The sequence below is a fragment of the Legionella resiliens genome (assembly GCF_021344005.1).
GTDB classification, from domain to species: Bacteria; Pseudomonadota; Gammaproteobacteria; order Legionellales; family Legionellaceae; genus Legionella; species Legionella resiliens.
In genome coordinates, this window is the sequence record NZ_JAJTND010000005.1 from 57672 (window position 1) to 288357 (window position 230686).

Consider the following 230686-nt stretch of genomic DNA (forward strand, 5'->3'; position numbering starts at 1 on the left):
CTCATTTACACAATACCTCTGAAATCACTCGCCCTGCCTGGCAAACTGCACAAAAACTGTTACACCAATTAATCAGTGACGAGAAAATAATAAAATCCTGGTTTGGATGCTTTGCGACACAGCTGGATCAACAAGCAGAAATGCGGTTACCGTTACCTTTAGAAGAAAATGAGCTCATTGATTTATCACATTTTATTAAGGAAATAAAAGCAGGCTCAGATCTGACAAGAGATGCAACATGTCGTTTTGCCTATCAAAACTCAGAGGGACAATTCGAATATCAGTTGTACGTTAATGGCTGTGAATGGGATGCAACAGGAGTTTCTCATGATTTGCTAAGCTACGTTGCTAATAACCGTCACTTATCTCATCAATCCCTTGTCGCTTATTTAAATACTGCACAAAATCAAATATTTATTTATAATTTATGGAAATTGCAATGGCTATACATTGCAGAAGACTAAAGTTTAGTGACTCGACGTAGCCCGTATTAGCGCAGCGTAATACGGAAAATAGGTGCAAATTATCCCGCATTACGCTGCGCTAATGCAGGCTACATTCTATGGGAGGTTATTCATCAATGGCCGTGACGGTTACAAAAAACTTGCGTATAAATTGGTTAAATTCAAAAACATAGAGTATAGTTAATATACATACCATAATAAGGACAGGTAATGAAAAAAATAATACTGGCTGTAATGTTGGTGTGCTCAACTGCCTTGCTGGGCAACTGTGGTGGTAATCCCTGTTGCGGGACTTGTGCTACTGATTGTGGTGGCTGCGGCGGTTGTAATGGAAGTTGGTATTGAGTAACTGTTTTCACAGAATTCGAATTAGGGAAAATATTCTGGACCCAAACGTAGGCTGGGCTGAAAAGCCCAGCAATAAGCTTCCGATATTCTTTTCTGGGCTTTTCAGCCAAGCCTACGTGCTTGGAAATACAATCTGAGCGGAAGCGCCAGGCTGCAGTTTGACACATTATGAGAGCAGTTACCCTGCATCTTCGCTACGCACGAGCTGAAACTTCAATTCGCCCAGAGTGATTTTATGGCTAAATAAAGTAATAAGCGCGCCTGTTAATACCAATACAATACCTACCGTGCCCCAAAAGTTCAATTCTTCACCTAAAAGTAATACACCAAAAATTACCACAAATACCGGCTCTAAAACGGATAAAATAGAAGCCTTTTCTGAACTGATGTATTTTAAGCTGTACAGCATCAAAACTATGGGAACAACGGTTGCAATAACAGAAATTCCAAATAAATGGTACCAAACGTCCGATGTGGATGGGATGGCAAAAGAGTGATTAAAAAGAGAAACCAATAAACTGGTTAGCATACATCCCAAACACACCATAAAAGTAGACATATTTGGAGAGAGCTCATTCCTTTTACTGCCTATTACATAGCACGCATAAAAAAAAGCAGAAGCAATGCCCAGTAAAATACCCCAAAGGTTAAAAGACAATGCATCAAAGTCCACCATAAGCGCCATTCCTATTAAAATCACTAAGATGGCTAAATAATAAACCGGGGGTATCAATTGCTTGTAAAAGAAATAATTGAGCAACATAATGAGTACCGGATAGGTAAAAAAGATAACCATCGCCAGTCCAGAACCTATGTAATAAGATGCTAAAAAGTAAAGCCAGGTTGATATGCCATAAAAAAAAGCCCCTGTTAAAAAGGCAAGGAACATATTTTTATAAGAATCGTTTGTTTTTTTTATTTTTGGCAACATCACCATTAAAATAATCATGCTGGAAATTAAAAAGCGCCAAAACAACATCGTGCTCGCAGATAAATTGCCGTTCATTGCACTTAAACCAAAATAGCCAATAAACCCGTAAAGAAATCCAGATAAAATAGCATAGATAGAACCGCGATATTCTTGATTTATCATCATGATAATACTGCCTGAAAAACTGACTTAAACAAAAAGCAGGTTAGGTTCTTAATCCTACCTGAAAGCTTGAGGTAAAGTTAACCTACATAAAAAATAAGGAATAGTGTATCATTTTTTACGCATACTATCATATTGCAAATAAAAGATACATACTGTATTATTTGTCAACTTATAATTGAGACTGTAACCATGCTTCGTATTTTTCTCCTTATCTCGTGCTTCTTTGCAGTAGCCACTAATATTTATGCTAACTCTGCCTGTACTGAACATCAATGTATCGCTGTTGTTGATGCAGGGAGTACGGGATCACGACTTCATGTTTTTGCTTATGATCTTGATGAAACAAATACACCTTCTCGTATCACAGAAATATGGTCTAAAAAGATCAAACCTGGATTTGCAATGATTGAAGCAAATCAAAACACTGTAGATGCATACTTGACAACGCTTTTCTCAGGAGCCCCTACTCAACATATACCTGTTTATTTTTATGCAACTGCAGGAATGCGTCTTGTGCCGCAAGCGAAACAAAAAATTTATTATCAGGAAGTACAAACGTGGTTTCATCAGAAATCTGAATGGCAACTAGTAGAAGCAAAAACCATTACGGGGCATGATGAAGCTTTATATGACTGGCTTGCGGTAAACTATCATATTGGGGCACTCAAATCATCTGCCAATGAACCAGTAGGCGTCATGGATATTGGTGGTGCGTCAGTACAAATTGTTTTCCCAATACAAAGCAAAACGGATAATAAAGGGACGCAAGTTGAACTGGATCTTTACGGGCACCACATCAATTTATCTGTTCACAGTTTCCTGGGTCTTGGACAAAATGAAATGGCTCACCAACTTCTGGATACAGCTTCCTGCTTTTCAGATGGTTACCCTCTTTCTGATGGCAGTTCTGGACAGGGCGATGCATTAACCTGTGAACAAGAAGTAATCCCTTTAATTAAAATGCACAAAGTCAGTAATGAAGTACAACCTGATCTTTCTGCCAGTCATATTAATTCGTGGTACGCCATTGGTGGTTTTCCAAATCTTGTAGAGAGCAAACCGTTCCAGTTTCAAAACAATCAATTGACCATTCAAGACTTGCTGCAACAAGCAAATACTCTGATTTGTCATCAGCAATGGGAAATTCTCAGCGATCAATTTCCAGACAATGAATACATTGAATCCTATTGCCTCTTTCCCGCTTTTTATTATGCTTTGATGGTAGAAGGCTATGGTTTAACAGTAAATCAACCGGTGAGCTATATTCCTGCAGAACAAAATATAGACTGGACTTTAGGAGTGGTACTACATCATTGATCCTAAAGGGATTTCATGCAGTTGCGACTGGTACATCAAAGTAATTTCTGGATACCGTGCATAAAGCGCGGTACGTAGGAAAGAGTGCCATGCGAACTTCCAATCACAGTAATGCAGCCAAGGTTGAACGCAGAGGAACCTGTGTTTAATTATTCGTGTATGTTCCGATTCCCCCAAAGTTTCCTACGTACCACGCCTTATGCGCGGTACTCAGAGATCGTACTAATAAACAACTCAGAAGTTCATAAAACCTATAATTCTTCAAAAGAAAAATCCTCGATCCTTAAAAGAGTTGGTTTGCCATAAAAAGAACATAAAGCCTCACGAAATTTTTGGGCACGTTGTGATAATCCATGGTTACAATAATGTACTACCTGCTTATATACCGCCTGTTTAAAAGCAAGGGTGTCTGATTCCATACCATTTAAGTTGTCGATACTAATATAAAATTTATGTCCAGCAGCCTTTGAAAGGATCCATTCTATTGCTTGTGGTTTTACTTCAACTTGTTGAAACAAAGACTGTTGTTCTACGGTGCGTCCATCAGGCATATACCAATACCCAAAATCGACTTGCTTTCTACGCTCTTCCCCAGCAATGAGCCAATGGGAACATTCATGTAGCGCGCTGCTAAAAAAGCCGTGGGCAAAATATAAAGCGTTGTAAGGATGCTGTTCACCAGCAGGTATGTAGATAGGCTCATTATCGCCCTTAACCAGTCTGGTATTAAATTCTTCACCGAAGCAATTATAAAAAAGCGTTATTAAATCCTGATATTGATGCACAAATAGCTTTTCACTCATTAATTTACACATACTGATTAATTTATACTAATATATTTAAAGAGTCATTATTTTTATGAGTTCCTGGAATTTGGAGTTCCGACGATAAAAATGCAAAAAAAAGCACTGTCGTATCGATTAGGAAGATTTATAAATAAGCTTCGTTGGCCAATTATAGGCTTATGGTTGCTTGCTATATTACTCTGCATCCCTTTTCTACCCCACATTATTGATCCCTTTAAAACAACTGGATTTATTGATGAAAGTTCATCAAGTGCCCAGGCTGAAAATTATATGAATAAAAAATTGGGATATAACGATAAAAATAAATTTCTTATTATGTATCATAGCAATAAGCTTTTAGCGACCCAGGATCAATTTAAGAAAAAAATTAAAAAATCATTATCCGATTTAAAAGATTTTCCAATTAAACACGACATTATTTACCCTGACGACAAACATCAAATTTCCAAAGATAAACATACCGCTTATGTAGTGGTGATCATCAAAACCAATAAACAGCTTAGTGATGACTTATTAAAACAACTTAAAGAATCAATAAAAAAACCTTCGCGCATGACAATGAAAATTGGCGGAGAGCCACTTTTTGTACAAAATGTGAACAAACAGACACAAACCGACCTTTTTAAAGCGGATATGATTGCAGCCCCAGTAGCGATTATCACTTTAATTCTTGTATTTGGATCGGTAATTGCAGCCACACTCCCCATTATTTTAGGGGGAGGATGCGCCATAATTATCCTAACTACCCTCTATTTTTTAGGCCATCTGTTTACTCTTTCTATTTTCACCATCAACATTGCCTTATTACTCGGCCTGTGCCTTTGCCTGGATTATTCATTATTTTTTATTAGTCGATTTAGGGATGAATTAAAGAATGGATTAAATATTGAAGAAGCGATTGCAACAACTCAAGAAACCGCAGGTAAAGCAATTTTCTTTAGTGGTTTAGCAGTTTTTGTGAGCCTCAGCGCATTATTTTTATTTCCGGTTAATATTCTTTTCTCAGTAGCAGTGGGTGGTTTAGCTGCTGTTTTTTTCGCGGTACTAGTATCAACTATATTTTTACCAGCAATTCTTGCCGTCCTGAAATCAAAAATTAATTTGCTCTCAGTACGCCTGTTTAGGAACAAAAATCACTCCAGTTGGTGGCGCTGGCTAGCAGAGCGAGTAGTTCGTCACCCCGCTCTCTTTTTCTTTCCCATTCTTATTTTTTTAATAGTGCTGGGATACCCTTTGTTAGTATCAAAGTTTGGTATCTCAGATTATCGTATTTTTCCAGAAAAATCAGAGAATCGAGCATTCTATGATACATATGCAAAGAAATTTCAGATTGAACAATTAAATCCTATAATACTGGTTATCGAATCCCAGTCTTCATCAATTTTGTCGCGTAAAAATCTTTCTAAAATATATAATTTGGTCCAAAAACTAAAGCGCAATCCGGTAGTCAAAGAAGTCAATGGCATCATCAGCAGTGAGTCGGATCTAAAAAAGAGACAATATTACACTCTTTATCATTTAGATAAAAAACTTCTCGACCCAAGTGTGAAACAATTGCTTAAAACAACGACCACCAAGCGTATGGCTGTCATTAATGTGATTAGCAAATATCCAGTAGATTCCGAAGAGACCAAGAAACTTGTTAATGAGTTACAGAAAATAAAATTAGACTCGGGATTAAAAGTACAAGTTACTGGAGTAGCTGCGAGTAATATTGATGTGCTTCATAGCATTTATCATTATTTACCCTATGCCATCCTATGGATAATGGTATTTTCTTATCTGATACTCCTCCTCCTATTGAGATCTCTATTTTTGCCATTAAAAGCAATTGTAATGACTTTATTAAGCCTATGCGCCGCATATGGAGCTCTAGTTTTTATATTTCAAGAAGGATATTTCTCTGAAGTTCTTAATTTCCAGCCACAAGGAATGCTCGATATTAGTTTATTAGTCATCATATTTTGTGCTCTTTTTGGTTTTTCAATGGACTATGAGGTATTTTTATTGACTCGAATTAAAGAGGCACATCAGTTAACCAAAGATAATAACAAGAGTATTATTTTTGGTATTGAAAAAAGCAGTCGTATTATTACGAGTGCCGCATTGATTGTCATTGTGATTTGCTGTGCTTTTTTGATCGCTGATGTATTAATGGTCAAAGCATTTGGCCTTGGCATTGCAGTTGCTATTTTCGTAGATGCCTTTTTAATACGAAGCTTTTTAGTACCCGCCACAATGGCTCTCTTTAAATCTTGGGTCTGGTATCTCCCCAAATGGTTGGATCGACTCCTACCTAAGCTTTAATCCTTAAGTTTGAATATCCCTAGAGTATCCACCCTATTGAATTTAAAGGATTTTAAGTTATTTTAAGGCAGATAAAGAAATTTTAAATAACTTCGGACTAACTAAAAACCTTTACTTTCAGGATAAGAATTGTGGAGAACTCTTTTCCTATAGTCTCCGTAACTCAAAACAGCCAATTGATAATTAAGGATTGTTTACTCATAATTAAAATCACATATTCATGCCAATGCCTTTTGCAGCAAGATTAATTTTCTGATAGAGTAACCTGGATAAAATTTCGGGTCTAAATAGAATAGAGGATGTTAAAAATGATACGAGGATTTTTTACAGGTTTAATGTGTTTACTTAGTTTCTCTGTTTTTTCATATGGTAACCCTTGTGGGAATGCTGTTCCTACTAATGATTTAAATTTTTGTGCCTCATTTAAGGTAGTTGCAACGTGCTATTGTACTTCTTCTGGTTTACCTGCTGGTATGTGCCAAGATATGAATATGCTTTATGCACGTATGGTAAGTGTATATGGTTCATTGGATAAAGCATGCGCGGCTCAACCTTACACTACAAAACAAGATTGTCTTGATAATTGGAATTGTTACCGTCTTGGAGGGATGGATTCTCGCGGCAGAATATGTAGTTCCACTCAGAAATCCTGTCAATAAGTTTATTAAAGTATTAAAATCAAAAAAATTTGATTAAGTTGGGCTTCGGCCCAACAGAAATTCTAATGATTAAAGCAATCTTGGTAGAGTATTATTGTGCATAATAAAAAATCAAAATTATTTTTACTCTCATTCTTATTTCTTTCTACATCGTGTTGTTTGGCAGATAGTAATCTACCACAGCACCCTTTTTATATAGGTGCAATTGGTGGTTTCGGCTCAACTACCTGGAAGGGTTTAGTTCCCACTAAAGAAAATCAGAATGTTGCTCTGATGCTTTCAACACCAATAAAGGTTCAAGAAGGTGGAAGTGTATGGGGTGTTTTGGCAGGATATGAATTTACTCATTTCTTTGCAATTGAAATGAATTACACACACTTCCCTGAAGCAAATGTGAATTTCGATTCTATAAGTTTATTCAGTTTCGATCATGATGGCTTAGAGACTTTAACATCTCAAACTGAAGTCCTAACTTTGATGGGAAAACTCATGGTTCCTATTCCTCATTCCCAAATGAAAATTTTTTCCGGCGCGGGAGTGGCAGGTGTGCATCGTAAAGATATCGTTGTGGATAATTGGCGTCCAGGACCTACTTTTAATGTAGGAGTAAATTATAATTTTACAGAGCAAATAATGGGCGAAATTGCTGGAGCTTTTACTGCCGGGTATGGAGAATCGCAGCTTAATCCAGCAGACGCATATTATCCTTTTCTCTACTCAGTCGCTGCCCATCTGATTTTTCGTTTTTAATGGTTTTTAAAAACCAGCCTAACTCTAATCCGCGGCCACCCACCCCAACGACTTGTTCACGGGGTAAGTCCGCGGGATTCAGAAAATCTACCGTAAAAAACCCTGGACCTCGCGGACGTTCCACGGTACGCAGAGATATGATCAAGAGAGAGTTGCAAGCACCCCCAAAACTTATCTATTTTGATATACCCTGAAGATAAAAAACTACCTGTGCTTGCCCATAGAATATTCAGCATAGCATTTTTCCAAATTCAGTTTTAGACTCGTATTTTCAATTCCTAATTGCTCTACTAAGGTCAAAGTGTGCCGTATATGGGCTGCTTTCGCTTGGGTAACTTTGAAAGGCATTACAAAATTAGCCTTCTGGGAATCGGAGCTTTCTTCGAGCAGTATTTTTTTTGTAAGCGTCGCATCAACATGCTTGCATTTCTTTTCTGGATCCGGCAGAAAGTGTTTTTCTTTTACAAGACATCGCATTACATGATAATAGGTATGTATTTGTTGATACGTTAAATCAATAGGTACCGCATTATCATCATTATAAATATCCATAGTTGGATTTCGAGAAAGTAAAGGATTATGCATTTGTGCAAGGTCTTCTGTTTCTGCACGTTCATCCTGGACAGAAGAAGTTTGTGACCTTTTTTTATCGGAAAACCAGTAAGAGAATACAAGAGCACTGGCAAATAAACCCCCACCAATGCTCAGAAAAGCAATTGCCGGTAAGATACCAACAAATGCAATACATGCACCAACAAAAATTTCCAATATGGGTACAGAAATCATCCAATTTTTTATAAGAAAATACATGCAAGGCCGGACTGCGTAGGTATACGGCAGTAAAAAAAGGTTATAAATTAAGCTCCTACCCAAGGTATAGAGCCAAAAATTACGTGCTTTTCGTTTGGCATTATCCAGTTCAGCCTCAATGTAAGTAAAGATCGTTTCTGCAAAACCAGCATAATTTAAAAAATGATCACAAAAACTATTAGGTCCTTGTTTTTCTTTAGGTGGGGTTACTTGAATAATATACCAATCATCCTTCCAAATCCCAAAAGCCGACACGGGGTCATTCCCTTGTTTTTGCACCACAACTTCTGGTTTCTCAGTCAATTCATCCCAATGATCATGTTTTCTTTTAAACCAAGCATCATGAAGTCCAGCAGGATTTAATGCATCCACACGTGAAAGTTTATACCTCCCTTTATCCATAGCGAGTAATAAGCTTAACGATCCGCCCAGGCTTACTCCGCATACATGTATTTTATTCTTCTGTGTGCTTAACCATTCATGAATTCTTTTTCGTCCCATTAAATAAAGAGACTCGCCTACTGTTGCAAACCCCTTAGAATCAGTATTAATTTGCGGTAAAAAACCTTGTCCAGCAGGATAGGTTGTCCCCATAAAAATTAAATGTGACTCTGCTTTCTTATTAAAAATTGGCTCAAGTCCATAAGCAAAAACACGATCTTTATCATGGATAAAATAGCGCTTCCATCCTGATCTTTCTGTTAATTCAATAGGCTTCACCTGATATTCGACCTGTTCCCAATGTCCATCGATGCATTGAGGGATTTTGATGGATTCATAAGGAGTTAAATCACTGTAAGGAAGTAACGTCAAACAGTTACTCAAGTAAAGATTAACTTGTTCTTGTTGCGGATCGGTTAATTTTTTCTCTTTCAATTGTTCAAAAAGATCTAAAAAACCTTGTTGAAAAGCGAAACGTAATTCTCTTAATAATTCATGATCACGTTGTACAAAGATTGCATTGGCTACTTTAGCAGTTAAAAACTCAGTCCATTGTTCAGTCCATCCCATCATTAAAAGCCGTACTGCATTGCGAGCAATAATGGGGGCCTGCTTCTCCGGATCTACGCCCTCAATTGATTCAAATTCACGTTGTGGAGAAAAATTAAGATCTATTCCACCTTGAAAAGTTGCTTTTATAGGCATAATTTGCCTCCCAAATAATTACAGTTGTAATTACCTCATCCCGGAGCAAAAAATTCTGGGAACGCTCGAATTTAAAATGCATGTGTATGTATTAAATACGAACGTTTTTAATAAAGGAAATAAGTGCTTATTATAATTTTTCTTGCTGCAACGATGTCACAATAGCCGGACGCTCTGCAGCAAGATTCATAAATTGTTCTAAATGTTTATAGGCTGAAAGATCCATTTTAAAATAATAGGTCCATCTTAATATGACAAACAAATACGCATCGGGCAGACTAAAGTCCTTACCCATCAAATAGGGTCTATTCGCAAGATGCTCATTAACATAATTCAATCGAGCACTAATTACCGATATAAAAATGCTTTTTGTTTCCTCATTAAGATTAGGATTGAAAAACATGCTTACTGTTTTATGTAATTCAGTGGCAACGTAATTGAGCCATTCCAGAGTATGGTACCTTCTTAACTCACCTACTGGCGGCAAAAGCTTTTGACCTGGCGTGATATCTGCTAAATATTGCAAAATAACCTGATTTTCGGTCAGGACATCCCCATTATCAAGCTGAAGCGCTGGGACTGCCCCTTTAGGATTAATCGATAAATAATTTTCGTCTGAACGGGTTTTTTTTGCTTTCAAATCGACTTCTTCATCTTGAAAATCAAGCCCTAACTCATTAAGAACAATACGTACAGCTAATGAACACGCTGATTTGGTGTAATAAAGCTTCATATTCACTCCCTAGATTCATAGTTAAGGTATATTTAGAAAAACTCAGAAAACTACTTATAATATGCTTTTTGTACACACTTGAACACTACTAAAATTAGCTTATCTAGCTTAGTTTTCTATTCGTGATTTCCGTCGCAAGATCATCTTCCACTTCTGCAAGTAAACTCATAGTAGCCGATTGTCTTTTAATGAAAGAGAGCGAGTCCCAGAAATATTCTTTTCTTAAAACGTTTAATACTTTCTTATTATCCTTATCCTCTTTCCAGGTGTGGATGCTTCTTAGTAATTCATCGAGAGTTAAATCCTTCTCTGGCCCAACAATATTCAAATACAATTCTTTCAATTTCAAAAATTTATTCTGAGTATCCTGAGAATTAGGCTGAAGAAGTAGCATATTTTCCATTCGCGAATATAACTTGATAATTATCTTTTCTTTCAACTTATCCGATTCATGAAAAGCTGCTGGTGGAGGTGGAAGCACATAAAACGGAATGCTCTCACTCGGGCTGCCATATTCCAATACCGTTTCATACGGTAGATTCACCAAAAAAGAAGAAGAAACCGAAGAAGGGACAGGAGCATGCTGAATTGCTTCAACAAGTTCTATTGCTGAATGTCTGCACGTATTACTAATATTCAATTCACTTAGATGTGCTTTTATCTTATCCGCATTAACTGATGGTAATTTTTTTCTATTGCTAAGTATGAATCTGACCTCATCAATGTTCGTTAAATCAGGATCTTTTTTGATACAAGGCTTATAACATGTAAATGTATTATCCGATTCTTGCAATGATTCTAATATCCCCACAAATTCCAAATATTGCTCATAAGTAATATCATAGGCTTGATAAGTGATAGAACGTTCATCTTTATTATCACGACTAATCCTCTCATCTTCTAGATAGGCACCATTAACAAAAAACAGAGAATTACAAACGAACTTCAAGTTGAAAAGAAAGTTGGGATTTTCAACACCCTCGCCAAACTTGCCTACACGGCACAACAAATTTCGAACTTTATTTTGGTCGTAAATTCCAAGCATTAGAAAAGAATGTGGCCCTTGCTTATTAATTGAAATAAAAAAATGATCCGTTTTTTTATTAATTATCAGATATTTTGGAGGGGGAGTACTTGGCATATATAAACTTTTAAAAATACCGGATGACGAATCATAGCATTTAAGTATTCATGCCACAATCTGATTGAATTTAGCACATTCAGGGCATTTTAAAGTTTCACTTGGTTCCCCCATACGAAATGGGAGAAGAGCAAAGGGTAAAACTCACGAGATACACTGTAACTCAGGATAATTTTTCAAAATGACTTTGTATAAATTTCGGTTTGCTTCCATGATCTCATCGCCTAATTTAGAATTCGGATTTCCTTCCCCTCCTTTGCTATTTAAAGCAACCACTGTAGTAACATTATTGCAAGGTTGCCAAAAATACATCACACGGAAGCCTAAGGTGCTTCCTTTGTATACCCAAAAACTTTGTTTAAGATCGTTATCATAAAGATACCCTACACCCAATCCAAATCCATAAGGATCATCTTCAGTCACTTTAGGAATCGGCTGCCCTGTTTTCATAGATACAACAGATTCTAATTCAGCTAAAATTTGCTCCCTAAAAATGGGTTTAATTAAAGTTCCGCGATAGAGCAATTGCACCCAATGTACTACATCTTCGGGTGTAGCTACAATTGCACCAGCAGCAGCGCCCCAGGATAAGTCATTGGTGAGTGTATCAATTAATTTATTTTTTTTCTCATCATATAAATATCCATGTACCCTGCGATTTTCGATCGCTTTTCCTACTGATTGACCATCGGGTCCGGCAAGATAAAATGAATTATTCAATCCATTTTTTGAATTAATTATTCGCAATTTTAATTGATTTGCAAAAGTATCATTGGTCACTTTTTCTATTACCAAAGCAGCAAGAATATAATTGGAATTAGAGTATTCAAAAAGATTCCCTTTTTTCTTTTTGAGTGGCTTTTCAGGGTGAGCGTATTTAAGCAGCTCCTCATCAGTCCAAACTTTATCTAAATTTGACTCCATTTCTTTGGAAAACTCATCATCTTCAGAATAATTCGGTATACCACTTGTCATATTTAATAATTGTCTTAAAGTAATATTTTTCCAATTGGGATATTGTGGCAACCATTTACCCAAACGATCATCTAGTGTCAATTTATCTTCGGTCTGTAATTGCAAAAGAATTAATGCAGTAAAAGATTTGGTAATACTGCCAATGTCAAACAAATTATTAGAGGTAATAAGTTGGGATAAAGGAGGATAACCCATAGTGCCGTGCACAACCGTTTTGATTTCTTTTTTATAATTTCCTTGATTCTGAGGAATCAAGACAGAAGCAGCAATCGCAGTAAATTTTTCTTTTTTACTGTACTTTTTATAATAGGAATCAATCTCTTTTTGCAATTGATTCGTGAGTTCGGAAGAAGTATCAAAACCGGCATAAAGTATGGGTGACGCCAAAAAAGCACTTAAGGCAAATCCCAAGAATCGTGATTTTAATTTCATAATGTATCATCCTTCATTTCATAAAAATTTTTGTCGGTCCAACAGTACATGATACATTTCGGACTTATAGAGTCTGCAGGCGACACATGCATCACCTACAGTCTTGAGGGTATTCATCAATTACTTGCTTGGGCTCTGATTTTTAATTGTTCCAAGGCATTTTGAAGGCGAGTTAACACCCTTTCCCTTCCCAATAAAGTCAATGTCATATCGATAGACGGCGACATCCCAAAACCTGTTACTGCAACTCGTAACGGTTGTGCTATTTTTCCCATATTAATATCAAATTGCGCACTGATATCATTAATGCATTCTTGTAAATGATCTTTTTCCCAGGATTTTACCGTTTGCAAACGTTCATAAAGCGCGGTCAATGGCTCTAAAATAACGGGACGCAAATGTTTTTTTACCGCAGCTTCATCGTACTCAATCGAATCAGTAAAAAAGTACAGACTCATTTGACACATTTCAGTCAAAGTTTTACATCGCTCCGCTTGAATGGCAACTAAATCAGTTAACTTAGGTCCTTTGGAGAGATCAATGCCAGCTTCTTCAAAGTGCCAACGCAAGGCTTCAGCCACCGCCTCGACTGGATCATTTTTTTGATAATGTTGATTTAACCAATACAATTTCTCATAGTTAAAACTCGAAACTCCCCGACTTACATTCCTTAAATCAAAGTATTCAATCATCTCATTGATGCTAAAGATCTCTTGATCGCCATAAGACCAGCCTAAGCGTACCAAATAGTTCAACAAAGCGTGCGGTAGAACGCCCAACTCTTTAAATTGCAACACACTCACTGCACCGTGTCTTTTTGACAAACGCTTACCATCTTCTCCTAAGATCATAGGTAGATGAGCAAATACGGGAATGGAAGCCTTAAGTGCCTGAAACAGATTAATTTGTCTTGGTGTATTATTAATGTGATCATCACCGCGAATTACATGCGTGATTTTCATATCTATATCATCGATAACCACAGCAAAATTATAGGTTGGATGACCATCGGAGCGTACTAGAATCAAATCATCCAGCTCGCTATTTGCCACATGAATTTCTCCATATACTTCATCGTGAAATGTTACAGTTCCTTGTTCAGGATTCTTAAAACGAATTACAAAAGGTTTATCGGATAAAGGCAGATTTTTATCTCGGCAGTAACCGTCATACCGAGGTTTTTCTTTAGCAGCTAATTGTTCTGCGCGCAAAGACTCCAGACGTTCTTTACTGCATTCACACCGATAAGCCTTACCCTCATCTAAAAATTGCTGTGCCACTTGCTTGTATCGCTCGTAACGCTCGGTTTGATAAAATGGACCTTCGTCATAATCCATGCCTAGCCACGCCATGCCATCCAGAATAGCTCGTACCGATTCTTTGGTGGAACGTTCCTGATCAGTGTCCTCTATGCGTAATATAAATTCGCCATGATGGCGTTTTGCATAAAGCCATGAAAATAAAGCAGTTCTCACTCCACCCACATGTAAAAAACCAGTTGGGCTTGGTGCAAATCGGGTTCTAACTGTCATAATCTCTTCCACATTGTAAGGAATAAAATAATCGGGCTATAATAACTGACTTTGCAGCCAGGGTGAAGCAAGACATTTGAATATTTAGACTTCTTCAGATACTCGCTACAGAAAGCGAAGTGCGAGGAGGTCCGGAGCGTAGAACCAGAGAGAATGCCCAGGGATATGAGGATTCAAGTACTGGAGCGACGAAGCAATTCTCGACTGGAATAGAGTTTCCGGAGATGTGTATTGTACAAATCATACCAGGTTACACAGCGCTGCACACAGGCTAAAATAAAAGTATTACCCGAACTACTTGGTGAGTTATTTTGAAAAGCATTGGTATTAAGTATCAACTGAGAATTACTACCCTAATCCCAGCCTTTTTAGTCGCCCTGCTTCTCGCTATTTTTTATAATGGACTATTTGGTAATGACTTAAAACAACATATGTCGCGTTTGGGAGAAGCTTATATCCGTCAATTGCTTCCTGCCGCTCAATACGCCATGCTCCGACGCGATGATCGTACTTTGCAAGGTTTAATTAATGCTTCTACAATTAACCCGGAAGTAATAGCTCTAGCCTTTTACAGTAGTGATGGGCAATTGCTAGCCTATCGTGGTGGGAAACACTCGCTGAATAAGCCATTTAATCCACCTAAATTTACAGGGGATTACATTGAAAGTAAGCAAATTAATCCTTTCACTATTAATTTCATCGCACCAGTTACTATTCCTAAATTTAATCTTTACTCCAATTCATCCTTCCAGAACCTACTGAGTCCTATGGCTACTCGTGCAGATGATATTTTAGGTTGGTTATCCATTGATATTGATACGCGCTCGATGATTATAAAGCGCTATCAAATGCTCATAGTAACGATTTTTATTACCCTATTTGGCTTGCTTATGGGATTAACCATTCACTATTTTCTGTCCAAGAAGATTTATTTACCTATTTCTCGTTTACGTAGAAGTATGAAACAAATTTTGCGAAATGAATTCGAAACGGAAATAAAAACAACCAGTCCCGGTGAACTAGGTACTATTGAGCAAGGTTGTGCCCATTTACAAAAAAAATACCTCGAGACAGTTCGTGATTTAAATCAACATATTGAAGTAGCCACCGAAGATTTGCAGCAAAGTCTTGAGCTGTTAGAAGAAAAAAATATCGAACTATCACTCGAGAAGAAAAAAATAGAAGAAAAAAGTCGGCAAAAATCAGAATTTATTGCCAATATGAGTCATGAAATCCGCACACCAATGAACGGAGTAATTGGTTTCACTAATGTTTTACTGGAAAGCAAACTTGATCCATTGCAATTGGATTATGTAAAAACGATAAAAACTTCTGCACAAGATTTATTAGGAATAATTAACGACATTCTCGATTTTTCCAAAATCGATGCTGGAAAACTTCATCTGGATTGCATCCCATTAAATATTCGTCATTGCATTGATGAAGTCCTTACACTCGCGGCACCGAATGCACATAAAAAAGGAATTGATTTAATCCCCATAACCGACATTAATGTACCCAAAATTATTTTGGGAGATCCCTTCAGAATAAAACAATTTATCACCAACTTGGTAACCAACGCCGTTAAATTTACAGATCATGGTTATGTGTTGGTTCGCACCAAAGTAGAACAGGAAACAGATAGAGATTATACTTTATGCATCACAATTACAGATACCGGTCTGGGTATTTCTCCCGAAGATCAAAGTAAATTGTTTACGGCATTTAACCAAGCGGATACAAGCATTACGCGACGTTATGGCGGTTCAGGCCTTGGTTTAGTTATTTGCAAAAAACTCTGTGAAGAAATGCATGGTCGGATTACATTTACAAGTGAACTCAATAAAGGCTCTAGCTTTACTGCCCATGTCAAAGTCGAAAAGCTGGTTGCTTATGAAATAGAAAAAAACCAAATACACCCCTTTGCCCATTACAAAATGCTGTGCTTTGACGATAATTCCCTGCACTTGGAAGCTCTGTGTAATGGCTTAGGCTATTGGGGAATACAATGCGTCCCTGTAAATTCGTTGAACCACCTTGAAAAAGCCCTGGAGAATAATAAAGACTGTAAAATTGCTTTTCTCAATATTAATAAAGGCTACGAGCAAAAAATCGCTAAAATTATCTCAGAGCATAATTACTTTCCTTATGTATTGATTTCCAAATGGCTTATTAATGATTACACCGCGCTTGGTGGTCAAGGCTTTTTATATAAACCAATTAGTATTCAGAAACTCCAAGACGTTATTGAATCACTTACTAGCCTAGAAAATATTGAAAAGCCAGTCAATCATGAATTGGATAGCTTAAGGGAACAATTACGTTTTATGCATCCAGATTTGCTTATTGCCGAAGACAACCCCGTTAATAAAATGCTTTTGAACTCTTTATTAGGCACCCACGCAAACATGACTTCAGTTGATGATGGTGAGATGGCTGTATCTGCATGCAATGACAAAAAATATGACTTGATTTTACTTGACTTACAAATGCCGAAAATAAATGGTTTAGAAGCAGCTCGACTCATTCGTCAAAAATCGCAACTTAACCGTCATACCCCTATAGTTTTGATTAGCGCGAATGGCAGTGATGTAAATAGTATTGATCTGAAAAAAGCAGGTGTTGACTATTGCTTACAAAAGCCTATAGATGAAAAACAATTACTTACACAAATTCTTCGTATTGCAGATAAATCAAAACATGCGGCAATCGACTGGCAATTATGTGTACAAAAAGTATCAGGAAATCAAGTGCTTGCGGAAGAATTCCTTGCACGATTTGTTGAAGAGCTCCATAAAAATCGTGAAGAATTCATCCAGTTAATGCATGATAAAAACATTAAAAAATTAGGAGAAGCAGCACATAAACTTCACGGGGCATGCTGTTTTTCCGGAGTACCCACGTTACAGAAAAAAGTAGTTCATGTAGAAAAACTGGCGGTACATGCTGCTTCAATTGAAGAATTAGCCACCCCTTTTGCAGAGTTAATTCAAAGTATTGATGCAGTAATTAATGAGTACGAAAATCAGAAAATCAGAGTTAACTAGGACTGTTTGCATTTCGTTAGCTTGAGCCAAAATGGCCTGATTTTCCAGTACCAAAGCGCAGCATCCTTGCAGTATGTGAGCATCGGAATGCAAGAAATCAGGACAGTTTATCCAAGGTAGAAATAGACAGTCCCTATTCCTATTCTTGCAACTTCCACAAAAATGATAAAGATGAGCAGTAACCTAACTAGGAGAAAGAATGACTATAAAAAATGCAATATATGCTCAATCAGGCGGCGTAACGGCTGTAATTAATGCTTCAGCGTGTGCTGTGATTCAAACCGCTAAGTTATATCCGCAATATATTGGCAAAGTATATGCAGCCAAAAATGGAATTATCGGCGCTTTAAATGAAGAACTTATTGATACATCGCTTGAAAGTGATGCAGATATTGCCAAATTACTACAAACCCCTTCTGGTGCCTTTGGTTCATGCCGCTACAAACTCAAAAATGATGGTGATGAATATGAGCGTCTGATTGAGGTGTTTAAAGCACATAATATAGGTTATTTTTTCTATAATGGCGGTGGGGATTCTCAGGATACAGCACATAAAATATCGCAATTAGGGGCTAAAATGGGTTACCCAATTACGTGTATTGGAATACCCAAGACAGTCGATAATGATCTGCCTTTTACAGATGCCTGCCCAGGATTCGGTTCCGTGGCTAAATATATAGCTATTTCCACCAAAGAAGCAGGTTTTGATGTTGCTTCTATGGCTGCATCATCGACAAAAGTCTTTATCCTTGAGGTAATGGGACGTCATGCAGGGTGGATTGCAGCAGCAAGCGGCTTAGCCAGTCAACAAGCGGATGAGCCACCACATATTATTTTATTACCCGAAGTTCCTTTTCAACAAACAAAGTTTCTGAGTAAAGTTGATGAATGTGTTAAAACTTATGGTTATTGTGTTGTCGTAGTTTCAGAGGGTATTCGCACTACAGAAGGTAAATTTTTAAGTGAAGCAGGGATTCGTGATGCATTTGGCCATGCCCAATTAGGTGGTGTTGCGCCAATTATTGCACAGTTAATCAAAACGGAACTGAATTATAAATACCATTGGGCAGTCGCAGATTATTTACAACGCGCCGCTCGTCATATCGCCTCAAGAGTAGATTTGGATCAAGCTTATGCTTTGGGTAAGGCTGCCGTAGAATATGCGATGAAAGGTCATAATGCCATCATGCCTATTATCATTCGCGAACAAGATGAACCTTATCAATGGTCTATTGGACATGTCCCATTAGCCGATGTTGCCAATCAGGAAAAAGCCATGCCTAAGGAATACATTGCTGCGGATGGAATGGGCATTACTGCTGCCTGTAAGCAGTATTTATTACCCTTGATTCAAGGCGAAGCTTACCCTGACTATGTGAATGGATTGCCTGATTATGTTCGTTTAAAAAATCAACTTGTTCCTAAAGTACTATCACAACTGTAACTTAGGTGCAGCGCAGCAGAACCCAGGATTAAGAGGTTTTTATCATATCCAGAATCCCCGGTTCCGCTGCGCTACACCCAGTTACAGCATCGGGAATTTCTTCAAACAGTTCCATTGTGATAAAAGAAATCAGACCTTTTGAAAAGAATAAAAAATTGTCTGATTAAATATTCAAGTTAGTCCGCCTTACACGTTAGGCAACCCGTCTATTCATCTGCTACAATAATATAAGGGAAAGAAAATGGACTTCAGGACCTTTTCTTACCATGGCAGGTTGTATCGTTGTTCTAGCCTAATTTGAGTTGTAACTTTTTGATAAATGACATTCTATTTGTCTATTTATTGTTGTACCAATTATTAGGAGCAGATAATGAAAGAAAAAGGTTTTACTTTAATTGAATTAATGATAGTGGTAGCAATAGTTGGTATTCTTGCCGCAATTGCTATCCCGGCATATCAGGATTACGTCGTCAGAGCTCGCGTTACAGAAGGGTTAAGTGTTGCTTCTTCAGCAAAAACAACTGTCTCTGAAAATGCAACAACAGGTAACGCTGACTTAAGTCAGGGCTGGAGTTTTGCAAACCCTACACCTAATGTGCAAAGTGTTGTTGTTACTGCTGCTACGGGTGTAATCACAATTACTTATACAGCGCTTGCACAAAACGTAGTTCTTACTTTAACGCCACAAGCTAACGGAGCCGCCCTTGTTGCTGGAACTCCACCAACTGACCCAATTACCTGGGTTTGTGCCGTAAATAATGCTGCGAACAACCGATACGTCCCTGCAAACTGCAGAATATAATTATATCTTTCTTAAAAGCCGCTTCAAGGGCGGCTTTTTTATTATGAATTTTAAATGAATAAGAGTTTAATATGTCACGTAAAAATCGTATTGAAGAAGTGATAAATCAGGAATTAGTTCCTACATTTTTAAATGTCGAAGATGAATCATCTAATCATCATGTCCCTGAAGGTGCGCAAACACATTTCAAAATCACTGTGGTCTCGTCACGATTTATTGATTTATCGCGAGTTGCGCGACATCGATTGTTAAATCAATTGCTCAAAGAAGAATTTGAACTTGGATTACATGCCTTAAGCATGCATTTATTTACTCCAGACGAGTGGGAAGATAAGAGCAAAACTGTTTTGCAATCTCCTGTTTGTAAAGGGGGTTTTAATAAAGAAAAAAAAGAGACATAACTTTGTATCAGCTAGGTAAATCTGATTATCAATTAAGAATAGAAATTTTTCTCAAATTCGATATTGTATTAAAGTTCGTAAAAAAGATTTTCTACCTCAATCATAGGAGAAAAAAAGAAAATTTTTCTTTACGAATCCGAAACAAATAAAACAATCTGATTTACATGACAAATAGCTCTGGAATTAATCCAAAGCCCCCCAAAATCGTTCACTAATAATGCGGGAAAAAATAGGTTACCGTGTGTAAGCTGAATATATATTCGTGTTTCCTAGTAATTTTTTTACATAAACGTAACAAAGTTGACACTATGTGATAAAATAAACAGTAACGTCCATCGCCAACTTCCTATATAATGCCTGGCATTTTTAATAAGTCTATTTAATTAATGAACAATTGGTCTTCTGAAAAAATATCCGTACTCGCCTTAGTTTTATTAATTACAGGTGCAATTGACAGCATTAGGAATTTACCGGGAACCGCTCTATTCGGCTCTTCATTAATTTTTTTCTTTATCTTTTCCGCAATTGTTTTTTTAATTCCTGTAGCTTTAGTATCAGCAGAATTATCGTCGACCTGGTCTGACGAGGAAGGTGGAATTTATAGTTGGGTCAAACATGCATATGGTGAAAATTTAGCCTTTTTTACTATTTGGCTGCAATGGATCAATACCTTGGTCTGGTATCCAACTATTTTATCCTTTATTGCTGGAGTGTTAGCTTATTTAATCAACCCCGAACTCGCTCAAAATAAGTACTATTTAATTACAGTAATTCTGGTTATATTCTGGTCCTTAACCCTAGTCGCTTTATCGGGTTTACGTGCCTCGGCACATTTTGCAGGTCTTTGCGCCATATTGGGAATGATACTTCCTATGGGATTTATCATTATTCTTGCACTGATTTGGGTCATTAAAGGAAACCCTATAGCAATTAATTTAAGCCTGTCACATTTACTGCCACACTGGAAAGACAGCCAATCCTGGGTATCACTCACCGCAATAATGACTTCGTTCCTAGGGATGGAGCTCGCAGCAGTACATGTTCGGAATGTACATAACCCCCAAGTCAATTTTCCTCGTGCGATGTTTTTTTCTGTGCTGCTTATTTTAACCACAATGATTTTTGGTTCTTTGGCTATTGCTTTTGTTCTGCCAAAAGAGAAAATCAGTCTAATTGACGGCGTACTTCAAGCTTTTAATAACTTTTTCCAAGCATATAACCTGGAATGGCTCTTGCCTTTTCTTATTGCATTACTCCTGTTAGGAAGTTTAGGCAGCATGATTAATTGGATTATCTCACCTGCAAAAGGCTTGCTCATGGCTGCTAACCATAACTTCCTACCAAAATCCATGTGCCAGTTGAACAAACATGGAGTGGCTTCGCGAATTTTAATCACCCAAGCAATTTTGGTTACTTTTTTGTGTAGTGGTTTTCTCTTGTTTCCCAGTGTTAATGCCATATACTGGTTATTTACTGCTTTAAGTACAGAACTCTACATCATGATGTATGTTTTGATGTTTATTGCAGCCTGGAAATTAAAAGGAAAATATGCGCATCTTAAGAGACCTTTTGCTATACCAGGGAAAAAAACCGGCTACTATATGACCTGTATTTTGGGCTTATTCGGATGTACTATGACTTTAATTGTAGGCTTCATCCCACCTGTTGAGTTTATGAATTTTGGCAGCGCCGCGCACTTCCGTCTGGTTTTCTCTATAGGAATTGCAATCATGATGATCCCTGCATTTTTACTGTATTGGCGTAAAAAATACATTACAAGATCATAATCTGTTACTTGGGTAAAGGTATAGCGATGCGGTAATTCCTGAGTTTCGCTGCTTTTACCCAGGCTGCAATACGATTGTTACAGCTTATCCTTTTCCTCTAATGAAATCACTCGAGCCTCATGTTCCAACATCACAGGAATATCATCCTGAATAGGAAATGCCAATCGGTCAAATTTACAAATAAGTTCTTGTTTTTTTATCAATAACTTCCCTTTACATAAAGGGCATACTAATATTTCCAATAGTTTTTTATCCACAAAATTCTCCTATAATCCTAAGTCACTTTATTTCGTACATATACAGGTTGTGCTTGGGCAGCTACGATAGGCTTTTGCGCAGAAAACCGAGCAAACTGAATCATAGCTGCTGCAGAAGGATATACTGTTAATTTATCACTTATTTGTGATTTAACTTCTGGAGTAACATCATCCCAATATGAGTCTATCCCTACTCCTGCAAGAATTACTGATTGCTTTTCAGGAAGGCTGAGTTTATGTACTGGAGTGACGTATTCCTCTGCTGTCCATTGATGCTCAGCAAAATAGGCCCAATACATCTCATGCATTCGCGCATCCAATACAGCTAATACAGGCAGGTTATTCTTCTGCATCTGCTGGCGGACTGACCAAGCAACAGCAACAAGGCCGCTCACCGGAATTAAAGACAAGTCATTGGCATAGGCAAGACCTTTTGCAATACTGCACGCAATTCGCAAACCGGTAAAACTACCTGGTCCGCGACCAAATACTATGGCATCCAGTTGACTCATTTGTAAACCAGCATTTACCATCAGCTTATCGATCATAGGTAAAATAAATTGAGCATGTGTTTTTTGATTACTTTGTTCCTCACAAAGTAACTCTTCTCCAGTAAGCAAAGCCAAACTGGCTATTTCTGTAGATGTATCAATCGCTAACAGTTTCATAATCCAGCTCTAATTCTCTGATAAATTGAAGCACTCTGTGTTCATCACGAGTTTTCGGTAACTGAGGCAAGCTTGCCAGGATACGTCCACCATAATCTCGACTGGTTAGACGGGGATCGGCAATCATTAAAACCCCTTTATCCGTATTATCCCGAATTAAACGCCCTACTCCTTGCTTCAAAGAGATCACTGCCCCAGGTAAAGATAACTCATCAAAACCCGATAAACCTTTTTCTTTTAAATAAGCCATTCTACCGCGAATTACAGGGTCAACTGGGCTGGAAAAAGGCAATTTATCAATAATAACACAAGAAAGAGCCTCCCCTTTAACATCCACCCCCTCCCAAAATGTTGCGGTCCCCAATAAAACAGCATTGCCTAGTTGCCTAAAACGCTCAAGCAAAATGGGTTTGGCCTCAGTTCCCTGAATCAATAATGGATAGTTTAAAATACTGCCCATCATTTGAGCAACTTGTTTTAACGCTTTATGGCTAGTAAATAGGAAAAAGCAACGCCCCCCTAAAGCTTCAATTAAAGGAATAGCTCGAGATACTAATAATTCATAATAAGTAGAATCTTTGGGATCGGGTAAACCTCTAGGCAGATACAGCAAGGCTTGTTGTCGATAATCAAAAGGACTGGGCAATAATAAAGTTTTTGCCTCATGCAATCCTAATGGCTTACAGAAACAGTCAAAAGAATCTGCAATGGTTAAGGTTGCAGAAGTAAAAATATAAGTACACTGCTGGCGCTTGAGTAAACTACTGAACGTTTCAGCAACATCATACGGAGTAACATGAAAAACTAAAGTATGTTTAAAGCGCTCTAGCCAACGTATTTTTTGATTATTTTCTTGAGTAAAAAACAATAAAACTCTGGCAAACTCCATTAATCGTTCTTTGCAGCGCGCAAGTCCAGGAAATTCAGCGAGCGATAATTCGCTGAAGCACCCCATGACTTCGTCTTTTAATGTCAACCAATCAACCCAAACACGCATAAAGGATTTGTTATGCTTTATTTCCTCCCAACTAAATCGGTCATCAACTTCCGCTAAACTACTTACTAGCTCATCCATCAACGTGTCTGCCTTATGGCTTAAAGCTTTTAAAGGTTGATTAGCAAGGTCTACAGCGGGCCATTCTTTAATAAGATCATCCAATAAATCACGAAACTGACGTGTTCCAATTCGTTCACCATTAAAATGGGTTGCTGTTTCAGCAAGTTGATGAGCCTCATCAAAAATAACCACCTCAACACCAGGTAATAACTCACCAAACCCTTCTTCTTTCAAGCGTGAATCAGCAAAAAATAGATGATGGTTAATGACGACTACATCAGCATCTAAAGCACGTTTGCGTGCCTTGAGTAGAAAGCATGTTTCATGATCAGGACATTCAATACCTAAGCAATTATCTACTGTTGAGGTTACATAATGCCAAACTGGAGAGTCTTCACTCAGTTCAGGCAACTCCGATCGATCACCGTTTTTCATTTGTGACAATTTACTGCGTACGTGAGCTACTTCATGAGCACATTGCGGGCTTTGGAATTGCCCTTCTTCAGAATGTAATGCAACACGATATTGACAAATATAATTGGATCTTCCTTTAAGATTTTGTATACGAGCAGATAATCCCAAAGCCCTGACTAAAGTAGGTAAGTCTTTTTGATAAAGCTGATCTTGTAATGTTTTGGTTGCTGTAGAAATCAGCGCTTTTTTTCCACTTAACAAACAAGGAAGTAAATAAGCAAAAGTCTTCCCTGTCCCTGTACCTGCTTCGGCAATTAAAATTGATTTTTCTTCGATTGCTGCAGCAATAGCCTCGGCCAAATCGGACTGTGGCTTACGTGCCATAAATCCGGGGATAGCAGTAGAAAGCCGCCCTTTCTCAGCAAAAATTCGCTGACAGGTTTCAGCGAGCGAAGTAATTTCTACCACTCTTCTTGCAAATATTGAAGTTTATCCTTAACCTCTTCCCAATCTTTGGCATCAGGCGGAGCATCTTTTTTTGCAGTTATATTAGGCCATTTTTTAGCAAGCTCAGCATTTAATTCTTTAAATTGTTGCTGCTCAGAAGTTAAATCATCTTCAGAAACAATTGCATTAACAGGACATTCCGGCTCGCACAATGCACAATCGATGCATTCCTCTGGGTGAATCACCAGAAAATTCGGGCCTTCATAAAAACAATCAACAGGGCATACTTCAACACAATCAGTGTACTTACACTTAATACAACTTTCTGTTACTACAAAAGTCATGATAAACCTTTCTTACGCTGGAAATAGTAAATATTAAATCATAAAATAGACCACTTAAGATAGTAGTTTTCTTAGTAATTACTTCATCCAAAACTGTCTTCCCAAATGAAAACGAGTTCATGATCTTTGCTAAAAAAAATAAAACGATTTGAACGCTGCAATTATTCACTTTTTATTCAAATGCACTTCTTGAAAGACAAATGGGTCTATGTTGTAATTTTACTCAATCTTTAAAATTACTGATGGGAGTGGTGTTTAAAATCTCACTAATGTTATGCTTCCCCTGCTTATCAAAGGAAATGAAATCTCAGGGGTGGGAATAATTGACAACTTTTTAATTATATCGATGCCTATTGTTTGACGTTGGAGTAGTACCCATGGTATTAACAGTAACACCTATTAACGCAAAGCACCGGAGGCTAATACGCCAAATACATGAATTTAATAAAATACCTGAGGAAGATGTAGTCCAGCGTTTATTCTACTTACAGAAAATCAATTATTTTATTAATTCAATACCCATATCTGAGGGAGAATTTAAATGGCTTGCGGCAAGCGGCCCAAAAAGTTGGAGAGCTCATCTAGAGTCTCATGGAATTAATCCTCATGGGTCATTCTTTTTTAAAGGGATTCAGTTTGCAAAAGCTGTTGCAGCACAAGCTCCAGCATTATTAATACCCTCTGGATTAGAAGATGAGATAAAAGGAAAAAATATCTATCAATTAATGCAAGAGCGGGATGTATTATTAAGAAGTGCCAATTTTAATGAAATAAAAGAACGATTTTTAGCCATCAGCGCCCGGCTTAGTGTGTTGGCAGAAAAAGATAGTATTCTAAAAAAGAATCTGGATGATCATGCCCAAATTCTACGTTTGGCCAAGTCAATTTGCCAATCAGGGAAGTTTATTAGATATTGCAAAAGGACTAAAAGGTCAGCCCCAACAAAAAATGCAGACGTAACAGAATATTACTTCAATTAGATTAATGATTTTTGCCTCAACCTCAAAGAAGCAAATGCCTATCATCCTGATATTAAATTAAGTAATTTCTTGGTGCATAACCATAAATTGCTGGTAAGTGACCGAAAAACATTCGTACGCTCCCCAAAATCACTTGCCAGTACACTACGAAGTAGTCCACGCTATGCCCCACCACAATATCTTGCTTGTCTTAATGAAGAGTGTGAGGATTACATACCTATAGCATATACTACTCAAATCGACGTAGAGCAACTGATGTCCTATCAGATGGGCAAAGCGCTCAAAGAATTCCTCATCGTAACTCAACTGGGTGAAATGCCCCAAGAATCCAATGAGAAAAATAGAACTGTTCTCGCTCATTTTGAAAAACCAAATCGTGCCATTACCAACTTGTCCATACTTATTGACGAGCTAACGCGTTACAAGGAAGGAAAAAGGCTTACCATAGAACAATTCAAGAGATTACTCCCTTCTTTGAATCATAATATTGATGATTTCTATAAACAACTTGAAAAAGAATTACCGGCAAAACATTTAGGCATTGAACGCGAATTAAATGAAATTGATCAACTCTTACATAACAATGAACGCAAAGGAATAAACTTTCTGGAACAAGCGAACATAATTTGTTGCCATTTCAGAACGAGATCCTAAAGAACCTCGCCTCAATCGCATGGCTGAAAAGTTAGCAATAAAAAGTTATCAAGAATATTCAGAAAGTTATTTTTCCCAAATTTCCCAGGATATTGAAGCCTCGCTTTTAGCAAAAGATTGGGATTCTGCAAGTTGGTGGAGACAAATAATCCATGCCCTATCTTTTGGTTTCTTCAGAGTAAAAAGAGTAACTACCGTGGATAATATAGACATTTCATTAAATTTTAATGATCAAGAATTCCGAACTCATTTTATTCAACTGGAGTTTTTGCCTGCAACAATTCTGGATAGCCTAGGTGCCACAGAAGCAAATAATTTTAATGATTATTTTCAAACACATTTGGATGAGATAAGAGCTCTAAACGATCCGGCCTCAAACAGCGAAGAGGAAGAGATTGATGTATCAGAAAAAAAGAAGGACCCTACAGAAGAGGAAACCAGCGCCCCTCTTCCCCAAAAAGGTGCTGACAAAAAGGATGAAGAGTCCCTTTCAACTGAGACAATGGTAATTAAAAATAACAGTACTAAAAAATCAGGAGACGCAAAATCCCCCCCTAAAACACCTGCTGAAGCAGAACCACCTACTGATGAGGAATCACCCGGTAAGCAGCAAAAACTGCTTCTCCAACCGATAAAAAACCTCAGCATAAGAAAAAAACGTCTGTTGACCTTGCAGAAAACTATAGATTTTTCGCAAAACTTGCCAAGGGCACCAAAGATGACGATCCTCAGGTTAAGAAAAGATCGATACGTCGAGTCGGCACTGCGCTCTTTAGAGGGGAGAAGAGAGGGCATTACCCTAATGCTCAGGATATTTTTAGGCAAACACCAGAAGAAGATGTAAATCATCAGGAAAATTTAACCACTGGATAAAAATAATGGACTCAAGGAAGAGTTCTCACTACTTAAAAATAAGAAAACGCGATCAGGAACTTTAAGGGATTATTTTATATCCTCTGGATTTCTAAAACCGCTACATTTATGTAGTGCGCGTCGAAGAGTATTTATTTTTATATTAATGAATAAAATTTGTAAATTTTCCGCAAAAAATTGCAATACAGCCAATTAATTAACACTTCAGTATTTTCTATGGTCTACAAATATTAATAGTAACGTAAAAAAGAGATTAAAATGAGTAGATTAAAAGTTTTCACTAATTTAGCTAATCGAATGTACAAAAAAGTAGTAGGCGAAAAGGAAAAAACAACTCAAGCCACCCCTGAAGGAACCAAAGATGCAGATGGTTCATACGGTAAAATGGAATCAGTTTTTCATACTGGGAGTGAAAAAGGAACAGTCAAGTCTCAAAAATCTGTTCTATTAGATGACATAGAAAGAATTAGGACCGATTTTCAACTTTATAATGGTGCTAAAAATCGCATAAGGTTACATGACGGCGGTATAAAAGACTCTGGGTCTGGGTATAAAGGTAATGAAAAAGAAATCATGAAAACTCTTGCAGAGAAAATAACCGCTCAACTAGAACAAAAAGGGTGGACGACATATTTTGAAGCAACAACATATCATCAGATTGAGAGTTTGACTCAGAAAGACAAAAGTATGCCAAAAGACGTACGTAACAAATTAATAGAACTTTGCAAAGAGTACGGCTCTGATTTCCAATACTTCAAAAAAGAACTTCAAAAAGAAGAATTTAAGCTAGAAGAAGAGCCTTCTACTATTCCCTCTTTTCAATAAATTAAAGGGTTATCTGAACCTTAAGAACAAATTTTTATGCTCTTTTTAATGAAAGGATTGTCATTTTATATAGTTTTCATCTGTATGCGCATTGATTATTATACGGAAATCCCTAATGTACTTTTTGACCAAAAGCATAAAAATTGTCTATATTTATAAACAGGTCAAATTGGTTTTATAAGGACATAACCAATGGAGTTGGAGCAAAAAAACAGGATTATTAAACGTTTTTTAAAAGAACAAAGTGAAAATCCTGTTGTAGTGGAACTAAAGGATGAAAATCTGGCGATTTATTCTGATCTTGATAAGTTATTAGATCACCTTGATCTCCATAAAAAGGGTTTATTCGACCTGAAGACTCTGGAAACGGATCCAGACCAGTGGCGAGAATTTTGTGGGATCATTAAATACGCTTCTACTTTTGAAAAAGGAGGCTCTCCTCCTCTGCTAAAGAGTGTTGATCTTAAAAAAGTAGAAGAAGGTATACGATATACTTTGAATGCACATGAAATTATTCGATTACCCAAAGATGATTATTATGAACGCTCGACTCATATACCCCAAGATATAGATGCTCAGTTAGATGATTTAATCGTTAACAGCAGGACAAAATTGTATGCTCTGACACAAACCTTTCCAGAAGCCATACCTTTTGATGCCTCCAATTCACTTCAAGTCACCTCGCAGATTCAACGCCTACAAGAAGAAATGGCACGATCATTTAATAGTGATACAGAAAGGGAAAGCATAGAAAAGAGATTAAATATCTTATTGGATCTCAATAAAATCAATGAATTAAAACGAATTAATATTCCACAAGACAATGGTTCAACCCTCGTCTATTGCATCTTACAAGAAAGCGTAGGTGGGGTGACAGAAAAAATCTCATTAATTAGCCTGGAGAGTGTAAAAAAACAATTGAATTGTTTATGTGGGCGTGCAGAAGGTCTAAGTATTGAGAATTACCATACTGAAAGAGAATGCTATAAACTCAGCACGCAAGCCATTATTAAATTGCCCAAACATGGCAATATTAAAGAAGTTCAACATGAAGCCATGGCACTCAATCTTTCCCGATTAATGGGATTAGATACGGCTGCTTCAACTACAATTTCTCATAATGGGCATCCAGGATTATTCATACCTTTTGAAGAAATACGTTTACTGAGTGAATTCTCTTTGGGGAAAACATTTTATGCGTGGCTTACAGGAAAAACCTATACCCATTATTCAACGATTAAAACTCTTGGGGAAGGGATACAAGCGGATTACTTTATCGAAGATTTTGGCAAGATACTTGGTTTACTTTATCTCTGTAGTGATACCGATGCAATTGGCGGCAATTGCCAAAACAAGGCATTAAGAAATGCAAAATCACTTTTTATCTTTGACCAATCACTCATGGATACTGATCGATTTATTCTTGATTCAAGATTGTGTCTTATACCTGGTGATTTTCTTAGAAAGCACTCTCGTCATGGCTTAGGACGCAATCGCACGCTTATTGAAGATTCATCCATGAATTCTAAATTTGAAAGCATCATGCAATTGCGCTCTATTGGCGATAAAATTATTCAATATATCAATCATATTGCATGGCAACATCACCAACAAACATCCCGAATTAAACGACAATTTAAAAAACCACTAAGTATAGAAAAACAAAGTCAATTAACTTCTGAGTTAAGTGATCTTCTGGTTCTTGAAAAAGATGCAGAAACCCTGCAGGCACGAGTATTAGAGCGTCTTGAAGCAATTGATAATATACTTCCCCAAACGGCAGGTGATATAGACTCTTTCGGAATCAAACAAGCCTTAATTTTTGAAAAACTCCTGCATAATCCAATATTATTTAGTGATGATGGCCGCGCCTTTAAATATCCTTGGACTCACAGACAGCAAAATAAAGTTAGAAAAGTAGAAGAACTTGGAAATGGCTTGATACAGCTGACGTTTAGTGACAAAGTTTCTTCAGCCATACTGGATTTTATTAAACGACGCAGTGGAGCTGATTCAATCACCAATACCTCACCCAAAATTATAACCTTAAGTAGAGTACACTTTGCAGCATTAAGGGAAGACACACTTCATCCTGAATATCAATTAGTTCTGGACCCCACTACGAACTACCTGGATCCCGCTGATTTGGGAGTAATCAAGGATGCTTACACTATGGGAAATAGAACCTATATTATGAATACGATTACAAGTTATTGTAAAAAAATGAAGTGCGATAAGGCCTCTACTGATGAAAAATTGAAATGCATCGTTGAAACTGAGGAACGACTTAGAGCACTTATTATCACAGCCCATGATAGAGGCTTTGGCATGCACGTTATTAAAAAATTCTTTTTTGACGCACAACAACAATTACAACAAATGATTTCTCCTTTGAAATTCCCAATGAGGTTAAATGATGCGTTTACCGCTGCTTTAAAGCTAGATAGAGTATCTGAATTTAACGCTGTAGTATCGGAAGCAATAAAACACGATAAAATCACCGATAAGCAATTCATCAGCTTTTTGGAGGAGTGTATACTCAAAGCCAGTGCTGCAACAAATTACCTGCAAGCACGAGAAAAAAGCCAGGAATTATCCAGTATTGCAAAAACGGTAATACATCAATTAGGAACGCTTTCCACGTCTTGGAGTCAATTTTTAGCTGCAAATGTGCGGCAAAAAGGATTGAATAAGACCGAACCAATAGTTATCACTAAAACAATACAAGAGAAAGAAGAAGATGAGTGGGTAATAAAATCATCCCCAAATTCATCGATATTGGACATGATACATGAGGAGCAAATTGGAATATCATGTAAATAATAAGTCTAAGGACTTGTTCACTAAATGCAGTTAATGGAGCTATTATGCCTATACATGAGAGACGTCAACATTTTCGGGTGGAAGATCATATCTATTTTAACTACCGAATTATGGAACCTGGGGAGCTGTGTCCTGATCGCGCAGTTGTGGATCAACTTTTAGGCAAAAATGGACAACGATATCTTGAGGCAGCACATTATTTTCAAGAAATTGATTATGAATTGGCAGAACTCACCCAAGTTATTGCTCTTAAAGAACCCACAATAGCCCATTACCTTAACCTTTTAAATGCAAAAATAGATTATTTATCACGACAAATGCTGATGACGAACACAATTCAGTTACGTAAGGTTAATCTTAGTCTGGGTGGAATGGCATTTAAAACGCCCGACCTTATTAGAGAAAAAACCCTGATAAAGTTGGTAATCTATACTAAACCCAAAATGATCCCCATAATTGTAGAAGGGACCGTAGTCTACAGCCAATATCAAAATGAGCATAATTACCGCACGGCAGTACAGTTTAACGGATTAACAAATGAACAGGAGCAAATTCTTTCCCAACATATTTTGTTAGCTCAGGCAAAACATCGTTCAGATTAAAAATAAAAGTCATTTTAACTACACAATTGCCGAATAACACGTAAACTATACTGTGTTTATGATGTTGGAAACAAGAGGCAAAAACATGACCAGAATAGTACATTGCTGTAAATTAGAACAGGATGCCGAAGGCTTATTAAAACCACCCTTCCCCGGCGCATTAGGAGAACGGATTTATAATGAAGTATCAAAACAAGCCTGGACCATGTGGCTAAGTCATCAAACCATGCTCATCAATGAATACCGCCTGAACTTAATGGAAGCGAAAGCTCGCGAGTTTTTAAAAGAAGAGATGCAAAAATATTTTTTTGGTGAAGGCTCAGAAAAGCCAACAGGCTATACTCCGAAGTAAATCAACATACTTTGCAAAGATTAAAAATAGCATGCAATAACCAGCTTATAAAACTCTGCAGGAAGGTCATAAAATTTAAGGGTTCTATTGTTAAAATATTGAATTTTTTGGCCTACTCCCTAGCGAGTTTGATGCAGGTATTTTCATAATCCACTTCGTACATCGCTTTATGCCCGAATGACTCAAGCACTTACAAACCAGGCTTCCTGCCACACCTACAAACTGCACTTCCTAGCCCGCCTACATACCGCCCTATATGCGCGGTATCCAGAACCTGATAAGCATACTTCTAAGCTCTGTACATCAAAGACCCAGGGAGAACGTATAAAAAATTTCCTATTCTTTCTCTCTCTTCTCAATTCCTGAAAAAAAACAATACAGTAGAAAAATAATATTCCATTTTGAATTAAATGGAGTCAAAAAGAGATTATTACATACTAAATTATGATAAAAATTAATAACTTATTCAGAAAAAGCACTATGATTTTAAAAAACACATACAATAAGTATTCAGGAAATAATTCACATTGAAATGAAAAACAATTTTTTTTAAAAAAAAATGCATTCAACACTTGACTCAAAACGCATCTCGGAGTCTAATAGCAACCCTCGGGGCCAGATAGCTCAGTCGGTAGAGCAGAGGACTGAAAATCCTCGTGTCGGCAGTTCGATTCTGCCTCTGGCCACCATGAGAACTCTTATATAATCAATAAGTTATAATTGATTTGTTAAACCCTTAAAAAGTGAGTATCACCCCACTTTTCTGGGCTCTTTCCCAATTATGGGGGCACTCACATTTAACAGCACAGCACCCTAGTAATTTGGCTCTTTCCCAATTACGGGAGCAGCTTTAATCATCCGCAGAGCACCCTAACACGTACTCTATAATTTTCAAAATTTCTAAAACCATAAGCTTCGCTGAATGAGTTTCATTTTGCGATGGAGCCCTTCTGTTATTCCATTAGATTTACTAAACCGCCACATTCTGGCGACCTCATCTTTCCGACTCTTATTGTTAGCGTAGTAACTGGTAAGCTTGATTGCGGCTCCATGCACTGGAAAGTCTTTTTTAGTTGATATAGTGAGGTGCAGAAACCAAGCCCCTTTAAACTAAATAAACTAGTCCAAACGCATCCCCACTTTAATAGGAGCCATTATTTTTTCCATAGATTCATTTTTAGATAAAGAGTCTCGAATCACCCTGAAATTTATATGGCTCGGTTGACTAAATACATCAATAATTTCCAGAGTATTATTACTATGATTCCTTTCATCTGATTTGTTTATCCTATCCTTGATTTGAATAATAGCCGAGGCAATTTTTTTATCATCTAAATAATCAATATCCTCCATTATATTGCGTATTTCTTGAATAATAGTAGGAATATTGCCATCTTGTCCTTTCATTAAATCATCATTATTTAATACCGCGTTAACAGCGAAAATGTTTTCCTCTCTCTCATTAGTAGGGATTCTAATAATATTACTCCTAGCTTTTAATTTATCCGGAAGAGTAGCAGTTGGAGATAAAGTGGAAGTCTCTGTAGTTTCCATACTTAATGCAGTCGGGGTTGTAACATTATAAATAGGTTTTTCAGTCTCTTGAGATATAGACAAGTCGTTTTTGGCTTCACTCGCTATAATTTTTTCTAAGTTTTTAATTTCTAACTCAATTTCTTCTAAATCTTTGGGAAGGTTTTGTAAAGCAATTAATGCTTCTTCGCTCAATTCCTCCGTCAAATTATCTGGTCCGGACTGATACTTCTCTGATCTGTCGAATTTAGGTTGCTCCATTTCTTTACAAACTTTGGCAATATCTAAAAACTTAGAATATACTTTTTGTGTATCGATTCTCAAAAGTTTATCCTCTGGCTTTCTAATTTCATCATTAAATTCTCTAAATTCTTTAATAATTTGATCTATGACTAAAGGATTTTGATTAATATATTGCCTAAATTCAGGGATAGCTATTAGTGTTGTTGTTAATAGGAACGTTCTTTCAATTTTATCTGCAACAAGTTGTTTTCTTAATTCCTCCGAACTAACAGTTGCTTTTGCTATTTCCATGTAATTAAGGTCATCAATAAGAATGCGTTTCAGAAAACTATAGTATTTTTGTGAAATAAAATGTTCATTATGAACTAGTTCATCAACATCTAATAATTTTTTTGGATATTCATGGACAAAGATTGCAGGGCCTGCGTCTTTTAATCTTGGGAAGTTAACTATATCATTAGCAGTAATAATAAATGGACTTTTAGCAGGAACGTCCCTTTGCTGGGATACAACCGGATATGTACTTTCACCGTGATCTATTTTAACCGAAATTACTTCACCTTCCTTATTGCGTCCAAACCCAAAATTTTCTGCGTTTAAATCATTTTCTTCCTCGCAGTAAGCTGCAACTAAAATTTGCGGAAACTTGAGTTTAATAAAATCTTCTGTGCTTACTCCCCTCTTGTTATTCTGTTTATAATAGCTGTAAAAAGATAAATAGTCAGGAATAAGTTTTGAAACAATAGCAATGGTAGCATTTGAATCATCATGAACTCCCCTCACTTTTGCAGCATGTTCTCCAAGTAGCATGCGATAACATAAGCCATTAAAAGCTTCTATTTCACCAAAGTTAGAATTGAGGGCTTCTTTGTATACATAAGAACTCTGAGAATGTTTTTTTCCCTCTTTTCTCTTAACAATAGATATTTCAGAAGTAGACTTTGCTATCTCATTAGATTCCTGTTGTTTTGTGAATAAGCCTCCACTCTTACTTTTATAAGGCTTCTTTCTATGTTTCATTTTATGCGCATTAAGTAGCGTATCCTTATATAATTATATTAGGTAATGTCCAAATTTCCATGTTATGTCCCAAGAAGACAAAAGACCCTCCTCTACCTTAGTAGACTTAATTCAAGTTGCAATGAAATACATCCTAATTGCAGAGAAATCGATGTAATGCAAAATACAGAGCCCAACAAAATCATCAAAAATTGACTGTGGGAAATTTGCGTATTTGAGTACGACACTGTGATACATCGTAGGATATTTGCAATGGTTTCCTTTGATATAAATTATAATAAAATCAATGGATTATTTTTAAACCAGAGGACTGAAAATCCTCGTGTCCGCAGTTCGATTCTGCCTCTGGCCACCCATGAGAGCCAACGACTTACCCGAGATTTCAAAATTTCCATGTAGACGCAATCTAGACACTTTAAACAGCACATTCACTTTTACTCATTATTATAAAAATAAGAGTTAGAACGTTTTAAGACTCAATTAACTGTTCATGGCTAAGTACCAGACTCCGCTCACCCCAAAGCCATATTTAATGCATCGTGATTCAAAAAATGTTCACCTCTGATGTATGACTGCACTTTTTTTGGATCACGATCAATTAACATGCATCCAAATATTACTCTTTACTTAAATAATCAAAAATATGGTCAATACTCACAATATTTGAATATATATCGAAAATAAAGTATATTTCTTCGCCAAATTAACCGATGCCGAGAAAAATTCATATGTTTAGTAAAGAAACGTTGAGCAAAGATGCGAAGGGTATATTAAAACAATTAAGCGCCAAGAGTGATTTTACTATAGGTTTTGTTACTTCGGAGTTTGGATTATTACCCTCGGTAGTTCCTGCATCAGCTTTGCCTGCAAAATTTTCGATATTGGACAATGCTGCAAAAAATTTAAAAACCTGGGTTAAAGAAAAAAATATTGAAGCATTCAAACAGTTAAATGACGAATTAAATACTTCATTATTGATTGCAGAGATTGGCAACTTGACTGATAGTGAATTAGCAAGAGCAAAATTAATAGTAGGGAAGCTTGGGCATGCCTATGGTTATATTTTAAATGCCCTTGGAAAAACTTCGCCACATTTTAATATTGAATGTTCTAATTTGTTTATACTTTGGCAAAAATTGGCTGAAAGAATGAATCATTCACCAAAGTTTCCAATTCTTACAAGTAGCGATACCACCTATTGCAATTGGCGCTATAAAAATCCTGAAGAACAACATAGTCTGGAAAATTTAAAAGATTTAGAAAAACTCGAACAGTTAGTGCCGCTTTTTGACAATAGAGAAGAAATAGTAACTAATCTTGGGGTGGTAGTATTTGAAGCGCATATTGCCCCTGCGATTTCTGCGATAGACAATGCAGTCAAAGCTATGGAAATGAATGACATGTCTTTGTTATCCAAACAATTAGACATTATTTTAAATTCCGTCCAAGGTTTTGCTAAGACATTTTTAGAGTTTTACAATTTTCATCACGGTTCTGGCAAAAGTTATATCGATCTTAAGACATGGGGCGACACGGTTATGAAAGCTGTTAGACCATGTTATCCGGAAGAAGTTGCTCAATTAGGCTCAGATGTTAGTCTTTTTAATGTACTGGATGCATTTATAGGTAGGAATATACATGAGTCTCGTTTAGGTAAAGCAATGCAGGCATCAGAAACCTTATTGCCAGAAAATCATAGACGTTTTATACACTTTATAAGAGATGCGAACTTTAAAGAGTTTATTCAACAATGTTCGGATACATCCTTAAAAATAAAGTTCCAACAAATAACAGAAGCATATGCTGGACAACATGGTTTTTTGGGAATACATAAAGAAGTTGCTATGAGTGGCATCGTTGTAACTTCTGAATCTAATGTTAACCAAAGCGGTAGGAAATTAGATGCGAAGCTCGGCGAGGAAATAGAAGAGGCAAGGAATGAAAGAAAAAATGCAGAATTTGAAAACGTTATTCGTTTTCAAATTGCCCGTCAAGAAAAAATATCCTCCGAAGGAAGCAAAGAAAGCGGAAGTTTTAGTGTTGAGCTTAAACTTTGTGATGGTAAACAGGGCGATGCCAGAGGTATTATTGCGCGTGTTCAGCCTGGAGCTTGCATTTACATTCCTATTAAAAATTCTATAAAACATTTAACTGAATTCGGAATCTTATTAAACACCTTGAATCTAAGCATAGATCTTAATGCAGCAGTTGATATTCACAGTAATCAAATATGGAGAGACGCGCTTAGCAAATGGCCAGAAACCGCAGGAAAAAGTAACTTTACATTAAAAGAATTACTTTTGTACGTAGACTTACATCATCTTGTTCGTTCACTCAAAAAAGGCGCTCAAATAAGTTTAGAGAGAAATTTTTTACCAGCACCAGACAGAGTCTATTCTGTTAACTCTGTGGATGCAGAACAAGGCACTGTTAACTTATTGGTGAAAAGACAAGTTTATGAAAGTGGAGAAATCGGATCAGGGTCTTATTTTTTAACTAATGAAGAAAATTTGGGTCAAGAGGTGAGTTGTCACATTTTGCCTCCATTAAGTTTTACCTTGCCCAAGGACAAAAATAAACCAATTTTGTTATTTGCTGGTGGTAATGGAATTGCGCCTTTTACTCACTTCTTGTCTGAGTTGGATAAAAGTGGATTTACTAATCAAGTATGCCTGGTTTATTTAACGCGCTCAGAAAAAGAAGATTGGCTGGAAACACAATTAAAGCAAAACACTCAACACCTACCCAATTTCCAGTGTTGTGTTATTTATACTGGAAAAAACAAACGGACTGAGTGGTTGACAAAAAATAAAATTGATAGTGGCGACTCTCCTCAAGACAAACTTAAAGCCATTGGTACTGTTATTGATAGTTTTAAACAACAAGAATTTCGCGCTTATGTCTGCGGAAGCATACCCTTTACTCAAGGACTCTTGGGAACTTTTAAGAAGGCATTAGGCGAAGAGAGATTTTCAAAAATGATTGGGAACGCTCAATTAGTATATGAAGCGTTTAGCTTCTCTGAAACTGACAATGGCAGAAGTGCTGAAGCTTCTGTTTCGAAGAGAGAATTCACTCTGGAAGAAATTAATAAACACAATACAAAAGAAAGTTGCTGGGTAACCGTTGATGGGAATGTTTATGACATCACTGGATTTCTGGATATCCATAAAGCAGGAGGCGGCATCTTTCTTTCCAAAGCACTTGTCGATAGAGATATGTCGGAGATGTATCGAATTGTGCATAAGGGACATTCTCCTACTGCAGATGGATGGCTCCAAAGTTATCGCATTGGATCTGTTAAGGTCAAATTGGATGATTCAGATCTGGTTGTTGTCGCTCCTAAGGTAAATAAGCTTGTTAATGAATCAATTACTCCACCTGTCCGAGCTTCTGATGCGCCCAAGCATTCCAAATTAGATTACTCAGTCACTTGTCCTTATCTTAGCAAAAAAAGCACAGCGGATTCTTTACAAAAAGAAAAGCCTGTTGAAAGTAATCCTGTTGTTCCAACGAGCAACAGTTGGTGCGGGTTCTTCGGGAAACGAGTGGTGCCAGTAATAGCAACAGTTGGTGTAATTGCAACTGCGTATTACGCGAGTTTATAATCCCCCTAGAAAGCTCGTGGCGAAGACCCATAGGCATCTATAGAAATGCTTCTCCCAATATTTGAGAAGCATTTTTATTTCGCTAGCAGAAACTTCTAATGATCCAGAAGTGCTGTAAAAATCTATTGATGTAGGTTTTCTGTGGCCCTTTGATATTTACTAATCTCAGGGAGGCGTTGATTAAAATAACGCACCCAATTATACAATATACTTTTAAAAACTAAATATGCCTCTCTTTTGAAATCACTTTCTTATTACAATAAATACCGCGTGACACTTCTCTCAATACAGGTGCATAACCTCTTATTTTTTTAGAAAAACTAGATATCTTTCCCAGGATGCTTCTATTTAAATTTTTATTATTAAATTCAACATATTAGAATATATCGCTTGATTTAAAACATTCAACTAAATGACCATAAAATACAAAAAATATGCAAGTTTTTCTTGCTTTTGAGGGCGTCGTTGCGTATCATTCCGGAGCTCAATAATAACCCAAACAGTTTCATTTATAAGATATTTGTTATTAAGTTAGATAATAAGTAAATTTAAAACGCGAATCGGAGTGGTAAATGCAACAGAAACATATTAAATCTTGGTCTGAAATTGATGTTAAATCCTCAAAATACTACAATAAAATCATTGACTTATGCAAAAGAAATCTAAAAATTGATGGTAATGTTACTTTCTTAGTAGTGGATCATTGTCTGCAAACTTTTGAATCGCATGTGGATTCTATAGCTAAACTTGGCAAAATAGCGGGTGTAATTTTGAAAAGTTCTACTCATGTTAAAGAAGCTGAGGAATTTGCCAAAAAACACTGCAAAATATTAGATGTTACAAAAGAGGACCTTAAAAAACCTGGTGTAGCGATTGATCTCGTTTTAAAAAACACAGAAGCTAATGAAAAATTGGTTATATTGGACCATGGTGGTTATTTTTCTTATGCTATTAAAGAGATGATGTCTGATCCGGAAGTGAGCAAAAGATTAATTGGTATTGCAGAGGTCACTGAAAATGGTCACTACAAACTGAATAATGCTTTAAAGGAAACGGCGATGCCTAATCTTTCTGTTGCTCGTAGTAACATTAAAGAGTTGGAAGATGCTCAAACGGGTGTTGCTATTTGCGATGCGAGCAATACAATCCTTTATGGTGTGCATTCGGCTTTAAATTCTTTACAACATGCTTGTGTTATCGGTTATGGAAAAATCGGCCGGAGTATTGCAAATAGTTGTAGAAAAAGAGGAATTCCAGAAGTCACAGTGATTGAAATTGACCCACTGCGCGCGCAATTAGCCATGATTGACGGACATCAGGTTGTAATGGGGACCGATAAAAAAGCTAAAGCACTTGCTTTACAAAAAGCACAGATTTTATTTAGTGCAACTGGATCAAAAGTATTGTGCAGCAAAGATATTGCTGACCTTCGAAAAATTGACCGTTCTTCTGAGGTGGACACGCAACCTGTGTTGTTTATTGCATCATGTACTTCGCCAGATGATGAGTTCAGCGATGACTTTTTTCAAGAACTAGCAGCTCAAAGCACAAATTCAAAAGAAGATCGTTGCAATTGTGAAGAAAACTTACACTTGTCACCTTATAAGTTGTTTGATGGTCGTACAATCTATGTTTTAAATGGTGGAAAGTCAGTCAATTTTGCAATTGGAGGCACTCCAGGATTTGAAATTTGCCAGGTATGGGCAGGAGTTTTATACACTGCAGCGAAGTTAGCGGCACACGATGTAAAACCGTCTAATACGGTACAAGAATTGACTCGCGAAGAAGAAAGATCAATTGGTCTTGTGACACAAACGGTATTCTTTGGTAAAGACTGTTGTGATACTCCCAGCAAGCCGAAAGAAACTGAAGCGGCCAATCCTCCTAAAGCATCTAAGCTTCACCGCTCCCATAGTTTTTCAGAAGTGTCTGGATTGTTTGCTTCCTCAAAACCAACAAAGAAAGAGGCACAACACGCTCCCTATGATACAAAATCTCAGTCACTTGGGTAATGATATAGACTTGACTAGATGTATGTGTCTAGTCAAGTCTATCCAAATAGCATAACGTGTAACTCTTCACTAATGAATAGGTAGTCAAATGGTCTATCTTGGATTCTTGACTTCGAAGGAGTTTAGTGAAAAAATTTATCATCTTATTTAAACTGTGCACAATAAAAGAGGAATTCACCGTAACCCGAATACTCCGTTTGTTTTATTTTGTTCACAAAAATCCAAACTGTATAACAATCAATGATAGGTAATAACATGTCGTCAGAGAGAGTGGGACAAACTCTTGGTAGTTTCTTGTCTACAACTACAGCCCAAGAGACCGATCAGAAAAAAACGGAACAGAAACAGCAAAAAAGGAAAGTGATTCTGAATCAAATAATTTATCCTATCAGTGCATTAGTTGCATTACCTACTAGCATATTATCTGGATTTGCAGCACTTGAAAGTGAGCATGGAAACCTTAAATCACTTGATTCTTTAAATGCAATTGGTCACTTACTAATGAATCAATCCATTGGTCAACTCCTCTATGGACTCATCTGTTTGCTGGCCACTGCTATTGTCTTGACGGGTCTTAATAAGAAATATCTTTTGGGTTCTACACAAACAGTTTTAGAACTCATTAAAAGTAACCTTATTTATTTAAAAAACAAATTTTCAAAAAAATTGGATGGAAACAGAGTTTCATTACTTGAAAATGGACTTTTCATATGGTGCTTCATAACCAGTCTGATTTTTGCAGAGCTTGGCAAAGAGACGATGGCTTTTTTAGGAGTACCTGGTGAGCTCATTGGTTTTTATCTCAATTTAATCGTGTACTTTGCTACTCGATATGCAGGAGCACGTCGTTTTTTTCGAACTATTCTCGAACAGAAGAATACTCAATCCTCGTTTGATGCTAAATCTTCGTCAAAAGATCATATGGTTAGAAGAATATCACTCGTTGCGGGATATATGTTGGCTTTTGTTAGTGCAATTTCGATTATCATTAATTTTATTCCCGAATGTGTTAAAGGATTACAAATGCTGTTACATAGCAATTTGAATGCTGATCCCAAATATCAAAACATGACGGCTCTCATTGTAGGTTTTATCGCGACCTTACCTACAGTATTTTTCTATAGTGTGAGCATTAAAGATTTGCCCAAACATTTAGCTAAATCTGGTTCATTATTTCATAAGACAATAAAGTTTCATCATTATAAACACGCATTATTATTATTGTTACTAACAGTGCTTGCATTTGCAGCAAGTTATTTCGCGGGCATTGGTTTTCGTTTAGTGGGCACCAGCAATATCGAACAAGGCTATTTATCTTATTTGAATCCAGTAATCGCAAATTGGATGCCAAATATGCTTTTTATAGCATGTGTCCTGATGTTTTGGTCGCATTTACAGCATTTAATCAATGATCGCGTAACATATCAATAAAGGCGAACAACAGTAGTGCTCTAAAATCCACCTTAGATTTATTGCCTAATGAAAAATATTTGTATATAGTCATCAATTAATGATCATGATACTTTATAAGTATTCAAGATATATCTTTTCATTGATGAAGAAGGAGGACATTTGTGCCTAAAAGTTATAAGGAAATACACGCTCGAATAACAAAGAAATATAAATCCCATTATTTAAACAACCCTACCTCCAAATCTTTAGCGAAAAATATTAAAAATCTCACCCTTGATGACATTATTAATTTATTAAAAGAAATTAGAGACACGCCTAAGCTAACCCAAATGTCTATTTCCCTATCTCGAAGAAGCAATCTATTTGATAAGTTAGTTCTTATGATAGGCGATGAGCCCCATGAATGGGCTTTAAGATTACATACTTATAACATGGTGAAACAATCCGATGAACCCGGATATGTAGTAAGTAATTTAAAGAGAAAAATTAGGGACGATGAAAACCATATACATGAACATAGTTGGCAATTGGCCTCTAGAATTTTAATTGGGGGATTTAAAAATCATCAATATGCTAAAACTGATGTAGCACCCCTTTTTAATCGTTATACTTTAGTTCCCACCATTAAAGACGGTGTTTCTGAAGACACATCATATAGAAGAGCTATTTTAGAAGGACAAACAGGTATAATAGAAATTACTGAAGATTTATATCAACAAGGTGATTTAGTCCATTACCCTATAGAAATTCCTCATAAAATCGACACGCTTGCCTCTTCTTACTTAGGCATGACAATAACCTTGGCACATACCTCTGAGCGTCACAACGAGAACTCTATTTTTTATGAGAAAATGCAAAGTGATCCAATTAATGAGGGAAATAAAGAATTGGCAATTGAAGCCCATAAATACACTGAAAAAACCTTTTTTAAAGCTATAAATATCGCGATTACTCATTTAGAACTTATAAAATTATGTGATCTACTGGCGAAAAAGGGATTTAAACGGTTTAATCGCTTTGTCGATCCAATTACCCAACAATTTTCTCCAAATAATGTATTGGAAACAGAATTATTACCTACAATAGCAATGCTCATGTTACAGAGCAATGAAACGTTTATAGAATACCCAATGACCGCAGAATTACAGGAAAAATCACCCAATGAAATTCTAAACCTAAAGGAAAAATATGCGAATAGGAGTAGTGAATTAAAAAATCTTATTGAAGAAGCGATCGAAGGAATGCATAGGCCTTCTTTGCTGCAGCTTATTAGAACTTCCCAAGAAAATTTAATTGCTAAACTCTACACAGCGTCTCAAAACAGTTTAGCTGCGGATGTTCTGCCCATATTTAAAAAAAGAGAGATGAATACACCAGAACATGTCCTAAGGAGCGTAAGCTTTTTTTCTAAAGAGCAGACAGTAACGAGAGAAGTGCGTAAGTTAACAAAAGAGAACTGTAATTCGCTACCTCAAATGGTTTCATCGAAATAATAATAATCCGGGGGGAGCTAGGAACTCAGCACATGAAATTTATATTTTTTTAAAAAGCATATCGATAATATCATCTATCCCCAAGGAGACTTGAAGGCCTGACTCGTCAAATTCCTGTGGGTGCCAATTTAACCTATTTCGATGCCCATAATCGGCTAGCGGCTCACATGCATCCTTTAATTGTCGTGAAATAAGTTTATTCCCATCCGAGGTATAGCAAATCCTTCACTTGTGTTAATTGATTTAGGAGTCGGTGCGGTAAACAATGAATAGCGCATTATTTGTCTCATATAATACTGATACCCTGCCGATTCCTCTATATTTTTTTGGAACTTTTTTAAATTAATTAGTTTTAATTGGCAGCCCTCTTCCAGCATATGCTTAAATTGAACATCATCCATACTGCAATAAAGATCTCCCAATTCTTCCCATAATTTTAAAGTAACTTCTTTTTTTATTGCCTGCCAGATGAGTAACACGTCTTTTTCAAGATGCAAAAATAACTCCATTAATTCTTTATATTCTTTAACTGTCTGGGGATTAGTTAAAGGCTCAAGATAGTTCATCGCTACCTGTTCAATAATTTTATCCCGACGCATAGAAACGGCAAAAGCTAATGCTTTTTCTAATGGATAGAATTCTTGATGGTGAGGCTCATAAACAAATACTTCACCCGTTTCAAACTCATAGAACCAGCCATGGATCGCAAGTTCTTTCCGAGCTAATTTTTCGGCAATTAATGGATATGATTTTAAATGTTCTATCTGTTCCAAAATATTTAACTTAGTGGCTTGAAGTAACTTTAAATTAAAATCATGAGTATCCAGTTCCTTGGAATCATTCATCTGTTTTAAGACAGAATGAGAATGGGTTAGCCATGAAGCAACTTCAGGCAGACGTTCCTTGAGGTTAGGCGTTAATAAACCCTTCATTGCCCCGCAATGTGAATGGCCACAGATAATAATGTCTTTTATGCTAGGAAGTTCGTTTAGAGCAAACATAAGCCCTGCTGCTTCACTTGAGGGAACGTTATAGGGTGGAATAATATTTCCTACATTACGAATGATGAATAGATCCCCTGGTTTTGTTTGTGTTAAAAGACTTGGTAATAAACGCGAATCAGAACAAGTTATAAATAGAATGTCTGGGGTCTGCGCCGTACTCAATTTTTTGAAAATGCTCTCCATTTGTTTAAATGATTCATCCTGAAACTTACGTATCCCAAGTATCAATTTAATTAACATGTTTTCTCCTTAAGTGAAAATGTTGTTATGACCATCTAAGAACAGACACCAATACTCAAGGTAATTAATTATTTCATAATCGTCAATTTATATAACAAAATTGTAAATATCTTTCAGTACATTCGATTATTTTTTCATTAGCACGTGTATCACATAACAGCCAGGATAGATCAGCCAAATCTTATTAGTTGATAGTTGTGAGCAAATAGCTCCTTATTTAAATGGCAGAACCTGTTTGATGCCGTGCAATTTAATGAGTATTTGAATGAGCTGGCTGAGCCAAGTGCACAAGGTCGCACAGATTACCCCATGGATGTAGGTAAAATTTGGTATTGGATAGGCTACAGTCCTTCTGTATTAGCAAAAGCGAAGTTATAGAATTTAAGTTGCAAATAAGAATAAATATATTATTATATTAGAATATACTAATATTGGAATTTACCATGCCCGCTAGAAAATTAATTTCCGAGAAAATGGCAGAATTTTTAAGTGCGATAGCCCACCAGCACCGTATTCGAATCATAGAGGAACTGCATACAGGTGAACAAAACGTTAACGGTCTTCAAGCAATTTTAGGAACGAGTCACTCAGTGGTATCACAGCATCTGTCTATCTTAAGAGCCAACAAGGTAGTCAAACAACGCAAAGAAGGGAATCAGGTTTATTATCAACTGGCTCAACCAGAATTAGCGAATTGGCTACTTCAAGGGTTAGCTTATCTTGAAGGCGGTTTGCAATCTGATGAAGTCATCCGCTCGGCAGTTAATGAAGTAAAGACTATATGGAGCCATACTCCAGATAATCCCTTTAAGAATGGTGGATCAAATGCATAACCCCCATTCTCCAGACTTAATAGACTTCAGTGTCTTAACAATTAGTAAGCAATATGTGCTCTATAGAGGGGAAATATAACATGTTCAAAGAATTCAAAAGCGACCTTATAGCAAGTATTGTAGTATTCTTTGTAGCACTGCCATTATGCCTTGGTATTGCTTTAGCTTCCGGTGCCCCCTTGTTCGCAGGCATTATAGCAGGGATAGTAGGCGGCATAGTAGTCGGTACAGCCAGCGGCTCACACCTGGGCGTTAGCGGACCTGCTGCGGGGCTAGCTGTTATTGTATTTTCTGCCATCAACATATTAGGCTCTTGGAATGCATTCTTATTAGCGGTTATTATAGCTGGTGTTATACAAATTATTATGGGCTATGCAAAAGCCGGATTTATTGCTTATTTTTTCCCCTCTTCAGTCATCAAAGGGATGCTTGCAGGTATAGGGATATTGATTATTTTAAAACAGATTCCCCACGCCTTAGGTTATGATAATGATTCAGTAGGCGACCTTTCTTATTTTCAAACGAGTGGTGAAACCACGTTTACATCCATTAGTAGTGCATTCAATGCATTTACACCGGGTGCAATTTTAATTTCCACCTTATCATTAGTAGTGCTGATTTTTTGGGAAACCGTTTTAACAAAAAAGCATAAGATTTTTCAATTAATACAAGGCCCCATTGTCGTTGTATTAATGGGAATTGCAATGAACCTGCTGTATCAATCGAATATCTTAAATTTTAGTTTGGCTCCAGACCATTTAGTGAAGATTCCTGTTGCGAATAATTGGATCGAATTTTTCAAACAATTCACTTTTCCAGACTTTTCTGCAATAAGCCATTTCCAAGTCTGGAAAACTGCTATTGTTTTAGCCATTGTCGCAAGTCTAGAAACACTGCTTTGTGTGGAAGCCACCGACAAGTTAGATCCCTTTAAAAGGGTGACGCCAACCAATAGAGAACTAAAAGCACAGGGACTTGGTAATATAGTGTCCGGACTGTGTGGTGGATTACCTATTACCCAGGTCATTGTTCGTAGCTCTGCAAACATTGCATTTGGTGGGAAAACCAAGCTTTCTACAATACTGCATGGTATTTTCTTACTAATTAGTGCTGCTACTATAGCTAAATTTCTAAATTTGATTCCCCTTGCGAGCCTTGCGGCTATATTAATTATGGTAGGCTATAAGCTAGCCAAACCAGCGTTGTTTCAACATTTATATCGATTAGGATCCGAGCAATTTGTTCCTTTTGTTGCTACCATTGTGGGCATTTTGGCAACTGATTTGCTTAAAGGAATTTGTATTGGTCTTGCGTTTGGTATTTTTTATACCTTACGCCACAGTTATCGGAATGCCTATTATATGAAAGATACAATAACCAAGGAAAATGAACATGCGGTTCATCATCTCGTATTGGCAGAAGAGGTCTCTTTCTTTAATAAAGCCAGCATAATTCAAGCTCTCGATACCCTTCCACCTTACTCAAAAGTTATTATTGATTGTTCAAACTCAAAGTCTATTGCCTACGATGTAGTTGAATACATCCGTGATTATAGAATAAACGCAAAACAGAAAAATATTACTGTTGAAACCATCGATTTTATTGAGCCTGTTTAATACCCAGGCCTATGTAGGAGTATAAAAAATGAAAACATTAACTAAAGAAATGCAAGAAGCTATTACACCTGCAATTGCATTGCACTTATTGCAAGAAGGAAATAAACGCTTTGTAAATAATTTAAAAGTTAATCGAAACTTGTTGCAGCAAGCGAATGAAACCTCTGATGGACAACATCCATTTGCAATCATCTTAAGCTGTATCGACTCCCGTACCTCGGTCGAGTTGATATTTGACCAGGGTTTAGGCGATGTATTTAGTGTGCGCATTGCGGGAACCATTATTAATGAAGATATATTAGGAAGTATGGAGTTTGCTTGCAAAGTAGCAGGGGCGAAGATCATAGTGGTTTTGGGGCATACAAAATGTGGCGCAATAAGAGGCGCATGTGATCATGTAGAAATGGGTAATTTGACTGCCTTGCTAAGTAAAATACAACCTGCTGTCAGGGCTGAGAAAACTATAGTCGAAAACCGTACATCAAGTAACGAGGAATTTGTGGAAAAGGTTACTACTATTAATATACATAGAACCGTACGTGCAGTTATGGATCGCAGCCCCATTTTGAAAGAACTTATTGAAACGGGCGAGTGCGGAATTATTGGGGGAAATCATGATATCGCAACAGGTGAAGTGAGTTTTTACGAGGATACGAAATATGGCTTTTTTACGACTGAACCCCTTTTAAAGCTTTTATAACTCATTATACCCCATAAGAGACAATCTTGAGGATCGGAATATAACTCGTGAGAAGCAGAATATCTTTCTCATTTTAGTGATGGTAAGCTAACAAGATGGATGCTTTGTCTCATAATCTAGAAGCTTGTTGTGCTAATGGTTATCCAATGGCAGAAGATATCGGATTGAAGGAATAAGTTTAATAAAAGATAATTTACCGCAAGAAGTACAAGATGGCCCAAATCTTCTCTCCCCCGAATGTTAGCCTCTACTATGGGTGCAATAACTTTCCAGCATGGTTTGGGCACTATGCATTCATTAGGGCATCCCCTAGGAGTAAATTAATTTTCTATATCACTAAAGAGCCAGAATGAGAGCTAGATTATTTAAATTACTGAAATCACTAACTAAACTTCTCTGCTTATGTCTTGTAGTTTTGCTCGGGTTAAGGATATTTGATTCGCAACGTGGCCCAGCCTTGGAGCTATGGCATACTTATGTCCCAAAAGAAAAACATGCCAAAGAACTTGATAAACTTAATTGGGCACAATACATAGGAGTAGAAAATGCCCTTTTTGACGCTGTACTAACCGAAGTAACTGAAAAATTAAATAGTAAAGAGCGTATTCCGATTAATCGATATTTCTCTGGAAGCCCAGTTTATCCCGAAAAGTTTTCCACTGATTGGAATCGCTCGTATATACTTGAACCCCAAGGTCCTGCTGTTGGAGCTGTTGTATTCTTACATGGACTGACTGATTCTCCTTATAGCCTGCGCCATATTGCCAGACGATATGTCGCCCATGGTTATGTTGCCATAGCGATTAGATTACCTGCTCATGGCACAGTCCCTGCCGCGTTAACGGATGTCAAATGGGAAGATTGGCTAGCGGCAGCTAAGCTGGCTGTACGTGAAGCACGAAGACGCGTAGGACCGTCACAACCCCTTCATCTCGTAGGTTTTTCTAATGGCGGAGCACTGGCATTAAAATATGCACTTGATTCTCTTGAAAATAAACAATTAACACGACCCGATAAGATTATCTTAATTTCACCAATGATAGGAATCACCCGCTTCGCTCGCTTTGCCGGATTTGCTGCCCTGCCGGCTATCTTACCACCATTTGCAAAAGCAGCTTGGCTTAGCATACTTCCTGAATTCAATCCATTTAAATACAATTCTTTTCCTATTAATGGAGCAAGGCAATCTCATCGTTTAACTGCAGCATTACAACAACAAATAGTACGCCTTGCCAATGAAGATCGGCTAATTGAACTTCCAACTGTATTGACGTTCCAGTCTGTAATGGATTTTACAGTGAGTACGCGTGCAATAATTACTGCTTTTTATGCCCATCTTCCTGCAAATGGTAGTGAATTAGTATTATTTGATTTGAATAGAGCCGCTAAATTAGGTCTTTTATTACGCCCTTCCGCAGATACGGCGGTGACCCAGCTTTTAAATGAACCTCCGCGAAAATTTCGCACCGTAATCATCACCAATGCGAATGTTGACAGTATTGATGTTGTCGAACGTATTACTGAAGCTGGAACTTTAAATGAAATTGTTTCCCCTCTGGGTTTAACTTATCCACGTGATGTTTACTCTCTGTCCCATGTTGCCATTCCCTTTCCTGTAAACGATAGCCTATATGGCCTTTTTCCAGATTCGAAAAAATATGGCATTCAGTTAGGAACCACCGCTTCGCGTGGTGAACGACAGGTCCTCATCATGAGTTTGGATTCAATCCTTCGCCTGTCATCCAATCCGTTTTTTCCCTACATGATGAAACGAATAGAAGAGCATCTTCCCCCAACTAGCCAATAGGTTCCTAGATAAAAGCTACGATAAACCATTTAACTATTGGATATTTTTCACGATATCATCTATGGCCCTGCGTTTGAACAATTGATGGAGCAAATCGAGTTCAACATGATGCCTAGAAAAACTATCGCTAGCGAGGGTGGATTGAGGGTCTTTAGACACCCAACATAAAATCAAAATTTACAGTTAAATTGTTCGGTCAAAATGATTTGAGGGATCGTCAGTTTTCATTTTAAATTTCTCTACGTACTGCATAAATTTCTCTACGTACCGCGCTTTATGCGCGGTATCCAGAACGATATTTTAAGATGCCGCTGAGCATTTCTATAGCAAGATCCTGGATACCGCACATAAAGCGCGGTACGTAGGCGAAAAAATTAGTGGAGGTTTCTCATCAAAAAACTGACGATCCCTCAGGTCAAAATGACCCAACCTTACAAACACACCATCAAATTAAATCATGCAAAAAACGCCCAAATGACTGCAATAGCAGCCATTTGGGCGGTTGAGCTATTTAGAGAACAAATTAGTTTGACAGTTTGCTGGAGTAGGATTGTTAAAGGGGTCATAGCTTCCATAATTAGGACCATGAAATCCTATGTACCCTGGAACAGTTTTGGAAACCCAATCTGGTTTTATGTTAATCAGCAAATTATCTTTATCGAGCACTTGGATATTGCTAAAAACACCCGGTGCTATGATGATTTTAGTGAGATCGATTCCTGTAGCACTAAAATTCAACACGAAGGGAGCTTTATCGGTATAAACATCATAGCCAAGCCAATAAGTGCTTGAACCCTCCATGCGGATTGCCGTACACGTTTGCCCAGGGTTATTACCCGATATTACATGGATATACCCGTTCGTAATGCTGCTTGTTACAGGTACGTAGATTCGATTTTCCAAAGGAGATCGAACAGGTTCTACTGTTTTGTTATCGGCAGCAAGTACTCCAATCTTAGCTGAGAAATTATTACCTGCATTTGTAGCTTGCGCTAATGTGTAAGCCCAATTTTCAGGTTTCGCAGTATTTTCATCCAATATAATTGGAGCAGTAGGTATGAAATAATCTTTTCCTGCATTATCAATTAATCGTAACTGAACCCCATCTCCAGGCTTTAATGTTGTAGCAACAGTGGCCTTTCCAACTAATTGCCAGCTTGAACTGATAGCGGGTAAGTGAGTGAACTCGATACTTGAGTGGTCAACCGCATCGCCTTGTTTAATTGTTAAATTCACAGTGACAGGTTGTTGCGCATTAATATTAGCAATAGTTAAATGTGCTTTGGCATTTTGGCTATCGGTTAATTGATAAGCTGCTAAATTATCTGCATCAATAGACCAGCTGTAACTTAAATTGGTACCCACTGAATTACTACCGTCCAACTCCAGTTCTGCAGAACCTGATATTTGCGTAGGTAATGGATTGATCACTGCCTTAATACTGGGTGTATTATCCGTTGAAAACACAACATCCATACATGAATGAAAGCGTTCATAAGTTGATTTATTTCTCCCCCACTCGCCATAAATCACCGCTCGATTTTGCCGCACCGGTACATTACATAAAGTGGTAAATCGATTGTTCACTTTATCTGGTATCACATTGGGATTAGCATTTGGAGATTGATCATTATAGTTAAGTTTACAAAATGGAGTGGATTCAAAATCGTCCCAAGTTAATTCCTTGTTGGGATCAAATTGAAAATCGGACTTGGTTATCCAGTAAACAAACTCCTCTGTATCACCAAAGTGATTACCCCAAGAAATGTTCCATATAAATTTTTGTTCCCCACTACCAATCAGAGTAGTAGGCCAATCAATTGCATTATCCCAAGGCGTTTTTCCACCGCCCCACATTTCAGAATTAAAACCACAAACATGAGTAGGCAATTGGTCCATAGGCTTATTGGAACGGCCAATGGTATGTGTAAGTACAGCCATAAAGTTGTATACACTATTATCTAAAGATCCATCTTCTTTCGTCATAATGGGACGGCATTTCTCATGCGTCATTTTATCTTTATAAATTTCATCAGGTTTACTTTCTACCCCACAAAATTGCTCGCGAGATGGAGGGCTTTCTATCACACCATGAGCAAAACCTGAAAGATTAAATACAAATAACAAAATACATCCAATGATAAAGGGATTCCTTTTATTCATACTTTAATTTCCTTCAAAAAATAAGATATTAATATATAAATAATTTTTCCTTTAAAATCAAATATGTATTAGTTTAAGCTAGGGTGTTAATCAGGGGTCCATTCAAAATATTATAAAGGTTGTTTGAACCAAAAGAGTCTACTTTGTTCAAGGTTAACTGAACCCATTATTATAAATTTAAAAGGCGGAGAGGTATTTCTTGGAATGCGCCATTGTTGAGTCAGAAAGAATCCACTTTAAAATATGACAATTATACTGAATGCCCGCTTTGCAACAGAAAAAAACAGGGGCATTAACACAGTGCGAGTATTTATGAAATACATTTTTTTATATTGATTTAATTTATGGGCGCGTTATGTTGTACAAGGCTCCTTGTGTTCTTTTCCCGCCAACAAAGTAAAGTTAGGTTCAGCAATGCAGCTTGTTGCTTCATAATGTACTGTTTTGCTGCTTAGGTTTGCCTGGCGTAATTGATTTATAAGCGTTTCATTGTGACGAAAACTGTCCAACCATTTTTTGATCCTTTTTAGACGCCATATATGTTTATAAATTTTTTTATTCTTTATCTCTTTTATAACAATGAGCTTAGGCAACTTAAAAGGAAGCAATTCTTCATTGAGAAGAAGTATTGCCATTAGCCAGCGTAGTGAAAGGAATGAAGGGTGAAAGTCGCCACTGCGGTGGCTGATATTTTTTAAAACAGCCCCTGCTTTATCTTTAAATTTTATATTTCCTGCCGTCAAGCAGCATGCAGTCTCTAAAGGATCACCAGTCATTTGGAAATGTTTCGGTGCTTTATTATGAGGGCGAGTTTCAAAAGCGAACCACAACTTACCTGCTGTATCTACTAAAAAGCGAAAAATGGTTTCTTCTTCTCGCGCCAGTAGTTGGTTAAAAGTAGATAAAGAGTTCACAGAAAAAGAATCCGCTTCACAATTAACGGCTGTTTTTCCTGCATAAAAAATATGTGCTGGATCTGGCGGAGACGAGAAAAATTCTTTATCTAATTGGGTTGAAAATCTAATCATATTTTTTTTATTAGAAAAATTGGCGCACTAATAACAAGAATCATAACATAAATAGGCGCCGTCAAGTTAATAAAATCCAGGGTAAAAAATATCAATATCTTGAATTTTGAGTCCGCAAAGAAGCCGAGAAGCGAAACCAACTTATAAACCAATAACTTCGAACTGACGTTTTAGAGATAAAAGGATTGCAAATTTTATTTAACTCGATAACATAATCTACAAAAAAATAACAAAGGAATGTCATGAAACTTGCATTACTTACTACTGCGTTATTAGCCGCAGGAAGCGCTGCCTCATCCACAGTTAATGGCTGGTATGCCACCGGCTTTGGCGGCTACACTTATTCACCTTCTAATGTAGAAAGGCTTTATTATGATTTCTTCTTCCTCTCCGATGTGCATTATCGTTGGGGCTATAATGCTGGTGGCGGCCTTGGATACCAAAGTAATCCTATTCGTTATGAATTTCAATATACTTACTTATATGTGGATACAAATCAGTATAGTGTAAATCACAGACCAGCACTGGATATCGATGGAGGTACTAAAGCAAATATCCTTATGGCCAATCTTTATTATGATTTTCCTGAAAAGTTGGCTAAAATTTCTCCCTTTCTTGGAGTAGGTATCGGCTATGCCTTTATGCACGCTACTTTAAACAGTACAAGCCGCTTCAAACGCCCTCATTTTAATGTAGACCAAAATTCCTTTACTTATCAAGGAACTGCAGGGTTGACTTATAATTTTCGAGAAAATTTTGCAATTAATGCTGCATATCGCTATTTAGCAACGACCGATAATAGTAATTGGGGCAAAAACCTCCAGGCACACATGGCTAATATTGGAGTAGTATATCGTTTTGATTTAGGCACGATAGGTAGTTATAAATAGGAGTTCTTCATATTTGAAACCCCAAATTTAGTACTCCCTTTAGGAGCAAATGGTCGGGACTTGGCCCGACCTTGCTTACGGGAATTCAAAAGTTCTGGCACTTCCTACCTTGCTCATCTTACTTTTTGGGAAACGTAATAATTAAGTCAAAGTTCTTCAAATGGTAACCCGAAGCGCCTGCAGGCAAATCACCTATGCTTTTTGCTTGAACCGGGGACAAAGCAATGGGAGTTTTTGCTCCCTTGCTGGCGTGTACAAGTGCTGATGGAATATCAAGCCAATCCATATCACCATAGATAGAAACCATCTCATTAGGATACATTTTATGGAGCAGATAGCCCGCTGAAAACTCGTCTGGTTTACCAAGGATTTTAAGATGAGTGGAACCTACCCAAAAAACTATTTTCGCATTAGCATTTTGTTTCAATATATTCGCTATCTTATCTACCATTTGTTGATTTCGAGATACTGGTGAATCAGGATCTCCATTATCCACGGTGATTATTTGTAACCCCGAGTTTCTGACTAATTGAAGAAGACCAATGTAATTGTTATCTTGAAGTAATTCAGGGAGTGCCTTTGGATTGAGTACTCCCGTTTTATTAAATGAGTCTACTCCCCTGTCATCCGGTGCTTCAATGGCTAAATGCGTAGCCCCTGCTTTTGCAAGCTGTGGCATGACTTCAATACCAAAGTCTCTAAAAGGGCTCCCCGAATCCCCTGCGTGTACTTCACCCATACCCACCACTTTATTATTTTTTATCGCTCAGTTAAGTTTCATGATTTTTTACACTCGATTAAAAAAAGCGTATAATGAGCATATTATTAACAACAGAAACTAATTGCTATGAGAACTAAGGTTTACGCTTTAAAAAATGCACACCCCTTTGAGTTGGAAATAAAAGAGGAAGGAAATTTTTATGGTGGTCAATATAAATTAAGACTTCACAGTCATCGACTTGAAACACTTGAAGGTTTTGCTGAAGCTCATCAACTTCAATATAGTCTGCCTAATAAAAATGGATTGTTACACAGTGGCGATTTGTATGATCGTTATGGCCTGGATTTTAATTCAGACAAAGAAGCTTTAGACGCAGTCTTAGCCCTATTAGAGTCAGATGAATATACTTTTGATGCTAAAGGTTTTCTTGCACTTGCACGCTTTGCTCAAACACGATTAGGTGACTCTCAGGATACTCTGCGCTTAAATAAGATTGTTAAAAAGCGTTTTGATTCTTCCTTACAAAATAATCAATTATTGATAAATACGCACCAAAGTCTTAAAGAGATTGTTATTAAAAATAGACCATCTGTTGAAATAGCGGAATTTAAACCTTTTAAAGCAGATGAAACTACAATCGAAACACTTGCTGAACTGATGCAGCAAAACCAACAACTTTATACAAATATTCGAAAATTGTACAATCAAGGGGTAACAATTTCTAATTATGCTGCTACTGATATTCAAATTACCGAATCATGGATAACCCAGCTTATCAATAAATTTAAAAAACTTCTTGAATCATCTAAAGAGCCCGATAACGAAGTCTTAGAAGGACAAGAAAAAATCTCGGCACGCCAAAGTAATACAGGTGTTATCTTAGATAAAATGGGCACATCAGAGCTTGACTGTCATCTCCTGGAAGATAGCGAAATGATAAATGAAATCGGAAGAAAGGCTTCCGTTCTTGTCGATGCATGTCATAAAAATATTAACTCCAAACACGATTCGATGGATTGGTTCAGTTGGTTTATAAGCAAATTCAATGAATTATTTGTCTCAGTGCAAAAAGAAGCAACTGACCAGGCTAACAGTGATATTACTAGCATGATACAAACGGGCGCTTTAGCAAGAGAAGAGCAATATATAGCCTTTGAAGTGAAGCAAGGAACCTATTTAGATGGAAAATATGACCTTAGTAGCAGAGAACAACGAGCTAAAAACCCCCTTATTACGGTTCTTGATGCCCAAAACATGTCGAACACATTAAAGCTTAACGTGCTCCGTTGTTTAATCGAAGAACATGGTTGTGATGTCAATGAGGTCCAATCTTATTTTGATCAAACGGTTTTGGAATACCTCTTATCCTCCCCTAACTCGAGTTTATATTTAGAAAAACAAGGGGGCGAGGAAGTTTATGATATTGCCAAACTTCTCATTGAAAAAGGAGCAAGTCTTAAACCTAAGAATAAAGAGGGTGCTCTCTCTCCGCTTCATTACGCTGCCCAATCTACACTAGCAAAAGCCCCTGAAATTATGGCGCTTATGATAGAAAAAGGTGCCGACGTCAACTATCAAGCCAAAAAAGGAAAAGCTACTGTTCATTATAATGGAGGTTATGATAATGAATTAACCTTATCTGAGCCAACTCCATTGGCGGTTGCGGCAATTACAACCAATCGTAGAAAAGCCGAAATGATTGAAGTATTGATAAAAAATGGAGCAGATAAGACCGTGACAACAGAAGTAAAAATTGCACAAAAACGTACAGAAACGCAAGATTTAACTACGTTATATCAAACTGCTTTAAGAAGACAAAAAGATGACCATTATTCTTTTCATTCTTCATATTATCCTTCATCTAGCGAGAGCTCTAAAATCACCGCAATGCTTTCATCAGGAAATACAATTGAAAATACTCTCTAATGACAAGGTATCTCTTAAGTGAAATGGCTGTTTTCATCAGCCATTTCTCTAAATCGAGCAAAATAGTAATTGTATTGTTCATTGCATCTTGTAAATTTCAACCCTATTCTTAAGCCACGCTTACTGTAATGAATTGGATTGAAAGAATAGGAACTTCTAATTAAAGTTTACTTTAAAATAGAAGATGTAAAAAAATAAATCCCTCAGAAATTGCCCATGAATTTTTAGTAGAACACCAGACTTATTCAAGGTAAATTAAGGTTAGCCAGATACCTGTTTAAATTTTTGTTGGCTCGTGTCTGATTTCGTTGAGGGAATATCGTAACCATTTCTTTAACTGATATGCAGCAACAGATATACTTTGATATAGCTCAAACTGTATTTTTTCTTACCTATTTACCTCCTTTGGCTAGCGTTTTTTGAGGTTCATAAAATTGAAATGCTTAACAAAATTGGTTAAGTTTCTACATATATAATTTGCTAGCGCCCTCTTCCCTTACAGGAAACCTATGCATCAAACTGAATTAATCTACTCAACCAGCCTTATTCGTAAAGCAATTTTTAGTTTTTGGTATAAAACCGTTGGACCTTTAATGATCCTGACTTGGTTAGCATTAATGGGATATTTTATATTCCTAATGGCTAATGAAGATTATTCTTGGATTACTGGTGCACTTGGGGCGATACTCTTTTTTTCTGTTGCTATAGCGATTACGCTGTATCTCGTTCATTATCGAAATTCTATAAACAAATTCAAGAAAATGGGACATCCTGATGCTCTATTCTTGGCTTCCGAAGATAATTTCACCTTTTCATCAGGTAGAGGCTCAGTTACTCTTCCTTGGTCATCAATTGAATCAGTTTGGCGATTTTCTGACTATTATTTATTGTTTTACTCAAAATCTCAATTTTCGATCTTTCCTCTTGCAGGTGTTAATGAAGAAATTCAACACTATATGATAAGGCATATACAAGATGCGGGTGGAAAAATAATAAATTGAGCTTTAGAGTGATGCAAGCGTGGCTGGCTATTAAGCATTTAACAGGTTAACACTTCCAATTTTATTGGTGCATTATTGAAGGTGAACTATCCCGTTCATTAGATAATTCTGTATTAAAATAGTGTGGCAATTCCAGTGAGTTTTTCTTGCAATAAGAGATAATATCCCCCTTACTCCCCATTTTGTAATGGCCTTTACCATCAGAAAAAGCATAATTATCGCTATTTTCTTGTTTAAATAAAAATACATGACCGTCATTTGCCTGCTGACGAAAAAAAGCGTCTGCTTTTGAATTATCGGGGAACTGGAGGCAATCATCATGAATATTTTCCTTGCCAAATTGCAATTCAAAATTTGCAAATATCTGAGCAATCGCTTCCTTATTTGCGTATTGGACTTCAAATGATTGGCTAGGTTTCATATACATTTTTTGCAATAGATCTACTGAAGGAAGTTCATTCATTCCTTCTTCATCGGTTAGTCTTATTCGCAGCTTTTCAAACGCCTGTTGCTCCATAAAGCTTAATTGTTGCCGTTGCGCTCTAATGAGTAATGCTGCCTCTTGTTCATTGATGAGTTTTTTTAATTCTTCAAGAGTTTTAGCCATAAAATCATATCCACTCAACTTAGTTCATTAAATAATATATTAAATAAAAAAATAAAAGCGAGCTTATTGGGTAATTTGCACAATTTTTACAAATTGACTTAATTTTTATTTCATGGGTGAACATCTATTTTTACCCTATAAGTTCATTTCACCTCGCATTGCATGATTCTGGAAAATACGATACATTTTTAAGAATTAGGAGTTCACAATACAAGGAAATGTCTGTGATAATGCAAACCCTAACTTCCTCATTCCTTGAGCATAATCACAATAATCCTTTTGCGTAAGTCGAGTTGTTTTGCAAACAGGGGTGCTAACTATCATCAAGCCTGGTTGAAACAGCCAGGCTTGTTGCTGGACACTTCTTTGCTGAATACGTTTAAATAATGTTCCAAATTTTCCTCTCAAGCTTGAATCTTCCTTTAGCATTGATACTATTTGTAAGTATCTCGTTTAAAGTATTAGGCTGTAACAAGCAGGTAACGTATTCTTCAAGTTCAAATTGAAATTAGGGAAAATTGGCTGTGATATTGAAATTAATTATTCATACATTGATTACGTTATTCATTATGGCGTTATTTCTTTTTCTACCTGTAGGCACTATTAATTGGCCAAGCGCATGGATCTTTCTTCTTCTTCAGGGAGGCTTTGAACTATTCATTGGTTTTTGGCTGGCGAAACATGATCCGGAGTTATTAAATGAAAGGCGATCCTTCGTTATTCAACGAGGCCAAAAAAAATGGGACAAAGTAATTATGGTACTATTCTCAATCCTGCAAATAACTTGGCTACCCTTAATTGCCTTTGATGTGGCTTATTCCCAGGGAAATTTTGTTCCTGTTTTTGTCAAAGTTGTGGGAGCAATTCTAATGATAATAGGATTCTATATTTTTTATTTGGTATTTAAAGAGAACTCTTATGCCTCCCCTGTAGTAAAAATTCAAAAAGAGAGGGAACATAAAATCGTGACTACAGGTCCATATCACTATGTGCGTCATCCCATGTATTCTGGCTCTATACTCTATTTTATCGGCATACCTTTATTACTTGGTTCCTGGTATGGTTTGTTGTTTACGTTGTGTTTAACCATCCTGCTGATCATACGCTCCATGCTAGAAGAGAAAGCACTCACAAAAGAGTTTTCAAACCATTACATTAAATATACCAAACGTGTTCACTATCGTTTTATTCCTTTCATTTATTGACCGGTATTGATGGAGATAATAATGTTAATTAAAAATTTTTTGGCATGTATTCTAATTTTATAGGGATTTATAATGAAGATTCTATTAACTGGCTCAACAGGTAGGCTTGGCAGAGAAATATCCAAATTATTAAATACTTCCGATAACAAAATAGCGCTCCATGGTAGAAATCAAAATCGTTTGGATGAGTTAGCCAAGTCATTGGATAAAAGTGACGTTATCACTGTTGCTCATGACCTCTCTTTTCCTGAGGCAGCTGAGTCGATCATTCAAGGAGTAATTAATCATTTTAAAGGCTTAGACGTCCTTATTAATAACGCAGCGTGTTTTAATTTTGAAGATTTTATTAATACACCCCTTCCGGTTATAAAAGATACGATTCAAACAAATCTAGTCTCGTTAATCATGATTACTCGATTAGCCTTACCTTACTTAATCGCGAGTAAACACGGTATAATTATTAATATTGCATCCATTGCAGGGCGGGAATATATCCCTGGAGCTTCCACTTATTGTGCCACAAAACATGGAATTTTCGGCTTTTCCGGAGCATTATTTGAAGAAGTTAGAGAGCAAGGAGTTAAAGTGTGTACCATTGCTCCAGGGCAGCTCACAATTTCTGAGGCAAATGAAAAAAATACCATTCCACCCAAGGAGCTCGCACACCTTGTAAATTATGTCCTTAACTACCCGGGCACAAAAAGTTTCCCCCGAGAAATAATAGTTGGAGCTACTTAGTCAATTCATTTATATGGGTATTTTTCTATGAACAGGTAACTCACCTATTCAGAAGGCAGTATTATTTAGTCCTTAATAAATTCCGCAAGAGACGCTTTCACGTATTCACTATGGTCCTCAAGCGCCAAAGCCAAAACAGATTTATCCGGATAATTTGCCAAGATTGCTTTCCACGCGATTGCCCTCATTTGTTCATTGGAATGTGTCATCGCAATTTTGCGAATGAGAACCAAACTATTTTTATCCCCTAACTTAATTGCTGTATCAATTAAAGTGCGCATTTGAGTCAAGCGATCAAGGTTACCCAAAATTATTTTGGCTTTCCCATTTTTTTCTAGTAATTCGAATTCGTATTGGCGGCGTTTGGCTGGATACGTTTTGGGCAGAATGAGATTTAGTGAAACCGTTATGGATTCCGGAGGATACTGGATATGAGCATCAGAACTACCATAATAATACATAACCTTATCCTGGGTTAAATAACATTCCTCTATAAACGGTAAGTTGATCTCTTCTCCCGGTATTCCTTTTACTAGATCATAGTCATACTGATAAATTCGTGTCTTATATCCAGGCCCAAAGTAGTTTACCGTAAAAAAATCAAAGTTATGATCATGTGGTTCGAAATATGAAAAAACTTTAGCTTGATTACGATCAGATAGAGGCATCCAAATTACTGCTCTTATCACGTAATTAGTACTTCTATGAATTATAATCGTTGATGGTTTGAATTGATTACCGGTTTGAAACGTTTCAAAATTTTTTAATTCGCTACCTAGTTTTTTTACTAAAAAAGTTTTATTAAGCGCGAGTTGTGCCAATTTCTGAGCAATTGTTTCTAAATATCCCGGTTTGTACTCCGAGGACTTCAGTGCTTCTATTATGGGATTATTTTCAATAAACTTAATAAATGTCTCTAATGAAATGGGTTTTTTTACATTAGGGTAAAATGTTTCCGCCATGCTCATTCCCCCATTAATGCTAATGTTTTTTGGGACGCTCTCTTTATTTCAGGATCTTTATCCTGGCTTGCAATCTGTCGCAATAAAGGTAATGCACCCCTACCATTAATTTTATAGTAGTATTTCATCGCTTCCCAGCGAACGTTCGCATCATAATCGGACAAAATCAGTTTTTTTAAAAGAGGTTTGATTCCCTTAACAACCTGCATGGCCTGAAATAATTCTAAAATTAATCGAATTCTTGAGGCACGTACATCAGTACTAATCCGTCGAATGGGATCTAAAGTCTCCTGATTAAAAACCCAAGTGGTTCTTGCTTTTTTATCTGAATGCACAATAAGTAAAGGTGCATTATGTGACGCATTGTAAAAATCAGCAATTGAGGAGAATGCCGGTAAACAAACTGGTTTGTATGAAGGGAGAATCAAGTCTTCTTCTCGCTTAAGAGAATTGGGTTTCTCATATAAGCGCTCCCGCTGTAAATTACAATGATACAACGGTATATTTAATTCCACTTCTGATAAATTCATCACAATAGCATCAACCTCACTTGCAGATAAGGTATTGGAGGATGATTTGTGGTGAGTAAAACGCATTAATAAATGCAAGCCAGGCTGCTGATAAAAGTATATTTTATTTTCATCAGTAATTTTATCATTAGCAGTTATTTCTATTAAAAAACTATTAATCAGAGAAATGATATCTGTTCTGGTTAAATTGCTGAAAATCGGAGCTAAATCAAAAAAATTCGTACCTGGTCTATTTATTGTTTCATATAAAATTGTACCCAGTTGAAAAAATGTGAGGGAACTCAAATGGAAATCCTCCTTTAACTTTATTTGAATATAGCTAAAAAAAGTAGAGATATCCATTCATATGATAATAATAGAGTTTCCAATTATATTAAATTTTATATGAGCTATTGCTGCAGCAATTTTCGTAAATTATACTAAAATAAAAAGGGAAAAGCTTATCTAAGCTTTATGGGTAAAATGCAATTAAGGAGTTAATATGAAAGACGAAATACGCGATGAACTTCAAAACACCACAGAAATTGAATTTGTTGAATTAGATGAGGTTTCAATTGCTGGTGCAGATTCAACTCAAATAACTGCACAAGAAGAAGGTCGAGTTCTTGGTTTTGGGTGTCTCGATAGTTAATCCATAATTTTTACAGGTTAGAGAGTAAATAAAAATTTTTTTCTATTATGAAAAAACTTTAAAATTTGACTCTCTTACTGTAAATATTAGTTCTAAACATAAGTTCTCCTGTACAAAACCTATTTTAAATTCGATTTGTTTAAGAGGATAAGATGTTTAGTTCAATATCTCTTATTAATTCCTGAATGGAGTTATCTTCTTTTTCTAATTGAGTAAGAAGGGATTTATCTTCCCCTCCAGATAAAGTTTTTTTGACTGCAACCATGAATTTTTCCCTGATTAATAATGAATTAGAGACCTTAGTCGATTCGTCTTCATCCCACCAAAAATTCAAATTAATATTGATGTCGCCAAGATGTTTAAAGCTGTGCAACCAATAGGCAGGAATAAATAAAATCTCTCCTTCATCTAATCTACCCTCTAAATAAACAGCATTACGGTATAGAGGAAACCGAATGTAATCCGGATTTAAAATATTTACTTGGCTGAAGTTTGCTATTCCATTTCTACTGTATAAATTCAGATAATAGTTTTGTACCTTAAAAGGAGGAAATAAAAAAATGTCTTTGGCACCTTTAATTTGAGCATTCAAATTATGACAACCATTTTGATCATAATGCAACCACGATACAATGTTTTTAGGAGAAATCCATAGTCCACCACTATGAAGTTTATTTCTATCAATTAATAATGGAATTTCAAAATCTTGCTCTAAAATATTAAGTTTTTGATTGTATTTTTTTTTATCGAAAAGCGATAATTCGTCTCCTGCAAGAAATACATTCTTTGCTTTTTTTAGCAGAGCAATAAAATGCACCAGCGTTCCTTCGCTAAAAAATGCTTTTTGATCCAGCCTATCTTCCTCGATAAAGCTGAGATCAGGATACAAGTTAGATTGAGAAATATAATAACGAACTTTAATTTCACCAATTGTTTTTGCAAAATAATCGAGAGACCATAATTTGTATGCTCGCCAGAAAGCAACAGCATCTTGGATAATCACTGGATTATTCTGTAAAACATACTGGGAGTGAAATTTTTTGGGAGTGAGAGAGCCCACACGTTCAATAACACCAATTTTTTTCATACCAATGCCTAAGTTGAAAAGATTAATTGACGAGTAAAACTCTCTCTTAACGATTTAACGTACCAACATCATTTCTTCTTTATTTTTCTATTTTCTCTTTAAAAGAAAACAAACAGGTTCTATCTTCAGGTTTTCCTTGGGCGTCAACCCAGTTGACTACCATCATAAGACCGCTTGCTGCTTCATCTTTATTGGTTTTGTTTTTTGTAAATCCAACAATGACATCTGCTGTTTCTTGACCATTAAACTGGACTTTATGCCGAATTAAGGCTTGATCATGGTCTGCATAATTTTTCATAATGCGTTCTTTGTGACTAACAGAATGACCTCCTGGGAGGAGGGTCTGTTCTCCTTTTTTCCAAGTAAAGCTTTTTTCTTTTAGAACTTGGCCAAAGAATTTCTCGCAATCGGGAGAAGAGCCTTCGCTGATGAGTTCAAAATCGGTGATATGTGTGTGAACATCTGCTTTAGATGCTTGATGGCCAGAACTATTATTAGCTGCATCATTACTACTGATAGTTGCCTCATTACTACCATATGCAAGATTCATCAGTAAAATTGAGGCTAGCATAGGAATCATCTTCTTCTTCATTTTTTTTCTCCTTGATTAGTATACACTTCTAAGTCCGATAATTGCGTGTCATATACGACTAAAAGCTAAAACAGCCGCCCAAAAGAATCCGGGTGGTCATGCATTTTACTCGTTCAGAAAAATGTAGGCACTTATCGTTTTCTCTTAGGTCATCAATGTAATTTATTGATGAGGTTACCAATTAAAATTTAGCACCTACTTGGCTTCAACGCAATTTAACTTAGTTATTAATCTCATGGTTTTATTAATAATTAAGATAATTGAGTTTTTGAAATGAACTATAAGTGCGATTAAAAGAGATTTAGCATCCATGATAAGGACACTCAGCAGTGTTCTATAATTAAAAAAATGGATTTGATTTTGACGTCGATCATATGCTCACTTTAAAAAATACTCTGTTAATGTCTGTGCTGACAATGGTTTTATTGGTCAATAACAATTTATTTGCCTGCCAGTGTTTTAATTCATTTTTTTTGAATTCAATTTTTTCTAATAGCCAGGTAATGAGGTGCGCCCTGTCCACAGATTATGGCAGAGTCGTGAGAGTTAGTCTTTCTGACGGAAGAAATAGTGCCGTTTCATCGATTTATGGCTGTTCGTTAAATTCTCTCAGTAGTAACATTCACAGAGATTTTTTTGATTTTTATGATAATGAGTTGTGTGTTGACGAAATCTTAAATGCGTGTCGAATGCTTAACATTGAAATTCACTCTGATAATGTAGTGCATATTATTACCACTGAAGAATAAATAGAATATAAAATACCCCGTCTACTTCAGGAAATCTCCAGATGATATGAAGATGTTCGAGTACAACGCTTGCTCCCTAAACTTCAAATCCTATTGATCAATGTATGTCAGTTGACATACAATCTGATCATTTTTAATCCTCGAGATATTAATTGAACTTTTCCATTCTTAAATCCAAAACCCTAACACTATTAAATTATATTTTTATTGTTAGTATTCTAACTGTCTGTTTATTGCCCAGTAACTCTATAGCCTCAAATATTGAGCAATATGACTTTGGGAATATTTCTCAGAAAGTCACCAAAATATGGGATCCTGAAGTTGCTCTTTATGTCGCGAAACATTTTGCCGCCGCAAATGGTTTTAATGAACAGAATGTGTCGGTCACACAATTAAAAGCAGGTGCTGCAAATAACTTTATCTATCTCGTTTATATAGATAATCAAATGAAATTTGTTATAAAAGGGCTTTCTTCGAAAAAAGAAGCAGAGTCTTTGTTTGCATTACAAAACTATTCAAAACTGGAAGCGATTCAAAATAATCCTGAAGCGGCTACCATTTGTTTAAGTAAGTTAATCCAATATTACAAGGTAAAAAATGATAATAATATTTATTATTTTGCTATTCTTGAGGCGGCTCAAGGAAAAGAACTGTTCAAAATAATGAGTTATGAACTGCTTCAAAATAAAGATATAAACAAACTTAAAGATACTTTTTATACTATTGGTCGTCAAACCAGTGAATTACATAAAAGTATTATTGGAGCGGAGCAATTTATATCCCCAAGAAATTTGCGATCGGTAATTCATGATGATTTTCATCCAGAAAATACTTTTTATAATATTGAAACAAATATTTTCTCTTTAATTGATAATGACAGTATGGGTGAGAGTATTTCTAATCCGTTGCCTATTGTTAGGGAAATTTATGGAATATATGAAGTTCCAATAATTAGATGGCCATCAGAAAAAATTAAGATTGATCTTTTAAAAGACGCAGATCCTCATGACATAGCAAGTATCTATTTTGAATTAATCATGGGAATGGCTTCGGTGTATCAAAACCATCAAGATGCGAAAAACGTGTTTATTCATAGCATTATTGGCTTAAATAATATGGCAATTGCATTTCTAAAAGATAAATATTCCGAATCATGGATGTTATATCCTACTGATAAAAATGAGGATCATATTGTGTGGGGCAAATTTTCTAAAGTTGTAAATGATCCCGCGCTTGCTGAAATCTATATATCTAGATTAACAATAATCAATAACGATTTAAGATCAATGGGAGGCTCGCAACCTTAGACTGGTTACGAGCAACCTGTCTCTTGCTTTACATCTCTGCATACGCCCCATATCTTGACTGCGGGGTACAGTGTTTTAGTGCAGATCTTCTGGATCCCGCGGACAAGCCCTGAGATATGGTCACAAAAAGTGACCATATCTCAGGCATAAAGCGCAGTACGTAGAGAAACTTAAGTGGTACATGATAAATTCAAAAAACTGACGATCGTTCAGGGTCTGTTTACCTGCGGTATCGTCAGTTTTGAGAAACCTCCACTAAATTTTTCGCCTACGTACCGCGCTTAATTTCTTAGTCTACGTACCGCGCTTTATGCGCGGTATCCAGGGGATCTTGCTATAGAAATGCTCAGCGGCATCTTAAAATATCGTTCTGGATACCGCGCATAAAGCGCGGTACGTAGGAAAGCAGTACGTAGAGAAACTTAAGTGGTACATGATAAATTTAAAAAACTGACGATCGTTCAGGGACAAGCCGCGGGAGTGGGAATAAAGCTGGTCTGGTTTTTCAGAGATGTGTAGAAGATACAGTTGCATCTTTAATCTGCAAGTGAAAAAGGCTTTAAGATTACATTATAAATGCAGTCTTGTGAGGAAAAATGAAATTTTTATTCGCAAAATGTCCAACCTCGATGTTTTCAATTGAGGTATAACGGCTTTTATTTTTTATATAATAGATAGGGGGATGTGAATTAACCTCCGTTTGCTCCCAGTGTTCCTGCAACATTCTGTTGCGGTGGGGTTAATGGCTGCAATTTTTCTGTTTCCAGATACTGTGCCACAGCGGGTTGCCCCTCAGCCCATGTAAGGTATTCTTGAAGCGGAATAAAACTGCTAGGTATCCGAGTTCCTTCTGAGTAAGGCAAAGGACGTAAGAAATCAGCAACTGAGGTACAATTATTGACTACTCCTTTCTCATGAAGAAAACGAATTAATTGATAAAAATGTAATGTATCCGGTTTATAATGCCCACTGCTGTTACTAATCATCGCCACCATCCCATCTTTAACCAGCCACATTCCAGCACAACGCACTTTACGCCCCTGAAACAGTGAAGAGTGGTGAAAAACTCCTGCTTTATGAGGATGAACATGGAATAGGTTATCATTAAATTTATCCCATACAAAAGCTGATCCGCCATAGGGCATGCCCATTTTAAAAAAGAGGTTTTTCAAACGTGCTGTATTTAGGAGAGGGGTTTCTGCTAAAGAATCTTTGGAAATAATTTTCAACTTTTTATCGTCGATTTTAACTTGAACTTTATCTCGTAATTCATAATCGACTGAAGTGACCTTCGTTTTATAAGCGTCTGTCCAATTGTCACTCACACCTTCTAAGGCGGTTGTCAGTGGATGCTCTTCTAACCATAAAAAAAAGGGAGGCGGGTCAATTTCTCTAACCCACTCATAGAATGCAGTATTCATGGGGTAACAGGCACGGTTGAAACCTTTTTCAATATCACTGTATTTAAATTCAATTGTGCGATGAGCAGGATCTAAACGTTCGATTAAAGTTGCGCCAGAAAGACGTAATAAAGGGTTATTACAATGGGTTTCTTCTCGCTCTTTAAGTGTTCGCAGCAATTCATTCTTTAACACGTGTCGGGGCTTAGCTTTTTTATAATAATCCTTTAATTTTTCTAGATAAATTGCCTTGTTTTCAGCGAGTTTTTGGATAATCACTAATGGTTCCACCACTTTGGGTTCTGTTCCCATTAAATGAGTGCACATATTATTTATCTGAGAAAGTAATTTCATTCTTTTATCGAGTAATTCTAATTGTGTTTTTGGAATTGAATGATACTTTTGCAAGGCTTGGGTAACCGGTGCTAGAAGAGTATTAACCTCACTTGCAGTTAATCCACACTTTTCACATAATTTTTCCCAATCTTTGAGATTTGGAACATCACGCCACATAAGACCGAGCTTCAAATAGTATAATTAATATAATATTAGGACGATATTTGCGCACATGACAAATTTATTGCGAATAAATAAACAAAACTGACGTCTAAAAATGTATGCAAGGAATAAATTAAGGAAACAATTACAAATCACGGCCACAAGCTACCAGGATTTCTTATAGTAAGATCCAGATAGTAGAAAGAAGCTAATCGTACTCATTTTATTTCTAGTATGACCAATTATTAATAATGATGTTTAAAAAATGCTTTTCTCTTTATATGCCATACTATATCTATATTAATTGATGGAGTCTAATCAGAATATGGAAATTCATACTCCTCAGAAGCCATTACGCATTTATCTCGTTCATCAAGATCCCAATATAATTAAGTTAATTACAAACGAACTGAAAGCATCAGGACATATCACGTTCTCTACAGATAATACGGAGGATATACTCGTTGAAGTGAATAAAATCAAACCCGACTATGTATTAGCTGATCAAAATACCCCCACTGAAAAGATCAAAAAACTTTGTAAATCAAATATATATAAGGTCGTCATTCTCTCTTTAGATCCTAGCAATAAAAACATTAACCCATATAAATTAGGTGCACATGGTTGTATTTATCAAATTAACCGCATTGAATTATTTACTGATCAACTTAATCGTATTATTGAAGACAAGATTGATATTGAATTCTGGGGGATAACGGGTGCATTTCCTGCACCAGGAAAAGATTTTATCAAATATGGTGGGCACACTTCATGCCTCACATTAAATTTTGTAAATGAACGCGCGATCATATTAGACGCAGGTTCTGGAATAATCCCATTAGGTAATGAGCTAATCATCAGAAACCAAAACCCTATAGAGGCGGATATTTTTATCTCACACGAGCATTGGGATCACATACATGGATTAACATTTTTTAAACCATTATATCATCCTGGAAATCGATTCAATTTTTATGGCCCACCACAAGGAGTAAAAAGCGTTCATGAGTTACTAGCAGGACTCATGGATGGCTTATATTTTCCAGTTAAAATTGATAATTTACCCTCTACCATTTCATATCATGATTTAATGGCGGATCAAAATTTTAAAATTGATACTATCAAAATAGCAACTATCGCGCTTCAGCATCCATGTGCAACATATGGTTATAAAATTCAATATAATAATAAAATCATAAGCTATATAACTGATAATGAACTCTATGATAAATCATACCACTTATATAATGCTGATTTTGTACGTAATCTTATTAAGTTTACAATGGATTCAGATATTTTAATTGTAGATTGCTCATTTACAGACGAAGAATACGATGCGGGACGGGTGTCATGGGGGCATTCCTGCCCCAGGCAAATAAGTGAATTTGCACACTTGGCCAATGCAAAGCAACTTATATTACATCATAATGACCATCATGAAACAGATAAGATTGTTGACGCCAAATTGATTGCGACACAAAAGATGTTAAAGAAATTCGGTTCAGAGGTGAAATGTATTGCCCCTGTATACAGACAGATATTGCGTGTCTAGTAATATATAGGTAAGCTTTGGCCATTTTTGCTCTCACCAACCAATCCTGGTTTTTCTAATCCTTTGGGGCAGAATACCCTGAGGTATCGTCTTTTTTTGATGAGAAACCTCCACTAATTTTTTCGTCTACGTACCGCGATTAATTTCTTCGCTTACCTACCGCGCTTTATGCGCGGTATCCAGGGGTTCTTGCTATAGAAATGCTCAGCGGCATCTTAAAAAAACATTCTGGTTACCGCGCATAAAGCGCGGTACGTAGAGAAATTTATGCGGTACGTAGAGAAATTTAAGCAATACGTAGAGAAATTTAAAATGAAAACTATCCCTCAGGGCAGAACCTACTTTCTAAACAACTCCCTGGCGTTATCAGCTAAAATTTTTTGGACTAGATCCTCTGTAAGATTCGCTTGTTTAATATAATCAACAGCCCTGACGTATTTATCTTGATTTGCATAAGGGTAATCTGTACCTAACAGCAAATGATCCGAGGGATAAACATCAACAGCATTACGCAAGGCTGGAATATGGCCATGAGCAACTGTGTCCACCCAAAATTTCTTTATAAAATCACTGGGCTTGCCGTTTATCTCACCCTCTCCCCAATCTGTATATAAATTATCAATACGTTGCATAATCATCGGCAAATATCCGCCGAGGTGGGTGCTAATAAACCGGATATCCGGGAAACGTGAAGTGACACCAGATAAAATCAAATGCAGCACGCCATAAGTGTCCTCAAATGGAGCACCAATCATCCACGTTAGACCAAAAACCTTGGTCTGCTCTCCGGTGCAACAACCGGCAGGATGCAAAAAGACAATCGCTTTTCTGCGATTTAGCTCAGCAAAAATGGCCTCAAAACGGTTTGCTTCGACAATAGATTGCTGCAAGACAGTGGTCGTCAGGGTAACTCCCCACATCCCCAACTCATCAAAGCAACGTTTAATTTCATCTAATGACTCCTGGATATGCGGCAGAGGAAAAATCCCAAATGCCTGGAAACGTTTTGGATATTTAGTAATAAGCTGCGCGTAAAGATTATTGGCCATTTTTGCACTGTTCACGGCATCCTCTTTATTTGCAAAATAAGGAACTTGAGGCACCATTGAAAGCACTTGTAAATCCACGCCAGCGGTTTCCATTACGGCAAAGCGCGCCGCTAATTCTTGCTCATCGGTTCCAGCTTTCATATAGCGAGCCACATTAACCAAATCCGCTCCTTTTTTTTCAATATCATCAAGATATTCTTTGGGAAAGCAATGTGCATGAACGTCAATAATCATAGTAAATTACCTCTAACGAAATATGAATTAACTTTAAGTATAGCTAGGTTAACTGAGAAGCAATAAACATCTCAGTACGTGTCTTGTTGTGACTTAACGACCTATCATTAGTTGACAGCAAAAAACCTGTACTCTTATGAAGTTTCTTCTGTGGTATGAAATTTGAACTCTTCTCAGCTATAATTTTATTTAAATCGATCAATTTGTTTAATTATGAGACTCCCAAAGGCTATTGTCCCTTATTCAAATAAGGATGCCGCTCATCTTGCTAATAAATACGCCAGAGAATTCATAATAGAAGGCGCAACTCAACTTATTAATAATACTTATCATATTGATAAGAGAAAAAGTCTAAGTGAAGCAGTAAAAGCTATAAGGGAAAAATCTCAGGAGTCTGCAAGCTCATGGTTGGAGTTTGACTATTATATTTATGAGTTTTACCAATCCATTGAATGCAGTAAAAAATATTCAATTGGGAATTGTAATGAGCTTTCTGAACTGGCTTTAGATTATATTGCTCATTATGTTCCTCACGTGAATGCAGAAGTTTTTCAATTAGCAGGTGGCAATCACGTCGTACTTGTAGTGGGGAGACAAAAAGGTAGTGATCCCAAGAAACCAGAGACTTGGGGTAAGGATGCTTATATTTGTGATCCTTGGTCTGATGATGTATATCCTGCTTCAGAATACCGTTCTCGAACTAAAAATTACTATCAGGAATATGACGAAGCTTCAGATGTTTATACGAATCATGTAGAAGATTTTAATCCTTCCAAACATACTTTTAACCCAATTAGAAATTATAATACCGATTACCTCAGAAAATATAATACTCAAGAACATATTGTTGCTGTTTATGAACTTTTTCAAAAAAAACAGGGAGTAATTATTGCAGCAGCAGTAAATTTGGAGAACGCTCTTATAGAAATTAGCAATAGGTTAGAAAAAAAATATGGTGTAAATAATGAAAAATACCAAATTATCCAACGAAAAATAAATGAGGTACGGAGTGCTACCGAACAACTCACTAGAGACTTTGCTAAGCCTATTGATGAATCAAATAATTATTATGAAGTTATATCTCAATTAGATAAGACGCTGCGACAATCAATTAAGACCTATATTAAAGCAGCAGAAATAACAGACGAAGAAGCAACCGCTTTAGCCAAACCTGTTGAAAGGACGAGCCGACATTCCCCCAAATTTTTTCATTCGAATTATGATGTAGTATCAAAAATTAATGATGCTTTAGAAGCGTCTAGCGATATGTTAAAAAATGTTATCGTAAAAAAATAACCCAATTATCCTTAATCACACACTGAAATAGAACTCATCGATTTAGCGAGCGTTTGGCAAATACCCTCTTATCCATTACCTTTCTCCATAATGGGGGGCAAAGAGCCAGAATTATCATTCCCAAATAACCTGAAGGAAGCTGGGGACTTGAGTCAATATGCCTTAATAATTGATAAGGGCGTGCTCCATGAACATGATGATCGGAATGCCTTTGCAGTTGGAAAAGGAGCATATTACTAAGCCAATGACTCGCATTCCATGAATGTTGCTCTGAAACTTTCTCATAGGATCCATTAGCTAGTTTCTTGCGTTCCAAACCATAATGTTCAATATAGTTAATGACTTCCAACAAAATAATGGCGGTCAAAGATTGAAGAATGAAGAAAAAAAGAGCACTCCATCCACCATAATAAAAAAGAGCCATTGCTAAAATAATAGGCATGCTAATTATCCACCAGAACTGATTTTTCAAATGGAACCATGAATATCCCAGACGATTTAAACGCTTGTACTCTATGTTCACAGCAGAACGAAAAGAACCAATGATTGTTCTAGGTAAAAACTGGTATAAACCTTCCCCTAACCGAGATGTTGCAGGATCTTTGGGTGTAGCCACATGAACATGATGTCCACGGACATGTTCAATAAAAAAATGGCCATAGCATACACTGACCAATAACAGTTTACTTAGGGTTTGATCAGTGATGGAGTTTTTATGCATGAGTTCATGAGCAAGAGTAATTCCAATCCCCCCTGTCAGAAGTCCAATTGATAAACTAAACCCAATAAACTCTGTTGCTGTTAAAGGGAAATGTATGAGCAGATAAGTCGCAAGTATCAAAAAACAATATTGCAAAGGGACATACATCCAGGTAAGAAGTTTGAAATATCTGTCCTTTAATAGTATATGTTCTTGAGTACTCTCTGGATTGTCTGGATCAACGAACCAAGTATCAATCAGCGGAATCAATGTGAATAATATAAAAAAAGGGAGAAAAGTATAAAAATCACCGAAATAAAAACCAATAAAAGGCAGTATCACCAACAAATAAGCCAGCATAAAACACAGTTTTTTACTTCGTTTCATTATGAATATCCTTTCATTTCCTCTTTATAAATATAGACGGATCATTAATATTATAAAAGCCGCACAACCTCTTGAAAAGATGCAAAACTCCAACCCACAAGGAAATTTAATATAACCTATCTTTTTCAGATTTCTCCACGTAAAAAATCAAGATCAGCTAATTTGCTCTTGCAACGCTTAAATTAGCATTTAATTGTTGAAAATTGTAATATCTTTTATCAGAACTTAATATTATTTTAAAAGAATAACTTAATAAAATATGAAATACCATCAAGCTGGATCAGGCTCTTATAGAAGAGAGTCAGCCCCTAACTTTAAGGTTGGGTCAAAATGACCTGAGGGATCGTCAGTTTTTCATTTAAAATTTCTCTATGAACTTGTAAATTTCTCTATGAACTTGTAAATTTCTCTATGAACTTGTAAATTTCTCTACGAACTTGTAAATTTCTCTACGAACTTGTAAATTTCTCTACGAACTTGTAAATTTCTCTACGTACCGCGCTTTATGCGCGGTATCCAGGGGATCTTGCTTTAGAGAAACCCAGCAGTATCTTAAAAGATCATCTGGATACCGCGCATAAAGCGCGGTACGTAGGCGAAAAAATTATTGGCGGCTCTTATAAAAAAGTGACGATACTTCATGGTCAAAATGACCCAACCTATTAATATGTTTATGCTTTTGCTTTATAATCACTCAATTGTTCTATAATTGCTTGGTTAAACTCGGGGATATCATCAGGCTTTCTGCTGGTAATTAAATTTCCATCCTTAACCACAGCCTGATCGACCCATACTCCTCCTGCATTAATTAAATCAGTTTTCACCGAAGGCCAAGAAGTCAGCCGTTTATCTTTAACGGCCATAGCATTAATAAGAAGCCAGGGGCCATGACAAATAGCGGCTATGGTTTTTTGTTGTTCATTAACTTTTTTTGTGAACGCTACAGCTTCAGGTAAAGTCCTTAATGTATCTGGATTCATTACTCCTCCAGGTAGGAGTAATGCATCAAACTCGTTTGGATTTGCATTTTCCAAGAGTACATCCACATCAAAAGAATCTGCTTTATCTGCATGATTCCATCCCTGAACTGTTGATTTATTTGAAATAAGAAAAGTTTGCGCTCCTTGATCTTGCAAGGCGCTTCTAGGCTTTACCATTTCTACTTGCTCAAAACCATCTGTCAATAAAATAGCTATTTTAAGTCCCTTAAGTGAATTCATAGTTATCATCCTGAGATAGAGTGGATTGATAAAGAATAGCCTGTTGTACGATTTTTACAATTTAAGGAAAACATTACACTTTTGAGAATGAATGTCTATTTTTTCAATAAGCTTACTTGTTTATTTTTATATTCAATAGTGTCTATAATGAATCATTGTGTCACACTATGGGGCATCTACTATGGACGGTAAAATTGAAAAACAGCCATTCACACTCACAATGCTAGGAACACTCACTGACTTTACCCCCGAATTAAAACAAACTGCTAAACCTTCTCCTTATACTAAGGGAGCAAAAGTAAAAGATTATCCTAAAGGAGAAACATTGAGTGTAGTTTCTTCTTTAATTAAAACAAATCTCCTTCCTAAAGCGGCAAAAGTAGATGCAAAAAATCCATATCCTTTTCAAACTGATGAAATTACTGTAATTAATGGACCTACAACAGATGGTTCTAATGTAGGAGAGAAAATTGCCCTGGGCTTGGTGGCAATATTAAAGGCCGTAGCCCGTGGACAAACTCGAATCAACATTCTTGCTCATAGTAGAGGCGCAGTTGAATCGATTTTAATAGCCCATGAATTGCAAGCAATACAAACAATTATTTCTGGATGTACTACCTTTGAAGAAGTATTGAAGCAGTTGGCTGAACAGCAAACCAAACGATACAAGGGTACACCAAAAAATAATACGCCAGATATTATAGAGCCTATAAAATCCCAAATAAATTTAATACCCAAAGAAGAGCAAGAGCAATGGTTTAATAACCTAAAAACACATCTGCCACCTAGCTCAATAAACTTTTTTGGTATAGATCCTGTCCCCGGAGATTGTTTTCCGATTACTTGGTATGACGACCGATTTTTTATATTGCCGGAAATTATAAAAAATACTGAATTAATCTACTATGCAAACGAACGTTCTGATTGGGGATTCACTCCGATTTATCCTGAAGTAATCTCTAAAGAAAAACAAAATCTCATTTGTTACTCCATGCCCGGGCATCATGGGACTGGCTCAAATGGAAACGATGGTTCCCAACAAGGAATCATTGTTTCCCCCGATGGGTATAAGACCACCCATGTCCAAAAATTAATGATATATAAGGTACTTAATTTCTTATGCAAGCAGCAAGTTGAATTTAATGATGCCATTCAAATCTTTCATCAATATACTGCTTTAGGCCGAAAATATTCGGGAATGGATGCTGGAGTCAAGTCAATTAATGTAACGACTCTTGATTTTCCCACCATTTTACGGACACTTTATGCGGCGATCTCCAAAAATCAAATTGCCTATGAGGCATATAATTCAACCCATTATTCCTACATGGGCCTGATAAAGCAACGCAGAATTTTGCATAAAGGACGTGTCTATGGTCTTTTCAATGATGTATTTACTACTTACTCTGGCTATGTTAATGAAGAACATGCTTTATTAATGCAAGCACATTTTTTTAAAATTTTTGGTCTTGATACTAAAAGAAAAAATCTTGCCGAGCTGATCAATACTGCAAGCAAAGTCCTAGAAGAAAGCATAAAGAAAGTCGCCAATAAAGAAACATCAATCCTGGATTCTGAAGTGACTCGCAAAAATGTGTTGGAAACATTTGGTATCGTGATTCGTCAGGTGAGCCACCAATATTTAAATGAAGATTGGTCTCCTATTGAGAAACAAGAAGAAAAAGAGACACTATATCAATCCATTATTGATATATTTACTAAATTTGAAGAACTCTCTGCACTAGATAATTCAATGATTAAGCAGTTTATTACCTCACTGCTTGAATTAAGTTTCACCAGCATAAATCATACCTTGGTTGTTCGAGCTCATGCATTGAAAAAAGATTTTAGTTACTTCCAAGAATCTATAGACAATCGCTTCACCCACTTTTTTAGTGCATTATTAATGCAATTAAATCACATCGAAAATAGCTCTCCTGTTATTCTGAATGAAATTATAAACTCTGAAGAATACAAAAAATTACCCAACCACCCTACAGCCATTAAAATAACTCATATCTATAAAAAGCTGACTGGAAAAGGTGTTGAAAAATATACCATCGAGGAACTTATTAAGAGCTATGAAGAGCAATTTGCTGATACTATTGAAGATTTTGCAAAACTTTATCAACAAATTCAGATTTTTATCTATGACTTGGCGGCTTTGCGTGGGATGGTCCCTAGCAAAAAAATTGAAGTAGATGAACTGTGCTTGCTAAAACAAGCTAATGAATTAGTCGCAATCGCTGCAGAACGCTTTTATAAAGAGAGGCCAGAGAAGCTTCCCCCCATTGCTGAGCCTGGTTCTTTCATGAAATTGACAGAACAACATGCTATTGAGCATTTTGGTATCGTGGATCGCAGCAAAGAAAAAAATAAAGAACCAGAAAAAGCCAATGTGGAGACAGGCGGCTACCTCTCAGGAGCGTTCTCTTTCTTCTCAAGAATGATATACGGCACCCCAGTTACTGTTCCCCCTAACGGAGAAGCTAACCCAAAAGACAGCGTCACACCAACTCCTATATAGGGATAACTTCAATATGATCAAGCATATCCTCCGATGGATCTGGCTCCAACACGAAACGCGGCGGAATGTAGGCATTTTGAGGGTTATTTCATGCTATTCCAGGTATTTACTGCCAATTCACAAAGTTTTAAGAGTGTTAATATTCAATTAATATTAAAGTGGTATTATACAAAATGTAGCGATATTAAACTCCTAGGTTATAAATCACTCATTTTATCGCTACATTAAACTTTTTCATTTTGCCGCATGGGCAATTCTTGCTGACTCATTAAATCATCAATAGAAACTTAAAATAAATCCCTTCCCGCTGTCCATGACGATAAAGCATAGGATTTTTTATGAAACAAGCGGCAAAAATTAGCAAAAAAATGCTTCGCTATTGCCATTGACTGGGGTAAATGCAGTTTGGTCTCTGCATGAATCGCATGAACATCTTCGGGTTGTAGATAGCGACGTAAATGCTCTAAATAGTCTGGGTGTTCGAGCCACCTTTGAATCAAATGGGCATCGACCTCCAAATGAAACTGGAGCCCCACACTTTTATGATGACAAAAGGCTTGCACACACTGGCTGTTTTCTAAAAGTACATCAATACCTGGTGCTGTCTGATTTGCAAATTGATGCCATTGAAAAACATGGAGTGGAGGATCGAACAGTCGAAATAAATCATGTTCACCACATTTGTCTACTCGTGTCCATCCAAACTCAGGTTTGTCTAAAACATAACAGCTCCCACCCAAAGCTATATTCAGTAGTTGAGAGCCTAAGCAAATGCCTAATATTGGCACTTCTTTAGCAATTGCTACCCGCAATAATTCTATTTCGTGAATTAGATGAGGGTACACATCAAGCTCATTAGGATGCATGGCACCGCCAAGAACGACAATGCCATGATAACGATTCACATCCACTCGCTGATGAGGATCTCTGGCAAAATTGACGTAGCGAATACGCAGCTTCATCTTTCTTAAAGTATGAATAATGATACCCAATGGTTCATAAGGAGAATGTTGTAAAACCAGAATTCGTGCCATTATTATGTTATTTTAATTAGTTATTTTAAGTATAGCCTGATGATATCGGTAATTTAAATCCTGGAATAATAGGAACAGCTTTTTCCTCATAGCAGGTGCCGAATTCTTGCAACTGCAGATCTTCTGGATCCCGCGAACGAGTCGTGGGATGGGACGTCGGAGTAGAGATGGACTGGGTTTTCAGTGAGTTGTGACGAGAAAATTCAGTTGCAATCACCTGAATTTTCTCCATTATATGTTGAAGACAACCAAATGACGGTCGTCCGGGCTTTTGAGACATTGTTGGATCGCTTCAATGCGTAATACTTTAATTTTTCTATTAATTTCATGGCCGATGTAGTTCGAAGCGAGTTCTTTGGTGTTAATGGATTTGGCTGCTTGAAAGACATTTCGTACTTGTTCTATAGACGAAGGGTCTTGCGTACACAGCTCAAAAATACGTAAGCAATTGTCAAAACGTTCTTTATTATGGAACGCACCGATGTTTGTCAATAAATCCAATAATTCACCTGCATTCAGTTCAGGAACACGTCGAAATTGCGCCAAATGTTTACTCGTTAATAACGCTAAATCACGGTATTGATTAGGTATGTTAAATTGTTTGCAAAATGCACTTATTTCATTTTGGGACTGGTTATGCATCAAAACAGCGAAACGAACATACGCCGAATCTTTATGATTAGCGGCTCGTTGCAGCGCTTTAATGCTGGAGTCTGATATATCCATATCGGGGATTAAAATACTGTCTGCACCACATTGTTTGAGCACATCGAAGAAATTTTCCGGATATGCTCCCATAAGTGCACGTTCCAGTTCCTTCCAGATTTGCTCAGAGCTCAATTCACAGACTTTCTTTTCAGCAACCATCTGTTTCATAAGCACCATCGTTTCCGGAGCTACTTGAAAGCCTAAGCACGCGGCAAAACGTGCAACACGTACTAATCGAAGAGGGTCTTCAATAAATGTTGGTGATACATGCCTTAATATATGATGCTCCAAATCAGCTTTTCCATTATAAGGATCAATCAATTCACCCAGTTTTTCTTCTGCAAATGGTAAAGCCATAGCATTTATTGTCAAATCTCGACGACTTAAATCATCCATTAAAGTAATTGTAGGAGAAATGTCAAACGCAAAACCAGCATGACCACTGCCTGTTCGCTTTTCGCATCGCGCAAGGGCATATTCTTCTTTAGTTTCGGGATGTAAAAATACAGGAATATCTTTTGCTTCTTGGCCACTATGTACTGGTTTATATCCCAGTTTTAACATAGCGTCCCAGGTTGCACCCACAACAACCCAATCATTATCTTTGGGGAGAACGCCACGTAATTTGTCACGTACTGCGCCTCCTACTAAAAAAATTTTCATAAGTTTTAAAAATTTGCTGACAAATTGATTATTTTATATTCATATAGGGGAAAAATCAATGTATTTGGTTATTTTTTAACGATTATTGAGTTACTGTCGTTTTGAGAATGCATCCAATTCTATTAAAAAATAATATGATTTACGCCCCTACTTGAAATCTTGGTCAAATGGAGCGAGGATAATAAAAAATATTTTTTATACTTAAAAAAATGAATTTATTTACTGCTGCAGTTCAAGTTAATCCCATAGAAGAAAATATTGTGCAGACCACCCCTGGATATTTTACGCCCGTATTTTTATACGCGCAAATTTTAAGCATACTAATTGGTGTTGTCTTTCTTTTCATAGCGTTTTATATACTTCGACCAAGAGAAAAAGAGCAAAGACGCATCCAAGATCAATTTTTATTTTATTTGATCTTGGGGATTTTTTTTATTTGTTGCCCTTTTTTACTTGAATATTTTGGATAATTGATAGGGTACATCAATTTTTAATCGTGAATATTCTCAAGAAAACCCTCCAGATTTTCTATAATAGATAACAGATTATCATTTAACTGCTTTACCTCTTTGCCAGGTAAATTTCCAGTAGACAGGCTTTGCATCAACATTCCCTGCTTTTCTAATTCACGACACGCTTTTTTTGCCTTTTCAGTAAGAAAAAAATGATAATAACGCTTATCCCGTTCATTGCGAATTCGTAGTACAAGCTGGTCTCGTTCCATCTTATTAAGAATACCGACAACCGTAGGCTGTTTAAGCCCTGCACTTTTTGTGAGTTCCATTTGAGTTTGACCGTCTCGTTCCCATAAACGAACCAGGAAAATGGTCTGACTATAGGTTACACCAAGCTTCTCAAGATTAAGATTTGAAACACGCTCAAACAAACGGGCTGCTTTTTTAATTAATACACCCGTATGTTCATTCAAATTAAATGTCATGGACTTCTCCTTTTTGAATAATATATAGGCGCCTATATATATTGACAAGATTCTATTCAACCAATATCATGGCCACACTTTTTTTATTTATAAAGGGATTTAATTATGCTCAAAAAAAGCTGGATGCTATCCATTTTCCTGGGTATTTTCAATGATGTCACCTATTCCCTTCCCCTCAACTCAACTTTAGCTGTTGTTGAAGAAAATGCAGACCGTATCAGTTTCTATAATCCCGATACAGGCACAAGACAGGGCAGCCTGAAACTTGCTTTTCTCCCCCATGAAATCGCTGTTGCACAAGATGGAAAAACAGCATATGTCAGCAATTTTGGCATTAGAGACTACGATAGTGGATCTGGCGTACCCGGCGTATCAATCTCTGTCATCGACTTGCCAAATCAGGTAGAGAAATATCGGCTATTTACTTTTGAATCATTAGAAAACAAAGCGTACTCAGGCATTGATAGTGCGCCCCATGGCGTTAAATTACGCCCTCCCTTCGAGAAACAACTTTATGTTAATGTAGAAAAAGGGGGCAAAATTATTGTTTTTGATGTGGATACCAAAACCATTGTCAAAAAAATTGAAGTGAGTCCCCATACACATAACTTGATTTTCTCCAAAGATGGAAAAACCTTATGGCTAATGGCCGGGAAAGACGGCGTCATTCGAATCGATCCTGATTCAGGAGTGATTACAGGAAGTTTAACATTACCCTCAGCGGTACGGGGTCTAAAATATACTCCAGATAATCGTTCTCTTATGGTGTCGGCTGTGAATCAGATCGTCTTTATTGATCCAGAGACACTCGCCATTAAAAAACAATGGAACAATTTAAATCTGGGTCCAATTCTTTACTCGGATATTACGCCAGACCAAAAATATGTATTAGCGCCAGCCCCCTTTGATCATCAAGTTGCAGTGATTGATGTTGGTTCGGGTCACGTTATAAAGCGATTAGTCACTGGCTTGAATCCCATTAATGTTCTGGTTAACCCAGATGGGCAATATGCTTATGTATCCAATGCAACAGACAAGCATCTGTCTAAAATAGATTTGCATACGTTTGAATTCACTTCTATTCCAACCCATGCTGGCCCTAATGGTTTAGCGTTTATTCCTGAATTTACTTCAAGCATACATAAAAAACTGCGCATGGGCGTCGCTTTACCATTGACTGGAAAAGAGGGTTCCAAAGGTCGTGAAATGCTTAGAGGCTATGAATATTGGAAAAGTACCGTCATCAAAGGCGGCGGTCTTTTGATTGGCAATCAAGTTTATGATCCCGACATTGTTTATCTGGACACTGAATCCAATCAGGATAAACTCAAAAGGTTGACGCATGAATTACTTACACAATATCGAGTGCAAGTACTGCTATCCACTTATGGCATGGATACTTACAACCTTGAAAAGGAAATTGCAGATGCCCAACATATCATTCTCACCCCCTCTCCCGGCGAGGAAATGGTTTGGAATCCTGATCATACCGCACGAGGTTATGATTATTTTGTGACCACAAACCTTTATGAAAAAGGCTATGTCTCCCAGTACAACTTCAAACCGTCTTCCTTGTCCGCTCTGGCTTCTGCCATTGGATTGAAATTCCAAAACGCGTGCCAAATAGCGAATACTTTGGATTATCAAACAATAACAACGTTGTTAAACGAGGGAGATTTTCACTTATTTTATCCCTAAATTTATAAATTGAACCGCTTAAATCAAGGAATTAAAAATTATGTTTTGTTACCCCAAAATACTCTTTATGTTATTGGCTTTATTCATAGTATGTACCAACGTACTGGCACAAGATACAGATTATGTCTTTAATCCCAATGATCCGCATCACAGTCTTTATATTCCTGATGCACCCACCAAATCTCCTGCTATTTTATTGTTACATGCCAGCACAGGTATTGAACAAGTTAATTACGATTGGGCTACTCGATTAAAAGAACATGGGTATGTGGTATTTATAATTGATAGCTTTAAACCCCGGGGTTGGGAAGATCGTCGTTCCGTAGGCTGGGAAAAAGCCACACAAGCACAACTTGATGATATCGTTCCAGCCTATGAATATCTTAGCCACCTTCAATTTGTTGATTCTGGACGCATAGGAATTTTAGGATTTTCCATGGGAGGTTTCGATGTACTGAAAGTCATGGAGTCAGTGCAACACGATCCCAAGCCTTATCAACAAATTCCCTTTAAGGCAGCAGCTTCTTTTTACGGTGTATGTCATAGGCTCGCGGAAGGAGCGCAACTCAGAGCGAACACAAAAATATTTATTGGCGACAATGATGATCGATCTACAACGCAAGATTGCATTCATTTAGTCAATCGAAGCACTGATAACAATCAAAATGTTTCCATCCAAATTTATTCAGACGCCTTGCATGGATTTGATAACTTTGAGTTTCCTGCTTCAAAAGAAGTGATTGATGAAAAAGGAGAACATTATCATATTGGTTTTAATGAGACAGCAAGAGTACAAGCATTAGAAGACTTACCGGAGTTTTTTGACCGCTATCTCAAGCCACATGCCTAAATGGATAAACTCCCAAATCGCAACGTTCATCTAAATCTCCTACTTCGGATACTGAAGTAGGAATAACCAACAAAGACCTATAAAAAAGCGATGGAGTAGATAACTTCATCAATCCAAACTCCTCCTTAAACTTTGCATGTTAGAGAACTTGGCTGATATGACTACTGGACAGCTCATCATTTTCGATAACCTCTCCTATTACGTTATCCACCTCATCATTTTCCACTTGCATAACTTTTTTAGGCATTGTCTTCAGTGTTGCCTCATATGCTAAAAGTTCATCAAAACTTTCAAAACGTCGCATCATAATGCTACTTTTGCCTTTTTCTTCAAGAATCATTTTATCCAAATAATCGATTTGTGGATTGAGCAATTCAATGGCTTGTGCCAGCCCTTCTCGATGTTCGCTTAATTGATCACGCAAGGAAGTGATTTCCACAATTAATTGTTCTTTAAATGTCGATCTAGCCTGCTCATCCAATCGATCTATTTCTGTCTGCTGTAGTAGACCTAAATTTACTTTATATCGAGCAGCCTCCAACTCTTTCGCATTTTGTTTAATTTTAACCTTGACTTTTTCGGGGTCATCACTAGCCAAAGTGGAAAGAAAATTTATAATCCCCCCCTTTTCTTTTTTTCCTTTCGCTGTTTCAGCTTCTTCAAGTTGTATCCGTAATGCTGCTTCCGCCTGTTCTAACTTCTTTACTGCTTTTGTATTCTCATTGAAATTTTTGAAATATTCTGCAAAAACCCGCTTGGTTGTTTCGTCAGTACAGTTTTGTAAAGCTCCAGGGTAATTGTGTGCGGTCAAACCACTAACCAATGTACGATTACTAATATGTCTTCTTGCTTCAGCAGAAAACGATTCATCATCATTTAAAACACCCTCGCTATTTAATAAATTGATATGGGTATTAATTTTTGTTACGGTCTCATTAAATTGCACTGGCAATCCTTCCCCAACTGGAAGTACAGGTTGTTCCCCAGTAATGGGCCTCGAAATTTTTGTTTCAATGTAGTTGTGGAGTTGGGTATGTTTTTCTCGCAGGAGACGTGCTTCTTCTGTTTTGCTTTGATGCTGCGCTATAAAATTACCTAACTGAGTATTATAGTGAGTAAAACCTGTAAATACCGCTTCCTTACCCGCCCCCTCTACGACTAAGTCGAAGTATTCACTAAAGCCAGTATGTCCATGCTTAATTGAAACCTGTTTTACACTGTCAACATCTTGGAGTCCGGTTAAAGTTTTTTGCACTTGTTCCGCTTTATTTGATAGATAGCGACTGTTATCCATTAACTCAGGATATTGCTCACTCACCTCTTCTGATTTGGGAAGTAGCTTATAAATTAATTCTTGTAAGAATTTAAGAAGGGGTGAGCCATTATGTTGTAATATCCTTTTATGGCGAGCAAGACACTGATCGATCTCGGAAAATGCATACAAACTTTTATTATTCTGACGAATATCTTCTATTTCTACTTTAATTGCATTCCATTCCGCTCTCGCTTCTTTAGCTGTTTCCGTTTGGTCTTTTTCAGGATATTTCTGCTGTATTTTTTTGTCCGTTTCAGCAATAAGCGATGAATACTTCTCAAAATGTACGTCAAATAAAGCTTGTTCACGGCATTCAGCTCTAAACGTTGGAGGTAAATCCGCAACACGTGCCAAGTCATCAAAAGTCCTTAAGGTATTTTTAATGAGATCACGTGTATTTTTATGGCCGAAAGAAGGAATCCACAAATCCTCCAATTTGGCTTGGTGCTTTTGTAATAATCGATAGAGTTCTTTTATTCTTTCCTGTTTTTCCTCTGAGCCGGCATTAGTAAGTGCATTAGTAGCCTCCAGGACTTCTGCCACTGCTTTTTTAACAGCAGTCCGTTCTATAAAGTAGAAGAATCCTGTCTTCTCTTTCGCCCAAGAAAACATGTGATCCAAATCATTCGCAAGTTGATTCGCCACAGTATCAATATAATCAGTTTGCAATTGGTTCATTATTCTAGGTAGTGATTGTTCCTCAGCATCCTCTCTAGGTCCATCCACTTCATGATCCACTTCATGAGAAAAAAGACCCTTAACCTGATTATAAACAGCAAGAAACTCGACCACTACCGGCTGCATGCGATTTCGTTCACTTAAGGACCCTTGTGCTTTAAGATCCTGAAAAGCTGTAGCAAATTGAGTAAATATCTCTTCTAAGCGCTCATTACTTTCGGCTTTCTCCCCTTCCAATAAAGGAAGTCTGATTGTATCCTTTAAAGAGGTTCGTTCAGCCACATCATTGAAATTACTTGCAATTAACTTTAACTGCGTCCAAGCTGAACGTTGTTTCATCTCCTCGGGCACACCATCGGTTCCACCAAAGCGCAATACAGCAGCATCCGGATCCAAACCGGACTCTATACGTCTTAAGGCAAGTTCCTGTTCTTTGGCAGTGGCTTTTCTTTCCTCACGTGCATTAAATTTACTTAACTTTAATTGCTCAGAAAAATCAATCTGAAGCATATATTCTGCACGCAATTGTTCAACAGGTACATTGAGCTTATTCTCCGTTTTTCCGCTTAATTTAACTCGAGTCTCAGCCCAAATCCTTGCCGCATCCACTTCAAAACTTTTTAATGCTGCATTAAGATCTTGAGTGATCAATTTTCCTTTAGGATCTCGACGAATATAAGGATTAGGATATTCTTTCTTTGGATCAGACTCTTCAAGTCTCAACCTCCATTGTTCAGTGAGCTCTGTGATCAATCCCTCACGCATCAATAAGAGTGATTTTTTAAGCTCTTTACGCTCTGGTTCACTATGTAAATGATTCAGAAATCCTTGCCACTCATCAAATTGCTTCATGGCAACCTGTTGAATCATAGCAACTTCCTGGATAAAGTGTCGTTCAACAGCCGCTTCTTGATTCATTATTTTTTGAATTTTTTTCAGCGTTTTTGCCCGTTCAGCAGAAGACATTTTCATCAGCGAACCAAATTGTTGCCTATGGGGTATATCATTTTCATCATAGATAGCAACATATTGACCCACTTTTCCATTACGTGCTGCTCGACCAATGATTTGGCGCGTATTACGCTCTGTATCAAGATAAGCCTGGATAACAAATAAGCCATCGTCATGTTTTGGATCGATATCCGTCCCTCTACCAAGTAACGACGTGGAAATCGTAAAGACATTAGGTTGACCTGCTTTTTCAATCATCCGTTGACGTTCTTCTTCAGATTCCTCACCAGTAATTATTTGCAGTTCTTTTCCCTCAATTTGCCCTGCAGGAGAACCTAATTTGTTATATAAGTCACGAGCCTGGTTAATGTCTTTACAAATCATTAATACAGGTTGTGTTTGTTCACTATTTGTTTTTATAAGCGAATTATAGTGTTTCTTAATTTCATCTACTTGAGCCGTTCTTGATTTGGTGACACGGGTTTTTAATTCTTCGCGAAGATTTTTTTCATGAGGAGGAATACTGATCGCCTTTAAGCCATATTTAACCTGTTGCTCCATTAATTCATGAGGCACACCTACAGTACCTGAAATACCTATAATCCTGCCTCGCTCACGATGAGCATCAATGAAATCCTTGGCTGATTCACTAGCAACAAATAACATTTCTGGATCAATCGGGAATAGACGCCCTTTTGTATCTTCTTTTTGTAAACGAGCCTGGAGGAATTGTTGTTCACTATTAGAAAAAATAGCGCCAATCTGTGGTACTGTATTAATTAAGGGAACAACGGTATATACCTTTTTTTCTTCTCCATTTATATTTCGTTTTTCCTCTTGAATAATATAATGGGTACCAGGGATTCGGCGCTTAGCGACACAGGCTGCACTCAACCAGTTATCAAATTTTTTATCTTCTAAACTGGCTAATAACTTTTTGTTTTCCACAGTTCCTGCACGTTCATCCAAAAAGGTTTTAAGCTCTTTAATATCACGTAGCCTCGTCCATACATCTCCTTTATCTGGATTAAGATTTTGGAATTTTTCCTGATCGATAAATTCATTAATTAATGGATACACCCAGGCAAAAGGATTATCTTCTGTGTCACCACCACCCTCTACTCCCATTGCCAAATTAAAGAGTGTCTTATCTTCCAACGTGACATAATCTGACTCATCAAGAATTAAATGAGTTGCAATTTCGCGGCCATCAACCGTTGCAGTGAGTGATTCACCCTCCAGTTTGGCTCGTGAACGATATAAAGATAGATTAGCAACGTTCGAATAGTTAATACCGCCAACTTTATAAGTTCCAGCAGGTGAGTCAGAACGCACAATAGCCGAAGGAATCCCCATACAATCGAAAAAGTTTACCGCACCTTTTTGAGTGTAGTCTTGGTCAACCAAGCCCATATTGGCGGTACATACATTAACTGTATCACCTTTTGCTTTTGCCCATTGTAAGGCAGCAAGTAATGCTGTAGTGATGCTCTTTCCTTCACCGGTATTGATTTCCATTAATAAATTATCAGGATTATCCAGGGAGAGCAGCAAAGTAATCATTTGCGTTGTTCGCGGAAATTTTCCAGTACTGCGGAAATGCATTTCACGCATAACTGCCAGCAATTTTAAATTTATTGCGCGTTCTTCTTCTGGAGTATGGCCTGGAGTCCTTAATTGTTTGATTAACTCATCTGAAAGTTCACGCAGTTGTTCACGGCTTGCCTCGATTAATTTGGGGTAAGTTTTCTCCCCAACCTTAAGTTGGAAATCTTTTCCTATGGCGTTGATGTAAACAATTTGTTGAGTCAAATCATATTGTTGTTGCGGGGAGAGATTTTTATTTTCGAGAATACCTTTAATCCCCGTTATTACTGATTGAATACGGTTTGTCTCGAATTGATCATGAATGATTTCCTCAGTGGTTTTAACTTTACCTGTTTTTGGATCTACGGTAGGAGCACGGCCAGATTTCGGATCTTTATCAAAATTTGTTATAAATTGATCAAGTGCCTGTTCATTATCTGCTAGTGCAGTCAATAATTTATCTAATTTTGGGTAAGGTTGATAAGAAAATAAATTGGCAATTTTATCTAAAGAGAAAGTATGTTTTACTAAACCTGCTTGGAGTGACTTAATCTGCTCGAGTGTTATATCGTTTGCAGTAGCTGAACGAGTAATAATTTTAATCCATTTCGCTTGTGCTTGCGGATCTTCGGGTAAACTGTCAAGCAATTCTATATAGGTTTGCAATTCCAACTCATTGCAATGAGTACATTTTTTTAATAAAAGTGTGGTCAAAGGGACTATGGTCGGCGTGCTTACTACCTTACTCTCAATCGCCTTCGTTGTCGCGCTTATAAATTGGCTAATAACCACATCTGGCACTTGTGGAGGAATGCGTTCGATGACACTCACAAGGCGGTTAAATAATTCCTCGGATTGCTCTTCATCAATATTAGGAATGGACTTGAGCGCTATCATTTGTCGGAGTGGAAAAAGTTCTGGTTTCGTTAAATTGTGATTTAAAGAAGCTTTTAACAACGCTTTATAAGCTTCCACACCCAGTGATTCACTTGACTTCACTAGAAGTTTGACTTGTTCCAAAGATTTTTTAATTGTTTCTATGCTGGGTTTATGTGTCTCTAAAGCATTTAAAATAATATTGAGTTGCGATTCGATAGACACATTAGGTTGTTCCAACAAATAACTCATGATTTGAGTCATTTGTAACATCTTAGGTATTTGGAAATGAGGCAGATTAGCAGGAGAGTTAATTAATGCCAGTACTCTTCGATAGTCCGCTTCATTACGATTTCTAATCCGAATGAGTACATTGGTAAATCCATTAACTATGTCAAAACGATCACTGTATTCTTTTAATGCATTATCAATTGGTTTTCTATCATCGATCCCACCTAAGGCATCTGTTAGAAACTTATTAAATGGTTCATTAGCGGTTTGCAATACTTTGATTGAGCTATTTAGATTTTGCTTAAAACGCGCTTCAAGATTTTCTTTGAGTAAAACCATTAACGTTTTTCTCTCAAAGAACGCAGCCAGTTTATCTTGATGCTCTTCCCCAGCCAGGTTTAGAATTTTTCCTCGTACAAAAGGTAAGACTGGAATTTTGGCAAACTTATAATTAACAAGTTTCGCTGTTTCGTCGTCCAAATTTTTTAATTTTTGTAATGCCACTCCAAGGTCAACTGGTTCTATTGCTAAAGAATCTTTAAATTGATCGACTGCAGAACGAAATGCTTCAGTATCCTTTCTTAAGGTCTTTGTTGCTCTTTCTTGAAGTAACCCTGGAAGATTTGGTACTATATCTTCAACAATAGCCTTCTCAATAAGCTCATTGAAGTTCATGCCTTTAAAGAAATCTTGAAAAACACCAACTAATCCAACCAATGATTCATTAATTGGCTCTTTACCAATTTTGGTATCAGGAAGAACTTCTTGAACTAACTTTAAAATAGCCTCTCGATTATTATACTCTTGGGGATACTCTTTTATTGCGAGCAGGATCTCCGACAAATTATCACGAGAAGGTAAAGAAGTAGATCTGGAAATGTCTATATCATCTATTACAGAGAAGAATAGATCGCGTTGGCTTCTTGGTAAAAACCGTACCATTCCTGCTAAACCAAGTGCTTCAGTACTAAAATCTCCATCTGTAAGGTCATCACTAAGCAATGAAAGCATCGCTACAAAGCGTTGCATATCTTCTATGCCTTCAGGATTTGAATCAAATATACCTTTTATTTGCCTGGAATCATTCCCTATAAGTTTCTCTTCGAACTGTGGATGGGCTATAACATTGACCAAACGATGAAAAGACATGTGTGTTATCTGATTATTGCCTTGTACCTCCATGCTCTTTCGTTGCTTGATATTATCAAATATAAGATAAACTTTATCTCCATAAGTTTTTAGTAGGCTTAATGTTCCATTTAGCCTACTATTAAAATCAACTTCTAAATCCTCTCCGGATAAGAAATCTATAATTTTTTCTAATTCAGCGGGGGTTGGAGTAAATTTAGGATCAGAATTTTTTAAGCTGCCTAAATAACCCACCAACTGAACACGAGCACGAGGAGTACCTTTCAAACTTTCTTGATAACGTGCGATCCGATTAATAAGAGAATTTACTTCAGCAACAGGATCATTTATTTTCTTTAATGCATTAGGTCCCGTCGTCATAAATGCAATAAGGCTCAGCAATATCGCTTTATTTCCTTCTGGTGATTCTGATTCTTGAAAAAACTCCGTGTTCTCATTAACAAGTTGTACCATTTCTTTGTAAGTATCTAATGAAAATGCCCAATCTTGCTGACCAATAAAGCGATAAAAAAATTCTTCCGATATTTTATAATCAAATTCTTCATTATTATGAGTAAAATTTATTTTTGAAAAAAAATCTGCACGAGATCTAAATGAATAGCTTAACGGAGCACGTTCACTCTCTATTTTAATTCCCATTTCCTTGGAAACCAATTTGTAGCCATCATATTGGCTAGCATGATACGCACCATAAGGGCTATAATCCAAGCCTTCCAAGCAAGCTAATTGTTCCTCTCTGTCACTTGCATTACGAAGAATAGTTAATGCTCTATCTAACGCTGGTTTCATATGCCCAAAGTTCTTGATAGGACACGCAAGTGGGAGTTGTTTCAGTCCTAATTTCCCCATCTCCTCGAGAAAAAAACTGTATGCTTCGAACAATTCATTAAAATCGGTAGGAGCTCCTCCTTTTTGATGTTCGGTTACAAGGGATTCCCACCATGTCAATTGTGGTCCAGTGAGTTTGGCCATATTTTCCAGATTTTTCAGGCCACGCTCAGTCAGTAAGGTGTCATAATTAAAGTTGTTTTGCAGAAAAACTTTATCAAAAGTTGTAAATAACTCTTTATCTTGGAGAACAGACATTTGCTCGAAAAACTTTAATATCCCTCGATCACCATTATTTATTAGTACCCTGGCAAGTCCCTGGTACTGTTTATCGCTAAAGTTAAATGAACTCAGACGGCTTTTAATCATTTCCAAGCGTTGCGGATCATTGCCTACTAACTCAGCTAAGAAAAAGTTGAATGCCCCCTTTATTTTTGATGGAGTATTGCCAGTTAATTCTGCGAAACGTTTTTTGTAATCCTTCGCATTTGGGTATGCCTTATTAAACTCTTGATTTTTGCCATTTAATGCAGAATTTATGTACTCTGGTGAACGATCTTTTCCAGCAAGAAGTTGCAGAATGAACTGCTGATGTGAACCAATTGATTCAACAGGTTCAGCCAGTTTCAGCGTGAGGGGATTAGTAACATTTTGATATTGAGGTGCTGGGCTGTATCTTAATATTGTATTTTCGTCCTCTTTTTCTAGATAAAAGCCTGAAGGTAAATTGTCAAAGACCAACCCATATCTAAACTCATTATAATTGCGAATAATCGCTTCCATCGCTTCTTTTTCGACAGCTGCAATACGTTGTTTTTTATCAACTTTATAAGCATCTTTCCCTACTAGGTTATGCCATATTTCTCCCAAATCGATATTTTTACCGGGATGAATCTGATTAGCAAAATCTCTTAATTGCGCCTCAATGTTAAGTTCTGTTATCAATTCACCATGAGGATTTTCTTCACTTTGAGCTTTAACAACAAGCTCGAGATTCACGCGTTCTCTTTTTTCCCGCGCCTTCCGATTCGTAGTTTGTTGAACTGTTTGTTGTTGCTGTTGCTGCTGCTGTTGCTGTTGTTGTTGAATTTGTATGCCGCTCTCTTTTACCCCCCTGACTAAATCTATCTTGGCTTTACGAAGGCTTTTTTCAGCAGGCTCTTTCCCTTTTACTTGATCTTTTGGATCGGGGTGTTTTTGGCTGAATATCTTTCTTTTGGCAACTATATAGGCATCGGTAAGAAGTTTGTTTTGCTCAATCATTTGCGGAGTCAAAGCCTCATGCTCTTCTTTTTGCACGTTTATTTGAAAAGCAACTTTTTGTTTTTTAATAATAAATGCCAGTAACTGGGCAAATTCATCTTCTTTTAGCGCTTCAGTACAACGAACAGTTAAAGAGAGTAAGGGTTCTGATTCATCTTTATTTTCATACTCGTCTAAATACTCAAATACAGAATTTAAATTTTCAAATGAAGCATCATTTACAAAAATTGTCATACTTTCTACTCCATCATTCATTGATACTGGATAATATGGAAAATAATTGCCATTTGGTTTTTTATTTGCCCTATTGGCTATAATTATAGCAATCAATATATTAAGGAAAGCTGAACAAACTCAAAAAAGAAAATTTTGGGAAGAGAATCATAGACTTGGAAAAATGAAGTACAGATAATTCTGCATCTCGAATTTAAAGAGTAAAGTAATCTATACTTAAAGATGTAATCAACCGACATTGAGATGGATAACATGAAGCAAACAGGGATGGTGCTGCAAGGAGGCGGTGCGCTAGGAGCTTACGAGTTCGGCGCCTTAAAACGTCTTTATGAAAATCCTCAATTTTCACTCGATATTGTTTCAGGAGTTTCTATAGGGGCTATTAATGCTGTAGCCCTTGTCGGATCTAAAGATGATCCCATCGCGACTCTTGAAGCAATGTGGGAAGAGTTTACGATTTTTTCATCTCCTTTTCTAAATGATAAATTGAGTTCTTATTTGGCTTTATTTGGTAATCCATCCTTTTTTTATCCACGGACTGACTATTGGAATTTAACAGATTGGACTAGTTTTTATTTCACTAAACCGTTACAACAGTTATTAGAAAAGTATATTGACTTTAAAAAAGTAAATAATACCTCTACGCGTTTAATTCTTACTGCAACAGATATTGCAACGGGTAAGGTAAAAACGTTTACAAATCAAGGTAATAATCGAACAGAAATTACTCCTTTGCATGTTTTGGCAAGCGGCAGTTTGCCTCCTGGTTTTCCTATGACCCTGATAAAAAAAACCTATTATTGGGATGGAGGGTTATTTGAAAATACACCACTCTCCCCTGTTTTAGAATGTCTGGATCCTGATCCGGCGGTAGAAAAGCAAATTATTGTCATCAATCTTTTCCCCAGCCAAGGTAAAATCCCTGCTAATATGGCTGACGTTTTTGACAGAGTTTTTGAAATTCAGTTTTCCAATAAGATCCGATTTAATAAAGAATTAACGGAAAAAATTAATGAATACATCGAAGTAATCAATGAAATTGACAAAATTATACCTTCTAATAGCCCTATCAAACAGCTACCAGGATATCAACGGCTAATCAATTACAAATACATAGAAAATATCCTTTATATTGAAAGCAAGGATCCAGAAAATGTAAGCGCACCCTTTGATTTTTCCTCTAATACAATCAAAAAAAGAATCGCTGCGGGTTATCGAGACGCAAAGAAAATTTTAATAGCCCTTAATTCGTAAACAAGTTAGTTCGAAGCACCAGCCAAAGATTGCTGCTGAATCCTGAAAACAAATAACTAAAAAGATCAGACTTAGCCATTTCAAGTTAATTCAGCCTTTTCTCTAGTTGGTTATAGAAAATACAGTCAGTAAACCTGTATAATAATCAATCTATGACTATTTAAGTTTGTTTTTTGCGCCATAACACAAGTTCTGGAGCACTAAGCCCTTTTAGAAAAATTAAATTGTTCACCTTAGTGAGGTTTATGTAATGAAAATTTCCAAATTGAGCAGGTCAAGTGTTTTACTACTCGGGTTTACTGCTTTGTTCACTATGAGTGAGTCTGCTTTCTCACAGAATCAATGTCAGGGTGGCGGAATGTCGGTCAGCTTTGACCTATCAAAAACAAACAACACACATATTGAAAATAGAAACACATACATTGTAGTGTTAGGTATTGATCCAGCCACCAAAAAACATGCTTATGTAAAGTTTAATAATGGAAACCGTGTTGGTACCCTTGTTGATATTACTAATATAAATATGAATGGAAAAGACTATGGCATTTCATTGTCCGAGTTAATTCCTAATTCAGGAGGAATGGCACAAGCCTGCATACCTCATCTTACTTCTGGCAGAATTTATATTTCTTTTGGAAATACCCTGGATATGCCTACAGACAAGGATTCCCTAACCCCAAAACAACCCGATGTAAACAACCCTCAGACAACCACAAATGGAACACTTTTTGATAAGGTCGAGTTTAATTACAGTACCAGTGGCGAAACCGTTATTAACCCGACAGGAGTAGATTTTATTGCCATCCCTTATACAATCAAACAAGCAGGCCAGGAGTATGGGCATTTTGGCGGACTTGATGGTGTCATTAAAAATATGAAAACAATCATTTGCCGTGCCGCGGGTGAAACAATAGATTCTCCTGAATGTACTCAGCGGTGGAAGCATTCGGAATGGTCCAGTCTAGTTGTTTACAATTCAGCAAATGCCTTAATGCGAGTCGATGCCCCAGGCAGATTTGGCAATCGATTTAGTGGATATTTTACCAACTATATCAATGAACTGAGTAGGTACTATTCTTCTTCTGTAAATCGTTCCATTAAAATTGATTTAAATGAATTAAATAAAGGTATTTGGTCAGGAGCTTTTGAGCCCAACAGCCAAACATTAGTTTTTTCACGTGATGGCGAGCCAGGTTCTGCAACCTTTTCTTATAATCTGGGTTTACCACAAGCCAGTAATTCAATTTTAATGGGAGCACAAGTACCATTTAATAATAAAAATGCAGTGGATGCGACTATTGCACGAGATCTGACTTCTGCCATTGTTTCAGGTATGTTAATGCGTAAAGAATCAGCTTTTATTGGTAAAGATTTCTTTGATTCACAAGGTAATCCAGTTTTCAGAAATAAACAGCAAATGCAAGAGCTGTTAAAATACTACTTCAACAATGTTGACTATTCTGTAGACTATGTTGTAAATCAATGCGGCACTACTAGAGATGCCCCCTGTGTGAATGTTTACTCCGAGGCCATGCATGCATTGAGTTTTGATAAAAATATAGATCATCCACAAAACAGCTATTTAAATTCATACGCTTTTTCCTATGATGATTTTCTAGGTATGGATGGTACAAATACACAGACAGATGCACAACCTGCAACGGTAGTGATCGGCGATATGAAAAATCGAAAAATTCCACACGTAGATCCCTAAAAGTTAGTTAATTTTAATTTCATAGAAAGCAGCCCAAAGGAAGTAGCTGAAGGTTTCTAACAGGAACCCTTTGGGTAGTAGCAAAATGGCATGAGTCATTAGATACCCACTCCTTGTAATACGCCTCTAATACCCAAGCGGAATATTGAGGCGTAAATTCCAATTTACCGAAATTGAGCAGATCAAAATCAAGGTGGGCTGCAAATATTGCGACACTCATATACAATATAGTTTCATAATCTTAATAAAATCATAGTTAAATTTACCATATTGTTTTATTTTTGTTTGATGGAAGATGCAGAAATGGTTTTCCCGAGTGCAGCCAAGCCTGATAGCCAAAAACTAGCATTCTGAAGTTCCACAGATATAATGAATAACAAATATCGTATCTATAAAAAGAACGACTACTTTAATTAAGGGAGATGCTTGAATGGCAGATAAGGACAACAAACAAAAGTTCACAACAACAGATGCTGGGATACCAATACCAAGTGATGAGTACTCTCTAACTATTGGACCAAACGGACCTATACTTCTCCATGATCATTACTTGATCGAGCAAATGGCAAACTTCAATCGTGAAAAAATCCCAGAGCGCCAACCCCATGCAAAAGGTGGTGGGGCATTCGGACATTTTGAAGTAACCGAAGATGTAAGCAAATACACCAAAGCGGCTGTTTTTCAGCCAGGAACAAAAACTGATTTAGTTCTCCGCTTCTCAACTGTTGCAGGCGAGCGAGGAAGTCCTGATACCTGGCGCGATCCCCGTGGATTCGCTGTAAAATTCTATACCAGTGAAGGTAATTTCGATATGGTTGGGAACAACACTCCTGTTTTCTTTGTGCGTGATCCAATGAAATTCCAGCATTTTATACGCTCTCAAAAACGCCGTGCCAATAACAACCTGCGTGACCATGACATGCAGTGGGATTTTTGGACTCTTTCACCTGAATCTGCCCATCAAGTGACATGGCTGATGGGTGATCGCGGGATCCCAAAAAGCTGGCGCCACATGGACGGCTTTTCAAGCCATACTTACATGTGGGTAAATACCCAGGGTGACAAGTTCTGGGTAAAGTATCACTTCAAGACCGATCAGGGAATTGAATTTCTGACTCAGCAGGAAGCTGATCGCTTGGCAGGTACAGATGGCGATTACCATACCCGAGATCTGTATGAAGCTATAGAACGAGGTGAGTTTCCGAGTTGGACACTTCACATGCAGATTATGCCGTTCAAAGAAGCTGAAACCTATCGTTTTAACCCGTTTGATCTCACAAAGGTATGGCCACACGCAGACTATCCTCTTATCAAGGTCGGCAAATTGACCCTCAACCGCAACCCCATTGATTACCACACGGAAATCGAGCAAGCTGCCTTTGAGCCTAACAATATGGTGGCAGGAACAGGGATCAGCCCGGATAAAATGCTTCTTGCAAGGGTATTCTCCTATGCTGATGCGCACCGAGCAAGATTGGGCGTGAACTACAAGCAGATACCTGTTAATAAACCCCAGTGCCCTATTCACTCCTACAGCAAAGATGGTGCAATGCGTATTGAGAATGTCTTGGATCCTGTTTATGCACCAAACTCCAAAGGAGGCCCAAAGGCAGATAGCTCGAAAAATCCTGAGGTAGCGACATGGGAAGCACATGGAGAATTCGTACACGCAGCATATACCCTCCGCAAAGATGACAATAACTTCGGCCAGGCAAATACTCTCGTACGTAAAGTAATGGATGATGAAGCACGTAACAGGCTGGTGAGCAACGTCGTTGGTCACCTCAAAAATGGTGTCACTGAACCTGTGTTAAAAAGAGCATTTGAATACTGGAAAAACATCGATCAACAAATTGGTGAACGCATTGAACAAGGTGTGAGGAAAACTGAAAATTAACAAATAACCAAAATCAGGTGCTGCCCCTCGTGTAGTACCTGGTCCATTTGAAAAGATCGCGTTAATATGCTTACACTTAACTAGCTTCAAGAAACAATCAGTGTTACATTAAAAAGCAAAATCTTTACCTATTTAGCTATGCAAAAAATCCCTGGAATCCTCGCATTTTTGAATCCCTATTTGCGACAAAATAAACGCTACCTCTGGGTTTTTTTCATTACAGTGGTTGTTGCTGGATTTGAAAGCAGCTTTCAGGCTTATTTGATGAAGTGGGTAATCGATGTGGTCAGCTATACACCCAAAGAAACGCTTTTACCTCATATCCTCCTTCCCGCATGTCTTTATGTCAGTATGGATCTATACCATAATCTTACCATGCGTGCCTATTTATACGCCGCGATGAAAATGTATCCTGCTGTTAAAGCAAAAATCGTTGATGATCTCTTCCATTACATCAGCAAACACAGCATCCATTTTTTCCAAAGTAATTTGGCTGGTGATATTGCCAGTAAAATACAGGATGTAAGTAGTGGTACGGAGCCCTTAATTCGTAATTTTTTTGAAGGATTTATAGCAAGACTGGCGACACCAGTCATTGTAACCTTTTTCTTAGCCACTATATCTTGGAGCTTTTCCCTAATCTTTATTTTTTGGACGGTGTTATTTGTTTTTATTACATTAAGGCTCTCTCAATCCGTGGGAAAATCGGCTGAACTTTTCGCTCGCAATAAAAATCAGATGAGCGGAAGATTGATTGATGTGATTAGCAATATCATTACTGCAAAAATCTTTGGCCAAACCCAGTTTGAAAAAGAACACTTGGGCCTAAGCTTGGATTCATTACAAATTTCGGAACAACACGTTCAATGGGCTTTACTCAAACTTCATTTTTTCCAAGGGCTGATGACATTCACTTTACTGACAAGTTTTATGAGCCTTCTGATTTATGGACGTATTTATGCTGATGTCACACCAGGGGATTTTGCTTTTGTTCTTACTTTACTTATCACAAGCCTAAGTCATATTTATGTACTGGGACAAACCATTGGCGACAGCATTAAAGGTATTGGCGAATTTCGGCAAGCAATGAATGTATTGATGTTGCCCCATGATGTGGTCGATCTTCCTGATGCCAAACCCTTGGCACTCACAAGAGGGGTAATCGAGATGCAGCATATAGATTTTGGATACAATCCCGAAATTCTTTTGTTTAAGGATTTTAACCTACGTATTGAATCAGAAGAAAAAGTCGGGATTGTGGGAAGTTCAGGGGCTGGGAAGTCCACCTTAATTCATTTGCTCTTGCGTCTTTTCGAACCTTTTCGGGGTGAAATAACCATCGATGGACAAAACATAGAAACGATCACCATCCACAGTTTGCGACGTGCTATTACATTAGTCCCCCAACAAGTTGACTTATTTCACCGCTCCATATTGGATAATATCCGTTACGGCTATCTGGAAGCATCTGAAGAAGAGATCTATCATGCAGCACAATTGGCTGAATGCAATGCATTTATCCAACAACTACCCCAAGGGTACCACACTCTGGTGGGTGAGCGAGGAATGAAACTCTCTGGCGGCCAAAAACAGCGCATCGCTATTGCACGAGCTTATTTAAAACCAGCCAAAATTCTGATCATGGATGAGGCTACCTCAGCGCTTGATTCGATCACCGAAAGCTATATTCAAAGCGCCTTGACGCACATCATGCAAGGTAAAACCACGATCATTGTAGCTCATCGACTTGCCACATTAAAACAAATGGATAGAATCCTGGTATTGGAGAAAGGACAACTTGTAGAACAAGGTCAATTCCAAGATTTAATCCAAAGAGATGGGCCATTTAGTTGTATGTGGAAACAACAGGCATTTATATGATTGTAAACCCAACCATAAAATCAAATTGTTCTTTACTTAGCCTAAAAATATAATTTGTTTTCTAAGAATATTATAAAGGATTTAATATTTTTTCGTTTGTTAAATCAATGAGCTAGTTTATACTAATTTGAATTAAAGTCCCCCTGGCGTAGTCCAATATAAAAATAATTATCTTTAACTAAATTGGTTTTTAACAATGAAGCATTTTTTACTTAAGTTCGGGTTATTTGGTTCAGGAATAGGTGGTTCCGTGGGATTAGGTTTGGGGGCCTATTACGGTGGTGTTCTAGGTGCTACAGCAGGTGCTGCATGTGGTCTTGCTCTTGGCCCTGCCGCTTTATTGATCACATCTATGGCAATTGGTTTAGCTTGTTTAACTGCCGCAGCTGTCGTAGCAGTACCTTGCTTTCTTGGTTATCTATTAATGAGGGAAATTCTTTTGACATGCGCTGTGGGTACCCGAGAAACCCTAAGTTGCTGTCTTGGTTAAACAAATCTGAACTGTGCGAAATGATTAAGCTTTTTTTTCTTGATAATCTCCTAAAATGACACAGATCAACCCTATAGTTAGCATGGCAAGAGAGAGCAAAACACTGGGGGTTGGTTTTTCTCCAAGTAATAGTAACGAACAAACGACACCAATAATTGGCACACCAGTTAAAGATAAAGATGTGGTAACCGCAGGAAAACGTTTGCTCATTTCAACAGCCCCCCAAAAAGCCAAACCCGTAGCAATCGTTCCAATATAAAGATTCAATAATATCGAGAACGCAGTCCAGTGGATCACTGGATGTGGTTCAAAAATAAGAGCACTTATTGCAAGGATTATTGTACCCACTAATAAGTGCCACGGCATAAGTTGCAATATGGTCGATTGTGAGGGAACAAAGCGAACATGAAGAATAGCAATCGCCCATAAAAGCGCTGATAAGAATAATGCGGCGCTGCCGATTAGCGCATCGTGATTAGACCAATTAAAGTCAAATGGATTAAAAAGTACTATGATTCCTAAAATACCAACCACTAAACCAATAGCTTTGAGTAAATTCAAACACTCGTTGAAAAATATAATCGCTATGGGAGCCACCCAAAGTGGAGTGGAATAGACTAAAATAACCGCATGCCCTACCCCATTGTAAAAAAGACCAAAATTAACCAATACGGTGAAAAGACCAACTTGCAATACACCGACAGAAAACAAATGAGGAATATCCCCGCGTTTTGGAAACGTATATTTTTTCTGGATGATAACCAATAAAAAAAGAAATAGACTGCCTATGAGCATTCGTGTAAAACCAAACCATTGGGGAGGTATAAAGTTCATCGCCAATTTCATCAAGGGCCAATTCATCCCCCAAACTAATAAAACAAAAGCTAATAATAAAATATTCATAGTTATGCTCTACGCCCCAATTCTCCTTTGAACTATCCATCTTCTTGACATAAAAGATAGAGGTCCTGGCCTATGGAGTTGATACGTTAAAAAATATTGGTTTTTGATCTCTGCATTATGAATAAATGAGTATAACTCACTTACAATCTAATTAGATGAGAAAAATGTACTTCTGAAGAGATAAAATTTATTAAATCTTTTCAAATAAATTATTTTACTCAACTATTTCCATGCTTCTTTTGTTATAATTGACCATTTATTTTGTATGCAGGAGCATTTTATGCCTTCGAATAATGAAAAAGCCCATCAGTTAATCAAGGAAATGCGTAAAGCGCACCAGATACCAGAAAGCTCAATTGACGAACCACAAGATTTTACTGATGTAAGGAATCATGTTTCTAAAACTATTCTAGAATACTTAAAGACATTAGAAGAAAACTTAGACCAAGATGATGAAGAAACCCTTTCTCAGAAATTAGGATCACTCAGAGTTTTAAGCCTGACTATCGCTGGTTATGAACTTCTCAATGGTGGATTGAAATTGATGCATAAGATCAATGAATTCTTTACTGGGAATGACAGGGCAGATTATAAATTGTTGGCAGATTTAGGTAAGGATGTAATAGAAACAGCAAAAAACTTTAATGCACTTCTAGATAATTCATCAAAAAATTTAGGGGAGAAGGTTTGGCTCACGATGAAAGCTTATGGAAAAGCGGTACTAAGTGGCGTTTTAGGATTGCTCGAGGGTATACCCCACGGATTTAATAAAGGAGAAGGACTAATCGATACGGTAAGCAGCATGGGCCAAACTTCAGTAGCCGAAGGTTGGGCTGGTTTTTATAAACGATTTTCAGAAGAGTTAGCTAAGGCAAGCACGAATTCAATGAAAGAATCTGTGAGTACTCTGAGAAATTCCTCATCCATGAAAACTTCAATCTCTGATGAACTGGTCACAAAGCAAGAACCTTTATTTCAATAACTCTATCTGCGGTAAATTAAGTATTTACTGCTGGGTGAAATAATATTGCCTTATCTCCAGCAGCTTTTAGACATCCAACTTACTTCATCCCATTTAAGGTATAAAATTAAAACTATACCTTTAAAGGGATAAAATTGAAATTATCCACTTTAGGGTATATAATTAGAAATATCCCCAATAAGGTATCAATTTTATTCAGGAACATTTATGCTGATTCACTCTTCTCTGGAGCTGGCGTTGTTGATAAAAAATCAACGAAAAAAACTGAAATTAAGCCAGGCAGAAGTTGCTGCTTTGGTAGGTTTAAAACAAAAAACCATTTCCGCAATCGAAAATAATCCAGAAAACATGAGATTAAGCACTTTATTTCGTATATTATCCGCGCTTGGTTTGGATTTAAAAATATCAGCAAAAAGTCAGTCTAATACAGCAACTAATCAATGGAACGATGAATGGTAAAGAAAAATCAAATTCTTTATGTCCTAATGAATGGAATTTTGGTGGGAATGCTTGAGAAAACATCTCAGGGAGGATTGAGGTTTACTTATCATCAAGACTGGTTAAATCAAACAGGAGCCCGCCCCATTTCCTTATCATTACCGCTCGTTGAACAAACCTATGCTGGCGATGTAGTATATAATTTTTTTGATAATCTGCTCCCTGATAATCAACAAATCCGCGCACGAATACAAGCACGATTTCAAATAGCAACCAGCCAACCTTTTGATCTGCTGGCGGGTATCGGCAGGGATTGTGTAGGAGCCATTCAGCTCATTACAGGTCCATTGGCTGAATTTGAGAAAAAAATTAAATATAAGCCATTAACAGAGCAAAAAATCGCTTCAATTTTACGAAATTATCAAATAAATCCCCTAGGGATGAGTCTAGAAGAAAAGGACTTCCGAATTTCTATTGCGGGGGCTCAAGAAAAAACTGCTTTTTTATATCATGAAAACCAATGGTGCGAGCCGCTTCAAGAAACGCCAACCACACATATTTTTAAATTACCCATTGGCATTATCGCTCACCAACAGATGGATTTACGAGACAGTTGTGAGAACGAATGGCTGTGCTCTCTTCTTGCAAAAAGCTATGGATTACCGGCAGCCGACTGTGAGATTCTGCATTTTGAAGAGATAAAGGTTTTATCAGTAAAACGCTTTGATCGCAGGTTATCTCGGGATAAAAGTTGGATCATGCGTTTACCTCAAGAGGACCTATGTCAAGCATTAGGCGTTTCTTACAACATCAAATATCAATCGGATGGTGGCCCTGGTATTAAAGAAATTATGCAAGTATTGCTCGGTTCAGCACACCCGCTTTTAGACCGCGATATGTTTTATCGTGCTCAGGTTTTTTTCTGGCTCATTGCTGGGATTGATGGCCATGCTAAAAATTTCAGTCTTTTTATTGAGCCTGAAGGAAAGTACAGACTAACACCTCTATACGACATCATGTCTGCATATCCGCTGATAAAGAAAAGGCAACTACAAATTCAGAAAATTAAAATGGCAATGGCCTTAAAAGGTAAAAACAATCATTATCACTGGCATACCCTCCAACGACGGCATTTTATAGACACCGCAAAAGAAACAAGTTACTCTCCAGAAAGAGCTGAAATCATCCTTAATGAAATGCTGGAACAAACAGATTCTGTTATCCAGGAAGTCTCAAAAAAACTCCCTTCCTCCTTCCCTAACAGTATTTCTGAACCTATATTCGAAGGATTACGAAAAACAAAACAAAAATTAGAACAATAACAGTTTTCAATCCTATGTATTTCGAATAAAAAATCAATCAGTCTATCATTAAAAATATTCATAATAAATAAGAAATTATAAAAAAATTATACTTTTTTGAAAAATGTCTACTATAGTTATTTTTAAATAATAAAAATAAATTAGGGGATATCATGTTACTTCGATGGGCCGGTGTAACGTTTTTGTTTTGTCTACTTAATTCTCCATGTTTTGCTGAAGAAAAAGAAATTGCGATTACCATTGATGATTTACCCTTTGTTGGTTCTGGTTCCAGCACACCCGCAAGCCTGAAAAGAACTCAAGCTCGATTTATGGCCATAGTTAATGCTCTTGTTAATAATCAAGTCCCAGCTACTGGATTCGTCATTGGTGAAGCTGTTGCGAAAAATGAATGGGATCTTTTAGAAACATTCCGTAATCAAGGCTTTGCTCTAGGTAATCACACTTATACTCATAAAAGCTTGAATAACATGAGTGCCGATAAGTACATCGCGGACATCGATCGTGCTGATACTGCCTTAGCGCCTGTACTGACAGAACCTAAATATTTTCGTTATCCCTACCTGGCCGAAGGTACTGGTCAAAAAAAACAAAAAGTGTATGACTACCTGGCCGCACATCAATACACTATTGCCCCAGTAACGATCGACAGTAAAGATTATGAGTTTAACGCACGTTTCTACAGGATACCTTATAGAAAAAGAGCTCAAAATCTACCCGCATTTAAAAAACGTTATTTGGCTTATATTTGGCAACAAACATTAAGAGCTGAGAAAAATGCTAAAGGAAAAAATGTCAAACAAATTCTATTAATCCATGCAAATCTTCTTAACAGTTTATGTTTAGAAGACATCATTGAAATGTATCGAAAAAATGGATATAGATTTATTAGCTTAGCCGATGCTTTGAAAGACAATACAGCTCAATCATTGAATAATAATACAGAAGCATTAAATAGTGTGATTCCACCACTAAAAGAGTCAGGGCAAAAGCCCTATGTAAGTAAAACAAATGCTCATCAAATTTAATTAGACAGTCTTTCCCTATATCTCACTCGCTTGCGTGCTGTGCGCGGGATCCAGAAAATCACATAAAATCAATGGATCCCCCGCGAGTAAATTATCCAGAAATCAATTTATTTTTCTCAAGGCGAGATATTGCATGTTTAGGCAGAAGAATCCAGTAATGCCCCTGATTCTTCATATGACCTGCAATTAACGTGGCTCTTTCACCACCGCCCCAAAAAACATCTCCACGAACTTTGCCACGTATTGCACCACCAGTATCTTGAGCAATCATCAAACGCTGCATAGGTTTATTTTTATCAGGATTCTTGCTATCAGGACGCGTAGTACTGAGCCAAAGAGGAGCGCCCATAGGCACCCATTGCTTATCAATAGCCAGCGAATAACCAGGTGTTAAAGCAACACCTTGTGAACCTAAGGCGACTCCATCCGACATTTTACGGAAGAAAACAAAAGATTTATTTTGATTGATCACTTTATCCATCTGTTTGGGATGTGCTTCCAAATAACGTTTTATTGCCTGCATGGACGCATTATCTTTAGTCATAACCCCTTTTTTGATCAATACCCCTGCAATCGCAGTATAAGGTTTGCCATTTTGGGCATCATAACCAACATAAAGGTTATTACCATCTTCAAGTTCAATTACTCCTGAACCTTGAATTTCCAAAAACAAACGATCTATAGGACTATTAATCCATACTAAAACGCGAGCCTTACCCTTAAGTGCACCATGATTAATTTGTTCACGAGTGTAATAAGGGACGAATTTTTTTCCTTCTACCCGACCTACAATGCCACGACTTTTAAAATCATTAAAAAACATACCTAAATCAGCAGTTATAAGATCATCTGGAGTTTCATAAAGAGGAACATGGAACTCTTTGGATTTAGTATAGCTTCCTTTAATTGAAGGCACATAATAACCTGTAAATAAGCCAGGTTTTGCACCGGTGTCAGTAAACTCTACCGGAATAAACCATTTTTCAAAAAACTGTTTTGCTTCATTTTCAGCTTCGGGAGAAATTTTTAAAGCCGCTTTACACGCCGGTTGCCAATCTTTTACTTGTAAATTAATCTGATCCGTCCCGACAATCTGATCCGGGTTTTGCTTGATAAAAGCACGGCAGGAAGTCTGAAAAGTCAGTAAAGACTTTTTTAGATCCGCTGATTTCCAACCAGGTAACCGGTCAAAATCAGCTTGCCTGAACATGGTTGATGGTTGCTTTACTGGCCAAAACCACCACACGAAACTACTCAAGGCAATTAAGGCTAAAAAAATTGTAATAGAGATTATTTTCGTTTTCATAGGCGGACAATTTTTACACGTTATGGAATGTTTTGCAACAAACAAAGGCAAATTTAAACATTAATCTCTTGTCAAAAACTATTAATGTGTAAAAGCTGCATTTAATAATAATCTGATTTTAATGAATTTTTTTGGAACGTACAAATAAAAGAACTGCAACAAGATGCCCTACAAAAAAAATTTAGTGAATGTGTAAAACCAATTGATTTAAAGCGTTTAGATAGGCTAAAAATCCTCTTAAATCGTCATCGGAAATTTGGAAAAATATTATTTTTTTATCCATTTCTGATAACAAATCTTGTAACTGATGGCTTAATTTCAGTCCATGTGCCGCATCGTGTTCTTCAAAAGCATTCCAAATCGCTTTTTCATAAGAAGATAATTCATATCCTAATAATTGGGCTGTTTTTTCAACTTTTTCTCGATCAATAGCTAATAAAATGTGGCTTATAGTTGCTTGTATTATTACTAAAGATTCAAAACGTTTTGTCAGCTCTGTTAGCAGATTCTGTTTTTTGGTGCTTAGCGGCTCATCAGCAAGCGACTCAAGCAATCCCCGGGAAGACCAAAACAAATTTGCCAAATCATGCAGTTTTATTTGGTTTGCTGAGGATAGGAGAATTTGCTTTAAATTTTGCCCCATATAAATATAGAGTTTATTAAGGTAACGATTTAGCATAGTCCAAACATCGGAGCGCCAAATAAGATTTGCCACAATAAAACTCGCAACAATTCCAATGATTATTCCACCCAAGCGCTGTAATGGAGGCGTTAAATAAACAGGAGGTCCTCCTTCTTGGGCAAGAGAAATAATCAAAGCGATATTGGCCTGTAACCCAACATAAGAATATTGGGGTAACTTGAACATAAAATAAGAAAATCCCCAAATTGAAAAAAAGAATATTAAAATGAAATCATAGAGTGTCATTTTAATGAGAAACAAAGAAAATAAAGCGATCCCTCCCCCCCAAATACAACCAAGTAAACGATGAATGCTCACACTTTTCATTTCAAAAAGATGTTTACGAATAGAAAGCACAAGACTACTGATAATTCCATTTAAACCACCAGACCAATTACTTACCATCCAAAAACCTAAAGCCAAAATAACCGAGAGCCCTGCTTTAATGCTGCGTTTAATTACATCGATATCCGTACGAATCCGTTCCTGTGTTTTTAAGACATGATGTTTTGCTGTCATGCCATGAGGAATGCGGCTCAATAAAGACTGCATCAAAAGAAGACTTTGATTCACTTGATGTAGGAAATGGATCAATGCATAGACAAAATTACTTTTAAAAATGAATTGTTGCCTTTCAATGCCACTATGTGCATCTGGAGTCAAAAAAGAGTACATATCCCCATTCCCTTGTTTCTGTTTCACATATTTTTCCAGGTCTGCAATTGCAGGTCCCGTTTTTAATTCTTTTGGAGCATCTAAGTGATTAGAAAAAGCCATCTGTAGTTGGGTCAAATCTGATTGAATCGCATTCAATACAGGCTTCATAGATAATGATTGTACAAAGGTTAAATCATGATGCCGTGGAGAAATAAGAATCAGGTACTGTAACTGTCGTGATAAATCATAAAAAGTATCCAATAAAGCACGCACCTGATCAACTCTGGCTTTAGTCACGCCCAACTCATGAATCATTGCCCCAATAAGCTCTACAGCTTTACGTACTTTTCTTTTTATCTTTAGGGTGCTTTGTGATAACAAGTCAAAATCGGGCTTACCCTCAACCAGCATAGTAAGTAATTGATCCAATTCGATTGAAAAATCAGTAAAAATACAATGAAGTTGTACGGTAATATTATCCTTTAAATGATTGGGAAAAATAAAATAGGCGCTGATGGCTGCTACCAAAACGCCAATCCCAATCTCAACAGGTCTCCAAATAGCCACGAAAAACGCATTTTGTGGATTCATCGCAATTTGCGAAACAATTATAAAAGCACAAAGCGCCCCTAATAAATAAGCATAACCATTAGCACTGAAGCTGTAATAATATGAACCCATGCACACGATTAAAAAGCAAGAAAGCAAATAGAGTAAAAAACTGTTGGCGACCAATCCTGCAATATAGAACCCCAAAAACGCTCCCGCAAGAGTACCAATAATACGCATTGAGGCTTTATCAATGATGTTGCCAGTATATAAATTGGAAACGATAACAACACTCATAGCTGACCAAAATGGTGTTTCCAGATGAAATTTAAATGAAATCAAAACGGCAATTAATGCAGCAAGTGCTGTTCTTATGGCAGCTCTGTTTTCAACAGTTTGAGGCCAGAAAAACACTGCTCACCTGTATGTAATGGTAGTTGCACTAGCACCGATACGCAGAGGATATTCATCAGATAAATCATCGATAGAAATTCGCACTGGAAAACGTTGCGCAATACGAATCCAATCTTCGGTTGCTGGTGAATAAATCAGCGTTGAAGGAACAACATTACCTCTTTGCACCCGATTAATCCCCCACCCAATGCTGTCTACGTGTCCATGGAAAACTTTTCCTGGATACATATCAATCATAATTTTTGCCTTATCCCCAGGCTGAATCAAACGAAGTGCTGTTTCTCTATAACGAGTAACGACCCACCACTGTTTGGTTTCGATAAGTGCAAATAGTCCTTCCCCTTTTTTAATATACTGACCTATGCGTAAATTAAAATTGGTGATGTACCCATCCTCAGGTGCTACAAGGATAGTATGATTTAGAAGATAATTTGCGTTATCTAATTCGAAATGGGCTCGCGCGATCGTAAGTTGTGCTTTAGCAACATCTGCCTTGTCCTTATCAAAATTCAATTGAGCACTATTTAACTTGGACTTAGCTTGTTGTACTGCATAAACATATGGAAGAGAATCAATTTCAATAAGTTTATCTCCTTTTTTCACCCTCTGGTTGTCCTTAACATAGATTCTCGTTACCGAGCCAGAAACCAAAGCGGCCATGTTGACTAAATGAGCTGAAACATAGGCATCATTAGAGCGCGTGTCATAATAGGCCAAATAACGGTAAGCAACATATCCTGCCAACAAAAAAGCAAGCACAGCCATTTGTGGCCAATACTTAAATTTAGAAATATTTTGTAGACGCACCGAAAAGCCTCTCTATTTATCATAGCTATTACAATACAACTAGGTTTGATACAGCTCAAGATAATATTAGAGTCTGTCTACATTTCTACTATCCTGGGTCCAAACTGACCTGATTTTCTGCGATTCGATGTATATACCTCTTGTATGCTGCACCTCGATACTCGGAACTCCAGTTATTTTGGCTCAAACTCACGAAATGTAAACAGACTCTCTATTTAATAAAATTTATTTATACAGAAGGCAAATATCGCCAGCTGCTCACTCCAAGAGGAGCAGCATGTTCCGTAGCAAGACAAGGGATCGCCCTTCCCGCGCTAATAAGCCTTATTTGCAGTAGAGATGCAGGAGACCCATCTTCAAAAGAAGCAACAGTCACACGTTGATGATGCGACGCTGATTTTCGCCCTTTATAACGAACAACCAAACACGGAAACTCCCCTAAATCCTCAATATAATATTTGTATTGAGCTAAACCACTTTTTAAGGAGCATCCTTTGTATTCAAGTAAATTATGTATCACTTGATTTGCAGAGTCTGAACGCATCAGACACTCTGAATTCAATACGGGTTGTTGTTGCAGCAATCGCAATGCCACACCCTCAAGTTGATAAAAATTCTGGTGCAATACTTCTTGTTTATTTATTGTCTTGTAGTACAGTAAAACATGCTGCATCGAAGTCAAAATAAGCAAACTAATCACACTGATAATAAGTAAAGTCACTAATAAAATAAATCCTTGATTTTTTCTAATGGATCTCTTCGGCAACCCGCTCCAGAGTGGGAAGTGCGAGGAGCCACGGAGCGCAGAACCGGAGTGTACACGCCAGTACATGAGGATTCGAGCACCGTAGCGACGAAGCAATTCTCCTCTGGAGTAGAGTTTCTTACTTGCTCTCTTCGGAAACTCGCTCCAGGGAGAGAAGTGCAAGGAGCCACGGCGCGCAGAACCGGAGTGTACACGCCAGTACATGAGGATTCGAGCACCGTAGCGACGAAGCAATTCTCCTCCGGAGTAGAGTTTCTTACTTGCTCTCTTCGGAAACTCGCTCCAGGGAGAGAAGTGCAAGGAGCCACGGCGCGCAGAACCGGAGTGTACACGCCAGTACATGAGGATTCGAGCACCGTAGCGACGAAGCAATTCTCCTCTGGAGTAGAGGCGCAGAACCGGAGTGTACACGCCAGTACATGAGGATTCGAGCACCGTAGCGACGAAGCAATTCTCCTCCGGAGTAGAGTTTCTTACTTGCTCTCTTCGGAAACTCGCTCCAGGGAGAGAAGTGCAAGGAGCCACGGCGCGCAGAACCGGAGTGTACACGCCAGTACATGAGGATTCGAGCACCGTAGCGACGAAGCAATTCTCCTCTGGAGTAGAGTTTCCGAAGAGAGCTACTCATGAGCCACGCACCAGAACCCTTAGCTCATACATTTTGTTCTCATCCAACCCCATGATAATTTCAAGAAATTGCTTCTCTTTTATGTGTCGATTTCGAGTATGCATGAAATGAATTAAAGGCGTTAGTTCTTCCGTCTGTACCAACTGATAATGTAACGTATCCACATAATTTATGTTTTTCTTAATAAACCATTTTTCCTCAAGATACTCACCAATATATGCTGAGGGGCCATAAGAAAAAAATAGGGGTTTGTTCAAAGTAACAAGCGAATTTTTACTTTGTTGTTCCAAGTCAAATAGTTCGTGTATTTCAGCATGTTCGCAATCAGAGATGAGTATGGGACGCTTTTTATGGAGTATCACTGGATCCTGAGTCAGTATTTTTGTTGCACCTTGAATTTTGATTATTTTTGCAAAATGTTCACTCATACGATTTACTTGAATGAATTGATTCGGTTGATTTCCAGCTTGCAGTGCATGAATTCTGTTTTGATGATTTCTGCGATCAATTACTTGCAAGTGATCAATGCCCAAACACGGAGTAAAACCTGCACGTCGAATGCTATCGCTCAGTAAATCGCTCACCCATTGTAAATCAAAACCTGTTTCTAAAATTTTTTCTGTTTCAAGGTATTGACGCTTACTACCTAAATAAAGTTGGATTAATGGAGTCATAATCGCACTTGCCAGAAAAAGACTGATTAACACTTCTGTCAGACTGATTCCTCTTTGTTTTTTCATTCACCACTTCCGATAAGATTATGTTGACGGGTTATAGAGCCTACTTGTTCAAACCATACAAGATGGAGAAGTAATTGTTGATTCTTTAACTGTATATCCAAATGATACGGAGAGGGTGTTGGTGGAAGTTTTGAAGCTTTGGCCACAAGCGTTTCTTCGATTTGATCAAGAAATTGAGAACCTTGTACCCTAAAAATTAATTGATTTAACAATTGATTACTCTGCCCTTGTTGTTGTAGTAAAGCCAGAGTCAAGGTTGTTATCAATGATAAAGATACCAATACTTCAATAAGGGAAAATCCCTTTTGCCCATTCATATTCCATTTTCCTGTGGTTGGTTTGCCACGCAAAGATTAGCGCCATGGAAATAAAAATTCAAGACCTACACGACTGGACACAAACACGAATAGATCAATTAAAACCCATGGTGAACTATAAACAACCCATTGAATTGTTATTAAACTTTAATGCGTTTAAAATTGCCCAAACAATAGAAACACCCACAAATAATTAGAAACTAAAGGGGAAAAAATGATGTATGCCTATTTCACTAAAGGTATGACTGTGGGTCATGTATTAACCCGTCTTGTTTTAAGAGAAATTACAAGTATTCCCGGGGTAATCCTAGACCTTATTTTAGCTATTTTTTGGATCCCCGATTACACCTCTTACTGGAATGAAAATAGCGCTTCCATAGAATATGCAGATGGCACGCGCCACACTGGAGTAATGCGCGGTGTTTTTGGTTGGATAGGAGAAGTTTTAGGTTTTGTGATTGGTGCCCCAATTGGAGCCATTATTGGCACTGCTTTATTTTTCCCTGATTTATTGCTTCGAGGCTTTATTTTTCTTAAAAAGAAATTATATGACTCTCTTGATGAATTTGCTGTTTTTATTGGCAATACAACTTTTTTCGAATCGCTTTTCTATGAAGCCCCAAGCAGTTATTCCCAAAAGGCATGGAATCTAGGAGCTGCTACTGTAGGCATCATACTCGCTGCCATCCCCTATATTGCTGCAAAAGCGCTTGAATTTTTCTTACCTTTTTTACCCTTATCAAAACTTATTGCTGAGGTTTGTTTAACAATAGGTGGACTGGCTGGCTGGACCCTTGGGGTACTTATCTATCCGCCCCTCTATATTCTGAACAAATGCACCGATTTCATTGAATTATGTAGGAATGCAGTACTTAATGGTATTGCGCTTGTTTATGCAAAATCAGGACAGGTTCCTGTTAGCTCTGCTCAGAACCAGGAGTGTTGTGTACCTCCTAATGCGGTTCACTCAGAGGAATTTCATAAACAAGTAGCTTATTATAGCCGGACTTCATGGGCGCAACTTATCTTTGGTCCATTGAAAGGACAAGCTTCAGATAGGGCCTCGGCATTAGATAAGAATCATCTCATAGACCCGATTACATTAGAGCCTTTAGGAGTCAATGGCACACCTACTCTCATTGATTCTCACGGCCATACATTTAATGATGATAAAGGAACTGCTGCGAAAGGAATTCGATTTTGGGTACAAACACAACATACATGTCCTATTGACTATCAATATTTAACAGAAGCAGATTTGATTCCCAATCGAGCTTTTAATGACTTAGTTGCAACAACTTTAAAAAAATAATCGCATACCGGGTGTTTTTGCTCTCACCCGGTAACAAATCAAATGATTTTTAATTCAAGGAGCTCGTGACAGAAAGCTAAAGCTTGGATAATATGAGAAAAAATTTTTAGTTAGGGAAAATTTATGGCAGTGAACTTTCAACAATTACCTCATCCAGGCATACAATCATTAGTCCCTTATAAACCAGGAAAATCTATAGAAGAACTAGCGCGTGAGAAAGGGATTACCGCCAATGACATTATTAAAATGGCGAGCAATGAAAATCCTTTAGGTTGCAGCCCTTTAGCCCAGGCCGCAATAAAAGAAATATCACCCCACGTCTTAGCTACTTATCCCTCACCAATGAATCATCCTTTAATGCCAAAACTTGCGAAAAAACTCGCAATCGATATGGATCAGCTTTTTTTAAGCAATGGTTCGGATTATATATATACTATTCTACTCAATTGCTTTGCATTGCATAATGACAAACACATCATCACGCACGAGTATGCATTTAGCACCTATGCGATTCAAGCCAATACCTTGAATATTCCTGTCCGCTCCATTGAAGTCAATCCAGATTGGCATGTTAATGTGGATAAATTGATTCAAGCATGCAATTCAAAAACTGGTATTATTTTTTTAGCGAATCCGAATAATCCTACTGGTATTCTGATTAGTCAAAAAGAAATAAAACGTCTGTTAGAAAATATTCCTGAAAGCACTCTATTGGTCGTCGATGAAGCTTATTATGAATATGCAGCATCCCAATTAAGTTGTAATAGTATTGAATGGTTAGCTCACCATCCTAATTTGGTGATTACGCGAACTTTTTCAAAAATATACGGGTTAGCAGGTGTTCGTTTAGGTTATGCAATAGCTCATCCCTCAATAGTTGATCTCATGCGACGTATCCAGTTACCGTTTACAGTAAATCAAGTCGCACTGACCGCTGCTCATGCAGCCCTGGATGATAATCAATTTATTCAATTAAGCCTGCAAACCAATGCAGAAGGAATGGTGCAAATGAAAGATGGATTTAATCAATTAAATATCGATTACTTACCTTCAGCATGCAATTTCCTTACCTTTGATTGTAAAGAGGACGGTGGGTTGCTCTATAACTATTTATTAGATAAAGGGATTATTGTGCGGCCTCTGCATCCATATAAGATGAACAATTACATACGAGTAACTGTAGGAACCAAAGAACAGAATGATCGATTTCTTAATCTGCTGGGTAATTACTAAGGTCTGTTGACAATTCGCAAGATTGAGCCAAAATGGTGTGATTCTAGAGCTTCGAAAAGCTCATAAAAGCGCAGTAGACTTTTCAACAGATCCTAAAGTAAGGAAATAAAATGACCAGTGATTTAAGCAGCAAACATTGTGAATCATGTGAAGGCATAGGTGCTGCATTAAATGCAGAACAAATAAAAAATTTAATGCCCCAGTTAAATAAAAAATGGGAGGTAAGCGCGGATAACCGAATCATTAAATGCAGTTTATCTTTTAAAAATTTTTATGAAACAATGGCTTTTGTTAATGCACTTGCCTGGATTGCAAATACTGAAAATCATCACCCGGATTTAGAAATAGGTTATAACTATTGCCACGTAAGCTTTATGACCCATGCCCTCAATGGATTAAGTCATAATGATTTTATTTGTGCAGCAAAAATGGATAAATTGCTAGCGGTTTAAAAATTTAAAATGTAGCCTGAGTGAAGGCGCAAGCCGTAAACCCGGAGTTTCTTCTTCGCTTCACCCAGGCTATTAATACTTCATAACAACTTGTTCATCCCCCAAAAGATTCATCAAGAGCCCAAGTAGTTCATCACTTGGAATTACTTGCCATTGCTGCGCCAAACTCAACTGTGCCCTGGCATACTCATTACTGTATGAAAGTTGCACGGAACAACGCCCAACATGAGCTTTTAATAATGCTTGTATAGAACTTAAAATCCCCTGATTCCCAGAGTGCAACCGTAGTTCCAGGCATCGAGCAAATTTAGTACGCGCTGTGGGTACATCATAGAGATGGTTCGCGGTCATTTTTACACCGCCATTATAATCATCATGAGCCACTTCACCTTCGATAATCAGCATGTCACCAGTTGCCAAACCAGAAGCAGAAGATTCAAAAAGCTCACCAAATACAACAACATCAAGCCGCGACGTAGAATCATCCATGCCAAGAATCACAAGTTTCTTACCACGCTTCGTCACAATCTTGCGAATCCCTACTATTTGTGCACAAATAATGGCTTTTTTATGCATGGATGGATTTAATTGACTGATTGAAACGATAAAGTCACCAAACTCTCGACGATATTGATCTGCAGGATGCCCGGTTAGATAAAAGCCTAATACTTCTCGCTCACCTTCTAGACGTTGCGCCTCGGACCAGGGTTTGCATTGCACATAGTCTTGCTGGTTCGTATCGTCTTCGAGTAATGAAAATAAATCAAATTGACCACTGGATTGATTTTGATGCTCTTTTTCTGCCACCTTTAGCGCTTTTTCCAAAGATGCAGTTAATATTGCCCGTTCCACATTCCAATCATCAAAAGCGCCACTTTTAATTAGCGCTTCTAATACGCGTCGGTTTACCTTGCGCAAATCCAGTCGTTGACAGAAACTAAATAAGTCGGTGTATTTTCCGCCTGCTTCACGCTCCTCAGTAATGCAATCAATAGCAGACTCTCCCACCCCTTTTATTGCACCAAGCCCATAAATAATAGTGGCATCATCAACTACCGTAAACGGATACATCGAGTGGTTGATTGATGAAGGTAAAATCTTCAATTTCATATGAGCACATTCATCAATAAAAGTAACCACTTTATCCGTATTATCCATATCTGAGGACATAACTGCGGCCATGAATGCCGCCGGATAGTGTGCTTTAAGCCAGGCAGTTTGATAAGCTACTAATGCATATGCAGCTGAATGCGATTTATTAAAACCATAACCCGCAAATTTTTCCATCAAGTCAAAAATATGAGTTGCAACCTTTTCATCAACTCCTCGAGCAGTCGCACCCTGGGTAAAAATTTCTCGCTGTTTTGCCATTTCCTCGGGCTTTTTCTTTCCCATCGCACGACGTAACAAATCAGCAGCACCCAAAGTATAGTTTGCTAAAACCTGCGCAATTTGCATGACTTGCTCTTGGTATAAGATAACACCGTAAGTGGGTTTTAAAATTGGCTCCAAATCCGGATGGGGGTAATCAACTACTGCACGCCCATGCTTACGATCAATAAAATCATCTACCATTCCAGATTGCAAAGGACCTGGTCTGAATAAAGCCACTAAAGCGATGATGTCCTCAAAACAATCAGGCTGTAAACGGCTAATTAACTCCTTCATACCACGGGATTCCAGCTGAAATACCGCCGTTGTTTTACATGCCTTTAACAAATCAAAAGTCGCAGCATCATCTGTTGGAATCTGACTAATATCAATTACAGCCAAACCCTCAGCAGCTCGTTTTTTATTTATCGTAGCCAATGCCCAATCGATAATTGTCAGGGTACGTAATCCCAAAAAGTCAAACTTGACCAAACCCGCCGCTTCAACATCATCTTTATCAAACTGACTCACAATTTGTGTCGATCCCTCTTCACAATAAATCGCAGTAAAATCTGTTAGCTGGGATGGCGCAATCACTACTCCCCCAGCATGTTTTCCTGCATTGCGGGTAATCCCTTCCAGTTTTAATGCCAGATCAATGAGTTCTTTTACTTCCTCTTCCTCTTCATAACGACGCCTTAGTTCTTCTTCCTGTTCCAAAGCCTTACTTAATGTAATACCTATCTCAAAAGGGATTAATTTTGCTAACTTATCAACAAAGCCATATGGATGACCTAATACACGTCCCACATCGCGTACAACTGCTTTTGCAGCCATAGTACCAAAGGTAATAATTTGTGAAACGCTTTGCCTGCCATATTTTTCGGCTACATAATCAATAACCCGATCACGACCTTCCATACAAAAATCGATATCAAAATCAGGCATGGAAACCCGTTCTGGGTTCAAGAAACGCTCGAAAAGTAATTCATACTCTAAAGGATCCAAGTCGGTAATTTTTAATGCATAAGCAACCAAAGATCCAGCTCCTGAACCTCGTCCTGGACCAACTGGCACACCATTTTTTTTTGCCCACTGAATGAAGTCAGCCACAATTAGGAAATAACCGGCAAAACCCATGCTATTAATCACATTGAGTTCCACCTGCAAACGTTTGTCGTACTCTTCTCGAGATGCTTGCAATTCTTCAGGCGATTTGTTTTTAAATATTTGCAGTAAGCGCTCTTCTAAACCAACTTGTGATAAGTGAGATAAATATTTTTCAACAGTAGACCCATCAGGTATAGGAAAATTAGGTAAATAATTATTACCTAAATCCAGTTTTACCGTGCATCGTTTACTGATTTCAACAGTATTTTCTATTGCAGATGGCAAATCAGAAAATAAAGCAATCATTTCATCAGCCGATCGCAAGTACTGTTCTGCGCTGTATTTTTGCACTCGTCTCGGATCAGCCAATGTATACCCTTCATGAATGCAAACCCGCGCTTCATGTGCCTCAAAATCTTCTTGATCAAGAAAACGCACATCATTGGTTGCAACTAACGGCAATTGCAGTTCATCGGCTAAAGCAATCAACTTTTCATTATAGCGGGTTTCATCAGGTCGTCCTGTCCGTTGAATTTCTAAATAAAAGCGATTGGGGAAAAGTGTTTGCCAATACATCGCTCGACTTTTAGCTAAAGCATCGTCATTGGCTAATAAAGCTCGCCCAATATCACCGAATTTTCCACCAGATAATGCGATTAGTCCTGCTGAGTACTCTTCAATCCATTGGTTTTGTACTCTTGGTTGCCCTTGATATTGCCCTTCTTGATACGCTTTGGAAATAAGACAGGTTAAATTTTTATACCCTTGAGAATTAAGGCATAAAAGAACCATAGAAGAAACGCGCTCAGGCTGCTCAGGGTCATGACAAGGTAAATCACTTCCAATAATAGGCTTGATTCCCATATCAACAGCACTTTTATAATGCTTCACAGCCGCAAACAAATTGCAATAATCAGTCACTGCAACTGCACACATCCCTCGCGACGGTAAAACCTTCATTAAAGGCTTAACACGAGTCAAGCCATCAACCAAAGAAAACTCGGTGTGAACACGTAAATGAACAAAACGTTGTTGCATAAGGAAATTAACTCATTAAGCTTAATTGATGAACTTTAACCTAAATCAAGGATTTTGCCTACCAGCATTATCGCGATAAGCCAAGAACCTGAATCACATTTTTGTATAGCGCCACCCACTAATTCTATACATCGTTGCCAGCTCGTTCGGCTCAGTCATGTACTTGTGTACACTCCTTCACTTCACCTCACTTTACTTGCGCCTTGTCTAGAACTTAGTGGATGCGCTATATTTTAATTTCTATATCAAACTTGCGATTGATGGGGATCAAAAGCATCCCGGACCGCATCTGCAAATAAGTTAATCGCTAAAACCAGTAAAAACATAAAAATAAATGCAGCCAATATAGGCCACCAAATAACAGGATTACGTGCCAACTCAAAACGTGCACTATTAATCATATTTCCCCAACTAATGGTCATGGGTGAAACCCCTACTCCCACATAAGAAAGCAATGCCTCAGCCATAACCAGAAAACTAAAGTCCAAAACCAGAGTGATCACCACAATATGCATCACATTGGGCAATAAATGTTTGCGAATAATAGTAAACCAATTGGATCCTAAAGCACGCGCCGCTTGAACATAATCTACTTCACGTAGCTTCAAAGTTTCAGCACGCAAAAGCCGACATAAGCTAGTCCAACTCGTTACGCCAAGGATGAAACAAAGTGCCAATAAACGTGCATCTGCACTTTGAGCTAAAGTAGTAAATTGTTCAGGATGATTGGCTATGTAAACTTGCAAAGACAAAACTGAGGCAGTAATTAATAAAACACCAGGTATAGAGCTTAAAGTGGTATACGTATACTGAATCAAGTCATCTGCCAAACCTCCAAAATATCCTGCCACGACTCCCAAAAACAAAGCTAAGGGCAGCATAAATAAAGTAGTTAGAAGACCAATGACTAAGCCTGTACGTATGCTCTTAATTGTAAAGTAAAAAATGTCTTGGCCAATTTGTCCCGTACCAAACACATGAAACGTTCTTGAAAGCTCATAACCAAGCACAACAAAAAATGTAAGAACGCTTAGGGTAATTAAGGTGCTTAAACTCGTCGCACTTAAAGCAAAAAAAGGTCTTGAGTTTCGGCACAAACGAATAAAAATCAGAACTATTCCGATACAAAATGCCACGGACAAACCCCATTTGAATGCATGCCAAAAGGTACTTTTTATGATTTCGTTTCGTTCTACTTCTGTTTTTATCCATTTACCAGGATAAATCAGTAATGGATAAGATTGTTCAACAACACCATTCACAAAGGTAGTTTCACTAACAAATTGCCTTAAAGCCAATGGCGCTGAATAAGTTTTTTCTAAAATTTGATCTATAGGAGCCAAAATCTTATCCAACACAGTAGTTGCAGTTTCTGTTTCCTTATTTACCGATGTAATATGAATCGAATCCAAAATACCAACAATAAGAAAAAACAACAGGATGATGCCCGCACTCACAGCGATGGGTCTGTGCAAAATTATGGAAAAAGAGCGTCTTATATGATACTTGCGTAAACTCAGTAAAATAACCACTCCACTAAAGGCTAATAAGGTAAGAAAGCATTTATCAGTCCATAGAAAGTCTACCGTCATTTTATTCTTCTCAATTTAATCTCATCGTTCATTCTTATCCCCTACGTCCCGCGGCTTGTCCGCGGGATCCAAAAATATTTCACCCACACTGGATCCCGCGGACAAGCCGCGGGACGTAGGCAAAAAGTGTTATTCCTTAACTTAAAGGCCGTACAAAATACCTTAGATGCGAAGCAAAACCCGAATTTTTAGAGAGCATTGAATTCCTAACGTTTATATTTAATATTTCTAAGATAACCTCACTCGGGGATCGACCAGCATATAAGAAATATCTGTTAATACCAATCCTACAATATAGAGAATCGAACCCAAGAACACCATAGCCCTCACAATAGCAAAATCCTGTTGTTGAATTGCATCAATCGTATAGCTACCTAAGCCGGGCACTCCGAAAAAAGATTCCAATATCAAACTACCCATAAATAAGGAAGGAATAATCACTACAATTCCGGTTAATATAGGAAGCATTGCATTTTTCAATACATGTTTAAACATCACTCTTCGTTCTGACAGTCCTTTTGCTCTGGCAGTTTTAACATAATCTTTATGCATTTCTTCCAAGAATAAAGTGCGATACCAACGGCTTCCCGCCCCCAAACCGCTAAGTACTGCTACAGTAATCGGCAGAATAACGAACTTTAACGCATCAAAGCCGCTGTCATAACCTGAAATAGGTACGAGACGTAATAATTTACCAAAAAGATATTGGCCACCAATAATATAAAATAAGCTTGAAATCGACATTAAAATAATACAAAGCACCACACCAGTTAAATCAAGATAAGTCCCCCGAAAAAAAGCCATTGCCATAGCTACAATAATGTTAGCAATAACATCCAATAATAACACGGGTAATGCGATTGAAAGACTTGGCCACATTCTGTAGGTAATGTCTTCACTAATATCTCGTCCAGAATCAGACACACCGAAATTAAAAGTAAAGAGCTTCATTGATTTTTGAAAAAACAAAGTCGACTGTATTTTTTCTATTCCAGTTTTTTGTTCATTATAAAATAAGGGTAAATTATAACCATGTGCCTCTTTCCAATCATCAATCACTTGTTGTTCCACATGTTTCTGCCCTAAATGCATGCGTGCAATATCATCCGGTGTATTAACCATAAAAAATAAAATAAAGGTAATCAGATTAATTCCAAAAAGAATGGGTATCGAATACGTGACTCGACGCAGTAAATACTTGATCATGGGATAAACGTCCTTTCTGCCGGTTTTCTTTCTTTTTTGTGATAAGCAATAACCAAAGGAAGAATTAGGATGAGAATAAGCAAAAACAATAAACCTAATGGCCAAAAAACGGGTTGATTCCAAGCAAATCTCAATTTGTTTCGTTCGGGTACATCGATTGCGAGGTACTTTAGAGTTGCAGAAAACATTGTATTTGGCTTAACCCGAGAAACCCAACTCTGGGATAAAATAAACTCTTCAGGATGTATCCCCCAAATCCATGGGGCATCACTACGAACTATAGAGATCATCTCGTCAATAATCTGCTGTCTTTGTGTATCATTTTGTCGATTTTTCATTAAATTGAAAAGACGATCAAATTCAGGATTTTGATAATTGGCAGCATTTTCACCGCTAAACTTTACTTTGCCATTGGCACCATACAACTGAAACAAAAAGTTTTCAGGATCCGGATAATCTGCCACCCAGCCCCAACTAAATATTTGCGTATCACCCGTACGCATTTTTTCTTGAAAACGATTATACAAGGTTGCCCGAACATTCAAATCGATGCCTATCTGGGCAAATTGTTTACGCATCCAATCAAATAAGGATTTGTCCTGAGGACCACCAGTTGTAGTGACATCATAACTCAAAATTAAGTGATTTCCAGTAGCCGGATCAATTCCATCAGGGTATCCTGCCTCAGCCATAAGCTTCTTGGCATCACTAATGGGACGGCGCACTGCCTCATCATTTTTCCATTCATATACATAAGGATTAATTCCCTCTTTACCTTCTTTATAACCAAAAATACCAGGTGGAATCGGTCCTTGAGCTGCGATACCTCGACCATTATGAAAAATGGCTATATTTTCATCATAGTTTACTGCAATTGAAATCGCCCTTCTTAACTTGCGCGCGCGTTCACTCGTTCCCCCCACTACTTTATCAAGCATATTAAATCCCATGTAGTAAGTAGTAGGTTGTAATTCCACAGTGAGATACATATGTTTTTTTTGCATCTCTGGCGTTAGCTCAGCTTTGCCATGGCGATTCGTATGGATTGCCTGATCAAAACTGTCCGCCCCAATCACTGAGCTATCATAATAACCTTGCAAAAATTTATTCCAACGAGGAATAGATTCTTTTTCAAGAGTAAAAATTGCCTTTTCAATAAAAGGTATTCGTTTACCTGCATTATTCAAATAGCCCAATTTTTTATCTTCATCAGAACCGATACTTGGATAATATTCTTCGCGAAAATTAGGATTTTTTTGGAGTACCATATTTCGATTGGGATTATTTTTAACCAACATAAAAGGACCTGTTCCTACTGGGAACCAACTCAAAGTGATGTTATTGTCCAACATGCCTGGTTGAGAGTAAAAGAAATCAGCTTCCCAAGGAACTGGCGAAAAAAAGCTCATAGCCAACCAAAATAAAAACTGGGTGTATTTTCCTTTTAAAGTGATTTCAAAGGAGTAATCATCCAGTTTTTTTAGCCCTTTTAAAGGATAATGACGCAGATCAATGTATTGATTACCTTTAGGAAGTGTTTTTCCATATTCTGCAAAACCGACGATATAGTCACTCATTAAACCATAAATCGGTGAACTCAATGCAGGATTAGCCAATCGTTTTATTTGATAAATATAATCATCAACAATCAATTCCCGCGTACCTATATGCTTAAAATCAGATAATTGGTTAATGTCTTCTTCGTCTAAATATCCCGATGTAACATGATGATAAAAATAGGAGCCTTTTTTATCCTTAGAAAAAGCAGGGTGAGGCTGATAATAAATTCCTTTTTTAATGTTTATAGTATACACACTATAAGCGGGTGTTTCCTGGCTGTTTTCAGGGAGTAAATTACCTTGGGCATCCAGGTATCTTAATTGCGGCATTTGTGATGCGATTAATGGAACTAATTGATACGGCCTTTTCAAATAATCATACTGCAGCAAAGGCTCATATATTTGAGCAATAAAAAGAGACTCATTCGACGAATAAGAAAGTGCTGGATCCAGAGTTTTAGGTTGTTCAGCAAATGATGAGTAATAAATATTTTTGTTTGCTTGTGCGTGGGGATGTGGATTATTTAAAATCCAAGGCCATGCATAAGCAAAGCAGCTAACACTTTTAAAAAACAAAGCCACCAGAACGATTCGCTGTATACGATTCAAAAAAAATCCTTATCTAAATAAATTAGGTCTGTTTCCATTTCGCTAGCTTGAGCTAAAATGGCCTGATTTTCGAGCACCGAAGCGCAGTAAATCAGGACAGTTTAGCCAAGACAGTAAATGGAACTAAATCCTATAATATTTTAAAAAACTGTTCCTCATCCAAAACCGCAACACCCAGATCATTGGCTTTATCCAGTTTGGATCCTGCTTCACTTCCAGCAATAACATAATCTGTTTTTGCTGAGACGCTACCAGTCACTTTAGCCCCCACAGCCAATAATTTTGCTTTGGCCTCTTCACGTCCCATAGTACTTAAGGTTCCCGTTAGAACCACTGTTTTTCCGAATAAAGAATGCGCTTTATTGACTTTCTTTTTCTCAACTTTTGGCCAATGAATACCAAGGGTTAATAAACGTTCAATCACTTGACGATTATGTTCTTGTGCAAAAAAATGTACTACATTAAAAGCACCTACAGGCCCCATATCTGGCAAGCTCATTAACTCTTCTTCTGTTGCTTTGGAAATCGCGTCGATATCTCCGAAATGTTCTGCCAACATTCGGGCGCTGGATTCGCCAATTTCACGAATTCCCAGCGCATAAAGGAACCGAGTAAATGTTGTATTTTTACTTTGTTCTAAAGCGTTCAATAAATTTTTTGCCGACTTCTCCCCCATGCGTGGAAGATTTGCTAAAGTAGTAACATCAAGCGTATAAAGATCGGGTAAATGGCGCACTATTCCTTCATCGACTAGCTGCTCAATAAGCACAGATCCCAACCCCTCAATATACATCGCTTTACGTGAAGCAAAATGCCACATCATTCTTTTTAGTTGCGCTTTGCAAAATAAACCACCCACACAACGCGCAACCGCCTCCCCTTCTTCACGCACTACATCAGAACCGCAAACAGGACATTTATCAGGTAAATGAATCTCTTTGGTATTTGCGGGGCGTCGTTCAAGAACGACAGAAACTACTTCTGGAATAACATCGCCCGCACGACGAATAATAACCATATCACCGATACGAATATCTTTTCTGACAATTTCATCCATATTATGCAAAGTCGCATTACTTACAGTAACTCCTGCAACACTGACCGGAGCCAAACGAGCTACTGGAGTTAAAGCACCCGTTCTTCCTACCTGAAAATCAACGGCTAACAGTTCGGTCATCTCTTCAGTAGCAGGAAATTTATGGGCACAGGCAAATCGGGGAGCTCGCGAAATAAATCCAAGTTGTCGTTGTAAAGGGATGCTATCTACTTTATAAACAACCCCATCAATTTCAAAAGGAAGTTGATTACGCTTGGCTAACATATCGTGGTAATAACTCAGGCAACCTTTGATACCTACTTCCTGTTTGGTGTCTAAAGATACCCTAAAACCAAATTCTTTAAGTAATTGCAATTGCTCCCAATGGCTATCTGGTAAACTATATCCTTCGCAAGCTCCTATACCATAGCAATAAATGGCCAAAGGCCTATTTGCTGTCACTGCAGGATTTAATTGCCGTAAGCTTCCTGCAGCAGCATTACGGGGATTGGCAAAAACTTTTTCCCCAGATTCTTTGGCCTTTTTGTTGTACTCTTCAAAACCAGTTTTTGGCATGTATACCTCTCCACGAATTTCGATAAACCGTGGTGGTTTTGTTACTCTTAAAATTAAAGGAATTGCAGGGATTGTTTTAATGTTGGCAGTAATGTTTTCACCTGTACTTCCATCACCACGCGTTGCTGCAGAAATCAATGTTCCATTTTCGTAGCTAAGATTTACTGCAAGCCCATCCAGCTTAGGTTCACAGGTAAAAACCAATTGCTGAACTGGTTCATCCAGTTTTTCGGTGACACGCTTAATAAATGCTTGTAACTCTTCCTCAGTAAATACGTTTGATAGGGACAGCATGGGTTGCCTGTGAGATACTGGCATAAAGGCATCTGCGGGAGTACCGCCCACACGTTGGGTAGGCGAATCGGCTGTCACTAATTCAGGATATTTAGCTTCCAAATCCAGTAATGCACGAAAACACCGATCGTATTCAACATCAGGAACAAGTGGTTCATCCAGAACATAATAGTGATAATCATACTGCCTTATTTTATCTTTTAATTCAGCAACTTGTCCCTTTATTTCATCAATACTCATTCATTTTCCATCCATAATTCAAAACCTAAGGAGTCATTGCCATACATGAAGCCTGACATTCTACGTGCCACGCTTTATGCGCGGCATCCAGTAATCTTACTTTAAAAAAGACTTCAGCAATACCTCAGAATATCAATCTGGATACCGCGCATAAAGCGCGGTACGTAGGGAAACTACCACCTCTCAAATTTCGCTTCGTTTCACCCAAGCTACGAAAAAATTCGTACCCTTTATGATCCTAAAAACATTAGTTTATCATTAAAAAATATGCTATAGATACATATCGATTCAACAAGAACCGAGGCGTGATAAAAATGGATTTTAAACGTATCTTAATAACAGGGTTTTTACTTGTATCTTCCACATTAATGTATGCTCTTCCACAGTCGGATGGATATAGAAATTTAGGCATCGCATTTGTTCATGGAACAAATGATCACCGAGATGATGCGGAAGGAGGCTATTGGAAAACTGATTTTATTCAAGATATTGCTCAAGGGCTTCCGAATCCTGAAAACTACTATGTAGTTCATTGTGATTACAGTAAATACATGTGGGATGAAGAAGCTGCAGGATGTACTGCAAATCAGCTATTAGATTTTATAGATCGTAACAAAATTGACTCTCTAGTTCTTTATACCCATTCCAATGGCGCAAATGTAATGCGCTGGATCCTTTCGAATCCAACTTATGATAATCGATATATGCGATTAAAAAGCAAAATCAAAAACGTCGTTGCTTTAGCTCCTTCAAGTGGAGGTACACCCCTTGCTGATATGCTTTTCAATGGAGGTGTTTTCGAAGCCAGCCTGAGCTGGTTGTTAGGTTATACGGGAGATGCGGTGAAACAGCAACGTGTTGGTGACATGTATATTTACAACGAAGAGCTCTTATTCGGCACTAATAATCGCCCCTCCTTGCCCGTACCTTTTAATGCAGTCATAGGAACTGATGTTATTGCCTCCCCCCTCTCTTCAGCCAGTTACTGTAATGGTTATCTACTCAATAGCGGCTTAAGAATTGCCAAAATCTATCTGGATTATTGTGCCGATGGTTTTTTAAATTGTACGTCCCAAGCCGCTGCAGGTACGATTTGGTTTTATGACAAGGAACAAACGGATGATGAAACAACGCTTAGCCATAACCAAAGTCGACATTCATGTTTTGGACTGGATAAGAAACTGATTTCTATCCTAGATTCAGAAGGAACTGTAAAATGAGAACTCTACTTACTTTATTGCCTTTATTTTTTTGTTGCGCGCAAGTCAGCGCATTCACCCTGCCACAAAATCCAGTCAAATCTTATGATTGTGATATTTGCAGCACTTTACCTCATGAAAGCATGCAGGATCGCTGGAAAATTGGAGAATTTCCTTTAAATAAAAAAGAAAGCAACATCCAAAAAAGTTACAGTTATAATCAACAAGTGACTGCTGCCGAATTACAACAAGGCATTAACTTAGCGATTCACACACCAGAAGCAGTAATACGCATTCTCCCTTTGCAAAAAAATAAATCTATTCCTGCATTGGAGCTTAAAAGTGCTAAGTCCAGCAAATTCATAAGCTTAAAAGAAGCTTCCTCTTTGTACAGTCAGGATGAAGCAATTGATGAATCACTCAGGATAGGTTCACATCAGATCATGCTGCAAATCAAACCTGAATTGGGTATGAGTCATTTCATACTCAAAAGCAAATCCACAGATTCCTCAAATGCCGATTCCTATCTAATTCATGTGTTTGAAAAATACTCTTTAATTTATTTACAAATTGAACCTTCGGCATTGCAATATCAATACGGTGATCAATTTAATGCCCTTATTACGCTTAAAGATAATATAACCTCTTATCCTGTAGAGGATGTGAATGCCACATTGGTAGGTCCTGATAATCAAACAATCCCTCTCAAAATAAAAGAAATTAAACGCAACCAATTCCAAGCCAGCGCACTTTTATCTTCTGATGACAACACTCATGGGGGCAACTGGTATATCGAGGTCGATGTATTATGCACACTTGGTGAGAATAGTCCCTTACATCGTAGTGGACGGGCTGCTTTCTCCTATTCAATCCCTTCCGCAAGCCTAATGAGCATCAAAAAGATCTCCTCTAACCCTCTAACATTTGCCGCTACTGTAGAAGTTGCTACTGCAAGTCGGTATGCATTACAAAGTGTTTTATACACAAAAAATTCCAAAGGTGCGGATCTTCCCGTTGAAACAGCGCAAAGCGCACAATGGCTCGAACCCGGAAAACAAATAATTAAATTTAGTTTTGACAATTCAGCTCGTTTGGCAGAGGATCAGCTTTCCGTGGGTTATTTGCACCTTACTGATTACGGGCAATTAAAAACGATATATCAATATGACCCACCGATTAAACTCAGTCAACTTTTGGACTAATGAATGCAATTTTTATCTTCAATCACGTTACTTGAGGGCATCGCATATGCTTTAGCCCTCCAATTTATATTCCTAATTTGGCTTTTGATAAAACAAAGCCAGCAAAAAAAATTGAGCAGGCAGTTTAATGAAAAAGTTCTAGAGGCATTTACCTCCCAATTACATCAGGTACGCCTGGATGTAAGTGAGAAAATTGCCCAAGGACAATTGATGACCCAACAACTCATACATGATACCGTCCAAAAACAAATGACCGATGTTAGGGAGCAAATGAGTCATAGTTTCAAGCAACATGCAAGTTCACTGACCTCTCATTTGCAGTTGCTTACTGAAGAAATCCGCAATCATCTCCACAGCTTAACTCAACAAGTCAATCATAAATTAACCGAAGGTTTTGAAAAAACGTCCTCAACTTTTATTGACGTAGTAAAGCGGTTAACAATCATTGATGAAGCACAAAAGAAAATTACTGAACTATCCAATCATGTGGTTAGCTTGCAAGATGTATTAGTTGATAAAAAAGCGCGTGGAGCTTTTGGTGAAGTACAATTGGCGACACTCATCAGCAATATGATTCCACCTAATCATTTTGCAATGCAATATACACTAAGTAATCAAAAGCGCGCTGATTGTATTTTGTTCTTGCCCGAACCAACGGGTAATGTAGTTATTGATGCGAAGTTCCCTCTCGAAACCTATCAGCGACTTATCAGCACTGATACAGGTTCGGTTGAGAAAAAATCGTTACAACAACAATTTCGTCAAGACATTCAAAAGCATATTAAAGACATTGCAGAAAAATACATTATACCCAATGAAACCACCGATGGTGCTATGATGTTCATTCCTGCCGAATCCATCTTTGCAGAAATTCATGCAAATTATCCTGATTTAATTTCTCTTTCTCAAAGATTAAAAGTATGGCTTGTTTCTCCCAGTACTTTAATGGCCGTACTTACTACTGCTAAAGCGGTGCTTAAAGATGATGCCACTCGCAAACAAGTTCACATTATTCAAAAACATCTACAAGCTCTTGCTGATGATTTCCAACGTTTTGAAAAAAGAATGGATAAACTGTCTAAGCACATCAATTTGGCTCATCAAGATGTCAGTGAAGTGAATACATCCGCAAAAAAAATTACGTCGCGTTTTCAAAAAATTGAGTCCGTAGATGTTGAATTAGATGAGCTTGAACTCATTGAAACCGATACATCATTAAATGAAACCTAAGTTGTAGCACCTAATGTGTAGCCTGGGCGAAGGCAAGCCGTAATCCGGGATTAAACAATTATACTCTTGTTTAGAAACCCGGATTCCGCTACGCTTCGCCTGTTTCTACCCCCGCGGCTTGTCCGCGGGGTCCAGTGTTTTAGGGAGATCACCTGGATCCCGCGGACAAGCCGCGGAAAGTCGGAATAGGCCTGGTTACTCAGCGATGTGTAGAAGATTCAGACCCTTCACCCAGGCTACAAAGTGATTTCAAATTAGAGAAAAAGTATATGACACACCCCTTTAATGATCATACTTACCTTAATCAAACATTCACGCAATTAACTATTGAAAAAACACGAATCGAGCAAATCAATTTTGAAAGTTGCCGATTCAAACAATGTAAATTTATTGACGTTATTTTCAGGAATACACAATTCACTGATTGCGATTTTGAAGGCTGCGATCTAGCTCTTGCAAAATTTCCAAATTGTAAATTTTCAGAAATCTCATTTAAAAATTCAAAAATTATAGGTGTAAATTGGACCGAATTAAGTTGGCCCTTGGTCAAGCTTACAAGCCCCCTCTATTTTTACAGCAGCAACCTAAGCCACTCCAGTTTTTATGGATTGGAGCTTTCTGGTTTGATCATTGAGGAATGTAAAGCTCATGATATTGATTTCAGAGAAGCCAATTTAAGTCATGCCAGTTTTGTGGATTCCGACTTACTGAATAGCCTATTTCTCCATACAAATTTAAATTCTGCTGATTTCACAAATGCTATCAATTACACCATTGATCCAAATGAGAATAGAATAAAACAAGCACGTTTTTCCGTCCCGGAAGTCATCGCTTTATTAAATCATTTCGATATTAAAATTAATGATTGGCCCGAGAGTGCCTGATCTGTAGCTGTCAGTGCAGCACATTTTAAAAATTTAGTTTGAATTGTTCTGTTCGAAATAACAACCAATAAATTTTGAGTTCTGAATTTCCGTAATTAATATCGATTCGACCTATAAATTTAGATAGAGTATAATCGCTAATTTTTAAATCCGCTTGCCTAAGCTATGTCCATTAAAACCTTACTCTATAAGAAGCCAATACAATCTAAACAAATATGGGGACAACTCCACGGAAGCAGCTTAGCACTTGCATTGGCTGAATATTGTCAACAAACACCCGGAATCAAGCTATTGATTGCACAGGACAATCTCAGTGCGAATCAATTACAAGCGGAATTGAATTTCTTTCTCAATCCAGACTCACCCCAAGAGTTATTGTTTTTTCCTGATTGGGAAACACTCCCTTATGACCAATTTTCACCCCATCAAGACATCATCTCCGAGCGCTTATATACATTAAGTCGAATCCAACAAGTGACAAATGCGATTGTCATTACCGCAGCAAGCACATTAATGCATCGGCTGTGTCCACCTGAATTCTTGAATCAATATGCATTGATGCTTAAAGAAGGACAAAAGTTGGATTTAACAGCCTTTCGGAACCAGCTGCAACAATCCGGTTACCATTGTGTTAATAAAGTACTTGAGCATGGAGAGTTTGCTTTACGCGGTTCAATTATTGATGTCTATCCTATGGGTTCGGGTTTGCCATTTCGCATTGAACTTTTTGATGATGAAATTGAAAGCTTGAGAGAGTTTGATACTGAAACCCAACGTACAATAGAAAAAATTAAAGAAATCAATGTATTACCTGCTCGAGAATTTCCTTTAAACGAACAAAGTCAACTTCTATTTCGCCGTACATTTAGAGAACAATTTCCCGGAAATCCAAGCCAATGTCCTATTTATGAAGCGATCAGTGAGGGTCAATTCCCTTCAGGAATTGAATATTATCTGCCATTGTTTTTTGAAAAAACAGTTACATTTTTTGATTATTTACCCGAAAACGCCAAGGTTTGCTTAGTTGAAAACATTCAAAATAATGCGGAACAATTTTGGCAAGAGTTAAATGAACGCTTTGAACAAAGACGATACGATATCAGTAAGCCCATTCTATCACCCCCAGCATGTTTTATTAATCCAACTGAATTATTAACTAAGGCCAATACTTATGAACAACTTCGCTTGTTCCAAAATCCTTCTGATAGAAAAGGTGCCGTAGTTAATTTTGACATCGAACCAGGCCCACAACTACCTATAGATAGAAAAACTCAGGAACCTTTAAGCCAACTTCGTCACTATTGTGCGGATTCCTCACGCCGCTATTTAATTGTGGTCGAAAGTGCCGGACGTCGTGAAGTGTTACTTGATCTGCTTAAACCGAGTGGTATTTCCCCCAAAGTTCATTCTTCATGGCACGACTTTATTAATGATACTACTCGGATCAACATCAGCACTGGGGCTCTTATTTATGGATGTGAATTAAAACAAAGTCATATTGTAATCATCGTGGAGTCTCAACTATTTGGAGAGCAAAGTACCCCTCAAAGGCGAGGAGTACAAAAAGCGGTTGACCCTGATTTAATTATTCGTGATATGGCTGAACTCCGCGTGGGCGCTCCTGTAGTTCATTTGCAGTTTGGCGTAGGACGTTATCAAGGATTACAACATATAGAATCTAATGGGTTTGCTAGTGAGTTTTTAGTTCTTACTTATGCAGGCGAGGATAAAATTTATGTCCCTGTCACCTCACTCCACCTCATTAGTCGATATACAGGGGTTGATAGTGAACATGCCCCTTTGCATAAACTGGGTTCTGATCAATGGCAAAAAGAAAAGAAAAAAGCTGCCGAAAAAATTCATGATGTAGCAATTGAACTGCTGGATCTTTATGCAAAAAGAGAAGCACAACCTGGATACCAGTATAAAGTAGAGCACGATGAGTATGTTAAATTTGCCAGTGCTTTTCCTTTTACAGAAACTCCGGATCAATTACAAGCCATTGAACAAATAATAAAAGATATGGAATCCCCAAGACCTATGGATCGTTTAATTTGCGGGGATGTAGGGTTTGGAAAAACTGAAGTAGCCATGCGTGCCGCTTTTGTTGCAGTACAAAGCAACAAGCAAGTCTGTATCCTGGTACCAACAACCCTCCTCGCTGGGCAACATTTTGAATCATTCCGGGACCGATTTGCCGATTTTCCCATCAACATTGAATTGCTTTCACGTTTTCGTTCAGGCAAAGAAACTGAAGCGGTGCTCACTGCTTTGAAATCAGGAACTGTTGATATCGTCATAGGAACCCATAAATTATTCCAAAGTAACATTGCCTTTAAAAATTTAGGACTTCTCATTATTGATGAAGAGCATCGTTTTGGAGTGAAACAAAAAGAACACATCAAAGGCTTACGGACTCATGTTGATATTTTATCGATGACAGCTACTCCAATTCCTAGAACACTGAATATGGCTATGGCGGGTATAAGGGATATTTCTCTAATGACTACACCCCCAGCCAAACGTCTCGCGATTAAAACATTCTGGCAAGAGAAAAAAGATGCCACTGTGCGTGAAGCCATACTGAGGGAGATTCTTAGAGGGGGGCAAGTTTTTTTCTTGCATAATAATGTAGAAACAATTGAACAAGTGTGCCAAGATTTGCAAACCCTGGTTCCAGAGGCGAAAATACGCAGTGCGCACGGACAAATGCGTGAGCGCGAGTTGGAACGGGTAATGTCTGACTTTTACCATCACCGCTTCAATGTACTGGTCTGCACCACGATCATTGAAACCGGTATTGATATTCCCACAGCCAATACAATTATTATTGATCGTGCGGATAAATTTGGTTTAGCACAACTGCATCAGTTACGTGGGCGTGTGGGCCGTTCTCATCATCAAGCATATGCTTACTTGCTGACCCCTAATGAAAAATTATTAACTGCTGATGCCGTCAAACGGCTGGAAGCAATTGTTTCATTAGAGGATCTCGGTGCAGGATTCACTCTGGCAACACATGATCTGGAAATTCGCGGAGCAGGTGAACTACTAGGTGCTGAACAAAGTGGAAACATGCAGGCAGTCGGATTCAATTTATTTATGGAAATGCTTGATAAAGCGGTACATGATTTAAAAGCAGGAAGAACACCCGAGTTATCTGCTCCTATGCATCAAGGACCTGAGATAGATTTACGGATCAGTGCCATTATTCCTGAAGAATACATCCCTGATATTCATAATCGACTGATCATGTACAAACGAATCGCCAATGCAAAAAGTAAAGAACAATTACATGATTTACAAATTGAGTTGATTGACCGGTTTGGTTTGCTTCCACAACAAGTGAAGCACTTATTCTTGATTACTGAATTAAAATTAAAAGCAGAAAAAATGGGCATTCAAAAAATCAGTGCCGGTGCACAACAAGGCAAACTGGAATTCAATGAAAATCCTTCGATTGATCCAGGAGTGTTGATTCATTTAATTCAAGTACATGCCAAAAGATACCAAATGGACGGCCCCCAACGCTTACGTTTTACCCTAGATAATACTGCATCAGAAGAGCGCATTTTTGAAATCAGCTCTTTGCTTAACCGATTAAATGACGAGAAAAGTGCGTAGAATAAATAGAGAGCAAAAGTAATCCAGGATTTATAGCGCATGATTATCCGAAACCGTGGAGAAGTTTGCTATTTAACTTTCATAGTAGTAGCATGCTTCGGCAAAATACCACTATGAAATGTATTGTTATTACCATAATTTAGTGCCATGGATTAGGCGTCCCCTGTATTATTTTAGACTGACTTATTCCAGTGTTCACTAATTTAAAAATTAGCTCACCAAATAATATTACAAGGAGACTAAGAGAATATGAGATTCAAGGCAATTGCTATAGCAGCACTGTGTATTGGATTTAATAGTTTAGCCATTGCTGGTGTGATGGGGAGTGTTGCTCCTTCTGCACCAAGATTTTATATTGGTGCTGAAGGCGGAGCTTCTATTTCTTTAAACACGCATTTTGCACCCGATCTCGGTGGTAGCGAGCCTCTTCGTGTCGTTGCACCAAGCAACTCCGATTGGAATAACGACTTCGGGATTGGCGGTTTTGGAGGTGCATTCATCGGCTATCAATATAACCCCAACTTTGCCATCCAGTTTACTTGGGATTACCGAAGTGGCTATGATTATTTTCTTCATGCGAGCTATGCAGTCATTCCTACTGATCCTAATTTTTATCTGGAAGATCATTTTGAGGCAGATGACATTGACGTCCAAACGTTCCTGTTTGATCTGATTTTAAAGCCCACTGTAAATTGGGGTGGCTTTGTACCTTATGTTAAAGGCGGGATTGGTTTTGCTTATAACCAAATGGGTAATCTAAGAAACGTACAGCATGTGTTCGGCGGTAATCCAGTAACTTATGATATTCGCATTCATGGAGATTCAGTGACTAGCTTTGCTTGGGATGCTGGTGTCGGTGCTGATTACTTTTTTAACGATAAAGTCAGCATTGGGCTTGGCTATCGTTTTGTTGATGCGGGTACTTTGCGCACTGAAAATTCATTCTTCGATGTCGTTACTGTTGCTACAGGGGTACTCACACCTTTCGAAACGAAGCATCTTTTCTTAAACGAATTTGTTGCCTCAGTTGCTTACCATTTTGATTTTGCGTAAATCATAGTGTTAACCACTAAGCTTTAGACAAGGTGCAAGTGAATGAGGGTGGAGGAGTGTATAAAATAATACATAACTGAAGCCGAGTAAGCTTGCACCACTAAAAATTTTCGTTGACAGTCTATTTTTATTCATTAACAATCTAATTCGCTTATATAATTAAATTTCTTTATTTCAATTAATATAGAAGGACCTATTATAATGAAAAATATTTTTTTAAGCTCATTATTGATGCTTTCCGGCTCCATTGTACTACCTGAAATGGCAATGGCAGACCCTATTGGATATGAAGTCAATGTTTTTTGTCCTATGACTCAAGGCGGTCCAAATGCTGTCACTAATTTTGGAAGCTATATTGGTGGCTATGGTATGGAAGATATATTGTCTCAAACACTCCAAGTATATTTTCGTTCGACTGGGTCAGTACAAGATGTTCCTGCTAACTTAATCAACTATTTTAATGATTCTGTTACGTATAACAGTGCGACTGGAAATATAATTTGTAGTTATCAAAGCAATAATCCGGCCGATCCAAGATTTACTGTAACTTATACTATTACTAATGGATTAGGAGGTACTGTACAAGCTCAATCTAACAATTCCATCAGCGTTAGAATTCCTGTTGGTTTAAAGGGTTAAATGCAGTAATCCAAAACATGAGTAAGAACATCAAATGTAGCCTCAGTAAAGCAAAGTAAAGCTCAGGCTACATTGTAATGTTTTATTCTTTAACTTGTCCCACCCACGGTTAAAGCATCTATTTTCAAAGTAGGCTGCCCTACTCCAACCGGAACTGATTGCCCCTCTTTTCCACAAACACCGATTCCTCGATCCAATCCCAGGTCATTTCCAATCATACTGATTTTTTTCATTACATCGGGCCCATTACCAATGAGTGTTGCTCCTTTGACTGGCGCAGTAATTTTTCCATTTTCAATAAGATAAGCTTCGCTGGCTGAGAATACAAATTGACCTGAAGTGATATCTACCTGTCCACCCCCAAAATTGACTGCATACAAACCGCGTTGTACTGAACGAATAATTTCTTCAGGATCATGTTGTCCAGACAACATGTATGTATTAGTCATCCTGGGCATAGGTACATGCGCATAAGATTCGCGGCGACAATTACCTGTAGATTGCATGCCCATCAATTTGGCATTCAGTTTATCTTGCATGTAATTCACCAAAACTCCGTTATCAATCAACGTAGTGCATTGTGAGGGTGTCCCTTCATCATCAATTGTTAAGGAACCACGCCTGTCTTTCAAAGTACCATCATCAACTACTGTAACCCCGGTTGCTGCAACTTGTTGGCCAATACGCCCAGAAAAAGCAGATAAACCCTTGCGATTAAAATCCCCTTCCAAACCATGCCCTACCGCTTCATGCAATAGAACACCGGGCCAGCCTGGTCCAAGAACAACAGGCATCGTCCCTGCTGGAGCAGGTTGGGCCTCCAGATTAATCAATGCTTCACGTACTGCTTCACGAGCATAACTTAAGGCATTTTCCTTTTCGTAAAAATAAGAATAAGGCACCCGGCCGCCGCCACCAGAACGAGCGGACTCCCTTCTTCCATTTTTATCTTCTACGATCACACTGACATTGATGCTCACCAAAGGTCTAACATCAGCAATCATCTGCCCATTCATCCCAGCTACCATTACAACCTCATAACAGCCACTTAAGGACGCATTAACTTGGGTCACTCGAGGATCAATACTGCGCGCTTCTTTATCAATTGCTTCTAATAAAGCAATTTTTTCTTGCTTACTCATCCCTTCAATAGGGTTTAAACTTTGATAACGACTTACCGCCGCACCTTTTACCTGGATAGATTGAATTGGCTTCGATCCAGTAAGTGCAATAGAACGAGCTGCGTCAGCTGCCCGTAACATTGAGGGCAGTAAAATATCATCACAATAGGCAAAACCTGTTTTATCGCCACTGACAGCTCGAATACCTACACCTCTATCTAAAGAATAGCTACCGCTTTTCACTACTGAATCTTCCAAATACCATGATTCATAACTGCAACTTTGAAAATAAAGATCTGCATCGTCAATATGGCGATTCATAATGGTTTTAAATAATTTTTCTATCCCCGTTTCGTCCAGCGCAGCAGGAGCTAATAAAATTTTTTTTGCTGTAGTAAGAACCTCTGTCATTTAATTACCTTTTAAATAAATAAAATAATATCTGTTAGTTTGATGTATTAAAAAAGTAGTATTCTACTTATAAGTTTAATACATGATGTTCCAAACAGGGGAAACTTCGGCGTAATTCTTGCTGACCTTGTAAATCAATTTCTGCTATTACCACTCCAGTACCCGTTTCTTTTTGTGTCAGTACTTTTCCCCAAGGGTCAACAATCATGCTATGACCAAAAGTAGTACGTCCATTTTCATGCTGCCCCCCCTGATTTGCCGCCAAAACATAACATAGATTTTCAATAGCTCTCGCTCGCAATAATACTTCCCAATGAGCTAAGCCTGTTACAGCCGTAAATGCTGAAGGGACGGTAAACAACTGAGCCCCTTGCAACATGAGTTGTTGATAAAGTTCTGAGAAACGTAAATCATAACAAACTGTTAATCCTACTTTTCCAACGGGGGTATCTACAAGAGCCAGATCATGCCCACACTCAATGGACATCGATTCTTGATATGCTTCTTTTGAGGAAACATACACATCAAACAAATGAATCTTATCATAACGCGCCGCACACTTACCTTGGGCATCATAAACCAGACAACTGGCGCGTACCTTGGAACCTGTGCTTTTAAGAGGAATAGTTCCGGCGATTACCCATAAGCCTAATTTTTTTGCCAATTGACTAATTTTTTGTTGTATTGGACCTACACCATATACTTCCCCAATCTGTAATTTATCTGTTTCCCTAAGTCCCATAAACGCAAAATTTTCAGGTAAAAGCACAAGATCTGCTTGCTCTTCACGGGCTTGGAGCATTAATTTTTCAACTTGATGTAAGTTATCAGCAACTTCTGCTGAAGAAACCATTTGTATCAAAGCTGCGCGTGCCATAATAAATCCTGCAATTTTATGACATCAAAAATGTCGAAATTTTTTGCGTTATCCTGAATGCCAGGTCACTACGGACTCTATTCTAGAATTATTTATATACTACTATAGTACTATAGAACCTCAAAACAAAAATAATTCCTTTTAAACTTGAAATATAGGAAACTAACCCATAGATATGCTAGACTGAGAATATAAACATAGAGGAGCTCTAAACAATGAACCGAAATGATGTCACTATACTTACGCGACGTAATGAGTCAGTGCTTGCCAGCAATAAGGTACTGCGTAATACCTATCTATTACTGAGCATGACATTTTTGTTCAGTGCATTTATGGCAGTTTTTTCTCTTACGAGCGGTGCGCGTCCCATGAACCCTCTTCTTATGATAGTTGGCGTTTATGGCTTAATGTTTTTGACTCAAGCACTCCGAAACAGTGTCTGGGGATTAGTAAGTGTTTTTGCCTTCACCGGATTCCTGGGTTATACCTTAGGTCCAGTGCTTAACTTCTACATCAGTCACTTTACTAACGGTCCGCAATTAATTGCAACTGCGTTAGGCGGTACTGGTATTATTTTCTTTGCATTATCCGGCTATGCGTTAACAACTAAAAAAGATTTCAGCTTCCTGGGTGGATTTCTTTTTGTCGGTATGATGGTTGCTTTATTAGCGATGATAGCAGGAATTTTTGTTCATATACCTGCACTGCAATTAGCTATTTCAGCTGCGTTTATTCTTATTTCTTCAGGACTAATTCTCATGCAGACAAGTGCAATTATCCATGAAGGTGAAACGAATTACATCTCGGCTACCGTAGGTCTATTTGTATCAATTTACAACTTGTTCGTCAGCTTGCTTAACATATTAAGTGCGTTTTCAGGGCGCGACTAGTATCATTCTCCTCTACCTAAATCCCGGTTCATTTTTGCCGGGATTTTTTTTTGATAAGCGCATCCTGTATCACCGGGAAAGTCAGCTTTTTCGTTCAAGATGAGCCAAATATGGCTTTCCATCAAAATTAGCAAAAATGGTCAAAACATTCTTCCATAAATTCGATAACATGATTTGTGTAAATAAGTTGATGACCTTAAATTGAGAAAAGCATGAATTATAAGTACCAATTAGAAAAAGTAATTGAGTTTATCGGCAAACATCTTGATGAAAAGCTTGATTTAACTCAATTAAGTCATATTGCCTGCTTTTCAAAATACCATTTCCATCGTTTATTTACCGCTTATACAGGGCTATCGTTACAACAATATATTCGTTGGCTTCGTTTAAAACGAGCAGCCCATCAATTAATTGTTGATAAAGATAAAACCATTATCGAAATTGCAATAAATGCGGGATTTGAATCTCATGAGGCCTTTACACGTGTATTTAAACAAGCTTGTGGTATGAATCCAAGTGAATTTAGAGTGCACTCAAATTGGAGTTTTTGGGAAAACTCACCGTATTATTTGCCAAAACAAGGTAACATCATCATGAATGTATTGATCAGAGAGATACCAGCCAGACGTTTGGCGGTACTAGAACATCGAGGCGCACCTGAAAAAGTGGGTGAAAGTGTCAATAAGTTAATTCATTGGGCAAAATCTCAATCGATGAACTTAAAACCTAAAGCAGGAGAAGCTTTTGGCTTTGCTTATGACGATCCAAAGACAACTGACCCCGCTGATTTTCGGTTTGACTTAGGGATTACCGTCCCAGAGCAAATAAAACTTGAAGGTAATATCATTGAAAAACACCTACCTGCAGGGCGTTATGCTGTAGCAGTTCATAAAGGCTCACGCGATACCATTGGGGACGCAGTCTATTGTTTATATCGTGATTGGTTGCCTAATTCAGGCGAACAGTTGGGTGATTTACCCTGTATTTTTTGCTATTACAACTTTGACCATGAAGTAGCTGAGACCGAACTGCTTACAGAGTGTTGGCTATTATTAAAATAACCTTGCATAATATTGGTTTAAAAAAGCTACATGTAGCCTGGGGGGAGGCGCAAGCCCTAACCCGGGACATCATCGGCAGCAGGGAAAACCTGGGTTACGCCTCGCTTCACCCCAGAGCTAAGAGCTTAACTTTGTTGCCAAGTAGCTTTTGCCCTGAATAGCTCAGGTAAGTCAGGTAGGGCCTTTTTTACCTCTTCAGGTAAAGCAAAAAAATCCCGAGTTTTTTGATAATAAACGCCCAAAGGAACTGGATATGCAGGAAAAGATAAAGCTGCAAGGCGTATCGCAGCAACAAAATCACTTGGGTTATGATGATAAATACCTTTTTCTTCTGCTGAAACACTGGTGAATTGCTCTTCTCTAAGGTGCAACGCGTTCTCTTTTTGTGTACCGAAGAGTAAAGGTTGGCCTTCTTCCAATATCACTGTATTCTCAGCGCGATTACTTTTAAGTGCAAACTCATCAAAGGCGCCGTGGTTAAAAATATTACAATCCTGATAAATTTCTACAAAAGAACAGCCTTGATGTTCTTGCGCTTTCTTTAATATAGTTGCCAAATGAACGGGATCTTTGTCTACAGCCCGAGCTACAAAACTAGCCCCTGCCGCTAAAGCTAATGTAAGTGGATTCACAGGTTCATTCGCTACTCCCTTAGGCGATGTTTTTGTTACTTGACCTTTTTGTGAGGTTGGTGAAAATTGTCCTTTAGTTAAACCATATACCTGATTATTAAATAGCAAAATATTAACATTCACATTACGACGCAAAATATGAATCAGATGATTACCGCCAATGCTTAAAGCATCGCCATCTCCAGTAATTATCCAAACACACAAATCCTCACGAAGCGCTTTTAAACCAGTGGCAACTGCAGTAGCTCGACCATGAATGGTATGAAAACCATAAGTATTCATATAATAAGGCAATCGTCCAGCACACCCTATTCCAGAAATAAAAACATGCTGTTCTGGGGGTAACCCTAAATCAGGCAACATTTTTTGTAGTGCCATCAAAATGGCATAATCACCACACCCAGGGCACCAGCGAACTTCATTAGTATTGGCAAAATCTTCGCGCTTATAATTGTTGTTCATAATTGGCTTCCGCTTTAATAGTATTCACCAGATGACTGACAGTAAAAGGCTGACCATTCGATTGGCCAATCACCTGTGCATCAACCAAATAGCTGGCACGAATAATTTGGCATAATTGCCCTGAATTTAATTCTGCAACCAATACTTTATCGTATTTTTTTAAAACAGTTCCTAAGTCATTTGGTAAAGGGTTTAAATGACGTAAATGCACATAAGCAAGTGCTAATCCTTGTCCCAAGCATTGCAAAACTGCTGATTTTAAGCAGCCATAAGTACTTCCCCAGCCAATTAAAATGATTGGCGCATTCGCATCGCCTTCAATGACTAAAGGTTCATATTCTCGTGCAATTCCATCAATTTTTTGCTGACGTAAGTGAACCATTTTTTGATGATTTTCAGCATCGTAACTTACACGACCGTCTTCGCCTTGCTTTTCTAAACCCCCTAATTGATGAATGTACCCTGGAGTACCTGGTGTGTTCCAACTTCGACTTAAAAGCGCGTCACGAGTAAATGGTTTTGGAAAACGGTTAAATTCAATTTGAGGTAATTTTAAAGCACTTACTTCGGGTATCTTCCAGGGTTCTGCTGCATTTGCGAGATAAGCATCCAGCAAAACAATTACTGGGGTCATATATTTAACAGCCAAATAAAATGCTTCTAAAACGGTATTAAAACAATCTGCAGCAGATTGTGCCGCTAATACAGGCAAGGGTGCTTCGCCATGACGCCCATACAGTGCCTGACGTAAATCACTTTGGCTTGTTTTTGTTGGTAATCCTGTGGAGGCCCCGGCGCGTTGAACATCAAGTAAAACTAAAGGTAATTCAGCGACTACTGCCAGACCAAGACTTTCACTTTTTAGATCCAGCCCAGGTCCTGAAGTTGTAGTTAAAGCCAATCTCCCTCCGTATGCAGCTCCAATACAGGCACAAATTGCCGCAATTTCATCTTCGGCCTGGAGTAATTGCACTCCAAAATCAGATAAGCGCGCACATTCATGAAGTATTGCTGAAGAAGGAGTAATCGGATAGCCCGAAACCAGCATAGGTATTTGTAGCGAAGTAGCCAACGTAGCAAGTGCTAAACCTACTGCCTCTACCCCTGTAATTTGTCGATACTCCCCTACATCACGATTAACCTCGCCTAACATATAGTCACGGCGTGATAATTCTAAAGTCATGGCATAATTGTAACCAGCTAATAATGCCAATTGATTGGCTTTGGCAACAACAGCATTCGCTTTGAATTTTTTAGCAATAAATCCTTCACAAGCTTCTGTTGGCAAGTCAAATAACCAGAGTACCAAACCCAAAACATAAAAGTTTTTGGTTTTAGTAGCTTGGGGTTTCGTCAATTCAAGTGACGATACTGCGTGCAAGGTTTGGGTAATTAAAGGAAATGAAACAATTTGGTAATGCTCGGCACAATTATCGAGAAAACTCTTATCCATTCCGGCCTTTTGCCAATCTTTCTCCTGATAACTGTCTTCATTAATAATTAATAAACCGCCTTGATTTAGATGTTGCAAGGAATGTTTCAATGCCGCTGGATTTAAAGCAACCAGCACATCCAGCGACTCACCTGCAGTAAAAATAGCATGTTCAGCCATCGCCAGTTGAAAACCAGAAACCCCAGCCACAGTGCCAGCTGGAGCTCTAATTTCCGCAGGAAAATCGGGTAAAGTACGTACATCACGACCAGTAAGCGCTGCACTAATGGTGAGTTGCTCGCCCACTAATTGAACACCGTCTCCCGAATCTCCAGTAATACGAATAACAATCACGTCAGATGTTGACATAAAGTCTTGCTTCCTGCATTAGTAGACGCATGTGTCTTACTGCCTCTTTCATACCACAAAATAAGGCTCGGGCAATAATCGCATGGCCTATGTTAAGTTCATGTAATTCTTTTATAGATGCTATAGATTGTACGTTATGATAATTAAGGCCATGGCCTGCATTGACAATTAAATTTAAACTCGCTGCGTATTCCGCGGCGTGCTTTATCCGGGCCAACTCATGTTGTTGCTGTTCCACATTGCTCGCATCAGCATAACACCCTGTATGCAATTCAATTACAGGAGCACCAATATCCGCTGCGGCTTTAATCTGTTCGGGATCTGGGTCAATAAATAAAGAAACTTCACTTCCCATAGCCTGCAAACGCTTTACCGCATACTCTACTGATTTCTGGTGTGTTATCACATCCAAGCCACCTTCTGTAGTTAATTCTTCGCGTTTTTCCGGGACTAAACACGTATGCTCGGGCGCTATTTCTTCTGCAAAATCCAGCATTGCATCAGTTACCGCCAACTCAAGATTCATTCGCGTTTGTAATACTTCTTTCATCAAACGTACATCACGAGCCTGGATATGTCGTAAATCTTCTCGCATATGCAAAGTAATACCGTCAGCACCGGCTTCTTCCGCATCCATTGCAGCCTGAACAGGATCAGGATAACGGGTGCCTCTTGCCTGGCGTACAGTAGCTATATGATCAATGTTGACACCCAATAGTATTGGTTTATTCATTTTACACCTTACAATAAAATAAAGAGTATAAAGTCCATCATGACCTAAACTCAAGTTGCTTGAAAACATATATATGCATTGTGCGTACCAAGTGCTGCAAAAAATCCAAGTTAGACCTCTTTAAATGGTTTAGTGTCTGTTAACAATCGGCTGGATTGAGCCAAAATGGTATGACTTTAGAATACCGAAACGCTGCATACATGAAGTAGAGAGTACAGTGGAATTGTCTTCATGCCCTATTTTATTTCTGCACAATATAAAGCCCTTGTCTTAATTTCACGCCCACCTAGAAGATGATCAATTGCTTGACGCATAATTATTTTTGCTGATTTAAGATAAGGCGCTTCATTTAAATTATCTTGTGCCAAAGCAAGAATATGTTCCCCAGGAATTCCCCTGCTATTTATAATAAAACCTTCACCAGCAACAAATTGATAACACAAGTCTGCACCAATCAGATGTGCAGTTCTTGCTTCGTGTGTTAATGAAAAAGAATAGCCGCATGCATGCAATAAAGTCCACTCAAAACGCCTTAATGAAGCTTCTAGCACTAATCGTTCTTTTGTTGATGCGAGATTGTTTAAAGTAAACAAATAAGCATCAAATAATGTCGCGTCGGGATAGTTGGGTCTTAGTGCATAATAAAGAATTTCATTGATATATAAACCCGCAAAAAGTGAGCCGCCTGTAAGTTGAAGCGTGGGCACAATACTTTCAACAGATTGTGTATAATATCGCTCATGACGTTCAACAAGATTTACCCATAAAGGAGTAAAAGGTTGTAAAAGAGCTTGCTTTTTAGGTGTGCGCCCGCCTTTGGAAAGACATTGAATCACGCCTAACTCACGCGTAAAAAAACTGACACGAGTACTCGTGTCTCCAGACCATTTCTTGTGTAAAACCCAAGCCTCTATTGTCCTAATGGTCATAACCTAATTGTTTTAATATACGCTCGTCATCAGACCAGCCGGATTTTACCTTACACCAGCATTGCAAGAATACTTTCTTGCCCAACAGTTTTTCCATGTCCATCCGTGCATTTGTTGCCATTTCTTTTAATTTTCGTCCTTTATCACCAATGATCATTCGTTTATGATTGTCTTTATCCACAAGAATCAATGCATGAATACGCACAAGCGTGCCTTCATCTTTAAATGACTCAATATCTACAGTAACAGAATAAGGTAATTCTTGCCCACAAAAGCGGAAAATTTTTTCACGTAATAATTCCGCGCATAAAAATTTTATAGGTCGATCAGTCAATTGATCATCTGGAAATAAATGGGGACCCTCAGGCAAATAATTTTGCAATTTTTCTTGCAACTCATCAACCTGTACTCCCGTTTTTGCCGATATAGGAATAATCGCAGTAAATTCATGTTTTTGACTTATTTGCTCTATCCAAGGTAACAGTTGAGTTTTATCGTCAATTTTATCCACTTTATTAATTACCAAAATACTAGGTACTTTGGCTTGTTTTACTAAATTTAAAACGTACTCATCTTCTTCTTGCCAATGAGTTCCATCAACCAAAAAAGCAATCACATCCACATCACGCAATACACTAATCGCAGTTTTATTCATCATGCGATTCATTGCCTTTTTATTTCCTTGGTGAATTCCGGGTGTATCCACATAAACAAATTGGTACTCACCTTCAGTACGTATCCCTAAAATACTGTGCCGGGTTGTTTGTGGCTTTTTGGAGGTTATGCTAACTTTTTGCTGCAAAATACAATTAAGGAGGGTTGATTTACCTACATTAGGTCTACCAACTAAAGCAATATAACCACAATAACTAGTCATTAAAATAGATTCCTGTTTATTTTTAAAACATTTTATCAGTGACGCTATAAAATTTCCAGGTTTTGTATCTGTTCCTACTTGATATTTCACTAAAAAACCAAGTATCCTGTACAGTATGTGAACAAAGGATGGTTCCTATGTCTTATTTTGTAACGAAGAACGGACACACACAAATTATCGTCCCCTTAACTATTACACCTTCTAGTCATCAAGCATTACCCACAATAACAGGAAGCCCATTCAGCTATGAAGCAGGAACAGTGCTGTATGGTCATTATGATATGGAATACCTTCTTCCAGGAGGCGACAGGCTGCGCTTAATCGCCAACCATAATAAAAAAACTGTGCAACTCATGTTATTTACTCATCAGGCAGATCTAATTCAACTCCTGCCAGGAGAACGACCTTCTTCATTGGTCGCGAATATTATTAGCAAAGTTCATCGCTATAGAATACGCTCAGCGAGTTACAGCCAGCCACTTACTTCGGTACAAGAGCAAAAACTGCAAGTGACTAATGAATGCATTAATTCATTAAAAAAGCTGTTAAAAAAAGAACGCCAATTAACCAATCAAGATCATGAAGGACATGAAGTACTAAGAAAAGAAGTGATTGAAATTATAGGGCGCTGCTCTGATCAGAATCGCTTATTAGCAACTTCTCCGCTTGTCTCTGAAGGTTCTCTGGGAAACATTCTTTATGAAGCCTATAAAATAGCACAACACTATGCTTTTAACCGTGTTTATTCTGTGTCACGACAAGATCAAATGGATTTTAGTCGCATCGTAAAAAACCAGGAGCCACTCCAATCCTGCCTCGTTTGGGATAGTGAGCTTCACATAGGACATAACAGCAAAGATTTGGATGATGCCTTAAGAGTTATTTGTAGCTATTACAAACTCCCCTCTGCAACGAATTTGAGCAATGTTCCTGCAAATCGATTTGCACAGCTTGCAGCTTTTTTTAATAAGCTATGGCGTGATGGCCATGATTGGATTAATTATCTGGCAATCGATAGCAAGCCAGAACATAAAACAGAAGTACTGCCACGTTTAGATGGGCTCACAATTACCCAAATAATACCCTATTACAGACTGCAAGGATTTCCACAAAAAGGCTATCCTGATTTAAAAACCCTAATCGCAAGCCTTATAAATAGCACCAAAGAACCAATATTTGAAAATAACAGAAAAAAAGCGAAAAAAAGAATCAGCCAACTACCAACCGGTAGCTGGGTAATTAACGCTAATGAGCAACTCATCCTGATAAGACAAGAAAACAAAATAGTACAATTGCGCTATTTTGTTCACAATGAACTCTTCTATCCTTTACCTGAAGGACAGGATTTATATACTTTAGGACAAATCAGCAAACGCCATCTCTACTTACCAGAGCGTGTTAGCCTTAGACTTAATGCGTTTATTTCACGTATCCCCAGATTTTTCTATAAATTCTACAAAAGCATGCAACACTTTATTATCCATAATGTGCATCATGATTTTTTCGACCATATTCATGACACACATTTTCCCAAACAGGACAATTTTGCGTTTAAAGAAAAACACAAGCAATACACTAAAGTAAGAAACTCACTGATATTGGCTTTGGAAAATAAAGGACTTTTAGGTAATGGGCAAACTCTAGAAGAATTCATTAAAGAACAAATTAGCAACAGTCCTTACGTCATTGCTCGCCCTAATCACCCCCCAAGCCCACCCGCTTACGACAATCCATTGCATCGTATCTTAGGAGTAATACGTCACATTGCTAGTTTTTTTATTGAAGTAAGTGAGCAAAATCCCTTGATCGGTACTTTAGCAATGGCAGCATATGCCTACGGTGGCGGTGCAGTACTTGCTCCAGAGTTCCTTAAATCCATTTTAACTAAATTACAATTACACGGATTAATTGCAGGCATTGAACCGACACAAAAATTAGCTCATTGGATGAGCCATGGAACAATCTCTGAAGCTATTTCTGCATCGATGACCTACTGGCAATGTGTTCAAGCAGGTGGAAATTTAGATAAGTTTTTTGTTGAAGCATTCAATGTCCTTAAAGAAGATCCCGCAGAAATTGCCATTATTGCTTCATTAGCGCTTGGTTTAGGGTACGGTTTAACTAAAGTAATCCCATCATTGGGACATGAAATGGGGGATTTCCCCTATACCAATTATGCCGCTTTAGGTGGGAAAGGGGGGGCTGCTATTTATGATACAATTATGCATCCGGGTGACGATTGGTTTCTCGGTACCTGTAAATGGCTGTGTAAAAGCTTTGTAACCCTGGGGAAGATGTGCATTGCTCCCTTTTTTGAAGGCTATTATTACGGATTTAACGATGGATTTATCAGGGGTTGGCAAAAAAGTCGGGTACTTGCCAAAAACATAAGCAAACAGATTTTTGCAGCCTGCGCTGATTTTATCTTAGCTCTACTTACCATGCCAATGATTGAAGTAAGCGCTCTTTTTGTCCATGTACCTTTTCGTGGTGTTACGAATTTACTCACTAAAACACTTGCTCTCCTTGGCCATGTCAGTGATATAGGTGAATTACTTCTTTTCTTTTCAACAAGACCTCCATCAGATAATTTAATAGCCAATTTCAGATTATCACCGCTTTATGGGTTTACCTGGCCATTCGGGCACTTTTCCAATCATCAATTACTTAATCTTTGTATTAATGGTGTTCGAGCTCTAGGCATTCCGCTATTACAATTAATTAAAAATCTCCTTGTTTTACCCATTCTTGATTTCATTTCTATCTCTACCCGCGTGGGACTTACTCTTTTAGACCCTATAAGTCGCATTCTTGCCTATGCTTTAGGCAGTGTGATATGTACTATTGGTGAAGTATGGGATAATTCTTTTGGCATCTTATTTGCAACCGGTGCAAAAGGAATTACCACAATCTGTAACTGTATCGATAACCAAGCCAGTAAGCTGAAGCACACTTTATTATCCTTTATAGAAAGTCAACGTGGCCATTTGTATTATTGGGCATTTGCAAAAGATGATCTTCAATCACATAGGTCTTTAGATGATACAGAATATTACGCTAAAGATCCTAGACGTTATGAGCTTATTCCACATTCAAGCAGCCACTGTTTGTTGCAAACCCTCCTAAATAATGACGCTGAATCGCATGCAATAGAAAAAAATCATGGCCCTATTTCTCATCACCAATCCCTATTTACAGTAAAAAGTTCGAAAAGTAATTTAAAAGTTCCTTTTCAAAAGGAACCAATAAGCTATAGTATTTAGCATGCTCATTCCAAGCCTCATGTTTCTGGTGATTTATTGAACAATGTTGTATATAATTATAATATGGTGTAAGAGGATACAGATCTATGTCGATTGCAAAACAAAACTTAACAGAACATCTTACCTCAGATGAATTAGCCCTTATAAATAAAAAACTTGATGCTGTCATACAATCAAAAGTAGACAGTGGTGAGCTTAGTTTTTCCTCACCTAAAGACGGTGGAGATCCTAACCCTTCTACAATCGATCTAAGCCAATTTGGCTTACATAACCCAGAAGATATAAAGATCTTCTTATTATCGCCTGCTGGGGAAACAGTGACCCATGAAATTGGGGCTGAGTTAGCCCTAGAGCGAGCCATTGAAGAAGAGCGGCAACTACAAATACAAGAAGAAATCACGATGGAGGAACGGAGAAGAGGTTTCCTGTTTCATTGGCTGCTCGCAGAAGAAGCTGAAGCGCAAAAAGCTCAAAATGAGTTAATTGAGATGCAACAGGAGAAAATTCTAAAACCTAACGAACAAACTCCTCAGAAAAAAGCTCCTGAGGAGAATAAAGCGCTTAAGGATACTTTAGAAGGTTATGATAGCTCCATTAAAAAGTTTCAAGAACAGCAAGCAAATCTTAAAGCAGAAGAGGAAGCACTTACCCAAGAGTTAGGTAAGCTTGAAGATGAAAGTATAGCCATAGATGAAAAGCATAAGACTTATAATAACGTTTTGAATGCTTATGATAAATCTGCTCCGACCTTCGAAAACAATCCGGAAATGTTAGATCGGGAGATTAGCTCACTTGAACGACAAATAGATAGGATGTCACAGCATGTGTTTGACGAATTAGATAAAGGCAATGAAAAAGAAGCGCGTAAGATATTAAATCAACAAAATGCTTTGAACCTGCAACTAGCAAGCTTAAAGGACATAAGATCAAAAGTGGGGAATGAGAAAGTATTTTTTGATGCTGACTTAAATTCTGAAGGCGTTACCTATGACAAAGCATTATTTGCTGTTCCTAAAGAACAAGCCCAAAGTCTTGTCAAGCACGATGGCAAGTATTATCTTCTTGCTGCAGGACAAAAATGGGACGATGTCAAAAATGACCCAGCAAAATTAGAAGAGGCCCAAGCCCGTTTTGAAAAAGTCAAACCTGAGATCATGAGTGTGAAAAATGTAGTTCAGCACGTGAAAAAACAAGAGGTTGAACTCAATGCAACACGAAAGGAAGAAACCCATTCAAAAATTGCGGTAAATAAAGCAGAACAATTAATGGTTAATAACCAAATTACTTCAATGCAAGCAGCGCGAGCCAACGCACAGCACGCTGTACTAAATACTCCTGCTTTGACGATGCATCCCCCGCAATCAACGATCACAACAGGCAATAGCTTTGGCCTAGGTTCAGTATCCATTCCAACACCGACGCTATCTAAAGGAACTTCACCCTCAATGCCTTCACCACAACAAATTTTAACTGCTGCATTCGTCCAAACTGTGAATAACGGACAAAAGCCCACTTGGGGTTCACTATTTACTGCGGTCAAAACAATAGAAGATCCAAAATTACGCGATCAAATGGATGATTATGTTACAGATAAAGCGAAGAAAACCTTAAATCGAAAAGAACAAGCTGAATTGGATAAAAACCCGGAGACATTTAAAGAAAAAATCAAGCGTATGTTAGAAATGGCGCCTGTTCCCCCAACAACGATGAATGATTTATTGAAAAATATGCCTAAATTTGGAGAAGATTCCTATAAAAATAATGTTACTTCCGAATTGAGTCCCGTGGAAAAACGGGAAGAACATGTGAGTACTCCAACCGCACCTAGATAACAAGCAGTTCACCCATATCCGAGCATCCATAGGATGCTCGGTGCACACTTTAATCACCATAATTTTTTTTTTCAAACTAATTAATATCCCTAATTTATTTCAAATAACAATCACTAATATACTTGCTAACATAAACCAACTCTTCTAACATTAAGTTTTGTGATTTAACCCATTTGAAACAAAGTTTACTAAAAAATATACATCACCATAGGACTCACTATGATCTTAGATAAGTTACTGGGCAATCAATCTGTAATTATATCCCTGGATGTAGACAATTTTTTGTTTGAGCGGTTAGAGCAAATAAAATCTGCCGGTTTTGATTTAGTTGAACTTAATTCAACCGATCAAAAACTGTTAAATCAGGCAATTACTCATTACCCTTCGCTTAAAATCGGTGCCGGTGGGGTGATTGATACACAACAACTTGAAAATTGCTATCAGGCAAATGTACATTTCGCCACCAGCCCCGGCTATTTACCAGCCATTGCCCAAACAGCAAATGTGTACTCGCTTAATTATTTACCCGGCGTTGCGACTCTTTCAGAAGCAATGGCTGTGATGAGCCTTGGTTACATGCATGTTCGCCCCTTTCCAGCGGATTTGGCTTTTTGTACTCTTTTGAATAAATGTCTTCCACATCTAAAATTGTTCCCAGCTGAAATTGAATGGGAAGAAGCAGAACATTTCCTCAATTTACCTGCTGTGGCAGCAGTAAGTATACATAATCCTGATACCAAACAACTCAGTGCGCTTACCACAAGCATTTTGGCGTAACATATATTTTATTTATAAAAAAACAGAACTCAAACTTAAGTGCTACCAAAAATGGTTAATATATCCTTAAGATTGAGAAATCTATAATATAATATAGTAATTTTAAACCCTATAATTATGCTTACTGATGCTCTATTAGATAGAACAGTAATTATTCTCTCCTCGTATAGTGGGCAAACTAAAAAAGATCCTTCCTTCGACCTGTATAAACTAGGCATAAAAAATGCGTTCATTGGATTTATTGAACAATGCAAATTATTGCCACTTGATCAACAACTTGAGCATATCGCCAAAGAAATGAAAGAAAAAACAGGAGGTATGGCAGCTAAAATTGACCAGGAGAGTAGCCAAAAACGAACTTGGACTCTAGTTTTTACTTTAGCAGCTTTAGCATTGGGACGTAAGCAGGATCTCCCTGCAAATCCTCCTGAAATGGTACCTATTGATAAACTAATATCTGGGTTAAGCAACGGGTGGGTTCATGGATTTGGTTCTATAGGATTTGGATTAAAACTTAATGAAGAAGCAATTAATAACCTTATAGAAGGAATGAAGGATTGGATACAAAATTTCGACATCAATCAAGGCATGCAAACACAACACGAAGTTTTATTGGCACTGTATGCTGTTGCATGTTCACTTGAGGAAAAACTATCAAGCTATCGCATAGTACCTAAAAAATTTAAAGATGAAATGGCAACAATAAAAATATTGGTAGCGAATAAATTTAATGAACTAAAAAACAAATTGGAAAGTGAAAGCAGCCCTGCACCTGCTGAGTTCTCTACCCAACACGCCTCTCGCTCAGAGCAAGTAAGTAACGCCTTACAAGTACTACTTCCAAAAGAAGTTACTTTACATCAGCAGTTCAAAGAACAATTAGAGTTTCTAAAAAAACAACAAGAAGAACGTCGTCAAAAAATAAATAGCTTCCCACAAGAAAAATTTAATAGACTCCTTAAATTACACCAATTGTTAAAAGAGCAACCTTCAGCAAACAAAGAAGACAAAATGAGTGAGTTCTGGAAAAAGTATAATACCCAAGAAAAATTCAATCAGCTTATGGACGATCTTGAGCTGTCAGAAAGTGAAAAACCTGGATGGCTAGAGTATTTTAGATATCAGCATGGATCATATGCAGAACAAGCCATCTCAACATTATGGATAGGAAGTTGGGGGCTCCCTGAATTTATGGGAGGAGTTCAAAGTGATATGATTTCTTTAGAAGTGCTCCTTAGCAAATGTGAGACCGCTCAAAAGCCTCTAAAAGCGATTCACGCTGAACAGCAAAAAATAATTCCTGATGAGGAAAACCCTTCTCAACTTATTGATAGCATAGAAAAAGATTTAAAAAACTTAGCCGGCCTTAAAAAGATTAAAATTGATTCATTCGATAAACAACTCCTAGACAGTATGAAGGGAGATACAACAATAAATACACTAGGAAAAATAAATAGCGATATAGAAGAACTTAAAGAAAACCTGGTAAAGCAAAAAATAATCATTGTATCTCTTAAAAATATTCATGAAAAAATAGAACTATTGAAGAAGCATGTAGATTGTACTGACATAGAAAAAACTTTTGCACTACTTTTAGATGAAGTAATTAATACAATGAGCTACATGGAACACCCTTTACCTCCTGACGTACCAACCGCAAAAAAAATTGCTGTCTTAAATTCGTCGATAGGTAGAGCGCTTGACAATGTAGCGGGTATCCAATTGAGCATTAATCATATAGTAAACACGTCGAGTAGCCACAAATTGAGTATGATTAAATTAGTGAATCAATTTGTCAGCTCTAAAGAAAATACATGGGGTCATACGCTTTTACTTATTTTTTCACCTTCTTATAAAAAAATGTTCAATGAGCTGAAGGAAGCTCTAACAGAGAAAGATACTGAAACAAGTTTGAATAAAATAAAAGCGGCACTCGACCTAACCAATGAACCTGCGAATAAAAAGGAAATTGCAAAACAATTTAAGGGATTAAAAGAAAGAGCAAAAGAAACTTTAGACGAAGAAAACTTGGGAAAAATGCCCGTTTTTGAAAAAAATAGATAAAAAAATATGGATAAAGGACATCGATTTTTTTATTTAAGTCCATAATAAATAACCCTCATTTTTAGCCCTTCATTTCGGTAATAATTAATTTGAACAATACGTAAATTTGAGCAATTTTTTATGCCATCAGATTGTCTTAATATAACCATGTTATAATAAATTTACACACCATGCTTCGTTGTGGAGCTATTATGTTTTCAAAAGAAACTTTAGATTTTACCGTACAAAAGCTTGGAAAAATAAAAGATAATAAATTAGAAAAATATGTAAGGTCTACACATGTTTTTAATGATTTTATTGAGCTGGTTAAACGGCAACCTCCCGAGAGGCAGTTAAAATTTATCCAAGACAATTTTGATGAACAAGTACCAAAAAAGATTAATCATTTTCTTTTTTGCGTCGCAGCAATAATTGCTCGACGTACGAAAAATCTACCCGATGATCATCCAGAAAAACAGTTTATTGATTTAATATTATCTTACTTGGGCGATGGAATTATTAAGGGTTTTACCACAGTAGGGCTTCCTAAACTTGGGCTGATAAATAAGATCCAAGTTAATCTAGAGGAATGGATTAAATCCTTGGAACTCCAGGCTGCTCAAAATACAAGCCATGAAACGTTGCTTGTGTCTTATTGCACTATTTGCTTTTTTGAATCCCTAGTACCTGATAGCTTTGCAGATAAAAAGAAAGCTTTAGCAAATATAAAACAAGAAATCGCAGAAAAATTTAATAAATTAGTACAAAATCACAATCATTTGTTAAAAACCGGTGGGTCATCACATAATGGAGCTTTACAACAATTGACACCTGAACTACGCGCAAAGGAACAATTTCAGACTAATTTGCTGGCTATAAAAGAACGTGAAGCTAAAATCCAACGGATGGTGCATTTGAAGGGAATCTTAAGTGGGTCTTCTAACAATGTAATGAAGGAATTTTGGGCGAATTACCAAACTCAAGAGCAGTTTAACCAGCTTATGGATGATCTTGAAATAGAAGCGGAGCAAAAACAAGATTGGCAATCATTTTTTGATGAAAAATATGCAGATGGTTTTGCAAAAATTAAAGGAGGATTCTTTGTAGTAATGCCTAAGTTTTTGGGTGGTACCTCCACTAATATTTTGCCATTAAAATTGATTGATGATAAAGCGGATGAAGCCTTAAAGAAATTAGGAGTTAATTTAAAAGAATACAAAGATCCTACTAAGCTTATTGCGGAGATTACAGCTGAATTTAACCAGCTCAAAGAGTTAGAAAAAAAAGATATCCAAACAATAAAAGAGCATCAGGCACAGATTAAATCAGCTAAAGGTATTACAGTAAGTACTGACAAGATCCTTGATGATATAGAAGAATTTCGCAAACATTTAATTGCGCAGGAAAAATATGTCCTTCAACTTCAAAAGATTCATACAAAAATATTAGCGTTAGATGAGCTAGGAATTAAAACCGATGGTTTAGTTGTACCCTTTGAGATAATGCTTGATCATGCAGTCAAAACAGTTACTCATGGGGATAAAAAAATAGATCCTTTAATGTCCCCTCAAGAAAAAATGGATGCTTTGCTTAATGGAATAAGTGATACTCAAAAAAAAGCTCAAGAAATCAAGAAAAATATCATAGAAGATGTACAAAAAATAGAGCTTCTTATAGATAGTAAACCAAAGAAAGATTCCCTTCTTCATGCTACCGAGTTATTTATTCAGAAATATGAAAAGAATTTTCTTCATAAGATATTATGTCTTTTCTCTAAAACATATAATGAAATGTTTAAGTCCTTGAGTGAAGCTGTAACGGAAAAAAACACAACCCGGATAGCAAGTATTTTAGTAGGCAAGGCTGAGGAATACCCTCAGACACATACCGTAGCAATGTGGTTTGATGAGGCACAAGAGTTGCAAACATTAAAAACACCCGCGAAAAGCTAATGAGCAATCTTCCATCAGAGATGGTTGTCAATTGGGTAGATTAGCAACCAAATTGACTCATATAAATACTGAGTCATTCTCTATTAACCAACAGATCCAGAAGAAAAAATCCAGCGCCAATGCAAATTGCACTGTCCGCTAGATTAAACGTAGCAAAATGATGGTGCTTATAATACACATCAATAAAATCAATGACATAACCATCAAGGGCTCTATCGATTAAATTACCAATTGCACCACCTAAAATAAGACTAATTCCTGCTAAAAGGCATCGAGCCTGGCTTTCGGTACGATACAACCAGACAGCAAGCATAATACTCACGATGAAACTAAAACCGGCAAAAAACCATCTGTGCCAATCTCCGGCACCGCTTAAAAAACTAAAAGCAGCACCAGAATTATAGGCCAAAGTAAGATTAAACATTGGAAAAATAGGTAATGGTTTATATGGAGTTAAAAAAACACTCGCCAAGTACTTACTTGCTTGATCACAAATAATCACTATAAGACTGAGCATAAACCATGGCCATTTTCTCATATAAATTGCCTCATTTCCTCTTGGCCGCTAATATTGCCAACACAACGTAAACAGAGCTCAGGATGCTGGGCATTTTGGCCAACATCCGGCCGTCTATGCCAACAGCGGGCACATTTTTCATGTGGGCTTGCCGAAACTGCAATAGAAACACCGTATGCTGTGGCCGCTAAACCTGCTGGAGCAGAATTCATAGGATGGACTGCGGCATCGGATGTGATTAACAAAAAGCGCAATTCTTCGCCCAAACGAGTCAGTTTAGGTAATACTTTGTTATCTGCATATAAAGTAACTTCTGCAGCCAAAGCAGAGCCAATTTCGCCTTTTTGACGTGTCTCTTCCAATGCCTTATTCACTTCATCACGAATTAAATGCAACTCATCCCAATCTTCCATAGTCACATTATCAATCTTTGGCCAAGCATCATACCAAAGTTCAGTAAAGACTGATTCCTGATTATAGCCAGGTATAAAGCGCCCTATCTCTTCCGCTGTGAAAGACAAAATAGGTGCCAACCAAAGAGTAAATGCCCTAATTATGTGATACATTGCAGTTTGGCAAGAACGTCTGGCTTTGCTTTCTTTTGCAGTGGTATATTGTCTGTCCTTAATCAAATCAAGATAAAAACTTCCCATGTCTACCGCACAGAAATTATGAAGTTTCTGATAAATAACATGAAATTGATAGCTTTCATAAGCTTCGATAATTTCTTTTTGTAAAAGCTGGCTGCGCTTTAATGCCCATTTATCCAACTCCAAAAGATCTTTGTCGTGTACGCTATCAACTGCTGGATCAAAATCAAATAGGTTTGCTAATAAAAAACGGGCTGTATTACGAATTCTTCGATAAGCGTCTGCATTTCTTTTGATAATTTCATCTGAAATGCTCACTTCATGTCGGTAATCCGTAGAAGCAACCCATAAACGTAAAATATCCGCACCGTGTTGGTTAACCAATTGATCCAAGGCAACATAATTTCCTTTGGATTTAGAAAGCTTTTTACCCTCAGCATCCACAGTATAGCCATGAGTCAATACTGTTTTATAAGGAGCATTACCATACATAGCTACGGAAGTGGTTAACGAGGAATTAAACCAACCGCGATGCTGGTCTGAACCTTCAAAATAAATATCCGCAGGGAAAGACAAGGCTTTATTTTGCTGTAACACACAGAAATGAGTTACACCCGAGTCAAACCACACGTCCATCGTGTCGTTAATTTTATCATATAATTCCGCATCATCTCCCAGAAGCGCTTTTGCATCCATCTCGAACCAGGCATCAATCCCGGATTTCTCGATAAGTAATGCAACTTTTTCAATAAGCTCCAGTGTATTGGGGTGCAATTCACGCGTCGTATTATGTACAAATAAGGGCATAGGAGTGCCCCAAGCTCTCTGTCTTGATATACACCAATCAGGTCTGTTTTCAACCATGTTACTGATGCGAGCTTTACCCCAGTCAGGCACCCAAGTCACTTTATCAATTTCGTTAACAATATGTTTTCTTAGCTGACCTTTATCCATCGAAATAAACCATTGAGGCGTTGCCAAAAAAATCATCGGTGATTTATGTCGCCAACAATGAGGATAACTGTGTCTAATATTCTCTTTCGCTAAAAGAACTCCTTTTTCAGCCAAAACACCCAAAATTGTGTCATTTGCCTTTAATACAGAAAGTCCAGCAAATAATTCAACATCGTCAGCAAAACAACCATTTCCTTTAACGGGATTAATTAAAGGCAAATTATACGCTTGGCCAACCAGATAATCATCTGGTCCATGTGCAGGAGCAGTATGTACGCTTCCAGTACCGGATTCAGTAGTTACATGCTCACCTAAAACCACTGGAACAACCCGATTATAAAAAGGATGTCTTAATTTCAAATGCTCAAAAACCTGTCCTTTTGCCGAACCCAAAATTGTATAGTGGCTCACTCCGTAACGAGCCATAGTAGATTCAACTAAATCGGTGGCAAGTATTAAATAAGAATCATCTGTATCAACTAAAGAATAATCAATCGCGGGATGCAAGCATACTGCTTCATTAGCAGGTAAAGTCCAAGGAGTCGTAGTCCAGATAGGAAGGCTAACTGGCTTTATTTCTGCGTTTAGTTGAAACAAATGAATAAATTCTTCGGGGTGTACTGCAAAAAAAGCAACATCAATGGAAGGTGAGGTTTTCTCATCATAATCCACCTCTGCTTCAGCTAAAGCAGATCCACAATCAATACACCAATGGACTGGTTTAAAACCTTGGTGCAAATGACCATTTTTGATCATCAATCCCAATGCGCGAACGATATTGGCTTCATAACGAAAATCCATGGTGACATAAGGGTTATACCAATCTCCAAAAACTCCAAGGCGTTGAAACTCATCACGCTGAATGTCGATTTGACTGGCAGCATACTCACGACATTTGGCACGAAACTCGCGTGCAGATACCTTATCACCGACTCGTCCTATCTTTTTCTCTACATTGAGTTCAATAGGCAGCCCATGACAATCCCAACCAGGAACAAATGGCGCGTCATACCCGCTGAGTGATTTGGATTTAATGATAATGTCTTTAAGAATCTTGTTTAACGCATGCCCGCAGTGCAAATGGCCATTAGCATAAGGAGGACCGTCGTGCAAAATAAAGCGCTTACTTCCGGCACGAGCTTTACGAATTTTTTCATAAACTTTTTTTGCTTGCCAAGCGGTCAAAACTTCGGGCTCTCGAGTAGCCAAGCTTGCCTTCATCGGAAATGAAGTATTAGGGAGATTTAATGTATCTTTGTATTCTGCCATAAGAGTTTACTCTGCGAAATCGTTAAATTGTTGGTGACTATTCACCCTGATTCGGGATGCCGACCCTATTCGGGGTAATGAAAAATAGTCTGAAAAAACCATACAGTATCATCCCTGTCCTATTTTCAAAATGTTGTTATTCAATCTTCACTCAAATCTACGCCCAACGTTGATAGAGAGGTCTTTCCATTACAATTACTTAGGAATCCTTTTGCCACCGCAATATCATCATAAATCTGCGCGATTAAAGCATCCACCGAAGTGAATTTAACCTCATCACGCAATTTGTGCAAGAAAAACACCTGCATTAATTCACCATATATGGACTGATCAAAATCAAATAAATGCACTTCCAAAATGTTCTTGCTGCCATCTACTGTAGGACGACGTCCAATATTCGCTACCCCATACACCATTTGCGAAGCGATTCGAACTCGAACTACAAATACTCCTTGTAAAGGCAAAGAATAGCGATGCAAAGCAAGATTTGCCGTGGGGATTCCCCACTGTCGTCCACGCCCGTCGCCATGTAATACACGACCACAAATACTATAAGGTCTACCTAGATATTTTGCTGCTGTATTTAGATCGCCATGCTGCAATGCTGTTCTAATTCGTGTTGAGCTGATTCTATTTTCGTTAATACAAAAATTTGAATAAATACTTACATCACAGGCATATTCTGAACCAAGTTTTTTCAGCAAAATCACGTCACCTTCTCTGTTTTTGCCAAAACGAAAATCTTCGCCTACCAGGAGATATTTCACATTGAGCGTAGAAAATAAATAAGTGTGTGCGAAATCAACTGCAGAAGTTTGCGCTAATGTATTATCAAATTTAAAACAGTATACGTAATCAATCTGGCATGAGCGTAATACATCTAATTTTTCTCTTAAACTGGAAAGTCGTGCTGGTGCTTTCTCCTGTTGGAAATACTCTCTAGGCTGAGGCTCAAATAAGATTAGGAGTAAAGGCAACTTTAAATCATTTGCTTTGTTCTCTAAAGTCCTAATAAGATTTTGATGCCCTAAATGCACGCCATCAAAATTACCAATAGTAGCGACCGCGCCTTTATCAAACGCAGAAAAATGTTGAATGCCGCGCAACAATTTCATAAGTAATTCAATCGTGTAACTCGAAACTCAGTAGTATACTTGTTTTCTGCCCCGTTGAGAAATAGTAAGCGAGTGGAAGCAAATTATTAGAAGCATTTATAGCCAAACGAAGTCAAGTGAAACCTGGGGAAACAGAATTAATATAAATCCGTGCAACGCCTTGCTGCTCTCCCAGGCTACACTTTTATACTCGATTCTTACACTTTAGGATGCTTCTCAGAAGGTATAGAACGGACTATTAAAACATCGCATTCGGCACCATGCAAAATGGAATTTGCTGTTGAACCTAATAATAAGGAAAGACCATGTTTTCCATGACTCCCTGTAACAATCAAATCGATATGCCGCTCTTGTGCAACCCTTAAAATTTCATTTTTGGTGGAGCCAAATTCAATAAATCGGTGTTTTGCATCTACCCCCAACTTTTCACCTAATTCATTGAGTTCTTTTTCAGCTTGCTCGCGAATAGATAATTCAACTTCAGCAAATCCGGCAAAACCAGGATAAGCATAAGCAGGAATGGGTTCTACGACATGAACTAATATCAGATCAGCGCCATTCTCATCAGCAATTTTTTTCGCTTTATGCGCTGCTATAACACCAACCTCGTCAAAGTCAGTAGCAAACAATACCCTCTTATACATCATTTTTCTCCTTATAATTCTGATGCCTATTTATAGACTAGCAGATTTAAAATTAAATGCATTACAAAAAGATATGTTTCACATCGTAATAGAACGGATTTAAAAACAAAAGGTCAAAATAAAAAGAATGATGTTCAAAAAGTGCATTTATCGTAAAAAAATCAGAAATGTCCTGTTCGCTTTTGAGAAATGGTTACCAATTTAAAGTAGTCGAATGTAATATAATACCTCCTCTACGTACCGCGCTTTATGCGCGGTATCTAGGAGATCTTGCCTTTGAGAAAAAGGCCAAAAGTACATCAAAGCATCGTTCTGGATACCGCGCATAAAGCGCGGTACGTAGGTAACAAAAATGTGTTGAGATCTCTCTGATTGCGCTTGCGGTTTTTGATTTCAATCCAGATTTTTATTTCTTAACTTCAGATGCTCTTCAGCCTTAGCAATTGCCTTCCGAATTGCTTTGGCTTCTTCTGATTGTTCTGGAGCCAGTTTTAATAAACGTTGCCAATAACTTATTGCATCTTCATAAGCATGGCTTACAAAAGCATCCATCGCGAGCATTGCCAATGCATCGGGCTGATTTGGATTATTTCTTAATAATCGGATAAATATTTCAGTGATCTGTTCGGTAAATTGCTGATTATTCAGGACCCACAAGCTATGCGCATAATTCACTGCATATTGTTCATCATCGGGATTAAATTGATATGCTTTTGCAAAAGCATTTACAGCATTTTGTTTTTCATTTTGGCTGCTGTACAAACGTCCCAAGAGATACCAACCTTTTGCACTTTTTGGGGTTTCATCTAATTTTGCGCGCAATTTTTCGATTAATTCTTGTGGAGTTTTAATCGATTCCAACATTTTTTTAGCTTGTTTCTGGGAATTAAGGTGTTGGAGATACTCTTGCCATCCTCCAAAGCCGCCCCAATAAAAATATCCTGTAAATGCGCCTAAAAAAATAACAGGAACCAGTAACAGACTTGCGGTAAAACGGCGTCTGAATGGGTAAACCATGAATATACAAGCTAAGCCAGTTAAACACGCTGATAATCCCAGTAACAACCATTCATTCATAAAAAGCTCGCTAAATTATGCATGTTCCTTCTTTCGGACTCCAAAACAAGTGCGCCAGAAAATAACAAATCCTAAGAGTAAAAATAAAATAGGTCCAAACCACAATAAAAAAGTCACTGCTTTAACCGGGGGATTAAACAGGATAAAATCGCCATAACGAGCAGTCAGATAATCACTGATTTCACTATCACTCTTACCCTCTTTCACCATTTGATAAACCTGGTTACGCAAATCTTTAGCTAATTCAGCATTAGAATCTGCCAAATCTTGATTTTGACATACCAGGCAACGCAAATCTTTGAGCAGATGATTAAATTGAGCTTCCTTTTGAGCCGAATCCAAAGGGTAAGTGCTGTTTGCCCATACTGAACCACATAAAAAAAGCAAAACCCCCCCCAAAATAAAATATAACAGGTCTATTTTCATGAAGCCTGCTCCAACTGTTTTATCAAAGGTGAAATCTCTTTTTGCCACATCTCCTGAGTCATAATTCCAGCATGTCGATAACGGATTATTCCTTTCTTATCAACCACAAAAGTCTCTGGAGCACCATAAACACCTAGATCGATAGCAACTTTTCCGTCCTTGTCCTGGATGACACGTTTATAGGGATTTCCCCATTGTTTCAACCAAAGGAGGGCATCAGTAGATTTGTCTTTGTAATTCAACCCATAAATTGGCACTCCTTCACGTGCCAATTGCAACATAAAGACTTGCTCCTCGACACATGCTGCACACCAACTAGCCCAAATATTTAATAAAACTACCTGTCCCTGCAATTGGCTGGAACTAAAAAAAGAATTCGGCGAATACAACTCAGGGAGACTAAAGTTAGGTAATGACTTTCCAAGCTGCACAGAAGGTAATTCATGCGGATCTAAGGATAAACCACGCCAAAGAAAGACACAAAGCAACAAAAAAAGAGTAATTGGAATCACTTTCCATCCTATTTTTTTCATGTCTTCAACTCCTGGGCGCCAATTATTGTTTGCTGTCTTTTTTGATAATAGCGTCTATCTGTCAGTGCAAAAAAACCACCTGCTAAAATCATAAACCCGCCAGCCCAAATCCAACGAATTAAAGGTTTGTAATAGAGTCTCACTGACCAGGAGTTATCTGCTAATGGCTCACCTAAAGCGACATAAATATCTCTAAACGGTGTTACATCAATTGCGGACTCAGTCATTGCCATTTGACCTACTGTATAAAGTCTTTTTTCAGGATAAATCACCTTGGTCTTGCCCTGATAATTTATTTTAAATTGGGCTTTCGTTCCTTTATAGTTTGGTCCGATTAACGGTTCCTGGCGTATAAACTCAATAGAATAACCAAGTAACGATACTTTTTTTCCGAGTTCCATTGGTACATCATCTTGCACACCATAGGCTGTAGACACTGCAATACCAATTACCGTAGTTGCTACTCCCAAATGCGCAAGAATCATTCCCCAAAAAGCTTGTCCTACTTGATATAAACCACGATCAAAAATCCGTCTATAAGCCGCTTGAAATGTACTTAAAATCACCCAGAAAGCAAGGATCAGCCCCATAAAAGCCGAACTATTAAATTCTTGAGCGGTGGTCATTAACAAAATCAAAGGAATTAAGAAGCTAAGAAAAACTGTTTTCCAAAGCTTTTTTAATACACTACGCCAATGATCTCTGTTCCATCTTAAATGAATACCAATTCCCATCAATAACAACAGGGGAATCATTAAAGGAACGAATACAGAATTAAAATAAGGGGCTCCTACAGACAGTTTGCCCAGGCCTAAACCTTCAACAAGTAAGGGATACACCGTTCCCATTAAAACAGTGAGCATAATTACTACTAAAAAAACATTATTTAATAATAAAGCACTTTCCCTAGAAAAAGGACTCGGATTGCTGCCTGAATGTAAGGTTTGTGCTCTAAAAAGGAACAACAATAGAGATCCACCAATAACAAATAATAAAAATCCTAAAATATATAATCCGCGCTGCGGATCTACGGCAAATGCATGAACTGAAGTCAAAACACCAGAGCGCACAAGAAAAGTACCGATTAAGCTTAAAGAAAAAGCAGCAATTGCAAGCAACATGGTCCATGCTTTAAATTGTTGGCGCTGTTCAGTTACTGCCAAAGAATGCAATAAAGCAGTTCCTATTAGCCACGGCATAAAAGAGGCGTTTTCGACTGGATCCCAAAACCACCATCCACCCCAACCTAACTCACGATAAGCCCACCAACTTCCCAAAGTGATCCCAGCCGTTAAACAACACCATGCGGCTAATGTCCAAGGTCTAGTCCATTTCGACCAACTGGCTTCTACCCTACCTGCCCAAAGCGCAGCAATAGCAAAGGCAAAGGCAACAGAAAAACCTACATATCCCATATACAACATGGGCGGATGAAATAAAAAACCCGGATCTTGTAATAAGGGATTCAAATCGCGACCCTGTGTATCTAAAACTTGAAATTGACGTAAAAAAGGGTTGGATGTAGTCAGCAAAAAAAGAATAAATCCAATACTTAGCCAACCGAGAACAACTAAAACACGCGTACGCATTTCCTTATCCAAGCCGGCACTGCAAAAAGCCACCAGTAACGTCCAAAAACTCAGAATGGAAACCCATAACAGCATGGAGCCTTCATGCCCACCCCAAACAGCACAGAATTTATAAAACCAAGGTAAGTTAATGCTGGAATTACTGAGTACGTAAATTACCGAAAAATCATCTTTTAAAAAACAAAGAGTGAGGAAAAGATAGGATAAGGCAATAAAGAAAAACTGGCAGGCTGCATAAGTACCTGCAGCATTTACCCAATTACTCCGTTTTAATTGCAACCCAATGAGTGGAATTAATGCAAGCATTATGGAAGAAAGCAAAGCCAAAACCAAAGAAAAAAGCCCTAATTCTGCAATCATGAATGTACCTTTTGGGATAAAGCTGCTTTCACTTCTGGCGGCATATAATTCGCATCATGTTTCGCCAATACCTGTGAGGCACGAAAATGTTGGTTATCAAGCAGCTGCCCTTCAGCAACTACTCCCTGCCCCTCTCTAAATAAGTCTGGAAGAATACCCGTATATTTTACGGTAATGGTCTGATTATAATCGGTTATTTTAAATTCTACATCCAAACCTTTTTTTGAGCGAATAATGGAATCTTTTTCAACCATTCCCCCCATACGAATATTATGCTGTTGTGGCGCTTCACCTGCTACAGCCTGGGTAGGAGTATAAAACAAACTTATATTTTGTCTCAGTGCATACAAAACCAGCGCTGCAGCAATGGATAAAATAGACAGGGTAAATATTAAAATCATTATCTTGCGTCGGCGTGCTGGAGTCATTTTTATCGCTTAAACCATTGTTGTAATTTTTGGCGTGTCTGTTTTCCTTTCCATTTCATACCTAATAAATTCATTACTAAAACCACACAGACCAAACCATAAGCCGGCCAGACATAAATGGAGTATCCCCCCATTGCCAGCCACTCTAAAAATTGATTCATTTAAATTCCCCTTCAAATTGAATCTTGACCCAAGCTTGCCTCTTTTCCCTAAGCAATAATTCTTGACGTGCTTTCTCTAAAATAATCCACAAACAGTATAAAAAAAATCCAGATATAGTCAACAATAAAGGATATAACATACTTCCATCAATCTTGGGCTTGGCAAAGACTGACAAAGTAGATCCTTGATGCAAAGTATTCCACCAATAGACTGAATAATGAATAATTGGTAAATCAATAATTCCCACCAAAGTTAAGATGGCAATAATTTTATCTCCATTTTCTTTATTTTTTATCGCATAGTGGGTTGCTAAAATTGCAGCATAAAGCAATAAAAGAATTAATTCTGAAGTCAAACGAGCATCCCAAACCCACCAAGTACCCCACATGGGTTTACCCCAAATACTTCCGGTTACCAGCGCAAGAAAAGCCATACTGAGGCCAACTTGAGCAACAATATTTATTAAAAGACCGGCTATTTTAATACGCCAAACCAAAAGCAATACAGCTAAAAAACCCATCCAGGCATAGAGCATCATGGACAAAAAGGCACTGGGCACATGTACGTAGATAATGCGGAATGCATCACCTTGTTGATAATCAGGAGGGGTAAATGCCAATCCCCAAATGATACCAACAACTAAAGTTACTAAAGTGCCCACTGCCAAACCAGGAGTAAAGCGTCCGGTAAAATTATAAAAAAGCTTAGGCGATGCCAGTTGGTATAATAATTTCCACATAGGAATAATTGAAATCAAAAAAAGCGGATTTTAACACGTATCCCCCTATTAGCAAAACCTGGAATCACTTAAAGTCTGTTGTCATTTCGTGAGCTTGAACCAAAATGACCTCATTTCCGAGTACCGAAACACATCATACCAGCAGTATGTGAGCCTCGGAACGCTGATGCATTAATTCAAACATACCGCTAGATAAAAACTCTCTTGGTTATTTTCTCTGGTAAGTTTTCTAGCAGCAATTTTCTTTGACACAGGCATAAATTCTTTCAAAGATGCTACGTTTGCTCTTTTTCACAACACACTTATGAGATAAGAGTCACTATTATTTATAGGGTGGCACAATAGACTCAATAAACATTGGACCGCTTTCTCCTGTGATTAATGTTCCTTTTGAGATACATTCAATTGTGGATTGAGAGCAAGGAACTTTATGATCAAAAAATGTAGCTGTTTTTCCACTAAATTTTGTACCTTTAACTGAAAAAATGGGCAAGGTTTCTTGAGTGTGGACTATCACATCATATTTTTTTAATCTTAAACGGGATTCATTGGTAGTGAAAGGAAGAACCAAATGACATTTTAAATTCATTAATCGATTATTTTGAATCAATGTTTTATTGTAATAATCCATGAAAAAATGAACGAAAAAATTTCCGGTGTAGCTTGCATCATCAATTGCAATAAGATGAAGTACATCCAGTCCAGGATTAAATGAAGTAAGCTCAGACATTGTAACAAAATCTTTGGGTGCAAAAGCAAGATACGGTTTTGCTAGTTTAGTAACCCATAGATTACTTTTATCTAGCCTGTCATCCAGAAGCAACACATAATTTCTGTTTGATTCTGGAAGGGAATAAAGATATTTATTTAATTTGTGGATGGCCTGTTTTAATGCAAACATAAAGTGACGATGAGAAATATGCTGTATCGAGTCTATTACTTCTCGTGCAACGACTCTATCCATTACATGGTGGTGTTCGACCCATGCCTCCATCCTCTCAACTTGAGGCGGATTAAAAAAAGGGAGTTTGACAGGTTTTTTCAATAATGGGTGCTCAAAGGGGGGAATAGTAACAGGGGCCTGTTTTTTTGAACTGAGTGAGCGCCACTGGCGTTGAATTATTGACGCGGCATGATACTCCTTATCATGCATCTGGATTAAATTATGAATAAATCTCACTTCATGTTCAGCCATTCGATCAAAAGGCATCTCCCCACGATGATTTTTTTTGAAAAAATCTCCTCCTGCTAAAAATAACTGAGTCGCTATTTTGGGATGAATAATATGCAGGCTCACATATTCATGTAAGAATGTATTCCCTTCCTCATCAACTTCTTTATTCACATTAGCCCCTAATTGCAACAGTACATGCAACAATTGAAATGGAGGATGTGTTTGCCCTTCACAGATTTTAAAAATTTTTTGCAAGGGGGTTAATCGAGATTTAAAGTGGTCGATGTATCTTTCGTTAATTCGAATGGGAATAGTTGATTCTTTAATCAGCATTTGGAGTGACTTCCCATCATCAGTACAGCAGTCAATAATTTCTTCTAAATTAAAGCCTACTAATAAATAAATTAAAGATTCAATGTCTCCTTCTTCTATAGCCATTAATATTTTTTTATAACCGTATAGATCAGCAATTTTCTTCTCTTTAATTTCTATCTTATCGTTCATACCGTTCGACACTGTTGTTATTAGTGGGCATACCAACAACACCCTAAAAATATTCACGCTGATGAATCGGAGCCTTTGCTCTCATTCACAAAAGATTAAGCTCCGAACTTTTTTATAGAATGATATATAATTTTTAAAGGCTTGGGTTATGACCTGCACAAGCTTTTTGCATCCTTGATGTATTAAATATAGTAATCCTTTTTATACCAAGATCAATCAAAAATAATTGCAAGTAAATTATATGTCTGAACATTGCAAAGGATTTTTTGGAGTAATTCGGGCATTGAGCTTCTGAGAAATCACATTAGAGCAGCATAGTAGAAATGGAAACAGATCCTATTCAACATGACTGATGCGCATTATCCCGGCAATTGCATAAGGTAAAAAACCTGTAGCAACTACAGACATTGCAAGTAATAAGGCTAAATAGGCACTAATCGGTAATCCTTGCATGGCTATATTTAAAGTGCCGCTTCCAAAGATCAGTAAAGGCAGGGTTAGCGGCAATAAAATCAAAGCCATTAAAAGCCCCTTCTGGTTGATTCCAACTCCAAATGCGGCAGCCAAAGCACAAAGAAACAGTAAAGCTGGGGTGCCGCAAATTATAGTAAGCGCAAGCACCTCTGTTTCCCAAACATTCAATGAAAATAATAAAGCAACCAATGGACATAAAATGAGTAAAGGCAACAAATTAAATAACCAATGAGCAATTACTTTTGCACCAACCAGCAAAGGCAAAGACTGACCGGAAACAACCCATTGTTCGATGACACCATGTTCATAATCTTGTTGAAATAAGCGCTCTGAAGAGAGCAAAAAAGACAAGAGGATAGCCATCCAGACTAAACCAGGAGCAATAGTTTTAAGCAATACGGCTTCTGGCTTTAGAGTCAGTGGAAACATAAAAAGGAAAATTAAGAAAAACAAACATGAATTCACTAAAAAGCGGATTTGACGTACCTGAATAAGCAATTCACGTTTACATTGTCTGGCAAATAAAGACAAGGAAGAAATCACAAACAATACTCCTCATAATCAGAGGGACTTAGCGGTAATTGCTGGTGAGAAGTTAATAAAACTGATCCGCCCTGCTTTCGATGGGCTGCTATTTTATCCATAATCAGGGTAATGGACTTATCATCTAATGCGATTAAAGGTTCGTCAAGAAGCCATAAATTAACGCTGGAGAACCACAAACGCAGCAATCCTACTTGCCTGCGCTGTCCGGCAGATAACAAGCCGCAAGGGACGTCCAGATGGTCTTCGAGTGTAAAAATTGAAGCGAGCTCTTCAAGGTTATTATACTCTTCTTTCTTTATACTGTACGATGAGGAAGCATAATGAAGATCAAAAAAGCAATTCTCTTTTAAAGTTAAATTAGGGTTAATCCCTGTTTTGTGACCTACAAAACACAGATGCCGTTGGTATGCAGAGTAGTCCTTAGCTATATTTTGTCCAAAAAATTGAATTTCACCTTGAAGGGGATGATATAAACCGGCGATTAATTTTAATAGCGTCGTCTTGCCTGCACCATTTCTACCACGTAAATGAAGTAATCCCCCTTTGGGTAAATGAAAACTTACTTTATTTAATAAAGGTTGATCCTGATAATCAAAATCAAGGTTAATTACATCAAGCATAGGCCAATGATACACTTTTTTAGGTTTGTATTTATGCAGCCAGGGTTCCACTGCGCTTCACCCAGACTACACTAAATAGTACTCGAACTAAAAAACAAAACAAGTTTTAATTCATTGCCAAACCCTTCTCAAATTCTAAATCACTTTTTCGCTCAGCAACCATTTCTTTAAATGCTTTATCGAAGAGGTATCACGATTAAAAAACCAAGTTGTAATTCCATAAATAATACTCCTATTTTTTACAACTAATTTACTTTCAACTTAATTGGGCTCTTGCGAACTGCCTTATTGATCGCCATAATTTGTTTTTATTTTTTTAAAGGTTGAGTAATGGAATTTTTAAGTCAATACGGTATGTTTCTTTTAAAATCAGTAACGGTAGTTATTGCTTGCTTAGTAGTCGTCGCAGGTTTTTTTTCTATGAGCCGTAAACCAAAGCCAAAACTGGAGATTTCATCTTTAAATAAGCATTATGAGCATATCACATCCATAATGAACAAAGAAGTTTTAGGTAAAAAATTACCTAAAAAGAAAAAGAATAAATCAGAACAGCCCACACTTTATGTAATTGATTTTCACGGTGATATTAGAGCATCCCAGGTAGAGCAACTTAGAGATGAAGTAACTGCAATTCTTTGCACTGCAAAGGCAGGGGATGAAGTTTTAGTACGTCTGGATAGTCCTGGAGGTATCGTTAATAGTTATGGGCTGGCTGCTTCGCAGCTCCAACGCATTCGTGATAAAAAAATTCCTTTGACTGTAAGTATCGATAAAATGGCTGCCAGTGGCGGTTACTTAATGGCCTGTGTTGCCAATCAAATCATTGCTGCTCCTTTTGCAATTATTGGTTCTATAGGGGTAGTAGCCCAAATACCCAATTTCCATCGTTGGCTTAAAAAACACGATATTGATGTAGAATTATTAACTGCAGGGGAATATAAACGCACTCTAACTCTTTTAGGTGAGAATACTGAAAAAGGCAGAAAAAAAGCTCAGGATGATCTGGAAAAGATACATGCTATTTTTAGAAATTATGTGGCCGAACATCGGGAGCAACTTAATATAGAGCAAGTTTCTACAGGAGAACATTGGTTAGCCAAAGATGCCTTTGATCTACATCTCGTAGATAAATTATGCACAAGCGATGACTATCTAATAGAAAAAATTGAACGCTATAATGCATTTAAACTCACTGTTCCAGCCAAAACTTCTCTAGCGAATAAATTGCTTAAGCCGGCGATGCGGTTTATGCACCCATGGGGTTAAGGAAAGAACACATCAAATTCAGCAATTGACTTATAAGGTAAATAACAAAAAGCCTTAATATTCAAAATACTGGATAAACGGATGAATTTTACATAATGGTGTATAATTAATTTATATTACAAAATGGAGTGAGCCATGAGTGACTTTAAATCAAAGCTACCTGATCTCAAAGAGTTAGCTTCAATGACAAGCAAGTTATTTACAGATATTAAAAAAAGTGTTGGTGAAATCGTTCACAACTATAAAGAAAATAGAGCACAAGCAGAAGAAGCAGAACAAACAAAGGTGGACCCAGTTCAAGAGGTCAAACCTCAAAAACCTGTTGAGGAAAGTAAAGCGGCTCCCGAACCGGTTAAGCCTGCTGAGCCTATTGAAACCATTGAGACTATTGAAACCGTTGAAACTATTGAAGTGGTTGAACCTAAAAAATCAAAAACTGACGACACCAAAAAATAAATATTTTAATTGGTTATTTTGCAGTCCGGGTGAAGTACAGCAAAACTCGGAGTTTAGGTAATCGTATTCTATTTAAATGTCTGAATTACACTTTTTACTCGAAGAATATAATTCTTCAGAGGGTATATTTGAATCTTGGTGGCAAGCCATATTAAGCGTGAATTTAAATATGGCTTCTCGGGTATAGAGTTGAACGCTTACCAAACAAAATTCCACAGTTGCTTTAGATGAGTTCAAACCCGCTCTGGGCGGGTAAGTCCGTATTTGCGCATTTTTTCAACTAAAGTAGTACGTCTCATATTCAAGTAGCTTGCAGCATGGGCCACTACCCAATCTGATTCATTTAATGCTTGACTAATCAGTGCTAACTCAGTTTTTACCAAGTGTTCTTTTAAGTCTATGCCTTCTGCAGTGGAAATTTGCTCCTGATCCATCACCTCTAATAAAGCTTCTCGTTCCGAGTTGGATGTATCAGATTCTGCATAAAGGGGCTTGTATTCGCCACGGACTTTTTGTGGTAAATCTTCTCTACTCAAAATTCCTTTGGGAAACAAAATAGTGAGTCGTTCTACCAAATTAGCTAATTCTCTGATGTTACCTGGCCAACTGTACTGACTTAATACAGCCATCGCATCCGGCATTAAACGTACGCTGGGCCTGTTTTCGCTCTCAATGCGTGCAATCAATTCGTTAAATAATAAAGGAATATCCTCTGCCCGTTCTCTCAAAGGAGGCATTTCTATAGGAAATACATTAAGCCTATAAAATAAATCCTCCCTAAATTTCCCTTCTTTAATTGCTTCTTCCAAATTTCTATGTGTCGCAGCAATAATTCTTACATTGACATCAATGCTTTTATTGGCTCCCACTCGCTCAAAACAGCGTTCTTGCAGTACCCTTAATAATTTTACCTGCATAGGTAAAGGCATATCCCCTATTTCATCAAGAAATAAAGTTCCTCCGTTCGCTAATTCAAACCGTCCTTGTCGGGAAGTAATTGCACCAGTGAATGCGCCCTTCTCATGGCCAAACAATTCACTTTCAAGTAATTCTCCCGGAATAGCACCACAGTTAATTGGAATAAAAGGTTTCATAGCTCTTGATGATAATGCGTGGATATTACGTGCAACGACCTCTTTACCTGTTCCGGATTCCCCTAGGATTAAAACGCTGGCTTCAGTATCAGAAACTTGCTCTATTAATCGGCGAACATTGCGAATACTGGGACTATTACCTACAAGACTACGTAATAAAGGATTTTTATGATCACTAATCATAATGGATTTTACCGCTTCTTTAGCAATTTGACATTGATGCAAGGATTCCATAATTTGAGCATAAGAAAATGGGAATGGTTGACACGCAACAACATTACGTAAGAGACATTGGGTATTATTTAATTTTTGACCCACTACAATGATTGGAACTTTTGCAAACTTATTTACCAAAGAATCCAGCTCATTTATCGTTTCCTGAATGGATTCACTCGCACTTAGAAGAATAACGTCGGGACTTATATCAGCAAAGTACCACTCGCTATATTTACTGACTTCAGTAGATTCACCGATAAAATCCAGTATTGTGCGTAACTTGCCACAACGACTTTCATTATTATCAATGATAAGAACCTTGTCATTAATACTCATAAACTTATCCTTAAGTTCTATATACTTGCCATCATTTTTTCTCTCCCTTAAAGCGAGGAAAGACTTCAATAATTAATTTATCGATAACACACGATCAATTTAAAAGCATTACACTGATTCCCAAAACACAATTCCTGACTGCCAATTGTTTTAGTAGCACTTACCTGGGTTTCTTTCACGAAATACTTGGCCTGCATAAATCCCATGCGATTGCAGAAAGAATTGGCTGCCCGTGCACCGCAACCTTGTTTTTGGTCATAACACCAATCCACGCGATAATCATTAAAACGAGGAACGGCAAAACGTTTTTCCCGATAGTGATAAGGTTTTGGAGGGGTATGAGATAAGCCAGTAGCGCAAACAATAGTCATAAATCCGTTGCAGCGCCATCCCTTGCAGCTTTGGCTGGTTGATAGGTAATGGGTTAATCCTATATTGTAGGCTATTTCATTATCGCTGGAATAATCATAACCTAACATTTGGCAATAATGATCTGCTACGATTTTGCCACATTCCTTACCATCTGCAGTACAATAATCCAAACGCTCCCCTAGATAAGTGGGATGCCAAAAGTTTCGAAAAGCATTATTGTGCTTTTCACTTGTATTTGTTTGGCCTGAAAAGGAACAAAATAAAAAAACTAAAAACATAAAGTAACGAAAATTGATCATTAAAAACAATCCTTTAGCGATTATCAAATCATGTTAGCTTATGACGCTTATAGGCACAAGAGTAACATAAGGTAAATCACTATTGATTTATTAAATGTAGCACATCTAATCCCACTCATTTTTAAATAATGGTTATTTTTGATGATTAATCTGGTAAAATAACGACCATGAAAGTTTTTTTTATTTTTTTTTCAATACTACTTGTATTGCTCCCATATACAATGAGTAATAAAAACGTTGTTTCTAATCCTGTCACAGCTACAGTTACAGGATCTGCACATCAATGTTTACAAAAAACTCCTATTACTGCCTCTATTCGCTGTAATTTTAGCCAAGCGTATGTCATACCCACGGAATTGAATTTATCAAAAACCCATTCACTAATGGGTTTATTCTCTTTTTTTCTCTATCTTTCATCTCTATGCTCAGGATTTAAAACACGAATCTATAAGCCACCACGCTCATTTTCTAATAATTAACCCCTATTTTTAAATGCTTATACCGATGATTTTCTTGATCATTAGTCGGTTAGATTATTGGAGAATTTTATGAAAAATTTATTTAAAATCATTTTATTAGTTATGGTAATTTCTTATTGGCCTCCATCTATATGGGCTTCAACGGATAACGAAAATCATATTGAAAAGAATTATTTTCAATTTGTTATTCCTGAATATCATACAAATAGACAATCAGGGCAAACAGTGAATATTTATGTGCGCTATGCCTACAAGAAAAAATTACCAAACAATCAATATCCAGACTATCGGGTGTTACGTACGGCTGTTTTAAAGTATATGGAACCTACTGTGGAATTTCCTGCAGAAGTATTTTGGGAAATTCTTGCTACTGCCATGGGGAGAGATTTAATGAAAAACTACCCACTGGATGGTGTAAGTATTCAACTGGACGTTCTGGATAACCAAAATCCAAACAGTTTTGAACCAGGTGATCATGGACCTACATTTACTGTAGGCGACATAGAGCCTTTAGATGTACATCACTAACTGGATTATTAATTAAATGTAGCAGGTAAAGCATAGCATCCGGCACATAAAATTACCCCCTTGTAAATTTGTTCAAGGGCCATGTTTGAATTTTTGGTGGAAGGTCAGATTTGAGCTTAGGTTGGATGAACAAATACGCTGAGAAAGCGCAGCTTATCAGCGTATTTGTCATTCAAGATGAGCCAAATATGGCGTTCCAGGGACCCTAAATAGGATTATCACTATCGATAAATAGATGTTCTAACTCAAATTGAGAAGCTAGATGCTTACCTAAAGCCTGAATGCCATAACGCTCTGTTGCATGATGGCCGCAAGAATAATAATGAACTCCTAATTCCTTTGCTTGATAATAAGTTCGTTCTGATATTTCTCCACTTATATAAGCATCTACCCCTAAACGAAATGCATCCTCGATAAAGTCCTGTGCTCCTCCACTGCACCAGGCAATATGCGTAATCGGCTTTTCACTGCCTGCGATAGATAAAGGGGAGCGGTTTAATTTCTTTGTTAAATACTCAGTAAATTCTGCATGTTTCATCGTTTGAGCTAACTTTCCTGACCAAAGCAGATTGTCAGTACCACCCGCTCTATGCGAATGCACCATATCTACTTCAAATAATTTGGCCAGGCAGGCATTATTTCCAAGATCAGGATGACAATCCAAAGGAAGATGGTAGGCAAATAAATTTAAATTATTGCATAATAACTTATAAATTCGTTGCCGTTTCATACCTATAATCACTGGTGTTTCACCGCGCCAAAAGTAACCATGATGAACCAGCAAAGCATCGGCGTTCCATGCAATAGCCTGAGTAATTACGTCTTCAGATGCAGTGACTGCACTACAAATTCGGCTAATCTGTTCTTTGCCTTCAACCTGCATCCCGTTAGGGGCATAATCATTGTATCGTTCACAACCCAACAACTGATGCAGATATAAGGATAGTTCTTCTTTAGTAATCACCGGTCAGAAACTCGCTTGATGTCAGCACCTAATAAAGATAATTTTTCTTCTATGCGTTCATATCCTCTATCTACATGATAGATACGCTCAACCGAGGTTTCACCTTCTGCCACTAATCCAGCTAAAATTAAACTCGCCGAAGCACGTAAATCCGTTGCCATAACGGGTGCGCCGGTTAATTTCTCAACGCCATTAATTATTGCTGTATTTCCATTGAGTTGAATCTGCGCCCCCATACGTTGTAACTCCTGCACATGCATAAAACGATTTTCAAATATCGTTTCAACAATAGTTGAAGAACCAAATGCTACTGAGTTCATCGCCATAAATTGAGCCTGCATATCTGTTGCAAAAGCTGGGTACGGTGCTGTAGAAATATTTACTGCCTGGGGTCGTTGATTGTGCATATTAAGGCTAACCCAATCTTCCCCTATGGTTAATTCTGCACCTGCTTCTTCAAACTTACATAACTGTGATAACAAAGTATCAGGTCGTACTCGTTTTACAGTTACATGTCCTCGTGTTAAAGCCCCGGCAGCAAGATAAGTTCCCGCCTCAATTCGGTCAGACATTACAGAATAAGTCCCACCTGAAAGTGATTCAACGCCTTCAACCTCAATTATTGAAGTTCCAGCACCAGAAATCTTTGCTCCCATTTGAATTAGAAAATTGGCCAAATCAACCACTTCTGGCTCACGGGCTGCATTTTTAATAATTGTTGTCCCTTCAGCAAGAGTGGCTGCCATGAGAACATTTTCAGTACCCGTCACAGTGACTGTATCAAACATTAAACGCTTTCCTTGCAAACGCCCACGTTTACAACGGGCATTGATATAACCATTTTTGACTGTGATGTCAGCGCCCATAGTTTTCAATGCTTTTAAATGCAAGTCGACAGGTCTTGTCCCAATAGCACAACCTCCGGGTAAAGATACGTCTGCCTTACCAAATCGAGCAAGCAAAGGTCCCAAAACTAAAATCGAAGCACGCATGGTTTTAACTAAATCATAAGGAGCAACAAACTCATTTACTTGATTCGCATCAACCTGGACATTCATTTTCTCGTCAACAATTAATTGGGCACCTAACTGACCGAGTAACTCCATCATAGTGGTTATGTCTTTGAGATGGGGGACATTGGAAATGGTGACATGATCTCGTGCAAGTAAACTTGCAGCCATAATAGGTAAAGCAGCATTTTTTGCTCCTGAAATGACTACTTCGCCATTAAGTGCTTTACCACCATTTATTAATAATTTATCCATTTTGCGTTCCCCATTCTTCTTTTGTCCACGTCTTCATGCTAATTGCGTGAAGCTTACCAGTGGTAATCAATTCTTTCAGCTGCGCATAGACCCACTGCTGTCTGGCTACCTTGGGTTTATTTAAAAAGACATCACTTACTACAGTTATCTGATATTGATAACCATCCCCCTCCACTTTGATGTAAAAAACATCATCAATGGTTTTAAACTTTTGTTCTATTTCTTCATTACTTATCATTAAAATTAGCTCACAATTTGAAATAAATACAACTTTTGGCAACAAATACATTTAGGGTGAAAGCACAAGCATTTCCTAGGGTTTCTGTTATCCAAATAAAAAAAGAAAACCCGGGCTATGGCGCTCACCTTCACCCAGGCTACAATTTATAATCCTAAAAAAAAGTAACCACTCTCCAAAAACAGGAAATTTCTCTCAGAAATTACAAAAAAATTATACGGTCTCCAAAATACGTTTCACGCCACAAAATTCTGCTAAAGACTGCGTTGCATCAGGTATGCCAATGATTTCAAAAAGTTTATTATTTTTTTTACAGAGCTTTCTAGCCTCGATAAGCAATGCTAAACCTGCACTATCACAATGTTTCACATCACTTAGATCCAGACTAAAGCGATCACTTTTATCTTCCATCAAAGCCTGATAGAGCTTTGCCCGTACAGCAACAACTGACTTAAATGTAAGGTCAATACCCGGTTTAAAACAAGTGTTACTCACCATTAGGAAGCCCTTTTAAGTTGCTTTTTTTCCATTAACTTGATGACATCGTCAATACTGGAGTTTTGTAAGGCTGCTGCAAACTGCGACCGGAAACTTTGCAACAAGCTCACTCCCTCAACGCTGATATCATAAATCTTCCACTGACCATTTTTGGCAACGAGGCTATAAGACAACGGAATATTTTGACCTTCGGCACGAACAATAATGCTGTTAACTCGCAAAAATCGAGAATTCAGAGAGCCTCTTAAAGGTAAAAATTGTATGCTTTCATTAGTGTATTGTGCCAAGGGACTAGAATAAGTACGAATCACCAAACGTGTAAACGCTTTGGAAAATTGCGCTCTTTGTGAATTGGTTGCTTTACTCCATGCCTGTCTTCCCAGAACAGAACGTGACATACCTGCTACATCAACAATCGGAAGCAAATTTGCTTCTACAGCCTGATAGATAATATTAGGATTACTTTTTAAATTGGCTTTATTTTCTTTTAGGGTAGCAATGATATTATTGGCAGTTTGCTCCAGCATAGGTATGGGAGAGTTTTGTGACGCATTCATCATTGGAGATAAAATCACACTGACAACTAATAAAATTGTTTTTATTATTCTCATGTTCTGACCTTATTTTTTAATGTTAAACAATAGTTGACCAATTAAGTTTTCAAGTATAATTGCTTCTTGAGTCTTTCCAATCACATCCCCATTTCGTAAATAAGGATGGTCTTTATTATCATCATCCTCCTCAAAACCCGGGACAATACTAATATAATTGGAACCAAGCAACCCTTCTGTCAAAATCCGCGCTGAAGCATCTTCATAAGGTATTTTCTTATCACTACGCAAGCGCATAGTTACCTTTGCATTAAGTTCTCCCGGCTGCAGATCAATATGAGTTACCTCTCCAATTCTAACCCCCGCCACAGTAACAGGCGCCCGCACTTTCAATCCACCAATATCGGTAAAATCAGCAGTTACCTCATAACTGTCATGAGACATAAGACCAGAAAAACTACTCACTTTCATTGTCATGACCAACAAAGCCAATATACCAAGCAACATAAATAGGCCGACACTAAAATCTACGTAACGTTGCTTACTCATTTACCAATCTCCAATCATCATTGCGGTCAACAAAAAATCCAGTCCTAATACAGCAAGCGATGAATAAACTACTGTTTTAGTCGTCGCCTGACTAATACCTTCTGCAGTAGGCACACATTCAAAACCCTGGAATACAGAAATCCAGGTTACAACAAAAGCAAAAACTAAACTTTTAATGATACCACTGAGTACATCAATACGGAAATCCACTGCTGCTTGCATATTGGACCAAAAACTTCCCGCATCCACGCCTAACCAGTGAACACCGATAAAATACCCCCCAAAAATAGCTACAGCAGAAAAAATTAATGCTAAAAAGGGTAAGGTAATAAAACCTGCTATAAAACGAGGATAAATAACCCTGCCTAAAGGGTCAACACCCATCATATCCATACTGGATAACTGTTCTGTTGCTTTCATTAAACCAATTTCAGCGGTTAAAGCTGAGCCTGCACGCCCAGCAAACAATAAGGCACTGATTACTGGTCCGAGCTCTCTTGAGATACTTAAGGCTAATAATTGACCTAATTGACTTGATGCACCAAATTTTTGCAAAGTATTATAACCCTGCAAACCAACAACCATACCAATAAATAAAGCAGAAACAACTATAATCAAACACGACAAAACACCAACAAAATGGATTTGATAGCGCAGCAAAGGCCAGAGCTTTGGAATGCCTGGTCGTCTAAACAACATGAAGAATAGAAATAACCCGGAATTCCCCAGGTTTTGCAAAACCCGTGAACTACGGCTACCGATACGCGTGATGAACTCAAGCATCTAATAGCTCCTCTATATACGATCTGGCTGGATAGTGAAAAGGAACAACTCCATCAGCCTCTCCATGCATAAACTGTTTGACCTGGGGTTCAGATGATTGAATTAGCTCCTTGGGAGTCCCTTGTCCTATGATGTTGCCGCCGGAAATAAGGTAAACATAATCTGCTATAGAACAGGTTTCTTCGACATCATGTGAGACAATAATTGTTGTTGTATGCAATAACTCATTTAACCTTTTGATTAAACGAACTAAAACACCTAGTGAAATCGGATCCTGTCCTGTAAATGGTTCATCGTACATCATAAGTTCTGGATCCAGTGCTATGGTACGCGCTAAAGCAACTCGTCTGGCCATTCCGCCTGACAACTGAGCAGGCATCAAAGAGGCAGCTCCCCGCAACCCAACTGCTTCAAGTTTCATCAATACGATGTCACGCAACATCGATTCATTTAATTGAGTATGTTCTCGCAAAGGGAAAGCCACATTATCAAACACAGAAAGATGAGTAAATAAAGCAGAACTTTGAAAAAGCAAGCCCATATTCCGCCTTGCTTCATACAATGCCCTGCGGGATAATAGATGCATGTTTTGACCATTGACATGGACAAAACCACTATCAGGTCTTAGTTGAGCACCAATTAGCTGCAATAAGGTAGTCTTTCCAGACCCACTAGGCCCCATAATTGCGGTAATCTTACCTCGCTTAACTACCATATCGATGCCATTAAAAATGCGCCGGCTTTCACGAGTAAAGACTAAATTTTTAATTTCAACCCAATTTTCAGGCATGCTTTCTTTTCCGGTTATAGCCAAAAGTAGAAGTATACCCAAGATACTTCAAAATGCTAGGTTTTAGACGACTTGATTTTTTCGTTCAGGAAGCTTTTTAAAGAGGAATAATAGCCTATTCTATTATGAATCTTTAAAAAGTTTCCTGCCGGAAAAAGCAATAGGGCTAAAAATAGCATTTTGAAGCATCTTGGGTATCCATCCTGGATCGAAAAAAATGAGGTGTTTAATCCTATTTATTCAAATGTTTTTTTGTTAGAATGAAAAATAAACAAAAAACATCCAATAGCCTATGAATTTCTGTACACTTGGACTTGCTGTTATTGAAACTGAAGCACAAGCTGTCTTTGAATTAACCCAGCGAATCGATAGCCGATTTGAAAAAGCCTGTGAATTGCTGCTTGCCTGTAAAGGAAGGATCGTCGTAACGGGCATGGGAAAATCAGGTCATATAGCGAACAAAATTGCCGCTACCTTATCAAGTACCGGCAGCCCCTCATTTTTTATGCATCCAGGTGAAGCAAGCCATGGGGATCTGGGAATGATTACCCGACAGGATACCGTAATTGCTATTTCTCACTCGGGCAACACATTAGAGTTAGTCACTTTACTTCCTTTATTAAAGCGACTGGAAGTTCCTCTGATTACCTTAACTGGAAACGCTGAGTCGACTTTAGCGAAAGCAGCAGATGTTAATTTAGATGTCAGTATCAAACAGGAAGCATGTCCACTTGGTCTTGCGCCAACAACCAGTACTACCGTTGCCTTGGTTATGGGTGATGCACTGGCGATTGCACTTTTGCAGGCTAGAGGATTTAGTGAGGAAGACTTCGCTTTGTCGCATCCTGGAGGATCTTTGGGTAAACGACTTTTACTGCGCATTGATGCCCTCTGTCATGAAGGAGCACAACTCCCTCTTGTACATGAAAATGCAACAGTGAGTGAAGCACTCATTGAAGTAACGGATAAAAAATTAGGTATGACCTGCGTTATCGATCATAAAGGGTATCTTGTTGGAGTCTATACAGATGGAGATATACGACGGACTCTGACACGCCAGTATGATATTAATACGACCCCGATAAAAGAAGTCATGACGCGTAATGCCCGTACAATTCCTAAGGGACTACTTGCTGCCGAAGCTTTAGCTATTATGCAAAAACACAGTATTACTTCATTAATTGTCATCGATGAAGAAAAACGTCCGGAAGCTGTTCTTCATCTCCATGACTTATTAAAAGCAGGTGTTTTTTAAATGAATCAATTAATTGAACGAGCCAAAAATATCAAATGCCTTATCTGTGATTTGGATGGGGTTCTTACTGATGGCCTCTTGTATATTGATAATCATTTTAATGAATTGAAAACATTCCATATTCACGATGGAGTAGGTTTAAAATTACTTATGACTGCTGGAATTGAAGTAGCCGTTATTACGGGGTCGCGCAACGCTGTAGTGGATCACAGGATGCACCAATTAGGGATTATCCATTATTATAAAGATCAATTGGATAAACAAGAGACATACAATCAGCTGAAAAATAAATTAAATCTTCAGGATGAGCATTTTGCTTATATTGGCGATGATATTCCTGATGCTCCAATTATGCAGCAAGTCGGCCTTAGCGTTGCAGTTGCCAATGCAGTGTACCAAATTAAAGAGATTGCCATGTGGCAAACGTCTCTACCAGGTGGTCGTGGAGCAGTACGCGAATTATGCGACCTTATTCTTAATGCACAAAATAAGATGGATTTGGCTATAGCAGGTTATCTAAAATAATGAATGCAACAAAACAATTCATGTGGCTTTTTTTTACTTTAATACTCCTGGCTTGTTCAGGATGGTATTACAGTCACTCAAAAACATTAATCCGTCTGGATAGCGAAACCTTGGCGAATTCAGTAGATACTACGATTTCTAACGTTATAGTGCGTCAGTTTAATCAACAAGGACTGCTTGCCAATCAACTCACCTCCCCCTTCATGCAACATATTCAAAAAGATAATGTCTATTTATTTCAAAATCCGCATATTGTAGTAAGTCAGGAAGAGCAAGCACCGTGGGATATTAGCTCAATAAAAGCCAAATCGTTTGAAGGTGGAAAACAAATTACCTTTACAGGTAATGTTGTTGTGCACCAAAAAAAGGGAAATAATTCACAAGAAAGTACATTAAAAACAGAGGAAGTAACCTACTACCCTAAGGAAAAGAAAGCAAGTTCCGATGTGCTTGTTACATACGAACAACCAGGTAATATTATTCAATCGACTGGAATGAATGCTTATCTCGATGAAAAAAGAGTAGAGTTACTACACCAGGCAAGAGGAAGTTATGTTCCAGCGAATGGCTAACTACAGTTTGTTCTTTCTTTTAATGTTCTCTTCTTTTGCATACGCACTTACAGAAGATAAAGAAAAAGTAATGCATGTAATGGCCGACTCAGCTGATCTCAGTCAGCAGGAGCATAAAGGGATTTATACTGGCAATGTTGAATTGGTACAAGGGACAACAAATCTGCAAGCCTCTAAAGCAGTGACTCTAGGGAATAAAAAAAATCAACTTGAGGTTGCTATAGCCACTGGAACTTCTGAGAAACAAGCACATTATTGGACAATAACCGACCCCAACAAACCTCCAGTACATGCCTATGCTGACACCATTCGTTATTATCCACTGCGCCATTTAATTGAATTAATAGGAAATGCTCGAGTAGAACAAGGAGAAAACTCTTTTTCTGCTGCAAAAATAAGCTATGATACCGAAAAACAACATGTTCTGTCTCAAGGTAATGGCAGTAAACGGATTACTATTATTTATCATCCAGAAAAGAAACCATCATGAGCATCCTGGAAGCGCGAAATCTAAAAAAATCGTTTAAATCGCGAACTGTGGTTAATGGCATCAGCATCCATATTAAAAAAGGTGAATGTGTTGGCCTATTAGGACCTAATGGAGCAGGAAAAACAACTTGTTTTTATATGATAGTTGGTTTGCAATCATGCGATGAGGGTCAAATTTTCCTGTCCCATCAGGATATAACAACATATGCCATGCATCAAAGGGCACGCTTAGGGATCAGCTATCTTCCCCAAGAAGCTTCTGTTTTTCGTAAACTCAGTGTGGCAGAGAATATTATGGCCATCCTAGAACTTAGGCCTGATTTAAATGAGCAGGCCCGAGAAGAAAAACTGGATCTGTTGCTGCAAGAATTTCATATTTCACATCTTTATAAAAGTCTAGGTATGTCCTTATCCGGGGGAGAACGACGACGTGTTGAGATTGCAAGGGCCCTTGCAATAGAGCCATCTTTTATACTTCTTGATGAACCTTTTGCTGGGGTCGATCCTATTTCGGTCATTGATATCAAAAAAATCATCCAACATTTATGTAATAAAGGCATTGGCGTTTTAATTACCGATCATAATGTAAGAGAAACCCTGGATATATGCGAACGGGCTTATATTGTCAGCCAAGGAAAAATATTGTGCGAAGGAACCCCAAACATTATACTGGCCAATCAACAGGTTAGAGCTGTTTATTTAGGTGAGGAGTTCACTTTATAAAATAAAATTGAAGGTTGGGTACCTTGTGTAGCCTGGGTGCAGCGCAGCGAAACCCGGGTTTAACTCACTCTAATCCATGATCCCGGGTTTCGCTGCGCTGCACCCAGGCTACACTCATCAACTAATATTTTGTTTTTAACATGCTGCTTATTATCGACAATTACGACTCATTTACCTACAATCTGGTACAATATTTCCAATGCCTCAATCAGGAAGTATGTGTTTACACCCATGATCAAATCAGTGTCAACCAAATAAAAAAACTTGCTCCTAAATACTTGGTCATCTCCCCAGGGCCAAAAGCTCCTGATGATGCAGGTATTTCTATGGAGGCAATTCGTTCGTTTTATCGTACCATTCCTATATTAGGTGTTTGTCTTGGACACCAAAGTATTGCCCAAGTCTTTGGGGGACGAATAATTCCTGCCCCGGAAATCATGCATGGAAAAACGTCAATCATAGAACATAATCAACAAGGAATTTTTAAAAATATTCCAAATTATTTCAAAGCAACCCGTTATCATTCCTTGGCAGTAGATAAAAACGCTCTTCCAGAATGTTTTTCTATCGATGCATGGGTATATGATACAATTATGGCAATTTCGCATCGTCATTATCCTGTTTTTGGTCTACAATTCCATCCAGAAGCAATATTAAGCCAATATGGACTGCAATTATTAGAGAATTTCTTAAAATATGAAACCCAATCTTTTATTTGAGCATCTCATCGCGAAAAAAAATTTAAATCCAGAACAAATGCAAGCTGTCATTCATGCTTGTATGTCAGGCCAATATAATGACGTGCAAATCGCGACTTTTTTAGCGCTCATGCGTATGAAAGGTGAAACAACCGATGAATTAATTGCTGCTGCGGAAGTAATGCAACACCTGGCCCATCCGATAGAATTAGGTACTAACTTAATTGATATGGTAGGGACAGGCGGAGACGGTAAAAATACATTTAATGTCTCAACGGCGTGTAGTTTTGTAGTAGCTGCCGCAGGATACCCAGTAGCGAAACATGGCAATCGTTCTGTCTCAAGTCGTAGCGGTAGCGCTGACTTATTAGAACAAGCAGGCTTTATACTAAACCTATCTGATCAGCAAATAAAAAAGTGCATTCAACAATGTGGCTTGGCATTTTTATTTGCCCCCCATTATCATCCAGCGATGCAACATGCACGAACAGCGCGGCAACAACTCGGCATTCGGACCTTGTTCAATCTACTTGGCCCATTAATTAATCCTGCTCGAGTAAAAAAGCAAGTTGTTGGTGTATTTTCAACGGCTTGGCAAAAACCATTAGCTGCAGTTCTTGCTCATTTAGGAAGCGAAAGAGCCTTAGTAGTAAGTTCCCAAGATGGCTTAGATGAAGTCAGTGTAGTCGCGCCTACAGACGTCATTGAGTATCGAGAAGGAGCTTTTAATCACTGGATAATTGACCCAGAAGACTATAACATCAAGCATCACTCGTTAAATGAAGTGATTGTTGATTCACCAGCCCAAAGTTTAGAATTGATTCAAGCAGTGTTTTCTGGAAAACATGGTGCAGCGCGTGATATGGTTTTATTGAATTCCGCAGCAGCAATTTATTGCGCTCACGGAGCGATTTCTTTTGTACACGCATTAGAGCAGGCCAAAATCGTTATAGATAACGGTAAAGCCAACCATTGTTTTACTCAACTTAATCAACTAACCCAAACTTTAAATAAAGAATCGCATCATGAATAGTATGTTACAACGTATCGCCCAACGTAAGCAGGAAGAAGTTGCTCTTGCAAAGAAAAATAAACCCATAAATGTATTGGCACAACAACCCATTATGGAGCGACGTGACTTTGTTGCCGCTCTGCAACCTAAGGAAACTCCAGCAATTATTGCAGAAATTAAACGAGCCTCTCCAAGCAAAGGATTGATTCGAGAAGATTTTAATGTGAACGAGATTGCTACAATTTATGGGAAACATGGTGCACGCTGCCTTTCAGTCCTTACTGATGTAGATTTTTTTCAAGGGCATCCTGAGTATATAGCCCAAGCAAAATCACATTGTAAATTACCTGTACTACGGAAAGATTTTATTCTTGACTCTTATCAAATTTATGAAAGCTTAGCATTAAGCGCAGACTGTATCTTACTTATTGTCGCATTACTTGATGATGTTCAGCTGGCAGATTTCTGCCAATTAGCACACGAGCTAGACATGACGGTGCTTGTGGAAAGCCATAGCGAAGAAGAGCTGGATCGCGCGTTACGGTTACCCACTCCTTTAATCGGCATTAATAATCGCAGTCTTCATACTTTTAAGACCGACATTCAACTCAGTATCCAGTTAAAACAATATATCCCCCAAGATAAAATAATCATCACTGAAAGTGGTATTAATACCCATTCAGATATAAATTTAATGCAATCTCATGGAATTAATACTTTTCTCATTGGAGAAAGTCTAATGAGAGCTAAAGATATAGGAGAAGCTCTAGATCAGCTTATAAAAGGGGACTAATAGAGCAGCGTGAGTGCGCTGTAGTGTTTTGCAGCCTGGGTGAAGACGTAAGCAGTAACCCCCAGGTTGACACTTTCACGGGTTACGCTACGCTTCACCCAGGGCTACTTAATTATTCCCAATTTGGCTCAGAAGGTTGTGAGGGCTCAGGCTCCGGAGAACCAGGATTATCAGGCTCATACGGCTCTGGTTCTGTTGGATATTCGTCAGGCTCATCAGGATATTCATAAGGGTCTGGTATTTCGTCTCCGTTTTTCAAAATAACACCATTATGTTAGTAATATTTATAAAATTATAGCAAAAGGAAAGAAAATGAAAGTGGCTGTAATCACCGGCGCTGCAAATGGGATTGGCTTAGCATTAAGCCAAGTCAATTTACAACGCGGCAACATTGTAGTTATGGTAGATAAAGATGAAATTAAACTTAAGCAGGAAGCCAAACGATTATTGAGCCTGTTCCCAGAAAAAATTCTAGAAATTCCTTGTGATGTAACACAACCTAATGACGTGGCACAATTGGCACAGCGCGTTGAAAGCCAATTAGGGCGTATTGATTGGATCTATAATAATGCAGGCATTATAGGCCAATTAGGCCCCCTTTGGGATTTGAATTCTGAACACATCCAAACAGTCATGGAGGTTAATTTATATGGAATGATTCATATCATCCAGGCTTTTATTCCTTTTTTATTCCAACAAACCTTTAATTCACATATTATCAATATAGCAAGCTTATATTCGTTATGTACGGGTTCCCAGACAACTCCTTATGCCATGTCAAAACATGCGGTACTTGCCTTGTCTGAATCATTGTTTTTTGATCTGACACGCCTGAAAAAACCAGTAGATGTCTCAGTAGTTTTCCCTTCTTTTACTGATACATCTCTTTTATCTCATACTACCAATGCAAACTCGTCCTTTCATGAAGTGTTACAATCTCTTTTATCGCATTCGCGCCCTGCCATGGATATAGCGGAACATATTGTTTATGAAGTAGAACACAAGAAATTCTATATTTTTCCGGATAAAGAAGTCAAAGGATATTGTCAGGAACGTATCAAAGCAATGATTTTACAAGAAAAACCCCATGTAACGAATATTGAAAAATTAATGGGTTCGCTCCTTAAACGGCAGGAATCCAGGAATTAATCGTAGCCTGGTGGAGGGGAAGTCATAACCCAGGCTACAATTTCGCCGACTGCGACTATGCTTCCAACATATCTAATAATTCTCGGCGGAATTTATGATAATCAACCTCTACAGCATGTCGTATATGCGATTTAAATCGATAATGAGGCTTATTCATTTCCTCATATGCCTTCTCATGCAATTTATCAGGTCGTTTTAAAGTTCCCATAATAATGCGTGCGGCTATTTTTGACTGATAATCAGCAAGCGGCCAAATACATCCTTGAGGCTGACATAAACCAATAAAATATAGATTGTCGTAGTCTGGATGCATCATTTTTCGATAAAGTGGTATTTTTGTTGAATTACTGAAGTCAGCGATTTGCTTGTCAATAAATGGGAAACTTATTTTATAACCTGTAGCAAAAATCACTGTATCAAACTCTTCGGGCTCACCGTGAGTAAAATGGACACGATTTCCTTCAAAATGAGTAATTCCGGGGCGTGGGAAAATTTCCCCGTGACGAATAAAATAAAGCAGTTCTGTGTTAATCGTTGGATGAATTTCTAAAGGACCACAATCTGGTTTCATTAATTTATATTTGGCATATCTACCTTGAAGGATTCGAGCAAAAAAGCTCAAAACCTTTTGCCTTAACCAAGAAGGCATCCATCTAATTTTTGCTACTGCGTCATCTGTCGGCTTACCAAATACAAACTTAGGAAAAATATGATAACCTCTGCGCATACTGATGCACGTTTTCGGAGAAATGCGTGCCACCTCTACAGCAATATCACACGCAGAGTTGCCACCTCCAACTACCAAAACACGTTGATCCTTAAACACAGAAGCTTTTTTGTATTGATGCGAGTGAAGCAGCTTGCCAGAGAACTCGCCTGGGTATTCAGGCATAAAAGGATCCCAATGATGGCCATTGGCAACTAATAAATAATCAAAATATTCTTCATGGGTACCTTGATCATTTTCAAAAATAACGCTCCATTGATGTTGATCAGTATGCTTTACTTGTAAAACCTTGGTGTTAAAACGGATGTATTTGTTTAAATTAAAATGATTCGCATAGCTTCTGAAATAATCTAAAACCAAAGTATGGGATGGATAATCAGGATAGTGTGCTGGCATTGGAAAGTCTTCAAACTCCGACCAACGTTTTGAGCTGATAATATGGGTCGTTTCATAAACACTGGAGTGATTGTTTTCCTCATCATATACCCAATTCCCACCGATCTGACTATTTTTTTCAAATACAGTGATATCTGTTACACCTTGCTCTTGTAGATTTTTAATTGCAGCAAGCCCGCTTGGACCTGCTCCGATAACGCAGACACGAGGAAAATTTTCTTTACCCTTTTGCTTTATTTGCATTACTCAACACCTTTTTTACTTCTTCCATTATCATTGCTTGTACAACAGGATCTTTATCAATCGTGAAATGATTCACTGTAACGCCTTTTATCGCAGCAACGTTAATGTTGTCAATACGAGTTTGATCTGGATTTATGGCTCTGAGCTTCAAACCACTAAACATGGGCACATAACCAGATTTGTAAAAATTCATCGCGTGCTTCACGTTAGGCGGCACAATAGTTTGAGATACAGCATCAACAGTAACCAATAAGTCCACAGGAATACCGGCCTTATTCAAATTACGTGCAACCTTGATTTGCTCATTAGCACCTAAAGAATGTCCCACCAAAATAATAGGCCTATGTTGCTTATGTTTTTGATAATAACCAACAATTTTACGCGTCACATTCCCCGCGTTGTACCACATGTCACTGGGAGCTGCTATATTGCACTCATCTTCGACAGTGGCACTAAGTGTTCTCATCCCGGTGCTAAAAACCCCTAATCCACCTAACATAGTATGCACTTCGCCATGATAGGGTTGCGGCTTGCTTACTTTCACTGTCTTCGCTGCTTTTTTTGCTGCTTTTTTAGTTGCAGATTGATGAATCACCGATTGAGCTGTTTTAGGTATTGGTCTTTTCTCTGAAGCCCTGCCGCCTGATAGGTCGACACAACCAGTTACACTCATAATTATGAGTAAAAACAAAAATGAGCTGAAAACACCTGATTTCTTATTTTGAAATGAGTTCATTTTATTTTTATTTATATATTATTTTAAAGCGAGGATCATAGCTTATTCTGAGAAGATTTGCCAAGATGGGCTTATAGATGAAGTGAAATTCTTTTGTCTCTATAAGTAAGTTATTAATTTTGGTACTCTTCCTGGAAATACAAAACTTTTTGTTTAAAATTTAGGGCTGTTATTTCTTGGGGACAATCACAATTGATTATAGAAAAAACGAACACAATTCTTACTGTCAGCCAACTTAATCGACAGGTTAAAAGCTATCTTGAAAATGAACTGGGTACGGTCCATGTCGAGGGAGAACTCTCCAATTTAAGTAAGCCGGTATCTGGGCATTTTTATTTTACCTTGAAAGACACTCATGCCCAAATTCGCTGTGTGTACTTTAAAAATCGCCATAGCAGCGCGTTTGCATATAAGCTATGTGATGGACAACATATAGTCGCCAGCGGCAGATTAAGTCTGTATGAAGCCCGTGGCGATTATCAATTAATAGTAGAACAAATTACTGAAGCGGGTCTGGGGGCACTCTACCAGCGTTTTGAACAATTAAAAAATAAACTGTCTGCCGAAGGTTTATTTGATTCAATAAAAAAAAGACCCATCCCGGTCATGCCTCGTGCCATTGGAATAATTACCTCAACCACTGGCGCCGCAATTCGCGATATATTATCCACTCTTGCTCGACGATTTCCCTTAGCTGATGTCTTCATCTATCCAAGTGAAGTTCAAGGTGCATCAGCAGCACAACAACTGATTAAGGCATTAAGACGCGCGAATTCTGAGAAACGATGTGATGTACTTCTACTTGCACGTGGTGGAGGAAGTATTGAAGATTTATGGGCATTTAATGATGAACAATTAGCACGTGACATTGCCAACAGCTCAATACCTATCGTATCAGGGGTCGGACATGAAACAGATTTTACAATTGCCGACTTTGTCGCGGATTACAGAGCGGAAACACCCACAGCAGCTGCTACTGCGGTGACGCCTGATTGTAATGAATTGTTTAAATTACTAAATCACTCCATCTCACGAATGCATGATGCAATGTACCGTTTTTTGCAAAAATACCACATCAAATTACAACATTTAATCGAGAAAATATCTTCACCACAAAAGGCAATTGCCAGTTACTGGCAAACAACCGATTACCTTGAGCGGCAACTGTTTGCTTGCATGGGCTACCTCATAAAACAAAAAAAACATCAACTTCATCTTTGCATTAACCATTTGCATGCTAAAAATCCTAAAACCCAAATCAAGCAAACGCTAATACTTTTACAAAAAATTTCAGCGCAATTAATCCATCATATGCAAAATAAGATCAATCAACTCAAATATCAATTAAGAACACAATTGTCTACCTTGCATGCAGTCAGTCCCTTAGCTACACTGGATAGAGGATATGCTATTGCAACGAAAAAAAATAAGGTGTTATTTTCCAGCCAACAAGTAAATATTGGCGAGACAATCGATGTGCGATTGGCACAAGGTAATTTAACTTGTGAAGTCACTCAAATATACGAGTAAAAAATGCTTGAAGAACTGAATTACAGTTTAGACTGGATTATTAATCAAACAAAAAATAACATCCCCATTTTAGAAATTATTTTATTAATTCCTTGGCTTTTCTTTTTTGTAAGCATATTTTTTAAAAAAATATTATTATTAGGAATTATCCCAAGACGCGTCAAAGGCTTGCCTGGCATTCTATTTGCGCCTCTATTACACGATAATTTCAATCATATATTTTTTAACTCGATCCCTTTAGTGGTTTTAAGTAATTTCATTTTGATTAACGGACTTGCATACTATCTAGTGGTTACCCTTATGATTACAGTTTTAAGTGGAATTGCTATTTGGTGCTTTGCCCAATATGGCTTGCACATAGGTGCTAGCGGTGTAATTACTGGGTACTGGGGTTTATTAGTGAGTAATATCTATCAAACCGGTACATTGACTACCATAATCTTGGGTATCATTTCTCTTTATTATTTTGCCGGTATCTTCTTTGGTATTTTTCCTAAAGACAAAGGTGTATCCTGGGAGGCTCATTTGTTTGGTCTTTTAGCCGGCTTAGCTACAAGCTATTTATTGGCACTTTATCCTGATTCCCTACAGATAATTCAAGGTTCATCTAATAATTTTTAAACCGTTAGAGTCTGTTTATTTTTAAAACGATTGAACCAAAATGGCCATGATTTTTGAAGCACATACACATCGTATGTGAGCATTAGAGCGCAGAAAATCAGGACAGTTTGACCAAGATAGTAGAAATGCAAACAGACCCTATGCTATCCTAAAAATAAAAAATAATTCGAGAAATTAAGATGCGGTCACTCAAAACCTTTTTTTGTATTAGTATATTAAGTCTTTTTATTTCACCTGCTTACGCCGCCTCAACAACCCAATTCTTTATTTCCGGCTGTTGCGGCCAAATGGGGGGTGTTAGCTATTGCGATTCATCAGCAGGCCGCCTAGTGTGTAAAAATGGTTTTTACTCTACATGTTATTGCACACCGCATGCTGTAATGGATTTAAATCTCTTCCGCGGTTGCTGCTTATGGAAAGGTGGTGTTGTCTCTACTTACACCATAACTGGATACGTTGTATGTAATGACGGTTCCATTTCAGAAGAATGTTCTTTGCGGCCAGAAGAGAAAATCGCGGCATGGTAAGCTCTAATTCTTCTTCAAGGTGCAATTTAGGACCCTGCTTGTTTTAGCCTGTGTAGCCAATTGGCTCATAAAGCAAATAAAAGCACCTACTGCATTAAATACTTGTTAAGAATCTGTCAGATCCTGACTGACCGGATTGTTATGTCACTAACCTGTTGCGAGAGAGTATCGTTAAATGCGCTATAAAGCCTTATCCATAGCAGGATTTGATGGCTCTGGCGGAGCTGGAATCCAAGCCGACCTAAAGACATTCTCAGCATTGGGTTGCTATGGAATGACCGTACTTACGGCATTACCTGTACAAAATACTTGCGGTGTAAAAAGCTGTTACAGTATTCCATTGCAAGCTATAGAAGATCAACTAAATGCTATTTTCGATGACATTAAACCTGACAGTATAAAAATAGGCATGCTTTTCAATAGTGAGATCATTGAATTAGTCTCTTCATTTCTTAAGCGCAAAGCAATAGATATTCCTATTGTCATTGATCCTGTAACCGTTGCTAAAAGTGGCGATCCTTTATTACTACCCGAAGCTGTAGCCTCTTTAATAACAGAACTTATGCCTCTTGCTACCTTGATTACTCCTAACCTTCCGGAAGCATCTACGTTTACTGGTGTATATGCCTCGTCTGAAAAGGAAATGAAGTACATTGGTCAAAAGTTGCTTGGTTTTGGACCAAAATACGTTTTACTCAAAGGCGGACATCTGGAGTCATTAGAATCAAATGATTTATTAATAGGAGCAAATGGAGATACTCATTGGTTTTCAAGTCCAAGAATTAATTCACGAAATACCCATGGAACTGGATGCACTCTTTCTGCCGCGATAACGGCTTGTCTTGCCCAAAAAATTGATTTAATTAAAGCATGTAGCATTGCAAAAAATTATGTGTTCAATGCCATAGATGCTGCAAAGGAAGAAAATATTGGTCTAGGAAATGGTCCGCTGCATCATTTTTATCATTTTTCGCCGGTACAATTGCTGGATTAAAGAAAGCAGATTATGTAACAGGTCACGGGGTCTTTCACCTTATTTGAATGCAGGGTAGCTTGGGTGCAGCGCAGCGGAACCCGGGTTGCGCTGCACCCAAGCTCCAATATACTTTTTTGATTCGAGATCTTGACGTAGTTAAGTGGGCATTCAAGAAATACTTTTACTTGCCTACTACGTGCGCGCTTTATCCGCGGAATCCAGGAAATTTGTAATAGATGCGGTGGATCCCGCGGATAACTCTCGGGAGGTACTAGAATCAAAAGATAATGAAAGTGATGACTCTTCACGCTTTCGGAATCTCACCCAAACTACGAGCGAAAAATTTACATTGAGTTCAAATTTATCTTTAAGAAATTTTTTGTACGCTATTCCCTCTTTTTCAATTAATTCACCAAAACATAAGGCACTGAAAAGAATTAACAAATACCCTATTGCTGAGTAACAGAATATAGTATCCGAGAAAGACAACATACAAAAAGAGACGAGCATGCCTAGCAAAAATGGTTTCATTTCTTTAAGCTTCAATGCAGTAACAAACAATGCACCTATGAAATAAAGGAATAGAGCCATTCCTATCAAACCGAGTTCTGAAAGGGTCAACCAATATTGGCCATGAGGTTCATTGAGCTTATGTCCCCAGGAAGGAACAGGTTGATCTTTAATAAAGTTATATTGAAAGCCCCCTGTCCCCACACCTAAAATTGGATGTCTTTTAAATAAAGATTTCGCATAGTGATGAAACTGGTATCTATAACCTATAGAAGTATTTGTTTGATTGTTTTTTAAGAGCCTAAGATCATTCACCAGTGAGTAGGCTCCATCTTGCATGATGGGACTCAGCATAAAGGCTAAACCACTTAAACTCGTAAATAGTATAAGTCCTATTAAAGCTTTTCTAAGAGGAAATTTTTGCACGATCAGCAAACACATTAATACACCATAAATGATGTAACCTGCTCTTCCAGAGTTGATGAAAAATATTTGATAGCTTCCTAATACAATCATGGATAAATATAAAAATCGTAACCATCCGCCTGGTTTTGTTTGGAGTGTTAAAATTCCGGCAAAATAAACCCCCAAAGAGATCATGATTCCAGTAACAATATGATTATAAAATACTTCTCCAGGATCTAGGGAAGTGAACAGATCATTTATAAATAGATTGTTAATTTTCAATATTGAAAGGATACTGGTGAAGAGCATGGATAATATATAGCCATTCAAAGCCCAGGTCCTTGCTTGAGGTTTAATAAAACCTACAGCAAAAATTGGTAGGAAAATTAGCTTGGAATATTTATTGATAATATTGTATTCCAATTTGAATGGGGCTTTTGACCATAAACAGGCGATAAGGACATAAAGAAATAAAACAATGGCAGCACGGGCCCACATGGTATTAAAAGCATAAAACAAATATTGTCGGTAAGAAGGAGTAAATCCTATAGCTAACAAGCTAAGCACAGTTAATATTGACTTAATGCTGGGACTTATAGGAATAAAAAATACCAATAACACAAGAAGAATTGGTATGAGCAGGTGAATTTTTTCGATTTTTTCTTCTAAGAAGCTCAGGTTCAAATTAATTCCTCTGTGCTTTTTGCCAAAGAAGGCAATTGCTCCAAGTTACTGTCTTGATACAATTGTTTAATGCCACGATAGAAAGTTCCTTGTGCATTAAACACTGCAAATAAAAAACCTATTCTGCCATCCAGAAACCCACGTTGCAAGACATAACATCTAAAAAACATCCAAGAAGTACTTGCCAATGTTTTGATAAAGCTAGGTTTTCGTTTATTTAGAATATAGGTTTTTGCGCTATAAGATGAGTATTTGTTCATTTTATATAATACATGACTAACGTCTTTGAATGAGTGATGCATAATAGTATTTTTAATTTTACCAATACGCGCCCCTTCGGGAAGGACTATCTTTTCATGCACAATATCACTACTGAAATATGCATTTGCACGCTTAAAAAGTCGCGCATGTCGCTTAGGACTGGAAGAATATTTTAAGGGTTGATTATAGAAGTACATTTGAATTGCAATTCTAAAGGCATCTGCTGAATCGGATGCCATGGCTTCAATGATTTCTCGCTGCAATTCCTCACTCACAGACTCATCGGCGTCAAGATTCAACACCCAGTCTCCTTGAGCTTTTGACAATGCCCTTTGTTTTTGAGCACCATAACCCGGCCAGTCAGTAGAAAAAACGTGCTCCGTATATTCTTTGGCAATAGCAACCGTTTTATCGGTACTTCCCGAGTCCAATACTATTATTTCATCAGCAAATCGAACGGACTCGAGACATCTTCTAACATTTCTCTCTTCATTTTTGGTTATTATTATTACACTCAATGCCATTTAAAAAACACCCTCACGATGATCATGACTATCAAAGTGTAACTTACCATCTTTAACTTTTAAGGTTACGTGACCACCATGCATCAACTTACCAAATAAAAGTTCATCAGCCAGAGGTTTTTTTACATTCTCTTGAATCAATCTGGCCATTGGACGAGCCCCCATCATTTTGTCATAACCATGTTCAATAAGCCATTCACGAGCCATTTTATCGACGTTAAAGGTAACACCTTTATGACTTAATTGCTCATCGAGTTCCATAATGAATTTATCAACGACTAAGCCAATCGTCACTGCATCCAATGGGGCAAAATTAATGATTGCATCAAGTCTGTTTCTAAACTCAGGACTAAATTGTTTTTTAATTACTTCAAGCCCATCATTACTATTGTCTTGTTGGGAGAAACCGATGGAATTTCGTACCAGTTCCCCTGCCCCCGCATTAGAGGTCATAACCAGAATAATGTGTCTAAAATCTGCTTGACGTCCATTAGTATCAGTTAAAACTCCATGGTCCATAATCTGTAACAGTAAATTGAATACATCTGGGTGCGCTTTTTCGATTTCATCAAGCAACAGTACTGCATGAGGATTTTTAGTTACAGCTTCAGTCAACAGTCCCCCTTGATCATAACCGACATATCCTGGAGGAGCACCAATTAAACGTGAAACAGTATGTTTTTCCATGTATTCAGACATATCAAAACGTAATAATTCTATGCCTAAAACATTAGCCAATTGTCGTGTTACCTCTGTTTTTCCTACACCTGTTGGTCCAGCAAACAAGAAACAACCTACAGGTTTTTGAGGATCTCTAAGTCCAGATCGACCTAATTTAATTGCAGAAGCTAATGCAGTGATCGCTTGATCTTGTCCATAGACTAAAAGCTTCAAATCACGTTCTAAATTACGCAAGGTATCTTTGTCACGTGCTGATACTTTTTTAATCGGTATGCGGGCAATTTTTGCTACGACGCTCTCAATTTCAGTGACACTTATTATTTTCTTACGCTTGCTTGCTGTTAACAAATTCTGATAAGCGCCCGCTTCATCAACAACATCAATTGCTTTATCCGGTAAAAATCGGTCATTAATATATTTTGCAGATAATTCAGCAGCTGCTTTTAATGCAGGAATTGTAAATTTCACTCCATGATGTTCTTCTAATCGACCTTTTAGTCCTTTCAATATTTCAAAAGTTTCATCGACTGTAGGCTCTGGAATATCAATTTTTTGGAAACGTCTTGCTAACGCTCTGTCTTTTTCAAAAATACCTCGGTATTCCTGATAGGTTGTGGACCCAATGCATTTTAACTCGCCGTTTGCCAGCAATGGCTTAATTAAATTGGATGCATCCATGACTCCGCCTGAGGCTGCTCCAGCACCAATAATTGTATGAATTTCATCAATAAACAGGACAGCCCCTTCCTGTTGTCCTAACTGCTTTAATACAGCTTTTAATCGTTTTTCAAAATCGCCCCGATATTTGGTTCCGGCAAGTAAAGCACCCAGATCAAGTGAATAGACGATACAATCACGGATTGCATCTGGTATTTCACCATCTACAATACGCCGAGCTAAGCCCTCAGCAATTGCGGTTTTACCTACCCCTGCTTCGCCAACAAGTAAGGGATTATTTTTTCTGCGTCGGCACAATACCTGAATTGTACGTTGTACTTCTTCGTGACGACCGATCAAAGGATCAATTTTTCCTTGTTTCGCACGTCGGTTGAGGTTTGTGCAATAACTTTCAAGAGGTGACTCATTACCTTCTGATGAGCCCATATCATCTTCCATAGAATTCATGTTCTCATGCATATCATTATTTTGATATTTAGAAACACCATGGGAAATATAATTAATCACATCAAGTCGTGTAATATTTTCTCTGCGTAAGAAATAAACTGCCTGACTTTCTTGCTCACTAAAAATAGCTGCTAGAACATTGGCTCCGGTAACCTCGGTTTTTCCTGCAGATTGGACATGAAATACAGCACGTTGTAATACACGTTGAAAACCAAGAGTAGGTTGAGTTTCTCTATCTAATTCATCTTCAGGGATTCTGGGAGTAGTTTCATCGATGAATTCAATTAAATCCCGACGTAATGCTTCAATGTTTGCATCACATGCTTGTAATACACTTCCAGCTGCTGGGTTATCAAGCAATGACAACAACAAATGCTCAACAGTCATAAATTCATGACGTTTTTCCTTTGCTTCCTTGAAAGCTAGATTCAAGGTGAATTCAAGTTCTTTATTTAACATTGTCGTTGCTCCTCTTCAGCCCACAGCAAATTACTCGGGTTCCATGCTGGATAGCAATGGGTGCTGATTCATTCTGGCGTATTCATTTACCAGCGCTACTTTTGTTTCTGCTATATCTCGCGTAAATACCCCACACACGCCTTTTCCTTGAATATGAACCTGTAACATCACCTGAATGGCAATTTCCTCACTAAGATGAAAAAAATGCTTCAGTACATCAACTACAAAATCCATAGGTGTATAATCATCATTGAGCAACACTACTTTGTACTTTCTAGGCACTCTGATTTCGGTGCTCTGCTCCGGCTCAGCTACTTTAGGCCTTACAATTTCCTCTAGATTCTGCCCACTCATAACATACAACCTCTATATTATTTTTATAGACTCCCTACGCACTTTTGGCCAGTAAAATCAGCTAATTTTAATGAAAAAATTAGCCGTTGAAATAATCAAAAACATATTGATTAGTTAGCATTCATTAACGATGGAAATCAAAATGATATAAATTGTAACCTAATGGAAACAATACGAACTCGGAGAGACTTGTATTCATCCCTCCAAATTGCACTCATATCCCTCAGGCTATACTTATCCTTTACACGTTACATCTGCTTAATTATTTCATCTCCAAAACCGGAGCTACTCACCAATGTTGCGCCGATCATACCCCGCTCAAAATCATAAGTTACAGTTTTGGCTGCTATAGCACCTTGCATGCCTTTGATAATTAAATCAGCTGCTTCAGTCCATCCCATATGACGTAACATCATTTCAGCAGAAAGGATAATGGAGCCAGGATTTACCTTATTCTTGCCCGCATATTTTGGTGCTGTTCCATGAGTTGCTTCAAATACAGCAACTTTATCACTTAAATTTGCACCTGGAGCAATACCGATTCCACCTACTTGGGCTGCCAAAGCATCAGAAATATAGTCGCCGTTTAAATTAAGTGTGGCAATTACGCTGTAATCTTCTGGTCTTAAAAGAATTTGTTGGAGAAACGCATCCGCAATGACATCATTAATGATGATTCGCTTGCCTGTTTTAGGATTCTTGATTTCCATCCAGGGACCGCCTTCATATTCTTTTGCATCAAAAGAATTACGTGCAACTTGATAGCCCCAATCTTTAAACGCACCCTCGGTAAATTTCATAATATTGCCTTTATGCACCAAAGTTACCGTGTCCCGGTCATTATCAATTGCATATTGGATTGCTGCTCTGACTAAACGTGTAGTTCCTTCTTTAGAAACAGGTTTAATTCCTATGCCGCAGTGCTCAGGAAAACGGATTTTTTTAACACCCATATCTTTCATCAAGAATTCAATCACTTTTTTTGCTTCAGGTGTATCCGCTTGCCATTCAATACCCGCATAAATATCTTCAGAATTTTCCCTAAAAATAACCATATCCGTTTTCTCAGGTTCTTTAAGGGGGCTTGGAACGCCAGTGAAATAACGAATTGGACGTAAGCAAGTATAGAGATCCAGTTCTTGACGAATTGCAACATTAAGTGAGCGAATTCCACCGCCAACAGGAGTCGTCAAGGGGCCTTTAATCGAAACAACGTATTTTTTCAGTGCTTCTAAAGTTTCTTTTGGTAACCATTGATCAGAACCATAAACTTGAGTCGCTTTTTCACCCGCATAAACTTCCATCCAGGCAATTTTTCTCTTATCGCCATATGCTTTTGCAACCGCAGCATCAACAACTTGAATCATAGGAGGTGTTACATCTACACCAATGCCATCTCCTTCAATAAAAGGGATAATGGGATTATTGGGTACACGAAGTGATAGATCGGCAGTAACTGTAATCGCTTCACCATGTGAAGGCACTTTGATTTTATCGTATGTCATTGACAACTCCGCAAAATTAGAGAGAAGGCAATGATAGCATGTGATAACTTGGAATCCCAAGTACCATTTCCATTTAATTACTCACGTTTTGGATGCTTACTATGATTGTTGCAACATTTTAATTTGCTCAATCAGTTGATCGTATCCTGCTTCAACGTTGATATAATCACTTTTTGCCAAATAAACAGATAATGATCCATCATCTGTTGCAGAAGGTTTTTGTAAAACACCATTATAACCTTGACTTTTTAAACGAAGAAAATCGTTAATTTTGGTGACTAGATAAAAATTACGAAAATAATTATCAGGAACCATATGAATTGCCTGGGCATCATTTTGTAATGATTTTCCTGGTAAATAATCTTTAAGGGAGTAGGTTGAGTTGTTATGAACAGCAACTATTCTGCCTTTTGGCAATAACTGTTTAATTTTAGTTGCCAGCTTATTTACTTCATGATGGGCCCTGGGGTTATAAGGACCAAATTGCGAAAGCGTTTTTTTAATCCCAGTATCGGTAAAAATTCGGTTCGGATCAAACTCATAACGTTGGTTATTCAAACGAAATACTATATTGCGGCCTCCAGAATGTACTAAAGCAATAAGGCTTCCTCCTTCTCGCTGAATCACTGCCTGTGCTGCCTTTAAAGCCGTTTGTTCATTATGATGCAAATGCACATAGGTCTTGCCTTTCCCTATTGTGTGTTTAATCTCTACTTTTTCATCACCAACCATAACAATATGATTCATCGCGTATGCAAACTGACAGAAAAAAAGTGAAACTAAGATTGCAGACTTCATAAAAATTTTCACCATAAAGTATAATTTTTGCGTTATTGTATAAGAATTGACCTACAAAAACAATGAATTGTATTGAGGAATTGCTCATCATGTAGAAAGCTCCTACTATAAGCGTACTCAAACTCTTTTTTATATCATACTTAATGCCAGAAATTATACTTTTCAATAAACCTTATGGGATCGTCACTCAATTCTCTGGCGAGAACCCCGAACACACATTAGCTGCTTTTATTACTCAACCCGATTTTTATGCAGCAGGACGATTGGATAAAAACAGTGAAGGATTGTTATTATTAACTAATAATGGCGCTTTGCAACATCATCTAACTCATCCCAAATTCAATAAAAAGAAGTATTATTGGGTACAGGTAGAGGGAATACCTACCGAAACAGATTTAGAACCTCTTAAAAAAGGTTTGGTTCTTAAAGATATTACCTTTTTGCCAGCAGAAGCCAGGCTTATTGATGAACCACAATTATGGCCGCGCAATCCTCCAATCCGTTTCCGACAAAATATTCCTACCAGTTGGCTGGAAATTATTTTAAAAGAAGGAAAAAACCATCAGGTACGAAAAATGACTGCAGCAATTGGATTCCCCACTTTAAGGTTAGTACGACATCAAATTGGTAACTGGAAATTAGAGAATTTACAACCTGGTGAATATCGAGTCATACATCACCCCTTCAATGGTCATTCTATTTCTCGGAAAATGAAATTAAATAATGTTTAAAAACGTAGTCTGAGTTCAGAGAAACGCAACAACTGGGTTAAGAATAAACAGCTTAGTCGCTGTATCTTTTACACAATTCACCGAAAAGCCACATTTGTCACATCTCTGCCTACGCTCCGCGGCTTGTCCGCGAGGTCCAGTGTTTTAGGGCAGAGCCTCTGGATCCTGCGGACAAGCCTTAAACGATCGTCAGTTTTCTAAATTTATCATGTACCACTTAAGTTTCTCTACGTACCGCTTAAATTTCTCTACGTACTGCTTTCCTACATACCGCGCATAAAGCGCGGTACGTAGATGAAGAAATTAAGCGCGGTAGGTAGGCGAAAATTTTAGTGGAGGTTTCTCAAAACTGACGATACCGCAGGTAAACAGACCCTGAACCATCGTCAGTTTTTTAAATTTATCATGTACCACTTAAGGTTCTCTACGTACCGCGCTTTATGCCTGAGAGATGGCCACTTTTTGTGACCATCTCTCAGGGACAAGCCGCGGGACGTAGGAATAGAGCTGAACCGATTTTTCAGGATGTATAGAAAATTCAGCTGCAAGCAGCTCGGTTATGCTTGCTGTATCTTTTCCAAAGTCAGATAAAATTTAAATACCTGCAAAACCCTCTCGCCTGTCGCGCTTCCTTATCAATAATTTCCAATTAATTCGCCACAAAGTTATGAATCCATGTCAATAGGTGAATTTCACCGATGTAACTTTATGCATATACAAATACAATTTGTCTCGTATTTAATCAACCAGGAGGAATATTTATAAATAAGTCCATTAAAAGGCTTTTATAAATTTCAGCCATTTTTTAAAAAAACCGGAGAAAATATATGACTATAAAAGTTACTATTAAACTTGATGATAACAAAATAAGAGTTTATTTAAATAGTAATGATGCAACAATAGAAGCGATTGGAGATCATTTAAAAAACCAAGGCTATAATAACGTTGCTTCAGTAATAGCGGTGGAAGAAAAAACACATGCGAAGAAGTGTCAGGGCTATTCTTTAAACCCTTACTCTCTTGCTTATAATGTCATTGGAAAAGAAGCTATGCAAATTGAGGCCTGGTTCAATATAGGAAGACATTATACAGATGAAACTTTGTCTGCAGCTATTGATACTTTAATAGCACCTGTATTGCCTACTGTTATCGAAGATACAATTCTTCCTGCAGCCAATATGCACGTGAAAGACTTGAAGTCTCGAGTCTATGTTACTGTCTTTGAAGAACAAAATGCATCATTAGGAGACGTTTTAAAGTTAGTTGGTAATTTGGAATCATGCATGCAGGCTGTGAGGAAGCAAGCAGGGCTTAAAGGCGATAAGATCGCAAGCGACGTGGTTATAGCATTTGATGATAAAGTAAAACCTGCACATCATGCAAAAGGCTTGTCTGTATTTGGCATAATGCCTGCTCCACAGAGTACTGGACCAGTGACTAGTGCGGGTTACAATTATTCTACTACTACTTCTGGCGTTACCAGAATGAATAACTAACATGTAATAAACTTCCAGTAAGTAGCAAAATAGCTTGGTTGCAAGCAGCCAGGCTATTCATGTTGGGTTATACTTTTATCTCATCTGCACTTACTTAAAAACTTTTCAACGATAAACCAAACGTTTCAATAAAGTATCTTCACCAAGCAAGCGAATCCATGGCCAGATAAACATACCTACCAAAGCACTGGCTGCAGGTGCAAACACGCTGTAATTAAACCCGAGCAAAGCGGAAATTAAAGAAATAATCGATTGATATAAAAGACAGAAGAACCCGATCAAAAAGATTTGCTGCATCATAGAAAAAAATTGAAATCGTCTTGATTTGCTGGAGGCAATCCAGGTTACCAAAAGTAAGGCAAAAGAATGTTCTCCAATTACTGTTGCAAGTAATACATCCAATAATAATCCCACAAACAGCAATGTAGTCAGTCTGAAGTTGCCTGGTAAAAAATATTCTATATAAAGCACGAGCAATAATATCCAGGGAGGACGAAATGCTGAGATTAACTCAGGCATGGGCAATATAGATAAAAGAAGAGCTACAATAAAACCAAGGCACAAACGTACGCGAAGATTTCTTATCACATAGTCTCCTTGGCATTTAAACGCTCATTAATTTGCGCATTCAATTGCTCTTGTTCTGCATCGGACCATATAAGTAATACCAACCGGTTACGATTAAGCAATGCAACTGGCTTCACTTTCACTTTCACAAAATCTTCACCAGGAATACTATTCACTTCTTCCACAAGTCCTACGGGGTAACCTTCAGGATAGTGCCTGTCCAAACCTGAAGTGACTAATACGTCACCAGGATGAATGGACGAAGTTTTTGGTAAATTAATTAAGGATAGTTGCTCTATATCGTTGGTTCCAACAAGAATTGCCCGTTCTCCTGTGCGATTGTTACGTACAGGTACAGCACTTTTTGAGTCTGAAATAAGCAAAACCGTACTGGTTATAGGGCCTATATCGACAATTTGTCCCATAACTCCTTTTGCATCCAAAACAGGTTGTCCTACATAAGCACCATCACGTTTTCCCTTATTTAAAACAACCACCTGCCGAGAATTGCTGGTATCCACAGCAAGAATTTGTGCCGCCATTGCACTCGTATTTGCCTGTGATGAGGTGAGAAGCAATTCTTTTAATTGTAAGTTTTCTTTTTGAATAACAATTAGTTTTTGTAATTCTGCTTCAAGCATGGTTTGCTGATAGCGCAATTGCATGTTTTCTGCAATCAAAGCTTTTTTTGCACTAACCAGTGACTGTACCCAGCCAATAACGCGGACAGGATAATCTACCGCATATTGCAAAGGAGCAACCACTAAGGAAAAGCCGCTTCGAACACTATCTAAATAACGATAATGATAATCAGAAAACATGAGAAAAATAGAAAAAGCAAGAGCAAGTACAAATCCTATAGAACTGTACCCACTCCTGCTAAATAATCTGTTATGTTTATTATTCTGTTGAGAGGAAATCACCACCGCGCAAATCCATGGTTTCTAAAGCTTTACCACCACCACGTGCTACACAGGTCAGTGGATCTTCAGCAATTAATACAGGTAAGCCAGTTTCTTCCATGAGCAAGGTATCAATATTCTTCAATAAAGCACCGCCTCCAGTAAGAACCATGCCACGCTCAGCAATATCAGCTGCCAGTTCAGGTGGAGCTAACTCCAAAGCAGCTCTCACAGCGCCAACAATACCTGATAAAGGTTCTTGAAGTGCTTCTAAAATTTCCGCACTTGTCAGAATGAAACTACGAGGAACACCTTCAGCAAGGTTTCTTCCACGAACTTCAATTTCAAATAAATCGCGACTTGGGAAAGCAGAACCAATTTCATGTTTAATACGTTCTGCAGTAGTTTCACCAATTAGCGTACCGTAATTGCGACGTACATAAGATACAATAGCATCATCGAACTTGTCGCCACCTATACGGACAGATTGGTGATACACGATGCCACTTAAGGAAATAATCGCAACTTCAGTAGTGCCACCACCTATATCCACGACCATAGAGCCACTGGCTTCTTCTACTGGCATTCCAGATCCTAAAGCAGCTGCCATAGGTTCTTCAATGAGAAATACTTCACGAGCACCAGCACCCATTGCAGATTCGCGAATTGCCCGACGTTCGACTTGCGTAGAACCACAAGGAACACAAACCAAAACACGTGGGCTGGGTCGTAAGAATTTATTTTCATGAACTTTATGTATGAAATGCTGCAGCATTTTCTCAGTAACAAAAAAGTCAGCAATCACACCATCTTTCATTGGTCTAATGGCATTGATATTACCTGGAGTTCTTCCCAGCATTCTCTTCGCTTCGAGACCCACCGCCGCAACACGCTTTTGTCCTGATTCATTACGTAAAGCAACTACGGAAGGTTCGTTTAGGACAATCCCTTTATCTCTTACATAAATCAATGTATTTGCTGTTCCCAAATCAATCGATAAATCATTGGAGAACACGCCCCTTAATTTTCTGAACATATGCCACACTATCCCATTCTTTTTTTGTGCGCTACTTTATCCTAAATTTGGATAAAAATCGACAGTTCTTAGACAACAATTTAAAATTAAAGAGTAAATTTTGATAAATAAAAAGAATTTTGAATTTTTGAACCGGAAACACAGATCAAAATAAAGTGCATTAAATCCATTTATGAACATTCAGTAGCAAAGCAATCAAGTTGATTTTTATCCGCCCCATCTTATCTTATCATCTCATTCCAATTAAAAATATAATTTGTTGCCAATATGATTATATTATACACTGCGCGATCTAATATTCAGACTCTATCTTAAGGTGTTATATGCCCAGCAGCTTAAAATCAAAAGAATTATCCCAATGGACCCATGGTAATCCGGATCTCATAGCTAAACTTCTCTTCAATCTTTTTTCTTTTTTACAATTAGAAACAAATAAGGGAAAAGATCCTAATTTGGCCTATAAAAAAGCCGCAGAAAATATTGGTAATTTTATAAGCTTATTAGGAGATCAACGCCTTCATATTCCTCAACCAGGCAAAGCATCGGTTGATGGTTCTGCCTTGTTGGGTGCTTATTTACGCTTGGGAGTTACACTTAACGACAAACCTATCGTTGAATTAAGTGAAGAGCAAATCGAAGCAGTACATACTTTTGTTAAACCATTAATCCCTGAAGGTTTTACACCAAAGCAATTTTTTGATGGTATTGAAGGATCTCCATCCAAAAAACATGCAGCAATATTAAAACTTCTAATATTTAAAGGCATTTCTCCTGAACATAAAGATGAAATGTTCAAAGGCAAATATGCTGAAAAAGTAAATACCCTCCTTGATTCCGTCCTTAACTTGGTTGACTTCATGCGAACTCCTTTTAGCGTCTTAGTCTTAGAGGAAAAAGCGGCTGTAGCTGCAGCAAAAAAATTAGGTAAGGAGAATGCACAGACCTCTGGAATAGATTTACAATGGACTTCCATGTACAAAGCCATTGAGCGAAGCCTGCAAGATATTATCAATTTAAAAAAAGGCAGTGCAGAAAAAGCAGAAAAGTTTCTTCAAGAAATAAAGCCATCTTTGACTCAATGTCAACAATGCTTTGGAATAGCCAATACTCGTTATGAAGTACAAAAAGAATATGCCGCAGAAACCAAAAAGCGCGAGGAAGACCTCAGTGAAACCTTTAAATCGCTTGGGTTTCCGGATGGAAATCCAGCGAAAATCGCTCACTATATTAGTGAATTCAGGCAAAGTCTTATAGGAAAAGAACCTGAAAAAGCTGAAGCAATAAAAATCATGACATTGAAACAACTTATCAATACTTATGCTGCTCAATGGCAAGCTGCTTTAGATAAGATAAAAAGAGATTTAGCTTCTTCTAAAGAAGAAGTACAAAAGACAAAGGATACTTTACAACAAAAAGAGTCTGCTTTATTTGAGTCCGATAACCAGCTACAAAGTCTCCGGTTACAATATGAAACGCTTAAACTTAAATCAGATGAGGCAGGTAGAGAATTTGAGCGCCAAAGTTCAGAGCTTGCACGGTTAAAGAAGGTTGAATCCACTTCGAAACAAACAATCAAGGAACTAGAACTAGCAATACAAACAACTCAGAAAGATCAACAAATAAATACCACTTTAGAACAGTTGGAAAAGCAATTACGTATTGCCAAAAAAGAAAATGAACAGTTAAGAAGCAAAGTAAGTCTTGCGCAAAAACACGAACAAACCCTTCTTGAACTTCAAAAGCAATTAGAAGACTTACGGAAAGACAATGAGTCATTGCACCGTCAACTCGAAGCAAAGAAACAAACTACTAAACCAACGAGTGAGGTCCCATCTGAAGTGTCTCAACTTAAAGCTCAGTTGGAGTCTTTGCACCGGGAAAATGACTCTTTACGTCAAACATCTCCCGAAGTAGATAAACGATCCAAGGCTTCATCCAGTGGTGTTCAATCCGAAGTATCTATGCTTCGTTCTCAGCTAAAATTGTTGCGGATAGAAAATAATAAACTCAGAGAAGAGTTAAGCAACGTAAAACCACCCCTACCTAAATTAGTACCTAAATTGCCTGATTTAGGTATAAAGGCTGATTTATTAATCGCCCTTGGAGAACTACGTTTAAATAAGGGAGATAGGATCAGGATGAGAGATACAATAATTGCAAGTAAAGAAGAGAAACAGTTATCAGATATTGGCACTGAAATTAAACGTTTGCAGAAGATTAATGAGTTTATTGAAACTATCAATAAAGGAATTTTGGAGCGAGCTGGATTTTTCTCTTCTGATCCCTATAAGAAAACGAAAGCAATTGAAACCGCTTTCCAAGAATTATCTGTTGATGATAAATATAAACTAGCTACATTATCTGAAGAAAAGATCAATGAGGAATTAAGCAAGGAAAATGGAGAGGAAACTGATATCGGAAAATTCCTTAAAGCCATTCATCATAAAAGAGGGTTTATCGCGATTCACCAAGCAACAAGTTTTACCTTCTTTAAGAGCAATATTGGCAATCTAGATAAAGAGTTACAACATATTAATTCGCCAATACAGGTCCTTTAAATAATTTAATTCACTACAATGTGTCGCTGCTGTAATAATTAACACTTACAGCAGTGACATACAAAAATAAACCGCTGACTCGGTATGGCTTTTATTCTATCCTATTAACAACAAACACTTGATTCAATTTATCTCGATTCGCAGTCACAAAATGTTGACCCAGGCCCTTCACTTCAGCAAGCTCTTCTAAAGATTTAAATCCATGATGGCTTTTACGATAGGCGATTATGGCTTCGGCTCGTTTCTTTCCTATGCCTTTAACCGAACCGGTAAGCATGGATAAATCAGCAGTATTCAGATCAATTTTATGAAGTACTACAGGAGGCTTTTTCAGGTTCGAATTTTCTTTAGCAATGACTGCATGAGCAGATAGAGTAATTACAGATAATGACAATACAGCAGCAATAAATTTTGCTTTCATAATTTTCTCCTAATTGTTGGACTAGATGGCTCGTTCCAGAGCCGAACAAAGTATCCCAAGAATTGAGCGCACTGTCGAGAGTTTTTTAATTTTTTTATCTTATTTCAATGAGTAACAAAAAAATTGAAGATTAATAATATTCTGTTCACCTAAGCATGAGATTTGTTTTGGAATAATTGAGAGTAAAAACATGCGATAATATTAAAACTTGTTTCACTGCCTGATGAGTCGTCAGTTTTTGATAAGAAACCTTCACTATTTTTTCGCCTACTTACTGCGCTTTATGCGCAGTATCCAGAACAAATACTTTTCTATACTTTTGGGTGCTGTTGCCCAAGCAAAATCTCATGGATACCGCGCATAAAGCGCGGTACGTAAGGAGTTATATAAAATACGTAGGGAATTATATAAATATATAGTGAGTTATATAAAATACGCAGGGAGTTATATAAGAATAGGAGCAAACATTCCGAACTCTTATACTGAAATATTACGATGCATGATAAAGCACATAAGCTACGCTTGCAGTTAATTTTTTTACCATATCCAAATGCAAGAACTCATTAGGGCCGTGGGCATTGGAATGAGGTCCCAAAACACCGGTAATCATAAATTGTGCATCGGGAAATTTCTTTCCTAACATTCCCATAAAAGGAATAGTCCCACCTTCTCCCAAATAGGCAGCAGGCTTACCATAGTAAGTCATTGATGCCGCATCAGCAGCCTTTTCCAACCAGGAAGCAAGCTTAGGTGCATTCCATCCAGGGGAGGCATCACCCATCTTAAAACTCACTTTGGCATGATAAGGAGTTTCTTCAGTTAAGGCATTGTGCATCGCTGTTGCGGCAATCTCAGGATCTACCAAAGGCGGCAGCCGCATGGATAATTTTAATGCCGTTTGTGGCCGCAGAACATTTCCTGCATCTTCTATAGCAGGAAATCCATTGGCACCAGTAACCGTCAATGCAGGTCTCCAACTTCGATTCAGAATCAATTCCTTTCTATCTATGGTTACTGGTTCAACCCCTTTATGGAACGGAAACTCTGTATAAACAGAATCCCCTAGCACCTGGGCACACTGTGCTGCCTGGCGTGTTCTTTCTTCTGGAATGTCGCAATACAACTCAGGTAGTTTCACCTCTCCTGAAACTTCGTCTTCAATACGACTAATTAATTGCCGAGCAACTCGGAAACTGTCAGCAACGATACCACTCGCCGCCCCCGAATGAACGCCCTCACGAATCACCTCAACCGATAACTCGCCCACTAAATTGCCGCGTAAGGAAGTAGTCATCCATAATTGTTCATAATTACCTGCGCCAGAATCAAGACAAATAACTAACTTGGGTTTGCCAATCCTGTCATTTAGCAGTTCAATGTAATAAGGTAGATCATAACTGCCACTCTCTTCACATGCTTCAATAATCAAAACACAGCGGGGAAAAGGTAATCCTTGCTTCTGTAACGCGCAAATCGCGGTTAATGAAGCATAGGCGGCATAACCATCATCTGCAGCACCGCGACCATATAAGCGTCCATTTTTTAACACGGGTTTCCATGGATGCAAATCTTCATTCCATCCGGACATTTCTGGCTGTTTATCAAGATGACCATACAACAAAACAGTTTCATCAATTACGCCAGGAACTTCAATGAAAATTAATGGAGTACGCCCTTTTAACCGCATAATTTCCAGCATCATTCCTTTCGGCCCATGCGCCTTACACCAATTGGCAATATGGGAAACCGCCTGCTCCATTAATCCATGCTCCTGCCATTTAGGATCAAAATGAGGTGATTTATTGGGAATTCTAATATAGTCACATAAACTGGGAATGATTTTCTCTTCCCATTGACAACAAACAAAGTCATACAATGCTTGCGGATTGAACATGAACTTGCTCCTCAATAATAGATACAATATGATCCGTGGCTGACTTAATATTTAGGGCATCGATTTTGTTTCTGATATCCTCTTTACTATTCTCCAGTTCATATAGTGTTTGCAGTAAAGTATCTATATTCAAAGATCGATCTTCAATCACGAGACTAATACCTAATTTTTGAAAATATCGAGCATTTTGGATTTGATCTCCTCGACTTACCTCTGCCGGTAAAGGAATTAAAATATGAGGTTTACCCAAAGCTAAGATTTCATATAGAGAATTGGCTCCAGCACGTGAAACTACTACAGATGCCGCAGCAAACAAATGCGCTAATTCTTCATTAACATATTCAAATTGTCTGTACCCTCTCTGATCAACAAGGGAAGGCTCTAATTTTCCTTTTCCACAGATGTGAATGACTTGATATTTTTTTGTTAATTGAGACAAAGCCTCACGAATAGTACGGTTGATAGAGCCAGCCCCTAAGCTACCACCTATAGCCAAAAGACAGGGCTTATCTGCATTAAATCCACATAACTCTAGTCCATGGTCACTGTCACCAGTAAATAACTGATCACGAATAGGAGTGCCGGTTATTTCTATTTTATCTTGTTTTTTAAAATGTTTTTTCCCCGCTTCAAAAGTCAAACATATTTTATTAACAAAAGGAAAACAGAGTCGATTGGCAAGTCCGGGACTCATATCAGATTCATGCGCAACAACAGGAATCCGATTTAACCAAGCACCCACTACCACTGGAAATGCAACAAAACCCCCTTTAGAAAAAATCACGTCAGGTTTTAATTTATAAAGAAAGAAAAAGGATTGTACGATACCCAGAAGGATTTTAAATGGATCCAATAAATTTTTAAAACTCAAATATCGACGTAATTTACCACTGCTTATCCCCCAAAATGGGATTTTAAGTGGCTCTATCATCTGTTTTTCAATACCATGAGCCGAACCAATATAGGCGATTTCCCAACCTTTATGGCTAAATTCTTTAATCAACGCCAGGTTAGGCGCCACATGCCCTGCTGTACCTCCCCCTGTAAAAATAATCATTGGCATCATAAAATTTTCCTAATTAGTAAACTTAAGTCTATGGCTTGAATTGATTTGGTAATGGCACCAACAGAGATGAAATCAACACCTAATTGGGCTATTGCAGCAATATTTTCCAGCGTAACTCCGCCAGAAACTTCTAAAGTACAATGTTTTGGTTGATTCATCCTAACTGCCTTTTCAAGCATGTCCTGACTAAAATTATCCAACATGATTCGATCAGGGTGAGCACAAATTGCTTCACGCAACTCATCCAGAGTTTCGACTTCTACTTCAATTAAAACATTCTTTTGGTCCTTTCTTGCCAAAGCAACCGCCTTTGCTACTGAACCACAAGCTTTAATATGATTTTCTTTAATTAAAACAGCATCATAAAGTCCCATACGATGATTAAAACCGCCTCCACACGTAACCGCATATTTTTGTGCCGCTCTTAATCCAGGAAGCGTTTTACGCGTATCCAGTAATCGAGTTGGCGTGCCGCGAAGCTTTTCTACATAATGATGCGTTTGAGTTGCGGTAGCTGAAAGAGTTTGTAAAAAATTTAATGCAGTACGCTCGCCCGTTAAAATATTTTTTGCTGAGCCATATAAAGTACATAGAGTAGATGGGGCAGGCAACCATTCACCTTCAGCAACTTGCCACTCGACGTTGATTTGATCATCAAGTTGATTGAATACCTCATTAACCCAAGGTTGACCACAGACTACCATAGGCTCCCGAGAAATAATTTTTGCTTCGGCCTGGAGATGGGCAGATAATAAAGTTGCAGTCACATCCCCATCCCCTACATCCTCATGTAATGCACGTGTTACCTCGGCTTCTATGTGTAAAGAAGTTTTATTCATCTTATTTTCTATCCTTCTTCGCATAGCGTGCTTTTAATAAAATAGGCGCAATAAAAGTGGTCACCATAACCATTAAAACAATTGCAGAAAATAAATCATCCGACATAACCCCCAAAGTCCGACCTATAGAAGCGAAAACTAATCCCACTTCGCCGCGAGGTAACATCCCCATACCAATGAGCAATCGATCATCTGAAGCACGTGCCCCATAGCCACTGAGTAATTTGCCAATCACCGCCGCGATGATTAAACCACATGCTAAAATAATTACATTCCAATGATAAAAGCTTTCTAATTTAACTTGAATGCCGATCACAATAAAAAACATAGGAGCCAAAATGGATTCTAATGGCGATAATAAATGATAAATACTGCGATTTTCTTGTTGAGTCAGAGGTATACCATCAAAATAATCATCATGAAGAATTACCCCAGCAGTAAATGCACCAATAATTGTTGCAAGTTGCAGCACTGAAGCGAGCCAAGAAAGAGTCATGATAAATATAAAGGAAATAAATAATTTTGCTTCCCAAGGCTCAAGAAAACGGAAAAAATGAATTGCTTTGCGCAAAACAATCGGACCTAAATATAAAGAGCCTGCAAAAAATAACAGCGCACTCACAATAATGCGTAGCACAACCATCATATCTACAACGCCACTAATTACTAAAGAACTGACCACAGCTAATATTATTAGACCTAATACATCATCCAACATTGCCGCACCTAAAATAATTTTTGCTTCCCGGGTACGTAATTTTTTCATTTCAGAAAGTACCCGTGCAGTAATTCCTATACTGGTTGCACTAAGCGTCGCTGCAATAAATAAATCGACCTGATAAGATCCATTAGGCATAAATGTATAAGCTACGCCAAAACCCAGAAGCATGGGCGCAATTACGCCAATTAAGGCGACAAAAAGTGAATCGCGGCCTGTATGTTTCATTTCCTCTATTGAACTTTCCAAACCAACCATAAATAGAAGAAAAATGACTCCATATCGCGAAAAAATGTCAACAATATAAGCAATTTTCAAAAAATCAGCACCGTGAGGCCCACTTAAAGCATCAACAACTTGCTGTGAATAATTTGGATTAGGAATAACTGAAGTAACCGCCTGATTTAAAGGTACCCCTTCAAGTATTTGTCTCACTGCATCAAAAATTGCAGAGCCTTCGCGTAGCAAAATAGCTAATGGGAATCCGTAATAATAGAATAAATTGCCAATAAGAATTCCTATCAGCAATTCACCAAGGACGCTGGGTTGATGGATACGTCGTGCCGTATAACGACCAATAATTGCAAAGAAGAAAATAGTAGTCACGCCAAGTAACACAAACGCAATGGGATCAGCATGAATTGGCTGCTCAGCAGAGGCAAAAACCATAGCAGGATATATTCCTGCAATAAGAAGCCACCATTTTAAATGCTGCATTACTATTTTATACCTCGCTAAAATATTCTCTTATTGCTGAGTAAAATAGCCTTCAGCAAATTTATTCATAACTTATCAATGAATCCTTCTCCCACGTCCTGCGGCTACCGTTTGTGCCTAGACTATCGAGAAGTACCATTTATTCCATTTAATCCTAATGCTTTGCCAAAAATAAACACGTCTCTAAAACAGAGTCGGGATTAAGTGAAACACTTTCTATGCCCTCTTTCATTAGCCATTGGGCAAAGTCTTGATGATCTGAAGGCCCTTGACCACAGATCCCTATGTATTTATTGGCTTTTTTACACGCAGTAATTGCCATATGTAATAAAACTTTCACTGCCTCATCTCGCTCATCAAATTGAGCCGCTATCAAACCAGAATCTCTATCTAAACCTAATGTCAATTGGGTTAAGTCATTAGAACCGATAGAAAAACCATCAAAATACTCTAAAAATTCTTTGGCTAACAACGCATTGGAAGGTAATTCACACATCATAATCACGCGTAATCCATGTTTACCTCGCTCAAGACCATGCTGCTTTAAAACCTGAATTACATTACTCGCTTCAGTAACTGTTCTTACGAAGGGAATCATTATTTCTACATTCGTCAAGCCCATTTCTTCACGCACACGTCGTACTGCTTTACATTCTAAAGCAAAACACTCTGCAAATGACTCAGAAACATAACGTGATGCACCTCTAAAACCCAGCATGGGATTTTCTTCATGCGGCTCATATAAATTACCGCCAACAAGATTTGCATATTCATTTGATTTAAAATCGGACAATCGTACAATTACGGGTTTAGGGTAGAATGCGGCAGCTATTGTTGCAATTCCTTCTTTTAATCGCTCAATATAATATTCAACAGGGGAAGCATAGGCTGCTGTTTTTTCAGTAATAAATTGTTTTAATTCCTTATCTTTTAAGCGATCAAAATCAAGTAATGCACGTGGGTGAATACCAATAGTATTGGAAATTAAAAACTCAAGGCGAGCCAAACCCACTCCTGAGTTAGGAATAGATTGAAAGGTAAAGGCTCGTTCTGGATTACCCACATTCAACATAACTTTCATTGGCAATTCAGGCATAGTTTCTACATCCAGATGTACTTGCTCGAATGGCAGCAAACCTGCGTACACATAACCGTTATCCCCTTCAGCACAACTAACGGTTACTTCATCACCATCGCGTATGGTTTTTGTAGCATCACCACATCCTACTACAGCGGGAATACCCAATTCACGAGCAATAATAGCCGCATGACAGGTTCTGCCACCACGATTAGTAACAATAGCTGAAGCACGCTTCATTACAGGTTCCCAATCAGGATCAGTCATATCTGAGATCAATACATCACCACGTTGAACCCGATCCATTTCACTTACATCTTTAATAATCCTTGCCCTGCCTTGTCCAATACGTTGACCTATACTGCGTCCTTCAGCCAGTATCTCACCTTTTTGTTGTAGGGTATAGCGTTCCAATATTTGTTTATTATCGCGGCTTTTTACTGTTTCAGGACGGGCCTGTAAAATATATAGTTGGCCATTTAGACCATCTTTTGCCCACTCTATATCCATTGGTCGGCCATAATGCTTTTCGATAATTATGGCTTGACGCGCCAAGCTTTCCACTTCGCTCGGAGTTAAAGAAAAGAGCAGCCGATCTTTTGCATCAACTTCGACAGTTTTGACCCGTTGCTTTTTGCTAGGATCATCACAATAAACCATCTTCAAGGCTTTACTGCCCAGATTTCTGCGAATAACCGCAGGTCTACCTGCTTGAACTCCGGGCTTATGCACATAGTACTCATCAGGATTGACTGCTCCCTGAACTACCATCTCGCCTAAGCCGTAAGATGAAGTGATGAATACTACTTGGTCAAACCCCGACTCGGTATCCATGGTAAACATCACCCCACTTACTGCCAAATCACTACGGATCATCTGTTGAATACCTGCAGATAAAGCTACTTCATGGTGGGCAAACTGATGATGGGTCCGATAAGTGATTGCCCTATCATTGAACAACGATGCAAAAACATGTTTGATCGAGAGCAAAACGTCATCAATTCCTTTTACATTTAAAAAAGTTTCTTGTTGACCCGCAAATGATGCGTCGGGTAAATCTTCCGCTGTTGCTGAGGAACGAACCGCTACACTAAAATCACCATGACCTATAGAGCGGGACATCTGTTCGTATGCAGCCCGTACCGCATATTCAAACTCGGGAGTAAATGGCGTATTGACAATCATTTCTCTGATTTCTTTCCCAACAACGGCCAACTGCTGCACATTATCTGAATCTAAGGCCGCTAATTTTTCATAGATTTTCTTATCTAAATTATTTTGGGACAAAAACTCTTTGAATGAATCCGCTGTCGTTGCAAATCCGCCAGGAACAGACACTCCTGCGGAGGATAAATGACTGATCATCTCTCCAAGGGAAGCATTTTTCCCACCAACCTGTTCCAGATCATGCATGCCAAGATGTGCTAAATCGATAATATGTGTTTTGACCGTCATAACTACCCCAAGTCCATAAAATGATAGTCATTTTACTGAAAATGTGCGGCTATGGGAAATAGAAACTTTATTTGTCAGCCAACATTTGTTTTTATTCCATCGAGATAAACGATCATTTCATCTAACCCGTGAGGTAGATACCCTGGTTAAGAGCACGATTATGCATTGCATGCAACTAAAGCTTGAGAAAACTCCTTATGGAAATTCTTCTCTCCTAGAAGTTTAACAATTCCTCCCTTGCGAAGTTTTTCTTCTACGCGTGAGTTGGCTCCACTTAAAATCACCCTTACGTTACGCTCCTGTAAATCTTCAATAACCTCTTCCAAAGTTTGTAAGCCGGTAACATCCATAAAAGGTACCCAACGCATCCTAATAATTAATGTTTTGGGATCCGTATGAGTTACTGCTAAAGCATGTTGAAAAGCTTCTGCTGCACCAAAGAAAAAAGGTCCCTCTACAGCATAGATTAATAGGCCATCTGGCAAGGTTTCTATATTTTGTCGTGCCAATTCATGTGCCAATTCTTCTTGAGTCATTTGTTGCACTTCAACACTGGAAGCCATACCCCGTATAAAATTCAGTACAGCAATAATTACACCTATATTTACTGCGACTACCAAATCAACAAACACGGTAAGGAAAAAAGTGACTAACAAAATCACAACATCAGCTTTTGGAGCGCGTTGTATTAATTTAATGAAATGTTTTACTTCACTCATATTCCAAGCGACAACAAACAAAATTGCAGCAAGTACCGTTAGCGGTATATTCACCGCCAAAGGCGCCAGGAACAGAATGATTAAAACTAAGGTAAGTGCATGGATTATACCTGCTAATGGACTATTACCACCATTACGAATATTTGTCGCCGTACGTGCAATAGCTCCTGTTGCAGCAAACCCTCCAAACAATGGCGTAAGAATATTAGCTATTCCTTGGCCAACCAGCTCCTGATTGGAATTATGTTTTGTTCCTGCCATTCCATCAGCAACAACTGCAGATAAAAGTGATTCTATAGCACCGAGCATCGCAATCGTAAAAGCGGGACCTACCAATTCAATCACCTTATCGATTGTGAGGTCAGGCAATTTAAATTCCGGTAAACCTTGAGGTATTCCACCAAACAAGGAGCCTATAGTCGCAACACCGGAAAAATTATAGATTGCCTGCAGTCCTGTCACAGCCAATAGAGCCACAAGCGGTCCAGGAATGCGTTTTAATCCTGGAATTCTATTTGAAAAAATAACCAGAAACAGTGAAAAAAAGCCTAAAATGGTTGTCGGTATATTGAGCTGCGGAAAAGACTGCAGTAAATACCATAATTTTTCATGAAAATGACCGCTTCCACCAGAGGGAAGACCCAAAAAGTAGTGCCATTGCCCTACCCAAATTACTACCCCAATTCCTGCAGTAAAACCAATAATCACCGGGGCGGGGATAAACTTAATAATGCCGCCTAAACGAGCAAGACCAAAAAATAAGAGCATGAATCCCGCAAGTAGCGTTGAAATTTGTAACCCGGAAACCCCATATTTAGCAGTAATTCCCGAAAGAACCACAATGAAAGCGCCGGTAGGGCCTGCAATTTGTAACCGGCTTCCGCCCATAACTGAAACAATCAAGCCAGCAATAATCGCTGTATAAATACCTTGTTCTGGTCGTACGCCTGACGCGATGGCGAAAGCCATTGCCAAAGGCAAGGCAACAACCCCCACGATAATTCCTGAGATAATATTTTGTAACCAATATTTCTTGTGGAACAGGCCCGCTTGATATGATTCAATGATCGTTTTCATAAAATCCCATGACTCATTTTCAAAAATGCGATCATTATACACAATCATATTAAAAAAATATCAATTTTCTGATAAAATTCCTTAGTTTATTCACATCTGAACGCGCATCTAATATTATATGTGCTTTATCTTTAAGGCTAGCTGCTTATGACTCTTACTGCTTTAAATGCGATCTCTCCAATCGACGGGCGTTATATTAATAAAACAAGGGCTTTAAGTCCTTATTTTAGTGAGTTCGCCTTAATTTATTATCGCCTGACTGTAGAAATTCGTTGGCTTGAATCTTTAGCAGCCAATAACGCGATTTCCGAGGTCCCTCCATTCGATCAAAGGACTAAGGACTTTCTTGATGATCTTATTGCTAATTTTGATGAAGAAGAAGCCATCAAAATTAAAGAATTTGAGAAGCAAACAAATCACGATGTCAAAGCAATAGAATATTACCTGAAGGATAAGTTCCAACAGAATGCGAGTTTGAAAGCAATTACTGCTTTTATTCATTTCGCTTGTACCTCAGAAGATATCAACAATTTAGCTTATGCTTTAATGGTCAAACAGGCAATTGCCCAGGTTATTCAACCCACGCTTGCTGAAATTATGGGAGGAATTACTCTACTTGGAAAACAGCATGCCGATGTACCTATGTTATCCAGAACACATGGCCAACCAGCAACACCTACAACCATGGGGAAAGAGTTAGTCAATTTTGTTGCCCGTCTCAAAAGACCACAACAGCAATTATGTGAAGTATTAATTCCTGGTAAGTTCAATGGTGCCGTTGGTAATTATAACGCTCATACTATAGCTTATCCCGAAGTTGACTGGCGCAAGCACTGCGCTAATTTCGTTACGTCACTGGGTTTATCTTTTAATGCCTATACTACACAAATCGAGCCGCATGATGGATTAGCAGAGGTATCGCAAATTATGGTGCGTATTAATAATATCTTGCTCGATTATACTCAAGATATTTGGAGCTATATTTCTCTTGGTTACTTTAAACAGAAAACTGTAGCAGGAGAAGTGGGCTCATCCACTATGCCCCATAAAGTAAATCCCATTGATTTTGAAAATGCCGAGGGAAATTTGGGAATGGCGAATGCCCTCTTCATTCATTTTGCAAATAAACTTACTCAATCACGACTGCAACGAGATTTATCTGATTCTACCGTATTGCGTAATATTGGTATGGCATTTTCTTACAGCCTTATTGCCTATCTGTCCCTGGCCAAAGGCAATGACAAATTACAAATCAATAAACGTCCTTTACAAGAAGATTTAAAATCAAATTGGGAAGTATTGGCTGAAGCAGTACAAACCATGATGCGTCGATATAATGTGCCAAATGCCTATGAACAGTTAAAAGATTTAACCCGCGGGCAGGGAATTGATGAACAAAGCCTCAAGCAATTCATTAAGGGGCTCTCGATACCTGAGGAAGCTAAAGAACAATTAATTAAACTCACACCAGAAAACTATACGGGCCTGGCAACCCAATTAGTAAAGGCCTTTTTATGAGTGAGACACTCTCGCAACAAGGACAGACCTTTGAATTTGATGTCCTTGTTATGGGCACAGGACTGGCTGGATTACAATATTGCTTACAGCTGATTCAACTACAACCTCGGTTAAAAATTGCTTTAATCAGCAAGGCAGAAGCTATTGAATGCAATAGCCGTTATGCCCAAGGTGGAATCGCTGCTGTTTTTTCAGAAGAAGATTCTCTGGAATCGCATATTTCAGATACCTTGATTGCTGGAGATGGACTGTGCTATCCACCGGCCGTTGAATTTATTATTCGACAAGGCCCGGAGATGATAAAACAATTGAGTCAATATAAGGTTCACTTTAAACAAGATAGCAAAGGAAATTTTCATCTAGCCCAAGAAGGAGGACATTCCCATCGACGTATTTTTAACTGTGGGGATCAAACGGGTTTATCAGTTACCCAAACAATGAACCAACTCGCTCAACAGCAGCACCAAATTCATTTTTTTGAACATCATGTAGCAGTAAATCTAATTACCCATTACCATCCTCATCGTACCGATACTCAAGGAGAGGTTTTAGGCGCTTACATTCTGGATTGTACTGCAAATCGAATTCATACTTTTTTAGCGAACTGTGTGATATTAGCTACTGGAGGCGCAGGCAAGACGTACCGATACACAACCAATCCCATGGTTGCCACCGGAGACGGGGTTGCCATGGCTTATCGTGCAGGGGCACGGATTGGTAATATGGAGTTCTACCAATTCCACCCTACTCTACTGCATCATCATTCTTTAAATAATTTTCTCATCTCAGAAGCGGTACGTGGCGAAGGAGCTTTACTCAAAAATGCCGAAACAGGGGAACGGTTTATGAAGCATTCCGCCCCTCAGCAAATGGAGCTAGCTACACGTGATATAGTGGCGCGTGCTATTTTTAGTGAAATTGAACGCAGCCAAATGGGATATGTTTATTTGGATATTACCCATCAATCCAAAGAATTCCTGAAAAAACGTTTCCCGCAAATTTATACGACTCTATTATCCATTGGCATTGATATGAGCCAAGATATGATTCCTGTCGTGCCAGCAGCACATTATCAATGTGGGGGCATACTTACGGATGTTGACGGCCGAACCGACTTAAAACGACTCTATGCCATAGGGGAGGTCGCTTTTACCGGTTTACATGGTGCCAATCGCCTGGCGAGTAACTCATTGCTTGAAGCCTTAGTCATGGGTTCCAATGCTGCTCGATGTACTTTAAAAGATATTTCTGCTCCGTGGAAATATACCGAACATATCCCTAACTGGAGTGCACCCAGTGAAGTCAATGCACGACGCGCCAGCCAAATTAATGCTCAGTGGCGCGGCTTAAGAGGAGAAATGACATCTTATGCAGGGATAGTGCGAACTGAAGCAGGACTTGAAGATCTACTACAATTAATAATGAAGCGTAAAAAAATAATTGAAGAATATTACTGGAAGCATAGTATCACCCGAGATTTTATTGAATTAAGAAATATTATTCTTAATGCCGAACTCATAGTAAGAGCAGCTCTGGCAAGACGAGAATCACGTGGTGGACATTTTCGAGAAGATTATCCAAATAAACAAGCTGAGGCACAAGAAAGTATTGCCAAACTTGGATTAATGGATACTTCGCCAGAATAATAAATGTAAGTGATACATTAAAATGATTTGAGGCAAAATTGATGTTTAAAAACTCCACTCTGTACCAACCTGAAACTACCTTAATGCATATCAGAAATGATATGAGTATTTGTCAAAGTGACTATCCGATCGACTGGTATCAAGAAGAATTCATTCCTTATGCTCAAGAGTACCAGGCATTACCCGATCGTAAGCTCACAACAGTTTTAGCTTGGATGACTCCTTATCTTAAAAAAGCCCAAGATCATTTTGGTGAGCGATTATTACTTTTGGCTCATTATTACATGGGAGGCGATATAGTCCGTTTGGTTGAACAATTTGGAGGACTTATCGGTGACTCCTATCAATTGGCCTTGATGGCAGCTGAACATCCTGAAAAATCGATTATTATCGAATCTGCAGTGCATTTCATGGCGGAATCCATTAGTATTTTAGCGAATAAAAACCAACAGGTTTATATTACTAACCCTAAATCAGGTTGCACCATGGAGATGCTTGCCAAAGACTTCATGGTCGAACCTGCTTTTCTTGATTTGAACGAACGTTATGGTGCTGAGAATATTTTACCAGTTTGCTATATGAATACGTCCGGTCGAGTCAAAGCATTAACTGGTGCCCAAGGGGGGGCTGTTTGTACGAGTTCTAACGTAAAAAAAATATTCCAGTGGGCTCTAAAGCAAAATAAAAAGATCCTTTTTATTCCCGATCAACATATGGGGGAAAACGTAGCTTATTGGTTAGGAATAAACAATCTGGCCTATTGGCCTGGTGGAACGGCAGGAGCCCAATATTCACTTGCAGCGCAAGACTTAAAAACCCTTAAACAGTTTGATGAAGCCCAATTAATATTATTTGCAAGCCAATGCGCCGTACATACACATTATCAACCTGAAATGTGTGATTATTGGAACAATCAAGGATACACGACCATCGTTCATCCAGAATGCCGTAACTCAGTCATTAAAATCGCACAACACGCAGGTTCCACAGCATTCATCTGGGATTATGTAGTCCATGATCGTGCTAAAACCAAGCGTTATGCGATTGGTACTGAAAATCACATGGTTGAAAATCTAAAACAATATTGTAAAGGTTTAAATATAGAAGTAGTCAATCTGGCTGAAGCACCCAAAAAAGAAAATGAAAAAGGAATAGGTTGTGGATGTGCTACCATGTCACGTAACGATCCCCCTCATCTCGTCGCGCTCGTTGATTTATTAAGACAGGGGAAAACAATGGCTTATAACGAAGTTAAAGCAGGTGACGTAGTTAATGAATTCACGGGAAGTAGAAACAGGCTACCAACAAAGGATCAACAATGGGTTATTGATAATGCTAAAAGATCCTTGCAAATGATGATAGATATCACTGAGGATCGCATTTAGTGATCAAAATTCATATAATAAAATGTAGCCTGGGTGCAGCACAGCGAAACCCAGGTTTTAACTGATATAAATTTCCCGGGTTCCGCTGCGCTGCACCCAGGGTACAAGTATTCACTAAGTGACCCGACTTAATGACAAACACAGTCAGGTGATTGCGTACCATCCTTGCACTTTAGATGACCCGTAGCTTTATCGCACTGAGCTACCCCACCATGCTTGGAGCAACAACCTTTAGCGTTTGTAGTTGAACTCGTTGATTTCTTACATGTACATGTAGGAGAGGCTGTACCATCCTTACACATTTGGTAACCCGTAGTTGTGTTGCAGGAAGCAACGCCCCCATGCTTGGAACAACAAGCCGCATAGGCCCCAACTAATGGACTGCTCAATAAAAAAAGAATGGTAATAAGCTGACCTATCCACCTTGAAACCAGATTTGTATTTTTCATTTGAAACTCCATTTTCATCAATGACATTAATAATATAGAACATATTTATTCATCTCATGAACTTCACGCTGTATAAAATTGGCACTGTTCCAGTCCTTGAGTGCAAACAAAACCCCCCAGCGAATCAAGCCAACTGTAATCAAGACGTGATGGTATTTTAGTAAGAACTTGCCACCAAATTGAATATTCACCCACTGAATTCCTATAAGTGCAAACCACTCCTTGCCCATAACCTGCAACCAAAATATTCGCACGCACAAAATGAGTGTTTTGGTCTCCTTGCGGACGATTAGGCGAATAAGGATTTACTGTCCATGGAGCTGGTGGGACACCCCATTTTAAAGAAGTAGTTTCAGGATCAGGGCAATTGGTTGCATACCCCATTGTCGTAAATTGTGCCAAAAAAAAACTAAAAATAATAAAATGATACTTCCTCATAAACCCCTCTTAAGTAATGAGCTATTTTTTAAATAATAATATACTAAAACCCATTGTGAGAATTTATTTCTTTGTTATAATGGCCGCTCAAATGCCTGGGTGGCGGAATTGGTAGACGCGCCGGATTCAAAATCCGGTGGTGGTGACACCGTGTGGGTTCGAGTCCCACCCTAGGTACCATAAATAGTTTTAGAATGCCCTATAATTATTTAATTAATAATAAAGCCATATCCCCTTTTTATCTCAAATGCGATTCGTAATTTATCAATTTCCTTAATTCGCATTTGCTCCTTTTACTCATCTAATCCAATTATTCTATCTGCAATTAATTCTAGCCTCTGCCTGTATTCATGATGAGAGGAAATAGAACTCCCATCCGAGCGAAGACCACAACCACTCGCCCCCATCTCTAAAATTTTGTCCTTAGCATCATAAAAAGTTGCCAAAGCCAGTTTAGCAGTAATACTTTTATTTTTGGGGCTCCAGGTATTTACTGCATTTGGATCGAGAAATGGAGATGTTTTGTTGTTTGCATTTTGAGCAAAATGCCTTAATATATCTAAATTCCCCACTCTATAAGCATCCAATATCTGGTTTAGTGCTCTAATTTTATTAGATCTTCTTGAATCATATAAATAAAACCTAAACCATGAGGATCTATCATTTTTCAATTCAGCCAGATGTGTTTCCAATTTTCTTAAAAGATCTCGATTGGGTATAAATGGAGATAAAGCCATACTACTTGAGAATCTGGTTCTTAACGTAATATCTTCTGAACGAATCCATCGATATGCTTCTCTCGGACTTCCATCTTTAACAATTCCCAGTTTAGGGAAAAAAACTAATTCTTTGGCAATTACACAGTCAATATTTCGTACCCAGCAACCTAATTCTCTGCTAAGAAGCTTTTGTGCTTCATTTTTCTTATGCGGACCACTAAAATCTTTTACACCGAAATTAAAATCTGTACCCCAAAAAACTCTTATCTCATTATGGGATTGAACAAAATCACGGGCTAATTTCATTGGATGACCTGGAGTTTTTATAGCATTTTTCGCATCATATTTTCGTGCATGACAGAAAAACACATCCTGCTTACTTTCTGCATCTGTTCCCAGTATTGCAAGAGCCATACATCCAATTAATCCACTGGTCCATAATAGATCAACACCAGCATGTTTTATATCTTTAATAATCACAGCAGGACCATTTCCAGGTTCATTTCCATGCAAGCCTATAACCCCATCTATGGCTGATTCCATCCATGATTCTTCTCCGGTATAAACTTTTATTGGGCCTGCTCCAGAGAGATCCACATTCTTGCCCCAATGACTTCCGCATTGGTTCAATTCTTTTCCAAACTCTCGTATAGAAATCACTTTCTCTTTTGACAATGTTGAAATCCTCTTAGATGACTCAAATCATACTTATCTGATTTGAGTATTTAGGACTGGGGTATGAATAATATAGTTGATTTTATAAATAGAATGAAAAAGATCTCAAGGCCCGTCTGCTGAATGCAATTTACTCTACATCGCTGAAAACAATCCATCTCTACCCGACGCGTCGGCAGAGATGTCATCAAAGAGAGTGTTGCTTGCCACCAGGCTACTTGCTGGACTTAGAGGCCTTGCCTTATACAACTGACTTGGACTAATTTTTGATTATCTGTTTCAAATATAAAAAATAAAAATCTGCCTATACTATAAGGAAGCACAAAATGCGCTTTACGCAACTTAAGGAATTAAGATGTCGACTAAGTGGATAAAAAGTCATTTGGCTTTGGTGGCTGGACTGTCGTTGCCAATACTACTCATGCTTGTTTTCGTTATTTCAAATATTCCTTTTTTTAAAACAGATCCTCCACGTTATAATCTTCTATTTTCTATCTTGGATTCTTCCGCTTCCCCCTTTCCTGTACAAGTCAACTTTATAGTTAAAAATGATCAATTAATAGCTCAATATTCAAAAGTTCAAAATAATTATTGGGGAATTAAAAAACTCTATTTTTTTGACGCAAAAAAACAAAAAGTCCAAGAAATTCCCATAGATTTTCCCCACTTTAACAACAACACAAATTTCAAAGAAGAAGTGGTGGAATCAACCAAAAAATTTAAACTGGATACCTCACTGGAATCTCCTGACGGTTATGTCCTATACACAAACAACGATAACTTAAACACAGGATTACTCTCAGATCTTTTTCTTGGCAGCCATTATCGAAATAATACGATCTGTCTCAAAAAGAATTCTAGCTGCGTCAAATTATATAATTTAGGTACACGCTACTTTACTTCAAATAATGTCCAATTTATTGGTTGGGTTAAACCATGAATAAAGAAGAGGCATTAGAAAAAATCGTGGAGCTCGCCAAACGTTATCAAATCGAGATTAGAGAAATCGCATTGGCATTGAAACCCGCTCAGACTACAAGCCCCGCAGAGCAAACAAATTGGTTAAATAAACTGTACAGCTATATAGGCGGGATTCTTATTTTTGCAGGTATTTGCGCATTGATTGCCATGAAATGGCAAGACTTTAATCTCTACGAACGTGTTACCTTGACGTTAGGTTTTGGTTTTTGCTCATTCATTTTGGCATTTGTATGTCTAAAATACCCTCATTACCAAAAAGCTTCGCCACCTTTATTTTTGATTGCGCTATTCCTCGAACCCGCAGGACTTATCATTTTGTTGCAGGAATACGATTTAATGCTGCCAATATGGTGGATATTAATCATAGCTATTATCTATTTCACTCATCAACGTTTTGCCATTTTATCGGATAAACCGCTCATTCTTGCAATCACGACTGTTGTATTTGGATGGATTCTTTTCGCCTACACAGTGGATAATAGCCGTATTATTTTAAATTTAGGTTTTGGCTTTTTAATCTTCCTTCTGGGTCTTTATTACCAAGAGAAGCAATATAAAATCACAACTCCTTTATTTCTTGTTGCAGCAATCCTTGAAGCCAGTGGATTGCTTACCCTCTTATCACAATACACTTCCATATTGATGCCTACCTGGGGGGTACTTGTAGTTAGCTTGATTCTCTTTCTGCAACACGGCATTGCTTTTATAGGCACCAGGCAGACGGTATTAGCTTTTATTTCCTTGATTTTCCTCTATTCTTTTTTCCTGGCAGCATTTGAATTACTTGGTGTACCAGAGCGGTTAAAATGGTTTATTCTCAGCAGCTCCTTATTAGCTGTCAGTTCATTTATAAACCACTCAAAGTATCAAAGTATTGCAGGGTTACTTTTTTTCATATCATCTCTGACACTGCTCTTAGTAACATTCGACATCGTTAAAGGTAAACCTTATGAAATACTTTATTTGGGATTATCTTGTGGCTTAATTTATATGGCCATTATAGAAAGCAGCCGAGTCTTACTCATAATTGCAAGCTTGGCGACACTTGGCTTCATTTTATATTTTTCAAGCCAGCATTTCCCACATACTATAGGTTGGCCAATTACTTTGATTTTAATTGGAATACTCTTAATTGGCGTCAGTGGTATTGTCATCAAATTAAATAAAAAATATATGTAGGGGGTATGTTTACCATTCGCTAGCTTGCGAAATGCTGTGATTTTAAAACATCGAAACGAACATATATGAAGCATGTGGGTATTGCAGCGTTTTGTAAAAGAGAGTAACTGCCCCTTAACATAAATTACTGTACAGGATTCAATTCCCCCTCTTTCTCTACTTCATCCAGGTCGAGTTGACCTTCTTTAGTTTGCTCTTTTATCAATATTAAAAAAGGGATAAATGCTAAAGCAAATAATATAGAGAGTTGATATAAACCTACCCAGCCTATAGCCATTTGAATGCTTGCAGCGACAGGTCCAGAAAGAATACGAGGTATTGTCGATAAAGCCACGAGCATGGAAAACTGAGTTCCAGTATATTGTTTATTTACCAATCGCATGAATAAAGCCACCAGGGCGGTAGAACCCATCCCTGCTGCAAAATTGTCAAAAAAAACTGCAATTGCCAATAAGGTAACATTCTTTCCTACTATTGCTAAAACAACAAATAATACATTAGTTAATGCTTGCAGTAAGCCAAAAAAAAGCAAGGAGCGATATAAGGAAAAACGTATCAATAAAAATCCCGCGCACAAACCTCCAAGTAAGATGGATCCAACTCCCAGCATTTTATTGATGTAACCAATTGTCTCTAAAGAAAAACCAAGCCCTTGGATTAAAAAAGGCATGACAATGCCGCTGGTAGTCGTAGTAAATGCTTCACCGAGCTTATAACAAAAAATAAAGAGTAAAAGAGGAATAACCCCCGGACGGAACATTAACTCCTTAACAGGAGCTAAGAAAGATAAAGCCAAATTATTTTTTTCTTTGATTGGCACACTAGGTTCTTGACTCAAGAAAACAGCGAACATGCCTGCAATCATCATGAGGCCCATAAAGCGATAAGTAAAAGCCCAGCCTAATTTCTGCGCCATAACCAATGCCAAACCACCCGACAACAATAAAGCAATCCGATAACCTAGTACTGCTAAAGAGGCGCCTAAAGCATGTTCGCTAGTTGGCAAATATTCTGCTCGATGTGCATCGATTGCTATATCCTGAGTGGCAGAAAAACAAGCTAAAATCAAAGCCAGAAAAGCCATCAATTTAGGATATTGTTCTGGAGTAAACCAAGCCATTAAATTGAATCCAAGAAGCAAAAGACATTGCATGCTTAAAATCCAACTCCGTCTCTTACCCATACTGAATAAGGAATAGCGATCCAGAATAGGTCCCCAGAAAATACGATAAGCGTAGGGTAAACTAATTAAACTTAATGTTCCTGTAGCAAAGACAGACATCCCACTGTATGCAAACCATGCCTGCAAAGTACTACTGATTAATGCCATGGGTAAGCCAGAGGAAAAACCTAAAATGAAAACAATAAATAGGCGTTTGTTCATCTTGCGGATCTCTCTAAGGCAGGATAACTTGTTCTCTAAAGGAAAATCTCACTTTTGTTTTCGAGTGAGAAACGATAAGGAGGGAAACCCCTCCTTATTGATTAGGCAGATTTTTTCACAGAAATCAAATGAATTTTGAAAATCAAAGTTTCATTTGGACCTATAGGACCACCTACGCTACGGGGGCCATAAGCTAAGTCTGAAGGTACATAAATTTCCCAAGTAGAACCGGCAGGCATTAATTGTAATGCTTCAGTCCAACCAGGAATCACTTGTGATACTTGGAATGTAGCTGGCTTACCTGTTTTTTCAGTGCTATCAAATACAGTACCATCAATTAAAGTACCAGTGTATTCAACAGTTACTGTGTCTGATTTACCTGGCTTATTTCCTGTACCTGCTTCAATAACTTTATATTGTAAACCGCTAGGCAGTACCGTTACGCCAGATTTTGATTTGTTAGTTGATAAAAAAGCATCTCCTTTAGATTTGTTTTCTTCTGCCTTTTTATTAAACTCGGCGCTGCGTTTCGCCATCAATTCTTTTTGGAATTTATTCAGAACATCTTTCATTTGTTGTTCTGTCAAAATCAATTGGGCACCAGACATTCCATCTTGCATTCCTTTAGCTAATGCGTCCGGATTAATATCAATACCTTGATTTTTGAAGTTTTTTCCTAAATCAGCACCAATACTATAAGATAATTTATCCTTATCCGTAACAAGCGATGTAGCATCAGCAGCCATTACTGTAGACATTGCCAGCCCCATGACGGCCGCAGTGACCAATTTCATCTTCATAAAGAATCCCCTTGTAGTCTTTCTATTGTGCATATCTTTCCAATTGTGATAGAAAAAGATATTACATTTTAAAATGCAACATAATTCTGCCTAAATTCATGTAAAATTACCAGTCTTTAAGCTCGATTAATTGTAACTATATTATAAAGCTCATTGCATTAAGGATATTCTTAATGCATATCAATTTATAGACTAATTCAGCAAAGGATGCACGTCAAATTATTAAAGTAAATTGTCCGCTATAATTAAAATAGACAAATAATTAAGATTTCTCTACACTTTGCACTAATTGTAACAAGAGATTATCCCACATGAACATCAGTGTATTTGATTTATTTTCCATTGGAATTGGCCCATCAAGCTCGCATACTGTAGGGCCTATGCTTGCCGCTAATGCGTTCTTAAAGTTACTGGAAGACAAACAACTCATGAATCAAGTTCAACGGGTTAAAACCGAACTTTACGGTTCGCTGGCTTTAACCGGAAAAGGTCATGGAACAGATAAAGCCATTTTAAATGGACTTGAAAATAAAACACCAGAAACTGTTGCTCCTGAGTCTATGGTGCCGCGCATGCATGAAATCATTCACTCTCGTACGTTAAACCTGGCAGGTAAGAAAAATATTAACTTTAACGAAGCAACTGATTTTCTTTTTTTACAAAAAGAGCTCTTGCCCAAACATTCTAATGGGATGCGTTTTTCTGCTTTTGATAGCCAGAACAATTTATTAATTGCACAAGTTTATTACTCAATTGGCGGTGGTTTTATTACTACTGAAGAAGATTTTTCCAAAACTACTGAAGATACAAACCCACCCCCATATCCATTTTCAACAGCAGCCCAACTTCTAGAACTGTGTCAAAAAAATAATTTAAGCATAGCGGAATTAATGTTAATTAATGAAAAAACCTGGCGTAGCACAGAAGAAATCCATCAGGGCATTTTGGCAATTGCCAAAGTCATGGATGATTGCATTGCCAATGGATGTAAACACGATGGTATTTTACCCGGCGGGCTTAATTTAAAAAGACGTGCTCCTGATTTACATAAAAAACTCATGAATGAAAAAGGAGTAAAAAGCATTTTTGAGCAATCCGATATTATGAATTGGTTAAATCTTTATGCCATGGCAGTCAATGAAGAAAATGCAGCGGGCGGACGTATCGTTACCGCTCCAACTAATGGTGCAGCAGGCATTATTCCCGCAGTACTAAAATATTGCCAACATGCCCACGATAAAATGAGTGATGAAGATATTTATACCTATTTCCTTACTGCCGCTGCCATAGGCATACTTTACAAAAAAGGAGCTTCCATTTCTGGAGCCGAAGTAGGCTGCCAAGGCGAGGTGGGTGTTGCCTCCTCTATGGCTGCAGCAGGTCTTACAGCGGTTCTTGGAGGAACCGTAGCTCAGGTAGAAAATGCCGCAGAAATTGCCATGGAACATCATTTGGGTATGACCTGTGATCCAGTCTTGGGTTTGGTACAAATACCCTGTATTGAACGCAATGCAATGGGTGCAGTAAAAGCAGTGAATGCAACACGGATGGCGCTTATTGGTGATGGCCAACATCAAATTTCTTTAGATAAAGTAATCAAGACCATGAAACAAACCGGAATGGACATGCAAAGTATTTATAAAGAAACTTCGATGGGGGGATTGGCGGTTAATCTACCTGAGTGTTAAAAAGGGCTATAATCCGCTCTTTTAATACTTTGCTCTATTGCTTCCTCTAGACCAGATAAGAGATGTCTTTGTATTCCTTCACTAATTACGCGAGCATCCTCCAAAGAGCTTATGGAAGAGGATGCCTCTCTTATTTCTCCACCTAACTTTTCCATTTTTTTATTAACTCTCATGTTCTTCTGTTGTTCTGAGCCAGCACGATCCTCAACGAAGAACAAATTTTTACGAATAGAACTCCACGCGGTCTCACCTTTATTATTCACCACTACCCCTCTATGCTCTTCAGAATCTCGAACTTCTTTTTCTAAATCAGATACAGAATGTTTTGTCCGTAAAAGCCTAACGGGTAAAGGAGCAACTACTATATTAAAATTATAGATGTCATTGAGTTCTTCCTCTGTATAATAATTCGCTAAAGACTCTCGGAACTTAGATAGTGTGTCAATTGCTTCCTGATTTTTCCCTTCGTGTTGATGGGAATTCATATAGTCATAAATGGGACAATAATCCGTTTGATTCGATAACATCGAAATATTATCAGTCGTAAAATAAGCACACACGCGACCCTTAACTTGCAAAATATCTGTGGGGATATAGACTTTCAGAGTACACATTTTACTTAAATTGCCGAACTCCATCCTGCTGCTTAATAAATTAGTAAAAACTAACGCTTGACTAAATCCCAAAGGATCACAGATCAAAATATCTAAAGTAGGAAGAATCTCATCGTTAAAATTAAAATTAAATTCTAAAAAGGACCAATGATTTAATTGCTCACTACCATCCCATTTTGAAATACCAATTTGGAATCGTAAACTCTCATTAGAATAGGTAATCATTCGCTCAACAAGCTCGGCTAACCAATCCAGTTCATTAGTGCTCATTGCGAACGCATTGAAGTCCCCATTTCTTTTTTTTTCCTTCCGTTTCATTTCTTTTAAATAAAAGAAAAATGCCATAAGTTCTGGAGAAATATTACCTGGATTCTTACTGAGAGCTAACAGTTCTTTGATTTCAGAGATACTTTTCATGATATGAACAATTTGATAGTTAATTATTTCATTTAAATTAATATAAATAAAATTAACTAAAATAAAAACCATTTTTTGAAAAAATAACCAAAATATATTTTTTATTTTCAATACGATAGATTTTTATTTTTTGTTGGGGATGAATGAATATGGAACATTTAAATCGTCAATAAACAAGAATAAGGGTTACAACGTAATACAGGTTATATTTTTTACAATATCTCAATCAATAGTATGCTGCTCAGCGAAACCATCAACGAAAATCCAAGCATCAGATTGTTCTTTAGCAAAGAATAAATCACTCATTGCATATCCAACTACTGCTGCAAGTTTATCATTAAAATAAATTAAAGGAATTCGCTCTCTTAACCAAGGAGGAACCCCCCACTCCTGGAACAATTTTTTTAAACGCTTAGTCTGTCCATGCAAGGAAAACTCCTCTCCACCTTGTCTAAATCGGACAAATACTTTTGCATCGGCAGGAATGATTACCCCCTGATTGTTTTTTTTTGCCACTAAATTAATGCGTGCATCGGGAATCACTAAAGGTAAAGGAAATAAAGACCACTCAATACAGGAAGGTAAATTATTTGCATTTTTCCTAACTAAATATAAATGCTTTTGGTAACGACGCACAGTGACTTCACCCCAACTCACTGCAGGAGTCGCATCTTCACTAGCAAAGATCACTTCATCAATCAGACGCCAGAAAGTCACCGTGGAGGGCAGTTGGAGTTGATTGTTTTTCAACCAGACCCTGAGAGCATTTGCTATACGATCTCGGCTAAGGGTTTCTAATGGGGTAATCAATAAAGAGTTATTTGTTAATTTTCCAAGGTTTTCTTCCAATATCATATCTTGAGCTGCCAACATATCCAGATTTCTTTTAGCCTGTTGGCAATGAAGCGCTGTTCTAGCGATATTACCTACAACTCCAGGCCATTTTCTTTTCAACAAAGGCATAATGTGTTGACGTAAGTAATTTCGTGAATAGCTGGTATCCTGATTGCTCTCATCTTCTATCCAGTTCAATTGATGAAAGGCAGCGTAATGTTCCAATTGTTCTCGTGAATGAGTTAACAAAGGCCTGGCAATTTTTCCCGGTTCCAATTGACCAAAAT

The 230686-nt window shown here is 37.9% G+C and carries 189 protein-coding genes, 2 tRNA genes and 1 pseudogene (2 of these 192 only partly in view); 91 read left to right on the forward strand and 101 right to left on the reverse strand.

Annotated elements, in window-relative coordinates; translation table 11 throughout:
• Nucleotides 1-464, forward strand: partial view of a cupin domain-containing protein gene (locus tag LXO92_RS12890; protein ID WP_182349962.1) — the 3' portion only. The gene continues 721 nt to the left of window position 1, outside the view; the window shows 464 of its 1185 coding nt (coding positions 722-1185); its start codon lies beyond the left edge, outside the window; its stop codon occupies nucleotides 462-464.
• A 161-nt stretch (nucleotides 465-625) separates the two neighbouring features.
• On the opposite strand, the gene LXO92_RS12895 is transcribed toward LXO92_RS12890, so the two are convergent.
• Together LXO92_RS12895 and LXO92_RS12900 are read right to left on the reverse strand one after the other, a co-directional pair.
• A complete protein-coding gene (locus LXO92_RS12895) occupies nucleotides 626-979 on the reverse strand; it encodes a hypothetical protein (RefSeq protein ID WP_182349963.1) in 354 nt (117 codons plus the stop codon).
• A gap of 11 nt (nucleotides 980-990) precedes the next feature.
• Entirely contained in the window at nucleotides 991-1905 is a 915-nt protein-coding gene (locus tag LXO92_RS12900; RefSeq protein WP_182352838.1) for a DMT family transporter, read from the reverse strand.
• 192 nt (nucleotides 1906-2097) lie between these two features.
• Here LXO92_RS12900 and LXO92_RS12905 point away from each other — a divergent pair, with 192 nt between their 5' ends.
• Entirely contained in the window at nucleotides 2098-3225 is a 1128-nt protein-coding gene (locus LXO92_RS12905) for an acetate and sugar kinases/Hsc70/actin family protein (RefSeq protein WP_232891117.1), read from the forward strand.
• 251 nt (nucleotides 3226-3476) lie between these two features.
• On the opposite strand, the gene LXO92_RS12910 is transcribed toward LXO92_RS12905, so the two are convergent.
• Nucleotides 3477-4010: an elongation factor P hydroxylase gene (locus tag LXO92_RS12910; RefSeq protein ID WP_340163012.1), complete on the reverse strand. Its 534-nt coding sequence runs from the start codon at nucleotides 4008-4010 to the stop codon at nucleotides 3477-3479.
• A gap of 108 nt (nucleotides 4011-4118) precedes the next feature.
• Here LXO92_RS12910 and LXO92_RS12915 point away from each other — a divergent pair, with 108 nt between their 5' ends.
• The 3 genes from LXO92_RS12915 to LXO92_RS12925 all read left to right on the forward strand — a co-directional run bounded on the left by LXO92_RS12915 (nucleotide 4119) and on the right by LXO92_RS12925 (nucleotide 7747).
• Nucleotides 4119-6338, forward strand: coding sequence for an MMPL family transporter (locus LXO92_RS12915; protein WP_182349966.1), 2220 nt, complete (start codon nucleotides 4119-4121; stop codon nucleotides 6336-6338).
• A 308-nt stretch (nucleotides 6339-6646) separates the two neighbouring features.
• On the forward strand, nucleotides 6647-6997 hold the full coding sequence (locus tag LXO92_RS12920) for a hypothetical protein (protein ID WP_182349967.1): 351 nt from the start codon (nucleotides 6647-6649) through the stop codon (nucleotides 6995-6997).
• Between the two features lie 96 nt (nucleotides 6998-7093).
• Nucleotides 7094-7747, forward strand: coding sequence for an outer membrane beta-barrel protein (locus tag LXO92_RS12925; RefSeq protein ID WP_232891119.1), 654 nt, complete (start codon nucleotides 7094-7096; stop codon nucleotides 7745-7747).
• 204 nt (nucleotides 7748-7951) lie between these two features.
• Here LXO92_RS12925 and LXO92_RS12930 read toward each other — a convergent pair whose 3' ends face one another.
• The 5 genes from LXO92_RS12930 to gltX form a co-directional block, all read right to left on the reverse strand.
• Nucleotides 7952-9703: a hypothetical protein gene (locus tag LXO92_RS12930; protein WP_232891120.1), complete on the reverse strand. Its 1752-nt coding sequence runs from the start codon at nucleotides 9701-9703 to the stop codon at nucleotides 7952-7954.
• Between the two features lie 130 nt (nucleotides 9704-9833).
• Nucleotides 9834-10436, reverse strand: a complete 603-nt coding sequence (gene gstA / locus LXO92_RS12935) for a glutathione transferase GstA (RefSeq protein WP_182349970.1) — start codon at nucleotides 10434-10436, stop codon at nucleotides 9834-9836.
• Nucleotides 10437-10539: 103 nt separating this feature from the next.
• On the reverse strand, nucleotides 10540-11577 hold the full coding sequence (locus tag LXO92_RS12940) for a hypothetical protein (RefSeq protein WP_182349971.1): 1038 nt from the start codon (nucleotides 11575-11577) through the stop codon (nucleotides 10540-10542).
• 144 nt (nucleotides 11578-11721) lie between these two features.
• Nucleotides 11722-12984 carry a serine hydrolase domain-containing protein gene (locus tag LXO92_RS12945; RefSeq protein WP_232891121.1) on the reverse strand — a complete coding sequence of 421 codons (1263 nt, stop codon included), beginning with the start codon at nucleotides 12982-12984 and terminating at the stop codon, nucleotides 11722-11724.
• 116 nt (nucleotides 12985-13100) lie between these two features.
• Entirely contained in the window at nucleotides 13101-14516 is a 1416-nt protein-coding gene (gene gltX / locus LXO92_RS12950) for a glutamate--tRNA ligase (RefSeq protein ID WP_232891122.1), read from the reverse strand.
• A gap of 308 nt (nucleotides 14517-14824) precedes the next feature.
• On the opposite strand from gltX, the gene letS reads away from it, so the two are divergent.
• From letS to LXO92_RS12975, 5 genes are all read left to right on the forward strand, one after another.
• Nucleotides 14825-17563 (forward strand): two-component system sensor histidine kinase LetS, encoded by a 2739-nt coding sequence (letS, locus tag LXO92_RS12955; RefSeq protein ID WP_182352839.1) that lies wholly within the window; start codon nucleotides 14825-14827, stop codon nucleotides 17561-17563.
• Nucleotides 17564-17762: 199 nt separating this feature from the next.
• Nucleotides 17763-19007 (forward strand): 6-phosphofructokinase, encoded by a 1245-nt coding sequence (locus LXO92_RS12960; RefSeq protein WP_182349974.1) that lies wholly within the window; start codon nucleotides 17763-17765, stop codon nucleotides 19005-19007.
• Between the two features lie 370 nt (nucleotides 19008-19377).
• Nucleotides 19378-19809 (forward strand): pilin, encoded by a 432-nt coding sequence (locus tag LXO92_RS12965; RefSeq protein WP_220471037.1) that lies wholly within the window; start codon nucleotides 19378-19380, stop codon nucleotides 19807-19809.
• A 71-nt stretch (nucleotides 19810-19880) separates the two neighbouring features.
• Nucleotides 19881-20210 carry a BolA family protein gene (locus LXO92_RS12970; protein WP_232891124.1) on the forward strand — a complete coding sequence of 110 codons (330 nt, stop codon included), beginning with the start codon at nucleotides 19881-19883 and terminating at the stop codon, nucleotides 20208-20210.
• Between the two features lie 386 nt (nucleotides 20211-20596).
• A complete protein-coding gene (locus tag LXO92_RS12975; RefSeq protein WP_182349976.1) occupies nucleotides 20597-21997 on the forward strand; it encodes an APC family permease in 1401 nt (466 codons plus the stop codon).
• Between the two features lie 77 nt (nucleotides 21998-22074).
• Here the strand turns inward: LXO92_RS12975 and LXO92_RS12980 are convergent, their stop codons facing one another.
• Genes LXO92_RS12980 through fdxA form a run of 4 tightly spaced genes read right to left on the reverse strand, consistent with a single transcriptional unit; the run spans nucleotide 22075 to nucleotide 25184 of the window.
• Nucleotides 22075-22254, reverse strand: a complete 180-nt coding sequence (locus LXO92_RS12980) for a Trm112 family protein (RefSeq protein ID WP_019231979.1) — start codon at nucleotides 22252-22254, stop codon at nucleotides 22075-22077.
• A gap of 17 nt (nucleotides 22255-22271) precedes the next feature.
• Nucleotides 22272-22922, reverse strand: a complete 651-nt coding sequence (tsaB, locus tag LXO92_RS12985; protein WP_182349977.1) for a tRNA (adenosine(37)-N6)-threonylcarbamoyltransferase complex dimerization subunit type 1 TsaB — start codon at nucleotides 22920-22922, stop codon at nucleotides 22272-22274.
• Nucleotides 22903-24861 carry a DNA repair helicase YoaA gene (gene yoaA, locus LXO92_RS12990; protein WP_232891125.1) on the reverse strand — a complete coding sequence of 653 codons (1959 nt, stop codon included), beginning with the start codon at nucleotides 24859-24861 and terminating at the stop codon, nucleotides 22903-22905. Before yoaA ends, tsaB begins: the two co-directional genes overlap by 20 nt.
• Complete coding sequence (gene fdxA / locus LXO92_RS12995; RefSeq protein ID WP_182349979.1) at nucleotides 24855-25184, reverse strand: ferredoxin FdxA; 330 nt, start codon at nucleotides 25182-25184, stop codon at nucleotides 24855-24857. Before fdxA ends, yoaA begins: the two co-directional genes overlap by 7 nt.
• 377 nt (nucleotides 25185-25561) lie before the next feature.
• Between fdxA and LXO92_RS13000 the strand changes: the two genes are divergently transcribed.
• From LXO92_RS13000 to LXO92_RS13035, 8 genes are all read left to right on the forward strand, one after another.
• Nucleotides 25562-26164, forward strand: a complete 603-nt coding sequence (locus LXO92_RS13000) for a hypothetical protein (protein ID WP_232891126.1) — start codon at nucleotides 25562-25564, stop codon at nucleotides 26162-26164.
• 72 nt (nucleotides 26165-26236) lie between these two features.
• Nucleotides 26237-26818 carry a hypothetical protein gene (locus LXO92_RS13005; protein ID WP_232891127.1) on the forward strand — a complete coding sequence of 194 codons (582 nt, stop codon included), beginning with the start codon at nucleotides 26237-26239 and terminating at the stop codon, nucleotides 26816-26818.
• Nucleotides 26819-26837: 19 nt separating this feature from the next.
• Nucleotides 26838-27662 carry a hypothetical protein gene (locus LXO92_RS13010; RefSeq protein WP_232891128.1) on the forward strand — a complete coding sequence of 275 codons (825 nt, stop codon included), beginning with the start codon at nucleotides 26838-26840 and terminating at the stop codon, nucleotides 27660-27662.
• Between the two features lie 287 nt (nucleotides 27663-27949).
• Nucleotides 27950-28516 carry a hypothetical protein gene (locus LXO92_RS13015; RefSeq protein WP_182349980.1) on the forward strand — a complete coding sequence of 189 codons (567 nt, stop codon included), beginning with the start codon at nucleotides 27950-27952 and terminating at the stop codon, nucleotides 28514-28516.
• A 192-nt stretch (nucleotides 28517-28708) separates the two neighbouring features.
• A complete protein-coding gene (locus tag LXO92_RS13020; protein ID WP_232891129.1) occupies nucleotides 28709-31339 on the forward strand; it encodes a hypothetical protein in 2631 nt (876 codons plus the stop codon).
• Between the two features lie 44 nt (nucleotides 31340-31383).
• Nucleotides 31384-31941 carry a PilZ domain-containing protein gene (locus tag LXO92_RS13025; protein ID WP_182349982.1) on the forward strand — a complete coding sequence of 186 codons (558 nt, stop codon included), beginning with the start codon at nucleotides 31384-31386 and terminating at the stop codon, nucleotides 31939-31941.
• A gap of 85 nt (nucleotides 31942-32026) precedes the next feature.
• Nucleotides 32027-32293: an oxidative damage protection protein gene (locus tag LXO92_RS13030; RefSeq protein WP_182349983.1), complete on the forward strand. Its 267-nt coding sequence runs from the start codon at nucleotides 32027-32029 to the stop codon at nucleotides 32291-32293.
• Between the two features lie 613 nt (nucleotides 32294-32906).
• Nucleotides 32907-32982 (forward strand) — tRNA-Phe (locus LXO92_RS13035).
• A 165-nt stretch (nucleotides 32983-33147) separates the two neighbouring features.
• Here the strand turns inward: LXO92_RS13035 and LXO92_RS13040 are convergent.
• A pseudogene (locus LXO92_RS13040) lies at nucleotides 33148-33295 on the reverse strand (transposase); the annotation flags it as partial.
• Between the two features lie 117 nt (nucleotides 33296-33412).
• Nucleotides 33413-35089, reverse strand: coding sequence for a hypothetical protein (locus LXO92_RS13045; RefSeq protein ID WP_182349984.1), 1677 nt, complete (start codon nucleotides 35087-35089; stop codon nucleotides 33413-33415).
• Nucleotides 35090-35817: 728 nt separating this feature from the next.
• Here LXO92_RS13045 and LXO92_RS13050 point away from each other — a divergent pair.
• From LXO92_RS13050 to LXO92_RS13065, 4 genes are all read left to right on the forward strand, one after another.
• On the forward strand, nucleotides 35818-38697 hold the full coding sequence (locus LXO92_RS13050; RefSeq protein WP_182349985.1) for a cytochrome b5 domain-containing protein: 2880 nt from the start codon (nucleotides 35818-35820) through the stop codon (nucleotides 38695-38697).
• Between the two features lie 572 nt (nucleotides 38698-39269).
• Nucleotides 39270-40709 carry an NAD-binding protein gene (locus LXO92_RS13055; RefSeq protein WP_232891130.1) on the forward strand — a complete coding sequence of 480 codons (1440 nt, stop codon included), beginning with the start codon at nucleotides 39270-39272 and terminating at the stop codon, nucleotides 40707-40709.
• A gap of 255 nt (nucleotides 40710-40964) precedes the next feature.
• The gene (locus LXO92_RS13060) at nucleotides 40965-42140 is read left to right on the forward strand and encodes a hypothetical protein (RefSeq protein ID WP_232891131.1); all 1176 of its coding nucleotides are present in this window, start codon (nucleotides 40965-40967) and stop codon (nucleotides 42138-42140) included.
• Nucleotides 42141-42283: 143 nt separating this feature from the next.
• Nucleotides 42284-43615, forward strand: a complete 1332-nt coding sequence (locus LXO92_RS13065; protein ID WP_232891132.1) for a hypothetical protein — start codon at nucleotides 42284-42286, stop codon at nucleotides 43613-43615.
• Nucleotides 43616-43791: 176 nt separating this feature from the next.
• Here LXO92_RS13065 and LXO92_RS13070 read toward each other — a convergent pair whose 3' ends face one another.
• Nucleotides 43792-44859, reverse strand: a complete 1068-nt coding sequence (locus tag LXO92_RS13070; RefSeq protein ID WP_232891133.1) for a carbonic anhydrase — start codon at nucleotides 44857-44859, stop codon at nucleotides 43792-43794.
• A 443-nt stretch (nucleotides 44860-45302) separates the two neighbouring features.
• On the opposite strand from LXO92_RS13070, the gene LXO92_RS13075 reads away from it, so the two are divergent.
• From LXO92_RS13075 to LXO92_RS13090, 4 genes are all read left to right on the forward strand, one after another.
• Nucleotides 45303-45692 carry an ArsR/SmtB family transcription factor gene (locus tag LXO92_RS13075; protein WP_182349990.1) on the forward strand — a complete coding sequence of 130 codons (390 nt, stop codon included), beginning with the start codon at nucleotides 45303-45305 and terminating at the stop codon, nucleotides 45690-45692.
• A gap of 80 nt (nucleotides 45693-45772) precedes the next feature.
• Complete coding sequence (locus tag LXO92_RS13080; RefSeq protein WP_220471038.1) at nucleotides 45773-47308, forward strand: SulP family inorganic anion transporter; 1536 nt, start codon at nucleotides 45773-45775, stop codon at nucleotides 47306-47308.
• 28 nt (nucleotides 47309-47336) lie between these two features.
• Nucleotides 47337-48008, forward strand: a complete 672-nt coding sequence (locus LXO92_RS13085; protein WP_182349992.1) for a carbonic anhydrase family protein — start codon at nucleotides 47337-47339, stop codon at nucleotides 48006-48008.
• Between the two features lie 349 nt (nucleotides 48009-48357).
• Complete coding sequence (locus LXO92_RS13090) at nucleotides 48358-49815, forward strand: alpha/beta hydrolase (protein WP_232891134.1); 1458 nt, start codon at nucleotides 48358-48360, stop codon at nucleotides 49813-49815.
• A 507-nt stretch (nucleotides 49816-50322) separates the two neighbouring features.
• Here the strand turns inward: LXO92_RS13090 and LXO92_RS13095 are convergent.
• Entirely contained in the window at nucleotides 50323-51978 is a 1656-nt protein-coding gene (locus tag LXO92_RS13095; protein ID WP_182349994.1) for a lytic polysaccharide monooxygenase, read from the reverse strand.
• 353 nt (nucleotides 51979-52331) lie between these two features.
• Nucleotides 52332-53006 (reverse strand): hypothetical protein, encoded by a 675-nt coding sequence (locus LXO92_RS13100; RefSeq protein ID WP_232891135.1) that lies wholly within the window; start codon nucleotides 53004-53006, stop codon nucleotides 52332-52334.
• A gap of 242 nt (nucleotides 53007-53248) precedes the next feature.
• Here LXO92_RS13100 and LXO92_RS13105 point away from each other — a divergent pair, with 242 nt between their 5' ends.
• On the forward strand, nucleotides 53249-53896 hold the full coding sequence (locus LXO92_RS13105; RefSeq protein WP_182349995.1) for an outer membrane protein: 648 nt from the start codon (nucleotides 53249-53251) through the stop codon (nucleotides 53894-53896).
• Nucleotides 53897-54014: 118 nt separating this feature from the next.
• On the opposite strand, the gene LXO92_RS13110 is transcribed toward LXO92_RS13105, so the two are convergent.
• Nucleotides 54015-54635: a TraB/GumN family protein gene (locus tag LXO92_RS13110; protein WP_232891136.1), complete on the reverse strand. Its 621-nt coding sequence runs from the start codon at nucleotides 54633-54635 to the stop codon at nucleotides 54015-54017.
• 108 nt (nucleotides 54636-54743) lie between these two features.
• Between LXO92_RS13110 and LXO92_RS13115 the strand changes: the two genes are divergently transcribed.
• Complete coding sequence (locus LXO92_RS13115) at nucleotides 54744-56543, forward strand: ankyrin repeat domain-containing protein (protein WP_232891137.1); 1800 nt, start codon at nucleotides 54744-54746, stop codon at nucleotides 56541-56543.
• 509 nt (nucleotides 56544-57052) lie between these two features.
• The gene (locus LXO92_RS13120; RefSeq protein ID WP_232891138.1) at nucleotides 57053-57544 is read left to right on the forward strand and encodes a YcxB family protein; all 492 of its coding nucleotides are present in this window, start codon (nucleotides 57053-57055) and stop codon (nucleotides 57542-57544) included.
• Nucleotides 57545-57605: 61 nt separating this feature from the next.
• Here the strand turns inward: LXO92_RS13120 and LXO92_RS13125 are convergent, their stop codons facing one another.
• The gene (locus LXO92_RS13125) at nucleotides 57606-58151 is read right to left on the reverse strand and encodes a hypothetical protein (RefSeq protein ID WP_232891139.1); all 546 of its coding nucleotides are present in this window, start codon (nucleotides 58149-58151) and stop codon (nucleotides 57606-57608) included.
• 195 nt (nucleotides 58152-58346) lie between these two features.
• On the reverse strand, nucleotides 58347-58559 hold the full coding sequence (locus tag LXO92_RS13130; protein ID WP_232891140.1) for a hypothetical protein: 213 nt from the start codon (nucleotides 58557-58559) through the stop codon (nucleotides 58347-58349).
• Between the two features lie 116 nt (nucleotides 58560-58675).
• Here LXO92_RS13130 and LXO92_RS13135 point away from each other — a divergent pair, with 116 nt between their 5' ends.
• Together LXO92_RS13135 and LXO92_RS13140 are read left to right on the forward strand one after the other, a co-directional pair.
• Nucleotides 58676-59356 (forward strand): methyltransferase family protein, encoded by a 681-nt coding sequence (locus LXO92_RS13135; protein WP_182350001.1) that lies wholly within the window; start codon nucleotides 58676-58678, stop codon nucleotides 59354-59356.
• 72 nt (nucleotides 59357-59428) lie between these two features.
• Nucleotides 59429-60094, forward strand: coding sequence for an SDR family NAD(P)-dependent oxidoreductase (locus tag LXO92_RS13140; protein ID WP_232891141.1), 666 nt, complete (start codon nucleotides 59429-59431; stop codon nucleotides 60092-60094).
• A 65-nt stretch (nucleotides 60095-60159) separates the two neighbouring features.
• On the opposite strand, the gene LXO92_RS13145 is transcribed toward LXO92_RS13140, so the two are convergent.
• Together LXO92_RS13145 and LXO92_RS13150 are read right to left on the reverse strand one after the other, a co-directional pair.
• On the reverse strand, nucleotides 60160-61056 hold the full coding sequence (locus LXO92_RS13145; protein ID WP_232891142.1) for a HEAT repeat domain-containing protein: 897 nt from the start codon (nucleotides 61054-61056) through the stop codon (nucleotides 60160-60162).
• 2 nt (nucleotides 61057-61058) lie between these two features.
• Entirely contained in the window at nucleotides 61059-61871 is an 813-nt protein-coding gene (locus LXO92_RS13150) for a HEAT repeat domain-containing protein (RefSeq protein ID WP_182350003.1), read from the reverse strand.
• 196 nt (nucleotides 61872-62067) lie between these two features.
• On the opposite strand from LXO92_RS13150, the gene LXO92_RS13155 reads away from it, so the two are divergent.
• The gene (locus LXO92_RS13155) at nucleotides 62068-62217 is read left to right on the forward strand and encodes a hypothetical protein (RefSeq protein WP_182350004.1); all 150 of its coding nucleotides are present in this window, start codon (nucleotides 62068-62070) and stop codon (nucleotides 62215-62217) included.
• Nucleotides 62218-62356: 139 nt separating this feature from the next.
• Here LXO92_RS13155 and LXO92_RS13160 read toward each other — a convergent pair whose 3' ends face one another.
• Entirely contained in the window at nucleotides 62357-63304 is a 948-nt protein-coding gene (locus LXO92_RS13160) for a cupin-like domain-containing protein (RefSeq protein ID WP_232891143.1), read from the reverse strand.
• Nucleotides 63305-63383: 79 nt separating this feature from the next.
• Nucleotides 63384-63896, reverse strand: a complete 513-nt coding sequence (locus LXO92_RS13165) for a hypothetical protein (RefSeq protein WP_232891144.1) — start codon at nucleotides 63894-63896, stop codon at nucleotides 63384-63386.
• 1195 nt (nucleotides 63897-65091) lie between these two features.
• On the opposite strand from LXO92_RS13165, the gene LXO92_RS13170 reads away from it, so the two are divergent.
• Nucleotides 65092-65952, forward strand: coding sequence for a serine kinase (locus LXO92_RS13170; RefSeq protein ID WP_232891145.1), 861 nt, complete (start codon nucleotides 65092-65094; stop codon nucleotides 65950-65952).
• Between the two features lie 689 nt (nucleotides 65953-66641).
• Here the strand turns inward: LXO92_RS13170 and LXO92_RS13175 are convergent.
• Entirely contained in the window at nucleotides 66642-67865 is a 1224-nt protein-coding gene (locus LXO92_RS13175; protein WP_182350008.1) for a hypothetical protein, read from the reverse strand.
• Nucleotides 67866-68319: 454 nt separating this feature from the next.
• On the opposite strand from LXO92_RS13175, the gene LXO92_RS13180 reads away from it, so the two are divergent.
• A complete protein-coding gene (locus LXO92_RS13180) occupies nucleotides 68320-69402 on the forward strand; it encodes an MBL fold metallo-hydrolase (RefSeq protein ID WP_232891146.1) in 1083 nt (360 codons plus the stop codon).
• A gap of 338 nt (nucleotides 69403-69740) precedes the next feature.
• On the opposite strand, the gene LXO92_RS13185 is transcribed toward LXO92_RS13180, so the two are convergent.
• A complete protein-coding gene (locus LXO92_RS13185; RefSeq protein WP_182350010.1) occupies nucleotides 69741-70685 on the reverse strand; it encodes an amidohydrolase family protein in 945 nt (314 codons plus the stop codon).
• A gap of 213 nt (nucleotides 70686-70898) precedes the next feature.
• Between LXO92_RS13185 and LXO92_RS13190 the strand changes: the two genes are divergently transcribed.
• Nucleotides 70899-71981 (forward strand): hypothetical protein, encoded by a 1083-nt coding sequence (locus LXO92_RS13190; RefSeq protein WP_182350011.1) that lies wholly within the window; start codon nucleotides 70899-70901, stop codon nucleotides 71979-71981.
• A gap of 34 nt (nucleotides 71982-72015) precedes the next feature.
• On the opposite strand, the gene LXO92_RS13195 is transcribed toward LXO92_RS13190, so the two are convergent.
• Nucleotides 72016-73068, reverse strand: a complete 1053-nt coding sequence (locus tag LXO92_RS13195) for an alkane 1-monooxygenase (RefSeq protein ID WP_182350012.1) — start codon at nucleotides 73066-73068, stop codon at nucleotides 72016-72018.
• Nucleotides 73069-73739: 671 nt separating this feature from the next.
• Complete coding sequence (locus tag LXO92_RS13200) at nucleotides 73740-74288, reverse strand: type 1 glutamine amidotransferase domain-containing protein (RefSeq protein WP_182350013.1); 549 nt, start codon at nucleotides 74286-74288, stop codon at nucleotides 73740-73742.
• A 181-nt stretch (nucleotides 74289-74469) separates the two neighbouring features.
• Here LXO92_RS13200 and LXO92_RS13205 point away from each other — a divergent pair, with 181 nt between their 5' ends.
• A complete protein-coding gene (locus LXO92_RS13205) occupies nucleotides 74470-76815 on the forward strand; it encodes a hypothetical protein (RefSeq protein ID WP_182350014.1) in 2346 nt (781 codons plus the stop codon).
• A gap of 287 nt (nucleotides 76816-77102) precedes the next feature.
• Here the strand turns inward: LXO92_RS13205 and LXO92_RS13210 are convergent, their stop codons facing one another.
• The 3 genes from LXO92_RS13210 to LXO92_RS13220 form a co-directional block, all read right to left on the reverse strand.
• Nucleotides 77103-77849, reverse strand: coding sequence for a type 1 glutamine amidotransferase (locus LXO92_RS13210; protein WP_182350015.1), 747 nt, complete (start codon nucleotides 77847-77849; stop codon nucleotides 77103-77105).
• 231 nt (nucleotides 77850-78080) lie between these two features.
• Nucleotides 78081-79220: a tRNA nucleotidyltransferase/poly(A) polymerase-related protein gene (locus tag LXO92_RS13215; protein ID WP_182350016.1), complete on the reverse strand. Its 1140-nt coding sequence runs from the start codon at nucleotides 79218-79220 to the stop codon at nucleotides 78081-78083.
• 490 nt (nucleotides 79221-79710) lie between these two features.
• Nucleotides 79711-80160, reverse strand: coding sequence for a MarR family winged helix-turn-helix transcriptional regulator (locus tag LXO92_RS13220; protein WP_232891147.1), 450 nt, complete (start codon nucleotides 80158-80160; stop codon nucleotides 79711-79713).
• 105 nt (nucleotides 80161-80265) lie between these two features.
• On the opposite strand from LXO92_RS13220, the gene LXO92_RS13225 reads away from it, so the two are divergent.
• Complete coding sequence (locus LXO92_RS13225) at nucleotides 80266-81858, forward strand: hypothetical protein (RefSeq protein ID WP_232891148.1); 1593 nt, start codon at nucleotides 80266-80268, stop codon at nucleotides 81856-81858.
• A 40-nt stretch (nucleotides 81859-81898) separates the two neighbouring features.
• Nucleotides 81899-82708, forward strand: a complete 810-nt coding sequence (locus LXO92_RS13230; protein WP_182350019.1) for a dienelactone hydrolase family protein — start codon at nucleotides 81899-81901, stop codon at nucleotides 82706-82708.
• A gap of 139 nt (nucleotides 82709-82847) precedes the next feature.
• Here LXO92_RS13230 and LXO92_RS13235 read toward each other — a convergent pair whose 3' ends face one another.
• Nucleotides 82848-91820, reverse strand: a complete 8973-nt coding sequence (locus LXO92_RS13235; RefSeq protein WP_232891149.1) for a hypothetical protein — start codon at nucleotides 91818-91820, stop codon at nucleotides 82848-82850.
• A 252-nt stretch (nucleotides 91821-92072) separates the two neighbouring features.
• On the opposite strand from LXO92_RS13235, the gene LXO92_RS13240 reads away from it, so the two are divergent.
• The 5 genes from LXO92_RS13240 to LXO92_RS13260 all read left to right on the forward strand — a co-directional run bounded on the left by LXO92_RS13240 (nucleotide 92073) and on the right by LXO92_RS13260 (nucleotide 99056).
• On the forward strand, nucleotides 92073-93074 hold the full coding sequence (locus LXO92_RS13240; protein WP_182350021.1) for a patatin-like phospholipase family protein: 1002 nt from the start codon (nucleotides 92073-92075) through the stop codon (nucleotides 93072-93074).
• A gap of 250 nt (nucleotides 93075-93324) precedes the next feature.
• Entirely contained in the window at nucleotides 93325-94788 is a 1464-nt protein-coding gene (locus tag LXO92_RS13245; protein WP_182350022.1) for a beta-1,3-glucanase family protein, read from the forward strand.
• Between the two features lie 430 nt (nucleotides 94789-95218).
• On the forward strand, nucleotides 95219-96685 hold the full coding sequence (locus LXO92_RS13250) for a catalase (RefSeq protein WP_182350023.1): 1467 nt from the start codon (nucleotides 95219-95221) through the stop codon (nucleotides 96683-96685).
• A gap of 168 nt (nucleotides 96686-96853) precedes the next feature.
• Nucleotides 96854-98566, forward strand: a complete 1713-nt coding sequence (locus LXO92_RS13255; RefSeq protein ID WP_182350024.1) for an ABC transporter ATP-binding protein — start codon at nucleotides 96854-96856, stop codon at nucleotides 98564-98566.
• Nucleotides 98567-98762: 196 nt separating this feature from the next.
• Entirely contained in the window at nucleotides 98763-99056 is a 294-nt protein-coding gene (locus LXO92_RS13260) for a hypothetical protein (RefSeq protein ID WP_182350025.1), read from the forward strand.
• A 24-nt stretch (nucleotides 99057-99080) separates the two neighbouring features.
• Here the strand turns inward: LXO92_RS13260 and LXO92_RS13265 are convergent, their stop codons facing one another.
• On the reverse strand, nucleotides 99081-99959 hold the full coding sequence (locus LXO92_RS13265) for a DMT family transporter (protein WP_182350026.1): 879 nt from the start codon (nucleotides 99957-99959) through the stop codon (nucleotides 99081-99083).
• A gap of 280 nt (nucleotides 99960-100239) precedes the next feature.
• Here LXO92_RS13265 and LXO92_RS13270 point away from each other — a divergent pair, with 280 nt between their 5' ends.
• The 4 genes from LXO92_RS13270 (at nucleotide 100240) to LXO92_RS13285 (ending at nucleotide 103729) form a co-directional block, all read left to right on the forward strand.
• Nucleotides 100240-100941 (forward strand): hypothetical protein, encoded by a 702-nt coding sequence (locus tag LXO92_RS13270; RefSeq protein WP_182350027.1) that lies wholly within the window; start codon nucleotides 100240-100242, stop codon nucleotides 100939-100941.
• A gap of 207 nt (nucleotides 100942-101148) precedes the next feature.
• A complete protein-coding gene (locus LXO92_RS13275; RefSeq protein WP_232891150.1) occupies nucleotides 101149-101400 on the forward strand; it encodes a helix-turn-helix domain-containing protein in 252 nt (83 codons plus the stop codon).
• Complete coding sequence (locus tag LXO92_RS13280) at nucleotides 101394-102701, forward strand: type II toxin-antitoxin system HipA family toxin (protein WP_182350029.1); 1308 nt, start codon at nucleotides 101394-101396, stop codon at nucleotides 102699-102701. Before LXO92_RS13275 ends, LXO92_RS13280 begins: the two co-directional genes overlap by 7 nt.
• Before the next feature lie 152 nt (nucleotides 102702-102853).
• Nucleotides 102854-103729 carry a polysaccharide deacetylase family protein gene (locus LXO92_RS13285; protein WP_182350030.1) on the forward strand — a complete coding sequence of 292 codons (876 nt, stop codon included), beginning with the start codon at nucleotides 102854-102856 and terminating at the stop codon, nucleotides 103727-103729.
• A 91-nt stretch (nucleotides 103730-103820) separates the two neighbouring features.
• On the opposite strand, the gene mltA is transcribed toward LXO92_RS13285, so the two are convergent.
• From mltA to LXO92_RS13315, 6 genes are all read right to left on the reverse strand, one after another.
• On the reverse strand, nucleotides 103821-105035 hold the full coding sequence (gene mltA, locus LXO92_RS13290; RefSeq protein ID WP_182350031.1) for a murein transglycosylase A: 1215 nt from the start codon (nucleotides 105033-105035) through the stop codon (nucleotides 103821-103823).
• 181 nt (nucleotides 105036-105216) lie between these two features.
• Nucleotides 105217-107337, reverse strand: a complete 2121-nt coding sequence (locus LXO92_RS13295; RefSeq protein ID WP_232891151.1) for an FUSC family protein — start codon at nucleotides 107335-107337, stop codon at nucleotides 105217-105219.
• Nucleotides 107338-107340: 3 nt separating this feature from the next.
• Nucleotides 107341-108144 (reverse strand): efflux RND transporter periplasmic adaptor subunit, encoded by an 804-nt coding sequence (locus LXO92_RS13300; protein ID WP_232891152.1) that lies wholly within the window; start codon nucleotides 108142-108144, stop codon nucleotides 107341-107343.
• Nucleotides 108145-108373: 229 nt separating this feature from the next.
• Nucleotides 108374-109252 (reverse strand): type II secretion system protein, encoded by an 879-nt coding sequence (locus LXO92_RS13305; protein ID WP_233291543.1) that lies wholly within the window; start codon nucleotides 109250-109252, stop codon nucleotides 108374-108376.
• Nucleotides 109253-109534: 282 nt separating this feature from the next.
• The gene (locus LXO92_RS13310; RefSeq protein WP_232891155.1) at nucleotides 109535-110278 is read right to left on the reverse strand and encodes a PilW family protein; all 744 of its coding nucleotides are present in this window, start codon (nucleotides 110276-110278) and stop codon (nucleotides 109535-109537) included.
• On the reverse strand, nucleotides 110275-110595 hold the full coding sequence (locus tag LXO92_RS13315) for a prepilin-type N-terminal cleavage/methylation domain-containing protein (protein WP_182350034.1): 321 nt from the start codon (nucleotides 110593-110595) through the stop codon (nucleotides 110275-110277). The genes LXO92_RS13310 and LXO92_RS13315 overlap by 4 nt, the downstream gene beginning before the upstream one ends.
• Nucleotides 110596-110639: 44 nt before the next feature.
• Between LXO92_RS13315 and LXO92_RS13320 the strand changes: the two genes are divergently transcribed.
• The 4 genes from LXO92_RS13320 (at nucleotide 110640) to LXO92_RS13335 (ending at nucleotide 113592) form a co-directional block, all read left to right on the forward strand.
• Complete coding sequence (locus LXO92_RS13320) at nucleotides 110640-110792, forward strand: hypothetical protein (RefSeq protein ID WP_182350035.1); 153 nt, start codon at nucleotides 110640-110642, stop codon at nucleotides 110790-110792.
• A gap of 17 nt (nucleotides 110793-110809) precedes the next feature.
• Nucleotides 110810-111907 carry an RING finger protein gene (locus LXO92_RS13325; protein ID WP_232891156.1) on the forward strand — a complete coding sequence of 366 codons (1098 nt, stop codon included), beginning with the start codon at nucleotides 110810-110812 and terminating at the stop codon, nucleotides 111905-111907.
• Between the two features lie 123 nt (nucleotides 111908-112030).
• A complete protein-coding gene (gene hisC / locus LXO92_RS13330; protein ID WP_182350036.1) occupies nucleotides 112031-113140 on the forward strand; it encodes a histidinol-phosphate transaminase in 1110 nt (369 codons plus the stop codon).
• Between the two features lie 110 nt (nucleotides 113141-113250).
• The gene (locus LXO92_RS13335; protein ID WP_182350037.1) at nucleotides 113251-113592 is read left to right on the forward strand and encodes a 4a-hydroxytetrahydrobiopterin dehydratase; all 342 of its coding nucleotides are present in this window, start codon (nucleotides 113251-113253) and stop codon (nucleotides 113590-113592) included.
• Nucleotides 113593-113664: 72 nt separating this feature from the next.
• Here LXO92_RS13335 and dnaE read toward each other — a convergent pair whose 3' ends face one another.
• From dnaE to ligA, 5 genes are all read right to left on the reverse strand, one after another.
• The gene (dnaE, locus tag LXO92_RS13340) at nucleotides 113665-117111 is read right to left on the reverse strand and encodes a DNA polymerase III subunit alpha (RefSeq protein ID WP_182350038.1); all 3447 of its coding nucleotides are present in this window, start codon (nucleotides 117109-117111) and stop codon (nucleotides 113665-113667) included.
• Nucleotides 117112-117356: 245 nt separating this feature from the next.
• Nucleotides 117357-118703 carry an ABC transporter permease gene (locus LXO92_RS13345; protein ID WP_182350039.1) on the reverse strand — a complete coding sequence of 449 codons (1347 nt, stop codon included), beginning with the start codon at nucleotides 118701-118703 and terminating at the stop codon, nucleotides 117357-117359.
• Between the two features lie 228 nt (nucleotides 118704-118931).
• Nucleotides 118932-119909 (reverse strand): ABC transporter permease, encoded by a 978-nt coding sequence (locus LXO92_RS13350; protein WP_182350041.1) that lies wholly within the window; start codon nucleotides 119907-119909, stop codon nucleotides 118932-118934.
• Nucleotides 119906-122077: an ABC transporter substrate-binding protein gene (locus tag LXO92_RS13355; protein ID WP_425600749.1), complete on the reverse strand. Its 2172-nt coding sequence runs from the start codon at nucleotides 122075-122077 to the stop codon at nucleotides 119906-119908. The genes LXO92_RS13350 and LXO92_RS13355 overlap by 4 nt, the downstream gene beginning before the upstream one ends.
• A gap of 130 nt (nucleotides 122078-122207) precedes the next feature.
• Nucleotides 122208-124223, reverse strand: a complete 2016-nt coding sequence (gene ligA, locus LXO92_RS13360; RefSeq protein WP_182350042.1) for an NAD-dependent DNA ligase LigA — start codon at nucleotides 124221-124223, stop codon at nucleotides 122208-122210.
• Nucleotides 124224-124537: 314 nt separating this feature from the next.
• On the opposite strand from ligA, the gene LXO92_RS13365 reads away from it, so the two are divergent.
• The 7 genes from LXO92_RS13365 (at nucleotide 124538) to LXO92_RS13395 (ending at nucleotide 134054) form a co-directional block, all read left to right on the forward strand.
• Nucleotides 124538-125443, forward strand: a complete 906-nt coding sequence (locus LXO92_RS13365) for a hypothetical protein (RefSeq protein ID WP_182350043.1) — start codon at nucleotides 124538-124540, stop codon at nucleotides 125441-125443.
• Nucleotides 125440-126624 carry a DUF4785 domain-containing protein gene (locus LXO92_RS13370; RefSeq protein WP_182350044.1) on the forward strand — a complete coding sequence of 395 codons (1185 nt, stop codon included), beginning with the start codon at nucleotides 125440-125442 and terminating at the stop codon, nucleotides 126622-126624. Before LXO92_RS13365 ends, LXO92_RS13370 begins: the two co-directional genes overlap by 4 nt.
• Nucleotides 126625-126627: 3 nt before the next feature.
• Nucleotides 126628-127854, forward strand: a complete 1227-nt coding sequence (locus LXO92_RS13375; protein ID WP_182350045.1) for a DNA recombination protein RmuC — start codon at nucleotides 126628-126630, stop codon at nucleotides 127852-127854.
• 269 nt (nucleotides 127855-128123) lie between these two features.
• The gene (locus LXO92_RS13380) at nucleotides 128124-128738 is read left to right on the forward strand and encodes a pentapeptide repeat-containing protein (protein ID WP_182350046.1); all 615 of its coding nucleotides are present in this window, start codon (nucleotides 128124-128126) and stop codon (nucleotides 128736-128738) included.
• 165 nt (nucleotides 128739-128903) lie between these two features.
• On the forward strand, nucleotides 128904-132362 hold the full coding sequence (mfd, locus tag LXO92_RS13385) for a transcription-repair coupling factor (RefSeq protein WP_182350047.1): 3459 nt from the start codon (nucleotides 128904-128906) through the stop codon (nucleotides 132360-132362).
• A gap of 249 nt (nucleotides 132363-132611) precedes the next feature.
• Nucleotides 132612-133415, forward strand: a complete 804-nt coding sequence (locus tag LXO92_RS13390) for an outer membrane protein (RefSeq protein WP_182350048.1) — start codon at nucleotides 132612-132614, stop codon at nucleotides 133413-133415.
• Between the two features lie 201 nt (nucleotides 133416-133616).
• On the forward strand, nucleotides 133617-134054 hold the full coding sequence (locus LXO92_RS13395; protein WP_232891157.1) for a hypothetical protein: 438 nt from the start codon (nucleotides 133617-133619) through the stop codon (nucleotides 134052-134054).
• Between the two features lie 89 nt (nucleotides 134055-134143).
• Here LXO92_RS13395 and tldD read toward each other — a convergent pair whose 3' ends face one another.
• Both tldD and LXO92_RS13405 read right to left on the reverse strand, forming a co-directional pair.
• Nucleotides 134144-135586 (reverse strand): metalloprotease TldD, encoded by a 1443-nt coding sequence (gene tldD, locus LXO92_RS13400; RefSeq protein WP_232891158.1) that lies wholly within the window; start codon nucleotides 135584-135586, stop codon nucleotides 134144-134146.
• A 67-nt stretch (nucleotides 135587-135653) separates the two neighbouring features.
• The gene (locus LXO92_RS13405; protein ID WP_182350050.1) at nucleotides 135654-136463 is read right to left on the reverse strand and encodes a carbon-nitrogen hydrolase family protein; all 810 of its coding nucleotides are present in this window, start codon (nucleotides 136461-136463) and stop codon (nucleotides 135654-135656) included.
• 215 nt (nucleotides 136464-136678) lie between these two features.
• Between LXO92_RS13405 and LXO92_RS13410 the strand changes: the two genes are divergently transcribed.
• Together LXO92_RS13410 and LXO92_RS13415 are read left to right on the forward strand one after the other, a co-directional pair.
• Entirely contained in the window at nucleotides 136679-137353 is a 675-nt protein-coding gene (locus tag LXO92_RS13410) for a Bax inhibitor-1/YccA family protein (RefSeq protein ID WP_182350051.1), read from the forward strand.
• Between the two features lie 212 nt (nucleotides 137354-137565).
• On the forward strand, nucleotides 137566-138414 hold the full coding sequence (locus LXO92_RS13415) for an AraC family transcriptional regulator (RefSeq protein ID WP_182350052.1): 849 nt from the start codon (nucleotides 137566-137568) through the stop codon (nucleotides 138412-138414).
• A 125-nt stretch (nucleotides 138415-138539) separates the two neighbouring features.
• On the opposite strand, the gene LXO92_RS13420 is transcribed toward LXO92_RS13415, so the two are convergent.
• From LXO92_RS13420 to era, 5 genes are all read right to left on the reverse strand, one after another.
• Complete coding sequence (locus LXO92_RS13420) at nucleotides 138540-139508, reverse strand: 2-oxoacid:ferredoxin oxidoreductase subunit beta (RefSeq protein WP_182350053.1); 969 nt, start codon at nucleotides 139506-139508, stop codon at nucleotides 138540-138542.
• Nucleotides 139492-141309 (reverse strand): 2-oxoacid:acceptor oxidoreductase subunit alpha, encoded by a 1818-nt coding sequence (locus LXO92_RS13425; protein ID WP_182350054.1) that lies wholly within the window; start codon nucleotides 141307-141309, stop codon nucleotides 139492-139494. Before LXO92_RS13425 ends, LXO92_RS13420 begins: the two co-directional genes overlap by 17 nt.
• A complete protein-coding gene (gene pdxJ, locus LXO92_RS13430; protein ID WP_232891159.1) occupies nucleotides 141296-142042 on the reverse strand; it encodes a pyridoxine 5'-phosphate synthase in 747 nt (248 codons plus the stop codon). Before pdxJ ends, LXO92_RS13425 begins: the two co-directional genes overlap by 14 nt.
• A 236-nt stretch (nucleotides 142043-142278) precedes the next feature.
• A complete protein-coding gene (gene recO / locus LXO92_RS13435; RefSeq protein ID WP_182350056.1) occupies nucleotides 142279-142971 on the reverse strand; it encodes a DNA repair protein RecO in 693 nt (230 codons plus the stop codon).
• Nucleotides 142961-143848: a GTPase Era gene (gene era, locus LXO92_RS13440; protein WP_182350057.1), complete on the reverse strand. Its 888-nt coding sequence runs from the start codon at nucleotides 143846-143848 to the stop codon at nucleotides 142961-142963. Before era ends, recO begins: the two co-directional genes overlap by 11 nt.
• Before the next feature lie 137 nt (nucleotides 143849-143985).
• Here era and LXO92_RS13445 point away from each other — a divergent pair, with 137 nt between their 5' ends.
• The 5 genes from LXO92_RS13445 to LXO92_RS13465 all read left to right on the forward strand — a co-directional run bounded on the left by LXO92_RS13445 (nucleotide 143986) and on the right by LXO92_RS13465 (nucleotide 153715).
• Nucleotides 143986-147111: a hypothetical protein gene (locus LXO92_RS13445; protein WP_232891160.1), complete on the forward strand. Its 3126-nt coding sequence runs from the start codon at nucleotides 143986-143988 to the stop codon at nucleotides 147109-147111.
• A gap of 86 nt (nucleotides 147112-147197) precedes the next feature.
• Nucleotides 147198-148943, forward strand: a complete 1746-nt coding sequence (locus LXO92_RS13450) for a coiled coil protein (protein ID WP_232891161.1) — start codon at nucleotides 147198-147200, stop codon at nucleotides 148941-148943.
• A 219-nt stretch (nucleotides 148944-149162) separates the two neighbouring features.
• On the forward strand, nucleotides 149163-149720 hold the full coding sequence (locus LXO92_RS13455; protein ID WP_182350060.1) for a beta/alpha barrel domain-containing protein: 558 nt from the start codon (nucleotides 149163-149165) through the stop codon (nucleotides 149718-149720).
• Between the two features lie 117 nt (nucleotides 149721-149837).
• Entirely contained in the window at nucleotides 149838-151784 is a 1947-nt protein-coding gene (locus LXO92_RS13460) for a hypothetical protein (RefSeq protein ID WP_232891162.1), read from the forward strand.
• Between the two features lie 191 nt (nucleotides 151785-151975).
• The gene (locus tag LXO92_RS13465; RefSeq protein ID WP_232891163.1) at nucleotides 151976-153715 is read left to right on the forward strand and encodes a hypothetical protein; all 1740 of its coding nucleotides are present in this window, start codon (nucleotides 151976-151978) and stop codon (nucleotides 153713-153715) included.
• A gap of 73 nt (nucleotides 153716-153788) precedes the next feature.
• Here the strand turns inward: LXO92_RS13465 and lspA are convergent, their stop codons facing one another.
• The 14 genes from lspA to ccmA form a co-directional block, all read right to left on the reverse strand.
• Complete coding sequence (gene lspA / locus LXO92_RS13470) at nucleotides 153789-154253, reverse strand: signal peptidase II (RefSeq protein ID WP_182350063.1); 465 nt, start codon at nucleotides 154251-154253, stop codon at nucleotides 153789-153791.
• Nucleotides 154250-157045, reverse strand: coding sequence for an isoleucine--tRNA ligase (gene ileS, locus LXO92_RS13475; protein WP_232891164.1), 2796 nt, complete (start codon nucleotides 157043-157045; stop codon nucleotides 154250-154252). Before ileS ends, lspA begins: the two co-directional genes overlap by 4 nt.
• Nucleotides 157046-157185: 140 nt before the next feature.
• Complete coding sequence (gene ribF / locus LXO92_RS13480) at nucleotides 157186-158160, reverse strand: bifunctional riboflavin kinase/FAD synthetase (protein ID WP_232891165.1); 975 nt, start codon at nucleotides 158158-158160, stop codon at nucleotides 157186-157188.
• A gap of 197 nt (nucleotides 158161-158357) precedes the next feature.
• Nucleotides 158358-158804 carry a universal stress protein gene (locus LXO92_RS13485; protein WP_182352846.1) on the reverse strand — a complete coding sequence of 149 codons (447 nt, stop codon included), beginning with the start codon at nucleotides 158802-158804 and terminating at the stop codon, nucleotides 158358-158360.
• 393 nt (nucleotides 158805-159197) lie between these two features.
• Nucleotides 159198-159881 carry a tetratricopeptide repeat protein gene (locus LXO92_RS13490; RefSeq protein ID WP_182350066.1) on the reverse strand — a complete coding sequence of 228 codons (684 nt, stop codon included), beginning with the start codon at nucleotides 159879-159881 and terminating at the stop codon, nucleotides 159198-159200.
• 15 nt (nucleotides 159882-159896) lie between these two features.
• The gene (locus LXO92_RS13495; RefSeq protein ID WP_232891166.1) at nucleotides 159897-160307 is read right to left on the reverse strand and encodes a cytochrome c-type biogenesis protein; all 411 of its coding nucleotides are present in this window, start codon (nucleotides 160305-160307) and stop codon (nucleotides 159897-159899) included.
• Nucleotides 160304-160840, reverse strand: a complete 537-nt coding sequence (locus LXO92_RS13500) for a DsbE family thiol:disulfide interchange protein (RefSeq protein WP_182350068.1) — start codon at nucleotides 160838-160840, stop codon at nucleotides 160304-160306. The genes LXO92_RS13495 and LXO92_RS13500 overlap by 4 nt, the downstream gene beginning before the upstream one ends.
• Nucleotides 160837-162789 carry a heme lyase CcmF/NrfE family subunit gene (locus LXO92_RS13505; RefSeq protein WP_182350069.1) on the reverse strand — a complete coding sequence of 651 codons (1953 nt, stop codon included), beginning with the start codon at nucleotides 162787-162789 and terminating at the stop codon, nucleotides 160837-160839. The genes LXO92_RS13500 and LXO92_RS13505 overlap by 4 nt, the downstream gene beginning before the upstream one ends.
• On the reverse strand, nucleotides 162786-163217 hold the full coding sequence (gene ccmE / locus LXO92_RS13510) for a cytochrome c maturation protein CcmE (RefSeq protein WP_182350070.1): 432 nt from the start codon (nucleotides 163215-163217) through the stop codon (nucleotides 162786-162788). Before ccmE ends, LXO92_RS13505 begins: the two co-directional genes overlap by 4 nt.
• Nucleotides 163218-163219: 2 nt before the next feature.
• A complete protein-coding gene (gene ccmD, locus LXO92_RS13515; protein WP_058468303.1) occupies nucleotides 163220-163378 on the reverse strand; it encodes a heme exporter protein CcmD in 159 nt (52 codons plus the stop codon).
• Complete coding sequence (ccmC, locus tag LXO92_RS13520) at nucleotides 163375-164118, reverse strand: heme ABC transporter permease CcmC (protein WP_182350071.1); 744 nt, start codon at nucleotides 164116-164118, stop codon at nucleotides 163375-163377. Before ccmC ends, ccmD begins: the two co-directional genes overlap by 4 nt.
• 322 nt (nucleotides 164119-164440) lie before the next feature.
• Entirely contained in the window at nucleotides 164441-165796 is a 1356-nt protein-coding gene (locus tag LXO92_RS13525) for a hypothetical protein (RefSeq protein WP_182350072.1), read from the reverse strand.
• A gap of 336 nt (nucleotides 165797-166132) precedes the next feature.
• Entirely contained in the window at nucleotides 166133-166813 is a 681-nt protein-coding gene (ccmB, locus tag LXO92_RS13530; protein WP_182350073.1) for a heme exporter protein CcmB, read from the reverse strand.
• Nucleotides 166810-167436 (reverse strand): heme ABC exporter ATP-binding protein CcmA, encoded by a 627-nt coding sequence (ccmA, locus tag LXO92_RS13535; RefSeq protein WP_182352847.1) that lies wholly within the window; start codon nucleotides 167434-167436, stop codon nucleotides 166810-166812. The genes ccmB and ccmA overlap by 4 nt, the downstream gene beginning before the upstream one ends.
• A 330-nt stretch (nucleotides 167437-167766) precedes the next feature.
• Here ccmA and sohB point away from each other — a divergent pair, with 330 nt between their 5' ends.
• Nucleotides 167767-168702, forward strand: a complete 936-nt coding sequence (sohB, locus tag LXO92_RS13540; RefSeq protein WP_232891167.1) for a protease SohB — start codon at nucleotides 167767-167769, stop codon at nucleotides 168700-168702.
• Nucleotides 168703-168837: 135 nt separating this feature from the next.
• A complete protein-coding gene (locus LXO92_RS13545) occupies nucleotides 168838-169158 on the forward strand; it encodes a hypothetical protein (RefSeq protein ID WP_182350075.1) in 321 nt (106 codons plus the stop codon).
• A 233-nt stretch (nucleotides 169159-169391) separates the two neighbouring features.
• Here LXO92_RS13545 and LXO92_RS13550 read toward each other — a convergent pair whose 3' ends face one another.
• Together LXO92_RS13550 and LXO92_RS13555 are read right to left on the reverse strand one after the other, a co-directional pair.
• Nucleotides 169392-170804, reverse strand: coding sequence for a sigma-54 dependent transcriptional regulator (locus tag LXO92_RS13550; RefSeq protein WP_232891168.1), 1413 nt, complete (start codon nucleotides 170802-170804; stop codon nucleotides 169392-169394).
• A 77-nt stretch (nucleotides 170805-170881) separates the two neighbouring features.
• Nucleotides 170882-171475, reverse strand: a complete 594-nt coding sequence (locus tag LXO92_RS13555; RefSeq protein WP_182350077.1) for a hypothetical protein — start codon at nucleotides 171473-171475, stop codon at nucleotides 170882-170884.
• Nucleotides 171476-172023: 548 nt separating this feature from the next.
• Here LXO92_RS13555 and LXO92_RS13560 point away from each other — a divergent pair.
• Nucleotides 172024-172482, forward strand: a complete 459-nt coding sequence (locus LXO92_RS13560; protein WP_182350078.1) for a hypothetical protein — start codon at nucleotides 172024-172026, stop codon at nucleotides 172480-172482.
• A 205-nt stretch (nucleotides 172483-172687) separates the two neighbouring features.
• Here the strand turns inward: LXO92_RS13560 and LXO92_RS13565 are convergent, their stop codons facing one another.
• The 8 genes from LXO92_RS13565 to LXO92_RS13600 all read right to left on the reverse strand — a co-directional run bounded on the left by LXO92_RS13565 (nucleotide 172688) and on the right by LXO92_RS13600 (nucleotide 178120).
• A complete protein-coding gene (locus tag LXO92_RS13565; RefSeq protein WP_182350079.1) occupies nucleotides 172688-173446 on the reverse strand; it encodes a Nif3-like dinuclear metal center hexameric protein in 759 nt (252 codons plus the stop codon).
• Nucleotides 173443-174711: a UDP-N-acetylglucosamine 1-carboxyvinyltransferase gene (gene murA, locus LXO92_RS13570; RefSeq protein ID WP_182350080.1), complete on the reverse strand. Its 1269-nt coding sequence runs from the start codon at nucleotides 174709-174711 to the stop codon at nucleotides 173443-173445. Before murA ends, LXO92_RS13565 begins: the two co-directional genes overlap by 4 nt.
• Nucleotides 174704-174949, reverse strand: a complete 246-nt coding sequence (locus tag LXO92_RS13575; protein WP_182350081.1) for a BolA family protein — start codon at nucleotides 174947-174949, stop codon at nucleotides 174704-174706. Before LXO92_RS13575 ends, murA begins: the two co-directional genes overlap by 8 nt.
• A 213-nt stretch (nucleotides 174950-175162) precedes the next feature.
• Nucleotides 175163-175447, reverse strand: a complete 285-nt coding sequence (locus LXO92_RS13580) for an STAS domain-containing protein (RefSeq protein ID WP_182350082.1) — start codon at nucleotides 175445-175447, stop codon at nucleotides 175163-175165.
• Nucleotides 175447-176058, reverse strand: coding sequence for an MlaC/ttg2D family ABC transporter substrate-binding protein (locus tag LXO92_RS13585; protein WP_182350083.1), 612 nt, complete (start codon nucleotides 176056-176058; stop codon nucleotides 175447-175449). The genes LXO92_RS13580 and LXO92_RS13585 overlap by 1 nt, the downstream gene beginning before the upstream one ends.
• 9 nt (nucleotides 176059-176067) lie before the next feature.
• Nucleotides 176068-176547, reverse strand: coding sequence for an outer membrane lipid asymmetry maintenance protein MlaD (gene mlaD / locus LXO92_RS13590; protein ID WP_182350084.1), 480 nt, complete (start codon nucleotides 176545-176547; stop codon nucleotides 176068-176070).
• Complete coding sequence (gene mlaE, locus LXO92_RS13595) at nucleotides 176548-177330, reverse strand: lipid asymmetry maintenance ABC transporter permease subunit MlaE (RefSeq protein WP_182350085.1); 783 nt, start codon at nucleotides 177328-177330, stop codon at nucleotides 176548-176550.
• Nucleotides 177323-178120, reverse strand: coding sequence for an ATP-binding cassette domain-containing protein (locus tag LXO92_RS13600; protein WP_182350086.1), 798 nt, complete (start codon nucleotides 178118-178120; stop codon nucleotides 177323-177325). The genes mlaE and LXO92_RS13600 overlap by 8 nt, the downstream gene beginning before the upstream one ends.
• A 292-nt stretch (nucleotides 178121-178412) precedes the next feature.
• Here LXO92_RS13600 and LXO92_RS13605 point away from each other — a divergent pair, with 292 nt between their 5' ends.
• From LXO92_RS13605 to trpC, 8 genes are all read left to right on the forward strand, one after another.
• Nucleotides 178413-179375 carry a KpsF/GutQ family sugar-phosphate isomerase gene (locus LXO92_RS13605; protein WP_182350087.1) on the forward strand — a complete coding sequence of 321 codons (963 nt, stop codon included), beginning with the start codon at nucleotides 178413-178415 and terminating at the stop codon, nucleotides 179373-179375.
• A complete protein-coding gene (kdsC, locus tag LXO92_RS13610; protein WP_182350088.1) occupies nucleotides 179376-179900 on the forward strand; it encodes a 3-deoxy-manno-octulosonate-8-phosphatase KdsC in 525 nt (174 codons plus the stop codon).
• Nucleotides 179900-180472 (forward strand): LPS export ABC transporter periplasmic protein LptC, encoded by a 573-nt coding sequence (gene lptC, locus LXO92_RS13615; RefSeq protein ID WP_182350089.1) that lies wholly within the window; start codon nucleotides 179900-179902, stop codon nucleotides 180470-180472. Before kdsC ends, lptC begins: the two co-directional genes overlap by 1 nt.
• Nucleotides 180453-180962, forward strand: a complete 510-nt coding sequence (gene lptA / locus LXO92_RS13620; RefSeq protein WP_232891169.1) for a lipopolysaccharide transport periplasmic protein LptA — start codon at nucleotides 180453-180455, stop codon at nucleotides 180960-180962. Before lptC ends, lptA begins: the two co-directional genes overlap by 20 nt.
• A complete protein-coding gene (gene lptB / locus LXO92_RS13625) occupies nucleotides 180959-181684 on the forward strand; it encodes an LPS export ABC transporter ATP-binding protein (RefSeq protein WP_182350091.1) in 726 nt (241 codons plus the stop codon). Before lptA ends, lptB begins: the two co-directional genes overlap by 4 nt.
• A 140-nt stretch (nucleotides 181685-181824) precedes the next feature.
• Nucleotides 181825-182403 (forward strand): anthranilate synthase component II, encoded by a 579-nt coding sequence (locus tag LXO92_RS13630; RefSeq protein WP_182350092.1) that lies wholly within the window; start codon nucleotides 181825-181827, stop codon nucleotides 182401-182403.
• A complete protein-coding gene (gene trpD, locus LXO92_RS13635) occupies nucleotides 182381-183415 on the forward strand; it encodes an anthranilate phosphoribosyltransferase (protein WP_232891170.1) in 1035 nt (344 codons plus the stop codon). Before LXO92_RS13630 ends, trpD begins: the two co-directional genes overlap by 23 nt.
• A complete protein-coding gene (gene trpC / locus LXO92_RS13640; protein WP_232891171.1) occupies nucleotides 183408-184187 on the forward strand; it encodes an indole-3-glycerol phosphate synthase TrpC in 780 nt (259 codons plus the stop codon). Before trpD ends, trpC begins: the two co-directional genes overlap by 8 nt.
• A gap of 112 nt (nucleotides 184188-184299) precedes the next feature.
• Here trpC and LXO92_RS13645 read toward each other — a convergent pair whose 3' ends face one another.
• Nucleotides 184300-184446: a hypothetical protein gene (locus LXO92_RS13645; RefSeq protein WP_182350095.1), complete on the reverse strand. Its 147-nt coding sequence runs from the start codon at nucleotides 184444-184446 to the stop codon at nucleotides 184300-184302.
• Between the two features lie 53 nt (nucleotides 184447-184499).
• Here LXO92_RS13645 and LXO92_RS13650 point away from each other — a divergent pair, with 53 nt between their 5' ends.
• On the forward strand, nucleotides 184500-185336 hold the full coding sequence (locus LXO92_RS13650) for an SDR family NAD(P)-dependent oxidoreductase (protein ID WP_182350096.1): 837 nt from the start codon (nucleotides 184500-184502) through the stop codon (nucleotides 185334-185336).
• A 55-nt stretch (nucleotides 185337-185391) separates the two neighbouring features.
• On the opposite strand, the gene LXO92_RS13655 is transcribed toward LXO92_RS13650, so the two are convergent.
• A complete protein-coding gene (locus LXO92_RS13655) occupies nucleotides 185392-186702 on the reverse strand; it encodes a flavin-containing monooxygenase (RefSeq protein ID WP_182350097.1) in 1311 nt (436 codons plus the stop codon).
• Nucleotides 186680-187438 carry a hypothetical protein gene (locus LXO92_RS13660; protein WP_182350098.1) on the reverse strand — a complete coding sequence of 253 codons (759 nt, stop codon included), beginning with the start codon at nucleotides 187436-187438 and terminating at the stop codon, nucleotides 186680-186682. The genes LXO92_RS13655 and LXO92_RS13660 overlap by 23 nt, the downstream gene beginning before the upstream one ends.
• A 192-nt stretch (nucleotides 187439-187630) precedes the next feature.
• Between LXO92_RS13660 and xseA the strand changes: the two genes are divergently transcribed.
• The 4 genes from xseA to thiD all read left to right on the forward strand — a co-directional run bounded on the left by xseA (nucleotide 187631) and on the right by thiD (nucleotide 191110).
• Nucleotides 187631-188968 (forward strand): exodeoxyribonuclease VII large subunit, encoded by a 1338-nt coding sequence (xseA, locus tag LXO92_RS13665; protein WP_232891172.1) that lies wholly within the window; start codon nucleotides 187631-187633, stop codon nucleotides 188966-188968.
• 3 nt (nucleotides 188969-188971) lie between these two features.
• Nucleotides 188972-189589 carry a rhomboid family intramembrane serine protease gene (locus LXO92_RS13670; protein ID WP_182350100.1) on the forward strand — a complete coding sequence of 206 codons (618 nt, stop codon included), beginning with the start codon at nucleotides 188972-188974 and terminating at the stop codon, nucleotides 189587-189589.
• Nucleotides 189590-189768: 179 nt separating this feature from the next.
• Nucleotides 189769-190116, forward strand: a complete 348-nt coding sequence (locus tag LXO92_RS17225; RefSeq protein ID WP_340163009.1) for a neurogenic locus notch — start codon at nucleotides 189769-189771, stop codon at nucleotides 190114-190116.
• Nucleotides 190117-190291: 175 nt separating this feature from the next.
• The gene (gene thiD / locus LXO92_RS13675) at nucleotides 190292-191110 is read left to right on the forward strand and encodes a bifunctional hydroxymethylpyrimidine kinase/phosphomethylpyrimidine kinase (protein WP_182350101.1); all 819 of its coding nucleotides are present in this window, start codon (nucleotides 190292-190294) and stop codon (nucleotides 191108-191110) included.
• Nucleotides 191111-191284: 174 nt separating this feature from the next.
• Here the strand turns inward: thiD and LXO92_RS13680 are convergent, their stop codons facing one another.
• The 6 genes from LXO92_RS13680 to LXO92_RS13705 form a co-directional block, all read right to left on the reverse strand.
• Nucleotides 191285-192691 (reverse strand): O-antigen ligase family protein, encoded by a 1407-nt coding sequence (locus LXO92_RS13680; RefSeq protein WP_232891173.1) that lies wholly within the window; start codon nucleotides 192689-192691, stop codon nucleotides 191285-191287.
• Nucleotides 192688-193476, reverse strand: a complete 789-nt coding sequence (locus tag LXO92_RS13685; RefSeq protein WP_182350102.1) for a glycosyltransferase family 2 protein — start codon at nucleotides 193474-193476, stop codon at nucleotides 192688-192690. Before LXO92_RS13685 ends, LXO92_RS13680 begins: the two co-directional genes overlap by 4 nt.
• The gene (gene clpA, locus LXO92_RS13690; RefSeq protein ID WP_182350103.1) at nucleotides 193477-195741 is read right to left on the reverse strand and encodes an ATP-dependent Clp protease ATP-binding subunit ClpA; all 2265 of its coding nucleotides are present in this window, start codon (nucleotides 195739-195741) and stop codon (nucleotides 193477-193479) included.
• 30 nt (nucleotides 195742-195771) lie between these two features.
• Complete coding sequence (gene clpS, locus LXO92_RS13695; protein ID WP_182350104.1) at nucleotides 195772-196095, reverse strand: ATP-dependent Clp protease adapter ClpS; 324 nt, start codon at nucleotides 196093-196095, stop codon at nucleotides 195772-195774.
• Between the two features lie 248 nt (nucleotides 196096-196343).
• Nucleotides 196344-197600: an NADP-dependent isocitrate dehydrogenase gene (gene icd, locus LXO92_RS13700; protein ID WP_182350105.1), complete on the reverse strand. Its 1257-nt coding sequence runs from the start codon at nucleotides 197598-197600 to the stop codon at nucleotides 196344-196346.
• Between the two features lie 99 nt (nucleotides 197601-197699).
• Entirely contained in the window at nucleotides 197700-198398 is a 699-nt protein-coding gene (locus LXO92_RS13705; protein ID WP_182350106.1) for a protein tyrosine phosphatase, read from the reverse strand.
• Nucleotides 198399-198541: 143 nt separating this feature from the next.
• Here LXO92_RS13705 and LXO92_RS13710 point away from each other — a divergent pair, with 143 nt between their 5' ends.
• On the forward strand, nucleotides 198542-199129 hold the full coding sequence (locus tag LXO92_RS13710) for a pseudouridine synthase (protein ID WP_182350107.1): 588 nt from the start codon (nucleotides 198542-198544) through the stop codon (nucleotides 199127-199129).
• An 827-nt stretch (nucleotides 199130-199956) separates the two neighbouring features.
• Nucleotides 199957-200625: a hypothetical protein gene (locus tag LXO92_RS13715; RefSeq protein ID WP_182350108.1), complete on the forward strand. Its 669-nt coding sequence runs from the start codon at nucleotides 199957-199959 to the stop codon at nucleotides 200623-200625.
• A gap of 105 nt (nucleotides 200626-200730) precedes the next feature.
• On the opposite strand, the gene mreD is transcribed toward LXO92_RS13715, so the two are convergent.
• From mreD to LXO92_RS13730, 3 genes are read right to left on the reverse strand one after another with little or no spacing between them, the layout of a single operon-like run.
• Nucleotides 200731-201210, reverse strand: a complete 480-nt coding sequence (gene mreD / locus LXO92_RS13720) for a rod shape-determining protein MreD (RefSeq protein ID WP_182352848.1) — start codon at nucleotides 201208-201210, stop codon at nucleotides 200731-200733.
• Nucleotides 201210-202115 carry a rod shape-determining protein MreC gene (gene mreC / locus LXO92_RS13725; protein WP_182352849.1) on the reverse strand — a complete coding sequence of 302 codons (906 nt, stop codon included), beginning with the start codon at nucleotides 202113-202115 and terminating at the stop codon, nucleotides 201210-201212. Before mreC ends, mreD begins: the two co-directional genes overlap by 1 nt.
• A complete protein-coding gene (locus LXO92_RS13730; RefSeq protein WP_003636696.1) occupies nucleotides 202093-203130 on the reverse strand; it encodes a rod shape-determining protein in 1038 nt (345 codons plus the stop codon). The genes mreC and LXO92_RS13730 overlap by 23 nt, the downstream gene beginning before the upstream one ends.
• A gap of 323 nt (nucleotides 203131-203453) precedes the next feature.
• Between LXO92_RS13730 and LXO92_RS13735 the strand changes: the two genes are divergently transcribed.
• On the forward strand, nucleotides 203454-205688 hold the full coding sequence (locus LXO92_RS13735; protein ID WP_182350109.1) for a coiled-coil domain-containing protein: 2235 nt from the start codon (nucleotides 203454-203456) through the stop codon (nucleotides 205686-205688).
• A 91-nt stretch (nucleotides 205689-205779) separates the two neighbouring features.
• Here the strand turns inward: LXO92_RS13735 and LXO92_RS13740 are convergent, their stop codons facing one another.
• From LXO92_RS13740 to LXO92_RS13770, 7 genes are all read right to left on the reverse strand, one after another.
• The gene (locus LXO92_RS13740) at nucleotides 205780-206109 is read right to left on the reverse strand and encodes a ComEA family DNA-binding protein (RefSeq protein WP_182350110.1); all 330 of its coding nucleotides are present in this window, start codon (nucleotides 206107-206109) and stop codon (nucleotides 205780-205782) included.
• Between the two features lie 490 nt (nucleotides 206110-206599).
• Nucleotides 206600-208003 carry a M20 family metallopeptidase gene (locus LXO92_RS13745; protein ID WP_182350111.1) on the reverse strand — a complete coding sequence of 468 codons (1404 nt, stop codon included), beginning with the start codon at nucleotides 208001-208003 and terminating at the stop codon, nucleotides 206600-206602.
• Complete coding sequence (locus LXO92_RS13750; protein WP_182350112.1) at nucleotides 207978-209069, reverse strand: undecaprenyldiphospho-muramoylpentapeptide beta-N-acetylglucosaminyltransferase; 1092 nt, start codon at nucleotides 209067-209069, stop codon at nucleotides 207978-207980. The genes LXO92_RS13745 and LXO92_RS13750 overlap by 26 nt, the downstream gene beginning before the upstream one ends.
• Nucleotides 209066-209908 (reverse strand): carboxylating nicotinate-nucleotide diphosphorylase, encoded by an 843-nt coding sequence (gene nadC / locus LXO92_RS13755; protein ID WP_182350113.1) that lies wholly within the window; start codon nucleotides 209906-209908, stop codon nucleotides 209066-209068. Before nadC ends, LXO92_RS13750 begins: the two co-directional genes overlap by 4 nt.
• Before the next feature lies 1 nt (nucleotide 209909).
• Nucleotides 209910-211343, reverse strand: a complete 1434-nt coding sequence (locus LXO92_RS13760; RefSeq protein WP_182350114.1) for a cation:proton antiporter — start codon at nucleotides 211341-211343, stop codon at nucleotides 209910-209912.
• A 154-nt stretch (nucleotides 211344-211497) separates the two neighbouring features.
• Nucleotides 211498-213876 (reverse strand): phosphoenolpyruvate synthase, encoded by a 2379-nt coding sequence (gene ppsA / locus LXO92_RS13765; RefSeq protein ID WP_182350115.1) that lies wholly within the window; start codon nucleotides 213874-213876, stop codon nucleotides 211498-211500.
• A 158-nt stretch (nucleotides 213877-214034) separates the two neighbouring features.
• Nucleotides 214035-215672: a SulP family inorganic anion transporter gene (locus LXO92_RS13770; protein ID WP_182350116.1), complete on the reverse strand. Its 1638-nt coding sequence runs from the start codon at nucleotides 215670-215672 to the stop codon at nucleotides 214035-214037.
• 147 nt (nucleotides 215673-215819) lie between these two features.
• On the opposite strand from LXO92_RS13770, the gene purB reads away from it, so the two are divergent.
• The 3 genes from purB to nadA are packed head-to-tail and all read left to right on the forward strand — an operon-like array spanning nucleotide 215820 to nucleotide 220221.
• A complete protein-coding gene (gene purB / locus LXO92_RS13775) occupies nucleotides 215820-217190 on the forward strand; it encodes an adenylosuccinate lyase (RefSeq protein WP_182350117.1) in 1371 nt (456 codons plus the stop codon).
• Nucleotides 217187-218836, forward strand: coding sequence for an L-aspartate oxidase (gene nadB, locus LXO92_RS13780; protein ID WP_232891175.1), 1650 nt, complete (start codon nucleotides 217187-217189; stop codon nucleotides 218834-218836). The genes purB and nadB overlap by 4 nt, the downstream gene beginning before the upstream one ends.
• Before the next feature lie 41 nt (nucleotides 218837-218877).
• Nucleotides 218878-220221, forward strand: coding sequence for a quinolinate synthase NadA (gene nadA, locus LXO92_RS13785; RefSeq protein ID WP_182350119.1), 1344 nt, complete (start codon nucleotides 218878-218880; stop codon nucleotides 220219-220221).
• A gap of 128 nt (nucleotides 220222-220349) precedes the next feature.
• Here nadA and LXO92_RS13790 read toward each other — a convergent pair whose 3' ends face one another.
• A complete protein-coding gene (locus LXO92_RS13790; RefSeq protein ID WP_232891176.1) occupies nucleotides 220350-220670 on the reverse strand; it encodes a hypothetical protein in 321 nt (106 codons plus the stop codon).
• A gap of 63 nt (nucleotides 220671-220733) precedes the next feature.
• Nucleotides 220734-221108, reverse strand: coding sequence for a DUF3757 domain-containing protein (locus LXO92_RS13795; protein ID WP_182350121.1), 375 nt, complete (start codon nucleotides 221106-221108; stop codon nucleotides 220734-220736).
• Nucleotides 221109-221201: 93 nt separating this feature from the next.
• On the opposite strand from LXO92_RS13795, the gene LXO92_RS13800 reads away from it, so the two are divergent.
• Nucleotides 221202-221288: transfer RNA gene (locus tag LXO92_RS13800), tRNA-Leu, on the forward strand.
• Nucleotides 221289-221401: 113 nt separating this feature from the next.
• Here LXO92_RS13800 and LXO92_RS13805 read toward each other — a convergent pair.
• Nucleotides 221402-222502, reverse strand: a complete 1101-nt coding sequence (locus LXO92_RS13805) for a hypothetical protein (RefSeq protein WP_232891177.1) — start codon at nucleotides 222500-222502, stop codon at nucleotides 221402-221404.
• A gap of 355 nt (nucleotides 222503-222857) precedes the next feature.
• Here LXO92_RS13805 and LXO92_RS13810 point away from each other — a divergent pair, with 355 nt between their 5' ends.
• Nucleotides 222858-223442 carry a hypothetical protein gene (locus tag LXO92_RS13810; RefSeq protein ID WP_182350123.1) on the forward strand — a complete coding sequence of 195 codons (585 nt, stop codon included), beginning with the start codon at nucleotides 222858-222860 and terminating at the stop codon, nucleotides 223440-223442.
• A complete protein-coding gene (locus LXO92_RS13815) occupies nucleotides 223439-224662 on the forward strand; it encodes a hypothetical protein (RefSeq protein ID WP_232891178.1) in 1224 nt (407 codons plus the stop codon). The genes LXO92_RS13810 and LXO92_RS13815 overlap by 4 nt, the downstream gene beginning before the upstream one ends.
• A gap of 124 nt (nucleotides 224663-224786) precedes the next feature.
• On the opposite strand, the gene LXO92_RS13820 is transcribed toward LXO92_RS13815, so the two are convergent.
• Nucleotides 224787-226046 (reverse strand): AmpG family muropeptide MFS transporter, encoded by a 1260-nt coding sequence (locus tag LXO92_RS13820; protein ID WP_232891179.1) that lies wholly within the window; start codon nucleotides 226044-226046, stop codon nucleotides 224787-224789.
• 101 nt (nucleotides 226047-226147) lie between these two features.
• Nucleotides 226148-226846: a BamJ family beta-barrel-assembly machinery protein gene (bamJ, locus tag LXO92_RS13825; RefSeq protein WP_182350126.1), complete on the reverse strand. Its 699-nt coding sequence runs from the start codon at nucleotides 226844-226846 to the stop codon at nucleotides 226148-226150.
• A 311-nt stretch (nucleotides 226847-227157) separates the two neighbouring features.
• Between bamJ and LXO92_RS13830 the strand changes: the two genes are divergently transcribed.
• On the forward strand, nucleotides 227158-228534 hold the full coding sequence (locus tag LXO92_RS13830) for an L-serine ammonia-lyase (protein ID WP_182350127.1): 1377 nt from the start codon (nucleotides 227158-227160) through the stop codon (nucleotides 228532-228534).
• Here the strand turns inward: LXO92_RS13830 and LXO92_RS13835 are convergent.
• Both LXO92_RS13835 and tilS read right to left on the reverse strand, forming a co-directional pair.
• The gene (locus LXO92_RS13835; RefSeq protein ID WP_182350128.1) at nucleotides 228531-229565 is read right to left on the reverse strand and encodes a hypothetical protein; all 1035 of its coding nucleotides are present in this window, start codon (nucleotides 229563-229565) and stop codon (nucleotides 228531-228533) included. The two genes, LXO92_RS13830 and LXO92_RS13835, sit on opposite strands and share 4 nt — an antisense overlap.
• A 222-nt stretch (nucleotides 229566-229787) precedes the next feature.
• On the reverse strand, nucleotides 229788-230686 hold the 3' portion of the coding sequence (tilS, locus tag LXO92_RS13840; RefSeq protein WP_182350129.1) for a tRNA lysidine(34) synthetase TilS. It continues 430 nt past the right edge of the window; 899 of the gene's 1329 nt are visible here — the last part of the coding sequence; its start codon lies off the right edge, out of view; its stop codon occupies nucleotides 229788-229790.

What these genes read in the sequence shown, in the direction of transcription:
- LXO92_RS12895 (WP_182349963.1), bottom strand. Translation starts at nt 979, where the DNA reads ATGTGTCAAACTGCAGCCTGGCGCTTCCGCTCAGATTGTATTTCCAAG.
- LXO92_RS12900 (WP_182352838.1), bottom strand. Translation starts at nt 1,905, where the DNA reads ATGATAAATCAAGAATATCGCGGTTCTATCTATGCTATTTTATCTGGA.
- LXO92_RS12905 (WP_232891117.1), top strand. Translation starts at nt 2,098, where the DNA reads ATGCTTCGTATTTTTCTCCTTATCTCGTGCTTCTTTGCAGTAGCCACT.
- LXO92_RS12915 (WP_182349966.1), top strand. Translation starts at nt 4,119, where the DNA reads ATGCAAAAAAAAGCACTGTCGTATCGATTAGGAAGATTTATAAATAAG.
- LXO92_RS12920 (WP_182349967.1), top strand. Translation starts at nt 6,647, where the DNA reads ATGATACGAGGATTTTTTACAGGTTTAATGTGTTTACTTAGTTTCTCT.
- LXO92_RS12930 (WP_232891120.1), bottom strand. Translation starts at nt 9,703, where the DNA reads ATGCCTATAAAAGCAACTTTTCAAGGTGGAATAGATCTTAATTTTTCT.
- gstA (WP_182349970.1), bottom strand. Translation starts at nt 10,436, where the DNA reads ATGAAGCTTTATTACACCAAATCAGCGTGTTCATTAGCTGTACGTATT.
- LXO92_RS12940 (WP_182349971.1), bottom strand. Translation starts at nt 11,577, where the DNA reads ATGCCAAGTACTCCCCCTCCAAAATATCTGATAATTAATAAAAAAACG.
- LXO92_RS12945 (WP_232891121.1), bottom strand. Translation starts at nt 12,984, where the DNA reads ATGAAATTAAAATCACGATTCTTGGGATTTGCCTTAAGTGCTTTTTTG.
- gltX (WP_232891122.1), bottom strand. Translation starts at nt 14,516, where the DNA reads ATGACAGTTAGAACCCGATTTGCACCAAGCCCAACTGGTTTTTTACAT.
- LXO92_RS12960 (WP_182349974.1), top strand. Translation starts at nt 17,763, where the DNA reads ATGACTATAAAAAATGCAATATATGCTCAATCAGGCGGCGTAACGGCT.
- LXO92_RS12965 (WP_220471037.1), top strand. Translation starts at nt 19,378, where the DNA reads ATGAAAGAAAAAGGTTTTACTTTAATTGAATTAATGATAGTGGTAGCA.
- LXO92_RS12970 (WP_232891124.1), top strand. Translation starts at nt 19,881, where the DNA reads ATGTCACGTAAAAATCGTATTGAAGAAGTGATAAATCAGGAATTAGTT.
- LXO92_RS12975 (WP_182349976.1), top strand. Translation starts at nt 20,597, where the DNA reads ATGAACAATTGGTCTTCTGAAAAAATATCCGTACTCGCCTTAGTTTTA.
- tsaB (WP_182349977.1), bottom strand. Translation starts at nt 22,922, where the DNA reads ATGAAACTGTTAGCGATTGATACATCTACAGAAATAGCCAGTTTGGCT.
- fdxA (WP_182349979.1), bottom strand. Translation starts at nt 25,184, where the DNA reads ATGACTTTTGTAGTAACAGAAAGTTGTATTAAGTGTAAGTACACTGAT.
- LXO92_RS13000 (WP_232891126.1), top strand. Translation starts at nt 25,562, where the DNA reads ATGGTATTAACAGTAACACCTATTAACGCAAAGCACCGGAGGCTAATA.
- LXO92_RS13010 (WP_232891128.1), top strand. Translation starts at nt 26,838, where the DNA reads ATGGCTGAAAAGTTAGCAATAAAAAGTTATCAAGAATATTCAGAAAGT.
- LXO92_RS13015 (WP_182349980.1), top strand. Translation starts at nt 27,950, where the DNA reads ATGAGTAGATTAAAAGTTTTCACTAATTTAGCTAATCGAATGTACAAA.
- LXO92_RS13020 (WP_232891129.1), top strand. Translation starts at nt 28,709, where the DNA reads ATGGAGTTGGAGCAAAAAAACAGGATTATTAAACGTTTTTTAAAAGAA.
- LXO92_RS13025 (WP_182349982.1), top strand. Translation starts at nt 31,384, where the DNA reads ATGCCTATACATGAGAGACGTCAACATTTTCGGGTGGAAGATCATATC.
- LXO92_RS13030 (WP_182349983.1), top strand. Translation starts at nt 32,027, where the DNA reads ATGACCAGAATAGTACATTGCTGTAAATTAGAACAGGATGCCGAAGGC.
- LXO92_RS13045 (WP_182349984.1), bottom strand. Translation starts at nt 35,089, where the DNA reads ATGAAACATAGAAAGAAGCCTTATAAAAGTAAGAGTGGAGGCTTATTC.
- LXO92_RS13050 (WP_182349985.1), top strand. Translation starts at nt 35,818, where the DNA reads ATGTTTAGTAAAGAAACGTTGAGCAAAGATGCGAAGGGTATATTAAAA.
- LXO92_RS13055 (WP_232891130.1), top strand. Translation starts at nt 39,270, where the DNA reads ATGCAACAGAAACATATTAAATCTTGGTCTGAAATTGATGTTAAATCC.
- LXO92_RS13060 (WP_232891131.1), top strand. Translation starts at nt 40,965, where the DNA reads ATGTCGTCAGAGAGAGTGGGACAAACTCTTGGTAGTTTCTTGTCTACA.
- LXO92_RS13070 (WP_232891133.1), bottom strand. Translation starts at nt 44,859, where the DNA reads ATGTTAATTAAATTGATACTTGGGATACGTAAGTTTCAGGATGAATCA.
- LXO92_RS13075 (WP_182349990.1), top strand. Translation starts at nt 45,303, where the DNA reads ATGCCCGCTAGAAAATTAATTTCCGAGAAAATGGCAGAATTTTTAAGT.
- LXO92_RS13080 (WP_220471038.1), top strand. Translation starts at nt 45,773, where the DNA reads ATGTTCAAAGAATTCAAAAGCGACCTTATAGCAAGTATTGTAGTATTC.
- LXO92_RS13085 (WP_182349992.1), top strand. Translation starts at nt 47,337, where the DNA reads ATGAAAACATTAACTAAAGAAATGCAAGAAGCTATTACACCTGCAATT.
- LXO92_RS13090 (WP_232891134.1), top strand. Translation starts at nt 48,358, where the DNA reads ATGAGAGCTAGATTATTTAAATTACTGAAATCACTAACTAAACTTCTC.
- LXO92_RS13095 (WP_182349994.1), bottom strand. Translation starts at nt 51,978, where the DNA reads ATGAATAAAAGGAATCCCTTTATCATTGGATGTATTTTGTTATTTGTA.
- LXO92_RS13100 (WP_232891135.1), bottom strand. Translation starts at nt 53,006, where the DNA reads ATGATTAGATTTTCAACCCAATTAGATAAAGAATTTTTCTCGTCTCCG.
- LXO92_RS13105 (WP_182349995.1), top strand. Translation starts at nt 53,249, where the DNA reads ATGAAACTTGCATTACTTACTACTGCGTTATTAGCCGCAGGAAGCGCT.
- LXO92_RS13110 (WP_232891136.1), bottom strand. Translation starts at nt 54,635, where the DNA reads ATGGGTGAAGTACACGCAGGGGATTCGGGGAGCCCTTTTAGAGACTTT.
- LXO92_RS13115 (WP_232891137.1), top strand. Translation starts at nt 54,744, where the DNA reads ATGAGAACTAAGGTTTACGCTTTAAAAAATGCACACCCCTTTGAGTTG.
- LXO92_RS13120 (WP_232891138.1), top strand. Translation starts at nt 57,053, where the DNA reads ATGCATCAAACTGAATTAATCTACTCAACCAGCCTTATTCGTAAAGCA.
- LXO92_RS13125 (WP_232891139.1), bottom strand. Translation starts at nt 58,151, where the DNA reads ATGGCTAAAACTCTTGAAGAATTAAAAAAACTCATCAATGAACAAGAG.
- LXO92_RS13140 (WP_232891141.1), top strand. Translation starts at nt 59,429, where the DNA reads ATGAAGATTCTATTAACTGGCTCAACAGGTAGGCTTGGCAGAGAAATA.
- LXO92_RS13145 (WP_232891142.1), bottom strand. Translation starts at nt 61,056, where the DNA reads ATGGCGGAAACATTTTACCCTAATGTAAAAAAACCCATTTCATTAGAG.
- LXO92_RS13155 (WP_182350004.1), top strand. Translation starts at nt 62,068, where the DNA reads ATGAAAGACGAAATACGCGATGAACTTCAAAACACCACAGAAATTGAA.
- LXO92_RS13160 (WP_232891143.1), bottom strand. Translation starts at nt 63,304, where the DNA reads ATGAAAAAAATTGGTGTTATTGAACGTGTGGGCTCTCTCACTCCCAAA.
- LXO92_RS13165 (WP_232891144.1), bottom strand. Translation starts at nt 63,896, where the DNA reads ATGAAGAAGAAGATGATTCCTATGCTAGCCTCAATTTTACTGATGAAT.
- LXO92_RS13170 (WP_232891145.1), top strand. Translation starts at nt 65,092, where the DNA reads ATGAAATTTGTTATAAAAGGGCTTTCTTCGAAAAAAGAAGCAGAGTCT.
- LXO92_RS13175 (WP_182350008.1), bottom strand. Translation starts at nt 67,865, where the DNA reads ATGTGGCGTGATGTTCCAAATCTCAAAGATTGGGAAAAATTATGTGAA.
- LXO92_RS13185 (WP_182350010.1), bottom strand. Translation starts at nt 70,685, where the DNA reads ATGATTATTGACGTTCATGCACATTGCTTTCCCAAAGAATATCTTGAT.
- LXO92_RS13190 (WP_182350011.1), top strand. Translation starts at nt 70,899, where the DNA reads ATGAGACTCCCAAAGGCTATTGTCCCTTATTCAAATAAGGATGCCGCT.
- LXO92_RS13195 (WP_182350012.1), bottom strand. Translation starts at nt 73,068, where the DNA reads ATGAAACGAAGTAAAAAACTGTGTTTTATGCTGGCTTATTTGTTGGTG.
- LXO92_RS13200 (WP_182350013.1), bottom strand. Translation starts at nt 74,288, where the DNA reads ATGAATTCACTTAAGGGACTTAAAATAGCTATTTTATTGACAGATGGT.
- LXO92_RS13205 (WP_182350014.1), top strand. Translation starts at nt 74,470, where the DNA reads ATGGACGGTAAAATTGAAAAACAGCCATTCACACTCACAATGCTAGGA.
- LXO92_RS13210 (WP_182350015.1), bottom strand. Translation starts at nt 77,849, where the DNA reads ATGGCACGAATTCTGGTTTTACAACATTCTCCTTATGAACCATTGGGT.
- LXO92_RS13215 (WP_182350016.1), bottom strand. Translation starts at nt 79,220, where the DNA reads ATGAAAATTTTTTTAGTAGGAGGCGCAGTACGTGACAAATTACGTGGC.
- LXO92_RS13220 (WP_232891147.1), bottom strand. Translation starts at nt 80,160, where the DNA reads ATGACATTTAATTTGAATGAACATACGGGTGTATTAATTAAAAAAGCA.
- LXO92_RS13225 (WP_232891148.1), top strand. Translation starts at nt 80,266, where the DNA reads ATGCTCAAAAAAAGCTGGATGCTATCCATTTTCCTGGGTATTTTCAAT.
- LXO92_RS13230 (WP_182350019.1), top strand. Translation starts at nt 81,899, where the DNA reads ATGTTTTGTTACCCCAAAATACTCTTTATGTTATTGGCTTTATTCATA.
- LXO92_RS13235 (WP_232891149.1), bottom strand. Translation starts at nt 91,820, where the DNA reads ATGACAATTTTTGTAAATGATGCTTCATTTGAAAATTTAAATTCTGTA.
- LXO92_RS13240 (WP_182350021.1), top strand. Translation starts at nt 92,073, where the DNA reads ATGAAGCAAACAGGGATGGTGCTGCAAGGAGGCGGTGCGCTAGGAGCT.
- LXO92_RS13245 (WP_182350022.1), top strand. Translation starts at nt 93,325, where the DNA reads ATGAAAATTTCCAAATTGAGCAGGTCAAGTGTTTTACTACTCGGGTTT.
- LXO92_RS13250 (WP_182350023.1), top strand. Translation starts at nt 95,219, where the DNA reads ATGGCAGATAAGGACAACAAACAAAAGTTCACAACAACAGATGCTGGG.
- LXO92_RS13260 (WP_182350025.1), top strand. Translation starts at nt 98,763, where the DNA reads ATGAAGCATTTTTTACTTAAGTTCGGGTTATTTGGTTCAGGAATAGGT.
- LXO92_RS13265 (WP_182350026.1), bottom strand. Translation starts at nt 99,959, where the DNA reads ATGAATATTTTATTATTAGCTTTTGTTTTATTAGTTTGGGGGATGAAT.
- LXO92_RS13270 (WP_182350027.1), top strand. Translation starts at nt 100,240, where the DNA reads ATGCCTTCGAATAATGAAAAAGCCCATCAGTTAATCAAGGAAATGCGT.
- LXO92_RS13275 (WP_232891150.1), top strand. Translation starts at nt 101,149, where the DNA reads ATGCTGATTCACTCTTCTCTGGAGCTGGCGTTGTTGATAAAAAATCAA.
- LXO92_RS13280 (WP_182350029.1), top strand. Translation starts at nt 101,394, where the DNA reads ATGGTAAAGAAAAATCAAATTCTTTATGTCCTAATGAATGGAATTTTG.
- LXO92_RS13285 (WP_182350030.1), top strand. Translation starts at nt 102,854, where the DNA reads ATGTTACTTCGATGGGCCGGTGTAACGTTTTTGTTTTGTCTACTTAAT.
- mltA (WP_182350031.1), bottom strand. Translation starts at nt 105,035, where the DNA reads ATGAAAACGAAAATAATCTCTATTACAATTTTTTTAGCCTTAATTGCC.
- LXO92_RS13305 (WP_233291543.1), bottom strand. Translation starts at nt 109,252, where the DNA reads ATGTACTGGCGTGTACACTCCGGTTCTGCGCGCCGTGGCTCCTTGCAC.
- LXO92_RS13310 (WP_232891155.1), bottom strand. Translation starts at nt 110,278, where the DNA reads ATGAAAAAACAAAGAGGAATCAGTCTGACAGAAGTGTTAATCAGTCTT.
- LXO92_RS13315 (WP_182350034.1), bottom strand. Translation starts at nt 110,595, where the DNA reads ATGAATGGGCAAAAGGGATTTTCCCTTATTGAAGTATTGGTATCTTTA.
- LXO92_RS13320 (WP_182350035.1), top strand. Translation starts at nt 110,640, where the DNA reads ATGGAAATAAAAATTCAAGACCTACACGACTGGACACAAACACGAATA.
- LXO92_RS13325 (WP_232891156.1), top strand. Translation starts at nt 110,810, where the DNA reads ATGATGTATGCCTATTTCACTAAAGGTATGACTGTGGGTCATGTATTA.
- hisC (WP_182350036.1), top strand. Translation starts at nt 112,031, where the DNA reads ATGGCAGTGAACTTTCAACAATTACCTCATCCAGGCATACAATCATTA.
- LXO92_RS13335 (WP_182350037.1), top strand. Translation starts at nt 113,251, where the DNA reads ATGACCAGTGATTTAAGCAGCAAACATTGTGAATCATGTGAAGGCATA.
- dnaE (WP_182350038.1), bottom strand. Translation starts at nt 117,111, where the DNA reads ATGCAACAACGTTTTGTTCATTTACGTGTTCACACCGAGTTTTCTTTG.
- LXO92_RS13345 (WP_182350039.1), bottom strand. Translation starts at nt 118,703, where the DNA reads ATGACGGTAGACTTTCTATGGACTGATAAATGCTTTCTTACCTTATTA.
- LXO92_RS13350 (WP_182350041.1), bottom strand. Translation starts at nt 119,909, where the DNA reads ATGATCAAGTATTTACTGCGTCGAGTCACGTATTCGATACCCATTCTT.
- ligA (WP_182350042.1), bottom strand. Translation starts at nt 124,223, where the DNA reads ATGAGTATTGATGAAATAAAGGGACAAGTTGCTGAATTAAAAGATAAA.
- LXO92_RS13365 (WP_182350043.1), top strand. Translation starts at nt 124,538, where the DNA reads ATGGATTTTAAACGTATCTTAATAACAGGGTTTTTACTTGTATCTTCC.
- LXO92_RS13370 (WP_182350044.1), top strand. Translation starts at nt 125,440, where the DNA reads ATGAGAACTCTACTTACTTTATTGCCTTTATTTTTTTGTTGCGCGCAA.
- LXO92_RS13375 (WP_182350045.1), top strand. Translation starts at nt 126,628, where the DNA reads ATGCAATTTTTATCTTCAATCACGTTACTTGAGGGCATCGCATATGCT.
- LXO92_RS13380 (WP_182350046.1), top strand. Translation starts at nt 128,124, where the DNA reads ATGACACACCCCTTTAATGATCATACTTACCTTAATCAAACATTCACG.
- mfd (WP_182350047.1), top strand. Translation starts at nt 128,904, where the DNA reads ATGTCCATTAAAACCTTACTCTATAAGAAGCCAATACAATCTAAACAA.
- LXO92_RS13390 (WP_182350048.1), top strand. Translation starts at nt 132,612, where the DNA reads ATGAGATTCAAGGCAATTGCTATAGCAGCACTGTGTATTGGATTTAAT.
- LXO92_RS13395 (WP_232891157.1), top strand. Translation starts at nt 133,617, where the DNA reads ATGAAAAATATTTTTTTAAGCTCATTATTGATGCTTTCCGGCTCCATT.
- tldD (WP_232891158.1), bottom strand. Translation starts at nt 135,586, where the DNA reads ATGACAGAGGTTCTTACTACAGCAAAAAAAATTTTATTAGCTCCTGCT.
- LXO92_RS13405 (WP_182350050.1), bottom strand. Translation starts at nt 136,463, where the DNA reads ATGGCACGCGCAGCTTTGATACAAATGGTTTCTTCAGCAGAAGTTGCT.
- LXO92_RS13410 (WP_182350051.1), top strand. Translation starts at nt 136,679, where the DNA reads ATGAACCGAAATGATGTCACTATACTTACGCGACGTAATGAGTCAGTG.
- LXO92_RS13415 (WP_182350052.1), top strand. Translation starts at nt 137,566, where the DNA reads ATGAATTATAAGTACCAATTAGAAAAAGTAATTGAGTTTATCGGCAAA.
- LXO92_RS13420 (WP_182350053.1), bottom strand. Translation starts at nt 139,508, where the DNA reads ATGAACAACAATTATAAGCGCGAAGATTTTGCCAATACTAATGAAGTT.
- LXO92_RS13425 (WP_182350054.1), bottom strand. Translation starts at nt 141,309, where the DNA reads ATGTCAACATCTGACGTGATTGTTATTCGTATTACTGGAGATTCGGGA.
- pdxJ (WP_232891159.1), bottom strand. Translation starts at nt 142,042, where the DNA reads ATGAATAAACCAATACTATTGGGTGTCAACATTGATCATATAGCTACT.
- recO (WP_182350056.1), bottom strand. Translation starts at nt 142,971, where the DNA reads ATGACCATTAGGACAATAGAGGCTTGGGTTTTACACAAGAAATGGTCT.
- era (WP_182350057.1), bottom strand. Translation starts at nt 143,848, where the DNA reads ATGACTAGTTATTGTGGTTATATTGCTTTAGTTGGTAGACCTAATGTA.
- LXO92_RS13445 (WP_232891160.1), top strand. Translation starts at nt 143,986, where the DNA reads ATGTCTTATTTTGTAACGAAGAACGGACACACACAAATTATCGTCCCC.
- LXO92_RS13450 (WP_232891161.1), top strand. Translation starts at nt 147,198, where the DNA reads ATGTCGATTGCAAAACAAAACTTAACAGAACATCTTACCTCAGATGAA.
- LXO92_RS13455 (WP_182350060.1), top strand. Translation starts at nt 149,163, where the DNA reads ATGATCTTAGATAAGTTACTGGGCAATCAATCTGTAATTATATCCCTG.
- LXO92_RS13460 (WP_232891162.1), top strand. Translation starts at nt 149,838, where the DNA reads ATGCTTACTGATGCTCTATTAGATAGAACAGTAATTATTCTCTCCTCG.
- LXO92_RS13465 (WP_232891163.1), top strand. Translation starts at nt 151,976, where the DNA reads ATGTTTTCAAAAGAAACTTTAGATTTTACCGTACAAAAGCTTGGAAAA.
- lspA (WP_182350063.1), bottom strand. Translation starts at nt 154,253, where the DNA reads ATGAGAAAATGGCCATGGTTTATGCTCAGTCTTATAGTGATTATTTGT.
- ileS (WP_232891164.1), bottom strand. Translation starts at nt 157,045, where the DNA reads ATGGCAGAATACAAAGATACATTAAATCTCCCTAATACTTCATTTCCG.
- ribF (WP_232891165.1), bottom strand. Translation starts at nt 158,160, where the DNA reads ATGAAATTGTTGCGCGGCATTCAACATTTTTCTGCGTTTGATAAAGGC.
- LXO92_RS13485 (WP_182352846.1), bottom strand. Translation starts at nt 158,804, where the DNA reads ATGTATAAGAGGGTATTGTTTGCTACTGACTTTGACGAGGTTGGTGTT.
- LXO92_RS13490 (WP_182350066.1), bottom strand. Translation starts at nt 159,881, where the DNA reads ATGAATGAATGGTTGTTACTGGGATTATCAGCGTGTTTAACTGGCTTA.
- LXO92_RS13495 (WP_232891166.1), bottom strand. Translation starts at nt 160,307, where the DNA reads ATGAAAATAGACCTGTTATATTTTATTTTGGGGGGGGTTTTGCTTTTT.
- LXO92_RS13500 (WP_182350068.1), bottom strand. Translation starts at nt 160,840, where the DNA reads ATGAAAAAAATAGGATGGAAAGTGATTCCAATTACTCTTTTTTTGTTG.
- LXO92_RS13505 (WP_182350069.1), bottom strand. Translation starts at nt 162,789, where the DNA reads ATGATTGCAGAATTAGGGCTTTTTTCTTTGGTTTTGGCTTTGCTTTCT.
- ccmE (WP_182350070.1), bottom strand. Translation starts at nt 163,217, where the DNA reads ATGACTCCAGCACGCCGACGCAAGATAATGATTTTAATATTTACCCTG.
- ccmD (WP_058468303.1), bottom strand. Translation starts at nt 163,378, where the DNA reads ATGAATCAATTTTTAGAGTGGCTGGCAATGGGGGGATACTCCATTTAT.
- ccmC (WP_182350071.1), bottom strand. Translation starts at nt 164,118, where the DNA reads ATGTGGAAATTATTATACCAACTGGCATCGCCTAAGCTTTTTTATAAT.
- LXO92_RS13525 (WP_182350072.1), bottom strand. Translation starts at nt 165,796, where the DNA reads ATGAACGATAAGATAGAAATTAAAGAGAAGAAAATTGCTGATCTATAC.
- ccmA (WP_182352847.1), bottom strand. Translation starts at nt 167,436, where the DNA reads ATGCTTGATGTAATTAACCTTGATTTTGATTATCAGGATCAACCTTTA.
- sohB (WP_232891167.1), top strand. Translation starts at nt 167,767, where the DNA reads ATGGAATTTTTAAGTCAATACGGTATGTTTCTTTTAAAATCAGTAACG.
- LXO92_RS13545 (WP_182350075.1), top strand. Translation starts at nt 168,838, where the DNA reads ATGAGTGACTTTAAATCAAAGCTACCTGATCTCAAAGAGTTAGCTTCA.
- LXO92_RS13550 (WP_232891168.1), bottom strand. Translation starts at nt 170,804, where the DNA reads ATGAGTATTAATGACAAGGTTCTTATCATTGATAATAATGAAAGTCGT.
- LXO92_RS13555 (WP_182350077.1), bottom strand. Translation starts at nt 171,475, where the DNA reads ATGATCAATTTTCGTTACTTTATGTTTTTAGTTTTTTTATTTTGTTCC.
- LXO92_RS13560 (WP_182350078.1), top strand. Translation starts at nt 172,024, where the DNA reads ATGAAAAATTTATTTAAAATCATTTTATTAGTTATGGTAATTTCTTAT.
- murA (WP_182350080.1), bottom strand. Translation starts at nt 174,711, where the DNA reads ATGGATAAATTATTAATAAATGGTGGTAAAGCACTTAATGGCGAAGTA.
- LXO92_RS13575 (WP_182350081.1), bottom strand. Translation starts at nt 174,949, where the DNA reads ATGATAAGTAATGAAGAAATAGAACAAAAGTTTAAAACCATTGATGAT.
- LXO92_RS13580 (WP_182350082.1), bottom strand. Translation starts at nt 175,447, where the DNA reads ATGGTGAGTAACACTTGTTTTAAACCGGGTATTGACCTTACATTTAAG.
- LXO92_RS13585 (WP_182350083.1), bottom strand. Translation starts at nt 176,058, where the DNA reads ATGAGAATAATAAAAACAATTTTATTAGTTGTCAGTGTGATTTTATCT.
- mlaD (WP_182350084.1), bottom strand. Translation starts at nt 176,547, where the DNA reads ATGAGTAAGCAACGTTACGTAGATTTTAGTGTCGGCCTATTTATGTTG.
- mlaE (WP_182350085.1), bottom strand. Translation starts at nt 177,330, where the DNA reads ATGCTTGAGTTCATCACGCGTATCGGTAGCCGTAGTTCACGGGTTTTG.
- LXO92_RS13600 (WP_182350086.1), bottom strand. Translation starts at nt 178,120, where the DNA reads ATGCCTGAAAATTGGGTTGAAATTAAAAATTTAGTCTTTACTCGTGAA.
- LXO92_RS13605 (WP_182350087.1), top strand. Translation starts at nt 178,413, where the DNA reads ATGAATTTCTGTACACTTGGACTTGCTGTTATTGAAACTGAAGCACAA.
- kdsC (WP_182350088.1), top strand. Translation starts at nt 179,376, where the DNA reads ATGAATCAATTAATTGAACGAGCCAAAAATATCAAATGCCTTATCTGT.
- lptC (WP_182350089.1), top strand. Translation starts at nt 179,900, where the DNA reads ATGAATGCAACAAAACAATTCATGTGGCTTTTTTTTACTTTAATACTC.
- lptA (WP_232891169.1), top strand. Translation starts at nt 180,453, where the DNA reads ATGTTCCAGCGAATGGCTAACTACAGTTTGTTCTTTCTTTTAATGTTC.
- lptB (WP_182350091.1), top strand. Translation starts at nt 180,959, where the DNA reads ATGAGCATCCTGGAAGCGCGAAATCTAAAAAAATCGTTTAAATCGCGA.
- LXO92_RS13630 (WP_182350092.1), top strand. Translation starts at nt 181,825, where the DNA reads ATGCTGCTTATTATCGACAATTACGACTCATTTACCTACAATCTGGTA.
- trpD (WP_232891170.1), top strand. Translation starts at nt 182,381, where the DNA reads ATGAAACCCAATCTTTTATTTGAGCATCTCATCGCGAAAAAAAATTTA.
- trpC (WP_232891171.1), top strand. Translation starts at nt 183,408, where the DNA reads ATGAATAGTATGTTACAACGTATCGCCCAACGTAAGCAGGAAGAAGTT.
- LXO92_RS13650 (WP_182350096.1), top strand. Translation starts at nt 184,500, where the DNA reads ATGAAAGTGGCTGTAATCACCGGCGCTGCAAATGGGATTGGCTTAGCA.
- LXO92_RS13655 (WP_182350097.1), bottom strand. Translation starts at nt 186,702, where the DNA reads ATGCAAATAAAGCAAAAGGGTAAAGAAAATTTTCCTCGTGTCTGCGTT.
- LXO92_RS13660 (WP_182350098.1), bottom strand. Translation starts at nt 187,438, where the DNA reads ATGAACTCATTTCAAAATAAGAAATCAGGTGTTTTCAGCTCATTTTTG.
- LXO92_RS13670 (WP_182350100.1), top strand. Translation starts at nt 188,972, where the DNA reads ATGCTTGAAGAACTGAATTACAGTTTAGACTGGATTATTAATCAAACA.
- LXO92_RS17225 (WP_340163009.1), top strand. Translation starts at nt 189,769, where the DNA reads ATGCGGTCACTCAAAACCTTTTTTTGTATTAGTATATTAAGTCTTTTT.
- thiD (WP_182350101.1), top strand. Translation starts at nt 190,292, where the DNA reads ATGCGCTATAAAGCCTTATCCATAGCAGGATTTGATGGCTCTGGCGGA.
- LXO92_RS13685 (WP_182350102.1), bottom strand. Translation starts at nt 193,476, where the DNA reads ATGGCATTGAGTGTAATAATAATAACCAAAAATGAAGAGAGAAATGTT.
- clpA (WP_182350103.1), bottom strand. Translation starts at nt 195,741, where the DNA reads ATGTTAAATAAAGAACTTGAATTCACCTTGAATCTAGCTTTCAAGGAA.
- clpS (WP_182350104.1), bottom strand. Translation starts at nt 196,095, where the DNA reads ATGAGTGGGCAGAATCTAGAGGAAATTGTAAGGCCTAAAGTAGCTGAG.
- icd (WP_182350105.1), bottom strand. Translation starts at nt 197,600, where the DNA reads ATGACATACGATAAAATCAAAGTGCCTTCACATGGTGAAGCGATTACA.
- LXO92_RS13705 (WP_182350106.1), bottom strand. Translation starts at nt 198,398, where the DNA reads ATGAAGTCTGCAATCTTAGTTTCACTTTTTTTCTGTCAGTTTGCATAC.
- LXO92_RS13710 (WP_182350107.1), top strand. Translation starts at nt 198,542, where the DNA reads ATGCCAGAAATTATACTTTTCAATAAACCTTATGGGATCGTCACTCAA.
- LXO92_RS13715 (WP_182350108.1), top strand. Translation starts at nt 199,957, where the DNA reads ATGACTATAAAAGTTACTATTAAACTTGATGATAACAAAATAAGAGTT.
- LXO92_RS13730 (WP_003636696.1), bottom strand. Translation starts at nt 203,130, where the DNA reads ATGTTCAGAAAATTAAGGGGCGTGTTCTCCAATGATTTATCGATTGAT.
- LXO92_RS13735 (WP_182350109.1), top strand. Translation starts at nt 203,454, where the DNA reads ATGCCCAGCAGCTTAAAATCAAAAGAATTATCCCAATGGACCCATGGT.
- LXO92_RS13740 (WP_182350110.1), bottom strand. Translation starts at nt 206,109, where the DNA reads ATGAAAGCAAAATTTATTGCTGCTGTATTGTCATTATCTGTAATTACT.
- LXO92_RS13745 (WP_182350111.1), bottom strand. Translation starts at nt 208,003, where the DNA reads ATGTTCAATCCGCAAGCATTGTATGACTTTGTTTGTTGTCAATGGGAA.
- LXO92_RS13750 (WP_182350112.1), bottom strand. Translation starts at nt 209,069, where the DNA reads ATGATGCCAATGATTATTTTTACAGGGGGAGGTACAGCAGGGCATGTG.
- nadC (WP_182350113.1), bottom strand. Translation starts at nt 209,908, where the DNA reads ATGAATAAAACTTCTTTACACATAGAAGCCGAGGTAACACGTGCATTA.
- LXO92_RS13760 (WP_182350114.1), bottom strand. Translation starts at nt 211,343, where the DNA reads ATGCAGCATTTAAAATGGTGGCTTCTTATTGCAGGAATATATCCTGCT.
- ppsA (WP_182350115.1), bottom strand. Translation starts at nt 213,876, where the DNA reads ATGACGGTCAAAACACATATTATCGATTTAGCACATCTTGGCATGCAT.
- LXO92_RS13770 (WP_182350116.1), bottom strand. Translation starts at nt 215,672, where the DNA reads ATGAAAACGATCATTGAATCATATCAAGCGGGCCTGTTCCACAAGAAA.
- purB (WP_182350117.1), top strand. Translation starts at nt 215,820, where the DNA reads ATGACTCTTACTGCTTTAAATGCGATCTCTCCAATCGACGGGCGTTAT.
- nadB (WP_232891175.1), top strand. Translation starts at nt 217,187, where the DNA reads ATGAGTGAGACACTCTCGCAACAAGGACAGACCTTTGAATTTGATGTC.
- nadA (WP_182350119.1), top strand. Translation starts at nt 218,878, where the DNA reads ATGTTTAAAAACTCCACTCTGTACCAACCTGAAACTACCTTAATGCAT.
- LXO92_RS13790 (WP_232891176.1), bottom strand. Translation starts at nt 220,670, where the DNA reads ATGAAAAATACAAATCTGGTTTCAAGGTGGATAGGTCAGCTTATTACC.
- LXO92_RS13795 (WP_182350121.1), bottom strand. Translation starts at nt 221,108, where the DNA reads ATGAGGAAGTATCATTTTATTATTTTTAGTTTTTTTTTGGCACAATTT.
- LXO92_RS13810 (WP_182350123.1), top strand. Translation starts at nt 222,858, where the DNA reads ATGTCGACTAAGTGGATAAAAAGTCATTTGGCTTTGGTGGCTGGACTG.
- LXO92_RS13815 (WP_232891178.1), top strand. Translation starts at nt 223,439, where the DNA reads ATGAATAAAGAAGAGGCATTAGAAAAAATCGTGGAGCTCGCCAAACGT.
- LXO92_RS13820 (WP_232891179.1), bottom strand. Translation starts at nt 226,046, where the DNA reads ATGAACAAACGCCTATTTATTGTTTTCATTTTAGGTTTTTCCTCTGGC.
- bamJ (WP_182350126.1), bottom strand. Translation starts at nt 226,846, where the DNA reads ATGAAGATGAAATTGGTCACTGCGGCCGTCATGGGGCTGGCAATGTCT.
- LXO92_RS13830 (WP_182350127.1), top strand. Translation starts at nt 227,158, where the DNA reads ATGAACATCAGTGTATTTGATTTATTTTCCATTGGAATTGGCCCATCA.
- LXO92_RS13835 (WP_182350128.1), bottom strand. Translation starts at nt 229,565, where the DNA reads ATGAAAAGTATCTCTGAAATCAAAGAACTGTTAGCTCTCAGTAAGAAT.